At 28.1% G+C, this 230,686-nt stretch carries 229 protein-coding genes, 1 tRNA gene, 1 other RNA gene and 1 pseudogene (2 of these 232 only partly in view); 87 read left to right on the forward strand and 145 right to left on the reverse strand.

Annotated features, from left to right (window positions below):
* Positions 1-192: the 3' portion of a hypothetical protein gene (locus tag CARM_RS04225; protein WP_139425305.1), read on the forward strand. 360 nt of this gene lie to the left of the window's left edge; 192 of the gene's 552 nt are visible here — the last part of the coding sequence; the start codon falls outside the window, past its left edge; its stop codon occupies positions 190-192.
* 27 nt (positions 193-219) lie between these two features.
* Positions 220-544, forward strand: an RNA gene (rnpB, locus tag CARM_RS04230) — RNase P RNA component class A.
* Here the strand turns inward: rnpB and CARM_RS04235 are convergent.
* From CARM_RS04235 to CARM_RS04315, 17 genes are all read right to left on the reverse strand, one after another.
* Complete coding sequence (locus tag CARM_RS04235) at positions 539-754, reverse strand: hypothetical protein (protein WP_139425307.1); 216 nt, start codon at positions 752-754, stop codon at positions 539-541. The genes rnpB and CARM_RS04235 overlap by 6 nt on opposite strands.
* Entirely contained in the window at positions 751-1,122 is a 372-nt protein-coding gene (fliS, locus tag CARM_RS04240; protein WP_139425309.1) for a flagellar export chaperone FliS, read from the reverse strand. Before fliS ends, CARM_RS04235 begins: the two co-directional genes overlap by 4 nt.
* Positions 1,123-1,139: 17 nt before the next feature.
* On the reverse strand, positions 1,140-3,428 hold the full coding sequence (fliD, locus tag CARM_RS04245; protein ID WP_139425311.1) for a flagellar filament capping protein FliD: 2,289 nt from the start codon (positions 3,426-3,428) through the stop codon (positions 1,140-1,142).
* A 2-nt stretch (positions 3,429-3,430) separates the two neighbouring features.
* The gene (locus CARM_RS04250) at positions 3,431-3,778 is read right to left on the reverse strand and encodes a FlaG family protein (protein ID WP_139425312.1); all 348 of its coding nucleotides are present in this window, start codon (positions 3,776-3,778) and stop codon (positions 3,431-3,433) included.
* Between the two features lie 119 nt (positions 3,779-3,897).
* Positions 3,898-5,691 carry a menaquinone biosynthesis decarboxylase gene (locus CARM_RS04255; RefSeq protein ID WP_139425314.1) on the reverse strand — a complete coding sequence of 598 codons (1,794 nt, stop codon included), beginning with the start codon at positions 5,689-5,691 and terminating at the stop codon, positions 3,898-3,900.
* The gene (gene hemC / locus CARM_RS04260) at positions 5,692-6,618 is read right to left on the reverse strand and encodes a hydroxymethylbilane synthase (protein ID WP_139425316.1); all 927 of its coding nucleotides are present in this window, start codon (positions 6,616-6,618) and stop codon (positions 5,692-5,694) included.
* On the reverse strand, positions 6,615-7,013 hold the full coding sequence (locus CARM_RS04265; RefSeq protein WP_139425318.1) for an FxsA family protein: 399 nt from the start codon (positions 7,011-7,013) through the stop codon (positions 6,615-6,617). The genes hemC and CARM_RS04265 overlap by 4 nt, the downstream gene beginning before the upstream one ends.
* Positions 7,010-8,707: a proline--tRNA ligase gene (locus tag CARM_RS04270; protein WP_139425320.1), complete on the reverse strand. Its 1,698-nt coding sequence runs from the start codon at positions 8,705-8,707 to the stop codon at positions 7,010-7,012. Before CARM_RS04270 ends, CARM_RS04265 begins: the two co-directional genes overlap by 4 nt.
* Positions 8,697-10,004: a glutamyl-tRNA reductase gene (gene hemA, locus CARM_RS04275; RefSeq protein ID WP_139425322.1), complete on the reverse strand. Its 1,308-nt coding sequence runs from the start codon at positions 10,002-10,004 to the stop codon at positions 8,697-8,699. The genes CARM_RS04270 and hemA overlap by 11 nt, the downstream gene beginning before the upstream one ends.
* On the reverse strand, positions 10,004-10,897 hold the full coding sequence (locus CARM_RS04280) for a polyprenyl synthetase family protein (RefSeq protein WP_139425324.1): 894 nt from the start codon (positions 10,895-10,897) through the stop codon (positions 10,004-10,006). Before CARM_RS04280 ends, hemA begins: the two co-directional genes overlap by 1 nt.
* 44 nt (positions 10,898-10,941) lie before the next feature.
* Positions 10,942-11,376 (reverse strand): exporting protein, encoded by a 435-nt coding sequence (locus tag CARM_RS04285; protein ID WP_139425326.1) that lies wholly within the window; start codon positions 11,374-11,376, stop codon positions 10,942-10,944.
* Positions 11,377-11,379: 3 nt separating this feature from the next.
* Positions 11,380-11,643, reverse strand: coding sequence for a DUF2018 family protein (locus CARM_RS04290; RefSeq protein ID WP_139425328.1), 264 nt, complete (start codon positions 11,641-11,643; stop codon positions 11,380-11,382).
* 4 nt (positions 11,644-11,647) lie between these two features.
* Positions 11,648-12,274: an HAD family hydrolase gene (locus CARM_RS04295; protein ID WP_139425330.1), complete on the reverse strand. Its 627-nt coding sequence runs from the start codon at positions 12,272-12,274 to the stop codon at positions 11,648-11,650.
* Entirely contained in the window at positions 12,271-12,603 is a 333-nt protein-coding gene (locus CARM_RS04300) for a hypothetical protein (RefSeq protein ID WP_139425332.1), read from the reverse strand. Before CARM_RS04300 ends, CARM_RS04295 begins: the two co-directional genes overlap by 4 nt.
* Positions 12,600-14,225 (reverse strand): cation:proton antiporter, encoded by a 1,626-nt coding sequence (locus CARM_RS04305; RefSeq protein WP_139425334.1) that lies wholly within the window; start codon positions 14,223-14,225, stop codon positions 12,600-12,602. The genes CARM_RS04300 and CARM_RS04305 overlap by 4 nt, the downstream gene beginning before the upstream one ends.
* 28 nt (positions 14,226-14,253) lie before the next feature.
* Complete coding sequence (locus CARM_RS04310) at positions 14,254-14,622, reverse strand: heat shock protein transcriptional repressor HspR (RefSeq protein WP_139425336.1); 369 nt, start codon at positions 14,620-14,622, stop codon at positions 14,254-14,256.
* A gap of 3 nt (positions 14,623-14,625) precedes the next feature.
* The gene (locus tag CARM_RS04315; protein ID WP_139425338.1) at positions 14,626-15,504 is read right to left on the reverse strand and encodes a DnaJ C-terminal domain-containing protein; all 879 of its coding nucleotides are present in this window, start codon (positions 15,502-15,504) and stop codon (positions 14,626-14,628) included.
* Positions 15,505-15,656: 152 nt separating this feature from the next.
* Here CARM_RS04315 and CARM_RS04320 point away from each other — a divergent pair, with 152 nt between their 5' ends.
* From CARM_RS04320 to CARM_RS04350, 7 genes are read left to right on the forward strand one after another with little or no spacing between them, the layout of a single operon-like run.
* Positions 15,657-17,078: a DegQ family serine endoprotease gene (locus CARM_RS04320; RefSeq protein ID WP_139425340.1), complete on the forward strand. Its 1,422-nt coding sequence runs from the start codon at positions 15,657-15,659 to the stop codon at positions 17,076-17,078.
* Between the two features lie 12 nt (positions 17,079-17,090).
* Positions 17,091-17,765, forward strand: a complete 675-nt coding sequence (locus CARM_RS04325) for a response regulator transcription factor (protein ID WP_139425342.1) — start codon at positions 17,091-17,093, stop codon at positions 17,763-17,765.
* Positions 17,762-19,003: an ArsS family sensor histidine kinase gene (locus CARM_RS04330; RefSeq protein ID WP_139425344.1), complete on the forward strand. Its 1,242-nt coding sequence runs from the start codon at positions 17,762-17,764 to the stop codon at positions 19,001-19,003. Before CARM_RS04325 ends, CARM_RS04330 begins: the two co-directional genes overlap by 4 nt.
* Positions 19,004-19,010: 7 nt before the next feature.
* Complete coding sequence (locus tag CARM_RS04335; RefSeq protein ID WP_139425346.1) at positions 19,011-21,038, forward strand: ATP-dependent helicase; 2,028 nt, start codon at positions 19,011-19,013, stop codon at positions 21,036-21,038.
* 54 nt (positions 21,039-21,092) lie between these two features.
* Complete coding sequence (gene tpx, locus CARM_RS04340; RefSeq protein WP_139425348.1) at positions 21,093-21,617, forward strand: thiol peroxidase; 525 nt, start codon at positions 21,093-21,095, stop codon at positions 21,615-21,617.
* Positions 21,618-21,656: 39 nt separating this feature from the next.
* On the forward strand, positions 21,657-22,265 hold the full coding sequence (locus tag CARM_RS04345) for a Crp/Fnr family transcriptional regulator (protein ID WP_139425350.1): 609 nt from the start codon (positions 21,657-21,659) through the stop codon (positions 22,263-22,265).
* 58 nt (positions 22,266-22,323) lie between these two features.
* Positions 22,324-22,524, forward strand: coding sequence for a YgaP family membrane protein (locus CARM_RS04350; protein WP_139425352.1), 201 nt, complete (start codon positions 22,324-22,326; stop codon positions 22,522-22,524).
* On the opposite strand, the gene msrA is transcribed toward CARM_RS04350, so the two are convergent.
* The 12 genes from msrA to CARM_RS04410 all read right to left on the reverse strand — a co-directional run bounded on the left by msrA (position 22,508) and on the right by CARM_RS04410 (position 34,541).
* Positions 22,508-23,032, reverse strand: coding sequence for a peptide-methionine (S)-S-oxide reductase MsrA (gene msrA, locus CARM_RS04355; protein WP_139425354.1), 525 nt, complete (start codon positions 23,030-23,032; stop codon positions 22,508-22,510). The two genes, CARM_RS04350 and msrA, sit on opposite strands and share 17 nt — an antisense overlap.
* 26 nt (positions 23,033-23,058) lie before the next feature.
* Entirely contained in the window at positions 23,059-23,409 is a 351-nt protein-coding gene (locus CARM_RS04360) for a hydrogenase maturation nickel metallochaperone HypA/HybF (protein ID WP_139425356.1), read from the reverse strand.
* Entirely contained in the window at positions 23,409-24,380 is a 972-nt protein-coding gene (gene hypE / locus CARM_RS04365) for a hydrogenase expression/formation protein HypE (RefSeq protein ID WP_139425358.1), read from the reverse strand. Before hypE ends, CARM_RS04360 begins: the two co-directional genes overlap by 1 nt.
* Before the next feature lies 1 nt (position 24,381).
* Complete coding sequence (hypD, locus tag CARM_RS04370) at positions 24,382-25,473, reverse strand: hydrogenase formation protein HypD (RefSeq protein ID WP_139425360.1); 1,092 nt, start codon at positions 25,471-25,473, stop codon at positions 24,382-24,384.
* Positions 25,460-25,741: a HypC/HybG/HupF family hydrogenase formation chaperone gene (locus CARM_RS04375; protein ID WP_039618343.1), complete on the reverse strand. Its 282-nt coding sequence runs from the start codon at positions 25,739-25,741 to the stop codon at positions 25,460-25,462. The genes hypD and CARM_RS04375 overlap by 14 nt, the downstream gene beginning before the upstream one ends.
* A complete protein-coding gene (gene hypB / locus CARM_RS04380) occupies positions 25,741-26,475 on the reverse strand; it encodes a hydrogenase nickel incorporation protein HypB (RefSeq protein ID WP_139425362.1) in 735 nt (244 codons plus the stop codon). Before hypB ends, CARM_RS04375 begins: the two co-directional genes overlap by 1 nt.
* Before the next feature lie 63 nt (positions 26,476-26,538).
* Entirely contained in the window at positions 26,539-28,737 is a 2,199-nt protein-coding gene (gene hypF / locus CARM_RS04385) for a carbamoyltransferase HypF (protein ID WP_139425364.1), read from the reverse strand.
* The gene (locus CARM_RS04390; RefSeq protein ID WP_139425366.1) at positions 28,718-30,232 is read right to left on the reverse strand and encodes a hypothetical protein; all 1,515 of its coding nucleotides are present in this window, start codon (positions 30,230-30,232) and stop codon (positions 28,718-28,720) included. Before CARM_RS04390 ends, hypF begins: the two co-directional genes overlap by 20 nt.
* A gap of 95 nt (positions 30,233-30,327) precedes the next feature.
* Positions 30,328-31,158, reverse strand: coding sequence for a dipeptidase PepE (pepE, locus tag CARM_RS04395; protein WP_139425368.1), 831 nt, complete (start codon positions 31,156-31,158; stop codon positions 30,328-30,330).
* A 74-nt stretch (positions 31,159-31,232) separates the two neighbouring features.
* Entirely contained in the window at positions 31,233-31,898 is a 666-nt protein-coding gene (locus CARM_RS04400; RefSeq protein WP_139425370.1) for a M48 family metallopeptidase, read from the reverse strand.
* A complete protein-coding gene (locus CARM_RS04405; protein ID WP_139425371.1) occupies positions 31,874-33,190 on the reverse strand; it encodes an MATE family efflux transporter in 1,317 nt (438 codons plus the stop codon). The genes CARM_RS04400 and CARM_RS04405 overlap by 25 nt, the downstream gene beginning before the upstream one ends.
* 106 nt (positions 33,191-33,296) lie before the next feature.
* Positions 33,297-34,541 carry a DUF2920 family protein gene (locus CARM_RS04410; RefSeq protein ID WP_139425374.1) on the reverse strand — a complete coding sequence of 415 codons (1,245 nt, stop codon included), beginning with the start codon at positions 34,539-34,541 and terminating at the stop codon, positions 33,297-33,299.
* A gap of 71 nt (positions 34,542-34,612) precedes the next feature.
* Here CARM_RS04410 and CARM_RS04415 point away from each other — a divergent pair, with 71 nt between their 5' ends.
* The 7 genes from CARM_RS04415 to CARM_RS04440 are packed head-to-tail and all read left to right on the forward strand — an operon-like array spanning position 34,613 to position 39,525.
* Complete coding sequence (locus CARM_RS04415) at positions 34,613-35,395, forward strand: AAC(3) family N-acetyltransferase (RefSeq protein WP_139451831.1); 783 nt, start codon at positions 34,613-34,615, stop codon at positions 35,393-35,395.
* A gap of 1 nt (position 35,396) precedes the next feature.
* On the forward strand, positions 35,397-36,893 hold the full coding sequence (locus CARM_RS04420) for an amino acid adenylation domain-containing protein (RefSeq protein WP_139425376.1): 1,497 nt from the start codon (positions 35,397-35,399) through the stop codon (positions 36,891-36,893).
* Positions 36,880-37,620: a GNAT family N-acetyltransferase gene (locus CARM_RS04425; protein WP_139425378.1), complete on the forward strand. Its 741-nt coding sequence runs from the start codon at positions 36,880-36,882 to the stop codon at positions 37,618-37,620. The genes CARM_RS04420 and CARM_RS04425 overlap by 14 nt, the downstream gene beginning before the upstream one ends.
* Entirely contained in the window at positions 37,610-38,128 is a 519-nt protein-coding gene (locus CARM_RS04430) for a formyltransferase family protein (protein ID WP_236633237.1), read from the forward strand. Before CARM_RS04425 ends, CARM_RS04430 begins: the two co-directional genes overlap by 11 nt.
* Positions 38,125-38,370 (forward strand): hypothetical protein, encoded by a 246-nt coding sequence (locus tag CARM_RS08430; protein WP_236633236.1) that lies wholly within the window; start codon positions 38,125-38,127, stop codon positions 38,368-38,370. The genes CARM_RS04430 and CARM_RS08430 overlap by 4 nt, the downstream gene beginning before the upstream one ends.
* A complete protein-coding gene (locus tag CARM_RS04435; RefSeq protein WP_139425380.1) occupies positions 38,345-38,569 on the forward strand; it encodes a phosphopantetheine-binding protein in 225 nt (74 codons plus the stop codon). The genes CARM_RS08430 and CARM_RS04435 overlap by 26 nt, the downstream gene beginning before the upstream one ends.
* Positions 38,566-39,525: a 3-oxoacyl-ACP synthase gene (locus CARM_RS04440; protein ID WP_139493266.1), complete on the forward strand. Its 960-nt coding sequence runs from the start codon at positions 38,566-38,568 to the stop codon at positions 39,523-39,525. Before CARM_RS04435 ends, CARM_RS04440 begins: the two co-directional genes overlap by 4 nt.
* Positions 39,526-39,555: 30 nt before the next feature.
* Here the strand turns inward: CARM_RS04440 and CARM_RS04445 are convergent, their stop codons facing one another.
* The 6 genes from CARM_RS04445 to CARM_RS04470 are packed head-to-tail and all read right to left on the reverse strand — an operon-like array spanning position 39,556 to position 45,790.
* Positions 39,556-40,770: a DUF2920 family protein gene (locus CARM_RS04445; RefSeq protein WP_139425382.1), complete on the reverse strand. Its 1,215-nt coding sequence runs from the start codon at positions 40,768-40,770 to the stop codon at positions 39,556-39,558.
* 14 nt (positions 40,771-40,784) lie between these two features.
* Complete coding sequence (locus tag CARM_RS04450) at positions 40,785-41,996, reverse strand: DUF2920 family protein (RefSeq protein WP_139425384.1); 1,212 nt, start codon at positions 41,994-41,996, stop codon at positions 40,785-40,787.
* Positions 41,997-42,055: 59 nt separating this feature from the next.
* Positions 42,056-42,796 carry a phosphate ABC transporter ATP-binding protein PstB gene (pstB, locus tag CARM_RS04455; protein ID WP_139425386.1) on the reverse strand — a complete coding sequence of 247 codons (741 nt, stop codon included), beginning with the start codon at positions 42,794-42,796 and terminating at the stop codon, positions 42,056-42,058.
* On the reverse strand, positions 42,793-43,881 hold the full coding sequence (gene pstA, locus CARM_RS04460) for a phosphate ABC transporter permease PstA (protein WP_139425388.1): 1,089 nt from the start codon (positions 43,879-43,881) through the stop codon (positions 42,793-42,795). The genes pstB and pstA overlap by 4 nt, the downstream gene beginning before the upstream one ends.
* A complete protein-coding gene (gene pstC / locus CARM_RS04465; protein ID WP_139425390.1) occupies positions 43,878-44,792 on the reverse strand; it encodes a phosphate ABC transporter permease subunit PstC in 915 nt (304 codons plus the stop codon). Before pstC ends, pstA begins: the two co-directional genes overlap by 4 nt.
* 14 nt (positions 44,793-44,806) lie before the next feature.
* Complete coding sequence (locus tag CARM_RS04470) at positions 44,807-45,790, reverse strand: substrate-binding domain-containing protein (protein WP_139425392.1); 984 nt, start codon at positions 45,788-45,790, stop codon at positions 44,807-44,809.
* A gap of 84 nt (positions 45,791-45,874) precedes the next feature.
* Between CARM_RS04470 and CARM_RS04475 the strand changes: the two genes are divergently transcribed.
* From CARM_RS04475 to CARM_RS04510, 8 genes are all read left to right on the forward strand, one after another.
* Positions 45,875-46,534 carry a response regulator transcription factor gene (locus CARM_RS04475; RefSeq protein WP_139425394.1) on the forward strand — a complete coding sequence of 220 codons (660 nt, stop codon included), beginning with the start codon at positions 45,875-45,877 and terminating at the stop codon, positions 46,532-46,534.
* 56 nt (positions 46,535-46,590) lie between these two features.
* Complete coding sequence (locus CARM_RS04480; protein ID WP_244948517.1) at positions 46,591-47,817, forward strand: sensor histidine kinase; 1,227 nt, start codon at positions 46,591-46,593, stop codon at positions 47,815-47,817.
* A gap of 71 nt (positions 47,818-47,888) precedes the next feature.
* Positions 47,889-48,383 carry a non-heme ferritin gene (gene ftnA, locus CARM_RS04485; protein WP_139425395.1) on the forward strand — a complete coding sequence of 165 codons (495 nt, stop codon included), beginning with the start codon at positions 47,889-47,891 and terminating at the stop codon, positions 48,381-48,383.
* Between the two features lie 117 nt (positions 48,384-48,500).
* Positions 48,501-49,136 (forward strand): S24 family peptidase, encoded by a 636-nt coding sequence (locus CARM_RS04490; RefSeq protein ID WP_139425397.1) that lies wholly within the window; start codon positions 48,501-48,503, stop codon positions 49,134-49,136.
* Between the two features lie 170 nt (positions 49,137-49,306).
* A complete protein-coding gene (locus CARM_RS04495; protein WP_139425399.1) occupies positions 49,307-51,241 on the forward strand; it encodes a multiheme c-type cytochrome in 1,935 nt (644 codons plus the stop codon).
* Positions 51,242-51,288: 47 nt separating this feature from the next.
* Complete coding sequence (locus tag CARM_RS04500; RefSeq protein ID WP_139425400.1) at positions 51,289-53,355, forward strand: rhodanese-like domain-containing protein; 2,067 nt, start codon at positions 51,289-51,291, stop codon at positions 53,353-53,355.
* A 61-nt stretch (positions 53,356-53,416) separates the two neighbouring features.
* Entirely contained in the window at positions 53,417-54,016 is a 600-nt protein-coding gene (locus CARM_RS04505; protein ID WP_139425403.1) for a SoxW family protein, read from the forward strand.
* Positions 54,017-54,030: 14 nt separating this feature from the next.
* Complete coding sequence (locus tag CARM_RS04510; RefSeq protein ID WP_139425405.1) at positions 54,031-56,730, forward strand: cytochrome c biogenesis protein CcsA; 2,700 nt, start codon at positions 54,031-54,033, stop codon at positions 56,728-56,730.
* Between the two features lie 3 nt (positions 56,731-56,733).
* Here the strand turns inward: CARM_RS04510 and CARM_RS04515 are convergent, their stop codons facing one another.
* The 10 genes from CARM_RS04515 to CARM_RS04560 all read right to left on the reverse strand — a co-directional run bounded on the left by CARM_RS04515 (position 56,734) and on the right by CARM_RS04560 (position 66,663).
* Positions 56,734-56,958, reverse strand: a complete 225-nt coding sequence (locus CARM_RS04515; protein ID WP_139425406.1) for a hypothetical protein — start codon at positions 56,956-56,958, stop codon at positions 56,734-56,736.
* Positions 56,951-57,913: a UDP-3-O-(3-hydroxymyristoyl)glucosamine N-acyltransferase gene (gene lpxD, locus CARM_RS04520; RefSeq protein WP_139425408.1), complete on the reverse strand. Its 963-nt coding sequence runs from the start codon at positions 57,911-57,913 to the stop codon at positions 56,951-56,953. Before lpxD ends, CARM_RS04515 begins: the two co-directional genes overlap by 8 nt.
* Entirely contained in the window at positions 57,910-58,377 is a 468-nt protein-coding gene (ilvN, locus tag CARM_RS04525; protein ID WP_139425410.1) for an acetolactate synthase small subunit, read from the reverse strand. The genes lpxD and ilvN overlap by 4 nt, the downstream gene beginning before the upstream one ends.
* Complete coding sequence (locus CARM_RS04530; RefSeq protein WP_139425412.1) at positions 58,374-60,083, reverse strand: acetolactate synthase large subunit; 1,710 nt, start codon at positions 60,081-60,083, stop codon at positions 58,374-58,376. Before CARM_RS04530 ends, ilvN begins: the two co-directional genes overlap by 4 nt.
* An 82-nt stretch (positions 60,084-60,165) precedes the next feature.
* The gene (locus CARM_RS04535) at positions 60,166-60,723 is read right to left on the reverse strand and encodes a 2-oxoglutarate:acceptor oxidoreductase subunit OorC (RefSeq protein WP_139425414.1); all 558 of its coding nucleotides are present in this window, start codon (positions 60,721-60,723) and stop codon (positions 60,166-60,168) included.
* The gene (locus CARM_RS04540) at positions 60,720-61,565 is read right to left on the reverse strand and encodes a 2-oxoglutarate ferredoxin oxidoreductase subunit beta (RefSeq protein WP_139425416.1); all 846 of its coding nucleotides are present in this window, start codon (positions 61,563-61,565) and stop codon (positions 60,720-60,722) included. The genes CARM_RS04535 and CARM_RS04540 overlap by 4 nt, the downstream gene beginning before the upstream one ends.
* The gene (locus CARM_RS04545) at positions 61,566-62,690 is read right to left on the reverse strand and encodes a 2-oxoglutarate synthase subunit alpha (RefSeq protein WP_139425418.1); all 1,125 of its coding nucleotides are present in this window, start codon (positions 62,688-62,690) and stop codon (positions 61,566-61,568) included.
* 8 nt (positions 62,691-62,698) lie between these two features.
* The gene (locus CARM_RS04550) at positions 62,699-63,007 is read right to left on the reverse strand and encodes a 4Fe-4S binding protein (protein ID WP_139425421.1); all 309 of its coding nucleotides are present in this window, start codon (positions 63,005-63,007) and stop codon (positions 62,699-62,701) included.
* A gap of 171 nt (positions 63,008-63,178) precedes the next feature.
* Positions 63,179-64,075, reverse strand: a complete 897-nt coding sequence (locus CARM_RS04555) for a malate dehydrogenase (RefSeq protein WP_139425423.1) — start codon at positions 64,073-64,075, stop codon at positions 63,179-63,181.
* A 17-nt stretch (positions 64,076-64,092) separates the two neighbouring features.
* Positions 64,093-66,663 (reverse strand): YhdP family protein, encoded by a 2,571-nt coding sequence (locus CARM_RS04560; protein WP_176300999.1) that lies wholly within the window; start codon positions 66,661-66,663, stop codon positions 64,093-64,095.
* On the opposite strand from CARM_RS04560, the gene mltG reads away from it, so the two are divergent.
* Positions 66,599-67,534 (forward strand): endolytic transglycosylase MltG, encoded by a 936-nt coding sequence (gene mltG, locus CARM_RS04565; RefSeq protein WP_236633238.1) that lies wholly within the window; start codon positions 66,599-66,601, stop codon positions 67,532-67,534. The two genes, CARM_RS04560 and mltG, sit on opposite strands and share 65 nt — an antisense overlap.
* Here mltG and CARM_RS04570 read toward each other — a convergent pair whose 3' ends face one another.
* Both CARM_RS04570 and flgL read right to left on the reverse strand, forming a co-directional pair.
* On the reverse strand, positions 67,535-70,057 hold the full coding sequence (locus CARM_RS04570) for a DNA translocase FtsK (RefSeq protein WP_412842189.1): 2,523 nt from the start codon (positions 70,055-70,057) through the stop codon (positions 67,535-67,537).
* A 353-nt stretch (positions 70,058-70,410) separates the two neighbouring features.
* The gene (gene flgL, locus CARM_RS04575; protein WP_139425431.1) at positions 70,411-72,633 is read right to left on the reverse strand and encodes a flagellar hook-associated protein FlgL; all 2,223 of its coding nucleotides are present in this window, start codon (positions 72,631-72,633) and stop codon (positions 70,411-70,413) included.
* Positions 72,634-72,775: 142 nt separating this feature from the next.
* On the opposite strand from flgL, the gene CARM_RS04580 reads away from it, so the two are divergent.
* The 7 genes from CARM_RS04580 (at position 72,776) to CARM_RS04610 (ending at position 80,926) form a co-directional block, all read left to right on the forward strand.
* A tRNA-Leu gene (locus CARM_RS04580) sits at positions 72,776-72,862 on the forward strand.
* A gap of 166 nt (positions 72,863-73,028) precedes the next feature.
* The gene (locus CARM_RS04585; protein ID WP_139425433.1) at positions 73,029-75,788 is read left to right on the forward strand and encodes a hypothetical protein; all 2,760 of its coding nucleotides are present in this window, start codon (positions 73,029-73,031) and stop codon (positions 75,786-75,788) included.
* Positions 75,789-75,979: 191 nt separating this feature from the next.
* Entirely contained in the window at positions 75,980-76,771 is a 792-nt protein-coding gene (locus CARM_RS04590) for a hypothetical protein (RefSeq protein WP_139425435.1), read from the forward strand.
* A gap of 39 nt (positions 76,772-76,810) precedes the next feature.
* The gene (locus tag CARM_RS04595; RefSeq protein WP_133318845.1) at positions 76,811-77,104 is read left to right on the forward strand and encodes a hypothetical protein; all 294 of its coding nucleotides are present in this window, start codon (positions 76,811-76,813) and stop codon (positions 77,102-77,104) included.
* 28 nt (positions 77,105-77,132) lie between these two features.
* Positions 77,133-78,011, forward strand: coding sequence for an ankyrin repeat domain-containing protein (locus CARM_RS04600; RefSeq protein ID WP_139425437.1), 879 nt, complete (start codon positions 77,133-77,135; stop codon positions 78,009-78,011).
* A gap of 10 nt (positions 78,012-78,021) precedes the next feature.
* Entirely contained in the window at positions 78,022-78,990 is a 969-nt protein-coding gene (locus tag CARM_RS04605; protein WP_139425439.1) for an ankyrin repeat domain-containing protein, read from the forward strand.
* Positions 78,991-79,051: 61 nt separating this feature from the next.
* Positions 79,052-80,926, forward strand: a complete 1,875-nt coding sequence (locus tag CARM_RS04610) for a BspA family leucine-rich repeat surface protein (RefSeq protein WP_139425441.1) — start codon at positions 79,052-79,054, stop codon at positions 80,924-80,926.
* 237 nt (positions 80,927-81,163) lie between these two features.
* Here the strand turns inward: CARM_RS04610 and dnaE are convergent, their stop codons facing one another.
* Positions 81,164-84,757, reverse strand: coding sequence for a DNA polymerase III subunit alpha (dnaE, locus tag CARM_RS04615; protein WP_139425443.1), 3,594 nt, complete (start codon positions 84,755-84,757; stop codon positions 81,164-81,166).
* Between the two features lie 103 nt (positions 84,758-84,860).
* On the opposite strand from dnaE, the gene CARM_RS08505 reads away from it, so the two are divergent.
* Complete coding sequence (locus CARM_RS08505) at positions 84,861-85,100, forward strand: SelT/SelW/SelH family (seleno)protein (protein WP_268904504.1); 240 nt, start codon at positions 84,861-84,863, stop codon at positions 85,098-85,100.
* Positions 85,101-85,123: 23 nt separating this feature from the next.
* Here CARM_RS08505 and CARM_RS04625 read toward each other — a convergent pair whose 3' ends face one another.
* Genes CARM_RS04625 through CARM_RS04650 form a run of 6 tightly spaced genes read right to left on the reverse strand, consistent with a single transcriptional unit; the run spans position 85,124 to position 89,368 of the window.
* Positions 85,124-85,690, reverse strand: a complete 567-nt coding sequence (locus tag CARM_RS04625) for a DJ-1 family glyoxalase III (protein WP_139425445.1) — start codon at positions 85,688-85,690, stop codon at positions 85,124-85,126.
* An 11-nt stretch (positions 85,691-85,701) separates the two neighbouring features.
* On the reverse strand, positions 85,702-86,574 hold the full coding sequence (locus CARM_RS04630) for an N-carbamoylputrescine amidohydrolase (RefSeq protein ID WP_139425447.1): 873 nt from the start codon (positions 86,572-86,574) through the stop codon (positions 85,702-85,704).
* On the reverse strand, positions 86,543-87,457 hold the full coding sequence (locus CARM_RS04635; protein ID WP_139425449.1) for a cation diffusion facilitator family transporter: 915 nt from the start codon (positions 87,455-87,457) through the stop codon (positions 86,543-86,545). Before CARM_RS04635 ends, CARM_RS04630 begins: the two co-directional genes overlap by 32 nt.
* Positions 87,454-88,431 carry an agmatine deiminase family protein gene (locus CARM_RS04640; protein WP_139425451.1) on the reverse strand — a complete coding sequence of 326 codons (978 nt, stop codon included), beginning with the start codon at positions 88,429-88,431 and terminating at the stop codon, positions 87,454-87,456. Before CARM_RS04640 ends, CARM_RS04635 begins: the two co-directional genes overlap by 4 nt.
* A 56-nt stretch (positions 88,432-88,487) precedes the next feature.
* Positions 88,488-88,769 carry a hypothetical protein gene (locus CARM_RS04645; RefSeq protein WP_139425453.1) on the reverse strand — a complete coding sequence of 94 codons (282 nt, stop codon included), beginning with the start codon at positions 88,767-88,769 and terminating at the stop codon, positions 88,488-88,490.
* The gene (locus tag CARM_RS04650; protein ID WP_139425455.1) at positions 88,769-89,368 is read right to left on the reverse strand and encodes an MBL fold metallo-hydrolase; all 600 of its coding nucleotides are present in this window, start codon (positions 89,366-89,368) and stop codon (positions 88,769-88,771) included. Before CARM_RS04650 ends, CARM_RS04645 begins: the two co-directional genes overlap by 1 nt.
* Before the next feature lie 59 nt (positions 89,369-89,427).
* On the opposite strand from CARM_RS04650, the gene CARM_RS04655 reads away from it, so the two are divergent.
* From CARM_RS04655 to CARM_RS04680, 6 genes are read left to right on the forward strand one after another with little or no spacing between them, the layout of a single operon-like run.
* Positions 89,428-90,168, forward strand: coding sequence for an NAD+ synthase (locus CARM_RS04655; RefSeq protein ID WP_139425457.1), 741 nt, complete (start codon positions 89,428-89,430; stop codon positions 90,166-90,168).
* Positions 90,155-91,093, forward strand: coding sequence for a tetraacyldisaccharide 4'-kinase (locus CARM_RS04660; RefSeq protein WP_139425459.1), 939 nt, complete (start codon positions 90,155-90,157; stop codon positions 91,091-91,093). The genes CARM_RS04655 and CARM_RS04660 overlap by 14 nt, the downstream gene beginning before the upstream one ends.
* Complete coding sequence (gene thrC / locus CARM_RS04665; protein ID WP_139425461.1) at positions 91,068-92,477, forward strand: threonine synthase; 1,410 nt, start codon at positions 91,068-91,070, stop codon at positions 92,475-92,477. Before CARM_RS04660 ends, thrC begins: the two co-directional genes overlap by 26 nt.
* Positions 92,474-93,196 (forward strand): 3-deoxy-manno-octulosonate cytidylyltransferase, encoded by a 723-nt coding sequence (kdsB, locus tag CARM_RS04670; protein ID WP_039667058.1) that lies wholly within the window; start codon positions 92,474-92,476, stop codon positions 93,194-93,196. Before thrC ends, kdsB begins: the two co-directional genes overlap by 4 nt.
* A complete protein-coding gene (aac(6'), locus tag CARM_RS04675; protein ID WP_139425463.1) occupies positions 93,183-93,629 on the forward strand; it encodes an aminoglycoside 6'-N-acetyltransferase in 447 nt (148 codons plus the stop codon). Before kdsB ends, aac(6') begins: the two co-directional genes overlap by 14 nt.
* Positions 93,630-93,637: 8 nt before the next feature.
* On the forward strand, positions 93,638-94,402 hold the full coding sequence (locus CARM_RS04680; RefSeq protein ID WP_139425465.1) for a transporter substrate-binding domain-containing protein: 765 nt from the start codon (positions 93,638-93,640) through the stop codon (positions 94,400-94,402).
* Here the strand turns inward: CARM_RS04680 and CARM_RS04685 are convergent.
* Together CARM_RS04685 and ppk2 are read right to left on the reverse strand one after the other, a co-directional pair.
* Positions 94,399-95,115 carry an amino acid ABC transporter permease gene (locus tag CARM_RS04685; protein ID WP_236633061.1) on the reverse strand — a complete coding sequence of 239 codons (717 nt, stop codon included), beginning with the start codon at positions 95,113-95,115 and terminating at the stop codon, positions 94,399-94,401. The genes CARM_RS04680 and CARM_RS04685 overlap by 4 nt on opposite strands.
* A 74-nt stretch (positions 95,116-95,189) precedes the next feature.
* Complete coding sequence (ppk2, locus tag CARM_RS04690) at positions 95,190-96,017, reverse strand: polyphosphate kinase 2 (protein WP_139425469.1); 828 nt, start codon at positions 96,015-96,017, stop codon at positions 95,190-95,192.
* A gap of 91 nt (positions 96,018-96,108) precedes the next feature.
* Here ppk2 and dsbD point away from each other — a divergent pair, with 91 nt between their 5' ends.
* Positions 96,109-97,818: a protein-disulfide reductase DsbD gene (gene dsbD, locus CARM_RS04695; RefSeq protein ID WP_139425471.1), complete on the forward strand. Its 1,710-nt coding sequence runs from the start codon at positions 96,109-96,111 to the stop codon at positions 97,816-97,818.
* A gap of 610 nt (positions 97,819-98,428) precedes the next feature.
* Here the strand turns inward: dsbD and CARM_RS04700 are convergent.
* Complete coding sequence (locus CARM_RS04700) at positions 98,429-99,604, reverse strand: NAD(P)/FAD-dependent oxidoreductase (protein ID WP_161593809.1); 1,176 nt, start codon at positions 99,602-99,604, stop codon at positions 98,429-98,431.
* A gap of 102 nt (positions 99,605-99,706) precedes the next feature.
* Between CARM_RS04700 and CARM_RS04705 the strand changes: the two genes are divergently transcribed.
* From CARM_RS04705 to CARM_RS04715, 3 genes are all read left to right on the forward strand, one after another.
* A complete protein-coding gene (locus CARM_RS04705; protein ID WP_139425475.1) occupies positions 99,707-101,071 on the forward strand; it encodes a sodium-dependent transporter in 1,365 nt (454 codons plus the stop codon).
* Between the two features lie 208 nt (positions 101,072-101,279).
* On the forward strand, positions 101,280-101,444 hold the full coding sequence (locus CARM_RS04710; RefSeq protein ID WP_161593810.1) for a hypothetical protein: 165 nt from the start codon (positions 101,280-101,282) through the stop codon (positions 101,442-101,444).
* Between the two features lie 130 nt (positions 101,445-101,574).
* Positions 101,575-102,321: a hypothetical protein gene (locus tag CARM_RS04715; RefSeq protein ID WP_139493265.1), complete on the forward strand. Its 747-nt coding sequence runs from the start codon at positions 101,575-101,577 to the stop codon at positions 102,319-102,321.
* Here CARM_RS04715 and CARM_RS04720 read toward each other — a convergent pair.
* The 5 genes from CARM_RS04720 to CARM_RS04740 form a co-directional block, all read right to left on the reverse strand.
* Positions 102,315-103,178, reverse strand: a complete 864-nt coding sequence (locus CARM_RS04720; RefSeq protein WP_139425479.1) for a 1-aminocyclopropane-1-carboxylate deaminase/D-cysteine desulfhydrase — start codon at positions 103,176-103,178, stop codon at positions 102,315-102,317. The two genes, CARM_RS04715 and CARM_RS04720, sit on opposite strands and share 7 nt — an antisense overlap.
* Positions 103,165-104,115: an OmpA family protein gene (locus CARM_RS04725; RefSeq protein ID WP_139425485.1), complete on the reverse strand. Its 951-nt coding sequence runs from the start codon at positions 104,113-104,115 to the stop codon at positions 103,165-103,167. The genes CARM_RS04720 and CARM_RS04725 overlap by 14 nt, the downstream gene beginning before the upstream one ends.
* The gene (locus CARM_RS04730) at positions 104,102-105,433 is read right to left on the reverse strand and encodes a MotA/TolQ/ExbB proton channel family protein (protein WP_139425487.1); all 1,332 of its coding nucleotides are present in this window, start codon (positions 105,431-105,433) and stop codon (positions 104,102-104,104) included. Before CARM_RS04730 ends, CARM_RS04725 begins: the two co-directional genes overlap by 14 nt.
* A 75-nt stretch (positions 105,434-105,508) precedes the next feature.
* Positions 105,509-106,573, reverse strand: a complete 1,065-nt coding sequence (fbaA, locus tag CARM_RS04735) for a class II fructose-bisphosphate aldolase (RefSeq protein ID WP_139425490.1) — start codon at positions 106,571-106,573, stop codon at positions 105,509-105,511.
* A complete protein-coding gene (locus CARM_RS04740; RefSeq protein WP_139425492.1) occupies positions 106,573-107,388 on the reverse strand; it encodes a peptidylprolyl isomerase in 816 nt (271 codons plus the stop codon). Before CARM_RS04740 ends, fbaA begins: the two co-directional genes overlap by 1 nt.
* Positions 107,389-107,467: 79 nt before the next feature.
* On the opposite strand from CARM_RS04740, the gene nth reads away from it, so the two are divergent.
* Positions 107,468-108,094 carry an endonuclease III gene (gene nth / locus CARM_RS04745; RefSeq protein ID WP_139425494.1) on the forward strand — a complete coding sequence of 209 codons (627 nt, stop codon included), beginning with the start codon at positions 107,468-107,470 and terminating at the stop codon, positions 108,092-108,094.
* Positions 108,095-108,117: 23 nt separating this feature from the next.
* On the opposite strand, the gene gltS is transcribed toward nth, so the two are convergent.
* The 4 genes from gltS to CARM_RS04765 all read right to left on the reverse strand — a co-directional run bounded on the left by gltS (position 108,118) and on the right by CARM_RS04765 (position 113,849).
* The gene (gltS, locus tag CARM_RS04750) at positions 108,118-109,326 is read right to left on the reverse strand and encodes a sodium/glutamate symporter (RefSeq protein WP_139425496.1); all 1,209 of its coding nucleotides are present in this window, start codon (positions 109,324-109,326) and stop codon (positions 108,118-108,120) included.
* Positions 109,327-109,445: 119 nt separating this feature from the next.
* Complete coding sequence (locus tag CARM_RS04755; protein ID WP_139425498.1) at positions 109,446-110,786, reverse strand: TolC family protein; 1,341 nt, start codon at positions 110,784-110,786, stop codon at positions 109,446-109,448.
* Between the two features lies 1 nt (position 110,787).
* Complete coding sequence (locus CARM_RS04760; RefSeq protein ID WP_139425499.1) at positions 110,788-112,719, reverse strand: ABC transporter permease; 1,932 nt, start codon at positions 112,717-112,719, stop codon at positions 110,788-110,790.
* Positions 112,716-113,849, reverse strand: coding sequence for an efflux RND transporter periplasmic adaptor subunit (locus CARM_RS04765; protein WP_139425500.1), 1,134 nt, complete (start codon positions 113,847-113,849; stop codon positions 112,716-112,718). Before CARM_RS04765 ends, CARM_RS04760 begins: the two co-directional genes overlap by 4 nt.
* Positions 113,850-113,974: 125 nt before the next feature.
* On the opposite strand from CARM_RS04765, the gene CARM_RS04770 reads away from it, so the two are divergent.
* The 9 genes from CARM_RS04770 (at position 113,975) to mnmH (ending at position 123,512) form a co-directional block, all read left to right on the forward strand.
* Positions 113,975-114,583, forward strand: a complete 609-nt coding sequence (locus CARM_RS04770) for an NAD(P)H-dependent oxidoreductase (protein WP_139425502.1) — start codon at positions 113,975-113,977, stop codon at positions 114,581-114,583.
* Between the two features lie 70 nt (positions 114,584-114,653).
* Positions 114,654-118,166 carry an acyl-[ACP]--phospholipid O-acyltransferase gene (locus tag CARM_RS04775; RefSeq protein WP_412842186.1) on the forward strand — a complete coding sequence of 1,171 codons (3,513 nt, stop codon included), beginning with the start codon at positions 114,654-114,656 and terminating at the stop codon, positions 118,164-118,166.
* An 89-nt stretch (positions 118,167-118,255) separates the two neighbouring features.
* Positions 118,256-119,200, forward strand: a complete 945-nt coding sequence (locus CARM_RS04780; protein ID WP_139425506.1) for an NAD(P)-binding domain-containing protein — start codon at positions 118,256-118,258, stop codon at positions 119,198-119,200.
* Positions 119,194-119,889 (forward strand): tRNA1(Val) (adenine(37)-N6)-methyltransferase, encoded by a 696-nt coding sequence (locus CARM_RS04785; protein ID WP_139425508.1) that lies wholly within the window; start codon positions 119,194-119,196, stop codon positions 119,887-119,889. Before CARM_RS04780 ends, CARM_RS04785 begins: the two co-directional genes overlap by 7 nt.
* On the forward strand, positions 119,876-120,247 hold the full coding sequence (locus CARM_RS04790; RefSeq protein ID WP_139425511.1) for a YkgJ family cysteine cluster protein: 372 nt from the start codon (positions 119,876-119,878) through the stop codon (positions 120,245-120,247). The genes CARM_RS04785 and CARM_RS04790 overlap by 14 nt, the downstream gene beginning before the upstream one ends.
* The gene (locus CARM_RS04795; RefSeq protein WP_139425512.1) at positions 120,223-121,458 is read left to right on the forward strand and encodes a tetratricopeptide repeat protein; all 1,236 of its coding nucleotides are present in this window, start codon (positions 120,223-120,225) and stop codon (positions 121,456-121,458) included. The genes CARM_RS04790 and CARM_RS04795 overlap by 25 nt, the downstream gene beginning before the upstream one ends.
* Positions 121,443-122,048, forward strand: a complete 606-nt coding sequence (locus CARM_RS04800) for a beta/alpha barrel domain-containing protein (protein WP_139425514.1) — start codon at positions 121,443-121,445, stop codon at positions 122,046-122,048. Before CARM_RS04795 ends, CARM_RS04800 begins: the two co-directional genes overlap by 16 nt.
* Complete coding sequence (locus CARM_RS04805; RefSeq protein WP_139425516.1) at positions 122,048-122,536, forward strand: HIT family protein; 489 nt, start codon at positions 122,048-122,050, stop codon at positions 122,534-122,536. The genes CARM_RS04800 and CARM_RS04805 overlap by 1 nt, the downstream gene beginning before the upstream one ends.
* On the forward strand, positions 122,529-123,512 hold the full coding sequence (gene mnmH / locus CARM_RS04810; protein WP_139425518.1) for a tRNA 2-selenouridine(34) synthase MnmH: 984 nt from the start codon (positions 122,529-122,531) through the stop codon (positions 123,510-123,512). Before CARM_RS04805 ends, mnmH begins: the two co-directional genes overlap by 8 nt.
* Here the strand turns inward: mnmH and CARM_RS04815 are convergent.
* From CARM_RS04815 to CARM_RS04825, 3 genes are read right to left on the reverse strand one after another with little or no spacing between them, the layout of a single operon-like run.
* On the reverse strand, positions 123,507-125,027 hold the full coding sequence (locus CARM_RS04815) for an inorganic phosphate transporter (protein ID WP_139425520.1): 1,521 nt from the start codon (positions 125,025-125,027) through the stop codon (positions 123,507-123,509). The two genes, mnmH and CARM_RS04815, sit on opposite strands and share 6 nt — an antisense overlap.
* A gap of 35 nt (positions 125,028-125,062) precedes the next feature.
* Positions 125,063-126,172, reverse strand: a complete 1,110-nt coding sequence (gene pdxA / locus CARM_RS04820) for a 4-hydroxythreonine-4-phosphate dehydrogenase (protein WP_139425522.1) — start codon at positions 126,170-126,172, stop codon at positions 125,063-125,065.
* Positions 126,169-126,936: a pyridoxine 5'-phosphate synthase gene (locus tag CARM_RS04825; protein WP_139425524.1), complete on the reverse strand. Its 768-nt coding sequence runs from the start codon at positions 126,934-126,936 to the stop codon at positions 126,169-126,171. The genes pdxA and CARM_RS04825 overlap by 4 nt, the downstream gene beginning before the upstream one ends.
* A gap of 56 nt (positions 126,937-126,992) precedes the next feature.
* Between CARM_RS04825 and CARM_RS04830 the strand changes: the two genes are divergently transcribed.
* From CARM_RS04830 to CARM_RS04845, 4 genes are all read left to right on the forward strand, one after another.
* Entirely contained in the window at positions 126,993-127,955 is a 963-nt protein-coding gene (locus CARM_RS04830) for a Ppx/GppA phosphatase family protein (protein WP_139425526.1), read from the forward strand.
* 10 nt (positions 127,956-127,965) lie between these two features.
* Positions 127,966-128,409 carry a GatB/YqeY domain-containing protein gene (locus CARM_RS04835; protein WP_139425528.1) on the forward strand — a complete coding sequence of 148 codons (444 nt, stop codon included), beginning with the start codon at positions 127,966-127,968 and terminating at the stop codon, positions 128,407-128,409.
* Positions 128,406-129,062, forward strand: a complete 657-nt coding sequence (locus CARM_RS04840; RefSeq protein ID WP_139425530.1) for a DNA/RNA non-specific endonuclease — start codon at positions 128,406-128,408, stop codon at positions 129,060-129,062. The genes CARM_RS04835 and CARM_RS04840 overlap by 4 nt, the downstream gene beginning before the upstream one ends.
* Positions 129,063-129,132: 70 nt before the next feature.
* A complete protein-coding gene (locus CARM_RS04845; RefSeq protein ID WP_176301001.1) occupies positions 129,133-132,087 on the forward strand; it encodes a two-partner secretion domain-containing protein in 2,955 nt (984 codons plus the stop codon).
* 24 nt (positions 132,088-132,111) lie between these two features.
* Here the strand turns inward: CARM_RS04845 and dnaK are convergent, their stop codons facing one another.
* Genes dnaK through CARM_RS04860 form a run of 3 tightly spaced genes read right to left on the reverse strand, consistent with a single transcriptional unit; the run spans position 132,112 to position 135,294 of the window.
* Complete coding sequence (dnaK, locus tag CARM_RS04850) at positions 132,112-133,983, reverse strand: molecular chaperone DnaK (RefSeq protein WP_139425990.1); 1,872 nt, start codon at positions 133,981-133,983, stop codon at positions 132,112-132,114.
* A 22-nt stretch (positions 133,984-134,005) separates the two neighbouring features.
* Entirely contained in the window at positions 134,006-134,515 is a 510-nt protein-coding gene (gene grpE, locus CARM_RS04855) for a nucleotide exchange factor GrpE (RefSeq protein WP_139425988.1), read from the reverse strand.
* Complete coding sequence (locus tag CARM_RS04860) at positions 134,512-135,294, reverse strand: HrcA family transcriptional regulator (RefSeq protein WP_139425986.1); 783 nt, start codon at positions 135,292-135,294, stop codon at positions 134,512-134,514. The genes grpE and CARM_RS04860 overlap by 4 nt, the downstream gene beginning before the upstream one ends.
* A gap of 229 nt (positions 135,295-135,523) precedes the next feature.
* Between CARM_RS04860 and CARM_RS08510 the strand changes: the two genes are divergently transcribed.
* A complete protein-coding gene (locus tag CARM_RS08510) occupies positions 135,524-135,655 on the forward strand; it encodes a hypothetical protein (RefSeq protein WP_268904552.1) in 132 nt (43 codons plus the stop codon).
* On the opposite strand, the gene CARM_RS04865 is transcribed toward CARM_RS08510, so the two are convergent.
* From CARM_RS04865 to CARM_RS04885, 5 genes are read right to left on the reverse strand one after another with little or no spacing between them, the layout of a single operon-like run.
* On the reverse strand, positions 135,644-136,273 hold the full coding sequence (locus tag CARM_RS04865) for a hypothetical protein (protein ID WP_139425985.1): 630 nt from the start codon (positions 136,271-136,273) through the stop codon (positions 135,644-135,646). The genes CARM_RS08510 and CARM_RS04865 overlap by 12 nt on opposite strands.
* Entirely contained in the window at positions 136,270-136,506 is a 237-nt protein-coding gene (locus tag CARM_RS04870) for a hypothetical protein (RefSeq protein ID WP_139425983.1), read from the reverse strand. Before CARM_RS04870 ends, CARM_RS04865 begins: the two co-directional genes overlap by 4 nt.
* A complete protein-coding gene (locus tag CARM_RS04875; RefSeq protein ID WP_139425981.1) occupies positions 136,484-137,542 on the reverse strand; it encodes a DHH family phosphoesterase in 1,059 nt (352 codons plus the stop codon). The genes CARM_RS04870 and CARM_RS04875 overlap by 23 nt, the downstream gene beginning before the upstream one ends.
* A 9-nt stretch (positions 137,543-137,551) precedes the next feature.
* Positions 137,552-139,714 (reverse strand): flagellar biosynthesis protein FlhA, encoded by a 2,163-nt coding sequence (flhA, locus tag CARM_RS04880; RefSeq protein ID WP_139425979.1) that lies wholly within the window; start codon positions 139,712-139,714, stop codon positions 137,552-137,554.
* Positions 139,707-140,111 carry an Rrf2 family transcriptional regulator gene (locus tag CARM_RS04885; RefSeq protein WP_139425977.1) on the reverse strand — a complete coding sequence of 135 codons (405 nt, stop codon included), beginning with the start codon at positions 140,109-140,111 and terminating at the stop codon, positions 139,707-139,709. Before CARM_RS04885 ends, flhA begins: the two co-directional genes overlap by 8 nt.
* A gap of 216 nt (positions 140,112-140,327) precedes the next feature.
* Between CARM_RS04885 and rpsO the strand changes: the two genes are divergently transcribed.
* Positions 140,328-140,600, forward strand: a complete 273-nt coding sequence (rpsO, locus tag CARM_RS04890; protein ID WP_139425974.1) for a 30S ribosomal protein S15 — start codon at positions 140,328-140,330, stop codon at positions 140,598-140,600.
* Between the two features lie 200 nt (positions 140,601-140,800).
* On the opposite strand, the gene CARM_RS04895 is transcribed toward rpsO, so the two are convergent.
* From CARM_RS04895 to ilvC, 5 genes are read right to left on the reverse strand one after another with little or no spacing between them, the layout of a single operon-like run.
* Positions 140,801-141,694, reverse strand: a complete 894-nt coding sequence (locus tag CARM_RS04895; protein ID WP_139425972.1) for an RsmB/NOP family class I SAM-dependent RNA methyltransferase — start codon at positions 141,692-141,694, stop codon at positions 140,801-140,803.
* Positions 141,681-142,067, reverse strand: coding sequence for a Holliday junction resolvase RuvX (gene ruvX / locus CARM_RS04900; RefSeq protein ID WP_139425970.1), 387 nt, complete (start codon positions 142,065-142,067; stop codon positions 141,681-141,683). The genes CARM_RS04895 and ruvX overlap by 14 nt, the downstream gene beginning before the upstream one ends.
* Complete coding sequence (locus tag CARM_RS04905; protein WP_139425968.1) at positions 142,064-142,831, reverse strand: DNA-processing protein DprA; 768 nt, start codon at positions 142,829-142,831, stop codon at positions 142,064-142,066. The genes ruvX and CARM_RS04905 overlap by 4 nt, the downstream gene beginning before the upstream one ends.
* Positions 142,818-143,885: a divergent polysaccharide deacetylase family protein gene (locus CARM_RS08435; RefSeq protein ID WP_236633046.1), complete on the reverse strand. Its 1,068-nt coding sequence runs from the start codon at positions 143,883-143,885 to the stop codon at positions 142,818-142,820. The genes CARM_RS04905 and CARM_RS08435 overlap by 14 nt, the downstream gene beginning before the upstream one ends.
* Positions 143,886-144,908 (reverse strand): ketol-acid reductoisomerase, encoded by a 1,023-nt coding sequence (ilvC, locus tag CARM_RS04915; protein WP_139425967.1) that lies wholly within the window; start codon positions 144,906-144,908, stop codon positions 143,886-143,888.
* 109 nt (positions 144,909-145,017) lie between these two features.
* Here ilvC and CARM_RS04920 point away from each other — a divergent pair, with 109 nt between their 5' ends.
* From CARM_RS04920 to CARM_RS04945, 6 genes are all read left to right on the forward strand, one after another.
* Entirely contained in the window at positions 145,018-146,958 is a 1,941-nt protein-coding gene (locus CARM_RS04920; RefSeq protein ID WP_139425965.1) for a VacB/RNase II family 3'-5' exoribonuclease, read from the forward strand.
* A complete protein-coding gene (gene holA / locus CARM_RS04925; protein ID WP_139425962.1) occupies positions 146,951-147,916 on the forward strand; it encodes a DNA polymerase III subunit delta in 966 nt (321 codons plus the stop codon). Before CARM_RS04920 ends, holA begins: the two co-directional genes overlap by 8 nt.
* A gap of 92 nt (positions 147,917-148,008) precedes the next feature.
* The gene (rpsF, locus tag CARM_RS04930) at positions 148,009-148,383 is read left to right on the forward strand and encodes a 30S ribosomal protein S6 (protein WP_139425960.1); all 375 of its coding nucleotides are present in this window, start codon (positions 148,009-148,011) and stop codon (positions 148,381-148,383) included.
* A gap of 2 nt (positions 148,384-148,385) precedes the next feature.
* On the forward strand, positions 148,386-148,913 hold the full coding sequence (locus tag CARM_RS04935) for a single-stranded DNA-binding protein (protein WP_139425958.1): 528 nt from the start codon (positions 148,386-148,388) through the stop codon (positions 148,911-148,913).
* Positions 148,914-148,924: 11 nt separating this feature from the next.
* Positions 148,925-149,185, forward strand: coding sequence for a 30S ribosomal protein S18 (gene rpsR, locus CARM_RS04940; RefSeq protein ID WP_039618521.1), 261 nt, complete (start codon positions 148,925-148,927; stop codon positions 149,183-149,185).
* A gap of 51 nt (positions 149,186-149,236) precedes the next feature.
* Positions 149,237-149,878, forward strand: coding sequence for a MarC family protein (locus CARM_RS04945; RefSeq protein ID WP_139425956.1), 642 nt, complete (start codon positions 149,237-149,239; stop codon positions 149,876-149,878).
* Here CARM_RS04945 and CARM_RS04950 read toward each other — a convergent pair.
* The 5 genes from CARM_RS04950 to fliW all read right to left on the reverse strand — a co-directional run bounded on the left by CARM_RS04950 (position 149,860) and on the right by fliW (position 152,410).
* On the reverse strand, positions 149,860-150,282 hold the full coding sequence (locus tag CARM_RS04950) for a hypothetical protein (RefSeq protein ID WP_139425954.1): 423 nt from the start codon (positions 150,280-150,282) through the stop codon (positions 149,860-149,862). The two genes, CARM_RS04945 and CARM_RS04950, sit on opposite strands and share 19 nt — an antisense overlap.
* On the reverse strand, positions 150,279-150,848 hold the full coding sequence (locus tag CARM_RS04955; RefSeq protein WP_139493269.1) for a hypothetical protein: 570 nt from the start codon (positions 150,846-150,848) through the stop codon (positions 150,279-150,281). Before CARM_RS04955 ends, CARM_RS04950 begins: the two co-directional genes overlap by 4 nt.
* Positions 150,849-150,993: 145 nt before the next feature.
* Positions 150,994-151,290, reverse strand: coding sequence for a hypothetical protein (locus CARM_RS04960; RefSeq protein ID WP_139425950.1), 297 nt, complete (start codon positions 151,288-151,290; stop codon positions 150,994-150,996).
* Positions 151,287-152,015, reverse strand: a complete 729-nt coding sequence (locus CARM_RS04965) for a pyrroline-5-carboxylate reductase (protein ID WP_139425948.1) — start codon at positions 152,013-152,015, stop codon at positions 151,287-151,289. Before CARM_RS04965 ends, CARM_RS04960 begins: the two co-directional genes overlap by 4 nt.
* On the reverse strand, positions 152,015-152,410 hold the full coding sequence (gene fliW / locus CARM_RS04970; RefSeq protein WP_139425946.1) for a flagellar assembly protein FliW: 396 nt from the start codon (positions 152,408-152,410) through the stop codon (positions 152,015-152,017). The genes CARM_RS04965 and fliW overlap by 1 nt, the downstream gene beginning before the upstream one ends.
* Before the next feature lie 178 nt (positions 152,411-152,588).
* Here fliW and bamD point away from each other — a divergent pair, with 178 nt between their 5' ends.
* Together bamD and lon are read left to right on the forward strand one after the other, a co-directional pair.
* Positions 152,589-153,242: an outer membrane protein assembly factor BamD gene (bamD, locus tag CARM_RS04975; protein ID WP_139425944.1), complete on the forward strand. Its 654-nt coding sequence runs from the start codon at positions 152,589-152,591 to the stop codon at positions 153,240-153,242.
* Positions 153,242-155,626 (forward strand): endopeptidase La, encoded by a 2,385-nt coding sequence (gene lon, locus CARM_RS04980; RefSeq protein WP_139425942.1) that lies wholly within the window; start codon positions 153,242-153,244, stop codon positions 155,624-155,626. The genes bamD and lon overlap by 1 nt, the downstream gene beginning before the upstream one ends.
* Before the next feature lie 12 nt (positions 155,627-155,638).
* Here lon and CARM_RS08515 read toward each other — a convergent pair whose 3' ends face one another.
* The 11 genes from CARM_RS08515 to CARM_RS05035 form a co-directional block, all read right to left on the reverse strand.
* A complete protein-coding gene (locus tag CARM_RS08515; protein ID WP_139425940.1) occupies positions 155,639-157,009 on the reverse strand; it encodes a methyl-accepting chemotaxis protein in 1,371 nt (456 codons plus the stop codon).
* Between the two features lie 12 nt (positions 157,010-157,021).
* The gene (locus CARM_RS04990) at positions 157,022-157,513 is read right to left on the reverse strand and encodes a PAS domain-containing protein (protein ID WP_139425938.1); all 492 of its coding nucleotides are present in this window, start codon (positions 157,511-157,513) and stop codon (positions 157,022-157,024) included.
* A 79-nt stretch (positions 157,514-157,592) separates the two neighbouring features.
* On the reverse strand, positions 157,593-158,084 hold the full coding sequence (cetC, locus tag CARM_RS04995) for an energy taxis response protein CetC (protein ID WP_139425936.1): 492 nt from the start codon (positions 158,082-158,084) through the stop codon (positions 157,593-157,595).
* Positions 158,085-158,131: 47 nt separating this feature from the next.
* Positions 158,132-159,343, reverse strand: a complete 1,212-nt coding sequence (gene ilvA, locus CARM_RS05000) for a threonine ammonia-lyase (RefSeq protein WP_139425934.1) — start codon at positions 159,341-159,343, stop codon at positions 158,132-158,134.
* Complete coding sequence (locus CARM_RS05005) at positions 159,327-159,707, reverse strand: CoA-binding protein (RefSeq protein ID WP_139425995.1); 381 nt, start codon at positions 159,705-159,707, stop codon at positions 159,327-159,329. Before CARM_RS05005 ends, ilvA begins: the two co-directional genes overlap by 17 nt.
* Before the next feature lie 68 nt (positions 159,708-159,775).
* Complete coding sequence (locus tag CARM_RS05010) at positions 159,776-160,975, reverse strand: MFS transporter (RefSeq protein ID WP_139425932.1); 1,200 nt, start codon at positions 160,973-160,975, stop codon at positions 159,776-159,778.
* Positions 160,962-161,201, reverse strand: coding sequence for a helix-turn-helix domain-containing protein (locus tag CARM_RS05015; RefSeq protein ID WP_139425930.1), 240 nt, complete (start codon positions 161,199-161,201; stop codon positions 160,962-160,964). The genes CARM_RS05010 and CARM_RS05015 overlap by 14 nt, the downstream gene beginning before the upstream one ends.
* 237 nt (positions 161,202-161,438) lie before the next feature.
* Positions 161,439-162,479 carry a tRNA (uridine(54)-C5)-methyltransferase TrmA gene (trmA, locus tag CARM_RS05020; protein ID WP_139425927.1) on the reverse strand — a complete coding sequence of 347 codons (1,041 nt, stop codon included), beginning with the start codon at positions 162,477-162,479 and terminating at the stop codon, positions 161,439-161,441.
* On the reverse strand, positions 162,479-164,191 hold the full coding sequence (locus tag CARM_RS05025) for a Na+/H+ antiporter NhaC family protein (RefSeq protein ID WP_139425926.1): 1,713 nt from the start codon (positions 164,189-164,191) through the stop codon (positions 162,479-162,481). Before CARM_RS05025 ends, trmA begins: the two co-directional genes overlap by 1 nt.
* Positions 164,192-164,206: 15 nt before the next feature.
* Complete coding sequence (locus CARM_RS05030) at positions 164,207-164,953, reverse strand: SDR family NAD(P)-dependent oxidoreductase (protein ID WP_139425924.1); 747 nt, start codon at positions 164,951-164,953, stop codon at positions 164,207-164,209.
* A gap of 2 nt (positions 164,954-164,955) precedes the next feature.
* Entirely contained in the window at positions 164,956-166,194 is a 1,239-nt protein-coding gene (locus CARM_RS05035; protein ID WP_139425922.1) for an ankyrin repeat domain-containing protein, read from the reverse strand.
* Between the two features lie 112 nt (positions 166,195-166,306).
* Between CARM_RS05035 and CARM_RS05040 the strand changes: the two genes are divergently transcribed.
* On the forward strand, positions 166,307-166,759 hold the full coding sequence (locus tag CARM_RS05040) for a methylated-DNA--[protein]-cysteine S-methyltransferase (protein WP_139425920.1): 453 nt from the start codon (positions 166,307-166,309) through the stop codon (positions 166,757-166,759).
* 104 nt (positions 166,760-166,863) lie between these two features.
* Here the strand turns inward: CARM_RS05040 and truA are convergent, their stop codons facing one another.
* The 7 genes from truA to glmU are packed head-to-tail and all read right to left on the reverse strand — an operon-like array spanning position 166,864 to position 173,106.
* Positions 166,864-167,601 carry a tRNA pseudouridine(38-40) synthase TruA gene (truA, locus tag CARM_RS05045; protein WP_139425918.1) on the reverse strand — a complete coding sequence of 246 codons (738 nt, stop codon included), beginning with the start codon at positions 167,599-167,601 and terminating at the stop codon, positions 166,864-166,866.
* Positions 167,602-168,627, reverse strand: coding sequence for an LptF/LptG family permease (locus CARM_RS05050; protein ID WP_139425916.1), 1,026 nt, complete (start codon positions 168,625-168,627; stop codon positions 167,602-167,604).
* Positions 168,624-169,370 carry a prepilin peptidase gene (locus tag CARM_RS05055; RefSeq protein ID WP_139425914.1) on the reverse strand — a complete coding sequence of 249 codons (747 nt, stop codon included), beginning with the start codon at positions 169,368-169,370 and terminating at the stop codon, positions 168,624-168,626. The genes CARM_RS05050 and CARM_RS05055 overlap by 4 nt, the downstream gene beginning before the upstream one ends.
* Complete coding sequence (uppS, locus tag CARM_RS05060; RefSeq protein WP_139425912.1) at positions 169,367-170,035, reverse strand: polyprenyl diphosphate synthase; 669 nt, start codon at positions 170,033-170,035, stop codon at positions 169,367-169,369. Before uppS ends, CARM_RS05055 begins: the two co-directional genes overlap by 4 nt.
* A gap of 1 nt (position 170,036) precedes the next feature.
* On the reverse strand, positions 170,037-170,657 hold the full coding sequence (locus CARM_RS05065) for a hypothetical protein (protein WP_167507494.1): 621 nt from the start codon (positions 170,655-170,657) through the stop codon (positions 170,037-170,039).
* Positions 170,654-171,817: a bifunctional phosphopantothenoylcysteine decarboxylase/phosphopantothenate--cysteine ligase CoaBC gene (coaBC, locus tag CARM_RS05070; protein WP_139425907.1), complete on the reverse strand. Its 1,164-nt coding sequence runs from the start codon at positions 171,815-171,817 to the stop codon at positions 170,654-170,656. The genes CARM_RS05065 and coaBC overlap by 4 nt, the downstream gene beginning before the upstream one ends.
* Positions 171,814-173,106 carry a bifunctional UDP-N-acetylglucosamine diphosphorylase/glucosamine-1-phosphate N-acetyltransferase GlmU gene (gene glmU, locus CARM_RS05075; protein WP_139425905.1) on the reverse strand — a complete coding sequence of 431 codons (1,293 nt, stop codon included), beginning with the start codon at positions 173,104-173,106 and terminating at the stop codon, positions 171,814-171,816. Before glmU ends, coaBC begins: the two co-directional genes overlap by 4 nt.
* 159 nt (positions 173,107-173,265) lie before the next feature.
* Here glmU and CARM_RS05080 point away from each other — a divergent pair, with 159 nt between their 5' ends.
* The 11 genes from CARM_RS05080 to CARM_RS05130 all read left to right on the forward strand — a co-directional run bounded on the left by CARM_RS05080 (position 173,266) and on the right by CARM_RS05130 (position 187,367).
* On the forward strand, positions 173,266-175,599 hold the full coding sequence (locus CARM_RS05080) for an autotransporter outer membrane beta-barrel domain-containing protein (RefSeq protein ID WP_139425903.1): 2,334 nt from the start codon (positions 173,266-173,268) through the stop codon (positions 175,597-175,599).
* A 124-nt stretch (positions 175,600-175,723) separates the two neighbouring features.
* Positions 175,724-176,458, forward strand: coding sequence for a flagellar type III secretion system pore protein FliP (gene fliP, locus CARM_RS05085; RefSeq protein WP_139425901.1), 735 nt, complete (start codon positions 175,724-175,726; stop codon positions 176,456-176,458).
* A 19-nt stretch (positions 176,459-176,477) separates the two neighbouring features.
* Complete coding sequence (locus CARM_RS05090) at positions 176,478-177,389, forward strand: AEC family transporter (protein WP_139425899.1); 912 nt, start codon at positions 176,478-176,480, stop codon at positions 177,387-177,389.
* A gap of 8 nt (positions 177,390-177,397) precedes the next feature.
* Entirely contained in the window at positions 177,398-179,146 is a 1,749-nt protein-coding gene (locus CARM_RS05095) for a bifunctional chorismate-binding protein/class IV aminotransferase (RefSeq protein ID WP_139425897.1), read from the forward strand.
* A 9-nt stretch (positions 179,147-179,155) separates the two neighbouring features.
* Positions 179,156-179,296 (forward strand): hypothetical protein, encoded by a 141-nt coding sequence (locus CARM_RS05100; RefSeq protein WP_161593797.1) that lies wholly within the window; start codon positions 179,156-179,158, stop codon positions 179,294-179,296.
* Entirely contained in the window at positions 179,274-179,426 is a 153-nt protein-coding gene (locus CARM_RS05105) for a hypothetical protein (protein ID WP_161593798.1), read from the forward strand. Before CARM_RS05100 ends, CARM_RS05105 begins: the two co-directional genes overlap by 23 nt.
* On the forward strand, positions 179,423-179,989 hold the full coding sequence (locus CARM_RS05110) for an anthranilate synthase component II (protein ID WP_167507511.1): 567 nt from the start codon (positions 179,423-179,425) through the stop codon (positions 179,987-179,989). Before CARM_RS05105 ends, CARM_RS05110 begins: the two co-directional genes overlap by 4 nt.
* 44 nt (positions 179,990-180,033) lie before the next feature.
* Positions 180,034-181,290 (forward strand): TolC family protein, encoded by a 1,257-nt coding sequence (locus tag CARM_RS05115; RefSeq protein WP_139425893.1) that lies wholly within the window; start codon positions 180,034-180,036, stop codon positions 181,288-181,290.
* On the forward strand, positions 181,287-182,027 hold the full coding sequence (locus CARM_RS05120) for an efflux RND transporter periplasmic adaptor subunit (protein ID WP_139425891.1): 741 nt from the start codon (positions 181,287-181,289) through the stop codon (positions 182,025-182,027). The genes CARM_RS05115 and CARM_RS05120 overlap by 4 nt, the downstream gene beginning before the upstream one ends.
* 2 nt (positions 182,028-182,029) lie before the next feature.
* Positions 182,030-185,044, forward strand: coding sequence for an efflux RND transporter permease subunit (locus tag CARM_RS05125; RefSeq protein ID WP_139425889.1), 3,015 nt, complete (start codon positions 182,030-182,032; stop codon positions 185,042-185,044).
* Between the two features lie 88 nt (positions 185,045-185,132).
* Complete coding sequence (locus CARM_RS05130; RefSeq protein WP_139425888.1) at positions 185,133-187,367, forward strand: autotransporter domain-containing protein; 2,235 nt, start codon at positions 185,133-185,135, stop codon at positions 187,365-187,367.
* A 46-nt stretch (positions 187,368-187,413) separates the two neighbouring features.
* Here CARM_RS05130 and CARM_RS05135 read toward each other — a convergent pair whose 3' ends face one another.
* From CARM_RS05135 to CARM_RS05220, 18 genes are all read right to left on the reverse strand, one after another.
* On the reverse strand, positions 187,414-187,743 hold the full coding sequence (locus CARM_RS05135) for a Spx/MgsR family RNA polymerase-binding regulatory protein (protein ID WP_139425885.1): 330 nt from the start codon (positions 187,741-187,743) through the stop codon (positions 187,414-187,416).
* Positions 187,737-189,077 carry a class II 3-deoxy-7-phosphoheptulonate synthase gene (locus CARM_RS05140; protein WP_139425883.1) on the reverse strand — a complete coding sequence of 447 codons (1,341 nt, stop codon included), beginning with the start codon at positions 189,075-189,077 and terminating at the stop codon, positions 187,737-187,739. Before CARM_RS05140 ends, CARM_RS05135 begins: the two co-directional genes overlap by 7 nt.
* Positions 189,078-189,129: 52 nt before the next feature.
* Positions 189,130-189,351, reverse strand: coding sequence for a cupin domain-containing protein (locus CARM_RS05145; RefSeq protein WP_236633243.1), 222 nt, complete (start codon positions 189,349-189,351; stop codon positions 189,130-189,132).
* Between the two features lie 133 nt (positions 189,352-189,484).
* The gene (rplS, locus tag CARM_RS05150) at positions 189,485-189,841 is read right to left on the reverse strand and encodes a 50S ribosomal protein L19 (RefSeq protein WP_044598941.1); all 357 of its coding nucleotides are present in this window, start codon (positions 189,839-189,841) and stop codon (positions 189,485-189,487) included.
* Between the two features lie 11 nt (positions 189,842-189,852).
* Positions 189,853-190,557 carry a tRNA (guanosine(37)-N1)-methyltransferase TrmD gene (gene trmD / locus CARM_RS05155; RefSeq protein WP_139425880.1) on the reverse strand — a complete coding sequence of 235 codons (705 nt, stop codon included), beginning with the start codon at positions 190,555-190,557 and terminating at the stop codon, positions 189,853-189,855.
* Positions 190,554-191,078 (reverse strand): ribosome maturation factor RimM, encoded by a 525-nt coding sequence (gene rimM, locus CARM_RS05160; RefSeq protein WP_139425878.1) that lies wholly within the window; start codon positions 191,076-191,078, stop codon positions 190,554-190,556. The genes trmD and rimM overlap by 4 nt, the downstream gene beginning before the upstream one ends.
* On the reverse strand, positions 191,068-191,313 hold the full coding sequence (locus CARM_RS05165) for a KH domain-containing protein (RefSeq protein ID WP_039641761.1): 246 nt from the start codon (positions 191,311-191,313) through the stop codon (positions 191,068-191,070). Before CARM_RS05165 ends, rimM begins: the two co-directional genes overlap by 11 nt.
* 2 nt (positions 191,314-191,315) lie before the next feature.
* Entirely contained in the window at positions 191,316-191,543 is a 228-nt protein-coding gene (rpsP, locus tag CARM_RS05170) for a 30S ribosomal protein S16 (RefSeq protein WP_012661702.1), read from the reverse strand.
* A gap of 71 nt (positions 191,544-191,614) precedes the next feature.
* The gene (ffh, locus tag CARM_RS05175; RefSeq protein ID WP_139425876.1) at positions 191,615-192,952 is read right to left on the reverse strand and encodes a signal recognition particle protein; all 1,338 of its coding nucleotides are present in this window, start codon (positions 192,950-192,952) and stop codon (positions 191,615-191,617) included.
* 62 nt (positions 192,953-193,014) lie between these two features.
* Positions 193,015-193,767, reverse strand: coding sequence for a pseudouridine synthase family protein (locus CARM_RS05180; RefSeq protein WP_139425874.1), 753 nt, complete (start codon positions 193,765-193,767; stop codon positions 193,015-193,017).
* Positions 193,748-194,932, reverse strand: coding sequence for a lipid IV(A) 3-deoxy-D-manno-octulosonic acid transferase (gene waaA / locus CARM_RS05185; protein WP_139425872.1), 1,185 nt, complete (start codon positions 194,930-194,932; stop codon positions 193,748-193,750). Before waaA ends, CARM_RS05180 begins: the two co-directional genes overlap by 20 nt.
* A complete protein-coding gene (locus CARM_RS05190; protein ID WP_139425870.1) occupies positions 194,929-195,648 on the reverse strand; it encodes a zinc ribbon domain-containing protein in 720 nt (239 codons plus the stop codon). The genes waaA and CARM_RS05190 overlap by 4 nt, the downstream gene beginning before the upstream one ends.
* Positions 195,649-195,659: 11 nt before the next feature.
* Positions 195,660-196,385 carry a Nif3-like dinuclear metal center hexameric protein gene (locus CARM_RS05195; RefSeq protein WP_139425869.1) on the reverse strand — a complete coding sequence of 242 codons (726 nt, stop codon included), beginning with the start codon at positions 196,383-196,385 and terminating at the stop codon, positions 195,660-195,662.
* Positions 196,375-197,235 (reverse strand): glycine--tRNA ligase subunit alpha, encoded by an 861-nt coding sequence (gene glyQ / locus CARM_RS05200; protein WP_139425993.1) that lies wholly within the window; start codon positions 197,233-197,235, stop codon positions 196,375-196,377. The genes CARM_RS05195 and glyQ overlap by 11 nt, the downstream gene beginning before the upstream one ends.
* Positions 197,235-197,741: a DUF3972 domain-containing protein gene (locus CARM_RS05205; protein ID WP_139425867.1), complete on the reverse strand. Its 507-nt coding sequence runs from the start codon at positions 197,739-197,741 to the stop codon at positions 197,235-197,237. Before CARM_RS05205 ends, glyQ begins: the two co-directional genes overlap by 1 nt.
* Positions 197,742-197,750: 9 nt before the next feature.
* Entirely contained in the window at positions 197,751-198,245 is a 495-nt protein-coding gene (gene purE, locus CARM_RS05210) for a 5-(carboxyamino)imidazole ribonucleotide mutase (protein WP_139425865.1), read from the reverse strand.
* Positions 198,242-199,498 carry a peptidase U32 family protein gene (locus CARM_RS05215; RefSeq protein WP_139425863.1) on the reverse strand — a complete coding sequence of 419 codons (1,257 nt, stop codon included), beginning with the start codon at positions 199,496-199,498 and terminating at the stop codon, positions 198,242-198,244. Before CARM_RS05215 ends, purE begins: the two co-directional genes overlap by 4 nt.
* On the reverse strand, positions 199,495-200,202 hold the full coding sequence (locus CARM_RS05220) for a protein phosphatase CheZ (RefSeq protein ID WP_139425861.1): 708 nt from the start codon (positions 200,200-200,202) through the stop codon (positions 199,495-199,497). The genes CARM_RS05215 and CARM_RS05220 overlap by 4 nt, the downstream gene beginning before the upstream one ends.
* Before the next feature lie 213 nt (positions 200,203-200,415).
* On the opposite strand from CARM_RS05220, the gene glnA reads away from it, so the two are divergent.
* A complete protein-coding gene (gene glnA, locus CARM_RS05225) occupies positions 200,416-201,846 on the forward strand; it encodes a type I glutamate--ammonia ligase (protein WP_139425859.1) in 1,431 nt (476 codons plus the stop codon).
* Positions 201,847-201,873: 27 nt separating this feature from the next.
* Here glnA and purU read toward each other — a convergent pair whose 3' ends face one another.
* Genes purU through CARM_RS05265 form a run of 8 tightly spaced genes read right to left on the reverse strand, consistent with a single transcriptional unit; the run spans position 201,874 to position 207,529 of the window.
* Positions 201,874-202,701, reverse strand: coding sequence for a formyltetrahydrofolate deformylase (purU, locus tag CARM_RS05230; RefSeq protein ID WP_139425857.1), 828 nt, complete (start codon positions 202,699-202,701; stop codon positions 201,874-201,876).
* Complete coding sequence (locus CARM_RS05235; protein ID WP_139425855.1) at positions 202,698-203,807, reverse strand: tRNA nucleotidyltransferase/poly(A) polymerase family protein; 1,110 nt, start codon at positions 203,805-203,807, stop codon at positions 202,698-202,700. Before CARM_RS05235 ends, purU begins: the two co-directional genes overlap by 4 nt.
* On the reverse strand, positions 203,776-204,207 hold the full coding sequence (gene ciaD, locus CARM_RS05240; protein WP_139425853.1) for an effector protein CiaD: 432 nt from the start codon (positions 204,205-204,207) through the stop codon (positions 203,776-203,778). Before ciaD ends, CARM_RS05235 begins: the two co-directional genes overlap by 32 nt.
* Complete coding sequence (locus tag CARM_RS05245; protein WP_139425851.1) at positions 204,204-204,452, reverse strand: hypothetical protein; 249 nt, start codon at positions 204,450-204,452, stop codon at positions 204,204-204,206. Before CARM_RS05245 ends, ciaD begins: the two co-directional genes overlap by 4 nt.
* Positions 204,453-204,511: 59 nt before the next feature.
* The gene (locus tag CARM_RS05250) at positions 204,512-205,684 is read right to left on the reverse strand and encodes an MFS transporter (RefSeq protein ID WP_139425849.1); all 1,173 of its coding nucleotides are present in this window, start codon (positions 205,682-205,684) and stop codon (positions 204,512-204,514) included.
* On the reverse strand, positions 205,681-205,854 hold the full coding sequence (locus CARM_RS05255) for a hypothetical protein (RefSeq protein ID WP_176301002.1): 174 nt from the start codon (positions 205,852-205,854) through the stop codon (positions 205,681-205,683). The genes CARM_RS05250 and CARM_RS05255 overlap by 4 nt, the downstream gene beginning before the upstream one ends.
* A 53-nt stretch (positions 205,855-205,907) precedes the next feature.
* Positions 205,908-206,702, reverse strand: a complete 795-nt coding sequence (flgG, locus tag CARM_RS05260) for a flagellar basal-body rod protein FlgG (protein WP_139425847.1) — start codon at positions 206,700-206,702, stop codon at positions 205,908-205,910.
* A 17-nt stretch (positions 206,703-206,719) separates the two neighbouring features.
* Positions 206,720-207,529 carry a flagellar hook-basal body protein gene (locus CARM_RS05265; protein ID WP_139425845.1) on the reverse strand — a complete coding sequence of 270 codons (810 nt, stop codon included), beginning with the start codon at positions 207,527-207,529 and terminating at the stop codon, positions 206,720-206,722.
* Between the two features lie 135 nt (positions 207,530-207,664).
* Here CARM_RS05265 and rpoD point away from each other — a divergent pair, with 135 nt between their 5' ends.
* Positions 207,665-209,542, forward strand: coding sequence for an RNA polymerase sigma factor RpoD (rpoD, locus tag CARM_RS05270; RefSeq protein ID WP_139425843.1), 1,878 nt, complete (start codon positions 207,665-207,667; stop codon positions 209,540-209,542).
* Between the two features lie 21 nt (positions 209,543-209,563).
* Here the strand turns inward: rpoD and CARM_RS05275 are convergent, their stop codons facing one another.
* The 3 genes from CARM_RS05275 to rpe form a co-directional block, all read right to left on the reverse strand.
* Complete coding sequence (locus CARM_RS05275) at positions 209,564-211,657, reverse strand: RNA degradosome polyphosphate kinase (protein WP_139425840.1); 2,094 nt, start codon at positions 211,655-211,657, stop codon at positions 209,564-209,566.
* 297 nt (positions 211,658-211,954) lie between these two features.
* Positions 211,955-212,719: a 3'-5' exonuclease gene (locus tag CARM_RS05280; protein ID WP_139425838.1), complete on the reverse strand. Its 765-nt coding sequence runs from the start codon at positions 212,717-212,719 to the stop codon at positions 211,955-211,957.
* Positions 212,716-213,363, reverse strand: a complete 648-nt coding sequence (gene rpe / locus CARM_RS05285; protein ID WP_139425836.1) for a ribulose-phosphate 3-epimerase — start codon at positions 213,361-213,363, stop codon at positions 212,716-212,718. The genes CARM_RS05280 and rpe overlap by 4 nt, the downstream gene beginning before the upstream one ends.
* Before the next feature lie 142 nt (positions 213,364-213,505).
* On the opposite strand from rpe, the gene rpmB reads away from it, so the two are divergent.
* The 5 genes and pseudogenes from rpmB to CARM_RS08600 all read left to right on the forward strand — a co-directional run bounded on the left by rpmB (position 213,506) and on the right by CARM_RS08600 (position 216,271).
* On the forward strand, positions 213,506-213,700 hold the full coding sequence (rpmB, locus tag CARM_RS05290; RefSeq protein WP_012661734.1) for a 50S ribosomal protein L28: 195 nt from the start codon (positions 213,506-213,508) through the stop codon (positions 213,698-213,700).
* Positions 213,701-213,725: 25 nt separating this feature from the next.
* A complete protein-coding gene (locus CARM_RS05295; RefSeq protein ID WP_139425834.1) occupies positions 213,726-214,853 on the forward strand; it encodes a potassium channel family protein in 1,128 nt (375 codons plus the stop codon).
* A gap of 51 nt (positions 214,854-214,904) precedes the next feature.
* Entirely contained in the window at positions 214,905-215,120 is a 216-nt protein-coding gene (locus CARM_RS05300; protein ID WP_139425832.1) for an HP1242/YdcH family protein, read from the forward strand.
* 419 nt (positions 215,121-215,539) lie between these two features.
* Positions 215,540-215,824, forward strand: a pseudogene (locus tag CARM_RS08595) (methyl-accepting chemotaxis protein); the annotation flags it as partial.
* A gap of 69 nt (positions 215,825-215,893) precedes the next feature.
* On the forward strand, positions 215,894-216,271 hold the full coding sequence (locus CARM_RS08600) for a CZB domain-containing protein (protein ID WP_412842200.1): 378 nt from the start codon (positions 215,894-215,896) through the stop codon (positions 216,269-216,271).
* A 28-nt stretch (positions 216,272-216,299) separates the two neighbouring features.
* On the opposite strand, the gene CARM_RS05310 is transcribed toward CARM_RS08600, so the two are convergent.
* The 4 genes from CARM_RS05310 to groES all read right to left on the reverse strand — a co-directional run bounded on the left by CARM_RS05310 (position 216,300) and on the right by groES (position 220,447).
* The gene (locus CARM_RS05310; protein WP_236633245.1) at positions 216,300-216,872 is read right to left on the reverse strand and encodes an NUDIX domain-containing protein; all 573 of its coding nucleotides are present in this window, start codon (positions 216,870-216,872) and stop codon (positions 216,300-216,302) included.
* A 16-nt stretch (positions 216,873-216,888) separates the two neighbouring features.
* On the reverse strand, positions 216,889-218,469 hold the full coding sequence (locus CARM_RS05315; protein WP_139425826.1) for a DUF262 domain-containing protein: 1,581 nt from the start codon (positions 218,467-218,469) through the stop codon (positions 216,889-216,891).
* A 67-nt stretch (positions 218,470-218,536) separates the two neighbouring features.
* Entirely contained in the window at positions 218,537-220,174 is a 1,638-nt protein-coding gene (gene groL, locus CARM_RS05320) for a chaperonin GroEL (protein ID WP_139425824.1), read from the reverse strand.
* A 12-nt stretch (positions 220,175-220,186) separates the two neighbouring features.
* Entirely contained in the window at positions 220,187-220,447 is a 261-nt protein-coding gene (gene groES / locus CARM_RS05325; RefSeq protein ID WP_139425822.1) for a co-chaperone GroES, read from the reverse strand.
* A 163-nt stretch (positions 220,448-220,610) separates the two neighbouring features.
* On the opposite strand from groES, the gene CARM_RS05330 reads away from it, so the two are divergent.
* Positions 220,611-223,154 (forward strand): translocation/assembly module TamB domain-containing protein, encoded by a 2,544-nt coding sequence (locus CARM_RS05330; protein WP_139425820.1) that lies wholly within the window; start codon positions 220,611-220,613, stop codon positions 223,152-223,154.
* 29 nt (positions 223,155-223,183) lie between these two features.
* Here the strand turns inward: CARM_RS05330 and hpf are convergent, their stop codons facing one another.
* The 7 genes from hpf to CARM_RS05365 form a co-directional block, all read right to left on the reverse strand.
* A complete protein-coding gene (gene hpf, locus CARM_RS05335) occupies positions 223,184-223,702 on the reverse strand; it encodes a ribosome hibernation-promoting factor, HPF/YfiA family (protein ID WP_139425818.1) in 519 nt (172 codons plus the stop codon).
* 78 nt (positions 223,703-223,780) lie between these two features.
* Positions 223,781-224,461 (reverse strand): endonuclease III domain-containing protein, encoded by a 681-nt coding sequence (locus CARM_RS05340; RefSeq protein ID WP_139425816.1) that lies wholly within the window; start codon positions 224,459-224,461, stop codon positions 223,781-223,783.
* On the reverse strand, positions 224,458-227,397 hold the full coding sequence (mfd, locus tag CARM_RS05345) for a transcription-repair coupling factor (protein ID WP_139425814.1): 2,940 nt from the start codon (positions 227,395-227,397) through the stop codon (positions 224,458-224,460). The genes CARM_RS05340 and mfd overlap by 4 nt, the downstream gene beginning before the upstream one ends.
* The gene (locus tag CARM_RS05350) at positions 227,387-227,791 is read right to left on the reverse strand and encodes a bactofilin family protein (protein ID WP_139425811.1); all 405 of its coding nucleotides are present in this window, start codon (positions 227,789-227,791) and stop codon (positions 227,387-227,389) included. The genes mfd and CARM_RS05350 overlap by 11 nt, the downstream gene beginning before the upstream one ends.
* A complete protein-coding gene (locus CARM_RS05355; RefSeq protein WP_236103577.1) occupies positions 227,719-228,630 on the reverse strand; it encodes a M23 family metallopeptidase in 912 nt (303 codons plus the stop codon). The genes CARM_RS05350 and CARM_RS05355 overlap by 73 nt, the downstream gene beginning before the upstream one ends.
* Positions 228,617-229,786: a Mur ligase family protein gene (locus CARM_RS05360; protein ID WP_139425807.1), complete on the reverse strand. Its 1,170-nt coding sequence runs from the start codon at positions 229,784-229,786 to the stop codon at positions 228,617-228,619. The genes CARM_RS05355 and CARM_RS05360 overlap by 14 nt, the downstream gene beginning before the upstream one ends.
* A 1-nt stretch (position 229,787) precedes the next feature.
* Positions 229,788-230,686, reverse strand: partial view of a hypothetical protein gene (locus CARM_RS05365; protein WP_139425805.1) — the 3' portion only. The gene runs 469 nt beyond the window's last position; 899 of the gene's 1,368 nt are visible here — the last part of the coding sequence; the start codon falls outside the window, past its right edge; it ends in the stop codon at positions 229,788-229,790.

The following is a 230,686-nucleotide window of genomic DNA, read 5'->3' on the forward strand; positions in this document are numbered from 1 at the left end:
ATTCAAACACAACGTTATAAAGATAAATATTTTACATATTATGAGTTAAATTTGAATTTTATTTCAGATTTTAATTCGTTATTGTCTTTTTTACAAGAGCTTGATTTGAGTATTAAAGTAAAAAAAATTGAGCTTGAAAAATATGAAAATAAGTTAAAAATTACACTTAATTTAATATTTCCTCTAGTATAAATAAGTTTTTTTTGATACAATTAATTCCAAACATGGCAAGCGATCGCTTCAAAAAATGAAGAGGAAAGTCCGAGCTGCTATAAGACAAAGATTCCATCTAATGGATGGCTAGGGTGACCTAAGGGAAAGTGCAACAGAAAGAAAACTACCATATTTTATGGAAAAGGTGAAACGGCAGGGTAAGAGCCTACCAGTAGCTTTGGTAACAAAGCTAGCTATGTAAACCCAATCTGCAGCAAGAAGGGGTGGTTTTAGTCTTATATTTTAACCCTTCGCTTGACTTTGTTTGTAAAAACAAAGCTAGATAAATGATCGCTCTTGACAGAACTCGGCTTATAGCCATGTTTTATTTTATATATGCAGAAGCTTTTTTGAGTTTTTGTAAATTAACAGCTATTTCATCTTGCTTTTTTTTCATAAAAGCTAAAGCTTCATTAGTAAGAGCTAATGCCTCATTAGGACAATCTTTATAATCGGGTTTTTCCATGAGTTTAACTATTTTTTCTATATCTTCAGTATAAACAGCGATTTTAAACTCATCTATCCACTTTTTTTCACTCATTTTTGATGTACTTCCCTCCAAGCCTCTAACAAACCTTTGACTACATTTATCACTTCATCAACCCTAGTTTCATTATTTTCTATATTTGATAAAGAAAGTAGTTGTAATTGTCTAGTATATAAGCCACTTAAATAATGAGCTACTTCACCACCTTTATCATAATCAAGACAATTTATTAATTCTATAAAAATAGCACTAGCTCTTTTTACATAATACACTCTTTCTTCTATATTTTCATTTTGTATTGCTATTTTTATTCTACTTGAAAAGCGTAAAATACCACCATATAGCATTTCTATAAGTTTTTCTTGGGATTCTACGCCTACTTGATTTTGTGAATACGCACTATAAACTGCATTATTTACCATATAAAAACCTCTCTAAGTTAAGATTTTTGATTATTTGCGGCATTAATCATATTTGTAATTACATTTGCCTGACTATTTAATTTAGCGATAATACCATCATACGCAGCCCACTTTGCCCACATAGTATCATATCGACTTTCTATGGATTTTTTAGTATCTTCTGTTACTTTATTAAGATAATCAGCTTCTTTATTTAACGATGCTTTATATCCTCCAAATGAACCCTCAGAACTCATCATTTCTTTCATTGTATTTTTTAATATTCCAAAAGTTCCACTTTCTTCTTTATATTGTGAATATATAGTTTTAGGACTTAAACCAAATTTTTTTAAAAAATCTTTATCTCCTTGAATTTCAAGATTGCTTCCTGATGTTCCTTTGATTTTAAATTGTATTTGTTCTTCTGATCCTTGTTTAACTATTTCAAAACTAGCTTCTAGACCTTCTAATCCAAAACTATTTATATGATCAACTAAACTTTGAGCTCTTTCGGTAGCATTATTACCTGTTATTTTAAAATCATCGCCATTTTTTGTTTTACTTAAATCTATTGTTTCATCATTATATATAATTTTGAAATTTTTATCCTTAAAATCAATATCTTCATCTAATTTAACTTTATCTCCAACTAAATCAATATCTTCAAATCCATTGTGTCCTACGAAAAATTTTTCAGCCATTTCAGGATCTTCATTAAATTTGGTATTAAATTTAGAAGAATCAAAAGTTAGCGTTCCATCTGATAAAGTTAAACCATAATCAGCTAAAGATAAACTAACTTTAGAAGAAACTTTAGTGCCTTCAGAGCTTTCGCTATCACCTACTGTTATTGTTCCATCTACGGTAATAGTTTTAAGTAAAATATTATTGATTTCTGATTTTATATTGTAAATCGAACTTACACCTACAAAATTCCCTTTTGTTCCTGCATCAGGATCATATTTTGTAGCTGCAGTGATATTTAGCATCAAATCATTGTAAGATTTTGCTAAATTTTCTAAAGATTGTGATAATGCTTCGGTATCTTGAGTAACATTAAAACTAATTTCACCCTTTTGCTTAAGTTCTAAAGTAATATCAGGACCAATATCTGTGATAGTATTAGTTGGCCTAGTCATTTTAACACCATCTACACTAAAGATAGCGTCCATACCCTTTTGTATATGATTTTCATTACCAGCTTTTACATTATAGCCTTGTGGAGTATTAGTATCTAAAGTGATTCCAAATTTTTCACTTAATAAATTTGTAGCTTTGTTATCTCTAGCGTAATTTGCTTTATCAACATTACCATCTTCATCTACAGCATAACCTCCATCAAAAATACCAAGCTCAGCTCCATTGGTTGTTTTGAAAGTTGCTCCTGTATCTGTTAGTTCTAAATTAACTTTACCATTGGTTTTTTTGCTAATTTGTTCAGCTAGGCTATCATAAGTAGTATTTTCATCAATATCTATGGTATATCTATCATAAGTATCACCATTTTTAACTACAAAAGTCAAGGAGGTTTTGCCATCTCCTGAATTTAATAATTTATCACTTCCATTTGGCTTGGATGAAAGCGTTCCTTTGATTTGAGTTTTATCATTATTTCCATTTTCTCTAAAACCATACAAACCACCTGCACTAATGCTGTTTTTATCAAGCTCCCAGCCCATACCTTTTAAGAGGTCTTCATCACCTGAAAAAGAAATATTATTTTTGGTTCCTGTTTCAGCACTTTGCACCACTAAGCGATACGGATTTTCTTTATCTCCTGTATTGACTATTTTAGCTTCTACTTTTCCACCTGTAGCAGCATTTATTTTTTCTGCAAGTTGTGTTACAGTAGTGCTTTTATCTATATCTATTTTATAATCTTTACCATCTTGAGTAATAGTAAAAGAAGCTTTACCATCTTGTCCTTCTATACCTAAACTACCCATAACAGTAGCGGTTTTATCTTTAAAACCATTGCTTTGATATACATCTTTTTGGGCAAGTTGATCTACTACAACTTTCATGTTTTTAAGATTAGATAAAGAACCTACGGTTAAGCTTGCTGCTGCACTATCTCCACTTACACTAGGAGAAACTTTTTTTTGATTAAATTGTGAAGCATCACCAAGGCTATTTACAGCAGTTTGGAAAGCTAAAAGCTTAGCCTCAAGCTCTGCTAAGTCTTTTTGTCTTGAAGTATTAGTTTCAAGTTGCGAGTTATAAAGCTTCAAATGAGCATTCATTTCTGCTTCTTTGAGTTTGTTTAATGTATCACTTGTTAAAACACCTGAACCTATTCCTAAACTACCTAAACTACCTATTGCCATGATTAACTCTCCTTATCGAAAATAGTCCCAATTACACCTTTAAAATGTTCTATTAGCTTCATGACTTCCTCACTAGGAATTTTTCGTATGAGCTTACCTGTATCTTTTTCAGTTACATTAACATACATTGCATTTATTTTATCATTATATGCAAAGCGAACATTTGTTTCTAGTGTTTCCATTTGATGATTAAGTTTTTCTGTTGCGTTTTTTAGTTTTTCATTTAAATTCTCATCTTGATTGTTTAAATTTACTTGTTTTGTGTTTTCAAGAGAAGCTCTCTCAATATTTTTAGTATTGTTAAAATGAGTTAAGCTTTTGTTATCTCTTTGAATATTACTTATGTCCATTTTAAACTCCTTTTTAAAAGACTTTAAAACACATTATCGACACATTTTAAAAAAACTTAATAACTAAAATAAAAAACTATAATTTTATAAGCAAAAAGTGTTCTCAAAAAAGTTTGAAGTTAAAAAATTTCAAACTTTTTGAAAAAATCTTTATCATTTGGAAGTAATTTTTTTGAGATAAGCTTATCTATAATATTCTTAGAGCAGTTTGTCATTAAAGGCCAATCTTTGTGATAATCCTCTAGCAAACCTTTATTGGTAGCATCTATACAAACACAATCTTTTTTTATAAAAATATCTCTTTTTGCATCAATATTATTTACCACACGCCAAATTAGCATATAAGGATTTTCTAAGATAGCATCTTGATTTAAGAAAACTAAAATTCTAAAATGTTTTTTGTGGATTTGTAGTTTTTCAAAAACATACGAAATTTTTTCCTTTTTATCAATTAAAATCACACAAATTGGTGCAAAAGTTTGAGTATAAAATTGCTTTAAATTTAAAATATTTTCTTCTTTTTCTTTTAAAAGCTGAAGCAATGATTCATCATTTAAAATTTCAAGCTCGACTTTTTTTTCATTTCCACATGCGTCAAGCCCTGCTTTACCACCATAACAATAAGTACTTGATGCATGATCAAGTTGATCACAAATCCCTTCACTAATTAGTAGCTTTTCTTCATCAAAACGATTTAGTATATAAGGTATAAGCTCATCATAGTTTTTCAAGCAAGGTGCATTTTCATCAACAAAAATAGCATGTTTAACAAAACTCATTTGCCCTACTCCCCAAAAAGTATGCATTATTTGTTTTGCATGTGCTGGATATTTTGTTTCTATCTTTGCTAAGATTAAATTATGAAAAACCCCATTTTCTGGCATATTATAATCAAGTAAATCAGGGGCACTTGTTTGAAGTAATGGTAAAAAAATTCTTTCAGTGCCAAGTCCCATATACTTATCTTCTAAAGGTGGTTTTCCCACGACTGTGGCTTGATAAATAGCATCTTTTTTTGCAAAGATTTTTTCTATCCTTAAGACAGGACAAAGTTCAACTGGTGTATAAAAACCTGTATGATCTCCAAATGGACCCTCTGGTGCAAATTCATTTGGATCTACAAAACCTTCTATAACAAAATCACTATTATAAGGCACATATAAATCATTACTTTTACATTTTGCTAAAATGGCAGGTTTTTTCTTTATAAAACCATAAAGTAAAAGCTCAAAAATTCCTTTTGGTAAAGGTGCTTGAGCACACCAAATATACAAAGGTTCACCACCTATAGCTATACTTACTGGCATTTTTTGATTTAATTTTTTATACTCGTGGAAAAAATGACTTGCATCTTTATGAATTTGCCAATGCATAAGCAAAGTTTTCTCATCAACTACTTGCAAACGATACATTCCAAGGTTATTTTGCTTTCCATCGAAGCTTTGAGTATAAACTTGCCCCATGGTTATAAAAGGTGCAACATCTTTTTCCCATGTTTTTAAAATAGGTATGTCATATAAAGAATTTAAACTTTTATAGGTAAATTCTCCATCTTTTCTAATTCTTTTTGGCGGTATATTTTTAAATCCAATTAAGGTTTTAAAAAAATCAAGCTTAGCACTAAAGCTTTGCGGAATATGCATCTTAAGTAAAGAACTTATTTCTTTAGCTACTTCTTCATAATGCTTTCCAAAAGCTAAATTTAAAGCTTTTTCATTACAAAAAGTGTTTAAAAGCACAGGGTAATCGTATTTTTTGCCATTTTTTACCGCATTAGTAAAAAGCAAGGCTTTAGAATTTTCTTTTTTTACTTCTATATAAGCTAAATGAGCCATTTCAAGATTAATATCAACTGGCTCATCAATAACTTTTAGTAAATTGTTTTCTTTTAAAATATTGATAAATTTTTGCATTTATATCATACTTTCTGCTTCTTTTAAAATTTCTTTTGCACCTTTTTTTATCATTTCTTTAGCTAAAAACTCACCCGCATTTGTATAATCTTGCTTATCAATCACTCTTTTTTCTTTTAAAATTTTACTTGCATTAGGTAAGCCTACTATAGCACGAATTTCTATTTTTTCATCAATGATTTTTGCATTGATACCTATAGGTACTTGGCAACCACCTTCTAGGGTTTTTATAAAATCTCTTTCTATATGAGTTTCTATAAAGGCATTTTCATCATTTAAACATTCTAAATATGTTAAAATTTGTTTATCATCAATACTTTCTATACCTAAAGCCCCTTGAGAAGCTGCAGGTATCATTTCATCAAGTTCAAAAGTCCTAATGTATTTTATTTCTTTATCTAAGCCCAAGCGTTTAATACCAGCTAGAGCTAAAATAATAGCGTCAAATTCTTTTGCTTTAAGTTTTTCTAAACGAGAGTTTATATTACCTCTTAAAGATATGATATTTAAATCAGGTCTTAGTGCTAAAAGCTGCATTTTTCTTCTAAGACTTGTTGTGCCTACCTTTGCTCCTTTTGGTAAAGTATTTAAATCTTCATAGTATTCACTTAAAAAAGCATCATTTACTATCTCTCTTTTTGAAATAGCAGCTAAAACTAAGCCATCTGGAAAAAAACTAGGTACATCTTTTAAACTATGTACAGCCAAATGTGCATCACCTCTTAGCATACTTTCTTCAAGTTCTTTTGTAAAAAGACCTTTTCCACCTATTTTAGCTAAAGGAGAATCCAATAAAACATCACCTTTAGTCTTAAAACCTTCTAAAGAAATTTCTAAATTACTATGATTATTCAATAACTTTTCTTTTACATATTCACTTTGCCATAACGCAAGTTGGCTTTTTCTTGTTGCGATGGTTAATTTCATTTTTTATTCTCCTGTATAATCTCTACATCTATAATTTCATCTTCGTTGTTTTTTTGATATGCTGTTTTTCCTTTTTGATTTATAAAAATTTTCAATACCACCATAAAAACAAAAAGTAAAACACCTAAAAAAGTACTTAAAATTCCAGGTATTAAAAATAAAATTCCTACTATAGTTAAAGAAAATAATTTTATCATACTAAAAAAATTCATATTAGTATTTTGCATAGTAATAATATTAGTCCATGTTTTTGCTAAAAAAATAGCACCTAAAAACATACTTACAAAAACTATCATAAAAAAATTCAAAAAACCAAAAGTTGCTATAAAAATAATACTAAAAATTAATTCTAAAATTAAAAATAAACTAATATTTGTTTTTGCGACAAATCTCATAAAATCTTCTCTAAGTATGAAATTACTTCTTCTTTTTTTAAAATTTGTTTTTCTAAGGTTTTTCTATGGATTAGCTCTACTTCGTTATTTTCTAAACCTTTGCCTATAACTAAAGCATAAGGAAATCCCATAAGCTCAAAATCATTTATTTTAACTCCAAAACGCTCATTTCTATCATCAAATAAAATCTCTTTGTCTTTAAAATGAGTATAAATTTTTTCAGCAAAATCCATAGCTTTTATATCTTTTATATTAGAAACTATAATATCTAAAGCAAAAGGGGTTAAAGTTTTATTCCAAATACAACCTTTTTCATCATGACTTGCTTCTATGGCAACAGCTACTAGGCGACTTACTCCCATACCATAACAGCCCATAGTAAAAAATTGCGTTTTGCCATTTTCATCTAAGTAACTTGCATTCATTGCTTTTGAGTATTTATTTCCAAGTTTGAAAATATGCCCTACTTCTATTCCTTTACTTTGTTTAAGCTTGTGCTGACATTTTGGACAAAGATCACCCTCTTTAACTGCACATAAATCTTTAAAGCGTTCTTTATTTAAATTTACTACATTGATTCCGACTAAATGATAATCTTTTTTATTAGATCCAATAATCATATTTGTTTCATTTTCAAGCTCATAATCTATGTAAAAATCCACATTATTTAATCCTACAAAACCAATAAATCCTGGTACTAAACCTACTTTTTCTAATTCTTCTTCGCTTACATCAGCTAACTCTAGTGCATTTGCTGCATTTAGAGCTTTTACTTCTTGAAGTTCATCATCACCGCGTATAAAAAACAGCACAATTTTTTCTTCATTTTCATAAATAGCTTTTTTAGCAATGGCTTTAATAGTGTAATAAGGATTGATTTTAAAAAAATCCGCTAATTCATTAATAGTTTTTATATTTGGGGTATAAAATTGTGTTGCAAAGTCAGCTTCTGGTCTTTCATCTTTACAATTTTTTTTAGTTCTTTTTGCTGCTTCAATATTTGCAGCATAGTCGCAATTTTCGCATAATAAAATATCATCTTCACCATTTTTAGCCAATACCATAAATTCTTTCGAGCCACTTCCACCAATAGCCCCACTATCTGCTTCAACAGCTCTAAAATCAAGTCCTAATCTTGTTAAAATTTTGCTATAAGTTTCATGCATTAGATTAAATTCTCTATCTAAATCAGCTTCATTGCTATGAAAACTATAACCATCTTTCATTAAGAATTCTCTACATCTTAAAAGTCCAAATCTAGGTCTAGCTTCATCTCTAAATTTAAGTCCTATTTGGTATAAATGCAATGGTAGTTGTTTATAGGAAGTAATTTTATTTCTTATCAAAGCTACCATAGCTTCTTCGTGTGTTGGTCCTAAGACAAAATCATTTTCTTTTCTATCTTTAAAACGCAAAAGCTCCTTACCAAAGACATTAAACCTTCCACTTTCTTTCCAAAGACTAGCCGGAGTATTAAAGCTTAAATTTACTTCTAAAGCTCCTGCTTTATCCATCTCTTCTTTAATAATATCTTTGATTTTATCTAGCACTCTTTTGCCTAGTGGTAAAAAATTATATAAACCACTACCAATTTGTTCTACAAAAGAACCTCTAACTAAAAAAATATGACTTGGCAAACTAGCATCTTTTGGGTTTTCTTTTGAACTGATAGCATAAAATTTACTAAATTTCATTGTGATTCTCCAAACTAAATTCACATTTATAAGAATTTAAACCTTCTAAATTTTCATTTTTTAAATCAAAAACATAACGCATAGCATTTACAACAGAATCATTTTGCATAGTTCCACTTAATTTTTTTAAATTAACACTAGGATGATGTAAAAATACATTCATCACTTGGTTTATAAGTTTTCTAGCTTCTTCGTGATTTGTGTGTTTTAAATAACCTTTTTTTATGGCTTTTTGCAATTGCTCTTTAGCAATTTCATCAGCCCGTAAGCGTAGTTGTTTTACTAAAGGTAAAGTTGCTAATTTACTTAAATGTTGAAAAAAATCATTTGTCATAACACCTACTATAGAATATGCAATTTGAGCTTGATGCTCTCTTAGGGTTAAATTTTTTCTTACAACTTCTTCTAAATCATCAACAGCATAGACAATATTTTTTTCACTCATCTTTATATCAATATCTCTAGGAACTGCTATATCAAAAAAATATCGTTTAAAATCTTTTTCTTCTAACAAATCACTTGTTATAATGGCATGTGGAGCATTTGTAGCGCTAAAAAATACTTCGTATTTATTTAATGCCTCTTTTAAATTTGCTATACTTTCATAACTTACATCTTCACCTAATGTTTCGCTGAGTTTTTTTGCATTTTGTATATCTCTATTTAAAATTAAAACTTTTGCTTTTGCATTTAAAAGATGCTTACAGGCTAATTCACTCATTTCTCCTGCGCCAACAACTACTATAGTTTTATTTTCTAAATTTAAAAGTTCTTTAGCTTTTGCAACAGCAACAGAAGCAACAGAAATAGGATTTTTAGAAATTTCAGTTTGATTTCTAACCTTAGCTGCACATTTAAAAGCATAATGTATAGCACGAGTAATATGAACGCCACATTTTTGTTCTTGTAAAGAAAACTTATAAGCATCTTTTAATTGTCCAGCAATTTGTGTTTCACCTATAACTAAACTATCTAAAGAACTTGCTACAGAAAAAAGATGATGGATTGCTCCACTATCTTCATAAAAGTCTGCCTTAGCACTTAATTCATTCTTATCAACTCCACAAAGCAGGCAAAGTGTATTTATAATATGTTCGTTAAGTTTATCAAGCTCTCCGGTAAAAAGAAAAATTTCCACCCTATTACATGTACTAAGTATTAAACTTTCTAAAATTTTATTATTAGAATGAATAAGTTTTAGCAATTCTCGTTTTTTATCTTCGCTAGAAAAGGAAAGTTTTTCTCTAGTAGCAATATCTGTATTTTTATGTGTAAAACTAACACAATAATAATGCATTAAAATTCCCTTTCTATCATATTTTTAATAATATCTTCTAAATCTTTTATATTATATTTTTTTATAGTATCTAATGCGTTTTTGGAATAAAATTTTAATTTATCATTAATCTTATCGAAAATTTTGCATTCTTGCATTTTGGTTTTAATCCAAACAATTTCATCATCATTTAATTGTTTTTTATAGTAACTTTTTAGTTTTTCTTGCTCTTGGGTATTTAATTTTTCATATAAATATATATAAGCAAGTGTAGTTTTACCTTCTTTAAAGTCATTCATAACAGGCTTACCTAGAGTTTGCTCATCAGCTTTAATATCTAAAAGATCATCTACTATTTGAAATGCTAAACCCAAATTTTTACCATAAAGAGCAAAATCATCTTCATTTAAATTTGCAAGTATGGCTCCACATTTTGCACTTGCTTCAATCAAAACAGCAGTTTTATTATAAATCATATCCATATAAGCATTTTCATTGGTATTAAAATTATTACTCAAATTTACATCCATCAATTCACCTATGGAAAGCTTCACAACTGCGTTTGAGATAATTTTAGCTAATTTTAAATCTATTAAAGATAACTCATAAAAAGCTTTTGAGTATAAAATATCTCCTAGCATAATAGCATTTTTTGCACCAAATTGTGCATTGATAGATTTTACTCCTCTTCTAAGCTTAGCTTCATCAATTACATCATCATGTAATAAACTCGCAGCATGAATTAATTCTATAATGGCACAAATTTTATAGTTAATCTCACTTTCTCCAGCTATTTTTAAAAGAAGTTTAGAGCGTAATTTTTTACCGCCTTGTAGATTTAAACTCATTGTTATGATAGGTTCGTAGTTTAATTCGGATAAAAATTCATGCATATATTGATCAATCTTTTGCACTATATTTCCCTTATTTTGTTTAATATATTTTATTAAATTTTACTTTAGTTTTGGTTAAGAGTTGCTTTTCTAGGATCTAAAAATTTCACTTCCAATCTTTTATCTTTATCTTCTATATATACCGTAAAAACAGCTTCACCTTTTTTAAAATCACTAAATTCAAGTATTAATCTTGCTCTATCTATGTGAGGATTTTTATAATCAGGTATCAAGGTTTGATCTACCCAATTTAAATTTCTTCTTAAAGACATTACAAATTGTCTAGGATATTTTTTATATTTTGAATGAACAATAATATTGGTAAAATCAAACAAAGTCCATGAAAAATCAAAATAATAAGTTTCATCAGGATAGTCAATTTCTTTTATTTTTACACTTGCTTTTTCATCTTTACTTAAGGTAAATTTATAAGTATAATCAAAAAACACTTCTGCTTTAACAAAAATACACAACAAAATTAGAGAAAAAACTAAACGCAAATTTTAACCTTCATGACTTAAAATTTCAGCACTTAAGCCGATATAAAAATCATTCTTTCTCTCATCAATTAAAAGAGAATTTTCCATTTTAAACTGCGCTACATCTGCTTCGCTAATTTTATTTTTTTCCAAAAGTTCTATCATAGCAATGTGATCAGCTAGTAGTTTTTCCATTACATTTTCTAAAGCACCTAAATTTGCGTATTTTATTGTTTCTAGAAATTTTTCTTTAGGATTTTTTGCAAACATTTCATCAAAAATATCCATAGTTTTAACCTTTTATATAAGTTTGAATTTTTTCTATTAAAGTAGTTTTATCATTTGCTTCATCTAAATCTTTTATCTCTTTATGCCAAGAAACATGTATATAATCCATTTTAGCATTTTTAGCACAAAGTCTATCTTTTAAACTATCGCCTATAAAAAGACTTTTTTCATATTTTGCTTCATCTGTAATTAATCTTAACATCATAGGATCAGGTTTAGCTTCTATACCATAACTAACACCTAAAATTTTGTCAAAATAAGAATGAATATTTTGTTTTTTTAAAATAGGCACTAAACTTTCTTGTGGTGCATTAGTAGCTATGGCTAAATAACATTCATTTTTTTTGCAAAATTCTAATACATCAAGCACACCATCAAAAAGTACTACACTTTGATTATAGTGTTTTATAAAATATTTCTCATAGCCTTCTTTAAAGCTGGTATGTGAATAAGTATCAACCCCATAAAAAATCTTAGCATAATTTTGTCCTGGGGTGTTTATAGTATCTAAAATAAACTCTCTTTTTAATGGTGTCAAATTTAAATCAGCTCTTATTTCATTTACCGCACAAACAATAGCATTAGCACTATCTATAAGTGTGCCATCCATATCAAAAATTACATTTATCAATATTCATCCTTAAATTTAATCTTATGTTTATCTTTCTTATAGCTTTGATTATTTTTAAGCTTATATAAAGCATTTGCTTTTGAAATTAGTGTTTTTTGATCTAATTTCTCATCTAAACATTCATTTACAAAAATTTCTAAAGCTTTTGTATAAGTAGAATCCAAAAAAACCGCTTGAACTTTTTCAAAGATCTTAGCATTTTTTTGTATTCTTTCTCTAAAAAGAACTAAATCAAAATCTTCTCTTTTCAGTGCATTTATAGCAGAATTTACAAATTTTTCCAAAGCTCTTACATATTTTACTCTTAAAGCTTTTTCTTCGTTTTTCATTCTGCTGCACTTGTATTAATTCTACATTGTAAAGCTTCTTGAACTAAATTTCTAGCTATAGAAGCTTCTGCATCTATAATATGCAAATGTTTATCCGTATGTGGAAAAATAATTTTAGCACCCATTCCACTGGTTTTTAACACAGTTTGTATAGGTTTTTTAAGATTTAATAAAACTTGATAAAGCATATCAAGTTTTGCTTCGTTGTTAATAGTTATAATAGCAACTGAACATTCTTCAATATTAGCTATTTTCAAAGTTTCAACTTGAGCAACATTTGCAAAAAATACATTTTCATTTCTACTACGACCTAATTCAACTAAATTTAAATCACTTTCTAAAACCAAATAAGGAATCCCTGTTTTTTTAATCTTTTGAACTACTTCTTGCCCCAATCTTGCATAACCAAAAATAATAAAATGATCTTTCATTTTTTGATCACATAGATAAAATTTAGCCATATCATTTTGTTCAGTCTCAGCAGCATTTGCTATTTTTCTAAGATTATTTAAAATGAAAGGTGTTGCTACCATAGTTATAATAGAAACTATAATAAAAATTTGTGCTGTTTTTTCATCTAAAAGTGATTTTACTTGCATAAGTGAAAAAACCGCTAAGGCAAATTCTCCAATTTGCGAAATACTCAACGCTGTTTTAAGAGCTACTCTTTTTCTTGTATAAAGCGCTAAAAGTCCATAAATAACAACAAATTTCACAAACAAAACCAAAGCAACAAAAACAAAAATCAAAAACCAATTTTCAAAAACTATATGAAAATCAATCTGCAAACCAACACTTATGAAGAAAAATCCTAAAAGCAAATCCCTAAATGGAATTAAATCTGCTTCGATTTTATGTTTGTATTTAGTTTCTGCTATCAAAGCTCCTGCTATAAAAGCTCCAAGAGAATAAGAAAAACCAAAAGTATGAGCTAGAAAACTTGCACCTATAACAGTAAAAAGTATAGTGGCTATAAAAATTTCATTCGCATTTGTTTTGATGATAAATTTTAAAATATAAGTAAAAAGATATTTACCGATAAAATAAAGCAAAACAAGTAAAATAATAGCACTAATTATAGTGGTAAATATAAGTTTTGAAATATCTGCATTTTGCGAACTAAATATATCAATCATTAATAGTAGTGGTATTACGGCAATATCTTGAAAAAGTAAAATTCCTAAAGCCTTTCTACCATACTCTTCGTTAATATCTCCACTATCGTTTAAAATTTTTAATACTATCGCAGTAGATGATAAAGCTAAAGCAAAACCTGCTATCATAGCTATATGGCTTGTAACTCCTAAAATATAAGTAACTAATAAAGTGCAAACTAAGCCACAAGTTAGCATTTGCAAGCTACCATTTAAAAATACTTCTTTTTTCATAGCTAAAAGATGCTTGAAAGAAAATTCAAGCCCTATGGTAAACATTAAAAAGACTATGCCAAATTCAGCCACATGTATGATTATTTCATTTGTGCCAAAACCATAGAATTCACGAACAAACAATCCTGTAGCTATATAGCCTATAATTGTTGGTATCCCAAATTTTTTTAAAATTACATTTAAAATTACGGCAAAAGCTACTGCTATTAAAAAGATATTTAAAAAATCTTCCACTTATTACCTTTTTTTATAAAATATTATTTTATTTTTCTAAAAAAATTAAATCAAAATTGCTTCTATGTTTTACCACCGCTCTTGACTTAGAAGGATTATCTCTTCTATCAAGTTCTAGTCTTAATTCTTCTATAGTATTTTCAAACTCATCTATTTTGGTTTTAAGTTTTAAAATCACATCAACACCTGCTAAATTTACTCCAAGATCTCTAGTTAAACGCAAAATCATTTTAATCCTATCTATATCTTTTTGAGAGTAAAGCCTCATTTTACCATCTGTTCTACTAGGTTCTACTAAACCTTCTTTTTCATATTGTCTTAGAGTTTGTGGATGGATACTTAAAACCTTAGCCACTACACTTATTAAATACACTGGCTCATCATAACTATGTTCCATTATTTACTCCTTTGGTAGTTTCTCTTCTAATATTTTTACAAAATCAGGATCTAAAGTATTTATATCAGGTAATTTAACATTTAAAATTAAATATAAATCTCCATATATATCTGTTTTTCTATTTTGCACTCCATATCCTTTTAATCTTATTTTTTGATTGTTTTTTGAATTTGGTGGAATAGTGATTTTCACTTCTTTTCTTGGAGTTTTGATACTAATCTTATCTCCAAATAGTGCTGATTTTAGGCTGATTTCTATTTTTTTATATAAATCATCATCATCTCTTTCATATTCATCACTTTTTTCAAGTTCAACTTTTAAAATCAAATCCCCTCTTTGTCCTTGAAAACCTTTTCCTTTGCCTCTTATGCGTAATTTTTCACCATCTTTAATACCATGAGGAATTTTAATTTTAACTTGTTCATTGCTAATATTTATCAGATGTTCACCACCCAAAATTCCTTTTTCAAAAGGAATTTTTACGCTAGCTTGCAAATCTAAATCTTCTTCAAAACCACCAAATCCTCCAAAACCACCACTAAAATTATTGCTAGAGCTAAAACCTCTACCAAATCCCCCAAAACCACCACTAAAAATATTATTTAAAATATCGTTTATATCAGCTCCACCTGCATTTCTTGAAAAATCATGAAAACTTTGCCCACCAAACATAGAATCTCCATATCTATCATATTGAGCTCTTTTTTTCTCATCACTTAAAATTTCATAAGCAGCATTAATTTCTTTAAATTTTTCTTCAGCTCCACTTTCTTTATTAATATCTGGGTGATATTGTCTTGCTAATTTTCTATATGCTTTTTTTATTTCATCTGCAGTGGCATTTTTAGAAACGCCTAAAGTATCATATAAACTATTACTCATTTGCTTTCCTTGTTTTTTATAAGATTATATCAAAAACTTTAGTCTTAGTCAATCAACTTTTATAAGTTTTAAAACTAAAGGTTTTTTATTTACGATTATGTAAAAATAAAATTTTATACTTGTATAAAAAGATTTTACAAAAGGAAATAATAATGAAAAAATCAATAATTTTATCTTTAATGGTAGCTTCTAGTCTTTTTAGTGTTAATATTAACTTTAAACAAGCTGAAGATAATATACAAAGATCTTTGCCAACAAATAATTCAAACACTATACTTTCTTATCATGATTCTATACAAAAAGTTAAAAATTCAGTTGTTAATATCTCAACAACTAAAACAGTGAGAAATAATTCTTTTGGGATTGATGATTTTTTTAATGATCCTTATTTTAAACAATTCTTTGGGTTTGATTTTCCTCAAATTCCTAAAAATAAAAAAAATAAAGAAAAAGAAGTAGTAAGTTCTCTTGGCTCTGGAGTAATTATTTCAAATGATGGTTATATTATCACAAACAATCATGTTATAGAAGGAGCAGAAAAAATAACCGTAAATTTACCTGATTCTAGTATGGAATATAAAGCAAAATTAATCGGAGCTGATCCTAAAACAGATTTGGCTGTGATTAAAATTGATGCTAAAAATTTACCTGCTGTTACTTTTGCTGATTCTGATAAGTTGTTAGAAGGTGATGTAGTATTTGCTTTAGGCAATCCTTTTGGGGTAGGAAGCAGTGTAACAAGTGGAATAATTTCGGCTTTAAATAAAAACAACATAGGTTTAAATCAATATGAAAATTTCATTCAAACTGATGCTTCTATTAACCCTGGAAATTCAGGAGGAGCCTTGGTAGATAGCAGAGGTGCTTTGGTTGGAATTAATTCAGCTATACTTTCAAGAAGTGGAGGAAATAATGGTATAGGTTTTGCAATTCCTTCTAATATGGCAAAATCTATTGCACAAAAACTTATCGAACATGGCAAGATTGAAAGAGGATATTTAGGCGTAGTCATAGGAGCTTTAACTCAAGATATTAAAAAAGCTTACACTAATCAAGAAGGTGCTTTAATCACCGAAGTACAAAAAGATTCAGCTGCGTATAATGCTGGTTTAAAAAGAGGTGATTTGATAATCAAAGTAGATAAAACTGCGATTAAAAGTCCTATGGATTTGAAAAATTACATAGGAAGTATTGATCCAAAACAAGCCATAGAATTAACTTATGAAAGAGATAACAAAATTAAAACAACTAAATTTATGTTAAAAACTGATGAAACATCATTACAATACGAAAAAGGTTATATTGATGGTTTAAAATTAGTAGAATTAAATTCTAAAAATAAACAACAATACCGCATACCTGAAAATATTAGTGGTATTTTAATCACCGAAGTCACTCCAAAATCAAAAGCTGAAAAAATAGGTTTTGAACAAGGTGATATCATCATAGGTATAGATCAATATGAAGTTTCAAATTTTGAAGAATTAAACAAGGCTTTACAATTGAATAAAGGCAAAGAATATGTTAAAATTTGGATTAACAGAGGTGGGCTTGTAAGAGCATTACTTTTCTAAGAAAGGAAAAAAATGACAAATATTTTAATGATAGAAGATGATTTAGAATTGGCTGAAATTATTGCTGAATATTTAGAGCAATTTGATATGAAAGTAGATATTGCTCATGAGCCTTATATAGGTCTTTCAAGACTTGCTTTAAATCCTTATGATTTAATCATTTTAGATTTAAGTTTGCCTGGTCTTGATGGGCTTGAAGTTTGTGAAGAAATTCGTAAAAAATACGATACACCTATTATTATTTCAAGTGCAAGACATGATATTAGCGATAAAGTTGCTGCACTTGATTTAGGTGCTGATGATTATCTACCAAAACCATACAACCCTCAAGAACTTCAAGCAAGGATTAAAAGTCATTTAAGAAGAATTTCTAATACTAAAACCGCACAAACTCAAGTTAAAAAAGATCTTGTATATGATAAATATAAACATACAATTACTATGAAAGATCAAGAAATTAATTTTACAAATGCTGAATTTGATATTTTAAGTTATTTAATCAAAAAAGAAGGTGGAGTGGTAAGTCGTGAAGAACTTGTATATAATTGTAGTTCTATTAGCGAGGATTCTAGTAATAAAAGTATAGATGTAATTATTAGTAGAATTAGACAAAAAATTGGTGATGATCCCAAAACTCCAAAATATATCCATTCTATTAGAGGCATAGGATATAAATTAACTCAATGAATAAATCATCGATTTTTTATACTATAACTTTTGTTTTTTTGCTTGCTAGTGTTAGTGTGATTTTAGCATTTTTATGGCTTATAAAATACGATCAACAAAATTACACTAACGAACTTAATGCAAAATATTCTTTTATAGCTAATGTTCGATTATTGTATTTTAATAATGTAATTAGTGAAAAAGAATTTCAAGAACAAACCAAAAATTACAAAATGGTAGAGTTGATCAATCCACTTTCTATTAGGAAAATCATTTATAAAGCTGAAACCATAGCAAGAGCTCAAACTAGCACAGGAGTAGTTGAAATCATTACTCTAAAAGATGATGTGTATTTAAAAATTATCTTTGATGGCAAATTATATTTATATAAAGATTTAGAGTATCAAGGTTATCGCTATTTTGTAATAAAACTCATTGCCAGTATAGTAATGTTAGTTTTGCTAATTTTATATGTTTTTATAATTAGAAAATTAAAACCATTAAGATCTTTAAAAAGACAAATCGATAAATTTGGAGAAAATAAACTTGATGAAATTCAAAATGTCAGCAAAGGAAATGATGAAATTTCACAAGTTGCAACAGCCTTTTATGAATCCATTTTAAGAATTCAAAAACTAAATAAATCAAGACAATTCTTTTTAAGAAATATCATGCATGAGTTAAAAACTCCTATCACTAAAGGTTTAATTACTTTGGAAATGCTTGAAGATAGCAAATATAAAGAAAGGTTAATAGGTGCTTTTAATCGTTTGGAAATTTTGATTAATGAATTTGCTGCTATTGAACAAATTACTTCAGGAGTTGGGCTCATAAATTTAAAAAAATACAATATCTTAGATCTTTTAGATGAAGCTAAAGATATTGCTATGAGTGATGATGAAAAAATTAAAATTAGTATCAAAGAAAGTTTTAGTGTAAATGTTGATTTTAAACTTTTTACTACTGCTATGAAAAATATGATAGACAATGCTATGAAATATTCTGAAGAAAATACAATCACTATAGAAATAACCAAAGATTATTTATGCTTTAAAAACAAAGGTAAAGCCTTAGACAAAGATTTAAAATACTATACTCAAGCTTTTACACAAGGAAAGAAAAATAAAGATAGTTTTGGACTAGGACTTTATATAGTTAAAACTATACTAGATTCTCATAAACTTACGCTTTATTATGAATATAAAGATGGTGTTAATCATTTTTATTTTAATGATATACAAAATATAATTTTAAATTAGGAATTTTATGCCTTTATCTCGTTTAAATGAAGAACAATATAAAGCCGCTAGTGCCCCTTTTGGACATAATTTAATCATAGCAAGTGCAGGAACTGGTAAAACTTCAACTATAGTTGCAAGAATAGCATTTTTACTTCAAAATGGTATAAAGCCTGAAAAAATTATGCTTTTAACCTTTACTAATAAAGCTAGCAAAGAGATGATAGAAAGACTTAGTAGATATTTTGATAAAAATATCACTTCAAAAATTACAGCAGGAACCTTTCATAGCACAGCTTATACCTTATTGAAAGAATTAAATCATGATATTATTTTAAAACCTGCAAGCGAGCTTAAAATTCTTTTGCGTTCCATTTTTGAAAAACGCACTTTTCATCATTTAAGCGACACCAAACCTTATATGTCAAGCTATTTGTATGATGTGTATTCTTTATTTCAAAATACTAATACAAATTTAGATAAATTTTATAATTGGTTTTGCCAAAATTATGATGAACAAGCTATCTATGCTGAAATTTATGAAGATATTTTAAAAGAATACGAAGAGGAAAAATCACGATTTAATTATGTTGATTTTAATGATTTACTTATAAAATTAAAACAAGTTTTAGCTTCACATCATTTTGAATTTGATGAGATTTTAGTAGATGAATATCAAGATACTAATACCTTACAAGGTTCTCTCATTGATGCTTTTAAAAGCAAAAGTCTATTTTGTGTAGGAGATTATGATCAAAGTATTTATGCTTTTAATGGAGCTGATATTTCTATCATAGGAAGTTTTAAGGATAGATTTGTTGATGCAAATATTTTTACTTTAAATAAAAATTATCGCTCTAGTAAAAACATACTTGCACTGGCTAATAAGGTGATTTTAAACAATGAAAGATTATATCCTAAGGAATTAATTGTAACCAGAGAAGGAGATTTTAAAACACCGAGCTTATTAACCTTTAATGAATTATTTGATCAATACTCTACCATTGCAAAAATAATCTTACAAAGCGGAGTTGATCTTGATGAAATTGCGGTTATTTTTAGAAACAACTCAAGTGCTGATGGAGTAGAAGTAGCCTTAAGAGAACTTGGTATAGCAAGCAAAAGAAAAGGTGGCGGAAGTTTTTTTGAAAGTTTAGAGGTAAAAAACTTTTGTTCTATGCTTGCAATTGCACTTAATCCAAAAGATATTATGGCTTTTATACATTTACTTGAATACACCAAAGGGGTTGGTGGAGTTTTGGCAAAAGATATTTTCGATGCTTTGTTAAAACTTGGGCATTCTAGTTTGATTAAAGGTTTTTTAGACCCTGATGCTAATGTAAGTTTAAAAAAATACAAAAAGCAAAGTTATCAACTAGGGCTTTTTGATGATATTGAAGAACTAGCTTCTCCCTCAAGGTTTAACCTAGAAAGTGAATTTAATACCCATCCTATTTTAAGCCTACCTAAAATCAATGAGCTTTGTGCGAAAAATCTTGAAAAAATTTATCTTTTTATAAAAAAGGCAAGTGAATGCAAAATTTCAACTCAACTTGTGAATTTAATTTTAGAAAATGATTATTTCAAAGAAATTTGTGATATTTTAGCAACCAAAAGAGCGACTAATAAAAATTCCAATGTTGATTTAAATAAAAAAAATGAAATTTTGGAAAAAATCGAAGCTAAAATGTTTGTATTAAAAGAGCTTGCAAAAAATTATAGTGATAATTATAAATACTATAATTTCTTAACTCTTGGAGCTAGTGAAATGAGTAGTGGTAGTGGGGTTAATCTTTTAAGCATACATGCTAGCAAGGGTCTTGAGTTTGAACTTGTATTTGTAATTGATCTTGCACAAGGAAGATTTCCTAATCAAAAGCTTATGAGTATGGGTGGAAGTTTAGAAGAAGAAAGAAGACTTTTTTATGTAGCAGTAACTAGAGCTAAAGATACTTTGTATTTAAGTTATGCAAAATATGACAAGATAAAAAAGAGCAATTATCAGCCTTCATGTTTTTTAATCGAAGCTGGTATGTGTAAAGAAGAAATAAAATAAGACTTTATTAATCTTTTTATATTATGATTAATCAAAACCATTTAAGGAGATAAAATGAATAGTGTGTTATTCAAAGGAAATAAAGTAAATTTAAAGGGAAATAATGTTCAAGTCGGAGATATGGCTCCAAATATTACTTTAAAAGCTAAAGATCTATCGGGTGTTGAAATTGCCCCTAAAGATAAAACTCAAATTATTATTAGTGTTCCAAGTCTTGATACTCCAGTATGTGCAACCGAAGCTAGAGAATTTAATAAAAAAGCAGCAGCAAGTGGTGTGGAAGTAATCGTAGTTAGCATGGATTTGCCTTTTGCTATAGGTCGTTTTTGTTCAACAGAAGGTATAGAAAATTTAAAAGTTGCTAGTGATTTTGTTTCTAAAGAATTTGGTGAAAAATATGGAGTTTTAATGGCAGATGGCCCGCTTGAGGGAATTTTAGCTAGAGCTGTATTTGTAGTTAAAAATGGTGTCATTGCTTATAAAGAATTGGTAAATGAAATTACAGAACTTCCAAATATGCAAGCTTTAGAAGATTTTTTTAGTAAAAGTTGTGGATGCAGTGGATGTGGTTGCCACTAAAGATTTTAAAAGCCTTTAACAGGCTTTTAAAGTTTTAATATGGAAAATTTTATTTCTCGTTTTGAGCTAGAAAAACAAGATCTTGAACTCATACAAAAAAATCTACAAATAATAAATATTGAAAGAAATTTTAAAGTTAATGATAAATGCTTAGGTTTTGTAAAAATTTTAAAAGGTGAGCTTAGAACATTTATTTTAACTCCAAACGCAAAAGAAATTACACTTTTTCATCTTAAAGAAAATGATGAATGTGTTATTTGTTCTGAATGCAATATAGACAACATATCTTATGATGTTTTTATACAAAGCACACAAGATACAAGATTAGCTATCATACCTAGTAATACCTTTCTAATTTTAAAGGACAAGTATCCAAAAATCAACAATTATATTTTAACACTACTCACCAAGCGTTTTAATGCTTTAGTTAAAATTTTAGAACAAGCTTTGTTTATGCCTTTATCTTCTAGGATTTGTAAATTTTTAAAAGAAAATGCTGATAACGATAATACTTTAAAAATCACTCATGAGGCTTTGGCAAATCATTTAGGAAGTGCTAGAGAAGCTATTTCAAGGATTTTAAAAGAGTTGGAAAAAGAGGGTAAAATCAAACTTGAAAGATCTAAAATAATATTAATTTCTTTGTGACATTATCACAGAAAAACTTTTGAAATTTATTTATAATGTCAATAAAAAAGGAGAAATTATGAGTAAAATAGAAAGAATATTAAGAATAACTTTAGCCATTGTAGCTTTTTCTTTGGGAATTTATTTTTCAACTTGGTGGGGATTATTAGGTTTTATTCCTTTATTAACAGGTATTTTTGGTCTATGTCCTATAAAAGTACTTAGCGGAAAACAAGCTTGCCCACTTGGAGTTTGTCCTATTTCTAAAAAGAAAAACTAGCGATATTGGCTAGTTTTTCTAATTTTGGTGTAATAACAAATCTACAATAAGCTTGTTTTGGATTTTTCTTAAAGTAATCTTGGTGATATTCTTCGCCTTTATAGTATATTTCAAGTTTTGCCACTTGTGTAGCTATGGGTTTAATATAATTTTTTTGAGCATTTTGCAAAAAATTGCTGATAATTTTAAAATCATTATTATCTTGATAAAAAATTGCTGATCTATACTGCACTCCTTCATCGGCTCCTTGTTTGTCTTTGCTTGTTGGATCATGTATTTTTAGAAAAATTTCTAAAATTTTTTCTAATGAAATTTGTTTTTCATTGTATTTTATTTTAGCTACTTCTATATTTCCATCACCATTTACTACGCTTTCATAATTTGGATTTGCTTTGCCACCAGTGTAACCTACTTCTGTATGTATTACTCCTTTAATATTATCAAACACAGCCTGAGTACACCAAAAACACCCCGCACCTAAAATAATCTCTTTAGAAAAAACACTCATATTTATTAATAAAATTCCTATAAATTTTATACATTCTCATCTTCTTTCAAAACAAGTTGCATAAGGTAAAGTTCTTCTCCATCTATAATTTTTAAATTTTTATCCTCACATTTTGGACACCAAAAGATATTATTTTCAAGCACTCCGCTAAAATGGCATTTTTGACATTCTACTACTACCTCTTGAATATGCATAATAAATTTAGCATTTTTACATAAAGAGCTATTTTCTCTAAAAGTTTCAAAGCTTCTTTGTAAAAGTGGAGGTTCAACCCCACTTAAGCGCCCTATTTTCACATGTACTTCTTCAATAATTTTTCCTTGAGCGTATTCTTCGCAAAGCTCTAGCAAAGATTCTGTAATACTTAACTCATGCATTAGCAAATTCTTGGTAAAAGTTCGCCCTTTGGAGCTTCTAAAATGCGTTTTGCTCCATAAGCATTTTCTAAAACCACTCTTGCTTTTTCATTAGCTGTGATTTCACCTATAATGGCTGCATTAGGATTAAATTGTTTTAAAATTTCTAATGCTTTTTGCTCATCTTTTTTATCTACACAAATAATAAAAGTTCCTTCATTTGCAAGCTCATAAGGCTCATATCCAAAAAGCTCACAAACCCCTAAAACTTCATCACAAACTGGAATTTTTTCTTCAAAAATTAAAAGCTCTAAATTACTTAATTTAGCCCATTCATTCAAAACAGCACTCAGTCCACCACGCGTAGCATCGCGCATTGCTTTTATGATAATATTTGCATTTAAAAGTGTTAAAACTTCATCTTTTAAATTTTTACAATCACTTTGGATATTTGCTTCTAGATTATTTCTTTCAACCAAAACCGCACAACCATGAGCTCCAATATCCCTTGAAACTAAGATACTACAACCGCTTTTTATATCTTTAGTATTAATTTTTTTTATGCTTTTTCCTATGCATGAGGTATTGATATATACTTTATCGCCTTTATTTTTAGGAACGACTTTGGTATCTCCACATACCAATTTTACCCCTACCTTGTTACATTCTTCTTTTATAGAATTTAGTATAATTTTTAACTTTTCTATCTCAAAACCTTCTTCTAAAATCAAAGCTAAAGACAAATATAGCGGTTTTGCTCCTACCATCAAAACATCATTTACACTTCCACAAACCGCTAGTTTTCCTATATTTGTATCTTTTAAAAAGATAGGATTTAGCACAAAAGAATCTGTGCTAAAAGCTAAATCATCTAAAATAGCCGCATCATTTGCCTCTTTTAAAACATTATTTTCAAAAATAGAAAAAATTTCATTTATTAAAGTATTCATTTCCTCACCACCGCCACCATGAGCTAAAGTAATTTGCTTCATTTTATGCCTTATCTTGATAATATTTATAATAAGCCGCACAAGCTCCTTCACTAGAAACCATACAACTACCTATGGGATTTTTTGGAGTACAAGCTTTTGCAAACACCTTACAATCATAAGGCTTAGCTAAACCTCTTAAAATTTGACCACAAATACAAGCTTTGCTTTCATCTTTGCTTTGCACCTTGCAATCAAACACTTTACTAGCATCTAAATGTGCAAATTCGGCTTTCAAACAAAATCCGCCATTTGTAATTACCCCAAGTCCTCTAAATTCAAAATCACAGGGCTTAAAGTATTTTTCTATTAAAGCCTTAGCTTTTAAATTTCCTTCTTTGCTAACTACTCTGTGGTATTCATTATAAACTTCAAAAGTATTTGCATTCATTTGCTCTACTATATTTAATACACTAAGCATTATATCAACTGGTTCAAAACCACTTACCGCAATAGGAGTTTTATATTTTTTAGCAATAGGCTCATAAATATTTGATCCTGTGATAACACTTACATGCGAAGGTCCTAAAAATGCATCGATTTTTACATTTTTATCTTGCATGATAGCTTCTATTGCAGGTGGAACTAGCACATGATTGATATGAAAAAATAAATTTTTTAAATTCAATGCCATACTTTTTTCTATAATCACCCCACTCATAGGTGTAGTTGTCTCAAAACCTATAGCAAAAAAGATTACATTTTTTTCAAGATTTTTTAAAGCTATGTCTATCACATCCAAAGGTGTATAAAGCGCTCTAATATCAGCTCCTTTGGCTCTAAGATCAATCAAGCTTTCATAACTTCCTGGAACTTTAAGCATATCGCCTAATACACAAAAGATAGTATTTGGCATACTTGCAAGTTTTAATGCCACATCTATACGCTCTCTTGGCATAACGCATACAGGACAACCCGGACCATGAATAAAATTTATTTCTTTAGGTAATAAATCAGGTAAGCCAAATTTCATAATACTATGCGTATGCCCGCCACAAATTTCCATGATATTAATAGGCTTAGTAATTTTAGAAGCAATAAGTTCTTTTAGGGCTAAAATTCTTTCTTTATTCCTAAAATCATTAATTAAATCCATTTTTTAGCCCCATATCGCCTTCATTTTCATCGATTTGTCCATTTTGCATTTTCTCTGCTATATCAGTATAAATTTTTAAACTCTCTTGTGCAGCTTGAGTGTCAATTTTTTCCATAGCAAAGCCCACATGTATAAGCACATAATCACCCACTTTTAAAGGCTCGCTTATTAAGTCCAAACTCACTCTTCTTTTAACCCCTAAAGTTTCTACTATAGCTGAATTTAATTCATCAATTTCTAAAATTTTAGAAGGTATAGAAAGACACATTAGCTAAGCTCCTTTTTCATTTTTAGATAATTTATCCAAAGCTCAAACCCTGTTTTTGTTTTGCTATCTAAAATCATAATATCTATTTTAGGATTTAATCTTTTAGCTGCCATAGAAGCTGCTTTAAAATCAAAGTCAAAATGCTGAGCTAAATCAGCTTTAGTAATGACTAACAAATCAGCCTTTCTAAACATCACTGGGTATTTTTCTACCTTATCGCTACCTTCTGTTACTGAAAGCAAAACTACATTTAAATGCTCACCCAAATCATAACTTGCAGGACATACTAAATTCCCTACATTTTCAACAAAAACTATATCAAGTTCGCTAAGTTTAAAATGATGTAAAGCTTCATGCACCATAAAAGCATCTAAATGACAGGTTTGTCCTGTAGTAATTTGATGAGCTAAGCCCCCTGCTTTGATAATGCGATTTGCATCATTATTAGTTTCTAAGTCTCCTTCAACAACAGCTATTTTTAAATCATCTTTTAATGCTTTAATGGTTTCTTCTAAAAGTGTTGTTTTACCGCTTCCTGGAGAACTCATTAGATTAATACAAAGAGTATTATACTCATTAAAATGCTCTCTATTATGAGCTGCTTGATGATCATTTTTTGATAAAATTTTACTAATAACATTAATAGTTTTTTCATCTTTTAAAGCTGGATTTTCATGATGGTGATCATGATGATGTTCATGTCCATTAATAGAGCAACCGCAATCTTTACACATAATCTTTCCTTTATATTTTTATTTTATTGTATATAAAAAAGTATTAAAAAAATATGAGTTTTATTAAGTTTTTAATGACAAATAATGCACAAGTTGCCCAAGTGCAATAGAACTATCATTGCAAGGAAATTGCAAAGAAGTTTTATAAGCGAATTTTTTTCGAGCTAAAATTTCAAGTAAGGTTTTATTTTGAAATACCCCGCCACACAAAAGCACTTCTTCTTTAAAATCTTTTGAATATTCTATAATTAAATTTGCAATAGCATTTAATAAACCTGTGCTAATTTTAACCTTATCTTTATCTTCTAAAGCTTGTAAAAAAGCATTTTTAAAACAAATTTCATTTTCTTTAATGTCAAAATGATAACTATAATTAAGATTTTGATCGTAGTATTTTTCCATTAAAAGTCCAATTTGAGCTTCATAATCAAGTCTTTGAATATCAAAAGCAACGGCGCCAAAAGCATCAATAATTCTTCCAAGAGAGCTAGTATATAAAGAACTTTGGGAATGAATTTTTTTAAGATTATTAAGTTTTACGGGATTAATTTTATTTAAAAAATCACTCGCTTCACTTTCCAAATTAAAATCAAAAACTAAAGCTAAAGCTAAATTGGCTATATTTTTAATATCAGCATTTATAAGTTTAAAATTTTTAAAATGAGCTAATCGTTCATATTTTTTTAAATTAGCCTTAAATATTTCCCCACCCCAAATCTTACCATCATCTCCATAGCCAGTTCCATCAAAAATAAAAGCTAAAACTTCATCTTTATAAATTTTATGTTCAAACAAACAAGCACATAAATGTGCATAATGATGTTGCACGCAAACATTTTTATAATCTTTAAATTCTTTTACATAATTAAAATGCGGGTGTTTGTCGCATATTACTTTATCAAATTTAATATTATATGAGTTTTGAAAGAATTTTAATATCTTAAAAAATCTTTCTTGTATATCTATATCTTTCATATCTCCTATATATGGAGAAATAAAAATTTGATTTTTAAAAAAACATGCAAATTCATTTTTTAATTCACTACCTAATGCAAGAACATTTTCTTTGCAATTAAATATATTTTTAGTGTTAGTATAGATTGGATTAACTCCCCTTGAAGTTCTTAAAAACATTATCTTATCTTTAATTACTTGTGCAATACTATCATCACTACTATTATATATTTGTCTATCATAATCAAGATAAAAATCAAATACATTAAAAAGTTTTTCTAAAAGTTTTGTTTCTTCATAGATAATACTTTGAGAGCTAAGATTTGCACTTGTTGCTACAATGGGTTTTTGAAAATAATCAAACAATAATAAATGTGTTCCCATGTATGCTAGCATTATGCCTATTTTATCAGTATCAGGTGCTAAGCTTTTATGAATATTTTTACTTTTTAAGATAACTATAGGTTTTAAATTTGAAGTTAAAAGTTTTGCTTCAGCTTCATTTACAAAAGCTAATTCTTGAGCCATTTTAAGATCTTTTACCATAACGGCAAAAGGTTTTTTAAGACGATTTTTGCGTATTCTAAGCTCACATATAGCTTTTTCATTGGTTCCATCACAAATTAGATGAAAACCACCCATACCTTTAAAAGCTATGATTTTACCTTCTTCTAAAAGCTTTGCAAGCAAAATAAAAGCTTCTTCATCTTTAGCTAAAATATTTTTATTTTTATCTTTTAAAAAAATAGAAATTTTACACTCTGGACATGAAAGTGGTTGAGCATGAAAGCGACGATTAGTAGGATCTTCATACTCACTTTGACAAAAAGAACACATTTTAAAAATATCCATAGTTGTATTAGCTCTATCATAAGGTAGCTTTTTGATTATAGAAAATCTTGGTCCACAATTTGCACAAGTAATAAAGGGGTATTTAAAACGAGAGTTTTTTTCATCATAAAATTCATTACAACAATCTTCACAAAGCGCAAAATCACTCAAAATCGGACTAAATTTTTCAGTATTTTGAGAAGAACTTATAATAAATTCTTTATAACTTTGTTTTAACTTTATCAAAGAAAAATTAATTTCATCTACTCTAGATAAAGGTGGTAGATCTGCTAAGAGTTTTTCTTTAAAAAATAACATATCATTTTCATTGCTTTCAAGTATTATAACAACGCCTAAGCCATTATTATATACTTCACCTTTTAAATTAAGCTTTTTAGCTAGATTAAAAACAAAAGGACGAAAACCAACCCCTTGCACTAATCCTTTTATGTAAATTTCATATCCAAAGAGGGACATCGCTTATCTTAAAAAATGGTATATGTTTAAATACATTTTTACTAAGGCTTTTATGTTCAAACAAACTTCCACTAAGTATGATACAATCAGCTTGATTTTTAGCTTTTAAATCATCAAACAAATCTCTTAAAAAATACACCAAGCTTTCAACAACACCTAAAGCTATAATTTGATCTTCAACCCCAGCAAGTTTAAAACTCATCACACTTCTTATAGTTTTAGTATAATCAAATTCTTTTTGCTCGTTAAATTTAAAATCTATCCTAACACCTTTTGCCATTTTACTCTCATCTGCCAAGGCTAAAAGTTTTAATGCTGCTTTTTCTAGCTCATCATCAAACTCTAAAATCATTCCAATCATACCAAAAAGACTAAAAAAATTATTAGTCATATTAAGATCTTTTTGCACTAAAGCAAATTCTTTTTCATAATTAGCCAACAATCTCTTAGCCACATCATCTTGGCTTATAGTTTGATAAAACTCATTAAAGCTTTTTGGTAAAGAAAGCTTTAAAAGATTTAACTCTTTATCAAGCAAAAGAATATCATCATATTTTTTACTAAGTTCCAAAAGCAAAGGTTTTTTATCTTTAAAATCAGACAATATACAAGAAATTCTTGCAAAATTTTTATCATCTTTTTGAAAAATCAAATTTTTAAACTCAGGTAAAATATAATCATAACCCCTACAAATCACTAGCTCATTTTCTATCAAAGCCACTTCAAAATCATCTTCAAAATGTTCTAGTTTTTTAAAATTTAAAAATTTAATGCTTTCTTTTTCTAATTCAAAACACAATGCAAAAATAAAAAGATTGTCATAAATTTTTACTTTAAAATAATCTTGATTAAAATTATGATTTTGTCTAAAGATGGCATTAAATTTTAATCTCATTAAAGGTTTTTCAAGACCTGCTAGAATTTTAAATTGTTCATTATTGCATGAAAAAAATACATTGATATGCTTTGGATTGCTTGGTGTTAAAAAATCACCTAAACACTCATTAAAAATTTCAAAAGAATAAATTCCTTTTGAGTTTTTAAGGAATATTTTTTCTTTGTTTTTTAATTTTTCTAAAGCTTTTTTTAAATTATCGCGAAAGTTTTCTTTGGTAATTTTTATAAATTCATCTTCTATTTTAAACTCTTCTTCTACAAAAACACCCCATTCATTTTCTAAAAGCTCACCTTGAGTATAAGCATTTGCATTAAGTCTTGTTAAAAAGCTTCTTTTAGTAAAGTTTTTTTCACTTTTTGTTGATATAAAATCTTCTTCTATAACTTTTAAATCAAATTTGTTTAAAAATACACTATGACTAATATTTTCTAAATTAGTGCAAAACGCTTGAATTTCTTCTTTGTTACCCTTAATCTTAATGGTAATTTTTTCATCTTTTTGCTCGTAATCATACATATAATCTTTAGCATAATAATGCAACAAATATTCAAAAATATCATTTTTAGATTTATAACCAAAAGTAATTTTCAAAAGCAAATTAAAACCTTAAAAATTAAATTTAAAATATAAATATAACAATTTTAATTCTAAGGAAAGCTTAAAAAGCTATCTATTTTAGATAGCTTTTTATTTTATTGGTAGTTAAATTCAGAACCTATAGAGATTTTTTGAATTTCTTTTTTGTTTTCAAGTTTTAAAAGTGGAGCATTTTTATCCATACCTAAAACTTTGGCTTTTTTACCATCAATTAACAACGCAACACCTTCAGGTAAAGCATAAACGATAGTTTTAGGATTTACTATTAAAAATTCTTCTAATCTTTCTTCACGGCTTTCACCATTATGTCCTACTGGTTTTCCTGATATAAAATGAGGATTGATTTGGTGAGGGAAAATATTAAATGTATTGAATGATTTTGGTTCTACTATAGGCATATCATTAGTTGTTTTCATAGTGGCACCAGCTACATTTGAACCTGCTGACCAACCAACATAAGGCACACCTTCACTTACTCTTTTTGCAATTAATTCCACTAGGTTGTTATTGTAAAGTTGATTTACTAGTTCAAAAGTGTTTCCACCGCCTACAAAAATCGCATCAGCACTTTTAACAATATCAACAGCATTTCCCCTATGCACGCTAACTATCTGAAGTCCTAAGCTTTCTAAAGCTTTGGCAACTTGAGCTTCATATTGCTCATAAGTTTTTCTAACACCAGCATAAGGTATAAAAGCTACTTTTTTACCTTTAAGATTGTTTTTTTCAACAAATTCTTTAAGCCAAGGTAATGCGTGGTTTAAATAACCTGTATCTTTATAGCCAGAGCTTGAAAGTAATAATGCTTTTTGTTTATCTTTTGGAAAATTAATTGCATCATTTGACTTTGCATTTAAAGCAACTCCACTAAAAAGCATAGCAGCTAAACCAAGAGCACCTACTTTTAACATACTTCTTCTTTTCATGTTTTTTCCTTTAAAAGATATTTAAAAACGATTAATTTTAATAAATAATTTTTTAAAGAAAAATAAATTTTTTGCTATAAGATTAAATTTTTAAGACTTAATTCTCTTTCTTTATAATCAGGCATTAAACTATACAAAAAATCATAAAATTCCTTTTGATGATGAGGATAGATTAAGTGTGTAAGTTCGTGTAAAATCACATATTCTATAGCTTTAATGGGCTTTTGCATAAGTTTTAAATTTAAATTTATATAGCCTTTTTGATGATTACACGAACCCCATCTTGAAACCATTTCTTTTATGCAAATTCTTTGTACTTTTTTTTCAAAGGCAAATTGCCACTTACGAATAAGAAACTCAAAAATCACTCTAGCGCTATGTTTTAGAAAAAAATCTAAAGCTTTTTGGTCTTTTGCAAAAATTTTATCTTTTTTTATTAAAACTTTCTTGCAATTCTCATTCAAAACCAAACAATATCTTTTTCCCAAAAAAAATAACTCATCGTTAGCTAAAACAACTCGCTTTGATGAAATTTCCTTTTCTTTTGCTCTTATCCAATTTTCATTTTTTTCTAAAAATCTTAAAACATCTTGCTTCTCATAATATAATGGAATACTAAGCTTAAAACTCAAATCTCTATCTATCCTAAGTCTTAAATATTTGAGTTTTTTCTTTTCAAAAGTAAAACGGAATTCTTTAAATTCTAAAATTCCTTTTATACTACTGCCTTGCCTTGCCATTTTTTACTTTTCCATCTATATGAATTTACAATACCACGCAAAAACTCATCTGCACAAAAACCTATCCAAACACCTAAAATTCCAAGCCCAACATAAAAACAAAGCACATAACCTACAGGTAGTGAAACTCCAAGCATAAATACCACTCCGCTAAAAAATGGAAATCTCGCATCACCGCTTGCTCTTAAAGAATTCACCATAACTATATTAAATGTTCTTGAAATTTCTAAAAAAATAGAAAGAGTAAAAAGTGGTATCATAAGTTCCTTTAAATTTTCTTCAAGCTTCACTACACCCATAGTAAAATCTTGTAAAACAAAATTTAATAAAGCTACAAAAGCACTTGCCATTACACTAAAATACAAAGCTATCCAAGTATGTTTATAAGCTACATTTAAATATTTTGCACCGACTAATTTACCTATGATAATTTCATTTGCTACGCTTATTGCTTGTCCTACTAGCATAATAAGCAAAGAAATTTGAAAATAAATCGTTTGAACACTTAAATTTTCTTTACCTAAACTTGCTACAAAAGCAAAGGCTATGGTGTATTGTATAAACCAAATTAAATTTTCTCCAGCCGCAAAACCACCAATATTTAAAATCTTTTTAAGCACAGCTTTTTCAAGACTTATCATCTCTTTAAAGTTAAGATAAATTTTAAGCTTAAAACTAAGTATTGCTACAAGCATACTAAATGCTACCAAGCGCCCAAGTATATTACTAAGCCCTACTCCAAAAAGTTCTAATTTAGTAAAATGCAATACATAAAAATTGCCTATGAATATTACTATATTCATCAATAAGGTTGCAAACATAACCCAATAAGCCATATTATAAACCCTAACAATTGCTGCTAAAACTATACCAACAGCATCAAAAAATAAACAAATTCCAAGCATATGTAGGTAAATTTCGCTGTCTTTTAAAAGTTCATTTGGAATTTGCAAAAGATAAAGTAAAAATTCTCCATGCCATAAAATCAAACTTCCACACACAAAGCCAAGCATAGCATTTAAAAATAAACTTTGATGAATCGCTTTTCTAGCTAGAGCATAATCTTTCGCTCCCAAAGCTTGAGCAATTACTACGCTACAACCCACACTTAAAAAGCTAAAAATGATGATAAATAAATCTGCAACTTGATTACCAGCACCCATAGCTCCAACCAAAAAATTAGAATATTGCGAAACCATAATAGTATTAATAATCAAAGAAAAATATCTTAAAAACATTTCAAGTAATATAGGCATACTAAGATGTTTGAGTGAAAGTTGTTTGCTAGCCATAAATACTCTTTACAATGGAATAAAAAATTAATTTTATAAAAAAAATACTTTTTACAAGCTTTTGCTTTTTATATCTTTTTTGCAGAGATGGTTTAAAATCAATAAACTAACATTTATTAATTTTTAATTTTATTTGGTTATTTTCTTCTTTAAAAGTATAAATTAAATCATCACACTCATAAGAAATTTCTTTTTTGCAAGTTTTATCTTGCAAAGGTTCTTTTAAAATTTCATTTAAATGTTTTTTAATAAGTAATTTCATGGGTATTCCACAACCATGCTGTAAATTTTTAATAAATTTTCCATCTATTTCTTTTTCGCTTGTTATTTTGGTAAAATCGATTTCAAATCCTAATTCTTTTAAAATATCAAAATAATCTTCTCTTTCTTTTAAAGGAACATATTGATCAAATTTAGAATGATAAGCAATGTATTTTGGTTTTGAATATAAACTTTGAGTTTTTAAATGTTCTTTATTTAATGGTTCTCTTATTATTTTTCTAGCATTTGAAAAATAATTTGGCGAAGAAGAATTAGAAGTCCAATAAGTTTTATCAAAAGCAGCAAGTTTTATATTTTTAAAAATGTGTGTAAGTCCTGCACTACAATACTTAATATAATCAATCTCTCTTCCAAATCCTATGAATCTCCATAAATTATGATTCAAAGTCATATGAGAAGAATTATCTAAAATACTATCAACACTCCAAGGAGCTATTTTTGCACATAAATTCGCCAAATATCCTCCATGTGAAGCACCTACTAAAATGGTCTTTATACCCCCCCCCGCTGTAATTTTAAAAGGAAAATTGGCTTTTATATATAAAATAGCATTTAATATATCCATTGCTTGCATAATACCATAATTTTGATATTCATTTTTAGTTGGTTCAAAACCTATGCTTAGGTATAAATAATAATCTTCACTAAGTTCTTTTTCCTTTTTTAATTTTTCTATAAATTTATTTACAACATCTACCACGCAATAAAACTCATCATATGTTTTTAAATTTTGCACATCTATAGGAAGTTTTATTCCAATTGCTTCTAGACTTGTTTTTAAAATCAGCTTATCTAACTCATTGATATAAAATAATGCTCCGGTTTGAGGACGATTACCTATGCAGTGATAATTTACACTTAAAACAGCTACATTATAATTTCTTGCACAATATTCTTCTATGTATAAATTATCATTTATATCTCCACCTAATCCAGGTATAATACAAACTAAAGCTTCTATTTCTTTACTATCATCATAAATGAGTTTAAAATCAAGCTTGCTTTTTCTTTTTATATTTAATTCTACATCATCACAAGAGTCTATGGAATATGTTTGATTTATAATCATAAGTTTCTTTCTTAGTTACAATTTATGCTATTATAACTAATCTAAATTACAACCAAATTAAAGAAAAAAGTATGAAATATATATTTAAATGCAACAATAAAAAATATTCTAATAAAGATTTAATCGAATCTTTTTATAAACTCGGTATTCAAAAAAATGATATATTATGCATTCATAGTGAATTAATGAAATTTGGCATACCTTTACTTCCTAGAAATGAATTTTTACAAACTATAATTGATTGCTTTTTTGAAGTTATAGGTAAAGAAGGAACACTTATAATGCCTACTTTTACTTATAGTTTTTGTAAAAATGAAGTATATAATAAAATAAATTCTAAAAGTAATGTTGGGGTTTTAACAGAATATTTTCGCAAACTGGGGGGGGTAAAACGCACAAATGATCCTATATTTTCTTTTGCTATAAAAGGAGCTAAAGAAGAATTATTTTTAAAAGAGACTACAAGTTGTTTTGGAGAAAACTCTGTATATGATGTTTTAACAAAACAAAACGGCAGACTAATTTTGTTCGGATCTAAGATAGCTGGATATACTTTTAGTCATTTTATAGAAGAAAAAGCTCGCGTTCCATATAGATATTTTAAAAATTTTAGTGGTAAAATCTCTTATGAAAATGGTAAAATAGAATGTAAAAATATTAAATATTATGTTAGAAAATTAGACGAAAATTCAGATTTAGATGTCGGCAAACAAGTGGATATTTTAAAAAATGATAATAATTTTAATATTTTAAATTTTTCTAATGCTCATATAATAAACATTAATGCGAAAAATTATTTAGAAAAAACATTAAAAGCATTAGAAAGCAATCCCTATTGTTTATTAAAGGAGTAAAATGATAACTCATATTGATGATTTTTTACAAGAAAGTGTTACTAAATTTGGGAGTAAAAATGCTTTTGTTGAATTTAATGGCAAAGGTATAACTTATAAAGAATTTGATGATTTAAGCAAGAAAATAGCTAGTGAAATTCTTTCTAAATTTCTTACAAAAAATACGCAAAATCCTGTGTTAATCATACTTCCTAAAGGGATTGATTGTTTGCTTTCTTTTTTTAGTGTAGCAAAAAGTGGAAATTTCTACACACTTTTAGATGAAAAAAGCCCTAAAGAGCGTGTAGAAAAAGTCATAGAAGTTTTAAAGCCAAGACTTTTAATCACCTCTAGAAAATTAAATTTAGATTATAATCTTGATACTATTTATGCAGAAGATTTTGAAAAATTTTCTATAGATGAAAACGCTTTAAGTAATGCCTTAACAAATCACATAGATACAAACTTACTTTATGTGTTTTTCACAAGTGGAAGTACAGGAATACCAAAAGGAGTAAGTATAAGCCATAAAAGTGTAATTGATTATACTTTTTGGGTGTGTGAGACTTTTAAACTAAATCATGAAGATATATTGGCAAATCAAGCACCATTTTATTTTGATAATAGTATTTTAGATATATTTAGCTCTATCAAAATGGGAGCAACACTTCATATACTGCCAAATCATCTTTTTGCTTTTCCAAATAAAATTTTGGAATATTTAGAGCGAGAAAAAATAACAACAATTTTTTGGGTGCCTTCAGTGTTAATTTATTTTGCAAATACCAATGCTCTTGACACCTTCAAACTAAAGCATTTAAATAAAATTCTTTTTTGCGGTGAAATTATGCCAAATAAACAACTCAACACTTGGCGCAAACATCTTCCTGATGCTTTGTTTGCTAATCTTTATGGGCCTACTGAAATCACCGATGTATGTTCTTTTTATATAGTTAATAGGCAATTTAGTGATGATGAACTTTTACCTATAGGAAATGCTTGTAAAAACACTCAACTTTTAGTTTTTGATGAAAATTTAAATTTAATCACCCCAAATCAAGTAGGCATTAAAGGTGAGCTTTATGTAAGAGGAACTTGTCTTTCACTAGGATATTATAGTGATAAAGAAAAAACAAAACAAGCTTTTGTGCAAAATCCTTTGCATGATAATTATTTAGATTTGCTTTATAAAACAGGCGATGTGGTAGCCTATAATGAATTTGGCGAACTTTTATGCTATGGAAGAATAGATTATCAAATCAAATATATGGGTCATCGTATAGAACTTGGAGAAATAGAAAGTGTGATAAATTCTCACGAGAATGTTAAAAATTGTGCTTGTATCTTTAAAGAAGAAATCATTTGTTTTTATGAGAGCAAGGAAGAATTAGACTTTAAAAACTTTTTAAAAGAAAAGCTTCCTGCTTATATGATACCTAAGAAATTTATTAAAATAGACTATTTTGCCTTAAATGCAAATGGTAAGATTGATAGGAAGATTTTAAGTGGAATGGTTTGAAAAATTGAATCAAGATTTTGGAGATTTTACCATTCACAATTGCTATGAATATAAAAATATCTTTCTAAAAAAAGTAACAATCGATAATTATTTTCTACAACAAGAAAATGGTAATTTCTTTGTTTACGATAAAAAACTTTTATTTTATTTTATCAATGAAATAAAACAATATAATATAAAACCATCTTTTGTTAGACTTATCGGAAATCAAGAAAAATATTTTGAAAAACATAATTATTTTCTAAAGCTCAATAATTTTGAATGTTTTCAAATATTTAAACAAATGAGTCTTAGAAATGAAAATTTAACACCTATTCAATTTGAATTCATAAAAAAACCGACTATAGATGAAACAATAGAATGTTATAATTTTTTAAATGATATTTTTAAATACAACTTTAACCTTTTTTATCAAAAAAATAATTTTAAAAAATATATCAACAATATTTTATGTTACAAAGAAGATAATAAAATATGTGGTGTTTTATTGTATACTAATGTTTTAAATAACACAATTTTAGACTATATTGCTATAAAACCTGATTTAAAACACAACAATATAGCCTATGCATTACTAAATCATTTTTTTATAGAAAATAAAAACGCAAAATTTTACAAATTATATGTTGATATTAACAACACGAAAGCAATAAATTTTTACAAAAAATCAAATTTTACTTTTAATAAAATAGAACTTAGATTTTACAGGAATTTCTATGACTTTTAAAGAAATTTATTTAATAGGAGAAGGAAGAGTAGCTAAGGAATGCTCAAAAATAGCTACTTATTTTTTAAAAAAAGAAATTATATTTATTTCTCAAAAAGATAAATCAAAACTCGATATTTTTTTTACTAAAATACAAAATTATTTCATCATAAGCGTCAATAATTTTTATATTTTTAAAAGAGAATGCGTAGAATCAAATTTCATCATCAACTATCATAACTCCTTGCTTCTAAAATACAAAGGAAGAAATGCTCATATATGGGCTATATGGGAAGATGAGATAGTAACTGGCATCACTTGGCATAAAGTAGATCACAATATAGACACCGAAGACATCATTTTACAAAAAGAAATCAAAATTAACAAATCTTTTACAGCTATAAAACTACTCCAAATACAGCAGAATTTAGCCATTAATTCTTTTAGAGAATGTTTAGCAAATGTGAAAAATCTTATCCTCAATCCAAAATTAATTCTATATCCATGGGGAGGGGGATTTATAAAATGAAAGAATTACCCAACAATGGTTTATTAGACATATCTTGGGATATTCAAACCATAGAAAGATTTTTAAAAGCAATGGATAATGGCAATCTAACCCCTAAAGCTAAAATAAAAATAAACGATATAGTGTATGATATTTCATTTTATGAAATAAACCATCTCAAAATAATTCTATTTTTAAGTAATAATATGAAAATAATTTTTCAGAAAAAGGAACACAATGCAACAAATACAAGATTTTTTTAACAAAATAGATAGAGAAGATATTAATGAAAATATGCAAAATTTACTTAGCGATGACATAATAGATAGTTTGGATATTATGGCTTTAGTGGCTGAGATAGAAAAACACTATAAAAAACCCCTGAAAGCAGAGTTTATCAAAGCTGAAAATTTTGAAAATTTTAAAGATATTAAAGAAATGATAAAACAAGCGATGCAATGAACATAAAACTATATAATCATTCCATTAAAGCTGTCAGTATTGTTTTACCTAAAAATCCACTCCACAAAGAAGATGAATTAAAGCTTTGCAATATAAATGAAAGAAAATATCAACTCTTACAAGAAAATTCAGGAATTTACAATCACTTTATAAGTGATAAGCAAACATATGCAAGCGATTTAGCTACACAAGCTTTAGAAATACTTTTTGAAAAAAATATCATTTGTAAAAATGAACTTGATTTACTTGTTTTTACAAGCTTTACACCAGATTATTTAGCACCAGCTTGCACTAGTTTAATTCATAAAAATTTAAATTTAAGCGAACACACTCTGTGTTTTGATATGTTGGGATTTTGCCCTGGATTTTTACAAAGTCTTTTTCAAGTTTTTTTAGCATTAAATCACACACATATTCAAAAAGTAGTTTTAATATGCGCCAGTGTAAAAAGCAAGGCAATTGACACTCAAAAAGACAAAATCACCTTTTTAAACAATAGCGATAGTGCAAGTGCTATTTTAATAGAAAAAAATACCAATACAAAAGAAGAAGCTTTTTTCTCTCAAAAAGTTTATTCTGCTCAATGTCTAGAAGAAACTCTACCCTTTAATGGATTTAATCACAACTCAAATGAAACTATACAAGTTAATAATAATCTAGCTTTTTCTTTTATCATGCAAAACTATCCAGTATTTTTTCAAGATTTTTTTGACTATTTTAAATTAGAAAAAAATAATTTTGATGAATTTTTCATTCATTCTTCAAGTAATTTTTCTAAACAAAAATTACTTGAAGAACTAAAATTAGCCACCAAAGAAGATGCTATCCTTAAAAACTACGGAAATACTACTATAAATAAATTACCTTTAGAACTTGCTTCATACATGGGGGGGGGTATAAACAAATTTTCCTTGGAAGCTTTGGAACAGGTATCACCTTTAATGCATGTAGCTTAAAAATAAACTTTGATAAACTTCAAAGTTTTATCAAAGTCGTGTAATTTCGAGTCCAAATCGATCTTTAAAATCTTTAAAAGTAAATATCTTATCTTTACAAGGATAAGATATACTATCTTCTTTCATATCAAATTTTTTACCCTGAAATTTTTCAAGCAATATAGGTAATTCTTTTTTAAATAAAGCTCTATTTGTCATTCTTAATCCATGCTCTAAACTCTTTATATACTTACCATCTATATCTGCTTCATCTTTAACAATATGCAAAGTTGTATCAAATCCTAAGAGTTTGTAACTTTCAAAAAGCTCTATTTTATTTTGCACTGGAGCACCTTCATCTTTTAAACTATGATAGCTCACATAAATAATATTCTTATTCATTTTACTTTGTTCATATAAATGCTTTGAATTTAAAATAACTCTTATCATGTAGTTATCATCACTAAAACAATAAGGAGAAGTTTTGTTCATATTCCAATACTTTTTAACATAACATAATATACAAATATTTTTTTCATTAAAGGCAAATTCTCCTATATCCATTGATCTTCCTAAAACATGTGGCAAATGTGGTAGAACAACTCCTGAGTTATCAACGACTCCATCTACATACCAAGGAGCTATTTTTGAAATAAGCAACGCTAAATAACCTCCATAAGACCCCCCCCCATAAATCTTAGGTAAAGATTTAAACTCAGGATAATTTTTCATAATATCTTTTAAAGCATTGATATGATCAATTGCAGCCATAATGCCGTAGTTTTGATATTCATTGTTGGGCGGGATAAAATCATAAGATAAAATGATTTTTGCATTTTCATCTATATTTGCATTGTCTTTCATTTCTTGAACTTTCGCATTTATAAATGGGATAAAATCAAAAAAATTATCTTGATTTACAAAAGCATTAGCTCCTAATTTAATTAGCGTATCTTTCATTGCGTTTATATCATCTTCATTTGGAAGTATTTTTGGGTTATATTTTTCATTTATGCTTTTTCTAGCACAAAAACAATGATAAAATACATCAACAACAACCACATCAAATTTTTCACATAAAAATTTTCTATCAAAATCTAAAAAAGCTATATTAAAATTTACCCCAAAACCACCTATGGAAAACACTACAGCTTTCATTTTTTTGCTATCATCATAAGTAATTCTGTATTCTAATTTACTTTCTCTTTTAATATTTAATTCTACATCATCGCAAGAATTGATTTCATAGGTTTTATTGATTATCATTGTTAGTCTTTATTTTAAATTATTTCTAAAACAAATTTATCATCTTTATCCTTAAAAGTAAAAACTTTGTTTTTACAAGGATAACTTATACTATCTTCTTTCATTGTGAAAGTTTTATCTTTTAATTTTTCAAGTATTTTTGGTAGTTCTTTGTTGAATAAAGCTTTATCAGGAATTCCACAACCATGAGTTAAATCTTTAATATATTTTCCATCTATATCTTTTTCATCAATTAAATGAAAAGTTATGTCATAATCCAAAGCTTTTAAAATTTCACACATTTGTATTTTATACTCAGCAGGGGTTAAATCATCTTTAGCACTATGATAGCTTATATAAATAATGCCTTTGTTTTTTTGAGCTTGTAAGATGAGATGAGTTTGATTAGATAAAGCTCTTATTAGATAATTTTCATCAGCAAAATAATAAGGTGAATTTGGATCTTTGCGAGTCCAGTGAGTTTTTAAATTGCAAAAAATTAAAGTATTAGGATCATTAAATTTATAGTCTTCTTTGCCAAAATCTCTTCCTAGGAAATATTTTATAGGCGGCAACCCTGCTCCTGAATTATCTATCACTCCATCTACATACCAAGGAGCTATCTTAGCACACATTAAAGCTAGATAACCTCCATAAGACCCCCCCCCATAAATCTTAGGTAAAGATTTAAACTCAGGATAATTTTTCATAATATCTTTTAAAGCATTGATATGATCAATTGCAGCCATTATGCCAAAATTTTGATATTCATTGTTAGGCGGGATAAATGTAGAAGTAAAATGTGCTTGATAATTTTGATCTAATAGATTTTGTTCTTTTAAATTAGAAATAGTTTGATTTAAGTACTCATAATATTGCCAAGCATTACAAGTATTTAAATTGCTTATATCAATATGTAAATTCTCTAATGCTAATTTTAAATGCACTAAATCTTCTTCCATAAAAGTAGTGGTGGCACTATATCTATCCACATCAGATCTTCTCTGACAAAAACAATGATACAAAACATTTACCACAACTACATCAAATTTTTTAGCTATAAATTTTCTATAACTTTCTAAAAAATGCATATTAGCATTTGCTCCATAACCGCCTATAACAAAAACTATAGCTTTCATTTTTTTGCTATCATTGAAAGTAATTCTATATTCTAATTTAGATTCTCTTTTTATATTTAATTCTACATCATCACAAGAGTCTATAAAATATGTTTTATTAATAAGCATTTTAAGCCTTTGGAAATTTTAACAATATTATATCGTCAAAATTTCTTTAAAATTATAAATTATCCAAAGGTTCCGCTTAAGTAAGCCTTGGTTTTTTCTTCTTTTGGATTTTCAAAAAATTCCTTACTTTCACCAAATTCCACAAGCTCCCCTAAGTGAAAAAACGCAGTATAATCAGCCACGCGTTTGCCTTGTTGCATATTATGTGTTACCATAATCATAGATAAATTATGACTTAATTCTTTAATAAGCTCCTCTATAACACTTGAAGATATAGGATCAAGTGCAGAAGTTGGTTCATCTAAAAGCAATAATTTTGGTTTTATAGCTAAAGCTCTTGCTATACAAAGTCTTTGTTGTTGCCCGCCAGAAAGTGCTAAGGCATTTTGTTTTAGTTTATCCTTTACTTCTTCAAAAAGACCTACTTTTTTAAGACAATCTTCCACCAAAGCATCTTCTTCATCTTTATTTTTGATCATTCCATGGAGTTTTGGAGCATAAGAAATATTATCATAAATGCTTTTTACAAAAACATTAGGTTGTTGAAAAACCATACCTACATTTTTTCTAAGCACCACTACATCTTGATTTTTAACATCTTTTTTATTAACTTCTACAAGTCCATCTATCTTTGCAATCTTGTCATTCATTCTATTAAAACAACGCAAAAATGTGGATTTACCACATCCTGAAGCACCTATTAAAGCTGTAATTTTGTTTTTTTGTATTTCCATGTTAATATCAAATAAAGCCTGTTTTTTACCATAAAATAAATTTAGATTTGTTGTTTTTGCTATCATTTTAATTTTCCTTGAAAATATCTTCTTAAAAGTATTGCAGCTAAATTTAAAATCACTAAAAGAGATAAAAGCACTATAATCCCTGCTGCTGTTCTTTCTAAAAATGCACGCTCTGGCATAGCTGACCATGAAAAAATTTGAGCTGGTAAAACACTTGTTGGTGCAAAAATACTATTTGCTACATCAGGTATAAAAGCTATCATACCTATAATCATTAGCGGTGCAGTTTCGCCTATAGCCCCTGCTAGAGTTAAAATAGATCCTGTAAGTATCATAGGCATTGCCAAAGGTAGCATTATGCCTTTTATCATTTGAATTTTAGTCATACCTAAAGCATATGCAGCATTTTTCATATTAATATCCACGCTTTTTAAAGCTGCTTTAGTTGAAACGATGATAATAGGCAAACTCATAATAGCCAAAGTAAGACCCCCAACTAAAGCACTAGAGCGAGGCATTCCAAAAAGATTTATAAATACTCCAAGTCCTAAAAGTCCAAATAAAATACTAGGAATACTTGCAAGATTATTAATACTTACTTCTATAAAATGCGTAAATACATTTTGTGGGGCAAATTCTTCAAGGTAAATAGCAGCACCTACTCCTATAGGTATGCTCACTATCATGCAAACTACTATAACAAGCAAAGTTCCAACTATAGAAGCAAATATTCCTGAATTTTCAGGTGATTTAGAATCCCCATTAAGGAAAAAATTCACATTAAAACTTAGCTTGATTTCTTGCTTTTGAACTAACTCATCAACTAATTTTTTTTGTTCATCACTTAATTTATTGTAGTTTTTTTTCATATATTGATCAACTTCAGAATTTGCTAAAAGCCAAGTTTTTTCTTTAATTTGTCCTGTTCTTATTTTCCTTTGTTCAGCACGCGATAAAAGCTCATAAGAAGGATTGTTTCTATCAGATTCTACATAAATATAAGTTTGTTTAAAAGCTCCTACTCCAAGATACCCTACACTTGATAAAAAAATACAAAGAAAAATAAGGTTTATATAAAGCCCCATTTTACAAAATATTTTAAAATTTTTTGAAGCTTTTTTTCTTTGTTTAAAAAGTTTTTTCATAAATTTTTCCTTTTATGGAAGCGATTTATCAAATAAACGCTAAAAATATTAATGATTAATGTAATGATAAAAAGCACAAGTCCTAAAGAAAATGCACTTAAAGCCAAAGAGCTATCAAAAGCTTGATCACCACTTAATGCTTCTACTATTTTTACAGTTACAGTTGTCATATCTTCTAAAAAATTCATTGTTAAATTTGGACGCAATGAAGCAGCCATAACAACTATCATTGTTTCACCTAAAGCTCTTGAAAGCCCTAAAAGACAAGCTGCAACTATACCAGGCATTGCTTCTGGTAAAATTACAGCAAAAATAACTTCTTTTTTAGTCATACCTAAAGCATATGCTCCATTTATCCTTTTTAAACTTACTGCTTCAATACAATCTTGCGATAAAGAAGCCACAATAGGAACTATCATAATACCCATGATAAAACCTGCACCTAAAGCACTTTGAAAACTAGCTTTGATACCAAAAAGAGAAAAAAACCATACTATAAAAGGAGCTACTACTATAGCTGCAAAAAATCCAAAAACAACAGTAGGAATTCCTGCTATGATTTCTAAAATAGGTTTTAAATAGTTTTTAGATTTTTTACCCGCAAATACTCCAAGATAAATAGCACACATTACACCTAAAGGTAAAGCAGTAAGCATAGCTATTAAAGATATATAAAAAGTTCCCCAAAATAAACTCAAAGCACCAAAAACTCCGTGCTTACTACTTCCATCAGCACCTACAAATGCAGCATCTGCTGCCCACTGGCTTGAGAATAAAAAAGTAAATACACTTTCTTTTTGAAAAAATTTTAATGCCTCTATTAAAATCGTTAGCATAATAGCAAAGCTTACTACTACGCTAACAAAAGCACAAAGAAAAAGCGTTAATTTTATTATTTTTTCTTTTATCAATTTTTCATCCTAAATCAAAAAACTTTCCCTGCTTTAACAAGCTCATCAGTTAATAAACCTTTTTCTTCTATATGTTTTTGGGTTTGTTTTAAAGTTTTTTCATCTAAAGGAACTAATCCTATCTTTTCTAACTCTGCTCCGCTTTTAGCTAAATCATCACTCATATAAATTTTTGCAAATTCAAATACTTCTGGATTTTTCTTAGCGTTCATATATATAAATAAAGAACGAGCTAGTTTATACTTTCCTTCAGAGATATTTTTTTCATCAGCCTTTATACCATCAATATAAGCAGCATTAATCTTATCATCATTGCTAGCTAAAAATCCATATCCAAAAAGCCCAAAAGCTTCTTTATCAACAGAAAGTTTTGAAATAATTAGATTGTCATTTTCACCACTTGGTATAAATACTCCATCTTGGCGTATAGTTTTATATACACCTTGATATTCAGGAATTTTTTTAGAAATATCTACCATCACAAGCTCTTCTATACTATCCCTTGTCCCTGAGCTTGATGGAGGACCATAAATTGTGATTTTTCTATTTGGTAGATTTTTATTGATTTGTTGCCAGTTAGTATAAGGATTTGGGATTAATTTTCCATCTTGTGGAATTTCTTTAGCTAAAGCTAAAAATAAATCATATAAGCTTATATTTAATGGAGCATTGATTTTATTTTGAGCTAAAACTATACCATCATAACCTATCATAACTCCGACTATATCACTTACACCTAATTTTTTACAAGTTTCAAATTCACTCAGCTTAATCGCTCTTGAAGCATTAGAAATATCAGTAATTCCCTCACAAAATACTTTAAAACCACCACCTGTGCCAATACTTTCTACTATAGGTGTTTTTGCATTTTTTATAGAAGCATATTCTTCAGCAACAAAAGAAGTAAAAGGATATACGGTAGATGAACCTGCTATTTTTAAATCCGCCGCATTTAAGCTAATAAAACAAGCTACACTTAAAGCCAAAAGTTTTTTCATTTTTTCTCCTTAGTTAAAAAGTAATGAAAATTTAAAAAAATTTGGAAACATTTTGGATACATAATTTTTTGATATAATTTTTGTATGCTAAATATTATTTTGATAGAAGATGATAAAGATTTAAATGAATTAATCACTCTAAGATTAAGTCAAGAAAATATAAAAATTTATAGTTATTTTGATTTTTTTGACTTAGAATATTTTTTAGATAAAAATGAAATAGATTTAATCATCATGGATAGAAATTTACCAAGTGGTGATAGTGTAGAATTAATAAAGCAACTAAGAAAAAAAGGTTACATAGAGCCTGTGATTTTTCTTAGCGCAAAGACTTTGCAGAAAGATATTTTAGAAGGATTTGAACAAGGTTGTGATGATTATATATGCAAACCTTTTGATTTTAATGAGCTTTTATTTAGAATCAAAGCCGTAACCAAAAGAAATAAAATTCCAAAAGAACAAATTTCTTATCAAGATTTTACTTTATATATAGAAGAAAGAAAGTTAATTTATCAAACAAATATATTTGAAAATTTATCAACCCTAGATATAGAATTGCTCAAGTGTTTTTTTAATCACAAAAATCAACTTTTAAGCCGTCAGTTTCTAAGCGAACAAGTTTGGAAAAATGACACAACAAGTGATAAGACAATCAATACAGCTATTTTAAGATTAAAACAAAAAATTCCACAAATTAAAGAAAATATCATCTCAGTGCGCTCGGTAGGTTATAAATTGTGTTAAAAATAAAAACATTTTTTCTTTTTATACTTGGATTTTTTTGTATTAGTTTTTTCGCATTGTTTTATTTTTTTAATGAAAGCTATATTAACACTACTATAAAAAATACTTATGAGCAAAAATTAAAAACACTCAATGATGTATTGCAATTTCAATTACTAAAAACATTAAATCCAAAAAATATCGATCAATTTGCAACTGATACTAGAGCAGATTTTATCATCAAGCAAGATGATTATGTTTTTTCTTCATTGAAAGATTATTCTTATTTTTTAAATCATTTTGAGTCTAATTTTACTCATGATTATTTCAAACAAAAAGAAATTTATTTTAAAGCATATACTTATAAAAATTACCAATACATTATCATTGTTTATCCCAAAATAAGCTCTTGGATACAAAATTTTTGGATTAAAAATATTATTATTTTTTCTTTCTTTTTGTTTATATTGATTTTGTTTTATTTTGTTGTTTTTAAGCTTTTTAAAATTTATTTTCAAGAATTATTATTATTTGTTAAAAACATTAAATCAAATGTTGATTTCACTCCTCGGTATAATTTTTTTGATGAATTAAGAAATTTAAATTTACGCTTATTAAAAATTAAAAAATTAATCATTAAACAAGAATTAAAAAACAAAAAACAAGCCAAAAAAATTCAAACTAAAAACACTCAACTTAGTAATGTAATCAGTGCTATATCGCACGAGCTTAAAAATCCTATAAGTGTTATAGATTTAAGTTTGCAATCTTTAAAAGAAACTAATGATAAAAATATGAAATTATTTTTACTTGAAAAAATTCATAAACAAAGTGCAAAAATCAACCAATTAACACATAAACTTAATTTTGTTTTTAATCTTAATTTAAATTCTTTAAATATAGAAAGATTTGATTTATATGCTTTAAGTAAAAATTTATTAGAAAGCTTTAGAGAAGATAGATTAAAAATTCGAGGAAAAACTACTTTTATTAAAGCAGATAAATTTCTTATCGAACAAGTTATCATTAATCTAATAGATAATGCCTTAAAATACAGCAAAAAAGATATATTAATCATTATAGAAAATCAAAATTTTACCATTATAGATCAAGGTGTAGGGATAGAAGAAAAACACCTTAAATTCATAACAAAAAAATTTTACAAAGCAAATTCAATGCAAAATAATTCTTTTGGACTAGGATTGTTTTTAGTAAAAAAAATACTTTCACTACATAAAAGCTCCTTAAAGGTTCAATCTAGCTTGCAAAAAGGAAGTATTTTTTCTTTTTGTATTAATTTATAATTTTTATTAATATACTTATTAATGTATTTAGTTATAATTAACATTAAGAAAAATAATTCCAAGGAGAAAAAATGCTTTCTAAAGAAGTAGTGGCTTTATTAAACGAGCAAATTAACAAAGAAATGTATGCAGCAAATTTGTATTTAAGTATGAGTTCATGGTGCTATGAGCATAGTTTTGATGGTGCGGGGGCGTTTTTGTTTGAACATGCAAGAGAAGAAAGTGATCATGCAAGAAAACTTATTACTTATTTAAATGAAACTGATTCTAAAGTTGAATTAAAAGAAGTTAAAAAACCTGATAGCGAATTTAAATCATTACTTGATGTGTTTGAAAAAACTTTCGAACACGAGCAAAGTATTACTGCTTCTATTAATAATCTTGTAGATTTTATGCTTTCAAGTAAAGATTACTCTACTTTTAATTTTTTACAATGGTATGTAAGTGAGCAACATGAAGAAGAAGCACTTTTTAGAGGTATAGTAGATAAAATCAAACTCATAAGTGACAATGGCAATGGTCTATATATGGTAGATCAATACATCAAAAGTTTAACCAATAAATAATTCTTTCTTAGCTTCCACTATCTTAAAATTTGGAAGCTAAATATCTTTTAATTTAAAAGAATTCTTGTAAAATAAAAGTAAATTTGCTAAAATACTTTTTATTTAAAAGGATTTTTTATGCAAATGAATGAAATTACTGACAAACTTAAATTCATACTCCAAAAAGAAGGTATAAAAAACGCCAAAGATTCTGATGTAGCTAAAATGCTAAATATCAATCCTGATACCTTTTATAGTATGAAATTTAGAAATTCTATACCTTATAAACAAATACTACATTTTTTAAATGAAAGAAATATCAACATTAATGCATTTTTTTACGAAGATTCGCTAGGAAACAATACTCCATCAATTAACCTAAACTATAATATCTTAAAATACTACGATGTTAATGCTTCTATGGGCGGTGGAGCTTTAAATGATAATGTAAGTTTTTCAGAAGTGATTATCGATAAAAAATTAAGTAATTTTTTTGGCTCTAAAGATTGCGATATTATCCCTTGTATAGGCGATAGTATGGAGCCTGAAATCAAAGATGATTCTTTGTGCTTAGTAGATAAAAGTAAAACTTTTAAAGAAGGTGGTGTTTTTGCAGTAAATACTAGAGATGGTTTGTTTATCAAGCAAATTTTTAAAAGTAATAAAGGTGGGGTTTATCTACACTCTTTTAACTTAAGCTACGCAGATGTTCATTATCAAAATGGAGATTTTTTAATCGTAGGTAAGGTAGTTGGGACTATAAGTAGAATTTAAAAATATTTTTAACTAATTAATAAAAATTATTAACAATATTAACTAATTATAAACAAGAATTTATTTTATAAGTTTCTTTTTATATAAAAAAAGCCATAATTATACTTTAAATTAACAGATAGTAAATAAGAGTATTTTTATCTGTTAATAATTCACATGAAAGGGAAGTTATGAAACACAAATTAGCTAAAGTTGCTACATATGCGTGTTTGGCTTTAGGGGTTGGCTTAGCTACTCAATCACTTGCATCTTCAGAGCCTAGAACTCTTGATGGTTATGTTAGTCAAGAAGATGCATTTTTTGATTATCTATATAAAAACCATCCTATTTTCAAATATGAAAAAGAAGGACGCTTAGTAGGTAAATTTACCCATAGTGATAGAATGGAAAACTGGGTTGAAAATCAAAATGGACCTAAGTTTGCCAAAGAACATGGCTTAAAACAAGCATCAATTACCTATCGTCTACCTTATGAATCTTTTTTGGACTTTCCAAATAAATTTGTAGGACCAAAAAAATGTGGTGAATGTCACCCAGCTCAGTATGCTTCTTGGGAGCGATCACGCCATGCAAAAACAGTTCGTTTTCCTCATGAAATGGAAGAAGTTGGAGGAGCTGATGGTTTAAAAAAACCTATGTATAATTCTCAAGCTACTATTTTACCTGATGGAATTTATCCAAATGATGTTTATGCTCTCATTGGAACACCAAGAACAAAATATGGTTTTATAGATAGATGGCTTGTTCGTGGAACTTATCATGTAGAAGATGGAAATTTAAGTGATTTAAGTGGTAAATTAACTGCTGGTGGTAATCAATTTTCAAGACTTTGGAGTGAATTTTTAACTCCTGAAATGGCTCAAAAGATAGCAGCTTTTGCGCCTGGTTTTCCTACTAAAATGGAAGATTTTGGAGGAAATGGTTCGCAAGTTTGGGGAACAAATTCTTATGCTGCAACCTATAAAGAAAAAGCTGTTTTCCAACCTGCTACTGCATATTGTGAAACTTGTCATACCTTTAAATTTGATTTTAAAAGCAAAGATGAATTTTACAAAGCATTAGGTAATCCAAAAGAACTTCAAAAACACACTATTTCAAAAGGTATAACCTGTGAAGAATGCCACGGAGCAGGAGCTCATCTTTATGGTGCAAGAGGTGCTGGTATGCCATCAAATTGTGAAAGATGTCACCAAAGATTTTCTTATAATGAAACTGATGCAAAAATCAATCCTAGAAAACCTTTCAATGCTTATTTTAAATCAAGTTGTCCAGCATGTGGGACCGAAGGAGCTCAAATGTACTCTTCAGCTCACTATGACAAAGGTATGAGATGTAATACTTGCCATGATCCACATGAAGTAACTTTCAACGATTGGAAGAGTGGCTATACTAAAACAAAACTTAAAAAAACTTGTAAAGAATGTCACGAAACTCAAGCAAGCTTCTTTAAAAAAGGTGGAATTCACGCTAAAGATAATTGTACAGCTTGCCACATGCCAAATATGATGAGTTGTGAAAACTTTGGTGCGGTTCAAAATCCAGATAAAGGTGGTTTTGATAATGTTAGAGCTTCTCATATTTGGAATATTAAAGTAGATAAAACTGCTAAAACTCTTAACCCACCAGAAGGTAAAGAAAGATCACCTAAAGTTGGAGGATGGACTATTGCTAGAGATGATGAAGGTAGATTCTTCCTTGATTTAATGTGGAGTTGTGGTAGAACAAGCTTTAGTGATATCAATTTAATGGGACCAGGAGCAAGCGGATGCCATAGTGCGGTTCAATCAACCTTACCTGAAAAATTACATTTTACAAATCAAGAAATGATTTATGATAAAGTAATGCAGTGGCAAAATCCTGTTAAAGAGGGTTATGAAAAAATTAGAAAAGGCATAGCTAATATTGATAAAACATTTGCTGAAAAAACAAAACTTTCAGTAGAGCAAAAATCAAGAGTTTTAAACCTTACTAATCAAGCTCAAGCCATAGCAGATAGATTAGAAAAAGATGGATCTTGGGGTGTTCATGGACCTGCTTATTCTAAGAAAATTATAGAAGAAGCTTTAATTTATATCCAAGAAGCACAAAATATCCTAGGTAAATAAAAATTAGGAAGAATTTTATTCTTCCTTTGTAAAATGAGGAGTTGGTCTTGAAAAATTTAATTACTCGACTTTTTATTGTTCTTTTTACTCTTTTTACACCATCAGGATTTTTATTTGCTGAAGCTAATGGAGAAATTGGGTCAATAGAAGGTGTTAAAACAATTAGTTTAGCTCAAGCTCAAGAAATGCTAGATCAAAATAATACCTATTTTTTTGATGTAAATTCAGAGCAAGATAGACAAGCTAATGGATACATACCTAATTCTATATCAACTTATGTGGAAAATTGGGAAAGTTTACTACCTAATGATAAAAATGCGAATTTAGTATTTTATGGTTTAAATCGTTTTAGATTTGAAGCTTCTCAAGCAGCAGCTGTAGCTATAGAACTAGGATATAAAAATTCAGTTGTTATGCTTGATGGTATAGAATCATGGGCAACATCTGGAAGAAAAGTAGAAAAAATAGACACTGTAAAATGGGAAAAAGCTAAAGATGTGATAGAATTTAAAGATACTATCCATTCAAGATTTAAATTCAGCAACACCCCATCTTGCCGTGATTGCCATGCCCAAAAAGGCAAAGGTATTAGAGCAGATATTGCTGCTAGTAAAAATTTAATCAATCAAAAATGTGCTACATGTCATGAAAAAGCAAGCAATGCTTTAGCAAAAAGTGCTCATGGAGTTGAAAATTTTTTACCTGCTCAAAGTGGGGATAAAAAGAAAGAAAAACCTTCATGTGCGACTTGTCACTCTGTGCATGTAACGCCAAAACATTCAGGAATTTTTTCACAAAAACAATTAGTAGATCAAAAATGTGCACAATGCCATAAACAAAAAACTCAAACTTTCCATATGACTTTCCATGGAAAAGGTATAGTTTTAAGTACTCCTGGTGATACTCCAAGTGTTGCCACATGTTCTGATTGTCATGGTAAGCATAATATTTTAAAATCTAGTGAAAGAAATTCAACATTATCACCAATTAATCGTGTTGAAACTTGTAAATCGTGTCATCCAAACTCTAATGAAAATTTCGCAAATTGGATAGCACACGCTGATCATAGTGATGGAGAAAACTATCCAGGATTACATGGGGCATATATTTTTATGACAGCTTTAGTGATTTCTGTGTTTGTATTCTTTGGAGCTCATACCATACTTTGGTGTTTGCGTTTAATTGCTATGCGTATAAAATATCCTAAAGAATGGAAAGAAGCAAGAAAAGCAGCACATGAAGATAAAGTAAGAGTGAGAAGATTTAGTACTTTCCATAGAATTCAGCATTTCTTTATGGCAGCAAGCTTTTTAGGTCTTGCATTCTCAGGCTTACCACAAAAATTTTATGATTCAGCATGGGCTAAACCTATGATTGACTTAATGGGTGGTGATATTATTAATGCAGCAACCATACATCATATTTCAGCTATAGTAATGTTTGCAGTATTTTTCTCACACATTGGTGAAATTATCATTGTAAATTGGAGTCGTCGCGATGTGGCAAGAGATCCTATTACTGGTAAATTAAGCTTTATGAAAGTATTAAAAGCAACCTTTGGTCCTGATTCTTTAATGCCTAATTTGCAAGATTTAAAAGATATGAAAGATCATTTTAAATGGTTCTTTGGTTTAGGTCCAAGACCTCAATTTGATCGCTGGACTTATTGGGAAAAATTTGATTATTTAGCAGTATTTTGGGGTATGTTTATCATCGGTATTTCAGGGCTTGTATTGTGGTTCCCTGCATTCTTTGGTAAATTCTTACCAGGAGAAGCTATTAATCTAGCAACCCTACTTCACTCTGATGAAGCTTTACTTGCAACAGGATTTATTTTTGCAATTCATTTCTTCAACACACACTTTAGAGCAGATCGCTTCCCTATGGATATGGTGATTTTCTCAGGAAGTATTAGCGAAGAAGAAATTAAACAAGAAAGAAGCGTATGGTATAAACGCTTAAAAGAAAGTGGAAAATTAAGCTCTTTATATGAAAACAAAAGCAACTTTAAAGCATACCAATGGTTGGCAAAATTTGCTGGTTTTGCAATGCTAATTACTGGGTTAGTATTCTTATTTTTGATGCTTTATACTTTCTTTAACACTATCTTATAACCTTATTCGCTATAATAGCGAATAAGGACTTTTTCTCCTAAACATTTTTAAGGATTTTACAATGTTTAAAAAAACAATTTCACTTAGTATTTTAAGTGTAATTTTCATTGCTTGCTCGAGTAATGATAAAATTGATTCGAATTTAATTTCAAATGGAACTCAATACACAAAAGAAAATCAAAAAAAAGCTAATGATTTAGATAAAAAATCGTATCAAGAAATCGCTCATTTATTTAAAGATAATACAAATATTAAAAGTGATAATAAAAATATTTTAATTATATTTAGTGCTAATCATTGCACATATTGTGATAAGTTAAAAGAAGAAATAATACAAAATGAAAAATTGCAAAAACAAATAAAAAATGACTATAGTTCATATTATATAAACATAAGTTACAAAAAAATTCATACATTTTATAAAAATCATAAAAGTGATTTAAACACTAACGAATTATCAAGTATTTACAATATAATTGCCACTCCTACTATTATAATACTTAATACAAAAAGTCAAACTTTATTTAATTATCCTGGATTTATTAGCTCTAAAAGACTTAGTGCTACAATGGATTTTTTAAATAAAAAAGAAAATCAAAACCTAGATGAAGAAACGATAGCAAAAAAGCTTTTACATTTTTATAAAGAAAATAAAATTTAATATAAAGGATAATAATGCGTTATTTTTTTTCTTTTGCAATGAGTTTTTTATTAATGAGTGTATATGCACTTTCTTGTGCGGTTGCAACTTTTATAGAAAATGATTATGGTATTAGTGCTGCCAAAGCTTTAATTTATAATCATATTTGGTTTAATATACTGCATTTATTATTAGGACTTAATCTAATCGGAGTTATATTTTATAATAAACTTATTCAAAGAAAAAAATATCCAAGCTTGCTTTTGCATATATCTTTCATTATTATTTTAATTGGAGCAGGATTAACTCGATATTTTGGCTTAGAAGGTGGAATGCATATTAGAGAAGGAGAAAGTTCTAATATCATAGTTACTAGAGAAGAATTTATAAAAATTATAGATTTTGATACAAATTTAAGTTTAGATTTTCCTATTAATTTTACCTCTCTTACTCAAAATCATTTTGAAAAAACTTTTACTTTAGCAAATGAGAAAATATCTATCAAATCTATAAATTATACTCCACAAAAAGACTCTATTACACCAGCAAGTTTAGAATTAAATATCCATTATCAAAACGACAATAAACTTCTAACACTAAATCCAAATTTCAACGGAAAAGAAATGCTTAGTTTTGATTTTAAAGGAAAAAAATTTAATATAAACTGGGGACCAAAAGAAATAAAACTTCCTTTTTCATTATATTTGGAAGATTTTTCATTAGAGCGTTATTTAGGTTCTATGAGTCCATCATCATACACTTCTAAAGTTAAAATTATAGATCAAAATGATAATGTAATTTCTTACTATGACATTTTTATGAATAATGTTCTTGATTATGGAGGATATAGATTTTTTCAAAGCTCATACGATCAAGATGAACAAGGCACAATACTTTCTGTAAATAAAGATCCTGGTAAAATTCCTACTTATCTAGGATATGGATTGCTTGTTTTAGGATTTTTATGGATTTTATTTGATAAAAATTCAAGATTTCATAAACTAAATGCATATTTAAAGAAAAAACAAAATTTTGTATTTGCATTTTTATTCATTATATGTTTTCAAATTCCACTTTATGCACAAAATGAAAAAGAAGATATTTTAAAACTCATAAATAATTTACAAAAAAATACTTACGAGCATTCTTTAAATTTTGGAAAACTTTTAATTCAAGATTATAATGGTAGAATTAAACCCCTAGATACCCTTGCTATGGAATTTATTTATAAAATTACAGGGAAAGATAATTTTTTAAAACTACATTATAATCAAATTTTTTTAGCTATGATGATTTATCCTCAAGAATTTAGACAAATCAAGATGATAGCTACAAAAACCGCACAACTTAGAGAATTAATAGGAGTTGATAAAGATGAAAAATATATAGCCTTTAATGATGTATTTGACAATGGAACTTATAAATTAACTAATTATGTAGAAGAAGCTAATAGAAAAAAACCCGCTCTACGAACAAATTTTGATAAAGATATATTAGCATTAGATGAAAAAATCAATCATGCTTACTATATTTATAGCGGACAGGCTTTAACTATCATTCCTGATATTAACGAACAAACTTTAAAATGGTTCTCACCTGTTCAAATTTTACCATTTGCAAAAGAAGATGTTGAACGCTTGCAAATGCTTTTAGTTAATTATTTTTTACAAACACGCAAAAGTGTCGAAAATAATGAATGGCAAACCCCAAATGAAATTTTACAATCATTAAAAGATTATCAATTACACTATGGAAGCAAAGTATTACCACAGAAAGAAAGAATTGATTTTGAGATTTTACTAAACCATTATAATATTTTTGACAATCTCACTTTTGCTTATATCAGCTTTGCTTTAGTTTTATTTATCTTAAGTTTTTATACTATGCTAAAAAATATACCTTTCTCTCGCTTTATTTATAAAATTTTATATATCATTTTATCCATATGTGTTTTTATACATACTATAGCACTAATAGCTAGATGGTATGTAGGAGATCATGCACCTTGGAGTAATGCTTATGAAAGTATGATATATATTGCTTTTGCATGTGCAATAAGCGCTATAATTTTTTTCAAAAACTCTCCATTAGCACTCAGTTGTGCTAGTTTTTTAGCAGGTATTACTCTTTTTGTTGCACATCTTGGTTTTATGGACCCTCAAATAGGAAATTTAATTCCTGTGTTAAAATCTTATTGGCTTAACATACATGTTTCAATTATCACCGCTAGTTATGGATTTTTAGCACTTTGCTTTATGATTGGAATTTTAAGCTTGATACTTTTTACTTTAAGAGGAAAAAGTATCAATATAGATCAAAATATTATCAAACTTCATTGTATAAATGAAATGTCTATGATTATAGGACTTGCTATGCTTACAATAGGTAATTTTTTAGGTGGAGTTTGGGCAAATGAGAGTTGGGGTAGATATTGGGGATGGGATCCAAAAGAAACTTGGGCTTTGATTTCCATTGTAATTTATGCTATGGTATTGCATTTAAGATTTATATTTAAAACACATTTTATCTTTATTTTTGCATGTGCTAGTATTTTGGCATTTTATAGTATTTTAATGACATATTTTGGAGTAAATTTTTATCTTTCAGGACTTCATTCTTACGCAAATGGAGATTCTTTTCCTATACCAACTTTCGTATATGTTTTAGTGATAATTAACTTTATTTTAATAGTAAGTGCTAGTTTTAAAAGAGATTTACAAACGCCTAGTTTTTAAAAACTAGGCTTTATTTTTTTCTATTTCTTGAAGAGCTGTGATAAGATCTTTTAAATTTTCATAAGGAATGTGTATTTTCCAATCAACGCCACTTTCTTTTTTCAAAGCCACTCCTATACTTAAAACATCACCACTTCCTATACCATAAGGATTAGAGAGATTGCATAAACTAATCTCACCACTTTTACTACCATGTAATTCTATGGTTTTGTATATTTTTTTACTCATGTTTATCCCTAAAAGCTGCGATAATTTTGGCTTGAAATTTCAACCAATCTTTTTGAAGCATAATAGGAAAACCACCATAAACCCTAGCTCCTTCTAAATTTTTAGTAACCCCGCCTCTTGCGGCTATAGTAGCAAAATCTCCTATTTCCAAATGGCCACTTGTTGCACTTTGTCCACCCATAACAACATTTTTACCCAAAATACTTGAACCTGAAATTCCACTTTGAGCCACTATAAGACAATTTTCCCCTATTTCGCAATTATGTCCAACTTGAACAAGATTATCTATCTTAGTTCCTTGTTTAATAATGGTGCTTTCAAAAACAGCTCTATCTATAGTAGTACAAGCTCCAATTTCAACGAAATCTTCTAAAATTACATTACCATTGTGATAAATTTTATAATGTTCGCCATTTTTTGTATGTGCATAACCAAAACCATCACTACCTATAACGCAATTTGCTAACAAATGGCATTTTTTTCCAATTTGCGTATCATTATAAATTACTACATTAGGATGAATTATAGTGTATTCTCCTATATTTACATTATCACCTATATAAGCACCTGCCATAATCACAACATGATCTGATATTTGAACATTATTTCCTATATAAACATTTGACATAATCTTGGCACTTTTTGCTATTTTATTTTTTTTATTTTGATTATCATAAAATAAGGTTTTCGCAAAAAGCTTGCTTAAAAGAGCAAATGATAAATGTGGATTATCCACCACAAGCTTAATACAATCTTTTGACACTAAATTTTCAAATTCTTTTGAAACTAAAATAGCACCCGCTCCACTATTTGCTATTTTTTTAGAGTTTTTTTCACCATCACAATAACTAAGTTCAGTAAAACTTGCATTACTTAAAGAATTTAAAGCCGTAATTTCTATATCATCTCCGCTGTATTCTATACCTAAAAATTTAGCAATTTCACTAATTTTCATTTTACCTCCATTAAAATAGAACCACTTCTAACAACACTAATTGGATTGTATTTTTTTATAGTCTTTAAAAAATTATCAATTTTATCTGCATCATCACTTACCATTGCTATAATAAATTCACCATCACTATAAGTTACACTTCCATTATAAGCTTTTAATATAGCATCTAATCCTGCAAAATTTTCACTTAAAGCAATCTTTACTAAAGCTGTTTCTTTTTCTATAAAATCACTTGAATCAATCACTTTATAAGTAGGTATAAGCTTGTGAAGTTGTTTGATGATTTGTTCAAAAACTCTTTCATCACCCAAAGTTACGATATTTATTCTTGAGAATTCGCTATCATCAAGCGGAGCCACAGTAAGAGATTCTATGTTATATCCTCTTCCTGAAAAAAGCCCAACTACGCGTGATAATACCCCATGCTCATTTAACACAATGACAGAAATTACTCTTCTTTTCATTTTTTATCCTTGTTTTTATAGCTAGGCAAAATCATATTATAAATCGCTCCACCTGCTGGAACCATAGGTAAAACATTCTCATAACGATCTATAGCTACATTTAAAACACAAGTTTTTTTAGATTTTAAGGCTTTCAAAAAAGCATTATTAAATTCTTCTTTTGTAAAAACATTATATCCTTCACAATGAAAGCCTTTTGCAATGGTAATAAAATCAGGCTGGCTTGTTAAATCTGTATTAGAAAATCTTTCTTTATAAAACATACTTTGCCATTGTCTTACCATACCTAAGAAAGAATTATTTAAAATGATATTAATCACCTTTATACCATAAGCACTTGCTGTCATTAGTTCTTGTATATTCATCAAAAAAGAACCATCACCTACAAAATTTACCACCACTTCTTCACCTACAGCTAATTTAGCCCCTAGTGCAGCCGGTAAAGAATACCCCATAGTTCCTTGACCACCACTTGTTGCAAGTTGTCTTGCATAATTAAAAGGATAAAATTGTGCTACCCACATTTGATGTTGCCCAACATCAGTAATAATTCTTGCATCAGGTGCTAATTTAGCACATTCTTTTATAATCCATTGTGGTTTTAAAACTTCATCACTATCTTCATAAATTAAAGGATATAATTGCTGGTATCTTTGTAAAGTTTTAAACCATTCTTTATATTTGGTATTATCAAAATTTTCTTTTTTTAATTCATCTAAAGTATCCAAAACAACACTTTTAATATCACCCACTATAGGAAAATGTGCTTCAATAATTTTAGAAATAGAACTTGGATCTATATCAATATGAACGATTTTTGCACCCTTGGCAAATTCGCTTGTTTTACCAGTAATTCTATCATCAAATCTTGCACCTATAGCAATTAACAAATCACATTCACTTAAAGCAATATTTGCACAATAGCTCCCATGCATACCAGCCATTTTTAAATTAAGCTCATCATCGCTTCTTAAAGTTCCTAATGCCATTAAGGTTTCCACTGCAGGAATACCACAAAAATGAATTAATTTTCTAAGCTCATCACTCGCATTAGAAGCTATACAACCTCCACCTAAATAAAACAAAGGTTTTTGTGCATTTTTAATTAAACTTACTAATTTTTTAATTTGTTTGATATTGCCTTTATAAGTTGGTTTATAAGTTTTCATAGTGATTTCTCTAGGATAACACCAAGCACCTATAGCTGCTGTTACATCTTTTGGTATATCAATATGCACTGGTCCTTTTCTACCTGTTGTAGCAATATAAAAGGCTTCTTTTAAAATCTTAGGCAATTCTTCAATATTTTTTACTAAATAATTGTGTTTTACGCAAGGTCTTGAAATACCTATAGCATCGATTTCTTGAAAGGCATCTGTTCCTATTAAAGAATTAGCAACTTGAGCAGAAATTAAAACTAAAGGTATGGAATCACTATAAGCGGTGGCCAAACCTGTAATAGTATTGGTAAAACCTGGGCCACTTGTAACTATAGCAACCCCTACCTCTCCACTCATTCTAGCATAAGCATCTGCACTATGCAATGCTGCTTGTTCATGTCTAACTAAAATATGTTTAAAATAATTTTGTTTATAAATTTCATCGTATATATTTAAAGCTGCTCCGCCAGGATAACCAAATACCACTTTAACTTTTTCTTCTTTCAATGCTTCGCAAATCATTTGCGAACCGTTTAGCTCTTTCATTATTTTCCTTTAGCTAAAAATAAAGAATATTATAACGATAATTTAATAAATATTATTTTACAAGGGAGAGTTTCTTGAAAAATCAAGAAACCACTTGCGTTTTTTTAGCGTATTCTATACCTAAATCAAAAGCTTTTTCATTAGCTTCCTTAGTTTTTGTAGGCACCATATCAAGCATAGTTTGTTTTAATGCTTCTATATCTATGCATTTACTCATATAAGCAGCTATAGCTAATGCAACAACAGATTGTGTAGCTACATTTCCTACTTCATCTTTAGCTATACTAATAATAGGAATTTCATAAATTTTCCATCTAGTATAATCTTCTTTGCTTGGATGAACTAAATTTGGCTCTATAACTATAACACCACCATCGCTAACACCATCTTTAAAGCTTTTATAACCCTTATCTGCAGTTGAAAGCATAAAACTCACTTCACCTTCTACTGCATAAGGAAAAAATATTTCACTTTCATCTATGATTATATCAACCTTAGTTGGCCCACCTCTAACTTGAGAAGTATAAGTTGAAGCTTTAAAAGCATTGCGTCCTTCTTTAATAGCAGCTTTAGCTAGAATTTCACCCGCTGTGATAACTCCTTGACCGCCTTCACCGCAAAATCTTAATTGGTATTTCATTTTAATACTCCCAAATCAACCATTCTTTTTTCTTTTAAAGCCCTTCTAACCTCTTCATAAGCTTCGCAATATTCTATTTTACTTTCATCTTGGTATAAAATTCCTGTAGGAAATTTATCCATTCTTTGTTCATAGTCTAATTGCTCAAATTTGGTCTTTTCTACACAACGACTCTTTATCCACTCAAGCATACTTACTGCTTCACCCATTTTATTTTTTCGACCTAAATTTATATGACAATTTGAAAAAACATCAACAAAACTATAACCTTTGTGTGCTAAAGCCTTATAGACAATATTTTCAAGTTTGTTTGATTCTATAACATTTGTTCTTGCTACAAAAGAAGCTCCAGCTGCTTTTGTTAATTCGCAAGCATCAAAATTTGGATCTATATTACCAGCTTGAGCTGTAACAGTATAAAATCCTTGCGGGGTAGTTGGTGAAGTTTGTGAATTTGTAAGACCATAAATGAAATTATTAATTAAAATATGAGTTATATCTATATTTCTTCTACACCCATGAATAGTGTGATTTCCTCCTATTGCTAAAGTATCACCATCTCCACTTACTACGATTACATGTTTTTTAGGATTTGCTAGTTTTATTCCTGTTGCATAGGCTATTGCTCTACCATGAGTTGTATGAACTGTATTACAATTTACATAAGAACTCATTCTACCACTACAACCTATACCAGAAACCAAACAAACATCATCCATATTCCAACCTATTTTTTGTATAGCCCTAATAATAGCTTTTAAAACAACGCCATCTCCGCAACCCCAACACCATTGAGTAGGAAGTTTATCCACTCTTAAATACTCATCATAATTAAAAGCCATTTACATATTCTCCTTTACTTTAGCAATAATTTCACTAGGTGTTATAGGACGACCATTTGCACGATGCAAACTAATAAAATCATCTCTTTTACCTACTCTTTGAATTTCTTCTAAATACTGCCCCATATTAAGCTCACACACTATAACTTTTTCAAATTTAGATACAACTTGAGCTATTTTTTTCTCAGCTACTGGATATAAGGTGATAGGTCTAAAAAGCCCTACTTTAAAGCCTTCTTCTCTAAGCCTTAAAATAGCTTCCTTAGCAGATCTTGCAACACTGCCATAAGCTATGATTAAAAACTGCGCATCTTCGAGCATAAATTCTTCCCAAGTACATATATCATCTAAATTATTTTTTATTTTACCCATAAGTCTTTTCATATTTTTATCAACTATTTCACCATCTTCAGTAGGAAAGCCTATATCTCCATGATGAAGACCTGTTATATGGTAACGATATCCTTGAAAAAATGGATTTAAAACAGCAGCTTCATTTTCACCTGCTGCATAAGGTTTATAATCTTTTTTATCACCTATAAATTTTTTACGATTAATAATCTTTAACTCATCAAGTTCAGGTAATTTTGCCTTACCATTCATATGTCCTATAGTTTCATCTAAAAGTAAAAACACAGGTGTCATATATTTTTCAGCCAAATTAAAAGCTCTAATTGTCTCAGTATAAGCTTCTTCTAAAGAAGCCGGAGCTAAAGCTATACTTGCATAATCACCATGTGTTGGAGCTTTTGCCTGAAATAAATCACCTTGAGCAACCCTAGTTGGAAGTCCAGTTGAAGGACCACCCCTCATAACATTTACTACAACTAAAGGAATTTCTGCAATAAATGCAAGACCTATTTGTTCAGCTTTTAGTGAAATTCCAGGCCCGCTACTTGCGGTCATTGATTTAACCCCACTCATAGAAGCACCTATTGCAACACTAATACCTGAGATTTCATCTTCCATTTGTATAAAAGTTCCATCACTTTTTGGTAGTAAATGACTTAACTCATGTGCAATTTCAGAACTTGGAGTGATAGGATAACCACCAAAAAATTTACAACCACAATCAATTGCTGCTTTTGCTACTAAATTATTGCCTGTTGATACAACTTCTCTCATTATTTTTCCTACGCGTTTAATTTTTTATATTTATTTTCTTTAATAGCCAAAGCTCTTTCTTTAGCTTCCGGAGTAAGTTTTGCAAATTTAAACTCATCTCTTTTAGCAACAAAAATTGCAAAATCAGGACAATGCACTTCACACTCGCTACATCCTATACAAGAATTAGGATGAACTATTTCTATCATTTGTCCCAAAACTGCACTTATTTCATCTCTCATTGCCAAAACCCCAGCTGGACAATAACTCACGCAAATATTACATGCTTTACATCTTGTTTCATCTACCCAAACTGGTGTATTATTTGGAGCAATCATTAATCTTCCTTTCTCTTAGTAACTTATGAATAAAATTTTTATAAAACACTCTAACAACAAACTTTTTATTATATCTAAAATATAAAATGATAAAATAATATTCAAAATATAAAGAAAAAGAATATAAGTTTTATAACACAAAGTAACATTAGGAGTTATAAACTCCTAAATTTATTTATATTTATATTGCATAAGTGATTTTTCTAGAGCAAGTTGTTCTTTATCATCTAATTTTAATTCTAATATTTCTATAACACCATCAAGGCTAATTCTAGCCATTACCCCAAAAGCTTTATCTTTTATACCATACTCTCCATTTAGTATAACACTGATTGGTAAAAATTCTCCGCTTTTTATTGATTCTATCATTCTTACACAAGCACTTGCTGGAGCTAAATAAGCTGAAGTTTTTAAATATTTAATTACTTTAGCTCCGCCTGTTTTAACATCTTGCTCTATATTTTCAATATCTTGCTCATTTAAAATTTCATTCAAAGTTTTATTTGAAATTTTTGATTGTGATTTTACCAAAACCATACTATCGTTATGAAAACCTATAAGCTTACTATCAACACTAGATGTTTTAATGTTTAATTTTTTAGCAATTTCATATTTAAATCTTGCATTATCTAAAACTCCAGCCATAGCAATTATTTTTTTAGAAGAAAAAAGCTCACTTTCATATAAAGCATTGAGTAAAAAATCTACTGGATTACTTACTATGATAAATAAAGGATCCTTGCTAAAATTTTTAATTGACTTTGCACAATCTAACATAATTTTTGAATTTATAGCAAATAATTCATCTCTACTTTGTCCTTCTTTTCTAGCAACACCTGCACTAAAAATTACTATATCACTATCTTTAGTATATTCATAATCATTCGAACAAGTAATTTTTATAGCAAAATTAAAAGCAGCAATACTTTGAGTTAATTCTAATTCTTTGGCTAATAATAAATCTTCATTTATATCAATCAAAACAAGCTCATTTACAAGTTCTCTTAAAATCAAAGCATAAGCTACACTAGATCCGACATTTCCTGCACCAATAATTGTAATTTTCATTTTCACTCCTATAAAGGTTATTTAATTAAATTCGTTGGCAACTCAAATATATTTTTTATTAAATGATAGGGAAGCTGTAATCCTTGAGTGATAAGTTGAGTTTTAAATTCAGGATTATCTACAAAACCAGTTAGTTTAATTTGTGTGCTAATTTGTCTATCTTTACCTAAAATAATTTGATTTATGATTGGAACTTTGGAAATTACAGAACTCGCGGATTTAAGCGTTCTAAGTTCTAACAATCCATCGATTTGATTACTTCGCAAATTAATTTTTATCTGCCCTAAAACATCAGCACTATCGCCATTAAAATTAAGAGCGTCTATATCAAATAAATCTTTTTTTCTATTAAAACTAATGCCTGCGTTTTCTACACTAAAGCCTTTTTCGTTAAAAGTTGGAGCTTTAAACAAAAGCAAACTAGGAATAGTATCTATAAAACTTAAAAGTTGCTGATGGAATTTTAAATCTCTTAAATAAGTATCCTTAAATAAAAATTTACCTTTGAAAAAATCAGTGCTATTTCCATCTATATAAAGGTTAAATTCGCCATTTTCAAAAATGTTTTCTCTCATAAAAGTATTCAAAAAATCATCATCCATTTTTAAAGCTCTAACTTGTAATTGACTTTCATTAAGTAAAAAATCAAATTTAGATTTGCCTCTATTTGCCCATACTTGGATATTTCCATTATGGATTTTTGCATTAAAGTAATCAAAATCTAAAGTTTTATTATAATCTTGCAAAATCAAATCTATATTTTTAGCATTTATATTATAAATTGTATTTTCAAGAGTATCTGAGGCATTTTTAGTGTCTTTTTGAGAAATTAACAAATTTAAATTATGTAAGGTTACATTAACATCTGCATTATCTTTTTGTGCAAAAATATTTCCACTTAAACTCGTAAGATTGAAATCACTTCCTTTGATTTTTACATTAAAACTATCATACTCATAAGGATTATTATCTTTATAAAGTAAAATAGATTCAAAAGTTGTATTGTTTAAATCTATATTAAAATCCTTAAAATTAGTAGTACTTAAATACAATTCTCCATCATATATTTTATTTTCTTGCATAAATTTAGAATAATCTTTAAATTTGGAAAGTTTATTAACATAAATATCCATACCTTGATTAAAATTTAATGTGGTGGTAAATTCTTTATTATATACACTTGTATTTTGTTCAAAATCTAATTCTAGATCTAAAATTTTATCTTCAAGTTTTAAGCTATCTTGAGGCAAAACAATCTTACTGATATAAGTTTTTATTTTTCCTTTTTTTTGTTTTAAATTAATACTTGCATTTGTATCACCACTAATTAACTCACTTTGCACTTTAGCATTTTTTATCTCTAATTTATCTTTTTTCAAATCTACATCAGCTTGAATTATTTTAAGATCTCTTATATTTATATTAGAATTTAATATATTAAATTTACCCTCATAAAGAATTTTTTCAGGCTCATCAAAAGGAATTTTTAAAATCAAATCAGTTTTAGTTATGCCATTATTTTGTAAAAATGGTAAATAAACATCATATAGCTGTAAAATTTTATCAACTCTATAATCTGCTCTAGCATTATCGCTTTTTATATGGATAAAAATTCCAGCCTTTTCATTTAGCATATTATCAATATAAATTTTACTTTGAGATAAATCATAATTATTAAACTGCAATTTTTCATAAGAAAAATCGAGTCTTTGTTTTGCAAAATTCAATCTTACAAAAGGACTTGTAATAGGATCTATACCATTATCAAGAATAACTTTTAAATTATTAACATAACCTTTTGCTTTAATATCGTTTAAATAATACCTATGTTTTCCAAAATCAGCAAAACCGCTAAGTTTTTCTATAAAGTAAAAATCTGCTTTGACCTTTCCGCCAACCCAAAGATCTAAATTTTTTGGCAATTCTATTCCATTTTCCGTTAAAATCTCAAAAATTTTAGAAATATTGTTTGTATTAATATTTTCTAATTCATAGGCAATCTCTTCTCTTTTAAGTAAAAATTTAATATCACTTTTTAAAAAATCACTATCGATTTTTCCCTTAAAATTATAAAATTTTGTTTGAGAATTTACTGATAACAAGCCAATAACACTTAAATTATAATCTTTTAATAAAAACTCATTAATGGCTACTTCTATTGTTTTATGATTAAATTTTAAATTAAGTTTTACAAGTAAATTTTTACCATTAACATAAAAAAAATCATCTTTATAAATAAATTCTACTGGATAGTTATTTACAAAAATATTTTCAATATTAAATTCTTGAAAAAACCAGTAAAGATATTTAACATTTTTGATCAATTTAAAGGCTTTGTTTAAACTTTTGTCATCTTGTGTGTTTTCTTTGCTAGATACAATAGTAATTTTTTTCGCATTTAAAATAAGTTTTTTATCTAATTTAATATATAATTTTTCAAAATTAATAGAAGAAAATTCCAGTTTTTCTATATAAATTCCATTTTTAAGGTAAATAAACAAAGCAATGAAACATATTATAGGTATGATTAAAAATTTAAGAATTTTTTTAATAAGTTGTGATTTGATTTTAATTTTTCTCTTGTCCATTTTTTATTATCTTCTTTTACCTATGCAAACCAATTCTGTAGTATTTATACCACAAGGTTCTGTCAGTAAGATTATAACGCAATTAGATAAAAATAACTATAAAATGAGTGCTATTGATAAATATACTTTATATTTTTTAGGACACCCTCAATCTGGTTGGATTAATATAGGCACAAAAGAGCTAAATAGAATTGAGTTTTTACATAAACTTACCATAGCAAAAGCAGCACTTGAAACCATCACTTTAATACCTGGTGAAACTACGGAAATTTTCTTTGAAGAATTAGCTCCTAAACTTAACTTAAATCCTAAAATTTTAATGCAAGAATTTAACAAACAAAGTCCTTTTAAAGAAGGTATGTTTTTTCCTGAAACTTATAAAATTCCAAAAGGCATTACAGAGGAATTATTGATTAAATATCTTTTAGCGTATTCCACAAGTGAATTTAAAAAACTTTCGTATAAAATTTTTAGAGAATATAACGCAAAAAAATGGCATGAATATATCATCATAGCTTCAATCATACAAAAAGAAGCAGCAAATAATGAAGAAATGCCAATAGTTTCTTCTGTAATTCGCAATCGCCTTAAAAAAGGTATGAAGCTTCAAATGGATGGAACACTAAATTATGGAAAATACTCTCATGAAAAAATTACCTCGCAAAGAATAAGATCAGATAATAGCTCATATAATACTTATAAATTTAATGGCATACCAGATGAGGCAGTATGTAATGTATCTTTTGAAGCAATTAAAGCAGCAATTTTTCCTGCTAAAACAGAATATTTATATTTTGTAAGAGATAAAAAAACAAATAAACATATTTTTACCTCTACTTTAAAAGATCACAACAATGCAATGAGAAATTAATTATAAAATTTCTCTTTGCCCTTTTGCATCAGGTTCGCTTAAAATACCTGTTTGTGAAAGTTGCTCTATAATGTTTGCAGCGCGGTTATAACCTATTTTTAAGCGTCTTTGTAAATAAGAAATACTTGTTTTTCTATCTTCTAAAATCACAGCCTTAGCTTCTTCATAAAGCTCATCTAACTCACCATCGTTAAATTCACTTTTTCTATAGGCATTATCTTGACTATCATCTTTTAAAAAGCTTTCATCATATTCTACTATTTGCTGAGCTTTTAAAAATTCTACTATATTTTCTATTTCACTCTCACTTGCAAAAGGCGCATGCAAACGCACAATACCACTCATTCCAGGAGGTGTAAATAAACAATCACCTCTTCCTAATAAACTCTCAGCACCCATAGAATCCAATATAACCTTAGAATCTATCTTTTGCCCTACTTTATAAGAAATTCTACTCGGTAAATTTGCTTTTACAACCCCAGTAACTACATCTACTGAAGGGCGTTGTGTAGCTACAATTAGATGAATTCCACTTGCTCTTGCCATTTGAGCCAAACGACCTATATAAAACTCCACATCTTTACCTGCAGTCATCATTAAATCAGCTAATTCATCAATAATCACTACAATAAATGGTAAGATTTCCCCACCTTGTTCTTTAATTTTTTCATTGTAATTTTCTATATTTTTAGTTTTTGCTTCAGCCATCAAACGATATCTTCGCTCCATTTCAGCTACCATATTTGATAAAGCATTTACAGCCTTTTTAGGATCTGTGATAACCGGAGTAAGTAAATGCGGTATATCATTATAAATGCTAAATTCAAGCATTTTAGGATCTATCATCATAAGTCTTAAAGTTTTTGGTGAATTTCTATAAAGCAAAGATAAAAGCATAGAATTAATCCCCACGCTTTTACCACTCCCTGTAGTTCCTGCTATCAAAAGATGAGGAAGCTTTTTAAGATCTGTTATAAAAGGATCACCTACTATATCTTTACCCAAAGCTATAGTTAATGGCGAACTTGAATTTTTAAACACTTCACTTTCTAAAATTTCTCTTAAATAAATCGTATCAATTTTTTCATTTGGTACTTCTATACCTACTACATCTTTTCCTGGGATTGGAGCTTGAATTCTTATTGTTTGAGCCTTTAAAGCCATTGCCAAATCATCTTGTAAAGATAAAATCTTACTCACTTTAACATCAGCTGCTGGACGAAATTCAAAAGTAGTTACAACAGGTCCTGTGTAAGTTCTTACTACATCTCCACCTATCTTAAAGCGTCTTAACTTTTCAAGTAAATCATAAATTTTTCTATCGATTTCTTCTTCATTAATTTCACTTTTATCTTCTTTTGGCATAGTTAGAAAGTCCAAAGGAGGTAAAGAAAAATCTTTAGGTTTTTCAAAATTTCCAAAATCAAGATTTTTTAACAAGGCTTTATTTTCACTTACTTCATTGGTGATAGAATGATGAATTTTACTTTCAAAATCTTCTACTAAAGGTTCTTGAATATCATCATCTAAAATATCATATATGGTTGTGCTTTGTATTTTTTCTACTACAAAAGAACTTTCAGGGGATTTTTTGCTTCTTAATTCTTCTATGCTTACAGGCTTAGTAAAATCATCTTCGCTAAAATCTAATTCTTTTGTTTCATTTTGTGGGATAAAATCTTCATCTTTAAAATCTTTGACCCCTAAAAAACTTGTTTTATCTTGTATTTTTTTAAATTCAGCTTCTTTTTGTGCTTCTATAGCATTTAATTCCTCAATTTTTTTAAAATCTTCATTTAGTTCTTCTAGTATTTTTTCTTTTTGTAAAGCCTTATACTCTTCTAATAGTTTAGCTTTTTGTAGCATTTGCTCACGCTCTTTAAGTTCTTTTGCAAATAAAGAATTTTCTTCTATTTCTTGTTCTTTTTCCTCATTTAAGTCTATATTGCGTCTTTTATAACTTGGTTCATCTAAATTTTTACTTTTTAATGTTTGAGTATAAATATCTTCACTTTTATTTTTATATTTTGATAAATACTCTTCAGGGGTCATTTCATTTTCCTTTATATTTATTTGACTAGCTTTTTGAGCAAAATTTGCAATAGGTTCTGATAGCTCATATATATAACTTGTTCCTAGTTTTTTATCTTCTTCACTAATTATCACTTCTTCTAATTCTTGATTTTTTAAATCTTCAAGATTGAATTTTTTACTTTCTTGAATTTCTTGCTTTGGTAATTCTTCTTCAACAAGTTCTTCTTTTTTCTCTTTAATTAAAAGTTCTTGTTTGAGCTTTTCTTGTTCTTCTTTGGTTTCGTTTTCATACTTATCACCACCAAAAAATCCAAAAATTTTATTTTTTATTAAAGTTTCTAGTTTTAAATAAAAATCAAAATCAAGCTCTATTTTAAATACCTCTTTTATAACCTGTGGAAAAGAAATACTAAAAGCAAAAACTAAAAGTAAGATTACCAAAATCAAACTTCCTATTTTTCCAAAAAGACCATCTAAAATCACAAACATAGCAGAAGCTATATAGCCTTTATCTTGCAAAAACATTGAAGCAAAAACAAGCGAAGCAAAAATACATGCAAATATAGCTACACTAAATCTACGCTCTATAACCTCTAAATTATAATCGTTTTTATACAAAAGGTAGTTAAACCAAAAAAAGACAAAAGGGTAAATTTTAGTCAATGAACCGAATAAAAAATAACTAAGTTTAGCTAAAGAATATCCTATAATACTCACTAAAGACTGCTCAGGTATCAAAGCACTCAAACAAAAATAAAAAATTAAAATATTTAAAATAACAAAAATAGCTTCTTTTTTTATAATATATCCTTTATAAAGAAAAAAGCTATTATATCAAAAAATTATAAGTAGTTTAATAAACTAATTTGAGAAATTTTAGAAGTAGCCGAAAGCATAGCTTGATAAGAAACCATAGTTTGCATAAATTGCAAATAAGTTTGTCCATAATCAGCATCAGTTACACCACTTTTAATAGTTGCCACATTGATATTTAAAAAAGTCATTCTTTTGTTTGTTTCTTCTATAGTATTAGTATATGAACCTATAGTTGTATGCATTTTTCTAACATGATCTTGTAAATGGTCTATTCTTTCTAAAGCACCTTGCAAGCCAGTATTTCTAGGATCTTTTCCTTCTGAATCTGCTCTCATATTGCCATTTAAAACTGCATCTATCATATCATCTAAATCTTTAATCAAATCAATATTTGGATCATCTATAACCAACGAATTATTCGCACTAAATGCAAAATTTGATCCACTACTTACTTCTCCAGATGGTGGAAAAGCACGATTTGAATTAGCATCTTTTAAAGTAAGACCTATGTTAGTATTTGTTGAAAATTTATCAGTGATGCTTATACGACCTTTATAATCCATACCAACTTCAACAAAATCTTTAGAATCACTTATATTTTGTTGAATGGTTTGAAAATCATTATTATTAATTGTTCCATTTGCATTTGCATTTATATTTGCAGTTGGTACTTTATCACTTGCAAACATACCTATAATATCATTTAATTGCCCATAAGTAATATCCTCTGGTTTTGTCTGCATACCCACTGAAGTGCCAGTTGCTTCATTGTATTGAGAGTGAGTGATAGGAAAACTTATAGTTTTAGTAGGATCATTTGGATCTTGATAGCTGACTTTTGAATTTTCTAAATCAATCTCAACTTTATACTTTTGACCACTTTTGGAAGTGATATCCATCTCTAACTTTTGGTTTTTCATATCTCCATTAGCATTAGCTATAACTTCACTTAATTTTGTACTTTCTGTAGCATACTCACTAGTTCCTCTAATAATTTGAGAAACATTACCAAACACGGTATTTCCATCTTTTTCAAAAGGCACATCAAAGTCAGCCCCATTAGTTTTATTACCATTAATATTACTTTTTATAAAATCAGTTTTATAAATATCAACAGTGAAATTTTTTCCACCAACTGTAATGGTAACAGGGCTTCTAGCATTGTTTAAATCTCCATTATGCGATGCTTGCATAATACGATCAGTCACATCTTTCATAGTGATGCCTTCTTGTTTAGCAGCTTCACTTAATTCTTTGATTTGTTGCTCATCTTTCATCTGTGGAGTCATAGCAATTGCATGAAAATCCAAAGAACTATTACCTTCTTTTAAATTTTTAATTTCTATTTGTCCACTATCATTCATAGTAACTTCAACTACTTTATTAGCATCTGTATTTCCATATAATTTACCTATATTTTCCAATACATCGCCTATTTTATCATCAGCTCCTACACTAATAGTCGCTTTAAAACTAGTTCCATCTGGCCTAACACCTTGAATATACATAGAAGAATTTGGGAAGGGAAGTTTATCATCATATGTATCACCAAAATGCTCATCTGGTTTCAATCCTCCACCATCAACATAATTTTGCCCTATTAAGTGCGAGAATTTAGACTCTTCGGTTAAGTATTCTTTTTTATCTGGATAACGAGCATCGACAAAAGATACATTGGTAGAGATAAGTTTATTTTCATTAGAATCAGGCTTAAAAAATAAATCCCAACCAGGTATATTATAAGGAATTTGAGTACCAGCCCCACTAACAACAAAAATATTATCTTTGTTGCCATTATAATTACCATATTTATCAAAGGGTTTTGTAGCTGTATTAGATCCTGCAAATAAATATTGCCCATTGATACTAGTGTTAGCAATATTCACTATAGAATCCCTTATAAGCTTAAGCTCTTTTGCAATAGCTTCTCTTGAAGTTTGAGAATTTCCATCACTAGCTGCTTTTGTTAAAAGAACTTTAAATTCTTCTAAAAGCTCTGTAATATTTTTTAAAGCTGTATCTGTATTTTTTGCCATTTCTTGTGCTGCTTGTGTGCCTTGAATAATCTGACCTATATTTGCCATCTCATATTCTAATCTTGAACCATTGATATAAATATTTGCATTTTCCCAAGAATGCTGAATAAGCTGACCTGTTTGTAATTGCAAATTATACTTATTGAGTAAAGATTGTCCATCAGTATAATTTTGGATTGATGTGTAAAAGGTGTATTGATTGCTAATTCTCATTGTTTTGCTCCGCAAATAATTTTTTAACATTATATAAGCAAAAAAAGTTCCAAAATTTTAAAAATATTTTAATTTTTTAAATGTTTTATATTGTTTTAATTTTTTTATAGTATAATTTTATCTCATTAATTTAAACTTAAAAGCCCGAGTGGTGAAACTGGTAGACGCGCTAGACTCAAAATCTAGTAAGGGCAACCTTGTGTCGGTTCGAGTCCGACCTCGGGCACCATTTGTTTTAGTTTTGAACTTATACTAACCAAAATATACCATTTATAAAACACAAAAAATTAAATTTCTACAATATTATGATGTGTTATAATAGTTCCTTCATTGTTTCTTTTTATTTTCAAAATCAATTACGCACAAATAATGAAAATTTCTATAAAAGGTTTATGTTGAATTACACATTGACAAAAAAAGATAAAATATTTTATTATGAATTAAATTTAAAAAATCAAAACTTTTTTGATACTTTTTTAAAAATAATGAAAAATAGTATTTTTAAAGTAGAAAAAATTCAAGAAAATGATTTTATTGCAAGCGGAGGTAAATTTACTTGGATTTATGAAAATGGTAAAAATATCATAATGACAGAATCTGTCTTTGAGATCATTGCAAATTTTATTCTAGATGATTTTTTTAATCTTTACCACCAAACTCAAACAGATAATGAAACAATAAATGAAACCAAAGATACAACCGAAGAAAACGACACACCTAAGACGCAAGATTTTATAGACCAATTTAGTTATTTTAATATGCCTCAAACTTTAAATGCAAAATCTCTAAAAATCAACATACAAGATATGTTTGAATTTGTAAAACAAATGAATGCTATGAGAAATTATTATGAAGATGAATTTGAACAAAGTGGTAAAATGGATTCAGAGCAAAAAGTTTTAAAAAATTATCAAGAAAAAATTATACAAAAAGCCTTAAGAGATGTCTTAGATATAACTCAAGAAGAATTTGAAAAACTCTCTTTAAGTGATACAAAAAAAGTACAAGATTATATCGATGATGCTTTAGAGATTGAACTTTTAAAATATGCTGATATGTTTATCAATCATAAATTAGATAATGATATTTTCATATGTATAATGAAACCTTTACTTGAAGAAGAAACAAAAAATCAAATAGGTTTTATACAATCTAAATCTTTTAACAATATCCATTCTAAAGAATATTTTTTTAATTTAATAAAAGCTGGTGCAACAGTGACATTCAAGCAAGCTCAAAAAAGTATGACAATGCAAAATTTTTATTATTCTTTGCAAGCACAGCTTTGCGAAATTTATAACCAAAATAATCAAAATTACAAATTAGAAGACGAAGAAATAAATAAATTTATAGAATCTTTACCTAACTATATAATTTTTAACAAAATAAACACAGCTTTGCAAATATCTCAAGCAACACAAGGAAAAGAGCGTATCAACCAACTTGATGATATTGAATGTTTATATGATGAGTGGCAAAAAGAAGAATGTATAGAACTTTTTATGTTAGATTATACCTATAGTCCTCCAAAACTTTTAGCTTATGAAAGAATTGATGCAAATTTAAGCGATGAAGAGATAAAAAATAAAGAACAAGAACTCATAACAGCAAAAAAATTTAATTTTAATGCCATAAAAGCTTACAAAATTAAAAAAAGAAATGATTTTTCTAAACAGATCTTAGAAGAAGAGTTAGCTCCTTCACAAAAACACGAATATACTATAAATTTAAATTCTATTGAAGAAAAATACATAAAAGAAATTTTAAATTTAGATGAAAATATAAATATTACAAATTTTCACATAAATACTATCAATTCTTTATTTAATAAAATTATCCAAAAACTTTGTGGTAATTTTTTAGCATTAGATGATGTTTTAGAACAAAGTAAAATACACGATTTAATTCACAATGATTTTATCGAAATTTTAATGCAAAAAAGTGTTAGTAAAAAAACTTTGAAAAATATAAATATTTGTGTTTTTGAATCTATTTTTAGCACCAAAGAATACGATTTTTATTATAATTTAGAAAATGAGCAAAAACAAAATTTTGCCTTAAAAATAGATCAAAATCTTTTCAAAACTTTATTAAAATGTGGAGTAAGTATCACTCAAAAACACCTAAAAAAGCTACAAACCCTGAAAGAATTTTATACCTTAATGCATAAATTAAATCTTGAAAATTTTAATCAAAATTTAAATTATTACGAAAATCAAATATACTACACAAAAGACCATATAAAAATTCAATTAAATAATTTAAATAAAATCACAAATTTTCAAGAATTTTTAAACAAAAATACAAATTTTATAGCTTTAAATCAAATTTTAGATATTTTAAGTCAAATAAAAGATTTATCTTCGTATGAAAAAGAAGAATTTTTACAAAATTATGATTTTAAAGATTGGCAGTATGCTGATGGTGAAATTTTTGTATATGATAGACAATACATTAATGAAAACTCCATAGGTTTTTTAAAAACAAATAAAGAATTTCAAGAACCAAAAATACGCTTACTAGGTTTTACACAAATTAAACCAAACAATAGCATAAAAAGCCAAGCAGAAGAAATATTTGATTATTTAATGTTAGGAGAATTTCTTTTTGATTTAGATAATATATTAAATTTCTTAAATATCGTTAAACACAAAGAATATTGCGATGCCTTAAAAGCTAAGATAACCCATGGATTAACCTACAGACGAATGATAGATTTAAAAGAGTTGGCAAATTATCTAAAAACAGAAAAAATTAAAAATATTATATTTATCCAAAATGACGATGAGTGCTTTAACTCCTTAAGCAAAGCTTTGAAAATATTAAATTTAAAAGCAAATTTTGATTTTAAATTAGATTTAGATAATAATTTGCAAATTTTTATACTAGAAAACGAAGAGAATAAAAATTTAAAATCAGCTATTATGTTTGGTGATACCACAGAGGAAGAATATATTTTAGATTTTATAGAAAAAGAGCAGTTTAATCAAAACTCTCTTCCTTTACTTTTTGATTTAAATTTTAGACAAGATGGCAATGGAGGAATGGCTTTAAATTCTATTTTTTATCAAGGTTGTTGCTATTTAGAAGACAACCATACTAAAGTTTATAAATACATAGGTAGTTTTGATTTTTTCAATGTAATTGTTTTTTAAAATATTTTAAAAATAATTTAAAAAAGATCATTATAGCCTATATAGATAGAAGCGAAGAAGAGGATTTTAACATTGATGAAAATATAGAATTTAAATCCAATTTTGATAAAAATTTCTTTGACTATGTTTATTCTTGTAAAAATTCTTACAATAATCTTTTTATATGTGAAAAAAACAATATACTTTATATTATGTTTTGTATAGATATGTATCAATCAAATTTAGAAGATAATTTTACATGCATGAGCTCTTTTATAAATAAACATTTTCCACTAAGTGTAAAGGAAGTTAAATTTTACTCACAAAGTCCTTATGAAAAATTTGGGCTAGAAACATTTTATATACAAGAACAAATACAACTAGAAAAATTACAAAACATTAAACAAACAAATGAAAATTTTATTTCATTGCAAAGCATCAAAATGGCTAAAGAATTTTATGATACATTAAAACCTTTTAATAGTTTAAATGCTCTAAAAATTTATAATGAATTTAAAAAAATTTGCCTAACACCAGTGAAATTTTTAGAAAATACAGATAAAGATTGTGTAGATTTTTTTATAGATATTGATATTTCATACAATAGACCATTTATAGATGAATATTATATTTGTTTCAAATTTGAGAAAGATTTTTACACTTTTTTAGAAGATGAAAATCTAAGCAGATGGGTTTTAACGATAACTTTTAGTTTATCATATGATGAGTATCTTGAGCAAAATAAATCCTACTCAAGCAATGATAACAATGGAGAATTTATTAAATATGCAAATTTAAAAGAAGTCGATGATGTGGAAGATCTAGAAATCAACTATAAAGAGCAACAAATAAGATGTGAAAAAATCTTTGACTTTATAGAAACAAATCCAGTCTTTAAGAAATTTTTCAATAAAAACAATCCTAGGAATTTTAAATTACGATTTGCTACTTATGCTGAACAAATTGATGAAATAGTTTGGATTAATAGCACTTGGATTAAATAAAGAAAAGAAAATTAAAAACCAAAATCACAAGGAAAAATTATGGATTTTAATACCGATATTTTAGAAAGCTTAGATGATTTCAAAGCATTTTTAGACACAAAACCTAGTAAAGAACTCCTAGAAGCAGTAAAAAATCATATAGATGATTTTATGGAAGGTGCATATAATAATTTAGATCCAGAAAACTACGAAGTTGCTTTTGAAGAAGATACTGGCATACCTTATGATGAAGTAAGTGAAGATGAATTTATGGATTGGTTTATTAAAAATGTGCTTTATCATGATGATTTAAGTGAGATTTATAAAATACTAAAATCACTTGTTAAAGATTAAAACTCATTTTACAAAGAAAGGAAAAACAATGAAAACATTAGAAGAAATATTATCTTTGGAAGAAGATGTAGATAAATATGTAAAAAACTTATGTTTAGAATTTTATGATCTTGTAGAGGCTAACAAACTTGAAGAAGTTAAAGAATTTTTAAAAGATTATCCTGTGCCTGAAATATTTTTTGAAAAATGCTATACACCTTATTGGGATAGTGAAAACAAAAGAGCTATTATCGATCCTGTTATCGCTTTAGCTTGTGCAGGAATTGCTTATGATAAAAGTAAAAGTTTTGAAATGATGGAGTATTTTGAAAATTTAGGACTTAAAGCCAATGAAGTGTGCTTTGGATACAATGCACTTAGTAGGTATATTGATAGAGATGGAAAAAATAAAGAAGTAATAGAGTATTTTTTTAAAAAAGGATGCACATTTGAAACTTATAATGAAGAAAGCGGCAGCACTCCTTTACATGAATGGATATTATGCGGCGAAGAAGTGAAGTATTTAGAAGAAGCTTTAAAACTAGGAGCAAATCCTAATATGAGAGCCATTAAAACAGAAAGTGAATTTAGCTTTACTAATGCAGGAGAAACCCTTTTGCATAGAGCTGCAGAATCTGATGAGAAACCTATAGGAGCTTGTGTGGAAGTGCTAATCAAATATGGAGCTGATGTAAATGTGGCTAATTGTTGTATAAGTGATATTGAAAATGGAAAAATTGAATATTATGATCCTGCTACTCCATTGGATAGAGCTAATACTTACGATATAAATAAAAACATAAAAATCTTAAAAAAAGCAGGAGCTAAGACTTGGGAGGAATTGGTTGAAGAATACAATATCGATACAAGCTTAGAAGAACCAGAACAAATTAAAATGTATGAAGAAAGAAGAAAGGATAAAAACTAAAGGAAAAACAATGAAAAAACTAGAAGATATCAAAGCTATGAGTTTTGAAGAAAAAATGCAAATTCAAAAACAATTATTTGATTTTATTAGTAATAATGACTTAGAAAATGTTAAAAATCTTTTAAAAGATTATCCCATAAAAGAAAGCTTTTATGAGGCACATTTTAAAAACCAAAACAGCAAGGATGATTTATCTTTGTTTGATCCTTGCACAACTATAGTAAGAGCTGCATTTACTTGTGGAAATTATGATAATGATTTTTCTATTTTAGATTATTTATTTGATGAGTATGGTTTAAGTTTAAAAGATCCTAAATACAATCTTCGCTTTGTAGATATGAAATATATCAAAGAAGCTAATGAAAAATACATCTTAATGAAAGAAGTAGAAGAAAACAGTATTATTTATCAAAATGCCCTAATCTACGCATATATACTCAATGCTAAAAACACAAATTCTCAAATCATACAGTATCTAGTAAATCGTGGAGCTAAATTTGAAGTGCATGATGAGGGATATTCCGGTAGGACTCCTATGCATTTTTGGGCTAGACAAAATAATTATGAATTATTAGAACTAGCTATTAAAGGAGGAGCTAATGTAGATATGCAAACTTTTAGCAAATTAAGAAAATGTAACAATGAAACTCTTTTATTTGAAGCTGTAAAAGAAGCAGAAACTTATAGGGTTACACAGCTTTTAATCGAACTTGGAGCTAATGTGAATTTTGCTACCCCAGATACTCCTTTAGATATCGCAAAAGGATCTAGAAATAAAAAGCTTTTAAAAGATGCAGGAGCAATGACTTCAGAGCAAATCATAAAAAAATTTAATTTACCAGCATATGATTCTTCTCATTGTGAAATTGATGGAAAAACTGACTTTGATTTATTAGGTAAATATCATGATGAATACTCCAAGTTTTTAAACGATGCTATAAAAAAGCCAAGGAGAATGGAGAAAAAAAGATGTAAATAAAGTTTCAACACAAGAAACTACAATAATTTTAGGAAAAACTCCTAAAGAGCTTATAGATGCTGTGCAAAATTTTAAAGTTTTAAAAGCTTTAAATTTATTACAAAATGGCGCTATTAAAAGCATCGACAAAGACATTTTAAAAATATGTGATGATGCTATAAATGAGTTAATCGATAAAGTTGTAGTAGATTCTAACAAAGGTAAAAATATAGGAGATGGTATTTATATAGAATTTAGTGAATTTATTTGCATTGATTATAACAATGATGGTTATAAAGATTATAGCAAGAGCGTAAGGAAAGAACTTAAAAAAAGCAGTCTTTACGAACTAAGAAAGATTTTAGAAGATATTATAAAAGGTAAAAGCATAGAAAGTACTTTGCGCGATTGTGCTTTTTATAATAAAAAAGGTAAATTTAAACCAAAACATCCAAATCTTTGCTATATTCCATTTAATCTTTTTGAATTAAAAATATTAGTAGAGATGGAATTTATATCTTTAGGGCAAATTGATTTAAGTTACATAAAAGACCTAAATCAACTTTTTGCTAGTTATTCTATGGAAATCATTCATTTGCATACAAATAGGAAAGATTTTAGCGGGATAGAGTCTTGGGATGTGAGCCAAATCAAATACATGAATGGACTTTTTAAAGGATTAAAAGATTTTAATGCAAACTTAAGCAAGTGGAAAGTTACAAATGTAAAAGATTTTGAAGAGATGTTTTGTGATTGTGAGTCTTTTAAAAGTGATTTATCTAAATGGAAACCAAAAAAAGCTGAAAATATCAATTCTATGTTTCATGGAGCAAAATCTTTTGACTGCGATTTAAGCGAATGGAATCTACCAAGCGAATTAGTAGAACAATCAAACAATATATTTAGCGACTGCTCTTTACAAAATAATCCACCTTCATGGTATAAAGCAGTATTTGATATGGATAATCCAAGCTATGAATTATTATGTAAGCTTGTTAAGGCGCGTGATTATAAGCAGGCTAAGATTATTTTAGAAAAAATAATTCCTTTGCAAAATGAACAATACAAACATATCACTCAGCTTTGTTTTTATGTACCAAAAGGAACGATAAGCAATGCAATGCCAGATGAGGATTTTTTTAGTACTCTTGTAAAAAATGCAAAATCTCAAGGCTTTCATATTCCTATTAGTGATAAAGTGATGCATACTTGTTTGCGTTTTGATAAACTAGAATATGCTAAATTTCTTAGAACATTAGGCTATAAAGTAGTAATTACTGAAGAAAACAAATTTGGTTTATCTGTTGCATTAGAACATAAGTTGAGCACAGAAAATAAAAATATTTTAGAGTTTATCTTGGATAATCTTGATAGTAAAATCAATACTACATTTTTTGAAAATATTAGACTTAATCAAACGCCTAATAGAAGATTTTGCGATGCAGATGATGAAACACTTGATTTTTTCTTTCAAGAATTAATAAAGCGTTACCCTAAAGAGATGCTTGATGAAAAACTACTAGTTATGTTTGTGCATAGCGATCTTATTTATTTACTTTTTAAACATGGATTAAAAATAGATTTAAAAAATATACCATATGATCTAAATATAGTAGGAAGGTATTACTTAGCGCCGATTCAGAAAATGCTCGCTTATGAAGTAAAGGGAAGAGTATCAAGATTTTTACAGCTTTTAAGACATAATTTATTGCGTGCAGATTCTATTATAGAATATCATACTGGAGTAAAAGCCCCTGCGTTGCTTATTTTTTTAGATAATTTTAAGGATAGACTAGACCTTGATGGTAAAGAATACCCAATAAAAGACATTTTAATAGAATTTGCAAGTCATAATGTAGATATACAAAAGCTTGGAACTTTTTGTGATAAAGATTTTTATGAAATTTTAAAATTAAGCGAATATAAACAAGAAATATTGAAAATTTTTAAAAAATAAATATATAAATATTTAATAAACAAAAATGGTTTTTTATATATTTTAGTTATCTTAAAAATTCTATCTTAATAAATAAAATAATTAAATTTTTAACTAAAAAATATATAAAAACCTTTTTTGAGACATTTTATAAGATAACTTTGTGATTTTTAAAACGGCGTTGAAATTTATCAACTTAAATTTGCATATATAAAATCTCATATAAAATAAAATTCAAACCTATTTTTATTTAAATACTTAAGTTTTGCATTTTTGAGAAATTTCTTCAAAAGTCTCTTTAGAAATCACAAAACCTGTATGATAAAGCAAACAACTACCCACATCTAATACTTTTAAAACTAATTTTTTATTATTGGCATCTTTTGGATTATGTCTTGTATTGGCTAGATCATAAATTTCATACACCATATCTTTACTAAGTTTATTTATATCAAGCTCTATGATATTTTCTTCAAATTTCATAGGCTCTTGCATGAATTCTTCTTTGTTTTCTTTTTTTGTAAAACTTTTTCTTTTACTAAAAGATTTTAACTCATTTTCTTTTGCTTCTTCTAAGGTATAAATTTCATTTAGGCTAAAGCTTAAATCATTATCATTGTTTTTATATCTTAGTAAAAAGGCAAAAGCTTCATCTTTACTTTCTTTAAAAAGTGCTTCAACTTTTTCTACTTGAGCTTCAAAAACAATCATATCAAAAGTAGAATAAAAGTCTAAAATTACAGCCTTAGCGTATCTTTTACCGCTTTTACTCATCATTGATTTAAAATCTTCAATCTTTCCTACGACCAAAAGCTCACCCTCGCCTTTAAGCGTTTCAAAATCCATACTTTTAAAATACTCTATGCCTTCTATTTGGTTTGCAAATTTGTCTAAAGGATGACCTGATACATAAATTCCTAAAATTTCCTTTTCATAACTTAATTTTTCCATTATTTCAAATTCTATTTTATTATCATAAAGTCCCACTTTAATATCTGCAGCTATTTCTTCTTCTCCAAAAAGCGAAGCAGTAGAATTTCTTTTAACTTCAGCTATTTTTCTACTTGTTTCTGAAATAAGATCAAGATTATCCACTAAACATTTTCTAGTATAACCAAACTCATCAAAAGCACCTGATTTGGCTAAGTTTTCAATGGTTTTTTTGTTGATTTTTGTAGGATCAATTGAACTTATAAAATCATCAAAATCACTAAAACCCTCTTCCTTGCGAATAGCCATAATATTTTCAATAGCAGGAATTCCCACGCTTTTAATTGCCCCAAGCCCATAAATAATAGCTTCAGAACCATCTTCAAGCTTAGTAGCGCTAAATTCTCTTTGAGCTTTATTTATACTTGGTGGTAAGAGCTTGATGTTCATTCTTTTCATCTCTTCTATATATTTTGCGACTTTATCTATATTGCTTTCTTCACTAGTTAAAAGTGCAGCCATAAACTCACTAGGATAATAAGTCTTCAAATACGCTGTTTGAAAGGTTATAAGTGCATAAGCAGCTGAGTGGGATTTATTAAAACCATATTCAGCAAATTTTAAGATAAGTTCAAACAAATCATCAGCTTTTTTCTCATCATACCCCTGTTTTTTAGCTCCTTCTAGATATTCGGCTTTAAGATTATCTAGAATTTCTCTTTTTTTCTTACCCATAGCACGACGCACATTATCAGCTCCCCCCAAAGAAAAACCACCTATTTTTTGCACTATTTGCATAACTTGTTCTTGATAAACTATAACCCCATAAGTATTTTCAAGTATAGGTCTTAAGTCTTCAAAAGCATAACTTGCGGCTTTTCTACCATGTTTGATATCGATAAAATCATCCACCATCCCACTATCAAGTGGCCCAGGTCTATATAAAGCTAAAACCGCAATTAAGTCTTCAAATCTTTCAGGTTTTAACCTAGCATTTAAACTTTGCATACCACCTGATTCTATTTGAAAAATACCCAAGGTATTTCCACTTTGTATGGTTTTATAAACCTTAGGATCATTCATATCTATTTTTTCCCAAACTACATCTTTGCCATAACGCTTTTTAACTAGCCTAATTGCATTATTAATCACCGTAAGAGTTTTCAAGCCCAAAAAGTCAAATTTGATTAAATCTACATCTTCAAGGTATTCTTTAGAATACTGCGTTACTAAATGGCGTTCATCGTTTTTACTTTGTCTAAAAAGTGGTGCTTTGTTCCATAAAGCTTCGTTAGATATCACAACTCCTGCTGCGTGCATACCCGCATTTCTATTTAAACCTTCTAGTGCCTTAGCAAAATCCCAAACTTGACGCCCTTTTGGATGAGAATTTACAAATTCAGCTATTTTTGGCTCTTGCTCATAAGCTTTTTCTAGAGTGATTTTTAACTCTTCAGGGACTAATTTTGCTAAAGCATCAGCATCAGGTATGCTCATATCACAAACCCTAGCTACATCTCTAATCACCCCTTTAGCTAAAAGCTTACCAAAGGTAATAACTTGTGCAACCTTTTCAGCTCCGTATTTATCGATCACATAATCAATCACTTCCCCTCTTCTATCTTGACAAAAATCCACATCAATATCAGGCATTGATACACGCTCAGGATTTAAAAATCTCTCAAAAAGAAGATTATAAGGTATAGGATCTAAATCTGTAATTTTCAAACAATACGAAACCAAACTTCCCGCAGCACTTCCACGCCCTGGACCAACTGGTATATCTTTTTCCTTAGCTGCAGCGATAAAATCATGAACAATAAGCATATAACCTGAAAATTTCATATTTTTTATGATATTAATTTCTAAATCAAGTCTATCTTTATACTCTTGATGTTTGCTTTCGTCTATAAATTGAAGCCTTTCTTCTAAGCCCTTTTTACAAAGATACTCAAAGACTATATCATCATTATCAAAACTAAATTCTTGATCTTCTTGGCTTAAACTTAAGCCATATTTTTTCGCATATTCTCTTGTAAATTTAAAATTTGGTGGAGTAGGATCGCCTAGTTTTAATTCTAAGTTACATTTGCTAGCTATTTCTTGAGTATTTTCAATAGCTTCAGGAATATCTGCAAAAAGCTCACTCATTTGTTCTGGTGTTTTTACATAAAATTCATGTACTTCATGTCTTAAGCGTCCTGGATCATCAAGTTTAACCCCCATAGCTATACACATAAATACTTCATGTGCGGCCGCTCTTTCTTTGAAAGTATAGTGCGTATCATTGGTTGCGATGATTTTTATATCAAGCTCTTTGGCAAGTTTAATGATAGAATCATCTATAAATTTTTGATCATCAATGCCATGACGCATGATCTCAAGGTAAAAATCATCTCCAAAAACCTTTTTATACCAAAGTGCAGCTTCTCTTGCGCCTTCATAACCCTTTGCACCAAATTTTAAATTTTTTTCATTTTTGGTATTTAAATGCCAATTTACTTCACCTTGCAAGCAAGCTGATGAACAAATCAACCCCTCACTATGAGCCTCCAGAAGTTTTTTGTTAATCCTTGGGTAATAATACAAGCCATTTATATAACTTTGTGAGCTTAAATACATTAAATTTTTATAGCCAATTTCATTTTTAGCAAATAAACAAAGATGAAAGCGTTGCCTTGAGCTTTTATCACTTAAATCATCATGATTATGCAAATACGCTTCAAGCCCTATAATAGGCTTGATCCCTTCAGCTCTCATCGTTTTATAAAAATCAATTGCCCCAAACATATTTCCATGATCAGTCATAGCAACACTTGTTGCACCTTGTGCTTTTAGCGTTTTAGCAAGCTCTTTAAGCTTGTTTGCTCCATCAAGTAAAGAATATTCAGTATGTAAATGCAAATGTGTAAATTGGCTCATATTTTCCCTTGTATTTTTTTATTATTATAAAAAAAAACCTTAAATTTAAAACTTACAAGAATAAAAAATGTATAATAGCTTACTTTCAAAAAAGGAGTAAAAAATGGAAGTGAAAATTTATTATTGTAATCTTTGAAATTACAAACCACAAGCTGCAAGGGTTGCAGAAGAAATACAAAATGAATTCAAAGATGCGCAAATTTCTACCATAGAAAAAGGTGGTGGTCATTTTATAGTAGAAGTAGATGGTAAAATCATTTACTCTAAAAAAGACTTATTTAACTGCGAAGTAGATAGATTTCCTCATGAGGGAGAAATTGCTAAACTTATGAAGCAAATGTAAGCTAAACCCTCATTAACGAGGGTTTATTTTGTCAAAGGAACAAGCATTCCATCATAAAGTTTTATATAAACTTCTTCTGAGCATAAATACTTAACAAGCTCTAAACCAAATAAAATAGCCGTAGCGGGTCCAGCTGCTGTGATGACATTTTCATTTACTACAACTGCTTTATTTACTCTTACACCTTCAATATCTACTTCACAACCAGGATAACAAGAAAACTCTCCACTAATTACTCCTGCTTTTGCTAATACCATAGGCGAAGCACAAATAGCAGCTACGATTTTTTTCTTTGCATGTAAATCTTGTATAATTTTTATGATAGTTTGATTATTTTTTAAATTCATCATACCTTCAAATCCACCTGCAAGAGCAATTGCATCTAAATTTTCTTGATCAACATTAGCTAAACTTACATCAGCTTTTACACAAATTCCATTAGCACCTTGAACTAAAAGCTCATCATCTAGCGAAGCAATAATTACTTCTAAATTTCCACTAGCTTCCCCTGCTCTTTTTAAAACATCAGCTATACCTATAAACTCAGCCTCTTCAAAACCCTTTGCTAAAGGCACTAAAACTTTTTTCATTTTCTCTCCTTTTAGTCGATAAATCTTTTATTTAACTCGTGAAAATACTCTATGCGTCTATCGCGTAAAAATGGCCACCATCTGCGAACATTTTCACATCTTTGCATATCTATTTCAACAATCTTACAAAGTTCTTGTTTATCATCAGCCCTAAAAAGCTCTTCACCTTGAGCTCCAAAGACAAAAGAATTTCCCCAAAATCTTATACCTTCTTCTACGCCACTTTCATCTTTTTCAAAACCCACTCTATTAATAGCCACCACAGGTAAGCCATTAGCTATGGCATGACCTCTTTGCACACCAACCCAAGCTTCAAGTTGTCTTTGCTTTTCTTCTTTTTCATCTTTATCAAACCAACCAATAGCAGTAGGGTAAATCAAAATTTGAGCCCCTTTTAAAGCCATTAACCTAGCAGCTTCAGGATACCATTGATCCCAGCATATTAAAACTCCAAGTTTTCCAACACTTGTTTGTATAGGTTCAAAACCCAAATCACCTGGAGTAAAATAAAATTTTTCATAAAAACAAGGATCATCAGGTATATGCATTTTGCGGTATTTACCTGCTATGGAGCCATCTTTTTCAAATACCACACTAGTATTATGATAAAGCCCTGCACTTCTTTTTTCAAATAAAGAAGTTACCAAAACAACTTTATTTTCTTTAGCCACATTAGACCAAAACTTAACATCTTCTTCATAGTCATTTGCCAAATCAAAAAAGTTTGTATTTTCACTTTGACAAAAATACTGCGTTTGATGAAGTTCTTGCAAGCATACAAGCTCAGCCTTTTCCTTTGCTACTTGTTTGATAAGTTCGCATGTTTTTTCTATAGTTTTTTCTTTATTTTGTTTAAATTCTTGCTGAATGAGTGCTAATTTCATTTTTATTCCTTTCTTCTTCTGAATCATCATAAGGGTCTAAGTGAATATGAATATTCCAAAAATCATCTTTAAAATGCTCCCTTATACTATCTTCAATCTCATCACCGATTTTATGAGCTTTTAAAAGTGATATTGTAGGTTCAAAAACCAAATGCACACTAACATAAAGTATATCAGGACTTTTTCTAGTTTTTAGATGATGAAAGCTTTTAATTTCTTTATTTGCACTTATAATTTGTTTAATCACTTCAACTTGTTCTTTATCAATTGCCACATCTAATAAAATTTTAGAACTTTCTTTGATGATTTTAAAAGCTGAAAAAATCGTATATAAACTTATAGCTATACCAAATAAACCATCAATAAAATGATAATTTGTAAAAGCTATAATCACAAGTGCTAAAAGCGTTAGAGCATTAGTTAAAAAGTCTATTTTATAATGCAAGCTATCAGCTTTTATAATTAAACTTTTAGTTTTTTTAGCAACATAATTTAAAAAAACCACCAAACACAAAGTCACAGCCATAGCAAAAGCCATAACAAAAATTCCAAGATCAAGTTTTTCTACGCTTTCTTGGTTGTGAATTTTTAAGACACTTTCATAAAAAATATAAACCCCAATCCCACTAATAACAAGACCTTCAAAAAGTCCCATTAATGCTTCGATTTTACTAAGACCAAAATTATATTCTTTACTAGAGCCTTGAGAGCTTTTTTTTAAAGCTAAAAAATTTAAACCCGAAATCACACAATCAAGCAAAGAATCAATCGCACTAGAAAGCACCGCAACAGATCCTGAAGCTAAACCTACCACAAATTTAACAATAGCTAAAAAAATAGCACAAGCACTTGCAATGATGGTTGCACTTTTTTGCAAATTCATCTTTGCCCTTCATAGCGGTTTTGACAAGAACAATGCAAAGAACCATTTTGTCTTAAAAATACTCTTGCATCAACCCCTACTACTTTTCTATCTTTGCATACTTTTTGTAAATTTTCTAATACCAAAACATCGTTTTCATCATTATAAGTTGGCACTATCAAGCCACCATTAACAAAAACAAAATTTGCATAAGTAGCACCAAGTCTTTTATCTTCAAAATATAAAGGCTTAGGTAAAGGAAGCTCTAATAAATCAAATCCTGTTTTTTTAAGCTCATCTTCCATAGCTTTTAAGGGTTTATAATGCTCATCATTTTCATCTTTACACACACAATAAGCAATGGTTTTTTCATTGATAAATCTTGCTAAAGTATCTATATGATGATCAGTATCATCACCTTTTATATAACCATGATTTAACCATATAATTTGCTTTAGGCCAAAAATTTCTTTTAACTTAGTTTCAATTTGTTCTTTATTTAAGCGTGAATTTCTATTTTCATTTAACAAACAAGCACTCGTTGTAAGCATTACTCCTTGTCCGTTAAAATCAATACTCCCGCCTTCTAAGATAAAATCAATTTTTTCTAATTTTCCGCTTAGTTTTTGAGTAAAAAGTTTTGAATTTACTGCATTATCTAAAGTGCTTTGAAATTTATCTCCCCAAGCATTAAAAGTAAAATCAAGCGCCAAAAGCTTATCATCTTCACGCACATCAATTGCGCCAAAATCTCTAATCCAAGTATCATTCGTATCACATTTAAAAAAATCTACATTTTTTATACACTTAAATCTTTGAAAGTCTTTTTCATTTGGTGCTACAAGCAAAACTTTTTGAAAACTAGCTACAGCTTTAATAAATTCTTCATAGCTTTGTAAAATCTCTTCTAAATAAGGCTTCCAATCACTATTTTCATGAGGTAAGGAAAGTAAAAGTAATTCTTGATTTTCCCACTCTGCTATGCTTTTTCTCATTTTGATACCTTTTTTGATAATTAAAAAAGTATTTTAGCATTTTTAATGATAGTTTTTTACTCTTTTTTTAAAACCCAAGCAAAATACCATATCGCAAAAGATAAAAGTAAAATCACAAAAAGCTTTTTATCATACACTCCAAAACCTATATAAAGCACAGAATACATAAAACCAAAACTTCCCGCATAAATGCAAATTCTACTCATTAAACCATTTTCTACCGCTTTAAAACAAGGGCATTTGTGAAAAAATTTCCTTTTTGCTTCTTTGGGTTTAAAAAAACTTAAAATCGCACTTAAAATCAGCAAAAAACTTAAAAAATATAAAACCTTATCCATTAATGAAAATACCTTAGCCAAGCAGGAATTGCTTTTTGTTCTTCTTTTAAAGAACTTTCTTCTCCATGCCCTGGAAAAAGTTTAAAATCTTTTTCATAAGCTAAAACTTTTAATAAACTCTCTTTCATCTTAGTTGCATCTGAGTAAGGAAAATCCCATCTACCAATGCTACGATAAAATAAAAAATCTCCACTAAAAAGCATATCTTCACCTACAAGCTCTATCATACAACACCCTGGAGTATGTCCTGGAAAATGATGGAATTTAAACTTAAACTCATCTATACTAAATTCATTTTCATTTTCAACCAAAACATCAGCACTTGAGTGCTCAAAGCCATAATTAAAAGGATCTTTTAACATAAAAGCATCATCTTTATGGATAAAAAGTGGGGTTTCATAATCTTTTTTAACCCTAGCATTATCATAAACATGATCATAATGACCATGGGTATTTAAAATAGCTAAAGGTTTGCTTACATTTTCTTTGATAAACTCATAAGCATTCTCACCCGGATCGATGATGATTTGCTTGTTATTATGATCTATAATATAACAATTTGTCTCATACATTCCACATGGTTGTTTTAAAATACGCATAAACTTCCTTTTAACTAAATCAAATATAATTTTAAAAAAATAATATTTAAAGATTTTTTATGAATTATACAAAATTACAAGAATTGTTGATTAATTTTATAAAAAAACAAGCAGGAGATAAAAATCTCATCTTAGGTTTAAGTGGTGGAATAGATTCTGCTGTAGTAGCTTACCTTTGTAAAAAAGCAGTTCAAGATAAATTATTTGCCCTATTAATGCCCACTAAACAATCTAATAAAGAAAATTTAAATGATGCTCTTATGCTTTGTAAAAAATTAAATATAAAATATCAAATTATTTATATTGATGATATTTTACAAAACTTTGAAAAAGTTATCCAAAACCCTACACAACTTCGCATAGGAAATTTAGCCGCAAGAGTGCGTATGAGCTTACTTTATGATTATTCAGCCTTGTATAATGCTTTAGTGGTAGGTACTTCTAATAAAAGTGAATTAATGCTTGGCTATGGAACTATTTATGGAGATTTAGCCTGTGCCTTTAACCCTTTAGCTACACTTTATAAAAGCGAAGTTTTTGAGCTTGCTAAATTTATGGGTGTGCATGAAAATTTTATCAAAAAAGCTCCTAGTGCTGATCTTTGGCCAAATCAAAGCGATGAAAAAGATCTTGGCTACAAATATGAAGTTTTAGATGAAGTTTTAAAAGCTTTAGAAAATAAACAAAGCTTGGAAAATTTTGATGAGAATTTAAAAAATTTAGTCTTAGAGCGTATGCAAAATAATGCTTTTAAAAGAAAACTCCCAACAACATTAAAGAATACATATGACTTGGCTTGATCGGTATTTTTTTAAACCTAATTTTTTACAAAAAACTTTAGCCTTTTTGCTTTTACCTTTTAGTCTTTTATATACAATCATAGCGATTTTAAATACTAAATTTAAAAAAGAACTTGATTTTAATCTGCCTATTATAAGCATAGGTAATCTAACCCTAGGAGGTAACGGAAAAACCCCCATTTGTAAAGCCATAGCAGCTGAATTTAAAGATTGTTTTATCATCTTAAGAGGCTATAAAAGACAAAGTAAAGGTTTAATTGTCGTTAAATATAAAAATGAAATTTTATGCGATATTAAAAAAAGTGGTGATGAAGCTATGGAATATGCGCTAACAAAGCATATTAGCGGGGTGATAGTGAGCGAAGATAGAGTTAAAGGCATACAAAAAGCCATCGAGCTTGGAGCAAAGATTATACTTTTAGATGATGCTTTTTCTAAATTTCACATTAAAAAATTTAACATTTTATTGCAAAGTAAAGATGAGCCATTTTTTAATTTTACTTTACCTAGCGGGGCTTATCGTTTGCCAAAATCTTTTGCTAAAAGGGCTGATTTTATAGCTAAAGAAAATGAAGATTTTGTGCGTTATTCCCATGTAAAAGAAAATCAAAAAGCTATTTTGATTAGCTCTATTGCAAAACCTTTTAGATTATATGAGCATTTTATCAAAGCTAGGGCTTGTTATTTTTTTGCCGATCATTACACATTTCAAAAAGAAGAATTAGAAAAACTTTTAAAAAAACATAACTGCGATACCTTAATGCTGACCTTTAAAGACTATGTAAAGGTAAAAGAATTTGGTTTTAAAACCGAGCTTATTCATCTTGATATCGTTTTAAAAGATAACTTTAAACAAGTTTTGCAAAATTATATTCATCAATTTAACAAAAAGGAAAAAAATGTTACTACACTCAACCCAAGATAAAAATCACCAAGTCAGTTTTTCAAAAGCATTGCTTAGTCCTAGTGCGCCTAATAATGCCCTATATGCACCACTTAATCTACCAAAGCTTGATAATGAAGCTTTAAAAAATTTAAACTACAAAGAATTAGCATTAAAAATCATCGCTGCATTTGAATTTGATTTAGAGCTTGAAGTTTTTGAAAAAGCATTAAAGACTTATGAGAGTTTTGATGATAAAACCTGCCCTATTAATTTAAAAAAAATCAATGATAAGCTTTATATTAACGAATTATTTCATGGGCCAACAAGGGCTTTTAAGGATATGGCTTTGCAACCTTTTGGTGTACTTTTAGAACACTTAAAAAAAGATGATGATTTTTTAATCATGTGTGCTACAAGTGGCGATACAGGACCTGCTACATTAAAAAGCTTTGAAAATAAAAAAGGTATAAAAGTAGTTTGCATTTACCCAAATGAAGGCACAAGCAAAACTCAAGCTTTGCAAATGACACACTCAAATGCAAATAATTTAAAATCCATAGCTATTGAAGGTAATTTTGATGATGCACAAAATGCCCTAAAAAAACTTTTAAATGATGAGGATTTTAAAAATACTTTAAAAGAAGAAAAGCTTAGCTTAAGTGCTGCAAATTCAGTCAATTTTGGAAGAATACTTTTTCAAATCATTTATCATTATTATGCTAGCTTAAAAATCGATAAAACAATTGATATCATCATTCCAAGTGGAAATTTTGGCGATGCTTTGGGGGCTTATTATGCTAAAAAAATGGGGGCAAATATAGATAAAATAAAAATTGCTTCCAATTCAAATAATATCTTGAGTGAATTTTTTAATACAGGCAGATATGACTTAAGAAATAAAAGTTTGCAAAAGACTATTTCTCCGGCTATGGATATACTCATATCATCAAATATAGAAAGATTGCTTTTTGATAAATTTAAAGATAAACGCACCAAAGAGCTTATGCAAGCTTTAAAAAATGAAAAATACTATAAGCTTAACCAAAAAGAACTAAAACTTTTACAAGAAGACTTTGAAGCTGATTTTTGTAATGATGATGAGTGTATGCAATATATCAAACAATACAGCCATTTAGGACTTTTAGATCCTCACACTTGCACTTGTTTTAAAATGCTTAATCTTAACACTACCACACTCATCACTTCCACAGCACAATGGAGTAAATTTACCCCAAGCATGTATCAAGCAATTTATAACAAAGAATGTCAAAATGAACAAGCTTGTATGCAAGAACTTGCAAAAGAATTTAACCAAGAAATTCATCCAAATATCGCAAGTTTATTTACAAGCAAACAAAAGCAAAATCAAGTTTGCAAACTTGAAAATTTAAAACAAACTATTATAGAATGGATAAAACAATGATAATCATACCTGCAAGATTAAAATCAAGTCGTTTTGAAAATAAAATTTTATGTGAAATTGACAATCTACCAATGTTTATTTATACAGCTAAAAAAATGCAAGAAGTTGATGAAGTGTATGTGGCACTTGATGATGAAGAGGTTTTAAAAATAGCACAAAAACATAATATAAAAGCAGTTTTAACAAGCAAAAATCATGAAAGTGGCACAGATAGAATCAACGAAGCTTGTCAAATTTTAAAGCTAAATGAAAATGAGCTTATCATTAATGTTCAAGCTGATGAACCTTTTATAGAAATACAAAATATCAAAAAATTTAAAGAATTTAGCCAAGAAGCTTTTAAAGATGAGTTTTGTTTTATGAGTAGTTGCTATAAAGAAGTAGATGCAAAAACTTGCGAAGATCCTAATTTAGTTAAAGTGGTTATCGATAGTAATGATTTTGCTTTATACTTTTCAAGATCTAAAATTCCTTATGAAAGAGCAAATTATAAACAAAATTTCAAAGCTCATCTTGGAATTTATGCATATAAGGTTAAAAATTTACAAGAATTTTGCACTTTGAAAAACTCAGCCCTTGAAGAGTGTGAAAAATTAGAACAATTAAGAGCTTTAGAAAATGGCAAAAAAATTAAAATGCTAAAAATACAAAGTCAAAGCATAGGTATAGATACAAAAGAAGACTACGAAAGGGCTTTAGCTAAATTTGGAATATTTTAAAATTTACCAAGCAAACATTAATGATTTAGAAGATGTATTAATATTAGCAAGTTCATTATTTAATAAACCCATTGTAAAATTAAAGCACGAATTTGAAAATATATTAAAAGATCAAAAATATGCTGTATTCTTACTTAAAACACAACAATTGTGCATAGGTTTAGCTTATGTTAGTATAAGATATGATTATGTAGAAGGTAGTTCTAGTGCCCCAGTAGGATATCTAGAAGGAATTTATATTAGAGAAAATTTTAGAAGAAAATATTATGCTAAAAAACTACTAGCATATTGCGAGCAGTGGATTTTAAACCAACAAATTAGTGAATTTGCTAGTGATTGTGAATTACAAAACATTAATAGTTTTAATTTTCATATTCAATGTGGCTTTAAAGAAGCTAATAAAATTATTTGTTTTATAAAAAAACTAAATTAAGGAAAAACATGAAAAAAATTATTTTATTGTTTATCTTAGCCTTTTCTCTTAACGCTAAAGATTTAATAGTAGGAATGGAACTAGCTTATCCTCCTTTTGAAATGAGTGATACTAGAGGTAATCCAAGTGGCATTAGTGTAGATTTTTTACAAGCCTTTGCCAAAGAAAAAAACTATGATTTAACAATTCAAAACATAGCTTGGGATGGACTTATACCTGCTTTAAGAACTCAAAAAATAGATCTAATCATGTCTTCTATGAGTATTAGCGAACAAAGAAAAAAAGTAATAGATTTCACTATACCTTATGCTAAGGCAAATTTATCAATACTAAGTGCTAAAAAATCAAATATCAACTCCATAGAAGATTTAAATCAAAAAGGAAAAATCCTTGCCTTAAAAAGAGGATCGAGTGCGCATTTATATGCTCAAAAAAACCTTAAAAATGCAAAAATTTTAGTATTTGATAAAGAAAATGCAGCTATTTTGGAAGTAATCCAAGCTAAAGCTGATGCTTTTATTTATGATCAAATGAGTATTTATAAAGCATGGAAAAAACACCCTGAGCAAACAAAAGCTATTTTCACCCCTTTTGAAAAAACACCTGAGCAATGGGCTATAGCTTTGAATAAAGACAATACCAAATTAAAAGAAGAGCTCAATGAGTTTATTTTAAAATCTAAAGAAAATGGCTTTTTTGATAAACTAAGTCAAAAATATCTCAAAGATATGCAAGAAGTCTTCAAAGAACAAAAGCTTGAGTTTTTCTTTTAAGAAAAACTCTTTTCAAGCTTTCTTGAAAACATAGAAATAGGTAGAGTTAAAATTAAATAACAAAGAGCCAAAGGAATGTAAATTTCTAAGGTTGAAAAAGTAAATGCATTGATTTCTTGAGCATTTTGCGTTAATTCTGAAATAGCTATAACACTCAAAAGAGAGCTATCTTTGATTAAATTACTAAATTGTCCGCTTAAAGGCGCTAGAATATTTTTTAAAGCTTGAGGAAAAATTACACTTTTATAAATTTCAAACTCACTTAAACCCAAAGCCTTGGCACTTTCATATTGCATTTTATCAACACTTAAAATTCCTGCTCTAAATATCTCACAAATATAAGCACTCGCAAATAAAGCTAAAATCAAAACTCCGCAAATATAACGATTATCTAAACCTAAATTATCAGCAAAAATATAATAAATCAATAAAATTTGCACGAGCAAAGGTGTCCCTCTAATAAGCTCTATAAAAACTCTTGCAAACATATTAAAAAGCACAATTTTACAAAGACTCATATAGCACAAAATCAAAGCAAAAATCACCCCTACAATTAAGGACAAAATACTAATGAAAAAACTTGTAAAAAATCCTTGTATCATTTTATCTTTATATTCAAGAATAGCTTTAAAATCAAAATTATAACTAGCACTTAAAAAAGACAAATAAAAAAACAAAAATAATAAAAACACCAATAAAAAAGCATTAATCATATATATTTTTTTACTAATTTTTTTATGCTCATTAAATTTATTATGAACTATAAAGATATTACTCAACTTTCCCTCTATTTGTTATCAAATTTTTTAAGTTTCTCATCATTTAAACTTAATTCCATCTTGCGAATTTCATCTTCACCACTACGCACTAAACTTTTATCATATTTAAAATATTTATTTTTAATTTTATCAGGATATTCTAAAACATTTAGTAGATATTTAAACAAATTAATCCTTGCTTTCTTTTTATTGTCTGAATTAATAATCACCCAAGGACATTTTGGCGTATTTGAAGCTAAAAGCATAGAATATTTTGCTAAAGTATATTTATCCCATAATTCTTGTGATTTTTCATCTACAGCAGAAAGCTTATATTGTTTCAATGGGTCTTTTCTTCTTTGCTCAAAACGCCTTTTTTGTTCTTGTTTAGAAACTGAAAAATAAAACTTAAAAAATAAAATTCCACTATCAAGCAACATTTCTTCAAAAGACGCTACTTCACGCAAGAATTTTTTATGTTCATTTGGGGTACAAAAACCCATAACAGGTTCAACACCTGCTCTATTATACCAAGATCTATCAAAAATCACTATTTCCCCTGCTGCTGGCAAATGCGTTACATAACGCTGAAAATACCATTGTGTTTTTTCCACATCACTAGGTTTTTCGAGTGCAACTACACGACAGCCTCTAGGATTTAAATGCTCAATTAATCTTTTAATAGCACCACCTTTTCCTGCTGCATCACGCCCTTCGATTAAAATTAAAACCTTCAGACCTTTTTCCTTAACATGATTTTGGAATTTTAGAAGTTCAATTTGCAATCTTTTAAGCTCACTTTCATACTCAAGCGTTGATTTTTTTACTTTAATGAGAGTAAATTTATCCTTGTTCATAATAAACTCCTTAATTTAGGATAATTATTAACTCAAATTTACCACAAATAAGTAAAATATCATATTTGTTTATTTCATTTTGAGGAAAAAAATGCGTTTATTGATGATTTTTTTGTTTTTTTTAAATCTAGCTTTTTCTAATAATGGAGTTTTAACTCTTAATGAAGCTTTTAAAGTAAATACTTATAGTGATAAGCAAGGAATTTTTTTAAAAATTAATCTTGCAGATAGAATTTATCTTTATAAAGATCAAACAAAAATAGAATTAAACTCAAAAGATATAACTAAACTCCTTAATTTTCCACCAACACAAACTAGAGAAAATAAAGAAGTGATTTTCAATCAACTTGAACTTTTCTTACCACAATTATTATTAAATGATTTTATTAAAAACGATAAAGCAAAGCTTACATTAACCTATCAAGGTTGCTCTGAAAAAGGTCTATGTTATCGCCCTGTATATATAAACTATGAACTCTATAAACAAAATGAAATTTACACTATAAGCTCTACTAAAGAACAATTTAAAAAGCAAAGTGAAGACGAGCAAATCGCAAAAGATTTAAATACACAAAATGTATTTGTTACACTTTTAACTTTTTTTGGTTATGGCTTATTACTAGCACTTACACCTTGTATTTTACCAATGATTCCTATTCTTTCATCTTTAATTGCAATGAAACTCAAAAACAATCCTTCAAAAAAACATAGCTTTTATTTATCTTTTATCTATGTCTTTTTTATGTCTTTAGCTTATGCTATAGCAGGTGCATTAGTTGGATTTGCAGGATCTAATATACAAGGTTTGTTACAACAACCTTGGATTATTGTCACTTTTGCAAGCATTTTCATTTTACTCTCTCTTTCCATGTTTGGACTTTATGAATTACAACTTCCACTTAAATTTCAAAACTATATTAATAAAAAAATAAATAACAAAAGTGGATTTTTCGGTATAGCTATCATGGGATTTTTATCAGCACTAATAGTAGGACCTTGTGTAGCTGCACCCCTAGCTGGAGTTTTACTTTATATAACAAATAGCGGAGATGTCTTACTGGGTGGGCTTTCTTTATTTGTAATGAGTTTTGGCATGGGTATGCCTTTACTCTTAATAGGACTTGGAGGAAGCTTCTTAAAAAGTGGGGCTTGGATGCTAAAAATAAAAGTTTTCTTTGGTTTTATAATGCTTATCATGGCTGTATGGATGCTCGAAAGAGTTCTTAATGCAAATATCATCTTAATGCTTTATGGAATTATAGGGGTATTTTTTGCTAGTTTTATGGGCTTATTTGATGAAGTAAAGAATAATTTTGATAAATTCAAAAAAGCAAGTATGATATTAGTTTTAGCTTATAGCTTGAGCATCCTTTTGGGAGGTTTTATGGGTTCAAAAAGTCTATTAAAACCTCTTGAGTTTAACACTGCTTTATCATTAAAAACTACCTCTAGTTTAAATTTTAAGGCGATAAAAAATTTACAAGAACTGCAAGAAGAATTACAAAATTCAACCAAGCCAGTTATGTTAGAATTTACAGCTACTTGGTGCGAAAACTGCAAGCTTTTAGAAGAATATACTTTTAAAGATACAAAAGTTCAAGATTTACTAAGTAAATATACTCTTTTAAAAGCAGATGTTACACATAATACTCAAGAAGATCTAGCACTTATGAAAGAATTTAATGTATTTGGTCCTCCAGTAATGATTTTCTTTGATAAAGGTGAAGAAAAAGGTCGTATTATAGGATATATAGATGCAAATGATTTTTTAGAAAAAACACTTAATTTCTTTGCAAATTAGTAAAATCAAATACTATGAAAAATTTCATTTTGTATTTATAAAAGATATTTATTTAAATTCTTTAACAAATTTATACTAATCATATTCTTGATAATGAAATAGTAGATAAATTCCATCATGGAAATTTATAAAAAGTGGTCTTTATAAATAGTGTTCAAAATTATACTTCATGGAATAATTTTTAAATAAAAGTTTAAATTTTGGTGATATGAGAAAGAATTTAAGTATCGTTAGTTTAAATGAAAATGTAGTTTATTGCGAAGATATACATGAATTGGTCTTGTATTTTACAAGTAAGCTAACCTTGCAAACCTTGCTTTAAAATTTCTAGTATTCATAATCATCCAAATTTCACTCAAGAAATTTTCAAAAGCAAAAAATCGAAATTGTATTATAGAGTTTTAAATATGGCGTGATAAATAAAAACTAAAATCAAAATCTTATAAAAAGATGAAGTAGTTTCAAGTATTATGGAATTAAACAAGTTGTTTCAATCCTTTTAAAAATTCCAATTCTTTAGAAAAATTAGAAAAAATCCACCCTAGCAAAAGGATGGAAAGAAAGCATATAAGTTATATTAAAATCATTCTTATGGTAATTCTTAATATGTTTATTTAAAAAAACCTTTAAGACCTATAAGTTGATACTGCCATAGCTTTTCTATAAAAATTTTAAGTTTTATCGCCAAAATACCGCTAATTGGTTTGTGTAAAACCGTGCCAACTGCATAATCATTTCCTATAGAACAAACAGTATTACCACTAATAAAAGAAAATTTTTGTTTAAACTCTTTTTCATCTACCATAGCCATTAAAGCTTTAGCTACATAAGCTCCCTCTCTTAATGCAAGTTGAGCAGTTGGCGGATAAGGGGTGTTTGTTTTTGGATTTTTAAATATACTATTATCACCTATAAAAAAGTATTTTGATGAATTTTCTACATTTAAAGGATGCATAAAAGCATCAACTTCTATGCGTGATCTAATACTTGGAAAATCTGTGCTATTTTCTATCACAGCATTTCCCCTAACACCAGCAGTCCAAACGATAGTATTTGCTTTGATAAACTCCCCTCCTTCAAGTCTTATGCCATTTTTTTCACATTCTATGATTTTGGATTTTTCATATACTTTTACACCAAGTTGCTCAAGTTTATTTCTTGCTTTTAAAGCTAGATTTTTATCAAACATTGGTAAAATTTGATCCATTGCTTCAACAATAGAAAGTTTTATTTTTTCATAAGCAATACCTTCTTTACTACAAAGAGCTCTGAGTTCTTTTGCTAAAGAAGCTATAAATTCAATGCCACTTAAACCTCCACCACATACTACAATTTTTAAATCATCATCATTTTGTGAATGTTTATAACTTTTGATTTTTTCATATATATTTTCATTAATTTTTAATGCATTTTCATAATTATCAATACTCAAAGCATATTCTTGCATACCTTTAATACCAAAAGTCTCTTTTTCAAAACCAAGCCCACATACTAAAATATCAAAATCAAATTCTTTATTTTTAGTAAAAACCTTATCTTTAGAAATTTTTACCACTTCATCTTGAAAAAAATTAATTTTTGGATTTAACAAAGGCAAAAGATCATATTTTGAACTATAAATATCTTCATTAGAAGCTACTTTGTGTAATAAAATAGTATGATAATGGTAAGAATTATTATTAATTAAACTAACTTCTACTTTTGCAAAAAACTCATCTGGCAGTGCTTTTATAGTTGATAAAGTAGCATACCCTGCTCCTAAAAATAAAATTTTTTTCTTTTGCATGGATTTTCCTTTAATTTGATAAAAAAATAAATAAAATTTTGGCATAATGGTATTATTTTTTATCTTAAAATATTTTTTATTTAATTTTAACAAGGAAAAAGCATGCAAAGACAAACTTGGAGCAATACGCTAACTTATATCCTTACAGTAGCAGGAGCGACCATCGGTTTTGGAGCCACTTGGCGTTTCCCATATTTGGTAGGTGAAAATGGTGGTGGTGCTTATGTTTTAACCTTTTGCATTGCAATGATTTTCATAGGCATTCCTGTGATTTTAGTAGAGAATGTCATAGGAAGACGCAGAATGCTAAATTCAGTTGATGCCTTTAGTGGAAAAACTAATGATGGAGTTACAATCTCTAATTCATGGAAAAGTGTTGGCTATATGGGACTTTTGGGAAGTTTTGGAATTATGGCTTATTATATGGTAATAGGTGGCTGGGTTTTAGCTTATATTTTTAAAATCGTCATAGGAGATTTTAATCTCTCAAGTCCAATAAATGCTCAATATACAAGCCAATTTTATAGCTCAACCATAGAAAATAATCCTTTATTAATAGGAATTTTTACAACTATATTTGTGATAATTAACTGGATTATCTTAAAAAAAGGCGTGATAGATGGTATAGAAAAGTCAGTAAAATATCTTATGCCTTTTTTATTTATCTGTCTTTTGGTTGTCGTTATAAGAAATTTAACTCTTGAAGGAGCAAGCGAGGGTGTGAAATTTTACCTTACTCCTGATCTTTCTAAAATCACTCCTAAATTATTTATAGATGTTTTAGGACAAGTATTTTTTGCCTTATCTTTAGGCTTTGGTGTGATGATAACCCTATCTTCTCATCTTAAAAAAAATGAAAATTTAATTAAAACTTCTATTTATACTGGAATTTTAAATACTCTTATAGCAGTACTTGCTGGTTTTATGATTTTCCCTGCTTTATTTAGCGTAGGTTTAACTCCTGATAGTGGGCCATCTTTGGTTTTTAAAACCTTACCTGTTGCTTTTTCACATATACCTTTTGGAAGTATAATTTGTGTATTTTTCTTTTTACTTTTAATCGTTGCTGCACTTACTACAAGCTTGCCAATTTATCAAGTAATCATTAGTGTTTTAGAAGAAAAATTTAAACTAGCTAAGAATACTGCTATCAATCTAACGCTTGGAAGCATTTTTATGCTAGGAAATTTACCTTGCATACTTACTTATGGCCCTTTAAAAGATATCACTATCATTAAAGGAAAAAATATTTTTGATAGTTTTGATTTTATTAGTGGAAATATCTTTTTTGTTTTAACTGCATTTTTTTGTTGTATTTATGTAGGTTGGATACTTAAAAAAGATGCTATTTATGAACTTTCAAATCAAAATACACTAAAAGGAAATGTTTTTAAACTATGGTATTACTATGTTAAATTTATCATACCTTTAATTATCTTAGTGATTTTTTATTTTGGTATTTTTTAATTTAATAAAAGACTAATTTTTATACAATAACAAATTATATAAAATTAGGAGACAAAATAAGAAAACTACCTTATGTCTTTTAGCAACTCTTATTTTTAGTGAGTGTGCTCAACATATTGCAAAACTTGACTATCAACAAGCTAAAGCTTATGAAAATCAATACCAAGAAGAACTTAAAAATTTATCCTTACCTAAAGAAAATTTCAAAATGGTTCAAGTAAAAAATAAAAAAGAAAAATGCCTTATATTAACATCAAAAGACACAAAAGATGAATCTTATGAAATTTACTGGGATGGATTATGTAAAAACGGATATGCACATGGGTTAGGAAGAGAAATAGAAAAACTCTCTTTACGCACATGGAGCAAATAAGAATCTATAAAAATGGAAAAATTAATGGATATTATTATCAATCAGATATAAATAATAATCTAAAAAATTTTAGCATATATCAATAACTACAAAGATATTTATTTTATTGATGAACTTATCGTTAAAAATAATGATTCTTTATATAGTTCGTAAAACTGGGAAATTCAACAAATATAATGCCTTATATACAACATACTCACCTTTTTCGTATAATATACAATATACTCAAAAATTTCAAAATTACTCTCTTGAAATTTTTGATTTTTCAAAAAATAATCTAGATACAAGAATGGGTATGATTTTTACAATAGGATCGGACAATATTAAAAATGGTTTTGAGGTTACTTCTATGAAAAGTGGAGGATATATAGCAAATGAATTTCAAAATAACAAATTAATTAGAAATGTTCAACTCCCTCAAGAATATTTCTCTGAAAAAAGCAAACTTATAGAAGATATAGAACAAATAGCAAAACTTGCCATGGAGCATTCAGTAAAAGCTAACATAATCAAAGAAAAATACAAAAAGAAAATTTGTAAAGAATCTATAAAAGTTAATTTTATAGATAACAACGAATATAAAGAAATTTGCAATGAAGATGCTAAAAACAAAGAACTATCTAAAGAAATAGAAATACAAATTGCAAAAATAAAACAATACGAACAAGAAATACTAAAGCAATACAATGAAGAAAGACTAATAAAAGCGAAAGAATTAGAGGCGCAAGCTGCTATGGAAAGAGCAAGGGAGCAAAGAAGATATAATCAACAACAATATTGGCAAAATATAATGCTTAATAATCAACTTCAACAGTTAAATAATAATATGATGTATGATAGATTTACCCCAAAAACACATCACATATATATTTATTGATATTTATACTCATAACGCTTTAACATACTTATATTTCCTTCAAGACCTCCTTGATGGATATATAAGATTTCTCCACCAAGTTGTTCTTTATGGGCTAATAAGGTTTTAAAACCCACCATATCATAAAGCAAATCAAACTCTACTCCACATTCTTTTTTTAAATCCTTATAAAGCTCATAAAGTTCTAAATAAAGCTTAGCAAAATGATATTTTTTAGGTGGATTTAATATAGTTAAATTACTAAAATCATAATTTGGCTCTAAGCTTAAAATTTGTTCTTTCAAATACGCACTATCACCCACACAAGCACAAGTAAAAACCTTAAATTTACTATGTTTAGCCAAAAATGCAGCAGAAGCTCCTGTGCCTGAGGGTAAAAAAATACTTACATTTTCACTTAATTGCTCACTAAGCTCTAAAGCTAGCTGTTTATAGCCAAATTCAGCTTCTTTTATAGCCACACCCTCTTCTATAAAAACATCACCATCTTTTTTTAAAGCTAAAGCTTGCAATCTTCTTGTAGGATAATTTACATTTTCTATCAACTCAACATTATGTTTTAATGCAAATTCCAAATTTCCATGGGGATTTTCTTTTAAAAAAGAACTCATTTTTTCACAAACAAAAATAAGTGAAAAATCATTTTCATAGCAAAACTTAGCCAAAGCAACCAAAGCATTACTTTGAGAAGAACCAAAAGAAATAAATCTTTGTCCTTTTTTGAATAAATGTTTATTTTTTTTAAATAAGGCTAGTTTTCTAGCCTTATTTCCATTGATATAACCTAGTAAATCATCTCTTTTGAGTAAAAATTCAAAATCTTTGTATTTTAAAACATCAATTCTACTTACTATCAAGGTATTTTTCAACCTTTTCTAAAGCATTATTAGTATTGATATTAAATTTAATCTCTATCCTACGACTTGCTTCTTTGTCTTCTTTACCATCTTTCATAATCACATCAGAATAAGACCTACCACTTGCCATTAAAAGTTTTTGCAATCTTGAATCTTTGTAAAATGAATGTATAAAACTCATCACAGCATAAGCTCTTTTTTGTGATAAATCAAGGTTATATATATAAGAGCCTGCACTATCTGTATGACCTTCTATGACTATATTTTCTATGCTATTTAGGATATTTTCATCTTTTAAAATACTATCAAAATACTGCGTGAGTATAGTTTTTAAATTTTCTTTTGCTTGAGCTTTTAGAGTAAAAGAATTTGTATCAAAAAGCACCTCAGATGGTAAAATTATAGCGCCTGAATTAGAATCCAAAGTAATATTAGTATCAAATTTAGCTTGAAGATTTTTAATGGTATTTTCTTTAATTAAACCCAGCTCTTTGATTTTAGTTTTTGCCTCATCAAAATTACGCTCTAGTTCTTTGATTTCTTCATCTTTTTTATTTAATCTCTCAAGCAAAGCAAAAATTTGCTGATCTTTTTCATCTAAACTTGAATTTAAATCTTGATTGAGCTTAGTTATATTAGCTTCTAATGCTTGTTTTTGTTTATTTACATCATCAAGCGTGCTTGAAGTATTAGTAAGCTTTTGACTAAGATTTTTTAAAATATCTTCTTTTTGATTTAATTCTTCTTTGTTTTCTTTCAGTCTTTGTTCTTGTTTTTGCAAATTTTCTTTAATAATTTGCAAATCACTTTGGGTTAAAACATATTTAACAACTATAGCCCCGATAAGCAAAATAAATATAAAAAGCAATCCTGCCATCAAATCAGCATAAGCTATCCAAAAATTATTCTCTTCATTATTTTGATTATTTTTTATCATTTACTTTTTCATCTTCTTTTTGATTTTCAAGCTTTGCAATAACTTGTGAAGTTTGCTCATCTAATTCTTTACTTTCTTCTTTAAACTCTTGCATTAGCGAAATTTTTTCATCAATATTTTTTTCTTCTTCATAAGCCTCTTTAAAAGTATGCATACCTTCTATAATACTTGCCCTAAAGCCTTCAAAAAGTTTTGTTTGATTTTCAAGCATTAAATTTTGATATTTTTCAATATCATTTGAAAAAGTATTAATTTTATCATTTAAGGAAGTAACACTTTTATCTAAATGAGCAATTTTATCAGAACTAACATCTAAAAGCCTATTGTATTGTTCTGAAATTCTTAAAGTTAAATCCTTAGTATTAGAATTTAGCATATTAACTGCATTAGCAATTTCAGTATAAGTTTTAACTATATCTTTTTGCTCTCTTTGAGTTTTAGATAAATCACTCATTGTTTGCTTCACATGCTCACTACTAAGCCTCACAGCTTTTTCTTCAGCATTTACAAGTTCTTGAAAAACTTTGAATTTCCTATCTATAGTATTATCAAGTTCTTTGAAAAATTCTTCATTACTCACATGCTCAAAAATTGTGCCTATTTTTTCAAAATGTCGTAAGCTTTCTTGAAGATATTTTCTATCAATTTCTTCTTTAGACCAGAAAAAATCACTTGTTGCGTTTTTTTGACGATTTAATAATTTTTGGAATTTACTACTTCCATATTTTTCAAAAAAAATCCACCAAAGTGCTAAAAAAATTCCATAAATTGACACATAAAAGGCTGTTCCTACTCCATTTAATAAAACAGAAATTTCTTGTTCTAAACCTGCTGTATCACTAGAATTAAAATTTGGCATAGACATAGCTATACTTATAAAAGTTCCTAAAATTCCGAGCATAGGAAAAATAGCTGCACCGACAGAAGCAAAATTTTCATTTCTTAAATCTTTAACATAAGAATAAGCAAATTCATCAAAACTAGCATTAGATTTAGTTTCATTGCCTATAACTAAAAAATGTTTCATAATATAGCGTTTTAATATAAGTTTAAACTCATCTTTTTGCTGCTCAAAAATACTTGAAGCATAATCAGCACTATGTCTAGCAAAGATCAAAGCCACCAAAAAGATAATCCCTATCATTATAACACTATGTAATTCTACTTTAAAATCAATCTTTCCAAAATATCCCAAAAGCACCAAAATATACAAAATAGCAGGGATAAAAATAATCTTTAAATAAGCAATAATTCCTGTACTACTCTTTCCTTCAGGCAATACAAGATCAGAAAAATCATCGGTTGTTTTAACTTCCATTTTATAAGCCTTTGTTAATTTTACTCTAAAAATTTAAAATCTTTACAGGAAAATCAACTAAGAGTTATAAAACTCTTAGTTTCTATCAATACAATTTAAATCACTAAAAGCACACTCTAAGCGTTTAATCATACTTTCTTCGCCAGCTCTAAGCCATACTCTTGGATCATAGTATTTTTTGTTTGGTTTATCATCACCCTCTGGATTACCAATTTGTCCTTGCAAATAAGCTTTATTTTTAAACTCATATTCTCTAACACCATCCCAAAAAGCCCATTGAGTGTCAGTGTCTATATTCATTTTAATCACACCATAACTAAGTGCAGCTTTGATATCTTCTATATCACTACCACTTCCACCATGGAAAACAAAATTAATTGGTTTTTCATCTTTGAGATTGAATTTTTCTTTTACATAATTTTGAGAATTTTTAAGAATTTCTGGTCTTAAAACTACATTTCCTGGTTTATAAACCCCATGCACATTACCAAAACTAGCTGCAATTGAAAATCTATCACTAATCTTAGAAAGTCTTTCATATGCTAGGGCTACATCTTCAGGTTGAGTGTATAATTTTGCATTATCGATATTAGTATTATCAACCCCATCTTCTTCTCCACCTGTGCATCCTAGTTCAAGCTCTAAAGAAATTCCAAGCTCAGACATTTGTTTTAAATAGTTTTCACAAGTGCTTAAATTGCTTTCTAAATCCTCTTCGCTTAAATCAATCATATGAGAGCTAAATAAAGGCTTACCTGTTTCTTTTTTAAACTCGATATTTGCTTTGATTAAAGCATCAATCCAAGGAAGCAATTTTCTAGCAGCATGATCTGTGTGTAAAATCACTGGAATTTCATAAGCTTTTGCCATTAAATGCACATGTCTTGCACCACTTATAGCACCAAGAACATCAGCTTTTGGACAAGCTTTCCCTGCTACAAATTTAGCTCCACCATTTGAAAATTGAATAATCACAGGTGAATTAACTTTTTTAGCGCTTTCTAAAACCGCATTAATAGAATTTGTCCCTACGACATTCACCGCAGGGATAGCAAAGCCTTCTTTTTTTGCATAATTATATACGATATTTAGATCATCACCGCTTAAAACACCCGGTTTAACAAGATCTAATACTCCCATTATTTATATTCCACTTTTGCTTTTTTACGAAGTTCTTCAGCTTTTTTATTCATTAGTTCTTTAAATTCTTCCATTTTAATAGAACCTTCGATACCTGCTTTTACTTCATTATAGCTCATAGTGCTTTTTGCTCTAGCATCTTCTTTTAAGATAATATGGTATCCAAAATCACTCTTAACTGGAGTTTTAGAGATAGTTCCTTTTTTCATAGAAAAAGCTGCATCAGCAAATGGCTTAACCATAGTTGATTCAGCAAACCATCCAAGATCACCACCTTGAGCCGAAGAACCTTTGTCGATTGATTTTTCTTTTGCAAGTTGAGCAAATTTATCATTTAAAGCTTTTCCACTTAATTTACTAAGTTGGGCAATGATATCTTTTGCTTCTTTTTCACTTGTAACTAAGATATGTCTAGCTTTTACTTGAGCTGGCTTAGTGAATTTATCTTTATTATCCTCATAATATTTTTTTGCTTTAGAATCATTATTTTTAATTGAATCAAAAATTTTCTTTTGATAGATATTTACTAAAATAGCTTCTTTAGCACGCTCTAATTCTTCTTTGTATAAAGGATCATTTTCTATTTTTTGCTCTTTGGCATCTTTTAATACAAGTTGTTGAATGATATATTGATCAATGATAGCTTTTTTTTGATCAGCTGGTAAATCAGTGATTTTAGCACCTCTTAGCATAGGAGCAAAAAATTCATTTACTTCTGTGTCGCTGATATTGTTTCCATTAAGGGTTGCAACCACCGCAGCATTTAAACTTAAACCTGTTAATAAAGCCGCAGCAACTAAAGAAATTTTTTTCATTGTTTTTCCTTTTAAAATAATTTAATTTATTTTATTATATCTAAACTTTATTTAAAGCCGATTAACATACAATAAGTTTATGAAAAGAAATTTAGAAATTAAAGAATTATTTTTAAAACATTTTGGACAAGCAAAAACTGAATTAGTTTTTAGCAATGCCTATGAACTTATAGTTTGTGTTATGCTTTCAGCCCAATGCACCGATAAAAGAGTGAATTTAATAACCCCTGCTTTATTTAAAGCTTATCCTAGTGTGCAAGATCTGGCTAAGGCAAATTTATCTAGTTTAAAACTTTTGATTAATTCTTGCTCATTTTACAATAATAAAGCACAAAATTTAATCAAAATGGCTCAAGCAGTTTGTGAGCAATTTAATGGTGAAATCCCTATGAATGAGCAAGATTTAAAAAGTCTAGCAGGAGTGGGACAAAAAACTGCACATGTAGTGATGATAGAATGGTGCGGGGCTAATTGTATGGCTGTGGATACTCATGTATTTAGAGTTTCGCATAGACTTAATCTTAGCAAAGCCAAAACACCTGAAGAAACTGAAAAAGATTTAACTAAAATTTTTAAAGATAATCTAAACTATCTTCATCAAGCTATGGTGCTTTTTGGACGTTATACATGCAAGGCTAAAAATCCTTTATGTAAAGAGTGTTTTTTAAATCATTTATGTAAGAGTAAAGATAAAAAGTTAATCTAGCACTAAATTAGTGCTAGATGATTTTAATGAAAGAATGGTAGATATAAGAAAGCATTAATCACTAAGGCATTTACTATATCTATGAAAAACGCACCTACTAAAGGCACAATAATAAATGCCATATGGCTCATACCATAGTGATTTGTTACAGTTTGCATATTTACCATAGCTGTTGGAGTAGCACCTAAACCAAAACCACAATGACCTGCTGCTAAAACCGCTGCATCATAGTCTTTTCCACATACCCTAAAGGTTACAAATATAGCAAAAGCAGCCATCATAGCAACTTGCACTACTAAAATTACTAACATCGGTAGAGCAAGGGTAACTAGATCCCAAAGATTAATAGTCATTAACGCTAAAGCCAAGAATAAAGACAAGCTTACATTACCTAAAACTGATACTTCTCTATCAAACACATGGTGAATTTTTGTAGCTGATAAAACATTTCTTAAAACAACACCTACAAAAAGACAATACACAAAAGTTGGTAAAGTAAAACCTGTTTCTGTTTTAATATATGTGGATAAAGCACTACCTATTAATAAACACAAAGCAATCAATGCTAAAGACTCTATAAAAGAAGAAGGGGTGATCAATCTTTCTTTTTCTGGAGATTGGAAATTTAAAATTGCATCTTTATCATCATTTTGTTTTGGAACCACTAATTTATATTTATTAACCAAATATCTTGCAACAGGTCCGCCGATAATCCCCCCTGAAATAAGACCAAAAGTAGCACAAGCAATAGCAATAGTAGTAGCACTTGAATACATATAAGGTTCTTTTACAAATTCAGCTGCCCAAGCTGCACCTGTTCCATGACCACCACTCATTGTAACAGAACCTGCTATAAGTCCCATTAGTGGATTTTGTCCCATAGCAGTTGCCACACCTATACCAACGATATTTTGCGCAAAAAGCAAACCTACAACAACTACTAAAAAAATTGCTAATTTTTTTCCACCTTTTTTTAAAGATGCAAAATCAGCTAATAAACCAATACTTGAAAAAAATGCAAGCATTAAAGGATCTTTCATAGAGCCATCAAATTTAATATCAATAGAAAAAAAACTATGCAAGATAAAAAGAATGATTGCAGCTATACTACCACCAACAACAGGCTCAGGGATATTATAATCGCGTAAAAATTTAACTCTTTTGATGACAAAAACACCTAAAAGTAGCACTACAACCATAGCAACTAAAGTTGCATAAAAATCAAAATTCATATTTCTCCTTTTTTGTTTTAATCCATTTATAAATTGTATTCTAAATGACTTTAAAACAATACAAATAAGCACTGCTCTTTATATTAAATATTACAAAAAGAAACATTTTTAAGTGTTTTTTACTCTGAAATTAAAACAATATTATGGTATAAATTTATATTTTTTAATAACGATAACCTAATCCTGCTTATTTCTTGCAATGAATTTATCAATAAAGCATCAGCATCAAGATAATCTTTTAGCTCATTACGCCCTAATTCATATTTTTCATAATAAAGCTGTGTAATTTTTGCTTGATTAATATTAATATCCTTTACCAAAAGCAATAAATCATTATAATACCTATCATTTTCATAGCAAAGTTTAAACTCATGAATTGCTTTTTGTAATGCATCTTTATATTCAATTAAACGCGTTTGGTAAGCTAATTCAGAAATTTTTACATTTTGTCTTACTCTATAAAAGTCCAAAAATGGCAAATCAATAGCAATATTCCCACCTAAGATTAAAAATTTAAAACTCTCATCTATATTTTTATTGCTTCCATCTAAATTTCCTAATATTTTTATACTAGGTAAAATACTTTTTTGCATACTTGTATAATCTTTATAAGAAGCCATAAGTTGATTTAATTTCGCTTGTATTAGTGGTCTATACGCAAGCATTGTTAATTCTATGTCAAAATTTATTTTTTGTAATGAAAAATCTTTGAGAGTATAATTTAATATCTCATCAATTAAACTCTTATCTTCTTCGCCCAATAAGTCTTTTAAATTTTTTAAAGTTAATTCTTTATTTTGCAAATTTGTAATGATATTTTGTTTAGTATTTAATAAAGATTTCTTGATATTTAAAAGATCAATATACTCAATCTTACCATAATCAAATTTAGTAGTGTAAATTTCTAACATTTGTTCAAGATTTTTAAGATGATTATTTAACAACAAATCCACATCATTAAAATAAATAAGTTCAAAAATACTATTTATAGCTAAATTAATAGTATCAAGTTCCAATGAACGCAATTCGTATTCACTTGCTTTTGCTAAAAATTCAGAACTTGCAATTTGATCTGAAATTTTACCATATATATCAAGCTCATAATTTAAAGTAATACCATTTGAAAAATTATGTGATTCTAAACCATTGTTTAAATTTTTTCTTATATTTGCACCTAAATTTCCACTTAAAGTAGGATAAAGATCTAATTTTAAAAGTTTATATCTTGCCAAAGTACTTAAAAAATTAACTCTTGCTATATTTAAGTCTTTATTGTTATTAATTATTGCTTTTAAGATATTATTTAAATCTTGATTATTATATTTTTCCCACCAAGCCTCACTTGCATTAAATTCTTTAAAATATTCTTCTTTAACTTGCTTTTGAGATACTTGTTCTAATTTAACACCCATACAAGCATTTAAAAAAAAGACTACAAAACATAGTAAAAATATTCTCATTTTATTCCTTTGATAAAGCACTAATTGGATTTAAATTTGCTGCATTTTTAGCTGGGAAAAACCCAAAAACAATTCCAATTAAAACCGAACTTAAAAGTCCTAACAATACTGAATTTATAGAAAGTATCATAGTAAATCCAATATTTAAAGAATTAAATACTTCAATAATCACAAAAGAAAGCATTACTCCAAAAATAGCAGCCAAAGAACAAATTAACACAGCTTCAATTAAAAATTGCATCAAAATATCTTCTTTCCTAGCTCCTATAGCCATTCTCACGCCAATTTCTCTTGTTCGCTCACTCACTGAAACTAACATAATATTCATCACACCAATACCACCTACTATCAAAGAAACAATAGCAATGGAAGAAATTAACAAGGTTAAAGTAGCTGTATTTTCTTCGATGGCATTTTTAATTGCATCTGAATTAATAGTAAAAAAATCTTTTTTACCGCGTTTGATTTCTAAAATTTTTATCATCGCCTCTTCGGCCAAAGCTGGATTTACCTCATCTTTTACTTTAGTTACTATAGCTCTTATTTGCTTATCACCTGTAATTTTATTCATCAAAGTAGAATAAGGAGTATAAATTTTGATTGTATTTTCATCTGGCCTAAAACCTTTATTATCTCTTTCTTTCTTTAAAACTCCAACTATGGTTAAAGGTTGCTTGTTAAAAATTATACTTTTGCCTAAAATATATTTTGGATTAATATTATCAAACAAAATTCGCAAAGCATTTTCATCAACTATGCAAATATTAGAATTATCTTTAATATCTTCATTGTTAATAAATCTACCATCTACCATCACAAAACCTCTAAGCCTTAAATGATTTGGCCCTACTCCATGAATTCTAGCTTGCAAAGAATTATTCTTATAAGTAACCACCCCTACTTTACCTACATCTGCTTCCACTGCTTCTAAATAAGGCAAAGAACTTAAAGTTTTTAGATCACTTAAATTAAGTCTTGTTCTACCTGATCTAATATCTCCCAAACCTCGTCCTGAAACAACCTCTATAGTATTAGTCCCAATAGAACTAATAGAAGCAAGTATATTTTGCTGAGCTCCAAGACCTAAAGCAACTACACAAACTACCGAAGCTATACCTATGATAATACCAAGCATAGTAAGTAAAGAGCGAAGTTTATGTGCTACAATAGCAGCTATAGACATCTTAAAGCTTTCAAAAAGCTGATTTTTAAGCAAATTAAAACTTTTTTTTTCTTTTGACATTAATTTAATCTTAAAATCTTCTGCTTTTTTTATACCATTATCACTAATAATCTTACCATCTTTGATTTCTATAACTCTTTTAGCTTTGGCTGCAATTTCTCTATCATGAGTTACCAAAACTATGGTATGTCCTTGTTCGTTCAACTTATTAAGTATTTCTAATACTATCTTACCACTTTTAGAATCAAGCGCACCTGTTGGTTCATCTGCCAAGATAAGCTCACCACCATTCATTAAAGCTCTTGCTATAGAAACTCTTTGTTGTTGTCCGCCACTTAATTCATTTGGCTTAGATAATTCTTTATGATCAAGTTCTAAAAAAGAAAGCAATTCTTTGGCTTTTTGTGATCTTTCTTGTTTATTTTTACCTGCATAAACTGCAGGTAAGGCTACATTATCTTTAGCATTTAAAAGACTAAGTAGATTGTATCTTTGAAAAATAAAACCGATTTTTTCTCTTCTTATTCTTGCTTTTTCATCTTTGCTTAAATTCGTAACTTCATATTGATCTAAAAAATATTTTCCACTACTTGGATCATCTAGGGTTCCTATAATATTTAAAAGAGAAGTTTTTCCACTACCTGATTGACCAATGATTGCTACGAATTCTCCCTTTTGAATATAAAGATTAACATTTTCTAAAATAATTGTATTATTAATCTTTTTTTGTATGTTTTCTAAGCGTATCATTTTTTATTTTTACCTATGATAACCAAATCACCTTCTTTTAAACCCTCTAAAATTTGAGTATTTAAACTATCTTTGATACCCAATTTTATAGGTATTTTTACATTTATGCTATTTTCTTTTAAAATTTCCACATAATAACCATTAGTATCGCTTTTTATGGCTAAAGTTGGTATAACTAAAGTATTATTTTCTGTTTTAATTGCTATTTCATTTTCAGTACTCATACCAATGCGTAAAAAATTATTATCATTTTTCACAAAAACTCTTGCATAATAATACACAGCACTAGAACTTGAATTAGAGTTTGAATTTAAATTAGTATTGCTTGTTGCATCACTTATGGTAGTATTTGCTGGATCTATGCTAGAAATAACTGCTTCATATTTTTTATCAGGTTCATTTAAAATACTAAATTTAACTTTTTTTCCTATACTAATTTTATTTATATCAGCTTCTGCTATTTGCATACGAATTTCCATCTCACTTAAATCAGCTAAACGCACAATACTCGGTGTATTTTGATTTGCATTCACAGTTTGCCCTTCTTCAACAGCTACATTAATAATCTCGCCTTTACTAGGAGCAGTTATTGTAGTATAAGCTAAATCTTTTTGAGCATTTTTTAAAGAAATCTCAAGTTGAGTGGTTTGTGCTTTTAAATCAGCCACATTGGCCTTTAGAGCATAAAAGGTATTTTTTAAATTTTCAAGATTTTCTAAAGAAGTAGCTTTTTTAGTATAAAGTTTTTGTTCTCTTTGATATTGCTTAGTGGCTATATCAAGGGCTATTTTTTTGCTTTCTAAATTTGCTTTTGCACTTTCAAGCTGTGCTTTGGTAATATCTAAATCATTTTGCTGTTTATCTTTGTCAATTTGTGCAATCAAATCACCTTCATTAACACGATCGCCTAATTTTACATAAAGCTTAGTGATTTGCCCACTAACTTGTGCCCCAACATCTACTTGAGTTTTTGCATAAACTTCACCAATTGCTTCTATACTTTGAGTAATATCTTGTTTTTTAACTTCATAAGTTAGATAATTATACTCTTCTTTTTTAGCAAAAAAGAAAAAATACACTCCAGCAATAAATATAATCAAAAATATAATTAAATAAATTATTTTTTTCATTTTTATCCTTTAAAAACCATATAATAAAACATTTGTGTGAAGTAAAAATAAAATTGTATCAAAAAAAATAACTTTAATTTTTTTTAAAGCTTATAAAATATAAGATAAATCAAAAAGGAAAAATTATGCAAGATTATTTAAATTTAATGCAAAATCGATCTTCAATACGCTCATACACCAAAGAAAAAATTTCTAGAGAAAATTTAAAATATATCTTAGAATGTGCTAGATTATCTCCTAGCTCCTTAGGACTTGAACCTTGGAAATTTTTAGTTTTTCAAAAAGATAAGCATAAACAAGAAATCGCCAAAATAGCTAATAATCAAGCTCATGTTGCAAATTGCGCCGCTGTTATTGTTGTAGTTTCAAGAGCTGATTTTAAAGATTATTTTGAAGAAAAACTAAAAAAACGAGGTTTAAATCAAGAAGAGCTAAATAAACGCTTACAAGTTTATAAGCCATTTATTGATAGAATGAATTTAGAACAAAGTTTTATTTATGCAAAAGAGCAAAGTTATATAGCTATAACAAATATCATTAATGCTGCCTATAGTTTGAATTTAGGCTCATGTATTATCGGTGGATTTGATAAAGAAAAAATCAATCAATACTTAAATTTAGATACAACTAAACAAAGAGTATCTATACTCATTACTTTAGGATACGCTCAAGAAAATTCTAGCACAGAAAAAGCTCGTTTTGCTTTTGAAGACATAGTAGAATTTAAAGATTAATCAAATATCAAAACTTCATTTAATTTTTATATAATAAAATAATTATTTTAAAAATAAAATGGAGTTTTTAATGCGAGGAAATTTTTTAAAGATTTTTGGTGTATTGCCTTTTTTAACAGTAGCTTTTATCAATGCTTTTGTAGATTTAGGACATAAAATCATCATACAAAATACTATTTATAAATTTTATGAAGATAGTACCCAACTTTTATTAACTGCTATAATCAACGCCCTAATGCTTTTGCCTTTTATCCTTATACTTTCACCTTCTGGATTTTTAGCGGATAAATTTCCTAAAGATAAAATTATGAAAATATCTGCATTATTTTCAGTAATTTTAACTTGTATTATTTGTTTATGTTATTATCTTGGAGCTTTTTGGCTTGCTTTTATTATGACTTTTGTCATGGGAATACAATCTGCCTTATATTCACCTGCAAAATATGGTTTTATAAAAGAATTAGTAGGAAAAGAGCTTTTAGCTATGGGGAATGGAGCAGTAAATGCAGTAAGCATAGTTGCTATCTTAGCAGGTATGGCTGTATTTTCTCTAAGTTTTGAAATGCTTTTTGATACAAATTTTAGCACTCCTTCAGATATTTTAAAACAAATTGCACCTTTAGGTTTTATCTTGATTATTTTTGCGTTATTAGAACTTTTTTTAGCTTATAAACTTCCAAATTTAAAAGAAGAAAATAAAAACTTAAACTTTGATAAAAAACAATATTTTCAAGGAAAACTCTTAGCTTCTAATTTAAAAACTATTTTTTCTCATAAAATCATTTGGCTTTGTATAGTTGGAATTTCATTTTTTTGGGCTATATCACAACTTTATTTAGTAAGTTTTCCTGTATATGCAAAAAACGATCTTTTTGTAGAAAATACCTTTTATGTGCAATGTTCTTTAGCTTTTTCTGGTATAGGAGTAATCATAGGTTCAATTATTGCAGGTAAATTTTCTAAAAACTATATAGAGTTGGGTCTTATACCACTAGGTGCTTTAGGGATTTTTCTAATGAGTATTTTAATACCATTTTTAGAAAACTTATCAAGTTATAGTGTAGTATTTTTCATTTTTGGTTTAAGTGGAGCATTCTTTATCATACCTTTAAATTCTCTCATACAATTTCATGCTAAAGAAAATGAGTTAGGAAAAGTTTTAGCAGGAAATAATTTCATACAAAATATTTTTATGTTAGGCTTTTTAGCACTAGCCACTTTTGGTGCTTATGCAAAAATTGAAGTAATTAATTTATTTTATTTTATCATAGCAGTAGCATTTTTTGGAAGTATTTATGTGCTTAGCAAACTGCCTTTTTCTTTAGTGCGTTTATTAATGAGTATAGCTTTTTTTCAGCGTTATCGTTTACTGGTAGAAGGTTTTGAAAATATACCCGAAAAAGGTGGGGCATTACTACTAGGCAATCACATTTCTTTTATAGACTGGGCTATTGTGCAAATGGCTATACCAAGAAAAATCTATTTTGTCATGGAAAAAAGTATTTATTCTAAATGGTATATTAAATTTTTTCTTGATAAATTTGGAGTTATTCCTGTTTCTAGTGCTTCTAGTAAATCGAGTTTAGAGCTTATTGCCATGCATATTAAAAATGGAAATTTAGTTTGTCTTTTTCCAGAAGGTGTGCTTTCACGCCATGGACAACTAAATGAATTTAAAGGTGGATTTGAGCTAGTTTGTTCAAAACTAGAAGCTCAAGATGGAGTGATTTTACCTTTTTATATTAGAGGACTTTGGGGAAGTGCTTTTTCAAGAAGTGATGAAGAGTTTTCAGCAAGAAATCGTAAAATAAGCAAAAGAAAAATCGCCATTGCTTTTGGAAAAAGCTTACCGATACACTCTAAAAAAGAAGTGGTTAAGGCTAAAGTTTTTGAGCTTTCATTTATTGCTTGGAAATCTCAATGTGAAAGTATGCATACTATAGCTAGATCTTGGATAGATAGTGCTAAAAGAAATTTAAGTCAAATTGCTATTGTTGATCCTTTAATAGGCGGTATTACTTATAGAAAAATGCTTGCATTAAGTTTAGTTTTTAGCTCTTTTATAAAAAATAGATCAAATGAGTTGAATATACAGCATACTCAAGGAAGCTATGCTCCAAAAGAAGAATGTATAGGAATTTTACTCCCTGCTTCTATGGCTAGCTCACTTTGTAATTTAAGTGTATTACTTGCGAATAAAATCGTGGTTAATTTAAATTTCACAGCAGGAGCAAAGGCAATTAATCAAGCCGTTCAAAGTTCTCAAATTCAACAAATTTATACTTCTAGAAAATTTATGGAAAAACTTGAAAACAAAGGTATAAAATTAGAGTTTGAAGCTCATGTTAGGCTTATTTTTATGGAAGATGTTATTACAAGTTTTAAAAAACAAAAACTTAAAATTTTTTCTACACTTACTTTAGTAAGCATCTTACCTACTTGCTTAATAAAAGCATTATTTGCACCAAATAAACAAAATCTCGCCATAGCTGCTATTTTATTTAGCAGTGGTAGCGAAGGAACTCCAAAAGGAGTGATGCTAAATAATCGCAATATTTTAAGCAATATAGCTCAAATTTCAGATGTATTATGTGCAAAAAATGAAGATGTTGTTTTATCTTCCTTACCACCTTTTCATGCTTTTGGTTTAACCGTAACTACTTTTTTGCCTTTATTAGAAGGTATTAAGAGTGTAACATATGCTGATCCAACTGATGCGCTAGGTATCGCAAAGGCTATAGTAAAAAACAATGTAAGCATTATGTGCGGAACCTCAACTTTTCTAGGTATTTATGCAAGAAATAAAAAACTTGATGCAATTATGTTTGAAAGCTTAAGAATCATCGTCTCAGGTGCTGAAAAACTCAAAAGCGAGGTAAGAACTGCCTTTGAAATGAAATTTAAAAAACCTATCTTTGAAGGCTACGGGGCTACTGAAACTACTCCGGTTGCAAGTGTAAATTTGCCAAATAAATTTGATCCTGATTATTGGGTATTACACCGTGCTAATAAAGAAGGGAGTGTTGGCATGCCTTTACCAGGAAGTGCTATACGCATAGTCGATCCATCTACCTATGAAAGTTTAAATCATGGAGAAGATGGTTTGATACTCATTGGCGGACATCAAGTCATGGTAGGATATTTAAACAATAAAGAAAAAACTAATGAAGTCATCAAAGAAATCGATGGCATACGCTGGTATAATACCGGTGATAAAGGCCATGTTGATGAAGATGGATTTTTATATATAGTAGATCGTTATTCTCGTTTTGCAAAAATTGGTGGAGAGATGATTTCACTTGGAGCTTTAGAAGAAGAAATTGCTAAATTTATTAATACCGAAGTAGTAAAATTTTGCGCTGTAGCCTTAGAAGATGAAAAAAAAGGTGAAATGGTTTGTTTATTGATAGAATGTCAAGATCAAGATTTTGAAGGTATTGTTGAAGCGATTAAAAATTCTAATATGCCTGCCATTTTTAAACCAAGTAAATATTTCAAAGTAGATCAAATTCCACTTTTAGGCTCAGGTAAAGTAGATTTAAAAGGCGCTAAAGATTTGGCAAAGATTTTACAAGAAAATTAAAAGTATATTTTATAATAAATATAGCATATTTGATATTTATTATTATTTTTTTGATACATTATATGCTAAAAATATTAAAAAGGGAAATAATGAAAATTTTTGATATGGTAGTTATTGGTGCTGGACCTGCTGGTATCGCAGCTGGAGTAGAAGCAAAAATAAAAAATAAAGAAGTAATTATATTAGAAAAAGCTGATGCAATTTGTCAAACTTTAGTTAAATTCTATAAAGAAGGCAAAAGGGTTGATAAAGCTTATAAAGGTTGTGATAGCACAAATCATGGTCATATAGATTTTAACGATGGAACCAGAGAAAGCACCATAGAGACTTTTGAAAATACAATTAAAGAACATAATCTTGAAATTAAATTTTCAAGCGAAGTTGAAAGTATCAAACAAGATGGTGAAAATTTTATCGTTAGCACTGCAAATGAAAACTATATTTGCAAAAACGCTGTAGTTGCTATAGGCAGAATGGGCAAACCAAACAAGCCAAGCTATGCTCTACCTATGACTTTAACTAAAATCATAAATTTTAACGCTAATTCTACTAGCCAAAATGAAAAAATTTTAGTAGTTGGCGGAGGAAATTCAGCTGCAGAATATGCAATAGATCTAGCTAAAAATAACGATGTTACACTTTGTTATAGAAGAGAAACTTTTTCAAGATTAAATGATATCAATCTTGAAGATTTGCAAAAAGCATTTAACGAAGGTGTTATTAAAGCAAAACTTGGCATAGACATTATAAGTATTGAAGATGAAAGTGGCAAAGCTAAAGTTAATTTTACTGATAATTCTAGTGAAATTTATGATCGTATTATTTATGCTATAGGTGGTTCAACTCCACTTGATTTTTTACAAAAATGCTCTATACAAGTAGATGACAAAGGCGTTCCAAGTTTTGATGAAAATAAAGAAAGCAATGTTAAAGGTTTGTTTGTAGCTGGAGACATAGCTAGTAAAAATGGTGCTTCTATCGTTGTAGGTTTAAATGATGCGTTTAAAATCTGTAATCATCTTTATAAATGCTAAAACTCTTTCAATATCCAAAAGGCTATCGTTACAACAATGATAGTCTTTTACTTTTTGATTTTTTATCCAAACAAAATTTGCAAGGAAATGTTTTAGATATAGGTTGTGGTTGTGGAATTTTAGGCTTATTAATAAAACAAAAATTTCCAAATTCTAAAGTCTTTATGCTTGATATACAACAACAAAATATTGATTTAACTTATAAAAATTCTATAGAAAATAGCTTAGATATCCAAGCTATTTGTCAAGATTTTTTGCACTTTGAAAGTGATATTAAATTTGATTATTTAGTTTCTAACCCTCCATTTTATAAGCAAAATACCCAAAAAACAGATAATTTACATATGAACATTTCAAGATATCAAGAATTTATGCCACTTGAAAAAATGATAGCTAAAATAAATTCCATAATCAAACCAAATGGAAAAATTTATATATGCTATGAGGCTGAATTTTTAGATGCAATTTGTGCTTATTTTATGCAATATAAAATAAAACTTACTAAATTGCAATTTATCCACTCTAATAATGCTAAATCAGCAAGGTTAATATTATTAGAAGCTAGAAAAAATAGTAAAAGTCCTATTGAAATTTTACCACCACTATTTATGTATGAAAATGATAATTTAAGCCAAGTTATAGAAGAAATTTATAAAACAACTGGAACAATTAGTTATGATTTACAATAAAGATTATGATTACACTTTCGATGAAAGTGCTTGCCAAAGATGTCAAGGAAAATGTTGCACTGGAGAAAGTGGCTATATATTTGCTAATCAAGATGAGCTTTATAAAATAGCAAATTTTTTAAATTTGAGTTTTGAAGAATTTCAAAAACAATACCTCATCAAAGTTGGATTTAAGTATAGTTTTAAAGAAGCAAAATACGAAGATGGCTATCGTTGTATTTTTTTTGATACAATGTATAAAAAATGTTTAATTTACCAATACAGACCAAAGCAATGCAAAACTTTTCCATTTTGGGAATATTTTAAAACACACAAAGAGGAGCTACAAAAAGAATGTATAGGGGTTTGTTTTCACTAATTATCACTTTTATTTTAACTAGTTTTGTTTTTGCAAAAGGCGAAGATAAAATCTTAAAAGCACTTATTTATGAAGAGTATGGACAATTTCAAGAAGCTTGTGATATTTATACAAATTTATTTATAGACAACAACGAAAGTATTTATTTGCAAAAAGCTTTATTTTTAGCTTTGAGCAATAATTTAAAACAAAAAGAAAAACTTTTAAAAGCATCTAAAGATTTCCTAAATCAAGCAGTTATTGCTAGGTTAAATGCTTTGTATTTTTTTGAAATAGGAGATTACCAACAAGCCGAAACTATACTTTATAAACTTATAAAAGAAGAACAAGATTATAAAAATTATGAGATACTAGGTGATATTTTTGCAAAAAAAGCTTTATTTAGCAAAGCACTAGAGCAATACAATCTTGCTTACAAACTTTTTGAACACGAAAGTTTATTGCTTAAAATAGCTGAAATAAATATCAAAAATAAAAATATCAATCAAGCAAAAAAAATTTTAGAAGAATTTGTAAAAAGCTCACAATGTGGTCTTAAAACATGCACCATACTTTTAAAAATTTATCAAGAGCAAAAAGATAATAAATCGAGCATTCAAATTCTTAAAAAACTATATAAGATTAATAATGACATTAAATATATTTATGCTATCATAGAACTTTTAGTTCAAGATAAAGACTATACTCAAGCTCTAAATTTAACCCAAAAATACAACATAGATCCTGATACTAAAATTTTTTTATACACACAAACAAAAGATTATAAAAAAGCTTATGAAATAGCTTTAAAGCATTATGAACTTAGCAAAGATAAAAAATATCTTTCTATGGCTGGAGTTTTGGAATCTGAAATATATATGGATCCTAAAAGTAAAAAAATAAACGATCTTACAAAATTAGCTTCTATTTTAAAAAAATTTGAAGATAGTGTAGATATACGCAGTGATGCTTTATATCAAAACTATTATGGTTATACTTTAATTGAATATGATATAGATATTAAAAAAGGTATAGAGCTAGTAGAATGGGCTTTAGAGCAAGAACCTGAAAATCTCTATTATCTTGATTCGCTAGCTTGGGGGTATTACAAACTAAATGATTGTAAAAAAGCTTATGAAATTTTACAAAAAACCTTACATGATAAAGAATTTTCAAATTCACAAGAAAGCAAAGATCATTTAAAGGCTATAAAAAAATGTTTGAAAAAATAAATCTAAAGGATTATTTTTTAAAAACACAAACAATACTGCAAACAAAAAAAACTAATTTTTCTTACGAAATGTTAGGTAGAAGCTTAGCAGCAAATGCTTTTTATCCCAAAGACATTTATACACTTTTATTAGAGCAAAAACTTTCTACTTTTTTATACACCAACAATTTAAATTTAAAACAAAATGATTTTGATGGAATTATCATACCAACTAGTCCTTTAGAAAAACAAGATATACAAAATATAAGTTTTTTTAGGCGTTATCATCATGAAAAACCCATTATACAATTTGATTTTATATTTGATGAATATCAAATTTTAGAAAGTTTGGTTTATGGTGCTGATGCTTTTATTATATTTCCTAAAATGTTAAAAATTTTACAATTAAAAAAGCTTTATAATTTCGCTATTCATCTTGGTTTAGAAGCCATATTTTATATAGAAAATAAAAAAGATTTAAATAATGCTATTTTAGCTGGCGCTAGAATTTTTTTAGTTAATGATGAAAAACTTTTACCTTTGATACCAAAAAACAAAGCCCTTATAAGCAAAAATATTAAAAATCTACATGCTTGTATAAAGGATGGTTGATGGAATATTTATATGCACCCTGGAGAGATGTTTATTTTAACAATAAAGATAAAAATTTTTGCCCTTTTTGTCATTGCACACATCATTTAAATCAAGATGAGGAACTTGGAGTGATTTTTAGAGCCAAAGAATGCTTTGGTGTTATGAATAAGTATCCTTATAGCCCTGGACATTTTATGATTATCCCTTACAAGCATTTAGAAAATATAGAAGATTTAGAAGAAAATACTTGGATACAAATGAGCTATTATGTAAGAATTGGTGTTAAAATTTTAAAACAAGAATTTTATGCCAAAGGGGTTAATATAGGTATGAACTTAGGTGCCGCAGCAGGAGCTGGTATAGCACCACATTGTCATTATCATCTAATCCCAAGATGGCAAGGTGATACTAATTTCATCACAACCATAGGACAAACTAGAGTTTGCGGGAGTGATTTAAAAAAAATTTATACAATTTTATGTAAAGCATTTAAAGAATATGTATAAAGAAGTTGATTTTGAAAATTTTTTAAATTATAATTTTGATTTATTAATTGATGCAAGAAGCCCTAGAGAATATAACTTTGCTCACATTAAAAATGCTAAAAATTATTACGCTTTAAATAATGAAGAATTTGAAGAAATAGGAGCTCTTTATAAAAAAAGCAAAGGTTTGGCTAAAGCAAAAGGTGCTAGTTATATCTGCAAAAATATGAGCTATCACATCAATGAACTTTTTCAAAATTACAAGATAGGTTCCTTGGTTGGAATTTATTGTGCAAGAGGCGGAAAAAGATCTAAAGCCATTGCTCTAATTTTAGCAGAACTTGGTTATAGGATTGTAAGATTAGAAGGTGGTTATAAAGCTTATAGAAGCTATGTAAGTGCATTTTTCCAAAAGAAATTGAATATTGAATTTTTATGTCTTTGTGGCAATACCGCAAGCGGTAAAAGTGATTTATTAAATTTATTAGACAATGCTTTAAATCTTGAAAAATTAGCTAACCATCAAGGATCAAGTTTTGGTAAAATTTATGGAGAACAACCTAGTCAAAAAGCTTTCGAAGATGAATTGTTTTATTTTTTAAAATACTATCCTTATAAGACTTGTTTTATAGAAGCTGAAAGTAGGCAAATTGGAAATTTAACCTTGCCATTAAATTTATACCAAGCTATGCAAAATGCAAAAAAAATTTGGTGCGAATGTGATATAAATTTTCGTATCCAAAGAGTTTTAAAAAACTATACTCCAATGAAAAAAGAAATTTTTCTTGAATGTGTAGAAAAAATCAGTCCTTATATTAGTAAAGAATTCAAAGAAAAACTTTGTAAAAATTTTGAAAATAACAACTTAAAAATTTGCATAAAAATGCTTTTTGAGTATTATGATAGAGTGTATAAAAAACCTACAAAAATTGATTATTTTATCAATAGTTCTAATTTAGATGAAGCTAAAAAACATCTTATGAGTTTAAACTCATAAGATTATATTTACAAATATCATAAAAATAATACTTGAAAGAATTCCTGCCACTGGTAAAGTAATGACCCATGCAAGCCCAATAGGCTTCATCATACTCCATTTAGCATTTTTATTAAAAACCCCTATACCCAAAATTGCTCCAATTAAAATATGTGTTGAACTAACTGGAATTCCAAGTTGAGTTGCTAAAAGTATCACAATACTCGCACCAAGTTCAGCACTAAAACCCGTAGTTGGTTTAATTTCAGCTAATTTTGAACCCACCGTTTGAATCACTTCTTTACCTAAAAACCAAAGCCCTATAACTAAAGCTATACCAAACATAAGCATTACAGCAAATGGCACTGGAGAGCTAGGATTGATAGTGTTATTTTTAAGCACATCTAAAATAGCAGCAAATGGTCCAAGAGCATTGGCTATATCATTAGCTCCATGTGAAAAGGCAAAGCTTGAGGCGGTAAAAATTTGAAACCATGAAAAAATCTTTTCTATAGTTTTATTAACTTGAGTTTTTTTCATAAGCCTTACTACTGCCAAAGTCACTACATATGCAAAAATTGAAATAATAGAAACTATCCATAAATTTTGCATTACATCTAAAGTAGAAACTTTATTCAAGCCTTTAAATAAAAACATAGAAGCTATAATCAAAGCTGCAACACCCGCAATTAAAGGAACATGGAATTTCATTTTAGAAAAGACATCTATATTTTTTTCCTTTTCTTTTAACTCTTTAATTTTTAGTTTATATTGACTTTCATTTTCCTCATCATCTAAAACTATAGCACTAAGTTCTTTGATTTGTTCTTCTTGACTTTTATTTTTTAAATTTAAAAAATACTCTTCCTTAAAGGTCTTTTTTTCTTTTTTGATTTCTTTTACAGCAAGTGAAATTTCTTCTGAAGGTTTTAAAATTTTTTTATAAATATAGGCATAAATCAAATATGCTACAAGCCCACCAAGTAAAGGTGAAATCACCCAACTCATAGCTATTTTATAAATACCATTCCAATTTACCATGCTAAGAGCTTGTTCTTGATTAAAAAATACAAACCCCATGGCAATACTTGAACCAACAATACCTCCTATAATACTATGAGTAGTTGATACCGGGAGTCCTTTCTTGGTAGCTACAAAAAGCCAAATTCCTGAACTTAATAATGCTGAAAGCATTACACATACAAACACCATAGGATTAACACCATCAGGTAAAACCACTATGCCACTTCTTATAGTATTAGTTACTTCACCCCCTGCAAATACAGCACCACTTAACTCAAACACAGCAGCAATAATCAAAGCTTGTTTAATAGTAACTGTTTTCGCACCTACACTAGTGCCAAATGAATTTGCAACATCATTACCACCAACATTAAAAGCCATAAATATCCCAAACACACTAGCAAGGATAAATAAAATCATGGAATTGTTAGGGATATAATTATAACCCCATACAAAAAAGCACAAAACACTCACGATAAAAATAAAAAATGCAATAGCATTGTCTTTGCTCAAGTATTCTCCTTGGAATTTATTTTGATGAATTAATTTTAACAATTTTTACTTATGTTTTCTTTGATTTTTGAAAATTGAATGGCCGAATTTACCGCTTGAATATAACTTTTTAGACTGATTTTTTCATTTTTATAAGCTCTGTCATAAGCTGTGCCATGATCAACACTAGTACGAATGATAGGTAAATTTAAACTCACATTAATACTTTCATCAAAATACAAAGCTTTCAAAGGTGCTAAAGCAACATCATGATACATACTTACTAAATACTTACATCTACTTAGTGCAAAAGGTGTAAAAGCAGTATCAGCCACCAAAGGCTCACTAAGAAAAATATCTTTTTTATTAGAGTGTTCTTTTTCTTTTTGTTTTAAAAAATCTTCATTTTCTAAATTTTGCAAAAGTAAATCATCTTCTTTTAAAAATACATTTGCCATTCTTATAGCTTTTTTTATTTGTTTTTCTTCTTCTCCACCAATTACACCATTATCACTTGCATGCGGATTAAAACTTAAAACTCCAATTTTTTCAAAAAAAGTGCATTGATAAAAACTAATCAAAAATTTAGCTAGTTTAAAAGCTTTAATTTGCTTATAAACCTCTCTTAAAGCTATATGTTCAGTATATAAAGCCACAAAAAGCTTATCACACCCTAGCATCATAATGGCATCTTGTTTAAAAAAATCTCTCAAAGCTTCAGTATGCCCTTTATATTCTATACCAGCCATTTGCCAAGTTTTTTTATTAATTGGCAAAGTTACTAAAGCATCTAAAAATAAATTCGAACAATAACTAGCCCCTTCAAAACTTAAAAAAGAATAAGCCCCACTTTTAGCATCCAAATTTGCAGGATTTAACTCAAAATCAAAATCAATCACCTTGCTAGCTTGATATGAAAAATCATAAATTAAAAAATTTTCTTTTTCTTCTTTTAAGGCAAATTGTGGTTTTAAAGCATAAGAAATTTCAACTAAATTGATTTTAGATTTAGGGTTTATTTTCAAAAGTTTATTTGCTTTTTGAAATAATTCATAATGCACAAAATAATAAGGCTCACAAATTTTTACCAGCTCATCATGACAAGCTAATAAAATTTGCATACCTATGCCATTTAAATCCCCTATACTAATAGCAATTTTTTTCATCTTTTAATCAAAGCTTTCATTTGCAATATAGCTTTTTCTAAGCCTACAAAAACTGATCTTGCTACTATGCTTTGACCTATATTTAACTCTTCTATTTCTAAAATATCTACAATATTTTTTACATTTTTATAATTAAGCCCATGTCCAGCAGCTACTCTTAAATTTAAACTCTTAGCTAAACTTGCACTTTGTCTTAATCTTTGGAGTTCATTTTTTAAAAGCTTTTTGAGTTCATTTTTACTTAAAATTAACTCGGGTAATGCATAAGAAGTTTGATTAATATTAGTATATAAAGCATTATAAATATTAGCATATAATCCAGTATGAAGCTCTATAAAATCAGCTTTTAAAGAAGATGATTTTTTAATATCTTCTAAATTTGGATCAACAAACAAAGAAACCTCGATTTGCTCTTTTTTTAGAGCATTAACCACTTCTTGTAATTTTTCATTATGAAGATTCAATCCACCTTCTGTTGTGAGTTCTTGTCTTTTTTCAGGCACTAAAGTAACGCGTGAAGGTTTGTATTTTAAAGCATATTCTATCATATCCGCAGAACATTCAAGATTGACTACACACTTACAATATTTTAAGATATTTTCTAAATCTTGTTCATTAGTATGGCGACGATCTTCTCTTACATGAATAGTGATTTGATCAGCCAAATTTGCACTTAACAAAGCAGCTTCTAATAAATCTGGATCATTAACCTTTCTAGCTTCTCGCAAAACTGCTATATGATCGATATTAACCCCTAAAAGCATAAGTTTTCCTTATAAGTTTTTTAGCTATTATACTTTAATTTTTTTAAGGAGAGCTAGTGCTTGGTATAGATATAGGCTCAAACACTCTAAGAGCTGTTTTTATGGATGAATATTTTAATAAATTAAAAAGTGAAGAATTTATCATAGCTACAGCTAAAAATATGCAAAATGGTTTAATAAGTAATGAAGCGATTCAAAGATTATTTAATGCTTTAAAAATTTTAAGCGAGAAATATAATCTAAGTCAAGCAAAGGCAGTTGCTACAGCTGCTTTTAGAAATGCAAAAAACACAGAAGATATTTTTATAAAAATCGAAAAAGAATTCCAACTTAAAATACAAGTTATTGATGCAAAAACCGAAGCAAAACTAAGCATTTTAGGTATGCAAGAGCGTCTTAAAACTCTTAAACTTTTTAGAAAAAATTTAAGTTATTGTGATTTAGGTGGTGCTTCTTGTGAAATTTCAAATGATTATTTTAGTAAAAGCTATGATTTTGGTATTATTAGTTTTTATGAAAGAATGAATTTTAAAGCTATAAAGCCAAATGCTTATGTGAATTTTTTTAAAAAACACCCAAAAAATCTTGCCTACATTAAAGATAAAAAACTAAAAATTCATTTTAGTTCTTATCCAGTGCATTTTAAACAAATTTTTTTCGAAGCTTTTAATGTAATCAAAGAGGCTAAAAAGAATTTAAAAGGAAAATTTTTTGTATTAAATTCAGGTGTTCCTACTACACTTTGTGCTTACAAACAAAATATAAAATACAAAGACTACTTAGAAGAAAGTGTAAATGGTAAAATACTAAAGCGAAAAGATTTTTTTAATTTTGCATTAAAAATTTGGAATTTAGAGCAAGAAAAAGCTAAAATTTATCTTGGAGAAAATAGAAAAAAATACCTCATAGCAGGTTCAATGATACTTTTTGCCTTATTTGATAAACAAAAGTTAATTGTAATTGATGATGGTGTTAGAGAAGGCGTGTGTATAGCACATTTTAAAAATATCAAATTTTAAAGGAGAAAAAATGAATTTAAAAGATCAAATTTTAGAAGATATAAAAGAAGCTATGCGTAACAAAGATGATTTTAAAAGAAATACTTTACGAACGCTTAATGCTAGCTTTAAACAAATAGAAGTAGATGAAAGAATTACACTTGATGATGAAAGAATTCATAAAATTATTGCAAGTGAAATTAAAAAAAGAAACGAAGCGGCCTTAGCTTTTAACAAAGGCGCAAGAGAAGATTTAGCTCAAAAAGAACTCCAAGAAGTTGCTATTTTAAGTACATATTTACCAAAACAACTTAGCGATGAGGAATTAGAAAGTGAGCTAAAAAAACTCATAGAAAAACTACAAATTAGCTCATTAAAAGAACAAGGTATTTTGATGAAAGAAGCTAAAGCAATTTTTGGAGCAAGTGTTGATGGTAAAAGATTGAATGAAAAGGTAAGAAAGCTTTTAGCATGAAAAAATTTCTAACACTTTGTGCTATAGCTTTAAGCTCTTTTGCTTATACTCAATATGAACTACATCCTAGCTTTAAAGACTACTTTAAAAATTGTTCTTTACTTATGGATAAATATTATTATATTAATTGTTATGATTATAATTATAAAGGCACTAAAGCCATAGCTTATAAACTAAAAGCAAGTATTTTAAATCAAGGACACATCAAAAAACGCCCTAAATTTTCAGAAGATACAAATATACCTAAAAAATACAGAACTTATTGGGAAGATTATCTAAGAAGTGGCTATACAAGAGGGCATGTCGTGCCTAATCAATCTATGAATGCAACCCCACAAGCCCAGCTTAGTACTTTTTTAATGAGTAATATCACTCCACAAAAAAAGGATATTAACGCTGAAATTTGGAATAAAATCGAACAAAGAGAAAGATATTTAGCAAAGAAAAACAAAGAATTAGAGGTGTTAAATTTGGTTCTTTATGATGAAAAACCAAAACGCATAAAAAACAACATTGCAATACCTAGTTTTTATGTAAAAATACTTAAAGCAAAAAACTATGCAGAATGTTATAAAGTCCCAAATAATGATAATTTTGCAAGATTTGATAGAAATTATTTCAAAGAAAATTGCAAAAAATATATTAAATTTTAACACATTAATTTAAGTTAATTTTTATAAATATAATATTAACATATACAAAATTTTTAATAAAGGATTTTTTATGTTAATATTTTCTCCACGGGGGGGGGAATCGAATAATTTTGATTTAATCTCTTCTTGCAAAAAATTATCAAAACAAATTCTACTTTCAAATATAGTCGCTTCTTTACTTTTTTCATCTACATTTGCTCTACCTAGTGGAGGTAAATTTACTCATGGAACAACAGGAACTATAAACAAACCAAACAACAATACTTTAAATATACATGGTAATGGAACAAACTCTGTCATTCAATGGGGGGGGGGATTTAGTATAGGTAAAGGTGAAAGTGTAAATTTTAATGGAAACAATAAAAACTACCTAAACATTGCTCATGGAACAAGTAAATCTACTATAGATGGATTATTAAATGCAAATGGTAATAATGTATTTTTAATCAATCCTAATGGAGTAATCATTACTAAAAATGGAACCATCAATGCTAATCGCTTTGTAGCTTCTACTTCATCGATGGATAATACAGCTATGCAAAGATTTGCTAATATGAGTAATTTCGACCAGGGCTTAACCTTTTCTCCAGTATTTAAACCTAACAAATTAGGTAATGTAGTCAATATGGGTAATATTAATGCAAATAATGTATTGCTTATAGGCAATAAAGTAGATATACAAGGTGGTAAGCTAGGTAATGCTAGTTCTACTACACATTTAGTAGGAAATAATGTATATATAGATGCAGATAGCACTAATTTAAATTCAACTATTAATGTAACAGCTATACAAGGTGGTTACATACAAAGACAAATGAATAAATTTGCTAATGATAATTATAATTTTGGAAATAATGTAAATATAAATAAAGTAAATTATACAGATAGTGCTAATACCACTCATAATGGAATTTCTTCTAACTTCAAAAAAGCCCTAACTATAGGTAATATGGGAAATGAAAAAGCTAATGCTATAGAATGGTTTTACTTTGCTAAGGGATGGAACGAAGATTTAGGTAATACGCGAAATATTGATGAGTTTAGATTAGTAGGGAATGTGGATTTTAGCGGAAATGAAGGTAAAAACTATGCTAATTATTGTATAGATGATTTAGGTTGCACTTCTATGATAGTTAGCCACTCTGATGCTTTTACCAAAACCTTTGATGGACAAGGTTATACTTTAAAAAATATCAATATAGACACAACTTCTTTAGGTAATAGAGCTTATAGAATTGGTATATTTGGTTATATTCGTGAAGCAACTATTAAAAATATCAATGTAGATTATATGGGTGGTGGGATAAAAGCTGACAATGTTATGGTTGGTGGTTTTGCTGGTTATGTTGGCAATGGAACTTTTAGCAATATTTCTTTAAATAATATAGGAAATATTATTATCAGTAGTAGCAGTGGTGATGATGGTTGGAGTGGTGGTTTTGCTGGTAGAATTTTTAGTGGAATCTATACTAATATTTCTTTAAACAATATAGGAAATATTAATAGTAGCTACAACAACTATAATAGTTATATAGGTGGTTTTGCTGGTCAAACTAGTGGAACTTTTACAAATATTTCTTTAAACAATATAGGAAATATTAGCGGTAACAACTATTATAAAAGTTATACTGGTGGTTTTGCTGGTAAAGCTGGTGGAACTTATACCAATATTTCTTTAAATCATATTGGCAGTATTAGTAGTAATAGCAACAATGATGATAGTTATGCCGGTGGTTTTGCGGGTAGTGTTAGTGGAACCTTTAGCAATATTTCTTTAAATAATATAGGAAATATTAGTAGTAGTGTTAGTAACTTAGATGATAGCTCTGCTGGTGGTTTTGCTGGTAGTGTTGGCAACTCTTCTACCTTCAAAAACATTTATATATTTTTAAATCCAAATATGAGTATAAGTGCAAGTGGTGGTAATCAAAATTATGCTGGTAAATTCTTTGGTGGTAAATATAACAGCAATATTAATTTTACCTTAGACAATATCCATATCTACCATAAAGATGGAGAATTAACTAATGCAATAGCTGATGAAGACTACTGGAATGATTTTAATACAAATGGTTATATTAGCAATAAAATAAACATTCACACTTATAATGATAATACCCAAGAAAGTAACTATCAAGACTTTTTATCTAAAGCAAATACTATAGAAAAACCTATACTACCATCTAATCCATCTAACCCAACCAATCCTGATGTAATCTTAGGTAATGATGATGTAATTAGTGCAAATGATTTAAATACTTGGTTAGGAGAAATTCTTGCAGGTAATTACTGGATAGATATAAATGATCTTAATTCAATCAAAGGAATAAGTGAAGAACTAAAACAAAGTATATCTTTCCTAGAAGCCTTATATGGCCAAGAAGGTATGAAAGAAATACTAGAAAGCTTTGGTAATGACTATAAAACTAATTATAAAAATTATCAAAAATTTGCTACAAATAAAGCAAATCTTTTAGCCTTTATCAATGATAAATTAAAACCTTTAGTCAAACAATCTAACAAAGCCTTTATAGATTTAAAAACAGCTCAAGAGCAATTAAAAATAGCCATAGCAAAATACAATGACTATGTTAAAAAAGTCAATGAAAATCCTAGTATAAAAAATGATGCAACTTTAAATGCTTTAAAAGCTGAAGTAGATAGATTAGATAATCTTAGTAAAGAGCTTTTTGCTAGTATAAATAATAATCAAGAATTATTACAAACTTATCAAAATAAAACTAGCACTGATTCAAATAATCACTTTAAAATAATAGGTAAATTTGATAATGTAGCTTTACTTATACCTAATTTAGATGAAATAGTAGTTGATGGTAATGAAAATGAAGATTATAAAAAAGTATCACGCCAAGTAGCTAATGCTCAAAAACAAACACCTACTTTTGAATATGAAGAAGATGAAAAAGAAGAAGTAGAAGAAGCTTCTATGAAACAAAGATCAAGAACTTGTATAGTAAGTGATAATTATAAAACTATGAATCCTTGTGTGGTAGAGATTTATTAAGTGCACATTTTGTGCACTTAAATTTTATTCTACTTCTGCATCGATTACATCATCATCTTTTTTCTTTTTATCATTAGCTGCATTTGGTTCATCTTTTTTATACATATTTTCTGCTAATTTATGAGAAACTTCGCTCAAAGCTTTCATTTTGCTTTCTATTTCTTCTTTAGAAGCATTAACATTTTTCAATGTTTCTTTTAAATCATCAAGTGCCTTTTGGATGTTTGCCTTATCCTCATCACTTACTTTATCTCCAAGTTCATTTAGTGATTTTTCTACTTGATGCACTAAACCATCAGCTGCATTTCTAGCTTCAACTGCTTCTTTGCGTTTTCTATCTTCTTCTTTGTGAAGCTCTGCATCTTTTACCATATTATTGATTTCTTCTTCACTTAAACCACTTGAACCTGTTATTTTAATCTCTTGTGCTTTTCCTGTAGCTTTATCTTTAGCACTAACTGTTAAAATACCATTTGCATCTATATCAAAAGTAACTTCGATTTGTGGCATACCACGAGGTGCTGGTGGAATTCCTTCAAGATTAAAATTACCCAAAGATTTATTATCTCTACTAAATTCTCTTTCGCCTTGTAAAACATTAATAGTAACTGCACTTTGATTGTCTTCTGCGGTTGAAAAAACTTGTTCTTTTTTAGTTGGTATGGTTGTGCCTTTTTCTATAATTTTAGTCATAACTCCACCTAAAGTTTCAATACCCAAAGAAAGTGGAGTAACATCAAGTAAAAGCACATCTTTTACATCACCTTTAAGAACAGCACCTTGAATAGCCGCACCAATTGCTACAACTTCATCAGGATTTACTGATTTATTTAAATCTTTTCCAAAAGCCTTTTTAACTTCTTCTTGAACTAAAGGAACACGAGTTGAACCACCTACCATAACAATTTCTTTTATTTCACTCTTATCAAGCCCAGCATCTTTTACAACTTCATTGATTTTATTAATAGTTTCAGCCACTAAAGAATCAATCATACCTTCAAATTTAGCTCTAGTTAGTTTTTTAACTAAATGTTTTGGACCACTTGCATCAGCTGTAATAAATGGTAAATTAATTTCAGTTTCATTTGCTGAACTTAATTCTTTTTTGGCATTTTCTGCAGCTTCTTTTAATCTTTGTAAAGCCATTACATCATTTTTAAGATCAATACCTGTTTCGTTTTTAAATTCACTTGCCAAAAAGTCAATTAATTTATTATCAAAATCATCACCGCCTAAGAATGCATTACCACCAGTTGCTAAAACTTCAACAACATTATCACCTGTTTCAAGCACAGTAACATCAAATGTACCACCACCTAAATCATAAACTACTATTTTTTCACTTTCTTTTTTATCAAGTCCATAAGCTAAAGCTGCTGCTGTTGGTTCATTTATAATTCTAAGTACATTAAGTCCTGCAATTTGTCCTGCTTCTTTTGTTGCTTTTCTTTGAGCATCATTAAAATATGCAGGAACGGTAATAACCGCATCTACTACTTCTTCGCCTAAAAAAGCTTCTGCGTCTTCTTTTAACTTTACTAAAACTTTAGCTGAAATTTCTTGCGGAGTATAAATTTTACCTGCTATTTCAATCGCACAAGCACCATTTCTTTCTGTGATATGATACGGAAGACGATTTTTAGCTTCTTTTGCTGCATCTTCATTAATCATTAAACCCATAATTCTTTTAATAGAATAAATAGTTTTTTCAGGATTAGTAACTGCTTGACGCTTAGCACTATCACCTACTAATACCTCACCTTTATCTGTAAAAGCAACTACCGAAGGAGTAGTGTTTTTACCCTCTTTGTTTGGGATTACTTTACTCTCACCTCTTTCATACACACTCACACATGAGTTTGTTGTTCCTAAATCTATACCTATAACTTTTGCCATTTTTTATCCTTTTTATTAAATTTTATTTTGCAACACTAACTTTAGCTGATCTTATCACTCTATCATTCATTATATAACCCTTTTGTAAAAGTTGAACAATATGACCGCTTTCATGATCAGCACTTTCTACATGAAACATCGCCTCATGCAGATTTGGATCAAACTCACCATTTGCATCTATCACTTTGACCATATGCTTTTCAAGCTTTTTCAAAAGCAAATCCAGAGTATTTTGAACTCCTTCTTTAATTTTTAAACTTAGCTCATCGTTAGCTTCTACATTGATAGCTGCTTCAAGTGCATCAACTACATCAAGCAAATCCTTAGCAAAACTTTCATTTGCATATATAGTTGCTGAAATTTTCTCTTTTTCCATTCTTTTTTTAATATTTTCAAATTCAGCATTTGCTCTTAAATAAGTATCTTTCAACTCATTATAATCTGCTTGAAGTTTTTCTAATTCATCATTTTGATTTTCTGAATTTTCCAATGCTTCCCCTAGCATTTCTTCTTTTTGCTTTTCTTCGCTCATGCAGCCTCCTTTATAATATTTAACATTGTTTTAAAGTCAGAATACACACTTCCTGCAAAAATAGCTTTTGCTTCTTTACCTAAAAATGTGCTCTTAAGCTTTAACCCCATAAAGCCTTCTTCAAATAAGGGTTCAAATTGTAATTTACCATCAAAGTAAAACCCAATTTTTGGAGATAAAAGCTTAGCAAATTCATCATTTTGATAAATTTGATAAGCTTTACTCTCATTATATCTATAATAAATCATAGATTGTTTTAGCATAGCTATTTTTTCTAACAATTCTTTAAACTCAACCCTAAATGCTAAATTTTCAATACTTTTTAAGTCAAGCCCTATAAGTCTTTTTAAAAAAATCAAACTATCTTGATTAAATTTTAATACAATCTCATTTTGTCCAAAATCAAGTATAATAAATTTATCATTTACTTTAGTAATATCATGCAAAATAAGCTCATCACCACCATAAATCAATGTATAAATTTCAAATTTATCTAACAAAAACTCCAATAAAGCAAGATCTTTTATAATAAGCTCTTCTTCACAAAGTTGCTCTTGCCAATAAGCTTTCATGGCATTAATGGTAGGTATGCGCCCACTACTAATATGAAGTTGCGTTATGACACCTTCATCACTTAATTTTTTAAAATAAACTCTTATAGTAGAAGCTGGTATGCTAACCTTATGATTTAATTCATTAGAACCTACTGGATTGTTACCATTTAGATAAGTTTCTATAATAGTTCTTAAAATTAAATCTTTTTTATTATAAGACTTCACTATAATAACCTTAAAAAATTATTTTCAGCACTCATTGTTTTCAAGTGCTGAAAAGTATTATACAACTTTAGTATTATAATGTCAAGTATTTTTTAAATAAAATTATTTAAAATTATTTAGTCTATATAGCTAAAGTTTTTTTAGTATAAATATTATAATTTATAATTTCAGTTTTATTAAATAAATGAAATATTATAATTGCGTTTAGCAATATAAAAAAGGTTTAATAATGAAAAATCTTACTTTAAGAGAAAAGCAAGATCTTGAAGCTTATGTATTTTGTAATATAGCAAAGAAAAAAATGGCTTTAAATAGAATTTTAAAGCTTTATTATCTTAAATTGTTTAGACTAGTTTTTTAATTTATATTTTTTCATATCTTCTCTTGTAAATGATAAATCTTTAAATTCAGGAGAAGAGATTAATTCCATGCAAGTTTTATCTAAATTTTCCATTCCGCTTATCTGCATAATAGCCTGCGAAGTTTCATCTAAATAAAGATCAAAAACAACACAAGCTTTATTATTGATTTTATAAAAAATTTTTCCACCTTTTTTAGTATCTAGTTCATATACTTGCAATTTATCATTTTTACTCATTTTTTTAATATCACTTGTAAAAGATTGATAAAGTGTATAATAAATCATGAAATCACGCATAACATTTTTAATATCAGCAATTTCTCTTCTTAGTTTTGATAAATCTTTGGTGTATAAACTTATAAATTGTGTATTTAAATACTCATTTAAGCTTTTTTTATTTAAATTTTCACACAATGGATAAATTTTTACAACTTGTGTCTTATTTTTATAAAGAATTATATCCACACATGATTGTTTATTTTTTTTATATTCTAAAAACAAAGCCTGATTTGTATGTAAGTTTATTGTATTTTGCTTATTATAGGCAAAATCATTTAAATCTTCATAAATATTTGCATAAACAAATATATTTATAAAAGCTATAACCAAAAATCTCATTCAAATAAATCTTTATGATGATTTTTTAAATATTCTACAACTTCTAAAATTTCATCAACGCCTTCTTTTTGAACATTTAAACAAACTTCATCAATACAATCTATATATTTATCTACGGCTTTTTCTAGTTTTGTTCTTTTTACTCCAGCAAATAAAAGCATTGCCTCTAAAACTATACTTAATTCATATTGCAAATTTTCTATTTCTTCTTTAAGATTGTGGTTTGCTTTCATTATTTTCCTTTAATTCCTTGCTTTTAATTAAATCTACAAATTGTGCTTTTATAAAATCATAATTAGAGCTTTCTTTATATGTTGCAAATAAACCACCGCTAGCATTTTTATGCCCTCCTCCATTGACTAAATTTTTAGCCATCAAACTTACATCGATTTTATTATTAGCCCTAAAGCTTAAAGTTTTCCTCGAACTAATATCTACAAAAAAATCAAAATCAGGGTTTTGCATTAAAAAATCATTTCCTATTACAGAAGTATTACCTATATTTGAGGTAAGCAGTCCCTTTTGCCCTTTATAATATACACTGAATTTCTCTTTATTAACACTCAATCTTTCCACTATGAATTTAGAAATCAAATTACTTAAAGTATTATTACACTCTCTTCTAAAAAAACTCTTCTTTAAACTATGTAAATCATCATCTAAGCTAATATGAGCATCTTTTTTATATATATAAGCTCTAGAAACATTAAATAAATAAAAAAGATAAGCTATATTTTCTTGAGCAAACATTACTCTATTAATCTCTTTTGCTCCAGAAACCATACCAAGCAAAACTTTACCTAACTCAAAATTTTCATCCTCACTAAGCCAAATATCTACTGCATTTACCACATCTACAAATTCTGACAAAGCTTTATTTGTTCCATAACATCTACTAAAAAAATCATAAACAATCTTAGTAGCACATCTTTTATCATCTAAAAAATACCAAGGATACTTTTGCATACATTCTAAACCACTTTGATGATGATCTAAAAGTAGAAGTTTTATTTTTTTACCTTCTATAGCTTTTTGAAAATCTTCACATTGGGTTAAAGTTAAATTTAAATCGGTAATTAAGATTATAAATTCTTCTTTAGGATTTTCTTTTAAATTTTCTTCAATATTTTTAAAAATAACATTAAAATTTTCATTAATTTCTTTACCATAATTAGAATTATAAAAATAACAATTTTTAAAATAAAAATCTAGCACATACTGACAAGCATAACCATCTAAATCTGTATGCGAAAGATGATAAATTTTCATATTTTTCCTTTATAAATTATCAACTTTTATTATACCTTCTGTTTCAAATTTAGTATTTTCTGCAATTTCTGCAAAGCTCAAAACCGTTATATTGATACCAAAATTTGAACATATATCAGCAATAAATTTTCTAAGTTGTGGTTCAACACAAAGTAAGAATGGTTTTATTCTTGTGTTTGCTACACTTGCAAGTTCAGCTTTTAATGCTTCGACTAAGGCTCCAGTTTGTGCTACATTGATCATCAAGTGATAAGTTCCATCTTTAAACTGAACATGTTCCATTAATTTAGCAGCTGCAGCAGCATCAAAAATATAAAAACTAATTTGCCCTTTTTCATCTACATATAAATTTGTAATTACCCTTGCTAAAGAAGCTCTTACATGCTCTATAATCATATCTAAGCTCTTACTAACTTCAGCTATATCACTAATTGATTCTAAAATCGTAAGCATGTCTTTAATAGGAATATGCTCTTTAAGCAATGCTTTTAAAACCTTTTGAATTAAACCTATACTTGCAACTCTTAAACAATCATCTACAACAATAGGATAGTCATTTTTAATCTTATCTAATAAATTTTGTACTTCTTGTTTAGTTAAAAGTTCTGAAGCATTAGCTTTGATAAGCTCGCTCATATGAGTTGAAATCACACTTGCAGGATCAATCACTATATAACCATTTAGCGTTGCCTCATCTTTTAACGAAGAATCTATCCATAAGGCATCTGAATTAAATGCAGGCTCTTTGGTGGCAATGCCTTCAATAGGTTCAGTAATAAACCCACTATCCATAGCTAAATATTTATCCGGATAAATTTCAGCACTAGCTATGCCTACACCTTTAAGTTTAAAAGTATATTCATTTGGTTTTAATTGCAAATTATCTCTAATTCTAATTTTTGGCATTAAAAAACCCAAACTTTGAGCTATATTGCGTCTTGTTGATCTAATGCGCTCTGTTAATTCACTCTCTGCTAATTTGATTAAACCATAACCTAGTTCTAATTCTAAAATTTCTAATTTTAAAATATCAGTTATTTTATTTTCTTCTTCTTTTAGTATTTCTTCTTCACTGCGTTTTTGAGATTTATTAGCTTGTTCTTCATCATGAGCTTCTTGGGACTTTTTATTAGAAATGGTATTAATTTGAATTTCACCCTCTTGCACTTGCTTGATAACAAATCCAAGTCCTAAAAATACTATAGCCATAAATCCTAAAGAAAAATGTGGTAAACCAGGTACTAAAGCAAATATAAACAAAACAAATCCAACAATTAGTAATGTTTTATATTCACCTAAAAGCTGATTGATAGAACCTTCAGCAAAATTATCCTCATCTTTACTAGCACGCGTGATAATAATAGCTGTGGCAGTAGAAGTAATAAGTCCAGGAATTTGAGATACAAGTCCATCACCTATAGTCAAAATAGTATAAGTCGAAGCACATTCTCCAAGCTCCATATCATGCTGAAAATAACCTATCATAAATCCACCGATTAAATTTACAATAGTAATGATAATACCAGCAACAGCATCACCTTTTATAAATTTGGAAGAACCATCCATCGCTCCATAAAAATTTGCTTCAGCTATAATTTCTTGGCGTCTTGCACGCGCTGTTTTTTCATCTATCAATCCAGCATTTAAATCCGCATCAATTGCCATTTGCTTACCAGGCATTGCATCAAGAGTAAATCTTGCTTGAACTTCAGAAACCCTTGTGCTACCTTTAGTTACAACCATAAAATTAATTAAAACTAAAATACAAAAAACAACCATACCTATAACATAATTTCCACCAACAACAAATTCACCAAAACTTGCCACTATATCACTAACAGCAGCTGGACCTTGATGTCCTTCACTTAATATCATACGCGTTGTAGCAATATTAAGTGAAAGTCTAAAAAGAGTTATAATCAAGAGTAAAGTTGGAAAAGTTGTTAAATCTGTAGGTTTTGGTATATATAAAGAAATTAAAATAATCAAAACCGAAATTGCAATACTTAAAGCAAGAAAAAAGTCTAAAACTATACTTGGTAAAGGAACTATAATAATAGCCAAAATCGCAATAATTACAGCTACTATAGTTAAGCTTTTTGCCTTTGCAATGGGAGCAATAAGCGGAGCAATCCAAGGCAAAACCAAAGTAAGAATATTTCTTTTAGCCATTATTTTGAATAATATCCTCTAAAGTAATAGAAACTAAGAAATCATCTATCTTATTTTGAAGTTTTACAAGCACTGGCATAATTTTGCAATTTTCCTCTTTTTGAGAAGGACAAATTCCATTGCTACATTCAAAAACATTAATGGATTTTTTTTCCACACTATTTATAATTTCTTTTAAAGTATATTCACTTGGTTCTTTTACTAACGAAAATCCCCCTTTTGCACCTTTATAAGATTTTAAAAGTGTATCTTTAGCTAAAGCTTGCAAAATTTTTGCCAAAAAGCTTTTTGGAATATCTAAAGCTGCTGACATAGTATCAACATCTTGAGGTTCTTGAGATTTTGCTATATACATTAAAGATAACAAAGCATATTCACTAGCTTTTGTAAATAACACAATATTTTCCTTTCATAAAAAATTATTACAATATTTAGATATTCAAAAGTTACAAATTAAATATTATTTATATATTAAAACTTAAATATTATATCAAAACAAGTCTTGATAAAAATTAAATTTATTTATTTTTTTAAATTAAAAATTCAGCATATTTTTTGTTTTTTTAGGTATAATCCATTTTTTAAAAATTAAATACCGCTCAGGAGGTCTATTATGGCTTTAGATTCGGCTAAAAAAGCAGAAATTGTTGCAAAATTTGCTAGAAAAGATGGAGATACAGGTTCTCCAGAAGTTCAAATTGCTCTTTTAAGCGCAAGAATTTCAGATTTAACAGAACATTTGAAAATCTATAAAAAAGATTTTTCATCTCGTTTGGGACTTTTAAAACTTGTTGGTCAAAGAAAAAGACTTTTATCTTATCTTAAAAGAAAAGATTATCAAGCTTACACTAAATTAATCAATGAGTTAAATTTAAGAGATAAATAAGCCTTTGGCTTATTTATCGAATAAAATACCATCCAATTCTTTTTGTTTAATAAAATTATTTTTCTCTTAATTTAAGTTTAGAATTTTTACTATCTTTATTCACAAGAGTTTCACAATGTGATTTTACTCTCTAGATACTTAAAAATAGCACTTTAAGTTTTATACCAAAAAATATTTTTCACATTTAAATTTATTGATTTTTAATGTTTTTTCACTTTTGCTATAAAAAATCCATCTACATAGTCATTTGGTAAAATTCTTTTAGCAAATGATAAATCAAATTCATCACTCTTTGCACATATAAAATCAACATTAGCTAAATCAAAATCAAGCAATTCTAGTTTAAATCGTTCATTTCTTAATGCATTTTCTAAAATCTCTTCATTTTCTTCTCTTAAGAAAGTACAAGTGCTATACACCAGTTCCCCACCATGTTTTAAAGCCAATAATGCTGAATGAAGTAGTTTTTTTTGTAAATTTGAAATTTGTTTAATTTCTTTTGTATTTTTTTGTATATCAAAACCCATTTTTGCGAAAGTTGAACAAGGCGCATCAAGTAAAATTTTATCAAATTTTAAAGGACAAGCTCTCCCTATACTGCGTCCATCTTTTAGAAAACATTTTGCCAATTTAACTTTATAATTTTCTAGAGTTTTTTTTAGCGTAAAAAAGCGTGTTTTAGATAATTCACAACTTGCTAAATAGCCTTGATCTTGCATAAAATTAGCCAAATTTAAACTTTTCCCACCAGGAGCTGCACACATATCCAAAACACTCTCCCCTGCTTTAACACCTAAGGTTTTAGCACACAAATACGAAGAATAATTTTGTATATAAAATTTTCCTTCATTGAAAGCACTCATAGAGCTTAATTTGCTTTTATAAAAATTTGAAATTTTATAACAATATGTATCAACCTTTTCAAATACTATATTTTCTATTTTAAAAATCTTTTCTAACTCTTCGTTATTTATAAGCAGGGAATTTCTAAAAACATTGACATTTTTTTCTTGATTAAGACTTTGAATTATTTGTTCTTTTTGTTCTTTTGTGTAAATCATATCTAATGCTATATTTAAATCAAACAAGGCCATAAAAATCCTTTAAAAACAAATACGCAGCCAAAGAATCAAGCTTTCCATCTTTTTTCTTTAAATTTGCTATACCAAGCTCTTGTGCATTTTTAGAACTATAACTTTCATCTATAAAAAAAATTTCATTATTAAATTCAAGCAAAGCAACAAAATGCTCAATCCTTCTACGCATTTCATCTTCACTTGAACCACCTATAGGAATTCCTATAACCAAAGTATTTATTTCGTATTCTTTAATGTATTTTTTTACTGCATTTGCAGCTTGATTACGATTTTTCCTAATTATAGCTTCAAGTGGCATAGCTATACTTTTATTAACACACAAAGCTACACCTATGCGTTTTAAACCTATATCTAAAGCTAAAGTTTTCATACACAAGTTTTTATTTTAACTCCAAAAATTTCAACTAAACCTTCAAGCTCATATTCATATACTTTATCGCCAAATTTTTGTAAAACTTTTTCTAAATCATCCTCATGTTTTAAAAAATTTAGCAATTCATCTTCTTTTTGTTCTGGATAAATTTCTCCAAACATTTTTACAAATTCTTCAAAATCATAAATTAAATTTGCTTTTTTTGTAGCCAAAAGTAAATTTGTTCCTTCGCTTTCATTTTTCCTATGAGGTAAAACATAGATAGGCTTGTTCATGCTTAAGGCAAGTCTAGCACTTTGCATAGAACCACTTTTCAAATCAGCTTGAGCTATTATAATAACTTCACTTAATGCTATTATAAGTCTATTTCTTAGTAAAAAATCATAAGGCTTTGCTTTATAATTTGCTTCATTTTCACTTAATGCCAAAGCATTTTCATATATATTTAAAATTTCATTAGCATTGGCTTTTGGATAAACCTCATCAAGACCATTAGCAAATACAGCTATAGTCTGTGGATATGCAATTTTTGCTGCTTGAATATCCACCCCTAAAGCTCCACCACTTACCACACAAATTTTAGCTTTTTTTAATAAAGCTACCAATTCCAAAAGACAATTTTTAGTATAAACACTCATTTTTCTAGAGCCAATAACAGCTATTTTTCTAGCTTTTAAAAGCTCTAAATTGCCTTTATAATAAATTTTAGAAGGTGGATTTAAAAGATTTTTAAATTCATCAATATTTTCAATAGATTTCATTTAAATACACAAGCTCAACTGAATTTAGTATATCTTTACTTTGCATTAAGGCTCTAAAAGTCTTATCTCTTGGATGACCTATAGCTATAGCAAAACCTTTCTTTTTAGCTTCATTAATTGCTTGTTTGAGTTGGTTTTTAATATATACTATATCATCTTCATTATCTAAAAATACATCTCTAGCTATATAAGGTTGATTAAATTTACTTGCTAAATTCTTTGCTTTAGATTTTCCTATTGTTCTTGAATCAACAAAAATAAAATTATTTTTATTAAAAGCACTAAATAGCTTTTCCATAGCTTGTATATTTGCGGTAAATAAACTACCTGTATGATTGTTAATAAATTTTACATTTGGAAATTGTTCTTTTATAAAAGCTATGCGTTTGCCTATTTTTTGCATATCATCATCAGGATGTAAAGTATCTAACTCTGCTTTGTCATATTTTATAGCAGCCAAAGGTAAATGCACCATGAAAAAATCAAAATCTTTAGCAAATTCAGCTGTATAAGGATGGCGTTTATCAGGTGGAAAAAAAGATGGAATTAATTTTAAATTAGTTTTTTTAAGCATATCTACATGAGTATGACTTGCCATATCATCTATAATAATTGCTAAGCGAGGTTTGGTATGTTTTTGCTCTAAAATTTGAGTTTTATTATTATCTTCATTTTTATTTGATATGTTTTGCTCTTCATTTTTTAGCCCTTTGCTTACATTGTGCTCAGCAATTTCTAAAACTGAAGTTTTACTATCTTCTTTAGTTTGATTTAATTCTGCATTAACGGAGTTTAAATTTAAAATTTCGCTAATGTTTTTATCTAAAAATTCTAATTTTTCATTTTCTAAAGTGAAATTTATATCATTAAAGCTAAAGTTGTTTTCTTGTTCTAATATAGTCTGTGGCTCTTTTTTCGCTATAGTTTGATTATATTCAAAAGCCTTGTTTTCTTCTTTTTTTAAAAACAAAGATCCAAATATAAAAAGAAAAATTCCTAGCACAACCAAGCAAAGTGCTAGAAGCACTTTGTGTTTTTTATCTCTAGTTTTCAATTAATTTTTATCTTTATCAACTAATTTTTTAGCACTAATCCAAGGCATCATAGCACGAAGCTCTCTTCCTGTTTTTTCTATCAAAGAATCATTCATTAACTTACGCTCTGCATGCATTCTTGCAAAATTTGCCCTTCTTTCTAAGATAAAATCTTTAGCAAAACTTCCATTTTGTATATCTTTTAAAACACCTTTCATAGCTTCTTTAGTTTCTTTGGTGATAATCTTAGATCCTGTGATATAATCTCCATATTCAGCAGTATTAGAAATAGAATATCTCATATCAGCAATACCGCCTTGATAAATTAAATCTACAATTAATTTCATCTCATGCAAACATTCAAAATAAGCCATTTCAGGCTCATAACCTGCTTCAACCAAAGTTTCAAAACCTGCTTGGATTAAAGCACTAAGCCCTCCACAAAGCACTGCTTGTTCGCCAAATAAATCTGTTTCAGTTTCTGCTTTAAAAGTTGTTTCTATAATACCCGTTCTACCACCACCTATAGCACTAGCATAACTTAAAGCTAAATCTTTTGCTATTTTACTTTCATTTTGATGGATAGCAATTAAGCAAGGCGTTCCACCACCTATGCTAAATTCATGTCTTACAGTATGTCCTGGAGCTTTAGGTGCTATCATGATTACATCTATACCTACTGGAGCAACAATTTGTCCATAGTGAATATTAAAACCATGTGCAAATGCCAAAGTTTTACCTGTTTTTAATTCAGGTTTTATTTCCTCATTAAAAATTTCACTTTGAATTTCATCAGGAGCTAAAATCATGATTAAATCTGCTTCTTTAGTAGCTTCTTTTACATTTTTTACTATAAAATTCGCCTTTTGAGCTTTTGCCCAACTTTGCCCACCTTCTTTTAAACCTATAATCACTTCCACACCACTATCTCTTAAATTCATAGCATGAGCATGTCCTTGAGAACCAAAACCTATGATAGCTACTTTTTTTGATTTTATTAAATTTATATCACAATCTTTATCATAATAAATAGAAATAGCCATTATACACTCCTAAAAATTTAAATTAAAGCAAAGATTATAACTAAAAAATATAAATTTAATCCTTTTATGATAAAATTTAAATTAATGAAAAAATATTATAAAGAGTTTTATGAAAGAATTATTCAATCAACTAAGTTATGGTTTAAACGCTGATGAAATTACCAACAAAAACAAGCAACTCATCAGAGAGTTATTAACCTGTGATATTATTAAATTTTATAAAAATAAATACTACTTAAAAGATGGTTTTACTTTTGGTAAAATTGATATTTCAGCCAACGGAACAGGATTTTTAGAAAGTTTTGATCTTGCTTTTAAGCGTGATTTACTCATAGAAAATAAAAATTTAAAAGGGGCAAACTATGCTGATATAGTTGTGGCAAAACTACTCCCTATTAAAAAAAAGCGTCCAAGTGCAAAGGTAGTTTTAATACTCAAAAGAGCTCATGAAACTTCTTTGGTTATGACTAAAAAATACGGCGAAGCTATACTTGGAATTAATATACAAACAGGTTTAACATGCGCTTTAAAAGCTTCTCAAAAATCCTTAAAAACTCTACCTTTGGGAACTATTTTGAAAATAGAAAATCATGACAATAATATCACTGAAGTTATAGGGCATATTGATAATGATTTTGTAGATGAAAAAATTTCTTTAGCACTTTTTAATAAAAATGCTATTTTTGATACCTTATGTGAAAACGAAGCAAGTGCTTATGGAGATAAAGTTGATGCAAGTATGTATCCTCATAGAAAAGATCTTAGAAATTTAAGTTTTTGCACTATTGATCCAGTTGATGCAAAAGATTTTGATGATGCAATTTATTATGATAAAAACGAACATGCCATCTATATAGCTATAGCTGATGTCAGTGCTTATGTACATGCTTATAGTGCTATTGATAAAGAAGCAAGATCAAGAGGGTTTTCAATTTATTTTCCTCATATTGCTATACCTATGTTGCCAAGAGCTTTAAGTGAAAATATTTGCTCACTTAAACCTAATGAAGATAGGTTAGCATTTTGTTTTAAAATAAATTTAGATAAAAACAATGAAGTAATTAAAGAAGAGCTTTTTGAAGCTATCATTAATTCAAAACGCCGTTTTAATTATGATGAAGTTGATGAGTATTTACAAACGCAAGAAGATTTAGGTGTGATTAATTGGCTTTATGAAGTTTTTAAAATCACTCAAAATTTACGAAAAAAACGATTAAAAAATGCTTGTGAGTTTAAAACCCAAGAGCTAAGAATGACTTTAGATGAAAATAACAAGCTTATTAAAACACGCCTTGAAAGTGATACAGCTTCGCATAATTTAATCGAAGATTGTATGCTTTTAGCAAATAAAGCTGCAGCCAAACTTATAGATATAGGAATTTTTAGAAACCATTTAAGCCCTGATTATAAAAAAATAGATCAATTATTGGCTGATCTTTCAACACTTAGTATAGATATTAATCCTAAAAATAATGCCATAGAATTATTTAAAGATATTCAAGCTTTAGCAAATGAATTAAACATAAGAGAAGAAGTAGATAAACTCATCATCAAAGCTCAAAAAAAGGCAGAATACTCTAGCGAAAACGCGGGACATTTTGGCTTAGGTTTTGACAAATATACACATTTTACAAGTCCTATAAGAAGATATTCTGATCTTATTTTGCACAGACTTTTAAAAGCTAAAATCAATAATGATGAAAAAATGTTTAATTATTTGCTTTTAAATATACAAAGTACTTGCGAGGAATTAAGCTTACTAGAAAGAGAAGCAGATAAAGTCGCTTGGGATTTTATGGATAGAAAATTTGCAAGATGGGCAAAACACAATATAGGAAAAAGATTTAAAGCTTTAGTAGTTGAAAATCAAAACTTATTACAAGTAAAATTAAATGATGACATCAAAGGAGCTTTGATTACCATTATAGATTCAAGGGCAAATTTATTAGAAAATGTGGAAATAGAAATTACTGAAGTGGATATTGTTGGTGCTAAAATTTTTGGCAAAATCACCAAGCATTTTAGTTTAGAAAGTATTAAAAATGTATAAAAACCAACTCCAAAGCTTGCTTAATAATAATAATTTTCCTAATTTTTTCCTACTTTATGGAGCAGATAATTTTCAGATAGAGCTTTATGCTAAATTTATCAAAGATAAATATCCTTTTGAAGAAAGTTTAAAATTTTATTTTGAAGAATATGATTTTAAACAAGCATATGATTATTTATCCAGTGCTTCATTATTTAGCGAAAAAAAACTACTAGAAATCAAAACTCAAAAGAAAATTCCAAGCAAAGAACTCAAACAACTTGTCCAACTTTGTCAAAATTCGCAAGATAATTATTTTTTACTTGAAATTTATGATGAAAACTCTAAACAAAGTGAATCTGAGAAAATTTTTGGTAATAATTTTTGTAGATTTTATAAAGTAAATTCAGCTAAAGAAGGTATGGAACTACTAGCTTTAAAAGCTAAGGAACTCAATATCAACATTACTCAAAATGCTCTTTATGCTCTTTTTTATAATTTTAATGAAAATTTATATTTAGCAGCCAATGAATTAAATAAATTTAGTGGATTAAATATTGATGAAAAAATTATCCAAGAGCATTGCTATAGTTTAAGCACTATTAGCTTTGAAAACTTTTTTGATAAATTAATGCAAAAAAAAGATTTAAGAAATGAACTTGAAAATATTTTAGAAAATTACAACGAAATAGCATTAATTAATGCCCTATATGCAAATTTTTCTAGGCTTTTTAAAATCGCTTTATATGTTAAAATTTATGGAAATTTAGATTTAAAAGAAATTTTAGGCTACACCCCGCCTATTTCTGTGGCACAAAATCTTCAAAAACAAGCTCTTATAGTCAAAATATCACAATATAAAAGCATCTTTTTAACACTTTGTAATTGTGAATATGAATTAAAAAAGAACTCTAAAATAGAAAAAAAAGAATTTTTAATTGCAACACTTTTGCAACTTAGTTCTATATTAAAAAGTTAAATTAAGAAAACTTATGATAAAATAAAATTTGCATTTTATGCAAAATCCTTGCCTAAAAATTTTAGGCTTTATATCCACAAGGAGAAAACTTAATGAGACATTATGAAGTTTTATTCATATTAAAACCAACACTTACAGAAGAAGAAGTAAGTGCTAAGTTGGAATTCGTAAAAGAAGTCCTTACAAAAAATGGTGCACAAATTGAAAGTGTAGTTCCAATGGGAACAAGAAAACTTGCGTATAAAATTAAAAAATACGAAAGAGGAACTTATTTTGTGATTTATTTTAAAGCTCCTACAAATTTAATAGCAGAGCTTGAAAGGGTATTAAGAATCACTGAAGAAGTAATTAGATTTTTAATTGTAAAATATGAAAATAAAAAAGAAATCATTGCCTGGGAAAAATTAAGCAAAGGTATCAAACAAAATAAAAAAGAAATCAAAGCTAGTGAAAGCACAGAAGGCTGATAATGTTTAACAAAGTCGTTTTAGTAGGTAATCTTACAAGGGACATAGAGATGCGTTATGCTCCATCAGGTAGTGCAATAGGCTCTTCTGCTATAGCAGTAACAAGAAGATTTAGTGCAAACACAGGAGAAAAAAGAGAAGAAACCTGCTTTATCGACATTAGTTTTTTTGGTAGAACAGCAGAAATTGCAAATCAATACCTTGGAAAAGGTAGTAAAATACTGATCGAAGGTCGTCTAAGATTTGAGCAATGGACTGACCAAAATGGACAAAATAGATCAAAACATAGTGTTCAAGTTGAAAATTTAGAAATGCTAGGTTCAGCCATACAAAATAATCAGCAAAATAATTTTGACAATCAAAATTATGGTTATGGCCAAAATTTTAACCAACAACAAAGTTTTGATCCTTATACTCAAGTACAAACTAAAACAAATTCATCAAATACATATCAAAACACTCAAAAAGATGCACCTTTGAAAGAAATTGATATAGATAAATATGATGATGATACAGAATTACCATTTTAAAGGAAAATATCATGGCAGAAAAAAGAAAATACTCACGCAAATATTGTAAATATACTGAAGCTAAAGTAGATTTTATTGATTATAAAGATACGGCATTATTAAAACATGCTTTATCGGAAAGATTTAAAATCATGCCACGCCGTTTAACAGGCACTAGTAAAAAACACCAAGAAATGGTGGAAGTCGCTATTAAAAGAGCTAGACATGTAGCACTTATCCCTTACATAGTGGATAGAAAAGAAGTTGTTACTAATCCTTTTGAAGGACTATAACTTAAATTCTCCCAAGCTACAAAAGCTTGGGAAAAATAAAAAGGTTGTTTTATGTTTTCAGATATAGAGTCTGAAATTTATATTATATTACTTGCTTCTGTTGCTATTATAGCAGTGCTTAACCCTTTTGGTAACCTTCCTCAATTTTTAGCTATGACAGAAGGTTTAGATGCTGATAAAAGAAAAAAGCTTTTTAGAAATATCATATATACAGCCTTTAGTATAGTTTTAGTATTTTTGCTTACCGGTCCTTTTATAATGAAATATTTGTTTAAAATAGATATTAATGATTTAAGAGTGGCTGGTGGTTTGATTTTAATTATTATGAGTACTAAAAACCTACTTTTTACTCCATCAAGCAGTCAATTTCAACATTATCAAGATTTATCTCACAAAGAATTATTAAAAAAAAGTATAGTTCCTATGGCTTTTCCTATGTTGGTAGGTCCTGGAACATTATCAACTATAGTGGTAATTTCAGAAGATCAAAATTTAGGTATAGCCATAGCTTCTGTATTACTTACATTTGCTTTTATATTTGTTTTATTTCATTTTTCAGCTACAATTGAAAAAGTTATAGGCAAACTTGTTCTTTATGTATTCTCTCGTATTGCTTTGGTATTTATTATGGCTATGGGAGTAAAAATGATAGCTATTGGAATTCAAACATATATTCAATCAAATTTAGGATAAATAAAAAAACTCTTTTGTAGAAATACTTCTTCATTAACATTTGTATTATCATTTATCAATACACTCACATTTACAGCAACTATAGATAATGCATTATCGTAATTTTTTACAAAACTATTATTCTTACATTCTCCCAAAGGATACATATAATCCATTTTAATTTTTGCTTTATTAAACTCAAAATAAACATCTTCTATACACTCTTTACCTTCTAAAAATGCATTATATAAAAAATATTTTGATAGCTCTTTAGAATCATAAAGTAAAATTTTACCTTGAGTGTAAAGAGTTAAATCTTTCATTATTCTATGTGGATAAGAAGAAATTTTTATAATAAACAATAATGCAAATGAAACAAACAATACAAAGAAAATTGTATAAATCATAGCAAAAGATTTTTTCATTTGAACATCCACTTAATCAAACATTCATTGTTGCTTTTTTCACAAAGTTTAATGCTATATATATTATTTTCTTTATTAATTTCAATTTTAGAAATATCTTTCATTAATAAAAAATCTTTTTTATAATGATTTAGATCGCTTATTTGTATGTAGATATTTTCATTTTTGAAGTATATTTTCACATAGGCATAAAGAGCTCTATAAAAACCAGTAAAATTTTCCCCATCGCTAAAATAAAACACCTCTTTGTCGTTTGCAATAATTTTATATACTTTAGACTCTTTGGGATTATAAATATAAAAATAATCACTAGGATATATTTTTTGTTTTTTTTCACTATACATATCTTTGTAGTTACTAAAAATACCTTGAGATATTCCATTTTCTATAAAATAAAAATTACTTTTAGGACTAAAAAATTTTCCATTATCTTCTAAAATTACTCCACTAAAATTAAACTTTTTCAAAGAAATATCAAAGAAAATATCATCATCTGCATTCATATAACACTCAAAAGAATTATTAGAATATTTTAAATCAATACACGATTCAAATATTTTTTCCATACTGAGCAAAGCATAATTTAAATCAAAAAAAGTATTATTTGATTTTTTTATATTAAAAGTATATTTATAAATTTGAGTAGATGGAACACTTAAAATTACAAATAATATACCTAATATTATAAGACTTAATACAAATTCCAATAGACTAAAAGCTTGTTTCACTGCTAAATGCTTTTTTATAAGTTAAATCTTTAGGTTGTAAGGATTTTAAGTTAAAATCCTTGCTAGAATATTCTAACAAAATATATCCATTAACTTTGAAATCTCTTTTTTTGTAGTGGATATTTTTACCAATTAGCTCTTTTTCCTCTTCAAACAATCTTTGATTTAAATTTATATTTTTTTGAGAAGAATTTATAAAAATTAAATAATAAAATCCAAAAACAAAAGATAAAATCACTATACAAAAAGCAAGCTCTAGGAGACTAAAAGCTTGCTTCATTTTCTCATACTTGCTTCAAAAGCTTCGAAAAAGACACCTCTTAAAGCTCTTTTTTCTAAAGCCTCGATTCCTTTTATAGTCACTCCTGCTGGAGAACAAATTTTTTCTTTCATGATAGCTGGATGGATATGAGTAAATATCGCGGAAAAACTTTCAAATGTCGATTTTGTCAAGCTGTAACTTAAATCATTTTTAAGTCCATTCCTAACACCTGCATTTGCTAGGCTTTCTGCTACTATAGCTAAAAATGCTGGAACACAACCGCTTAAAACCATAGCAATATCAAATTCTTTTTCATTTTGAAGCAAAAAAGATTTACCAAAAGTATTTATAATTGATAAAATTTCATCTTTAAAAATACTTTTTTCCATTAAATAAGGAGTTGTAGAAGCTTTAAATTCTGCTGCAATATTTGGCATAATTTTTACATAATTTTGTGCTTTAATACAATGCAACTGCTCAAAAGTAGTATTTGCTAAAACAGAAATAACAAATCTAGCTTTACCTTTTAATTTATTAGCTACTTCATTTAACGCATAAGGTTTAAAAGCTAAAATAATATTTTTATCTTCTAAATTAAAATTATCATAAGATATAATTTTAAAATTCAAACAACTAGCTTTTTTTATATCTCTAGCCACAATAATTATTTTATATTTATCTTCCAAGCCTTTAGCTATAGCTTTTGCCATAGCACCATTTCCTAAAATATAAATTTCAGACATTATTTAGATTGCTTAATAAAAGCTGAAATTTTTTCAGATTGAAAATAATTAGGATATTTAGCTGTATCTAAAATCACTTGAACTAAAGAATTGTTATCATAATTCATTACAACCGGTGCTAAAAAATTTACAGTAGATTCCTCCAAAGGCTCATTTATTGCAACGATTGCATAAACACCAAAATTTGTTTTTTCATTTAAAGCTAATAATTCTTGATAATAATCAGGAACCTCAAAATCATAATCTGGACGAATCATATAAGGATCTATCATTACAAAAGAAAAATCTTTTCCATCAAGACTTTTAAGCCTATAAAATACTTCATCAATCTTGTAAAAATTCATATTTTTTGTTTCTTCAAATCCTAATATAGGACATTTAACTTCTAAGTTCATTTTGCCTCCTAAAATCTATTGACTAAGAAATTACAACACAAAAAGCAAAATTAGTTCCAATTTTTGTCTTTTCTCTAATTAATACTTTTTAATTATAATTTTAGTTTTTAAAAATTAACAAATTCATAAACATAAAAACATTATAATTATAAATTATATAATTTTACAAGGTAGCATCATGAAAAAACTTTTTATTTTTTCACTCATTATAGGTTTATTTTTAGGGGCTTGTAGTTCTAAAAAAACAGAAGATTTGTACAATCTAAGCTCTATGGAATGGTATCAACAAATCATTAAAGATTTACAAGAAAAAAATTTAGAAGCAGCAGATAAACACTACACTTCTATGTCAGCTGAACATATAGCCGATCCTTTGCTAGAGCAAACTTTACTTATTTTAGCTCAAGCTCACATTAGTGAAGAAGAATATGAAATGGCTAATTTTTATCTAGATGAATATTTAAACAAATTTGGCGATTCAAAAAATGTAGCCTATATAAGATATTTAAAAATTAAAGCCAAATTCGACTCTTTTGCTGTGCCAAATCGCAATCAAGCACTCATGCTTAACACCATAGAAGAGATAAAAGAATATAATCAAAATTATCCCAATGTCCAATATAAAGATTTAATAGATACCATGCTTACTAAATTTAATCTTGCTGTGTTTTATCTTGATACAAGCATAGCAGAACTATATAAAAAAAGAGATAGAGAAGAAAGTTATGAAATTTATAAGCAAAAAATAGAAAATTCTGATTTTAATAAAATTGATATGATAAGACCCGAACTTCCATGGTATAGAAAAATATTTGAAGAAGGTATAATGTAATGAAACTAGAAAATACACAAAATTATCCAATAAAACTTCCTGTTATAGTAGAAGATGAACTTTTTTTATACCCTTTTATGATTACTCCTATTTTTTTAAATGATATTCAAAACATAAAAGCTTTGGATAATGCTTTGCAAAATGAAAGTATGATTTTTGTGGCTCCTTCTAAAATAGAAGGCGGGCGGGGTTTTGATGATATATATGATTGCGGAGTAATAGGAACTATAATGAGAAAAGTTCCACTTCCAGATGGAAGAATAAAAATATTATTTCAAGGATATGCTAAAGCAAAGATAATTGAAAGAATTTCAAATGAACCTTTATTTGCTTTGGTTGATTTAATTCATCAAGAACCAATATGCAATACAAAAAAAGAAGCAATTTTAGAAGTTTTAAGAGAAAAAGCTAAAGCTTTATCTACTGTTAGTCACTATTTTCCACCAGATCTTTTAAGAACCATAGAAGAAGATGTTGAACCTAGTAGAATTTGTGATTTAATACTTAATTCTATTAAAATAAAAAAACGACAAGCTTATGAATTTTTCATAGAAACTAATTTGGAAACAAAACTTCTAAATTTGATTGATTATTTAGCCAAGGAAATCGAAGCAAATAAAATCCAAAAAGAAATCAAAAATAAAGTTCATTCTAAAATTGATAAAGTAAATAAAGAATATTTCTTAAAAGAACAACTCAAACAGATTCAAAGAGAGCTAGGAAGTGATATACAAAAAGAAAGTGAAGTAGAAGAATATAATAAAAAATTAGAAAAGAAAAAAGCTTTTATGTATGAAGAAGCATACAAGGAAATCAAAAAACAAATTCAAAAATATGAAAGAATTCATCAAGATAATTCAGAAGCTTCTATGGTGCAAACCTATATAGAAACAGTTTTGGATATACCTTTTGAATATTCGTCAAAGAAAAAACTTAATCTAAAAGATGTATCTTCACAACTTAATAGCGATCATTATGCCTTAGAAAAACCAAAAGAACGTATAGAAGAGTATTTTGCCGTAAAAGAACTTTTAGAAAAACGCAAAATCAAAGATAGAGATGGTGCTAAGGTTATTTTATGTTTAGTTGGTCCCCCGGGTGTTGGTAAAACTTCTTTAGCAAATTCAGTCGCAAAAGCATTAAAAAGAGAATTAGTACGCATAGCTTTAGGTGGCTTAGAAGATGTTAATGAATTAAGAGGACATAGAAGAACCTATATAGGAGCAATGCCTGGACGCATTATACAAGGACTTATAGAAGCAAAACAAAGCAATCCAGTTGTAGTATTAGATGAAATCGATAAATTAAGTCGCAATCATAGAGGAGATCCAAGTGCGGTTTTACTTGAAATTTTAGATCCTGAGCAAAATACAAAATTTAGAGACTATTATTTAAATTTCAATATTGACTTGAGTAAAATTATATTCATAGCTACTGCAAATGATGCAAGTTTAATCCCTGCGGCTTTAAAAGATAGAATGGAATTTATAGAGCTTAGCTCTTACACTCCTCAAGAAAAATTTCAAATAGCAAAAAATTATCTCATACCAGATGAAATCAAAAAACATGGTTTAAAAAAAGAAGAAATTAACTTCAATGATGAAGCTATAGAATTAATGGTCAATGAATACACAAGAGAATCTGGTGTAAGAAATTTAAGAAGAAAAATTGCTGAAGTTTGTAGAAAATGTGTCAAAAAACTTCTTTTGAATGAAAATACTAAAAACATCAAGATAAATGCTAAAAATTTAAAAGACTTTTTAAGTAAAAAAGTCTTTGAAATTGAAAAACACGAAAAAGAAAACAAAATCGGTCAAGTAAATGGTTTAGCATGGACTGCGGTGGGTGGAGATGTATTAAAAATAGAAGCTATCAAAATCAAAGGCAAGGGTGAGTTAGCTCTTACAGGAAGCTTGGGTGATGTAATGAAAGAATCAGCAAAAATTGCTCAAAGTCTTGTTAAAAATTTAATTGATGAAGGACAAATTAAAACACCAAAAAATCTTTCTTACAAAGAAGATGAAAGTATCTATAATCAATACAATCTTCACATCCATGTACCAGATGGAGCCACACCTAAAGATGGACCAAGTGCTGGTATCACTATAACAACAGCCATTGCTTCTATTTTTAGTAATAAAAAAGTAAGATCTGATGTCGCTATGACTGGAGAAATTGATTTAATGGGTAATGTTTTACCAATAGGCGGATTAAAAGAAAAGTTAATTGCTGCATATAAAGCTGATATTAAAATAGCTATAATTCCGCATAAAAATTATGATAGAGATTTAAAAGATATTCCTGAAGAAGTAGTGAAAAATATGAAAATTATTGGAGTGAAAACTCTACAAGAAGTTTTAAAAATAGCTCTTGTTTATAACTAGAAGCTTTAGCTTCTAGTTTAATTTATCCATAATAACTTTACTTTCTTTTTCTAAATCGCGTATATCGTTTATAATCAAATCATAATCTTCTTTTGTTATATTTTCTTTTCTAGCTATTTCTATAGCCTTATTTGCAGTATTTTGTATTTTTTCACTCTTAGAATCCATTTCATTTTGAGAAATTAAAGGACAGAAAATACTTTTAGCATCTTCATCTTTACATAAGGTAGAAATTGGATCTAGATCTTGCAGCTTGTCTTGAGAACCATTTAAGGTCAAATAAACATCAGATTTATATAATATATGATCAATCTTCATAGCAGATAATGTCAAGTCGGAAGCAAAATTGACAAATTCTTTACCTAAATGAGTACTTTTGTCTTCCAGTTCTCCAAATGCTTTACTAAAATCCATAATTTTACCATCTGAAGAATTTGCTATACCATAAACTTTTTCACTATTTTCTTGTATAGAACTAATTTCTTGATTCATCACTTGGATTGCTAGAGTAATCTCTCCTGTTGCTTTTTGAGTTTTTTCAGCAAGCTGACGCACTTCATCAGCAACAACAGCAAAACCTCTACCATGTTCACCTGCACGAGCTGCTTCTATAGCTGCATTTAAAGCAAGTAGATTAGTTTGATCAGCTATATCTCTAATTACCTCTACAATAGCATTAATACTTTGAGCATTAGAAGCAAATGTATCTACTGCGTTTTTACTTTCATCAGCTACTTGCATCATAGTTGAAATAGATTCTTGTAATTCATTTACTTCTCTTCCGTTTTTTTGTGCTGTATCTGAGATAATCTTAATATCTCCAAAAACTTCTCTCATTAATTTAATAATTTTATTTAAAGAAGAAGATAAATCATTTAAATTTTTATTTTGGCTATTTAAACTCAAATCCATTAATTCTCTAGATAAAGCATTTTTAAAGACAGATTTTCCTGTTTTTTCTATATCATCTAAAGCTTTGTTTATAAAATTAATATTATGAACAAAAATTCCTTTTAAACCTTCAGGAATAGCTCTTCTAAAATATTCTCCTTTTTGCGAACAAGCAATTGAAGTATTAATTTCCCTTAAATAAGCTTCCAAACCATCTATGGTGTTGTTAAGATTATCTGCAATTTCTTTTGACTTTTTATCACTAGCTTTTACATAAACAATTCTAGAATCAAAATTTCCATTTTTGAGTTCTCTGCTAAGCTCTAAAATTTTATCGTTAAATTTTTCATTTTTATGTCTAATAAATAGACCATAACAAAACAATGCAATCATAACAACAAAAAATCCCAACGAAAAAAACTCTTTAAATACCAAAGAAACTACACAAGCTATAGTACTTAAAAATGCCCCAATATATAAAATATTTTTCATTAATCATCCTTTTTATTTTTGCATATGCATTATTAGCTGATTATAAGTCATATCATATGATTTGACTATTTTATTTAATTCCTCAATACCAGATTTTATACCACCATCTTTTTCCTTTTGTAAAAGAATTTTATAAATTTTTTCTATTGTAATCACTGCCTCTTTTTTTGGTTTTCTTCGGACAGAATAATAATTTAAAATATTTCCATTTTCATCACATGAAGCAGTAATATTAGCAAAAACCCAATAATAATCATCAAATTTTGTTTTATTTTTAACAAAAGCAAAAACTTCATTCTTATTTTGGATATTATCCCATAAATATTTAAAAACCGATCTAGGCATATCAGCATGACGCATAATACTATGAGGTTTATATAAAATTTCATCAATTTGATAATCAGAATACTTTAAAAAATCTTCATTTGCATAAATAATCTCACCTTTTAAATTGGTTTTAGATGTAATCAAAACATCACTTGTTAATTCTTTTTCTTGAGACATAAAAACAACTCCATTAAATAAGATAAAAAAAGTATTATTATATCATAATCAAAAGAATTTAAAATAAAAATTTTGATGTTTATTTTTGTAACTCTAAAATCAATTGATTATAACTCATACCATAAGAATTTACTATTTTCATAAGCTCATCAACCCCAGCTTTTATGCCATTTCTTTGTTCAACCTCTAAAAGATTTTTATACACTTGCTCTATAGTTGGTATTGCTTCTCTTTTAGGTTTTCTTCGGACAGAATAGTAATTTATAATATTTCCTTGTTCATCAAAAGATGCTGTAACATTAGTAAAAACCCAATAATAATCATCAAATTTTGTTTTATTTTTAACAAAAGCAAAGATTTCCTTACCATCTTGTATAAAATCCCATAAACATTTAAAAACAGTTCTTGGCATATCCGGATGACGCACTATATTATGAGGTTTGTATAAAATTTCTTCCATTTTATACCCTGCATATTTTAAAAAATCATCATTAGCATAAATTATATTACCTTTTAAGTCTGTTTTGGAAGTTATCAGTGTATCTGGTTCTAAAATTTTTTCTTTTGACATGCTTATCCTTGGTTATAATTTGTTTATAAAATATTATATTTTATTTTTTATAAAATTTCATTAAAATTATAACCTTTATCAAAAAGAATTTTTCTTACAATTTCCTGATGTTCTTTACCTTTAGTTTCTAAAGTAATAGAAATCATAGCATCACCATATTCAAGTTTAGTAGAAAACCTATCATAATCAATCTTAACTATATTAGCCTGTGCTTCTTTTATAGCATCACTTAAAGCACTTAAAGCTCCAGGTTTATCAATCAAGGTAACATTTATATGCATTTTTCTAAACGCCTTAAATAAACCTTTTTCTATGATAATATTTAACATCTGCACATCTATATTTCCACCACTCAAAACTGCACCAATTTTTTTATGATTTTTCAAATCTATTTTTTTGTGTAAAAGTGCTGCAACTACAGATGCTCCAGCTCCCTCAACTGTTAATTTATGCTTTTCTAACAAATACAATACTGCATTTGCAATCTCTTCATCATCTACTTGGATAAATTCATCAACACATTCAAGAATAATATCAAAATTAATTTTATTTACATCTCGAACTGCTATACCATCTGCTATAGTTCTAACGGATTTAGAATTTATAATTTTTTTATTTTTAAAACTTTCATACATTGCAGGAGCTCCTTTTGCACTCACTCCTACTATTTTTATATTAGGATTAATCTGCTTTGCTGCACTTGCAATACCACTAATTAATCCACCACCACCAACTGGAGCTAAAATCATATCCAAATCACTAATTTCATCAAGCATTTCAAGCATCAAAGTACCTTGTCCTGCCATAATACTTTCATTTTCAAAAGGATGTATAAAATTTAATTTATGTTCTTTAGCATAATTTAACGCATAAGCATAAGCTTCATCAAAATTATCTCCTTTTAAAATCACTTTTGCACCTAAATTTTTAGTTGCACTTACTTTTAATAAAGGTGTAGCTTCAGGCATAACAATTACAGCTTCTATGCCAAATTTTTTAGCACTAATAGCCACTCCTTGAGCGTGATTTCCTGCACTTGCAGCTATTACACCGGCTTGTTTTTGCTCTTTGGTTAAATTAGCTATTGTGTTATAAGCACCTCTAATTTTATAAGCACCAGTTTTTTGCAAATTTTCACATTTTAAAAATACATCAGCATCTAAAAAATCACTTAAAAATGAAGAATGCACAAAAGGGGTTTTCAAAACAAAATCTGCTATTTTCTGTTTAGCTTGATAAATTTTATTTAATTCGACCATAATCTACCTTTTTTTGTAGTTCTATTTTAATACAACAATTTTGAACACAATTTATACCATATTTTTGACATTTTTGTATTATTTCTTCATTGATAATACCAAGTTGCATCCAAAAATTTTTAATATTTTTAGTCAAAAGATCTTCAAAAATTTCATTTGCAAAACTTGCTTTTCTAAACATCACAACCGTATCGATTTTACTAGGAATTTCTTTTAAATTTCTATAAACCTTTTCATTTAAAATAAAATCTTCTTTAGGATAAATAGGATAAATTTTATAACCTAAGTCTTGCAAATATTTACTTACAAAATATGAAGGTTTTTCCTCGTTAGGACTAAGCCCTACAATAGCGATATTTTTCATAGAATTTAGTATTTTATGAATATTAGACAATACTTTCTCCTTTTTTAAGTATTGTATCCAAAACAAAATTAATAAGTGGTTTTTTTAATAATTAATAAATAATATAAAATAAAAGACAAAAAAACAATAACTGCACAAAATAAATAAATATTGGAAAAACCTATACTTGGCTCTATAATACCCAGTAAATAAGGACTAACGCCTATACCAAAATCCAAAGCTATAAAAAATGTAGAATTAGCTAAACCCATCTTTTCTTTTGGAGCAATTTTTATAGCTAAAGCCTGAGCACTTGAAGTAGCATTAGCATAACCTAATGCACAAAAAAAACCAGAAGCAATAATCATGTAAAAATTTGTCGCAAAAGCAAGTAAAAGCAAACATATAATAAAATTAAAAAATGAAAATATCATTACAATATTAGCTCCATATTTATCAAAAACTTTACCAGCAAGTGGTCTAAAAATCATAGAAAAACTAGCATATACTACAAAAAACATAGAACCAGCAAAACTTAAATTTAAACTTTGAGTATAAGCACTCATATAAGCTATAATAGCTCCAAATGCACATGCAAGCAAAAAAGTAACTAAAGCTAAATTTAAAACAGATTTTTCAAAATAATTATAAATACTCAATTTTCTTATCACAAAATGATGTTTTTTATATCTTCTTACCTTTAAAAAAATAGATAAAATCAGTGCAAAAACAATGCTTAAACTAGCAATTAAAAAACTAAGCCAAAATTGATTGATAGAGTCAAGTTTTATCGCCAAAAAAGGACCTAAGGCTGAAGTTAAAACAACACTTATTGCATAATATCCAATTCCAACACCTCTTTTATTACTAGGTATAATCCTAGCTATAGCCACTCCACACGCACAAGAGCAAATTCCATAACAAACACCAGCCAAAAAACGAATCAAAATCAAAAAATAAATATTATAAAACTTCAAATACATTAAGTTAATTGCAAGATACAATAAAAGTGAAAAAATGATTGTTTTTTTAACATTAATACTATCTATGATCGATCCAAAATAAAGCCTAGAAAGTAAAGCTCCTATAACAAAAGCGCCCATAATAAGCCCTGCGGTGCTAGTTTGAAGTCTTAAAACACTCAATACATAATCAGTGCTAGATATAGTACTCATATAAAAAACAAGACAAATGGCAAAATTAATCCCAAAAATACAGAAAAAATTGATATTAAATAAATTATATTTTTTACTAAGACCCATGAAAAAACCTTTCTTAAATTTTTTCATTGATATAATCAAGTAATTTTAAAAGTTTTTCTTGATCTTGTATATTTAATATATCCAAAATTTCTTTTTCATATTTTCTTATACAGATGTTTGCATTAAAAAAAATTTCTTTCCCTTTAACACTAAAAGTAATAATCTTTTCTCTTTTATCATCCGCTTTTAAAAACTCTATATATCTAAGTTTTGCTAATTTAGAAACAACCCTAGAAAGTATAGCTTTATCCATCTGATAAAACTCACATATTGGAGCTAAGGTAGTATTTTGATGCTGACTTAAATATACAAAAACTCTCCAATCACTTGATTTTAACCCAAAAGGTTCTAAAATTTCATTGATTTTATAGAGTATTTTTCTATTTGTGTAAGTGATTTTTTGAAAAAAAATGTAAAACCCTTTGTAAAAATTAATTGATTAAATCAACTATTTCCATAATAACAAATAAAATATAAATTCTAACTTATACTAGGCTTTTCTTCTTAAATACACCCCGCATTCAAGATGATGAGTATTAGCAAATTGATCAAAAAAGGCCAAATTTAAAATTTCATGACTTTGACATAAAATTTCAAGATTATCTTTTAAGCTTATAGGATTACAAGAAATATAAATAATATTCTCATAATGCTTAATAAGCTCAATCACACTTAAAGTAAGACCAGCTCTTGGAGGATCAACTAAAATATGTGATATTTTAAAACTATCTAAATCCACATCTTTTAAGCGATTAAATTCTCTTTCTTTTTTTAAAGCTTGACTTAATTCTTCACTAGAAAGTCTTGTAAAGGTAATATTTTCAATAAAATTCAAAAAACAATTTTTTAGAGCAAATTCAATATTTTTTTTAGAAATTTCAGTAGCTAAAACCTTATGGAAATATTGAGCTAGAGCTATGGTAAAATTTCCATAACCACAATAAAGCTCTAATAAATCTTGTCTAAAATCATTTTTAATGCAAGATATAACCCATTCTATCATTTTTTCATTGATGAAGGTATTAGGCTGGATAAAACAATCATTATTAAACTCATACATAAAGTCATTTGTGTTAATTTTTAAAACCTGTCTTAAATTTTCTCCATTAAATACAAGTTTTTTACCCCTGCTTCTTGCTATGAGCTTAAGATTTAATTTATTTGATAATTCTTGCAAATCTTGTGCAATTAGTTCTATATTTTTATGATAAAGTAAAGTTATACTTAAATCTAATTTTGTAGCTAGAAATTCTACCCCAAAAAGCTTATGTTTTAAATTTTCATTTAAATTACTTACTAAAATAGGCATATATTTTTGAATTTTTTCATCTGCTATATCAAATTTTTCAATGGGAATTTTTTTCTTATTTTTATGCATTGCATAAGAAATTTCTCTATTATCTTTGTGATATATAGAAAATTCTGCCCTAGTTCTATAAGCTTTTAAAGGTGACTTAAAAAACTGAATTTCTCCATCATATAAAGAAGAAAACAAGGCTTTGTTTAAAGCAATTTTTTCTTCAAAATCCATTATACATCTACCTTTTTACCAATTATAAAAAGTAAAGCTATCATAGCTAAGATACCAAAAACAAGTCCAAGCCATACATTAAGTCCTAAAGCCACTGGTAAATAACCACAAAATATACTAATAGCACAAACGCTTAAAGCATAAGGCATTTGTGTGCTAACATGTGCTAAAAGATCACACTTACTTCCCATAGAAGAAAGGATTGTAGTATCTGAAATTGGCGAGCAATGATCTCCAAAAATAGCTCCTGTTAAAACTCCTGAAATATTTATAATCATATATTGGTGCAACTCCACTCCATTTAAATCATTATGAACCCCAACAGCCATAGCTAAAGGAATAGCTAAAGGCATTAATATACCCATAGTTCCATAACTAGTTCCTGTTGAAAAAGAAATAATTGAAGCAAAAATAAAAATTGCCGTAGGAAGTAAATAAATAGGCGTTTTATCTGAAAATAAATCAATTAAATACTTAGAAGTTCCTAAATCTTTAATCACAGAAGCTAACGACCATGCACAAAGTAAAATAATCACAGTCATAATCATAGTTCTCCAACCATGAGTCCAAATTGCAATTGCTTCTTTTAATGTAAATATTTTTCTATACATTCCTAAAATAATAGCTACTATGGTAGCTAAAAGTGCAGCTTGAAATAAAACAACAGAAGCATCAGCTGCCCCAAAAGTTTCTCTAAAAGCAAATAAACTAAGTGGTGCTGCATCAATTTGTGCTTTAATATTTACATCATCTATGGCATTATAGCCACTAAAATAAAAACCTATAAATGAAAATATAATCAAAACAGCTAAAGGTATAATCGCATTGGATGCTTGTAGTTTTATATGCTCTTTTGGCTCTAAAACTTTATCTTCTATATTATCAATTTGTTCATGTCCGTGAGAAAACTTACCTGCTCTAGCTCTAAGTTCAGCTTTTAACATAGGTCCAAATTCTCTACCTGTATAAATGGTCAAAATAACAAAAATAAGCATAAAAAGATTATAAAATCTATAAGGCAAAGTTTGTACAAAAATTTCAAAAGCATTGATTTCTTCTTTTACTATCCCCAAATGTGCAAAAGTTGCACTATCGATTAGATCATATCCACTACGAATCAATGAAATTTCAAGTCCTATCCAAGTAGAAATGATAGCAAGACCTGTAATTGGTGCTGCAGTTGCATCCATAATAAAAGCAAGTTTTTCACGGCTTACTCTAAATTTATCAGTTACCGGACGCATTATAGGACCTACAATTAATGAATTAGCATAATCATCAAAGAAAATAAAAATTCCCATACACCAAGTAGCAAATTGCGAACTTTTTGCTTGTTTTGCCTTAGTAGAAAGCCATACAGCAACCGCTTTCGTTCCTCCAGTCTTAGTAATTAGCGCTACAACTCCACCTATAGTTAAAACTTGCAATAAAATCCCAGCATTTCCAGGACTTGCCATAGCATTTACTACTTTTGAAATAAAACCTGTAAAAGAAGCTATAATAGCATGATAAATACTATTTTCAATAAGCCCCAACATAAAAGTTCCGCTTAATGCACCAATAAACAAAGAAAGCACTACATCTTTAGTAATAAAAGCTAAAACAATAGCTATTACTGGTGGTAAAAGAGTCCAAACTCCAAAAAGCTCCGCATTTGCTTGTGCATCAGCAAACAAAAATAAAGGAGTCAATAATAAATAAAAAAATTTCATATTTTTCCTTAAAAATTATATTTTTTCACTAAAAGTTCCTGCCCAAGTTTGAGTAACAGGCATAAGTTCTATTTCGTTAATATTGATATGTTCGGGCAAACTAATAATAAAAGCGATGATTTTTGCTATATCTTCAGCTTTAATGTATTTAGTATTTTCATAAACCTCATCAGCTTTTTTAATATCACCTTTAAATCTTACCTCACTAAATTCAGTTTTACAAAGTCCTGGAGCAATATTTGTTACTTTTATATTACTTCCACGCAAATCCGTTCTTAATGCTTTAGAAAATTGTGCCACAAAAGCTTTGGTTCCACAATAAACATTTCCACCATAATAAGGCACATTTGCAGCAATAGAGCCAAGATTAATCACATGGGCATTTTTTGCCTTTCTAAGCAAAGGTAAAACAGCTCTTGTTATATATAAAAAACCTTTAATATTAGTATCTACCATTACTTCTATATCCTCAACACCCAAAGAATCAAATTCTTGCAATCCTAAAGCAAGTCCAGCATTGTTAATAAGTAAAGAAATATTTTTCAACTCTTGTGGTAATTTTTCAATAGCCGTAAAAACTGCTTGTTTATCCCTAATATCAAGCACAATGGGATAAATTTTATCCCCATAAAGCTCTTGTAGATTTTGTAATCTTTCTTTGCGTCTTGCTATGGCTATAACTTTATAATCAAGCTCTATTAAAGCTTTTAAACTCTCTAAACCAAAACCAGAACTAACGCCAGTAATTAAAGCAATTTTCATAATTATCTCTCTTCATAAAGCATTAGATTTTCATTTTCTTTTAAACCTAATGACTTTAAATACTTTACATTTTGTGTTTTTTTAGCAATAATAGCAAAATCAAGAGCATTAAATCCTAAATCATCGACTTCTTTATAATTTGCCTTATATTCCATCAATAACTTTAGCATTTTCACATCCGCGTAGTTTGCCCCATGCATAAAGATATTTTTAGATGTATGCTCTAATGCACACAAAGTAATAAAATATGGAGTATTCGCACCCATACTAGTAATAGAAATTTTCTCATTATCATTAATATATTTTTGATTTACATCAGCACCATTTTCAAGTAATAATTTTGCTACATTGTAATTATTGTATTCAACCGCATAAAATAAAGGCGTTTTTCCAAAAGAATTTTTATAATCAATTAAGGCATTATTTTCTAATAAAACCTTTACATTATCTTCACTATCTAGTGCGAAAAATAATGCAGATTCATAACCTTCATTTAATTTTACACCAAGTCTAATAAATTCAACAATAACTTCACTTTCTCTATTGTTTAATAAAGCAGATTTAAAACCATTGTTTAATTCTAAATTACTAATTTTTTTAGCATAAATATATTCTTTGATTTGTACTAAAGAATTATTTTTATTGGCAACAAATTTTTCAAAATCAGAAATGTCTTTAAAAATTTTAGTTTCTCCAACTGCCCAATTTAAAAACTCATTTAAAGCATTACTAGCAAAATAGATTGCACTAGCTTTATCCAGACCAAATTCATCTTGAAAATATTGTGTCAGAGGATTTATAGCTTTGTTGTATTCTTTCCAAAATTCTTTGAAAAGTTTAAAATTTCCAATGCTTTGATAAGCCCAAAATCTAAAATAAGCTTTCAGTTTGGTAATTCTTTTTTCCAAAATTTCAGAATTTTCCAAAGATTTTTGGTATTCTTGTGGATTTAAGGCAATTTTTAATAATTTAAAATCAAATTTTCTTAAATCACTAAAATATTCACCACCCATACAAGCACTATTGCTACCTCTAATTTCATTTGCAAGTTCATAAAGTCTTTGTGTGATTTTATTATTTTTTAAAGAAAAATCGCAACTTAAATCAACTTGTGCATAATCTTGAGTATTTTTGGGATTAAAATCTTTAAAAAAAGACTTGTTTTCTTTTAAATATTCGCAATTAAATTCCAAAGCTACAACATTTAAACTAAAAAATAAACTTAATAATAAAAATCTCAATTATTTTCCTTAAAAATTTAAATTAAATTGCTATTTTAACTAAATTTTTACTTTAATAACAATTAATTAATTTAAAATTTATACAATAAAAATTTTGAAAACAAGGAAAAATATGTATCAAAGTTTTTACAAAACTGATTTTACTTATATTGTTTTACAAAGCAGTGAAAACAAACTTATTTGTGTTGATTTTACTACATCTAAACCTAACTTTACCAAAGAAAAACATCCTATTTTAGAACAAGCTTTGGAAGAATTAGATCTTTATTTTACAAAAAAACTTTTTTCTTTTAATACACCTTTAGCTCTTTATGGGAGTGAATTCGAGCAAAAAGTATATAAAGCTTTGATAAAAATTCCTTATGGGCAAACAAGAACATATCAAGAAGTTGCTTCTTGCATCAATCATCCAAAAGCTTTTAGGGCTGTTGGAAATGCTAACTCTAAAAACAAATTTCCAATTTTTATACCTTGCCATAGAGTAGTAGCTAAAAATCACTTAGGTGGGTATAATGGAGGTATATATTTAAAGAAAAAGCTATTACAACTTGAAAGTAATTTGTGATAAATTCAAGGAGTTAATGTAATAATTTTTGTATTTTGTTAATCTATTATTAATATCTAAATATAAAAAAATTAATTTTTAAAAGATAAATTTAACCAAAAATATTAACTCAGGTTATCATAATAAGAAATCTTACTCAAATACAAACCGCTAGCTGGAGCTAAAAATCTACAATGAGCTTTTTTAGCATTAATTTGCTCTAAAAGCTCGTTTTGATTCAATTTTCCCTCTAATACTTTTAAAATACTAGCCATCATCATTCTAATTTGCGATCTTAAAAAGCCATTAGCCTCAAAATAAAAAATAGTGTGATTTTTATAAAAATAAACCCTAGTTTTATACATTATTCTTATACTTGTTTTATTATCAGAGCCTTCTTTTTGAAAAAGCTTAAAATCATGCTCACCTTCAAATAAATACGCTATTTTTTTTGCTAAACTAATATTTATTTTTGGATAAAAATATACATATGAAGCCAAAAAAGGATTGTAATTTTCATGACTTAATATATAACGATAAGCCCGTTTTTTCACATCATAACGCACTTGAAAATCTTCATCTACTTTTTCAATATGTTTAATATGTATAAAGGGGTGAGAAAAATAATTAATTTTATTTTTTAAATAAACAAAATTCTTAAAATGTTCCCCTGTTTTCACACAAGCAACCGCATTAAAAGCATGGACACCCTTATCAGTTCTTGATGCAAATAAAGGCTTATCATAAATACCCAAATGCGACAAGGCTTGCGCTAAGGCATCTTGAACACTAAGCTTATGTGGCTGAGTAGCTGAACCTTGAAATTTAGAACCATCGTAAGAAAAGATTAATTTTAAAAGCATTTAATATTTGCTTGTAATTTTAATTTTAAAATAAATACTAGATGCAAGAAAAAATATCATAAAAATACTTCCAACAGCTACAAATGGAGGATTATAAAAACTAATCAAAAGACTAAAATAAGCAAATATAACTGCAAAAATTCCAAAATAGGCAAAACCTTTTTCATAACGATAAGTTACTATCCCAAAAGATAAAGCAAATAACACACTCGCCAAAGGAAACAAAGCAATTAATACATAAATAACAAATTCTTTAGCTTTTTCTTTACTGCTAGTTATATCATTCCAGTAATTATAAAAACTTTTAGTATTTAATTCCTTAGAAGAAAGTTTGCTTTTAATTAATAAATTTCTAAAACTTGAAATATGCCAATTTTTCTCTTTTATTTCATAAGCTTTACCTTCACTCAATTTAAAAGCGATTACTCCTTCATTAGTTTCCAATCTTCCTTCTTTTGCCAAAATCACTTGTTCTTTATCTTGCGGTTTTTTCTTTGGATGATACATAATAATATTTTGATAAATATCTTCTGAATTTTTATTATCTATAAAAACAAGCCACTCGCCATATCTTTGACCAAATTCTCCTGTTTTGATACTTATCTTAGCACTAATTTTTTTATAATCTACAAAATTATCAAATAGTTCAAATGAAATTGGTATAAAAATTAAAACTATTATAAGCATAAAAGCACTTACTAAAGCTGCAATTTTTACAAAAAAACTAGCTATCATTTTAGGTGTTATGCTTAATGCAAATAAAACCGTACTTTCGTTTTCTCTTGAAAGTCTATAAAAAGACAAAGTTAAAGCAATAAAAAAAGATATTGGTAAAGTAAAAGCAAGTGTTTTTGGTAAAAGATATATATATAATTTTAAAAGTTCAAAAAAAGATATTTCTATATAAGATGTAATTTTTGCAAGCTGAATAAAAAATACAATAGAAACAATAACAAATAAAGTAAAAAACAAAGATAACATTGTGCTTAAAAACTGATTAAGCAAATATTTATAAACTAGTTTCATATTATACTTTCTACACTCAAATTAATCAAAATTCCACAAAACAAAAAAGGAATCATAGGCATTTGATAATCTTTTTTAGCTATTTTTATAAACATTAAAAGGCTTAAAAAACACGCTATAAATAAAATCAAAAAACCTTTCTCATAGCCAAAAATTCCAAAAATCAAAGCAATAATTATAACATCACCATCCCCTAAACTTTCTAAATTTTCATACTTTTTTTTAAAATTTTTAATAAAATTTATAATACTTTTTAGCAAAAATATCATCCCCGCACCAAAACATACTCTAAATAAAAAACTATCTTGAAAATTTTCTAAATTTAAACCATTTTGTAAAAAATCAAAAGAAAAAGCTACGATAAATAAAATCCAAAGCCAAAGTTCGCTTACTGCTTTTAAATAATAATCCATCCAAGAAAGTGCCAAAAATAAAGCAAGAATACAGGCAAAAAGTAAAATAAGCAAGATATTATCAAAAAGATAAAAAGAATGCGCAAATAAACATGCACAAAAAAGTTCATTAAAAGGATAAATATAAGAAATTCTTTCCTTGCAAAAAGCACATTTTCCTTTTAAAAAAACAAAAGATATGACTGGAATAATATGACAAATTTTTAAAGTTTTAAAACATTTAGGGCATCTTGATCTTGGTTTTATAATACTTTGTTTATAGATAGTTCTTAAAATCAAAACATTAACAAAAGAACCTATGCAAAGTCCTAATATAATAAAAAATATCATTTACCAAAAGTTCTTTTGCGTTTTTTAAACTCATTGATTATACTTGTGATTTCTTTTTTAGTAAGTGCTGGAAATAAGGTTTGACTAAAATAAATCTCTGCATAACTTGATTGCCATAATAAAAAATTTGATATACGCTTTGCGCTCCCTACTCTTAAAAACAAATCTACATTTTCACTTAAATCAAGATTTGCTTGTATATTTGCTTCATTGATTTCAAGGTTTTTTTCAATCACTTTTTTAACAGCTCTTACTATTTCATCTTTAGCACCATAAGAAACAGCCAAATTTACACATAATTTTGTGTAATTTTTAGTTTGTTCTTGAAAATTTTGTATTTTTTGCAAAGTAGTCTCATCTAAAAGACCTAAATTCCCTATAGCTTTAAAACGAACTTCATTAGCAATAAATTTAGGTAAAGACTCATCAAGATATTTATTTAATAGCTTAAAAAGAAATTCTACTTCTTCTTTTGGTCTTTGCCAATTTTCTGTGCTAAATGCATAAAGGGTTAAATTTTGAATTTTTTCATCTATACATACTTCTATGATTTTTTCAACTACTTTAGCACCTTGGCTATAGCCAATTTTTTCTAAAAGTCCATTTTTTCTAGCCCATCTTCTATTGCCATCCATAACTACAGCAAGGTGTTTTAACTCATTCATTTTATCCCTTTATATCCATCAATCTTTTAAAAACAAACATAGGATTAAGTGATTTAACCACTTCAAATTTAAAATACTCATTTAAAAATTGCGCAACTTTAACAAAAGGTGTTTGTATATGAGTAATTTTACCATTATCAATGATAATTTTTAAAGCGCCAAAAATTTCAAAATACAAATACACTTCTAAAATATTTCCATTTTTCCTAGCTTCAAATAAAGCCCTATTTCCCTCATAAACAAAAGGTATATGATAAATTCCTTCAAAAAAAGCAAAAAACATTTCTTTATAAATTTCAAATTCATATGCACTTTTACTTTCTATAAGTTTTTGAGCGATGAATTTTTTATACCAAGCTTTTTCATCACCCTCTTGCAAAAGCTTTTCTATAAGATCTGCTCCTTCTTCAAAAAGTCTAATTTTAGGTTTTTTCAAAAGATTTTTAAAAGAAATCACACCTTTGTCTTCATAAACTTCAGCTAAATACTCCTCCCCTACTTCAAGCTCTATCATACTTTTTGTTTCAAGCTTTTTGGTATTTAAAAGCAACACATAGCGATTATATGATTTTTTTTCTAAAATTTGCATTCTTACAGGCAAGGTGGAATTAATGATATTCACCAAAGTTTCCTTAATTCTTGTGCTAAAATAAAACCAAGTTTTTCTTTGTTTTGTTTAAAACTTTGAGAAATACTATCTTTAGTGATAAAACAAATACTATTTTCATCACTTCCAAAAGTCATTTTTTCATTTAAGATATTTAAGCACACCATATCTAGATTTTTTTCAACCAAAGATTTTTTGGCATTTTCTAAAGCATTTTGCATGTCAAATTCCATCTTAAAGCCTATTTTTTTACCTTTAAAATCTAAATTTTTCAATATATCTTCATTAAGCTTTAATTTTAAATCAAGTCCATTTAAATGCTCATTTTTTTTAATTTTACCTTTAAAAGCTTTGGGAATAAAATCACTCACAGCAGCAGCCATAATCAAAGCATTAAAATCTTTGTATTTTTGCAATTTTTCTTTTAATTCTAAAGAAGATTCAAATTTTTCTAATTTATAAGGTGTTTTAAACTCTACTGAACTAACCAACACTACCTTAGCACCTAAAAAATACAAAGCATCCGCAATTGCTTTTGCCATTTTTCCACTCGAAAAATTACTAATACATCTTACATCGTCGATTTTTTCTTTAGTTCCACCACCACTTATAACAAAACTTTTATCTTTAAAAAAGTCTTCTAGCATTAAGCTTCTTTTTAAAGCATAAACAATACTATCAAGTTCAGCCAAAGCTCCTAAACCTTCATCTTTACAAGCTAGAGTTTTAACCACAGGATCAATGATAATATAGCCTTGCTCTTTTAAATTTTTTAAAGAATTTTGAGTGCTAAAGTGTAAATACATATTTGTATTTGCAGCAGGTGCGATTAAAAATGGCTTGTTTTTATCTACTGCTATTAAAGTTTGAATGAATAAATTATCCGCTATACCATAGTTTAGTTTATTGATAGAATTAACACTAGCAGGCGCAAAAAGCACACAATCACAAGTCTTACTAAAAGCTATATGATTATTAGTATTTTGCCAACTTTCATTTTCTTCACATAAAATTTCATCCACTAAGGCTTCAAAGCTAAGCTTAGTGCCAAATTTTAAAGCTCCCTGACTTAGCAAAACTTTAACTCCAAAGCCTTCTTTTTTTAATAAAGAAATAAGCTCATAAGCTTTATAAAAGGCTATGCTTCCACTTACTGCTAGTAAGATAGTTTTCATTTTTTACCTAGTTTTTTATAGTAAAAATCTTCCACGATTTGAACTTTTGCTCTATTAATATACAAAGAACCTTTTTCTACATCTTTATACACCGTGCTTCCTGCTGCGATGATTACCTCATCTTTTACCTCAACCGGAGCGATAAATTGCGTATCTGAACCCACAAAAACATTTTTACCTATTTTGGTTTTATGCTTTTTAACCCCATCATAATTACAAGTGATAGTTCCACAACCTATATTAGTCCCCTCATCTATCTCACAATCACCCAAATAACTCAAATGCCCTGCTTTAACTCCATTTAATAAAGCATTTTTACATTCTACGAAATTTCCTATATGGGTATTTTTAAGCTGACATTTTGGACGCAAATGCGCTAAAGGCCCTACATCGCTATTTTCTACTATACTATCTTCAATCACACTTGAGCTTTTAATGATAGAATTAATAATTTTTGATTTTCCTTCTATACGCACACTTTCATACACTTCGCACTCACCTACAAACTCAACCTCATCTGAAATAAAAGTCGTTGTCGGCATATGAAAAATCACTCCTTGCTTCATCCATTCTTTTTTAATCGCTTCTTGCATAAGATCTTGAGCTAGACAAAGCTCAATTTTATCATTTACCCCCATAAAATCTTGCTCATTTACAAACACCGCATCGATTTCATAGCCCTTTTCTTTTGCTAAATAAACCGCATCGGTTAAATAATACTCTTTAGCTTTATTATCATTTTTTATTAAAGGCAATACTTCTTTTAAAATTTGTGCTTTTATAGCATAAACGCCACTATTACAAATGTTTATAGCAAGTTCTTCTTTGCTTGCATCTTTTGTTTCTACTATTTTTTGAATTTTATTTTCTTTTAAAACTATTCTTCCATAGCTTTTTGGATCTTTTGCCTCAAAAACTGCCACATTAAAATCACTTTCATTTAAAGCTATTTTTTCTAAATCACTTGCTTTAACTAAAGGCATATCACCACACAAAATCAAAACTTTTTCATGCTTACTCTCATAACCCCTTAAAGCTCCTGCAGTACCTGGAAAATTTTGCAAGTCTTGTTCTAAAAAGCGTGTATTTGGAAAATACTCTAAAACAACTTGTTCGACTTTTTCTTTTTGATGAGAAAGCACCACACATACATCATCACTAATTTTATATGCTTGTTTTAAAATATGTAAAATCATTGCTTTTGAGCAAATTTTTTGAAGTACTTTTGGATTTTGTGATTTCATACGCGTACCAAGTCCAGCAGCCAAAATAAGCACAGAAATTTTCATGAAACACCTTTATAAAAAATTATTGCTTATTTTAACAAGCTAAAGTAAAAATTCTTACTAGTTGTTATTTGTTTTTTACAGATTTTCATTTACTTTAAACTTAAATTTATGGGGGGGGGTATAATGCCTTTTTCAATTTAAAATTAAAGGAGTAATCAAATGAAACTTTCTTATTATACAAGTAAAGTTTTAATGGGAGTTAGCATTAGTGCTTTATTAAGTAGTGCTACCTTAGCACAAGAAATAAATCATGGAAATTTTACTGATTATTTCAATTATAAAGATGGAATTTGGAGTTTAGATTCTAAAGAAAATATAGAATTAAAAATACAACCTGGAAGTATTCAAGCATATTATGGTAAAGAAAACCATGATAAACCTATAAAAGAATTTAATATCAAAACAAATGGTATTTTAACTATTGGAGATGAAGATAAGTGGATAGATGTAGGTAGTACTTCAACTAATGAAGCAAAATATGATTTATATAGTGTTAATTTAGAAGCAAAAGAAATCATTCTAAATAAAGATAAAACTACCTTAGAAGCATATAAAGCTTTTAATATAAAAGGAAATGTTACACTTAATGGTAGCTCACCTATAACAAATGATAATATACATGATGAAGAACTTGATAGACCTGGTTTATTTGTATGGAATGGATATGGCGAAAGAAATGGCTATATGAATATACAAGGAAATTTAAATGTAAATAATTCTTTTATTGCTATGTATGATGCAAATAAAAAAGGTGGTTTAATCTTTGTAGATGGAGATGTGAATATAAAAGATTCAGCTATAGGCATAAGCACAAATAGTGTTTCAAATTTAGGTATAAACAACTATGTAGCCATAAAAACTACAGGCAATTTTAACCAAGATATAGATAAAAACATAGTAACAGCACTATATACTAAAGATATAACAAGCATGCTTGAAACTAGCAATTTACTACCAAAAAATGTATTTTTTGAAGATACCGATTTAGCTCAATTTACAGACTATAAACTTAGTGTTTCTAATGATGGCAAAAGTCTTTTAATTAGCGGTGGTGCTAATGAAAATGTAAGAGATTTATCAAAAATATTAAAATCTGAAATTGATATTAGAAAAGAAGCTTTAGATACTTTTGAAGGTATAAAAAATAGCATAGAATACGATGAAGAATATAATCAAAATTCTTACCAAAAACCAGGATATATCGGAGATGAAGCTATGCTTGAGGCCATAGCTCAAGCAGAAAAAGAACTACAAGAACAAATTGAAAAATTAGAACAACAAATCCAAGATATAGAAGATAATGGTGGAAAATTTGATGGTAGTGATTTAGTTGAAAATATGAAAGATGTTAGCTTAGAAAATAAAAATTTAGCTGTAAATATGCTAAATAGTATTTTAGATTCTAAACTTAGCAATGATGCTATAGCAGCACTTACTTTAGATACAACAGGAAAAAATCTAAATACAATCACAACAAACACAAATGCAAGTGCAAAAGCTATAGTAAATAATGCTCAAAATTCTTCTGTTAATTCTTCCATAGGCGTAGCAAATGACCTAGCTATTGGAACAAGAATAGCAAAACTTTCAAATCCTTATCAAGATAAAGCTTTAGTAGAAAAATTTGCTACAACCCATATAGCAGCACTAGCAAGTGATGTTTATAATTACTATGGAAACTCTTCATTTAACAATAGCTTTTGGGGAAATGTTTTTGGTGGTGCAAATATCATAGATGGAGATAGCGGTGCTTTATATGGATTTACCCTAGGTGCTGATAAAAAAATCAACGATAATGCTTTGCTTGGTATTTACTTTACTTATGCTGATTCAACTATTAAAGATGGTGTTATGGAGCAAAAATCAGATAATTATCAATTTGGTATTTATTCTTTAATCAATCCAAACGATCAATGGGAAATTAATCTAAGAGCTTATGGACAAATTTCTCCAACAGATCAAAGTGTAACAATGCTAAGTGATTCTAGTAATGCTGATTATAATAGTAAATTTTTTGGTTTAAGTGCTAATGCTGGTAGAATTTTTAATCCAAATTCATCATTATTTATCAAGCCTTTTGCTGGTATAAATTACTACTACGCACACACTCCAAGTTATAAAGAAAGTGGTATGTTTGCAAAAGATGTTCAAAGCATGACAAATAATTCTATTAGTTTAGAACTAGGTGCTGAATTTAGAAAATATATGAGTGAAGAATCATATTTATTTATCACTCCAAAAATAGAACAATATATAATGAATAATGGAGATGATTATGTGGCTGGATTTGTTGGCTCAAATTCAAATTTTATCATCAAAGGCAATGATAAGAAAAAAACTTACGCTCAAATCATTGTAGGTGGTAATGTAGATATTAACGAACAATTTAGCCTTAATGCAGGTATTGGAGCTAAACAAATATTAGCTGGCAAAACAGATAATAAAAACGAAACTTATGTAAGCGGTCAAGTAGGTTTTAAATATAAATTCTAAAAATTTTGAGAAACTCCTTAAATGCTAGAGTTTTTACTCTAGCATTAAAAATTAGTCAAATATAGTATTTTTTTAAGAGTAAAATTGCTAAAATAATGCTTTTGATTTTAACTAAGGAAAAATTTTGAGGGTTTTACTGGTTTTATTTTTTTCAAGTTTGGTTCTTTTTGGTGCTGAAGCAACCATACCAACCGTGAATTTAAGTCTTAGTGCTCCAAATAGCCCTCAACAGCTTGTAACAACATTAAACATAGTTATAGTTTTAACTATATTAGCTCTTGCACCTACCATAGTTTTTGTAATGACTTCTTTTTTAAGACTTATAGTGGTATTTTCTTTTTTAAGAACTGCTCTTGGTACTCAAACTATGCCACCAAATACCATTTTAGTTACCCTAGCTTTGATTTTAACTTTTTTCATAATGGAGCCTGTTGCTACAAAATCATACAATGAAGGTATAAAACCCTACATTGCTGAACAAATAGGCTATGAAGAAGCTTTTGCCAAAGGTGTTAAGCCTTTTAAAGATTTTATGCTTAAAAACACTAGAGAAAAAGATTTAGCCCTTTTTTATAGAATTAGAAATTTAGAAAATCCAAAAACCATAGACGATGTGCCTTTAACGGTTTTAGTTCCTGCATTTATGATTAGTGAGTTAAAAACTGCTTTTGAAATAGGATTTTTACTCTTTTTGCCATTTTTGGTTATTGATATGGTTGTAAGCTCTGTATTAATGTCTATGGGTATGATGATGCTTCCACCTGTGATGATTTCTATGCCTTTTAAATTGCTTATTTTTGTTCTAGTAGATGGATGGAACTTACTCATTCAAAATTTAGTCAAAAGCTTTTTAACATAAAAATATTAAAAGTAAAAATATGTTTATTTTTTCATCGTTATTTAGTATATTTTGCTTACTTTTTGGTGGATATTTTGCTAAGAAAATTAAAATTTTAAAACAAAAACAAGCTAGGGCTTTTCTTGACTTTGCTATCATTTTTGCTCTACCTTGTTTAATTTTTGAAAGAACTTATCATTTAAATTTTGATTTTTCTTTGATAATGATTATTTTAATTGGTTTGTTTTCATCACTTGTTTCAGCTTTGTTTTGCACGATTTTAGCTTTCTTTTTTAAATTTAGTAAAAGCACTCTAGTAAGTATTTTTTTACTTTCAAGTTTTGGAAATACTTTATTTGTAGGTATTCCTGTCGTAATGGGAATTTACAAACAATCTTATTTTTTAGGAGAAATTATTCTTTATGATGCTCTTGCTACTTCTTTACCAGTAGCCCTGCTTGCACCTTTTATCATCTCTTTAGCAAGTGAGCAAAAAACGAGTTTTTTTCAAAATCTTAAAAAAATCTTTACTTTTCCACCCTTTGTTGCACTTATCTTAGGGATAGTTTTTAAACTAATCCAACTTCCAGAATTTATTTTTGAACCTTTGCGTATGTTGGGTTCTAGTGCTACACCCATAGCTTTATTTGCTATAGGATTAAACTTGGGTTTTAGCTCTATTACAACTTCTTATAAGGCTACTTCAATAGTCATTTTTGGCAAAATGATACTCACACCTTTGATATTTTTAGCACTTTTAAAACTCTTAAACTTTGAGCTAAATTCTAGCTCTATCATTGCCTTGCTTGAATCAGCAATGCCTACTATGACAATGGTTGCAGCCATGATAATGAAAGCAAAACTTGATACAAATTTGGCTGTGAGTTCAGTGGCTTTTGGAATAGTCTTTGCCTTTATTTCTTTACCTATTTGGGTGTATTTTTTAATCTAAGGATGTAAATGACATTTGCTATCTTTGGAAAATATCTTTACAATGATCTTACTTTTACCCTTAAAGCTTACAATCAAAAAGAAAGTAAAAAAGCTTTCAAAATCATAGAAAAATGCAAAAATGATTATTATTTTTTAGGTTATATTCGATATGAATTTTATAAATACTTAGAAGATGAAAATTATACAAGCAAAGAGCCTTTTTTATATTTTTTTGCTTTCAAAACAAAAAAAATCTTTATAAATAAAGAAACAAATTTAGACTTTTATCCAAACTTTTTATCAAATTTAAATCAAGAAAACTATTTTGTAAATTTTGACAAAGTTAAACAAGCAATAGCCAAAGGACAAAGTTACCAAATCAATCTTACTCAAGAATTACACTTACAATCAAATCTTAATATATATGAAAGTTTTTTAAGTCTTTATCCTAGACAAAATACCCCTTATAAAGCTTATATGAAAAATGAATTCTTAGAATTAGCTTCTTTTTCGCCTGAGCTTTTTTTTAAAATCAAAAATAAAAAAATCATCACAAAACCCATGAAAGGCACAATAAAACGCTCAAATAACCCAAAAGAAGATGAAAAATTAAAAGAATTTTTAAAACAAGATGAGAAAACCATTAGCGAAAATGTGATGATAGTTGATTTGTTGCGTAATGATATTTCTAAATTAATAAAAAAGAATTCTTTAAACTGCAAGCTCTTTCAAGTGAAAACCTATCCCACTCTACACCAGTTTATATCAAAAATTAGTGGAAAATTAAAAAAAGATATAAATTATTTTAAAATTTTTAAAGCTCTTTTTCCATGTGGTTCTATCACTGGTGCTCCAAAACTTGAAGCTATTAAACTTATACAAGATTTAGAACAAAGAGAACGCGGGATTTATTGTGGGGCTATAGGATTAATTCATAAAAAAAATGCAAAATTTAGCGTAGCTATACGCACTTTAGAGAAAAAAAATTATGATGATTTTTTAAGATATGGTGTAGGAAGTGGGCTTGTATGGGATTCACAAAAGAAAGATGAATTTGAAGAATTAAAGTTAAAAAGTAAAATTTTAAAACCTGATTTTTATTTATTTGAAACAATGTATTATAAAAATCATTCTATTTTATTTTTCAAAGAACATTTAACAAGGCTTTTAAATTCAGCCAAATTTTTTGGCTTTGAAACCCAAAATTTGATAGAAGAATTCAAAAACACAATAAACAAAAAAGATAAAAGAATTCATTTTAAATCTATACAAAATTTTAATGAATTTGTTTTTAATCATCAGTATTTTTTTACAAAAAGTAATTTCACTCAAAAAGGTTCAAAGGCCATTAAATTAAAACTCTTTAAAAATGGTCTTTATGAATTTGAATTTAATAATATAAGTGAAAACCTCAGCAAAAAAATACTTATAAGTAAAGATATATTAAAAGTAAATACCTTAACTCACCATAAAAGCTCTTTGCGTAGTATATATGATGCAAATTCATATTTATGGAAAGAAAATATTTGCTATGATATAGTTTTTTTTGATAAAGAAAATTTACTTTGTGAGGGCTCAAGAACTAATATCATTATAAAATTAAACGATGGGTATTTTACTCCATACACCAAAAACTGCCTAAATGGCATTTATAGACAAATGCTTTTAAAACACAAACTTATTAAAGAAAAAGATATTAATAAAAATGAATTTTTAAATGCTAAAGAAATTTATGCTATTAATTCCTTAAGAGGATTGAAGAAGGTGTATTTATAAAAATATTTTTTGGGCGATTTTAAAACATATCATCAAAAAAGGATAAATCGTGCAAATCAACACGCAAATATTTTCCAAAATGATAAAATACAAAATTCTTCAAGTGATACAGAAGCAACCATCACAAATGAAGCTAAAAATATGGCATAAAACAGAGTTTCAAACCCAAAGCAATGATATTTTAAAAGATGGTGATATATTAAATAAACTATACGAAAAATTAGCACAAATTATCAAAAACAATTTCAAAAGACTGACAAATCACAAAGCTAGACAATAATGAAAGTTTTAATCATAGACAACTACGATTCTTTTACCTACACTATAGCCTTTTATTTAAAAGAATTAAATATTGCTTATAAAATCATAAAAAATGATAAATTTAAAAATCCCAAAAAACTTGAAAAATACAATTTTACTCACCTTTTAATCTCACCAGGTCCAAATTCTCCAAAAGAATCAAAACTAAGCCTAAAAGCTATAAAATACTTTAAAAAGAATAAAAAAATTCTTGGAATTTGCTTGGGTCATCAATGTATAGCTTATGCATTTGGTGGTAAAATTTCAAAACTTCCAAACCCAACTCATGGCAAGGTAAAAACTATAAAATTCAAATCAAATCCACTTTTTAAACAACTTGAACAAAATTTTCAAATTTGTTTATATCATTCTCTTTATGTTAGCTACATAGGTAAAAAATGCGAAATTTTAGCACAAAGTAAGGATGGTATCATCATGGCTTTAAAACATAAAAAATACAATATTTATGGAGTTCAGTTTCACCCCGAAGCCATACTTAGCCAAAATGGTAAAAAATTACTTAAAAATTTTCTTACTTTATAATTACTTTAAGTTATATTTTTTATAATAAATCAAAAAGTTTAAAAATGAAAATTTTATATTTGCTTTTCTTACCCTTGTTTTTACTAGCTAATGATTTAAAAGAATTTATAGATTTAAGCTTAAACAATGAAAGTTATTTACAAAAGCAACTTCAATTTTCCAAAAGTATCTTAGAGCAAGAAAGTATTCAAAATGCTTATTTGCCAAGTTTGCATTTGGGAGTTTCTTATTTAGGCTCAAATAAAGATCGTTTCATCATAGAACCTCAAGAAAGCCTAATGAGCACACTTTCACTGAAATTTTTACTTTTTGATGGAGGTAATAGAGAAGCAAAAATCGCAAGTATGCAAAGCTTAAGACAACTTGCTCATCTTGAAAAAGAAAATATGGCAAATTATATAGCACTTAATGCTAGTGTTTTATATTTTAATTATCTTAGTTTAGAAAGTATTATAAAAAGCTATAAACAAAAAGAAACCACTTTGCAAAATCAACTCAAACGCTTGGAAAATTTTTATCAAGCTGGACTTGCTAGCCAAAGTGAGCTTGAAAGTATTAGAGCAAAATATGAGTTAAGTTCTTATGAATTAGCTCAAAATGAATTAAAATTACATGAATTAAAAAATGAAATTTATAACCTTAGTAAAACACATTTTATACCTTCTTTTCAAAATATTTTACAAGAGCCAAGCGTAGAAAAAAATAAAAGCTATGAAATAGCTCTTATGCAAGAAAAATTAAATTTAGAAAATTTAAAAATAGATTCTGCTAAAGCTGAGTTGTTTCCAAAAATATTTCTACAAAATAGTTTTAGCTTTTATGATATGAATTATAATCCTAAATTACCTTATGAGTTAAAAACAACAAGTGAAGATTTTTTAAAAGAACATGGACAAAGCAATCGTTTTTTTATAGCTTTTGAATGGAAAATTTTTGATTTTGGTGCTAATCAAAAAGCTCTAGAAGCTCAAAAATACACAAGCAAAATTACTCAATTAGAACTTGAAAAAACCAAAAGAAAAGTGGATATAGAACTAGATAATCTTTTGCAAGAAATTAAAATTTCTAAAATCAAAATAAAAGCATTAAAAGCTAGTTTTAATGCAGCTAATTTAGCTTTTGAAGCCATAGAGAAAAAATACAACGCAGGACTTTGCTCATATGTAGAATACTTAAATGCATTAGAATTAAAATATAAAAGTCAAAGTCAGCTTGAACTGGCTAAAAACGAATATGAAATCACAAAAGTAAGATATTATTTTACAGCTGGGGTTGATATAAAAACAAAGGTTTTAGAATGAAATTTGTATTTTTAATTTTACTTTCCTTATTTGCTTTAAAAGCTGAAGAAATTTATGCTAGTTTTGATGTACTTGCACAAAATCAATCTAAATTATCCCTGCAAAATGCTGGTATAGTTAAAATTATTTATGCTAATACTAATGACAAAGTAAAAAAAGATCAAATTTTACTTAAACTCGATGATACAAGCGAGCAAATAGCTTTAAAATTAGCACAAAATGAATACAAACTTGCCACTCTTACACTAGAACATACTAAAAGCTCTTTGGAAAAATTTAAAAAGGTTCAAGAAGTAATAGACAAACAAAGCTACGAAAATGTTTTATTTGAATTTCAAAAAGCACAAACTTTGCAACAAAAAGCTTTTTTAAACATACAATACTATAAAGACTTGATAGATAAAAAAACCTTAAAAGCGCCTTATGATGGGATTATTTCTAATAAATACATTGATATAGGAGATGGTGCGAGAGGGATTTCTCATGTTTTATTTGATTTTTTTTCTTACCCAAAAGTAAAATTGCTTTTAAGTTTTGATGAAAAATTTAAAGATAAAGTAAAAATCAATGATATTTTTATTTATAAAATAGATTCAAATGAAAAAGAATATCAAGGTAAAATTACTCTTATTTATCCAAGTATAGATATAAAAACGCGAAAAGTTTATGCAGAGGTTGAAGCTTTAAACTTTACTCCAGGTTCTTTTGGAGAAGGAAAAATCATCACTAAGGATTAATCTTGTATCGTTTTGCTATAAATAATCCTATTGCTGTTTTAATGTTTTTTATCGCTTTAGTAATTTTTGGTACTTTTTCTATTTTTAGTATGCCTATTAATCTTTATCCAAAAGTAGATATTCCTTTGATTAAAATCACTACTACCACAAATGGAGATTTAAAATTCATAGAATCAAAAATAACCAAAGAAATAGAAAATGCAATTTCAGATGTACAAGGGATAAAAAATATCAATTCTACAAGTTATAATAATTTTTCCATTTCGGTTGTTGAATTTGAACTAGGTAAAAATTTAGAAGTAGCTGCAAACGACATTAGAGATAAACTTAACACCATCACTCTTCCAGCAAAACCGACCTTAGAAAAAATATCCCCTGATGCAGGATCTGTTGTATCGTTATTTTTAAGTTCTAGTGATAATTTAAAACTTATGCGAAAAATTGACAATGATATAAAGCCCTTTTTGCAAAGAATTGCAGGTGTTGGAACGATCAATGATATAGCCTTTTTAAAACCACAAGTTCAAATCAAACTCTTGCCTAATGCTTTACAAAAATACCAAATTAATGCACTTGATGTAGCCAAAATCATTCAAAGTCATAATTTTAAACAATACTTAGGTGAATTTGAAAATTCTAAAGATAATTTAGCTATAAAAGGATATTTTGAAGCACAAAACTTAGAAGAGTTAAAAAACATACGCATTTTTAGTGGAGTATTTTTAAAAGACATAGCAAATATTAGTTATGGCTTAGAAGATCAAAAACAATTTGCAATGCTTGATACAAAAGATGGTGTGTTACTTGAGCTTAATAAAATTTCTGGTTATAACTCTTTAAAAGTTATAGAAAATATCAAAAATTCTTTAAAAACACTGCAAACAATAGCAGGTGATGATATAGAAATCAAAATAGTATATGATAAAAGTCAAAATATTTTAAAACATATAAATCAAGTCATTTTTGATATGATTTTTGGTGTAGTTTTAACGCTTTTAATAGTATATGTATTTTTAAGAAATATCAGTGCGACTATTTTAGCTTTTATTGTTTTGCCAACTTCAATTATTTCTAGTTTTTTCTTAATCAATCTTTTAGGTTATGATATTAATCGCTTAACTATCATAGCCTTAACTTTAAGTATAGGAATTTTTATAGATGATGCTATAGTTATAATTGAAAGCATAGCTAAAAAGGCAAAAAATCTTCCTCCTTTACAAGCTTCTTTTGAAGGTATTAAAGAAATTGGCTTTAGTGTTTTAAGCATCAGTGCTGTTTTATTGTGTGTGTTTATACCTATTGCTTATATGAATTCAATTCCTGGTTTATTTTTTAATGTATTAGCCACTAGCGTTGCTTCTGGGGTGATTATAAGCTATCTTGTAAGTGTGTTTTTAATCCCTACTTTGAGTGCTAGATTTTTAAACACTAATGAAAGTGTATTTTATAAAAAAAGTGAATTTTTATTTATAAAACTTGATCTTTTTTATGAAAATTTACTTTATAAAGTTTTGGCTAATAAAATTAAATTCATCATATCAACTATTATTATAATTATTTTATGCTTTTCCCTAGCTCCAAAAATAGGTTTGGATTTTCTACCTATAGAAGAAGATAGTGAAATACAAATTTTATTAGAAAGCAAAGAAGATTTATCTTTAGAAGCTATGAAAATAAAAAGTTTAGAAGTATATGAAAGTATAAAGCAAGATTCAAGTGTTGCCTATGCATATTTACTCATAGGATATAACGACGCAAAAGAAATCAAAAAAGCAAAAATTTATGTAAAATTAAAACCCTTAAATGAAAGAGAATTTAGACAACCCAAACTTATAAGTATTTTTCAAGAAAAATTAAACCCATATAAAGATTTAAAAATAAAAGTTTTAGAACTCCCTAAAATAGAAGGTGCAGGTATAGAAGATCCTGTGCAAATTCAAATTCTAGGTGATGATTTAAAGCTGATAAAACAAGCCATTGATAGAGCAAAAGAAGTATTTTCAAAACATGAAGGTTTTGTTGCCATAGATGATAATGAAGGAGATTTAAAAGAAGAAATAGCCATCACTATCAATAAAGAAAAAGCAGCAAAACTTGGTATCAATCCTCAAGAACTTGCCTATGTTTTAGCTTATTCTTTTGGAAATTTAAGCGTTGGAAATATGGACTATAAAAATTTTAAAGATGAAATTATCCTTAGTTTTGATAAATCTTTTAAGCAAAATCCAACAAGTCTTGAGCTAATAGAACTTAAAAATCAATACAATGAAAACATAAAGCTTTCTAGTATTGCAAATTTTTCATACAAAAAAGATCTTTCCTTAATCAACAGACATAACAAAACCACAAGTATAAAACTAACTTCAAGCATAGAAAACATTTCTTTAGGCGAAGTAAGAAAAATTTTTGAGTCCAACTTAGCTTATATTTTAGGAAATAACAATCTATCTTTTGCTTATTCTGGATTTTTAGACTTTTTAGATGATACTATTAGTGGGTTTTTATTTTCTATATCTTTAGGAATGGTTTTAATTTATCTAATTCTTGCTTCTTTATACTCAAGCTTAATACTTCCTTTAATCATTATGATAAGTATGCCTTTAGCTTTTGGTGGAGCATGTTTTGGAATTTTTATCACAGGAAATCATTTTTCTTTATTTGTGCTTGTGGCTATCATTTTGCTTTTTGGTATGGTAGGTAAAAATGCTATATTATTAGTAGATGTAGCTAATAAAAAATGCGATGAAGGCATGGATATAGAAAAAGCACTAATTTATGCAGGAAAAAGTCGTTTAAGAGCCATTTTAATGACAACCTTTGCGATGATTTTTTCCATGCTTCCACTAGCACTTTCAAAAGGTTCTGGCTTTGAGGGAAATTCTCCTATGGCCATTGCTATTATATTTGGTCTTATTAGCTCAACCTTACTTACACTTTTAGTAGTGCCAGCTTTATTTAAATTTGCTTATAATTTAGATATAAAAATTAAAAAAATCTACCAAAGACAAAAAATTTAAACTTTTTTTTAATTCTCATTTACTTTAAACTTAAATTTATGGGGGGGGTATAATGCTTTTTTTAATTTAAATTTAAAGGAGTAATCAAATGAAACTTTCTTATCATACAAGTAAAGTTTTAATGGGAGTTGGTATTAGTGCTTTGTTAAGCAGTGCTGCCTTGACACAAGAAATCACCATTAATGGCTATGATAGCACCATGGAGCAATATTTTGAAACAAACGATGGACGAAATTTCAATTTAAAAACAGATCATACTAATGATAATTTAACCATAGATCTTTTTCACGCAGACTTAGCGAATGATATAGTTAATGATGAATTTAAAGATCTCTCAAGAGTAAGTATAAACATGGGTTCTAATAATCTCACTTTTAAGAATACCTCTGAAGATGCTAGTTATGTAACAAACTATACCATTAATGCCAAAAAAACAGAAGCTACAGATGTGATATTCCAAAGCTTAGATGGAAAATCTATAGTTAATGGAAATTTTAGCATAAAAGGTTCATCTAATCCTGCAGATGGTGTTTTAGATGATATAAAATCTTCAGCTATTTTAATCGCCGATGGACATGGATTTCAAGGCTCTCTTGAAGTAAATGGAAATTTTACAGCAGATAAATCTACTCTATTTACCATAGGTGGCAATAAAAGTCAAAACCACATTCAAGTAAATGGCAAAGCAAATATCACAAATTCGACTTTTTCCATAGGGACAACAAGTTTTGGTGACTTAGCTTTAAATAATTATATTTTCATGAGTGCAAGCGAAGGATTTAATGAAGATATAACAAGCTCAAACAAAGCTAGTGCAAACATAAGTAAAAGTTTTGAAAGCGCTACAGGTATAAACCATAAGGATTTAGGACTTGATTCTGACATTATAAGAGCTATGGATGTAAAAGATTTTGTTGATTATGAACTTTCTACTAAAGATAATAAGCTTTTAATTAGCGGTGGTGCAAACGAAAATGTAAATAACAACAAGATGGTTTTAGAAAGCGATAAAAAATATCTAGAATTAATTAAAACTGATTTAGAAGATGCCAAAGATGATGAAGGTGCTAATATAGAAAAAATAGATGAAGCCATAGCAAAAATTGAAGAACAAATAACACAAATTCAAGAAATGATTAACAATGCTGGAAGTGGAGAAATTTCTAATGATGATTATGTTAAAAACGATTCTAGTGTTTCAGCTTCTAATAAAGATTTTGTTTCTAAAATTTTAGATGGACTTGCACTTGGTAAAGACTTTAACGCAATAGGTAGTATCAAATTTGACAAAGCCGGAGAGCAAATAGCAAACGATATAAAAGATTCGGCTAAATCTATCTCAAATGTAAATCAAGCCTCATCAGGCATAAACTCAACTATTAATGTTTCTAATGATGTATCTATAGGTTCTCGTGTAGCTATGTTGAATAATCCTTATGGAAACTATGCTATGAAACTATCTAAAATAAGATTTGCTGCCAATGATTACATGGGAAATTATATAGATAATTATAAAAACAGTATTTGGGGCAATGTAATAGGCGGTGCAAATATCATAGATGGAGATAGTGGTGCTTTATATGGAGCTACCATAGGTATGGATAGAAAAATCAACGATGATGTTATTATTGGAGCTTATTTTACTTATGCAAACGCTGAAATAAAAGATAATCTTTTAACACAAAAATCAGATAATTTCCAATTTGGTGCTTATTCTAATATCTATATAAGTCCAAAAGTTGAAGTTAATGTTAAAGCTTACACTCAATTTTCTCCTACAGATCAAGATATTATAAATAGAGGATTTAACACAACAAATAGTGCTGATTTTACTAGAAAATTCTTTGGCTTAAGTGCTAATGTGGGATATGTTTTTGATTTTAGTGATAATACTTTATTTATCAAACCTTTTGCTGGGGCAAACTACTACTATGCACACACTCCAAGCTATAGTGAAAGCAGAATTGCTGGAAAAGATATAGAAAGCGCTAGCAACAACTCCATCTCATTAGAACTAGGAACTGAACTTAGAAAATATATGAGTGAAGAATCATATTTATTTATCACTCCAAAAATAGAACAATATATAATGAATAATGGAGATGATTTTATAGCAAGTTTAAATGGAGTAGCATTGCCTAGCGTAAAAAGCGATGATAAGAAAAAAACTTACGCTCAAATCATTGTAGGTGGTAATGTAGATATTAACGAACAATTTAGCCTTAATGCAGGTATTGGAGCTAAACAAATATTAGCTGGCAAAACAGATGGTAAAAATGAAACTTATGTAAGTGGTCAAGTAGGTTTTAAATATAAATTCTAAAAATTTTGAGAAACTCCTTAAATGCTAGAGTTTTTACTCTAGCATTTTAAAAACTCTCATATTCTTTAGCTATAAAAACTTCATCATCTTTTACGATTAATGGGCGTTTTATCAGCGTTGGGCTCTGTAAAATCATAGCTTTAATCTCATCTTGGTTTAGACTTTGGAGTTTTTCTTTATTTAATCCTATTTTTCTAGCACTCATACCTGCTGTATTTACAAGCTCCAAAACACTTCTTTTGCTAAGCCAAAAATTCAAAGTTTCTTCATCTATTTTTTTAATATCCAAAAACTCAAATTCAATCTGCTTAGAATTAAAATAATCCATAGCTTTTTTAACACTATTACAATTTTTTATACCATAAAATTTTAACATTTTCTCGCCTTTTTAACTAAGTCTGCTATCAAAAACGCTAATTCTAAAGCTTGATCAGCGTTTAATCTTGGGTCGCATTGTGTTTCATAGCGTTTAGATAGTTCTTCTTGAGTGATATTTAAAGAGCCTCCCACGCATTCAGTTACATTTTGCCCTGTCATTTCCAAATGCACCCCACCAGGATAGACTTTTTCACTCATTGCTATTTCAAAAAATGCACGAACTTCTTGCATAATCTTGTTAAATTCTCTTGTTTTAAAATTTCCCGATTTAACCGTATTTGCATGCATAGGATCAATACTATAAAGTATATTAAAACCTTCATGTTTTAATTCTTTAAATAGTTTTGGTAAAGAATTTGCTATCTTATCACACCCCATACGAATGATAAAATTCAATCTTCCTGCTTCATTATGCGGATTTAAAATGCCTACCAACTTTTTAATCTCATCTAAATTATAATTAGCACTAATTTTTACACCCAAAGGATTTTTTACTCCGCTAAGAAAATGAACATGTGCTTCATCTGCATTTCTAGTGCGTTCGCCTATCCAAAGCATATGAGCTGAACAATCATAAATTTCACCACTTAAACTATCTACTCTTGTTAGTGCTTCTTCATATGGCAAAAGCAAAGCTTCATGAGAAGTATAAAAGGCTGTTTGAGAAAGATTTGGCGTATCTGTGATACCACAAGCTTGCATAAAAGCTAAAGCTTGAGTGATTTTTTCACTAAGTTCATCATATTTTTTACCAAGCTCTGCTTTTTTTAAAAAACCTAGATTCCACTTATGCACCACTCTTAAATCTGCCAAACCACCTCTAGAAAAAGCTCTTAATAAATTTAAAGTCGTAGCACTTTGATAATATGCTTCTAACATTCTTTTAGGATCAGCTATTCTTGATTTTTCATTAAATTCAAAACCATTTATAATATCACCACGATAACTTGGGAGTTTTACTCCATTAATTTCTTCAAAATTACTACTTCTTGGTTTTGCAAACTGCCCTGCAACACGACCCACTTTAACAATAGGGCAAGATCCTGCAAAAGTTAGCACTATAGCCATTTGAAGCATAACTTTAAACATATCTCTTATATTATCAGCACCAAAATTTACAAAGCTCTCCGCACAATCCCCTCCTTGAAGCAAAAAAGCCTGTGAATTTGTAACTTTAGCAAGAGATTTTTTTAATTTATCTACTTCACCTGCAAAAACCAGTGGTGGTAATTTTTCTAGCTTCTTAACAACTTCTTGTAATTCATTTTCATTAGGATATTGTGGTTGTTGTTGAATTTTATAGCTTTTCCAAGAATTTTTCGTCCATTTCATAGCTTAACTTCCTCATTTTAGTAAGCTAAAATTATACAAAATAAGACTTAAATTAAGATTTTAAAATATTTTCAATGCGTCTAAAACTATCTTGCTTATATAAAGTCAAACGGATTATAGAATCCTCTAGAGCTAAAAGATTATGAGTTTCATTAGCTTTTAAGCTAATACTATCTAAAGTCTTAAGTAAAATTTGTTGATTTGAAACCCCAAAATTGATAGAACCTTTTAATATTTGTATAACAATATCAAAAGGTGCTTTATGATCTTTCATAAAGCTATCTTTTGACATACTTATGCAGATTTCTTTAGTATAATTATTTTCTATTTTTTAAATACATTTATACCATTTTGAATTTCTTGCTCCCAAGAAATTACTTTATATATTTGGGTTTTAAATTCCACTATTATTTTTTTAGTTCTTTAATACGCGCAGCCTTACCTCTTCTATCTCTTAGATAGAATAGTCTAGCACGACGAACACGCCCTCTTCTTAATACACTAATACTTTCTAAACTTTCACTATAAATAGGGAAAATTCTCTCAACACCAACATTGTTAGCACCAATTTTACGAACTATAAAAGTTTCATCTACACCATTACCTCTACGAGCTATACAAATGCCTTCAAAATTTTGAATTCTTGTTTTATCGCCTTCTTTAATGCGAATAGCAAGTCTTAAAGTATCTCCAGCACGAAATTCTGGAACATTTTTACCTTCAATTTGTTTTTGTTCAAATTGCTCAATGTATTTATTTTTCATAATGATATTCCTTAAAATTTGCGTTCATGCTTTTGATACAAATCAGGACGAAAATATTTCGTTTTGCAAGACGCCAAAGTAGTTTTTAAAGCTGTGATTTTAGCGTGATTTCCCTTTAAAAACTCTGAAGGCACATAAAATTTTTTATTTTCTTTTTCAAAAACAAAAGGTTTAGAAAATGACGGGGCTTCTAATAAGTCATTTTCGAAACTTTCTTCATTTAAACTTTCGTTATTACCGAGCACACCTTTAATATTGCGACTTATAGCATCGCACATTACCAAAGAAGCCAACTCTCCACCTGTAAGTATAAAATCGCCTATAGAAAAAATTTCATTAGCAAATTCTTCTACGATACGCTCATCTAAACCTTCATATCTGCTACTAACAAAACAAATATGATCTTTTTTACTTAATCTTTTAGCATCAACTTGCTTAAAAGTCTTAGCACAAGGCAAAAGAAAAATAAAATGCACATTTTTATCTTGCTTTTTGATATACATTAAACAATCATATAAAGGCTGAGCCTGTAACAAAAGCCCCGCTCCTCCACCTATTTTATAATCATCTACTTTTAAATGCTTATTTGTGGTGAAATTTCTAGGATTAACAAAAGCAAATTCTAAAACCTTCTTTTCTTTCGCTCTTGCTAAAATAGAAGTTTGAAAATAAGGCTCAATAAGCTTTGGGAATAAACTTACAAAAGTATATTTCATGAATTTTCTAAAATATCCAAAGCAGATTGTGTAAATATTTTTTTATTTTCTATATCAATTTTTTGAATATATTTATCAACATAAGGAATATAAAAGTTTTTAATATTTGTTTGCAATCTATCATCACATTTTATATAAAATAAAAACCCGGCTCCATTTTCTAAAATATCTTCAACTACACCTAATTTTTGCTCATTTTCAATAACATCACATCCAATTATATCAAAATAAAAATACTCATCTTTTTTTAATTTGCAAGTTTCTTTTGTAGCTTCAATAGTTTGAAAAAGAATAATATTAGTCAAGGTTTTAGCCGCTTCAACATTCTCAAAACCTTCAAATAAAACCAAAGATCTAATTTTATCAAAAGCTTTTATGGTGTAAATTTTTTGATGATTATCAAAAAATTTAGCACCTATTTTAAACTGCTCATAAAAATCACTTAGATTATGTAACTTTACATAACCTTTTAAACCAACACTTTTCCCAAGTTTAGCAACTTGGACCAAATCATTCTTCAATAGCTTTTACCGTTATACGATATGAGGTTACATCTTTAACTTTATAAGCCATAATGACTGTTTTTATTGCGTTGATTAATTTTCCATTTTTTCCGATCAACTTACCAGTATCAGATGGATCGACATAAATGATAATTTCAGCAAAATTATTTTCTAAATTTTGTCTTTGTATATCAACTTTTTCAGGAAAATCGACAATTAATTTTGCGTATTCTCTTAAAAAATTTTCAACCATTTTTATTTGCTTGTAATAGCTGCTACTCTATCGCTTAATTTAGCACCTACGCTTTTCCAATAAGCTAAACGCTCAGCATCAAATTTTACCACCTCAGGTTCAACCATAGGATTGTAATATCCAATGCTTTCTATCCAGCTACCATCGCGTCTTTTTCTACTATCAGTTACAACTATACGATAAAATGGTCTTTTTTTGCGTCCCATTTTTGTAAGTCTGATTACTGTCATTTTAATACTCCTAAAAAAATTAAAATTTTGTTATAGATATTTTAACTCATATATCCATAAAAAAGCTTTAATTATTGCGGTCTTTTAGCCTGTTGTAACATATTCATAAAATTTTCCATTCCTTTTTTATTTGAAAATTTCTTTGCTAACTTAGCCGCATTAGCAAATTGCTTTAAAAAGCGATTGACTTCCATTTGAGATAAACCAGCACCCTCTGCAATACGACGTTTTCTTGCATTATTCAACAAATCAGGATTTTCTCTTTCTTTTGGCGTCATTGATGAAATCATTGCTTTGATATGAACAATCTCTTTAGAATTATCTAAATCAATATCTTTAATATTTGCTGCCATAGATGACAAACCAGGTATCATACCAATGATTGATTTCATGCTACCAAGTTTTTTAACACTTTCCATTTGATTTAGAAAATCATTAAAGTTAAATTCACCTTTTTTAATTTTCTTATTTAAAATTTTAGCCTCTTTTTCATCTATAATAGCTGCTGTTTTTTCAGCCAAAGTTGCCAAATCACCCTCACCCATGATACGATTAACAATTCTATCAGGAATGAAAATTTCTAAATCGGCTACTTTTTCACCCACACCGATAAATCTTAAAGGCACACCAATTTGTTTAGCTATACCTAGCGCAACACCACCTTTAGTATCTGCATCAAATTTACTTAAAATAACTCCAGTAACTCCTAAAGCTTCATTAAAGCTACTTGCTGTTTTTACACCATCTTGACCACTCATAGCATCAGCTACATAAAATACTTCATCAGGATTTAAAATAGTCTTTACTTCTTTAAGTTCATTCATTAAAGCAATATCAATAGCCAAGCGACCAGCAGTATCTACAAGCAAAACATCATACATAGAATTTTTTGCTTTTTCTAAAGCTTGTTTAGCTACATTTAAAGGATTGCTTTCATTTTCTATGAAAAACAAATCAAGCTCATTAGCTTGAGTGAGTTGTCTTAATTGCTCTACCGCAGCTAATCTTTGCAAGTCACATGCAGCAATTAGTACTTTTTTATTTCTTAGCTTTAAGTAATTAGCAATTTTTACCGTAGTGGTAGTTTTACCACCACCTTGCAAACCACACATCAAAACAACCGTAGGTGGCTTACTAGCAAACACAAAACCTTGATTTTTACCTTTAACACTAAGAATTTCTTCTAAATTTTTCTTAATTGAGTCTAAAAATTGTTTTTGGCCTATGCCATTAGTTTTAACATCATTTTCTACTAAAGTAAGCAATTCTTTCGTAACTTTATGATGTACATCTGCTTTTAAAAGGGCTTTTTTTAAAGTATCAAGAGCATTTTTTAAAGCTTTTTCATCATCAACAAAACGAAGTTTATTAACCGCGGATTTAAATGACTCACTAACTATCTCAAACACTTTATTTTCCCTTTATTAAAATTAAAAGTATAAATTATAAACCCTTTTAGCTTTAAACGCCTTTAAAAATTTAAATTTTTTATTTCAAAACCATAAACATTAAAGCTCTCATCAAGCAAGGCTTTAAATTGATAATCAAAAATATGCGTTTCATAAGAGTGTAAAAACATTCTAGAAGAGCTAATTTTTGCATATTTTTCATCGCCTATAATACCATGTTTAATATAATTTAAATGTACTCTAATTTGATGCGTTCTACCTGTTTTTATAATCGCTTTAATTAAAGTTTTTTTAGCATTTACCATTAAAGGAATAACTTGAGTATGAGCTTCCAAACCAAATTTATCAATTTTACTAAAAGCACCGTTTTTATTTTTTATTGTAGAAATTTTTTCACAAATTTCAAGTTCCTCAGCAATCACTCCATCAACAATAGCTAAATAACTTTTATAAACATCTTGCTTTTTATACTCTTGAATACATCTTAGTCTAAATTCCTCATCCTTACTTAAAAGCAACACGCCACTTGTTTCTTTATCAAGTCTGTTAATTAATTTAGCATTATAAACACCTTCTAAATTCTCACTGATCTCTCCATAAGGCTTGTTTAAAGCTATGATTTTATCATCTTCAAAAAGTATTTTCGCTTTCTTGATTTTTTGCACAACAAATCTTGTTTTAGGGCTCATTAAAGCTCTAGCTATAACAACCTTTCTACCCATAGCAAAAACGCAGCCTTTATCAATTAGATTTTTTGCTGTATTATTGGAAATTTTTTCTTGCATTGCAAGTAATTTATAAGCTTTTTCTTGCATCTAAACCTTCTTTTATACTTAATATAATTTCACTTAAATCATTTTGTTCTTTAACTCGTGCTTGCAATAGCTTTTGCTTTAAAAAATTGTTTATATCTTTTACATTTTCACAAATATATAAATCATCAACTTCTTGATATAAACTTTCTTGATTAAAATAATATTTTCCTGAAATAATAATATTATTCCACCTAGCTGCTTCTATAGGGTTATGTCCACCTATATTTTCCACAAAAGAACCACACAAGAAAACCACATCGCTAATTTTATAAAAACTCTCAAGCTCACCCAAAGTATCTAGCAATAAACATTTGCTCTTAAAAAAAATTACAAATTCATTTTCGCTTAAAGTAAAGTCTGAAAATTTTTGCATATTATAGTGATTTTTTTGACAAAAATCTTTTAAAACCCTTTCAACCTCGCCAAAACGCTCCGGATGTCTTGGAGCAATAATTAATTTATCATTTTCTTCTAATTTAATTTCATTAAGCAATAATTGCTCTTCATTTTCATGCGTGCTAGCAAATACAATAATTCTGCCTTTAGGCTTTGAATAATTTTTCACCTGCTCTTGTCTTATATTTGCTTTAATATTTTTATACGCAATAACATTTCTAGCACCCAAACATTCTAGCCTTTGCTTATCTTTTTGGCTTTGTGCAAACACAACATCTATATATTTAAAAACTAAACGATAAAAAAAACTAAAACGCTTATAATTTTTTAAAGATTTATCACTTATTCTAGCATTTAATAAAATCACTTTTGCATTATAAAATTTAGCCATAAAAACAAGCATAAGCCAAAGTTCTGCCTCGAAAATAACCAAAACTTTACAAGAAGTCATCCAAAAAGGTATGAAAATTTCAAATGGAAAAAAATTTACTTTTTTAGAATATCTTAAAGCTTCGCTAAAACCGGTTTGAGTAATAGTTGAAATTTTACAAGTTGGAAAAAGTTTTATCAAAGGAGAAATGCTTTTAATTTCACCAAAAGAACAAGCATGAAAATATACATCACCTTGCTTTTGCTTTAAATTTTTGTAAAGAAAAAATCTTGATTTTAAAGATTTTTTATATTTTTCCTTGCAAAAACTTAAAGCCAGCAAAAAAGGTGCTGTGATTATATATATCATCACAGCAAAAATATAATAAAAAAAAATCAATTTTGATTTTCTTCTTTTTCTTTAAATAAAATTCTTCCACAATGCGGACAAGTAACAATCTCATCACCTTTTAAAACCGCTAAATAAGTTTTATCATAAATTCTCATAAAACAACCATAGCAAGCATGTTTTTTTACTGGAACTACAGCACTATTTCCAGCCCATTTTCTAATTTTTTCATAAAAAGTTAGAACTTTTTGGTTTATCTCGCCCACTAATTTTACTTTTTTATCATAAATTTCTAATCTTTCTTTTTCAATATCCACCAATACTGCTTTGGTTTGTGCGTCTATTTGATCCACTTCATTTTCAAGCTCAGTTCTTTTTGTTTGCAATTCTTGTTTAAATTTTTCTTTATTTTCTAATATTTTATCTAATCTTTCTATTTCTTCATTTGCTGCATCAAGCTGTTCTTTGGCTATATCTTCTTCAATTTTTAAAGCATTTGCTTCTTTTTCAGTTTTAACTGCTGCACTTTTTTTTGCCAATTCTTTAATTTTAGTTCCAAATTCTGCTATATGGATATTATTTTGGTTTTTTTGGTTTTCCAAATCTTTTATATCTTTATCAAAAGTATTAATTTCATCTTCTGTTTTATCAAGCAATGCTCTTTTTTCTTTTAAATCTTTAGTTGCATTATCTACTCTATGAGTGAAACCATCTAATTCTTTATCTATTTGTGATAAAGCTATAAGTTGTTCTAAATATTTATTCATTGAAAATTTCCTTAAAAATATTGAAATGGATTTTTTGAAACTGATATTATAACTTCTAAATGAAATTTTTGCAAATCTTTTGCTAAAATTTCACCAAAACATAACTCACTTTCATAATGACCTATATCAATTAAACTAAGTTTATTATGATAACTTTGCATAGCTTGATGGTATTTAAAATCTCCACTCAAAAAACAATCTGCTTTTACATTAGAAATTAAATCTCCACCACTCCCCGTACAAATAGCCAAAGTTTTAATTTGGTTATCATGAGCTTTTACTACTCTAATATAATTAAGTTTTAATATTTGTTTTACATGCGATATTAACTCATTAAATTTAAAATCAACATCACAATAAATCAAAAATTCATTCTGCTCTTTGATTTTAAATCTTAAGATTTCACTTGTAAAATAAGTATTTAAATGACTTAGGTCAAAATTTGTATGCATAGCAATTAAGGCTATATTCTTTTGTATCATTTTTGTAATGAGTTTTTGTGGATAAAATTCACCACTTAAATTTTTTAAACCTTTAAAAATCAAAGGATGATGAACTATAAATAGTGAATTTTCACTTGCGTTTTCAATTAAATGCATATCTACATCAAGAGCAAGATATATTTTGTCTATTTCTTGATTAAAATTTCCAAGTAACAAACCACTATTATCCCAAGAACTTTGTGTTTCAAAGGGACTAATAGTATCTAAATAATCATAAATTTCTTTAATTTTCATCTAAACTTTCTTTATATATTAAAGCACAATTTTTAGATAATTCTCTAATTTTAAGCATAAAATCTTGCCTTTGAGTTACCGAAATAGCTCCTCTTGCATCAAGCAAATTAAAAGTGTGTGCAGCCAACATACAATAATCATACGCAGGTAAAGCAAGCTTTGCTTCTAATGCATTTTTACACTCATTATAAGCATTTTCAAATTGTATATTTAGTGTTTTTATATCACTGATTTCAAAATTATATTTACTAAATTCAAATTCACCTTGTTTATGAACATCTTTATAAGTAATTTTTTCACCATTAAATTCATTCCAAACTATGTCATATACATTATCTACATCTTGCAAATACATGGCAATTCTTTCTAAGCCATAGGTAATTTCAGCACTAACCAAATCTACACTTATACCACCAACTTGTTGAAAATAAGTAAATTGCGTTACCTCCATACCATCAAGCCAAACTTCCCATCCTAAACCCCAAGCACCCAAACTTGGACTTTCCCAATTATCTTCAACAAAGCGTATATCGTGAGATTTTAAATCAAAACCTAAATTTTCTAAACTTTTTAAATACAACTCTTGAATATTATCAGGGCTTGGTTTAATTAAAACTTGGAATTGATAATAAGCACCCAACCTATTAGGATTTTCTCCATATCTACCATCCGTCGGCCTTCTACTTGGTGCTACATAAGCAGTTGCCCATGGTTTTTTTCCTAAACTTCTTAAAAAAGTTGCAGGATGAAAAGTTCCTGCACCAGCTGGAAAATCATAAGGTTGCATAATAGCACACCCTTGTTTTTGCCAAAATTCTTGTAAATTTAATATCATTTGAGAAAAAGTCATCATTTTTCTTCCTTTAATTCCTCTGGCTTTTCGCTATTATTTGCATAAAGTTCTATGGTTTTATTCCACATCATTTTATATTTTCTTTTTAAAAATTCAACTTCATTGCGAGCATATTTAAGTTGTTCATTAAGATTTTCTATGGTTTTTCTATCTTCATCATACAATTCTTGCATAGAATATAAAGCATCTTTTAAAAATTTATTTTCACCCTTTAAAGCTTCTAAGGTTTCGTCCTTAGCATCAAGAACTTTTTCATGTAAATTTAAAATAGTTCCTATAGTTTTTTCTACAAAACTTTCTCCTGCTAATGTCATAGAATTTATCATAGCAGGTTGTTTTGAACCCGCAGGAATAACGCTAAAAGTTCCTTGATTAGCTTCTATATAAATTTTACCTTCTTCTTCTTTGAAATTCAAAGCTCCATTAGCCATCATTCCTTTTACAACATCTTCTGATAAATGCACTAATTGACAAAATTCTTTCATCTCTAAATAAGTTTGCATATATAATCCTTAAAGAAAAACTTCGATTGTGCTAGAATCTTGAATTAATTTTTCTTGTTGTTTTTTTCTATCCTCTAATAATTTTTGCCCTAAATCTTCATCTTCAATAGCCAAAATTTGCACTGCTAAATAAGCTGCATTTATAGCTCCAGCTTTACCTATAGCCAAAGTTGCAACAGGAATACCACTAGGCATTTGCACAGTAGAAAATAAAGAATCCATGCTAGCTAAATTACTTCCTGGCATAGGTATGCCCAATACAGGCTTTGTTGTATGTGCTGCCACAGCTCCTGCTAAATGTGCTGCCATGCCAGCTGCAGCTATAAATATCTTAGCACCCTTATCTTCAGCTTCTTTTATATACTCTTGAGTTCTTTTAGGGCTTCTATGAGCTGAAGTTACTAAAATTTCATATTTTACTCCAAATTGTTCAAAAACCCCCAAAGCTTCTTTCACAACATCATAATCACTTTTGCTACCCATTAATATAGATACAAATTTCACTCAACACTCCTTCTTAAAAAGCTAAATTCTGGAAGCTTAAATGGCAAAATAATTTCATTTTCGTTACCACTATGAATTTCATTAAATTCTTTATTATTTTTTGCTAATAATTGTTTAAAAACTATAAAATTTTTTCCATCTTTTTGATAAGTTAAACCTATTTTATTTTCCCCTAATTCGATTTTACTATTTATAGGAGTTAAAATTTCATATTCTTTGTTTAATTGTATTTTACCTTTACATTTAAAAACTTCACCATCTTCACTTATTGCATGAACTTGATGAGTTCCCTCTTCTATGCTTGTATTATGGTTAATAGAATCAGTTTTTTCATAAGCTCTTGAAACTAAATATCCATCTGTAAAACCTCGATTTTTTAAAGTATGAATTTCTTTTTCATATTTAGTAGCATCAAAAGCATTATTTAACACATCTTCTACAGCCATTTTGTAAGTTCTTGTAGTTAATGCTACATAATATTCACTTTTAGTTCTTCCTTCTATTTTAAAAGCGTGAATACAATTTTCTTGCATAATTTTTTGAATATAAGAACTTAAATTTAAATCTTTAGAATTAAATACATGAGTTCCATTTTCATCCTCTTCTAATCTAAAAAGAGTATTAGTTTCTGGATTTTTGGCATAAAGTTCGTAATTAAATCTACAATCATTCGCACATGATCCACGATTACTCATACGACCACTTTGCACTGAACTTATCAAACACCTTCCAGAATATGCAAAACACATAGAACCATGAACAAAACTTTCTAGTTCGATATCGCAATTATTTTTTATATCTTTGGCGTCTTTTAGACCTAATTCTCTTGCTATAACAACACGCTTTGCCCCCATATCCTTATAAACTTGAGCATCTAAATAATTTAAAATATTAGCTTGGGTTGATACATGTAAATTTATTTCAGGTGCAAGCTCTTTAACTAAACGCATAACACCCACAGAAGCCACTATAAAAGCATCAGGCTTCATCTCTTTTAGTTTTAAAATATGTCTTTTTAAACCTTCAATTTGTGAGCTAAAATGAAAACCATTGATTGTTACATAAATTTTCTTACCCTTTGTATGAGTATAATCAATAGCCTCTTTAAAAGTTTCATAATTAAAATCCCTGGCAGTTCTTGCTCTTAACGAAAAATTACTTACTCCTGCATAAACTGCATCAGCACCATAGGCTAATGCAATTTTTAATTTTGTAAAATTTCCTGCTGGAGAAACAATCTCAGGAATAATCATTTTTTTCCTAAACTAGCAATCAAGGCCTCTATATCATCATTACTTACAACATCTGCAGTTGTATCACCTTGAATATGCACCGCAGATCCAACGCGTTTTTCATCATCAATTTTACCTTCAAATAAACTACTCATATATCTACTTAAAGCTCTCATTACATTTATAACGCGTTCAATTTTTTGACGATGTATATCTTGATACTGCATAGCATCCATAGCCATCATCACCTCATCTTGACCAGTTTGCAAACAACCTGTAATCTCATCAATAATATTTTTAGCATTATTATTTGTGTCAATAGCTTCTTTAAAACTTGCTACATTTGGAAATTTAGCATTTAATTTTTCAAAAATCTCTATGTTTTTATTTAGAGCATCACTAATAACACAAAGTTCATTCTCAGAATTTGCAAAAAAATCATTGATAACCTCAAGCTTTTCCATCATTTCAGTAGCTTTAATCTCACTATCTCTTGTAACATCATCAAGCTGATGTACAACTTTATGCTCTTTACTAGGTGGTGGTGGTGGCCAAGCCATATCTGCTCTTGCTTTATAATCTCCATTGATCATATCATTAACAATTTGCTTGTTTTTTTCTTCATCTTCATAGTCTGTTTCAGGCTTTACCTCGGTATCCTCTACATTGTCAAGATCTAAGTCCTCAGTACTATTCATTAAAGCATCTAATTCTTCTTGAGTCATTGTTACACCTTTTTTGATTATAAAAACTAATTTTGGATTATATTACAAAAAAATATAATCCAAAATTAATTTTTTAAAATTAATTACATTTTTTATATAAAAATTTCTTTTTTTATTTGATTATAAAAAATATATTAATTTAAACTTAATTTAAAAAAAATATATTACAATCTTAAAAATAAAAACAAATGTCTAATTAAAAAAGGAGAAAAAATGGGTAAATTTGTAAATAGTATTGATGAGTTTTTTAGTTACACACAAGAGCATGAAGTTTTATTTGTTGATTTTAGATTTACTGATATGATAGGCACATGGCATCATCTTACTTACAACATAAAAGCTATTGATCACAAGACTTTTGAAAACGGAATTCCTTTTGATGCGAGCTCCTTGCATGGATGGCAACCTATAGAAAAATCAGATATGATTTTAAAACCTGATGTAGAAAGTGCATTTTTAGATCCTTTTACAGCAGATCCTACTATTATAGTAATTTGTGATGTATATGATATTTACAAAGATCAAATGTATGAAAAATGTCCAAGAAGTATTGCTAAAAAAGCTATGCAATACTTAAACACAAGTAATATCGCTGATACAGCTTTTTTTGGTCCTGAAAACGAATTTTTTATTTTTGACAATGTAAAAATAGTTGATTCATCAAATTGCTCTAAATATGAAGTTGATACCGAAGAAGGTGAGTGGAATGACAATAAAGATTTTATAGATAGCTACAATAGCGGGCATCGTCCTAGAAATAAAGGTGGATATTTTCCAGTAAGCCCTATTGATTCTAGTGTAGATATTAGAGCTGAAATGGTACAAGTTTTAGAAAGAGTTGGTTTAAAAACTTTCGTACATCATCATGAAGTAGCACAAGGTCAAGCTGAAATAGGCGTAGAATTTGGAAATTTAGTTGAAGCGGCTGATAATGTTCAAATTTATAAATATGTAGTAAAAATGGTAGCACATTTAAATGGTAAAACAGCAACCTTTATGCCAAAACCACTCTATGGGGACAATGGAAGTGGTATGCATGTACATATGAGTCTTTGGAAAGATGGGGTTAATTTATTTTATGATAAAGAAGGCTATGGAAAACTAAGTGAATGTGCAATTAATTATATCGGAGGAATTTTAGGAAATGCTAGAAGTGTTGCTGCATTTACCAATCCTAGTTCAAATTCTTACAAAAGAATAGTTCCAGGTTTTGAAGCACCTTGTATATTAACTTATTCTTGTCAAAATCGTTCTGCAAGTTGTCGCGTGCCTTATGGTATCAATGAAAAAAGCGCAAGAGTTGAAATAAGATTTCCTGATAGCACTTCTAATCCATATTTAGCTTTTACAAGCTTACTCATGGCAGGACTTGATGGTATTAAAAACAAAATTCAACCAGTAGGTCCAATGGATGAAAATTTATTTGCCTTAACTTTAGATGAGATTAGAGAAAAAGGTATAGAACAACTACCTCATACTTTAAGAGGATCTTTAGAAGCGCTTATTAGAAAAAATGCTTTTTTAAAACCTGTAATGAGTGATGTGTTTATTGATGATTATCAACACATGAAATTCGAAACTCAAGTTTGGCCTGTAGAAGCTAGACCTACTGCATATGAGTTTAAAACTTGTTATTCTTGCTAATTTTGATGCCATAAAGGCATCAAAAATTTAAAATACTATTGTTTTATTATTATGTATAAAAATCCTATCATCAAACACTAAATCTAAAGCTTTAGAAAAAACATTTTTTTCTACATTACGCCCCGCTTGTTGCATAGCTTGCCAAGAATACTCATGAGTAACTGGTATTACATCTTGAGTAATGATTGGACCTTCATCTAAATTGTTATTTACAAAATGTGCAGTTGCGCCTATGATTTTAACCCCTCTTTCATAGGCTTGTTTATAAGGATTAGCCCCTATAAATGCAGGTAAAAAAGAATGATGAATATTAATAATCTTTCCTTCAAAATGTTCTACAAAAGATGGAGATAATATTCTCATATATTTAGCCAAAACAATATAATCAAACTCATATTGCCTTAAACACTCTAGCATTTTTTTTTCATGCTCTTGCCTAGTTAAATCTTGTGCTAAGATAGTATGAAAAGGTATATTAAATTTATTTACCAGTGGTTTTAAAATGTCATAATTTGCCACTACAGCTTTGATATTTGCATTAAATTCTCCACTAAATTGACGAATAAGTAACTCGCCCAAGCAATGTGTTTCTTTAGTTGCTAAAACAATAATATCTTTTTTTCTTTTTGGGGTAATTTCAATTTGTGCATTATCAGGAAGCATAGCTTCAAGTGTTCCTTTAAAAGCTTTTATATCAAGCTCTCCTTCTAAATGTGCTCTAAAGAAAAAACGATTTTCACCAACAAATTCATCATTTTTTATAATATTGATTCTGTATTTAAAAATAACATCTGAAATTCTATAAATCAAACCTTTTTCATCGCTACTTGAAATTTTTAAAATATATTCATTCATTTTTGCTCCTTTATATAGTTTTTTAATTCTTGCAATCTTCTTTTTTCAAGTTCAACTCCAAGCTCTTTCCCGCTAAATCCTTCTTTTAATAAATCATTTGCACTAATTTTACTTTCAAAAGTATGATTATATAAATTTAATTTTTTAGCTTGCACAATACGCTCATCACTCCAAAGTCCAAGCCATTTACAAAGTGGTATTTTTAAAGCAATTTTAGCTAAATTAAAATCGTCAATTATACCTAAAACAAATTCTTGTTCGCATTTTTTTAAAAGCTCTTTTTTTAATTTTGTTTTTTTAAAAAAATCCTCTTTGTTTATATGAAAAAAATTTAAATACAAATATAAAAACAAAGCTTCATCTTTAATAAATTTTTGACTTTGTCTTAAAAGATTTTCAAATTCAGTATTTTGTGTTTTATAAAAAAAGATTTTTTCCTCTAAATTTAAAATTTTAAAATACCCATATGCTTTGTCAAGATTTGAAGTTTTAAAAATTTTATATAACTCATTATTAATACGATCTCTTGAGAGTTCATTTATATCCATAGTTTGCATTAATTTTAAACTTTCTTTTGCAATCATTAAATCAAATCTACACGCAAAAGAAATTCCACGAAGCACTCTTAAACTATCTTCTATAAAACTTTTATCATCAATATGTCTTATAATCTTTGCTTGTAAATCTTGCAAACCATTAAAAAAATCTAAAAATTCAAAATCAAAAATATTTACCATTAAAGCATTAATGGTAAAATCTCTTCTTTTAGCTCCTTCTTGCTCATCATTGCAAACTTTAACCTCAAAACCTTTGTGGCCTTTAGAAATTTTATTTTCATATCGTGCTAAAGCTAAATCAAATTTTTTATACTTATAAACAAAAAAACTTTTTCCTACGCCACTTGCTCCAAACTTTTTCATAAGTTCATCAAAAAGTTTAGGGTGTATGTCATATATTTCTATATCATAATCATCACTTGATAAATTTAAAAAGGAATTTCTTACACAACCACCTACTAAATAAGCCCTTTTTGTGTAAGATTTAAGTATATTTTTAATACTTAAAAAATCTTGATCATTTTTTAAGTCTATCTTCAATTTTTGCAAGTAAAAACTCTAAAAAAGTAATAGTTATATCTAATCTTTTTTCCAAATGTTCATCTTTGGTATTTTTTAAACCTTCAAATAATACCAAAATACGCTCTCTAATATTTTTTAAAAAAAACTCTTCATTATTTTGTATATTTTCTTTTTCATTTTCAATTGCTTCTATTTTTATATCTATATTTTGTTTTTCATCTTTAACATTCACTTCTAAATCATCAAGCTCTTGCATTAATTCTTGTGTCACTTTATTTATCTCTTCTTTATTTTTTTTTTCTTGCAAATTGATATCTTCTTTTATTTCTTCTACCATAGGAGCAAACTCTTCATTTTTATTACTCTTGCTATCTAATTCAGAATTGACTTCATTTATAGCCATTTTTGCTAAATCTTCTATATTCATAATTTTATCAACCACCTTTTAAATTCATTGACTTCTTCATCACTTTTCATATGAACAAAAAAATCAAGCATTTCATAATTTAAATCCTCATGATTTGATCGCAAACCACTTAAACGCCTTATGGCATCGATTGCATTTTTATTTTGAGGATCTTGTTTTAATATATTTTTATAAATTTCCAAGGCTTCATTTTTTAAGCCTTGCGCTTCATATATAGAAGCTTCTGTTACTGTGTATCTCATTATAAATCCATAAAATAAAATATTGAAATTTTAACAAAAAAGGCTTTAAATTATTTTAATTATCACTTAATTGTAGGAGCTTTGTATGCTAAAAAAACAAAAATATTTAATAATATAGCTACTGCAATTAAAACAACAAAACCTAAAACAAAATTTCCAAATTTATCATGAAGTAATCCTATAATCCAAGGTGCTTGAGCTGCTATTAAATACCCTATTCCTTGTGACATAGCAGAAAGTTTTGCTGCTATAATAGAATTTGAACTTTTCATAGCAATAAATAACAAGGATATAGTAAAAACTCCACTAGAAGCACATCCTAAAAAAATAGCCGCTAAAAACAATATTGCTTTTATATTGCAAAGAAAAATTAACACAAAACTTAAAAGATATAAAAAACCTAATGTAATTATTGCAAAACTCTTAGCATGAAATCTAAGTTTTCCTAAAAGTATTGGTAGCAAAAATGCCACTGGCATTCCTACAACTTGAGATAATAATAAAATATTAGATCCAAAATCTATTCCAAAGCCCTTTTCACTAATCATTACACTAAGCCAAGCAAAAAGACTATAAGATAAAAAACTTTGCAAACCCATTACAATAGTAACTTTCCAAGCTGTTAAATTTAAAAATATATTTATATTATCCATACTTTTATTTTTAGAACGAAATAATCTTTTATTTTTTAAATGTGGAAAATAAAAAAATAAAGCAATTAAAGCTAAAATAATCCAAAAAAACATAGCTTGAGGAACATCAAAAATTTTAAGTAAAGGCAAAGATAAAGCCACACCTGCGATAGATGATACACCAATAATAGAACCATATAAACCCATTATTTTATAGGCTTTAGATGAAAATTTTTCTTTAATAAAAGAAGGTAGCAAAACATTAGCTATGGCAATACCCCCACCGATTAAAAAAACCCCAAAAAATAAACCTATATTTCCACCATAACTTCTAACAATTTCACCAAAAGCAATTAAAATTAAAGCGAAAAATAAAGCTCTAATCTGCGAAAAATATGCTACAAAAAAAGATATAAGCCCAAAAGCTATTAATGGTAAAGTAGTTAGCATACCCACTAAAGTGGAATTAATCTTATAATATTCTTGAATATGCTCTACCATAGGTCCTATAGAAGTTATAGGTGCTCTTAAATTTAAAGCAAGAGTGATTACAACTAAAATATTAATCCAAAAGAATTTTTTATATGAAAATTGAACAATCATAATTCTTTTTGATTTAAAATATTTTCAAGATATTTTTGTCTATCATGATTAGTATCTTTTTGTTCTATTTGTTTTTGAGCTTTTATTGTATCATTTTCCTTGGAAAAGTAAATATAATCAATAATAAAAATAAAAGATATAATTACAATCAAAGGTATTAAAAAAATCATATTTTAATCTTATATTAGAGTTTTTACTTAATCAATTAAAACGCTAGATAATTTTAGCGTTTTAATTGATTTACTATTCCAAGCATATCATCACTTGTAGTGATAGCTTTCGAACCTGCCTCATAGGCTCTTTGTCCTGTGATTAAATCAGTCATTTCTTCAACAAGTTGCACATTGCTAAGTTCAACAAAACCATGCTTTATAGGAGAAAAACCATTTTCACCCGCAATACCTGCAATAGGTGCTCCACTTGCATCAGTTTCTACTAAAAGATTATCCCCAAGTGCGTGCAATCCTGCTGGATTGATAAAATTTACAAGTTCAATTTGACCTATTTGAGTTTCAGCGGTATTTCCTGGTTGTATCACAGAAATAGTTCCATCACTCGCAACATTTATAGCAGTTGCATCTTCTGGTATGGTCATTTCAGGTAAAAGTCTATAACCATCTGAATTTACTATATTTCCTTCTGCATCTTTTGTAAATTGACCATTTCTAGTATAAGCTATAGTGCCATCAGGCATTTGAATTTGGAAAAATCCATTATTCCCAGCAATTGCCATATCAAGACCTGCAGTAGAAGTTTGTTTTAAACTACCCTCACTAAAAATTTTACTTATAGCAGTAACTCTTGAGCCAAGACCTACTTCTATACCACTTGGATGTTTGGTTGTACTTGAAGTTGAAGTACCTGCGTATTTCATAGTTTGATACATCAAATCTGCAAATTCCGCACGAGATTTTTTATAACCAACTGTATTTACATTTGAAATATTATTTGATGTTACATCAATTTGAGTTTGCTGTGATACCATCCCTGATGCTGCTGTATATAATGATCTTAACATTTTACCTATCCTTAGTTTTATTTAGTACTTGCTAATTTATTAATAGCTTCTTGATTTAAATCATCCATATGAGAAGTCATAACTTTTTGATACATCTCAACCATTCTATTTGCTTCTATCAAACCTACCATTTCTGTAACTGGATTTACATTAGAACCTTGAGTAAAACCTTGTTTTACAGCATTTGAATTTGGCAAGTCTCTAATTTTATTTAAATCAATCTTATACATATTATCGCCATCTTTTTGTAAATCTCTTAAATCATCTACTTGAGCTACAAATAATCTTGCGATATTTTGGTTAGAAGCACTTATTATTCCATTTTTATCGACATTTATAAAAGAGGTAGAATCCCCTATGCGTATGCCATCATTTTCTGGGTTGTTAAAATAATCACTACTTAAAACCCTATAACCTTGACGATTTACTAAATATCCTTCTTCATCAAGTTGAAAATTTCCATCCTGACTTAATCTCACTTCTCCATTATTCGTTTTAATGAGATAAAAAGTATCCTCGCGTGTTAATGCTAAATCTAAAGGATTATGTGTCATCTTCATCGAACCTACGCTAAAATTTGTATAAACATGATTCACCTGTGGAACTCTATCAATAGTTGTATTAACAAATCTTGCAGCATCTCTTGTATGATTTTGTATAGGCAACTCATCTTGAGTTTCTTTAAAAATCCTTTTAAAATCTGCAATAACAACATTATCTCTTTTATAGCCACTTGTATTAACATTTGCTAAATTGTTTGTTACTACATCTAAACGATTAAATTGAGTAACCATAGCACCTGTAGCTTGATAATAACCATTTTGCATTATTTTTCCTATCTAAAATCTTAGTTTTGTCAATACAAAGCAATTTGTGTTCCAAAATATTTTTATTTATTTTTAATTAAATTTTAGGCATAATAATTAGTTTTACACTATAAATTATAAATTCAAGGAGTAATCATGGCTAATGAAACCAATATCCTAGAAGAGCTTTTTAAAGAAAATTCTAAAGATTATATCACATATGAAAAACTTGTCAAGTATTTGTCAAAACTTCCGAATGCAAATAGTGCTAAAAAAATCCGTGATTTAATGAATAAATATAAAGTAGAATTAATTTCTTCAGCGGAAATTGCAAAAAAAAGAAATTTAGAAGAAGCAAAAAAACTTCAAGAAGAAAAACAAAAATTACAAGATATAAGTTTAGAAAATGAATTTGATTTAGCCAATGAAAATGATTTACTTGAATGGAGTAGATCTGATTCTCCTGTAAGAATGTATTTAAGGGAAATGGGGCAAATTGCGCTTTTAAATAAAGACGAAGAAATTGAAATTTCTAAAAAAATTGAACTGGGTGAAGATATTATTATTGATGCATTTTGTTCAGTACCATATTTAATTGATTTTATTTTAGACTACAAAGAACCTTTAATCAATAGAGAAAGAAGAGTGAAAGAACTTTTTAAAAGTTTTGAAGATGATGAAAAAAATGATGAAGAAAAAAGCGATGAAGATATTGATAATGATGAAGAAGATGAAAATGAAGAAAATGGGAACTCCATCGAAAAAAAACCTAAAAAAATAAGTAAAAAAGAAGATGAAAGAACTCTTAAAGTTATAGAAAGTTTTAAAGCTTTGGAAAAAGCTAAAAAAGAATGGTTAAAAACCATATCTACTATTAACGCAGAAAAAAATGATGATGAATTACTAGATAAGTTAATAATTGCTTTTAAGAAAAACATATTAAAAGAAAAATTAATGGATCTTGGTCCAACCTCAAAACTTATTTCCGAAATTGCAAAGTCCATAGAAACAGCACTAAAAAGTGATGAAGAATTTGATAAAGAATTAAAGCGTTTGGAATACCGCTTACCAATGTTTTCAGAAGAATTAAAACAAAGACACCAAGATATCTTAAAAGACATTACCAAACTTAGCAAAGAAGAAATTACAGAACGAGCATTAGAAACTACTATGGTTAGCACTTATATGGAGATTAAAAAACTCATTCAAACCAAAGAGGCGAGCCAAAATTCCTTTGATTTAGGGAAAGATCAACTAAAAGAAATTTTAGAACAAATCAAACGAGGTAAAAAAATATCTGATGAAGCTAAAACTAGAATGGCAAAATCAAATTTACGCTTAGTTGTCAGCATTGCTAAAAGATACACAAATCGTGGGTTACCTTTTTTAGATTTAATCCAAGAAGGCAATATAGGCTTGATGAAAGCTGTTGATAAATTTGAATATAAACGTGGTTATAAATTTTCAACTTATGCAACTTGGTGGATTAGACAAGCTATCTCAAGAGCAATTGCTGATCAAGCAAGAACTATTAGAATTCCTATCCACATGATAGAAACGATTAATCAAATCAATAAAATCATTAGAGAATATTTGCAAAAAGAAGGTAAAGAACCTGATGTAAGCATCATAGCAAAAGAAGTTGGACTTAGCATAGATAAAGTTAAACAAGTAATTAAAATTACCAAAGAACCAATTTCACTTGAAGCTCCTATTAGCAACGAAGATGATGGTAAATTTGGAGATTTTGTAGAGGATAGAACCTCTATTTCACCTATGGACCATATTCTAAAAGATGATTTAAAAGAGCAAATAGATGAAGTGTTAGATCAATTAAACGATAGAGAAAAAGCTGTCATTAGAATGCGTTTTGGTTTGATGGATGATGAAAGCGATAGAACATTAGAAGAAATTGGCAAAGAGCTTAATGTTACAAGAGAAAGAGTAAGACAAATAGAAAGTTCTGCCATAAAAAAACTCAAACATCCAAAAGTTGGAAGAAAACTAAAAAATTATATAGAAGGATGGAAATAATCCTTGTTTTACAAACAAGGATTAACTATCTCTAAAAAGTTTTGTTGCTAAATGCGTTGCCCTGCTATGATCAGTATCTTTTTTCAAAGTGTTAAAAATTCTACCAATATACTCTTCTAAAATTTGTTGAGAATTACTAATCTTTTCTTCATCTTTTAAACTAATTTTACGATACCTTCCTTCATTATCAAGCTCATAAGCTAAATCATTATCACTTAATTGTAATTTTAAAATTTGAGCTAATTTTGCACGAGAATGCTCATCAAATATAGGAGTCATCAACTCTAGTCTTCTTTCTAAATTTCTTGGCATCCAATCAGCACTTGATATAAAATAATTTGGTGCTGTATGCTTAAAATATAAAATTCTAGCATGCTCTAAATATTTTCCTACTATACTTCTAACCTTTATATTTTCACTATATCCTTTTACCCCGGGTCTTAAACAACAAATTCCTCTTACAATGAGTTCAATTTTTACACCCTTATTTGAGGCTTCATATAAAGCCTTAATTACATCTCCATCTACCAAAGCGTTCATTTTGGCTATGATTACCCCATCTTTTCCATAACTTGCTTCAGTAGCTATCATATCTAAAATTCTCTCTTTGATTTGTTTTGGACTCATCGATAAAGTCTTTAAGCGACGGCTTTTGCTATATCCTGAAAGTATATGAAAAAAAGTTGTTGTGTCTTGAGAATATTCTTCTTTAGAAGTAAAATAACTCACATCGGTATAAATTTTTGCCGAGCTTGCATTATAATTTCCTGTGCTAAGGTGATTATAAATTTTTAACTTTTCCCCTTCTTTTCTTATAACTTGAGCAACTTTTGCATGCACTTTAAAACCAGTAATCCCATATATAACATGTGCCCCTGCATTTTCTAATGATTTTGCCCAGTGTAAGTTATTTTCCTCATCAAAACGTGCCTTTAACTCTACCATTACAGTCACTTGCTTGCCATCACTTGCTGCATCAATTAAAGCTTGAACTATGTTTGAATTTTTTTCTACCCTGTAAAGAGTCATTCTTATAGAAACAACCTTAGGATCTTTACTTGCTTCTTTGATAAATTGATACACAGGTTCAAAACTCTCATAAGGCTGTATAGCCAATATATCTTGTTTATCAATTGCGCTAAAAATAGATACATTATCCCCAAAAGGTGGTAGAATTTTTGGTGTATATACAGGATTTAACAAATGCGTAAATTCTTTATTGGAAATGATTTGCCATAATGAAGGTAAATTTAAAAGTATGCTATACTCATAAATATCTTTATGAAAAATATTCATATGAGAACTTAAAAATTCAATCAACTGATCATCTGCACCTTTTTCTATTTGTAAGCGTATAAAAGCACCTTTTCTACGAAGCTTTAAACCCTGCTCTAAAATCAACATAAAATCATCAGCTTCCTCTTCTTCTATTTCCATATCCGCATTTCTAGTTACTCTAAAAGCAGCCGAAGATAAAAGCTTATAGCCTGGAAAAATATGCTCTGTATGATGACGCACTATACTTTCTATAGGCACATAAATGTTAGAACTTACTTGATAAAATCTTGGTAAAACCCTAGGTATGCGTATCATACCAAATTTTAAAAGATCAGGATGCATAGGATCACAAAGCTTCACTGCCAAAGAAAAAGAAAGATTATTTAAATGCGGAAAAGGATGGGTTGCATCAACAGCAATAGGCACTATCACAGGAAAAATATTAGAAAAAAAATGCTCATTACATTGTTGTTTTAAATCCTCATCAAGCTCTTCATAAGATCGAATAAATAAATTCTCTTTTTCTAAATCTTGAGTTATCTTAGTAAAATATTGTTCTACTACATATTTTTCTTCATGTAAATAATTTCTAATAGCCTTAAGTTGAGCTAAAGGCGACATTTCATCATTACTTGCCGTGCTTATCCCTGCTACAAAAAGCTGTTTTAAACCAGCCACTCTTATCATATAAAATTCATCTAAATTAGTACAATATATAGCAATAAATTTAAGTTTTTCAAGCAAAGGAAGATCTTTAGAGCATTGATCTAAAACACGGGAATTAAATGCAAGCCAAGAAAGTTCTCTATTGATATACATTGATGGTTGAATTTGCATAATAACCTACCTTATTTTATAATATCTATATTTTAATATTTCTTTTATTAAAATTTATTTTATTTTTGTATGCTAGATAAATTAAATCACACAAAGCATCAATTTAAATTAGTTTTATGATAGAACAATTATTTCAAAAATGATTAAACAACTACAAAGCTAAAAGATTGTTTTTTTACCAAAATCCCTCCCCAGCTTTTAGAATTTTTTCATATTGAATAAAATTAGTTTATCACAAGCTCTTGCTCTTATTAAATTTTTGTGATTATATTTAAATATAAAAATAAATATGAAAAATTATTTTTTTATTTGATTTTTAGCTTGTTTGCTAAAATGTAACAATTCTTCAGTGGTTTTTATATAAAAAGGAACTTTTTTAAGACAATATTTTAAAATTTCACTTGCAGCCAAAGCATCATTTAAAGCCCTATGATGCTTACTTTCAATACACAAAAGCTCTTTTAAAGCATCAAGGCCATATTTAGGACTTTCGATACATTTTTTAGCCAAATCAATAGTACATAATCTTCTATTTAAAAGCACCCCAAAATTATTTTCATGCATAACTTTAGATATAAAATGATAATCAAAACGCACATTATGTGCTACAAAAATACTATCTTTTAAAAACAATTTAAATTCACTTAAAACATTCTTTAAAGATGGTGCATTTTTAACCATATCTAAGCTAATTCCGGTTAGTTCTGTAATATTTTCAGGTATGCTTTCTACTTTTATAAAACTTTCAAATCTATCAATTTCTCTAAAATTTTGAATTTTCACCGCACCTATTTCTAAAATTTGACCACTTTTAATCCCACCAGTACTCTCAATATCTACTACACAAAAAATTTCATCTTTTATTTTTGTATTTTTACTTTTTAAACACAAGCAATTTTGTGCATTAAGCTCCACCCCAAGTCCTAAAAGTTCAAAAATATACAAATCAAAATCATAATGATTTAGCTCTTCTATTTTTGCAAGTTCTTTTAAAACCCAAGGAAATGGTTTGTTTTCTTTGCTTAACTTGATGATTAAATCATCGATTTGTTGTTGGCTCAAAATTCAAGCTTTAAAGAATTAATTGCTGTTTTTTTATCTTGTGAAGAAAAAATATAACTACCTGCGACTAAAATATCAGCTCCTGCTTCATCTAAATCAGGTGCATTTAAGCCATTTACCCCACCATCAACTTCTATAAAAACTTTAAGATTTTTTTTATCTATTATTTCTCTTAATTGACGGATTTTATCATACACCAAAGGTAAAAAACTTTGCCCACCAAAGCCTGGATTAACACTCATTAAAAGCACCATATCTACAAATTCTAAAATATGCTCTATGCTCGAAACTGGAGTATGTGGATTTAAAACAATAGCAGGGTGAATACCATTTTTTCTTATATACTCACACACTCTAATAGGATGATTTTCAGCTTCCAAATGAAAGCTAATAAATTTTGGCTTTACTGGGATAAATAAATCTACAAAACTACTTACATTATACACCATTAAATGCACATCTAAAGGTATGGAGGTGATTTTTGAAATATTTTCAACCACACAAGGTCCAAAAGTAAGATTTGGTACAAAATGCCCATCCATCACATCAATATGCAACAAATCAGCCCCTGCTTGAGATATTTCTTTAATCTCATTTTCTAAATTTAAAAAATTTGCAGACAATAAACTTGGTGCTACATACATTATATCTCTCCAATAAAATAAAAAATAATTCTATCATACTTATTATCAAAATTTCTTTATATAATTTTTAATAATATTTGATTTTTTTAAGCTTGCTTTAGATATAATGCTAAAAATTATTTTTATTTCATAAGGAAAATTTATGTCAAGAATTTGCCAAATCACTGGAAAAGGACCTATGGTAGGTAATAATGTTAGTCATGCTAACAATAAAACAAAAAGACGCTTTTTGCCAAATTTAAGAACAGTTCGTATTACTTTAGAAGATGGAACTACTAGAAAAGTTAGAGTTGCTGCTTCGACTTTAAGAACACTTAAAAAACAAAGTAGCAAATAATCCTTAATGTAAAAGAGGAATTGTTATGTCTTTTTTGAAAAAGCTACAAAAATTCCTCAATTGGTCTCCCTCCCCAAAACCTTCAATTAATCTCAACGATGAACTTTACGAGCAGCTTAAATTTCTAAGAATCCCTCTCATTGCTGTTGTAATGATGACATTAATTGGAGCTTTTGGCTATATGCTCACAAGTAATTACAACCTTAACGATGCTATTTATCAAGCTGGTATGACTTTCACTACTTTGGGTTATACAGAGGTAAATCCTATACCAACTGCAGGTAGAATTTTCACCGTTATATATGTATTATTGACTTTTACAATTTTTACCTTTTGTATGGGTTTGGTAATAGAAATAGTTAAAAAAGGTATTTTATCCAAAATCATCAAGGAAAGAAGAATGCTTCATAAAGTTGCAAGATTAAAAAATCATTTTGTAATATGCTATCATAATGATTTTACTATAGAATTAGCACAGCAATTTAGAGAAAATCATATTCCTTTTGTTGTCGTAGATGAGATTGAAAATTTTAGTGAAATAGCTGAAAAATATAATTATCCTTATTATATAGAAAGTGCTCCTCATACTAATATAGCTTTTTTAAAAACAAATCTTTCTAGTGCAAAAGGTGTAATAACACTTAGCAATAACATAGCAGATAATATCGCTATCATTGCCTCAGTAAGACTATTTGAAAAAGAATTACAAAGAATTAACCCTTATTTTATTCTTGCTAGTTCAAGTAATGAGGATGAAACAGAAAAGCTTAAAAAACTTGGAGCAAATTCTATAGTTTCTGCCACAAAATTAGTTGCACAAAGACTTAGTGCAATGTCGGCAAGACCGGATATGGAAAATTTATTAGAAAATTATCTTTATAAAAAAAATAGCCCCATTGACTTAGAAGAAATCAAAATTCCAGATGAATCTTGGGTTAGATTTAAAAGATTAAAAGAAATCCATCTAAGAGATATGGCAAATGTAAGTATAGTAGGAATCATTGAAAATAAAAAATTTACACCTATGCCAAGAGGCGATACTCTCATTGGAACTGGTGCAAAGCTATTAATAGTAGGAACAGCCGATAGTATAAAGATAGCTAAAAAAATCATAAAAAATAAACAAAAACCTGATGAATTAAAATACATTTAATATATTTTAATTTATAATTCATTTTATAAATTTTTGGAAAAGGAGATGTAAATGCTACATGAATTTAGAGATCTAATCACTGAGCTAAAAGGCAAAGATATGCATTTTGACAAGTTATTTGATGAACACAACGAGCTTGATCACAAAATTAAAGATGCAGAAGAAGGTAGAATTCATTTAGATAGCTTAGAAATAGCAAATTTAAAAAAAGAAAAACTAAAATTGAAAGATGAGTTAAACACCTATTTAACAAATTACAAAAAATAAATCCCCCCCCCCCGAAAGGAATTTTTATCATGTTTAAAAGTAAAATTTCACTAGAATTAGAGGAAATGAAGAGTAAGATAGAAGCTTTAGAGGAAGAAAACAAAAGACTTCTTTTAGAAAAACAAGAACTAATTGAAAAATACGAAAAAGAAATTCAAGATGATTGTGGAAAAACTGATCTAGAAACCCATCTTTTGGAAATGCTTTTAACCGGAGTTTTGAAAGGGATATCTGGGGTGCAAGGTGATATGCAAGAAAATGTTAATAAAGCAGAAATGATATCTCAATATTCTGATTCTTCTTTAGAAGATATACAAGAATTAAACTCTATTACCCAATCTATCATATCTTCACTTCAAAGCATCATAGAATCAGCAAATCGTTCAAGAGATACAGCCGGAAATTTACATCGTAGTGTTGATGAAATCACAAATGTCATCAATTTAATTAAAGATGTGTCTGATCAAACAAATCTTTTAGCATTAAATGCTGCTATAGAAGCCGCTCGTGCAGGAGAACATGGTAGAGGCTTTGCTGTTGTTGCTGATGAAGTTAGAAAACTTGCCGAAAAAACTCAAAAAGCAACTTCGGAAGTTGAATTAAACATCAATTTGCTAAAACAAAACGCGGATGAAATGTATGGTCAAAGCGAACAAGTGGAAAAAGTATCACTTGAGTCAAATGAACATATTGTTCAATTTTCAAACAAATTTACACAACTTATTTCTAACGCAAACTCAACAAGTTCTCATGCAAAACGAATCACATCTGAAATTTTTGTTTCCTTAGCAAAATTAGATCATGTTGCATTTAAATTAAATGGTTACAATGAAATCATTCATGCCTCAGGTAAAGCACTATCTGATCATTTAAGTTGTAGACTTGCAAAATGGATTGCAGGTGTAGGTAAGGAAAGATTTTCTAGTGGTAGATCTTTTGGAAAACTTAATCTCCCTCATCAAAAAGTACATGAAAACATTAACCAAGCAATTACATTGGCTCACGAAGAAGATACAGCTAATAAATTAGTTCAAAATCAAATACTTGATAAATGTTCTAATGCTGAAAAAGCTTCAGAAGATTTGTTTAATGTTTTCAAAGAAATGCTTGATGAAAAAGATGCTAGCATTGAAAATAAAGAGGATAAATAATTTTAAATTTTTTAAAAAAGCAAGAAAATCATTTCTTGCTTATAAACCACAAATACGCATATTCAAGTAGAGATGTTTTTATAAGATTTTCCTTTGAAAATTGACTAAAATCTTTTCTTTTTACCCATACTGCTTGAATATCTTCTCCATCAACTCCACCACCATTGCTAATTTTATCTTTCTCATTAATTTCAGCATAAAATAAAAATTGCCTACTCACACCAGAACCAAATCCTGTGTAAAACTCTCCTATTTTCTCCATAATTTTGGGTGCATAGCCTAATTCTTCTATGCACTCTTCTTTAGCTATTTCTTCTAAACTTAAATTTTTATCTACAAGTCCAGAACAAAGTTCTATACTATATCCCATCTCATCTACTTGCAAATTATTGCGTCTTTGATACTCCCATAAAGGGATTCTAAATTGCTTTACAAAAACAAACGAATCTTTTTGACTATGATATAAAAAAATAGAAACACTATCCATTGCTTCTATAAAATCCCAAGTATATTTTTTACCATCTTTACCTATATAAGTATATCTTTTTGGTTTAATGTATTTTGAATTGTAAAATTGTTCTTCTTGTAAATTTTTCACTATATAATACCTTTTGCAATTAAATTCTTTTTAAAATTTCTTCGGCTAACATATTAGCTCTTTTATCTAAAAACAAACTATAATCCTCAAAATCATCATATATAATAAAATGAGACTTCAATGCCTCTTCGATATTACTATTTTCTTTTTCAAAATCTTTTATATATTCTTGAGGATTTCTATCTCTTATAACTCTTTTATTTAAATAATCATCCACTAGTGTTATGTTGGCTAATGCATTTGCATTATCAGTATTATTTATTCTTTTCAAATATGCTTTCGGAAAAAAATGATGATAATTTTTAGAAGAAGCTATACTAAGATAAGAATTATCCAGTCTTACTTTTGAATTATCACTAAATTTTTTAGGTTCATTATAAGCTAATATACAAAGAACTGCTTTATTAAAAGCATTTGATGATGAAAAATCTTCTTTTAAAAGTTCAACAAAATAATCCTTTTGTTTGTTTTGCAATGGTAATTCTTTATCAAAATTTACGTTTATATTGTTTTTGATATTTTCAATTATTTTTATATCAGAGTTTAATTTACTTTCAACAGAAGAAGAAAACCTCCAACTGATTGCACATCTAAAAAAATATCTTTCAATCTGTTTTAATTGAGTATTAGTTGGAGGTTTAAAATTATTAATTCTATAAAAATAGGCAATTGGAACTATTAAAACATAATAAGGTAAAAGTTTTGATACTTCTATTTTAAAATAATCTCTTATTTTATCGATTGCTAATTTTAATGCCTTAATTGCATCGTCCCATTCATTTATAAATTGATTTTTATTTATGGATAAAATTGCACTCGTTTTAGAATTCTTTGTTAAATTTAAAGATATTAATTGCAAAACAATAGTTTTGTTTTCAGCTATTGTTTCATATGCACTAACTTCCAATTCTCTTATAAGATTATTATAGCTATCCTCTAAATCAAATTTTTTATTTTCATCGTAGACTTTAGCATTCATTATTTCAAATAATGTCAAATCTTTTCCAGTTGTATTAATTCTTGTAAAAATTTCAGTTATTCTTTCTATAGAAGCATCATCAATCTCTATGGTTGAAAATTCATACGAACTTATCCATTTTCTTAATTTATCTATTTTATCTAGGTCTTTACTAAAATTATTTACCAAATCCACAATAGAGGCATTCATTAAATCATAAAAACTTATACAACTTCCTTCTCCTTTTTCTATACTGCAAATTTCTTCATTTGTTTCAAGTTTATCCAAATTAATATAGAGTTCTTTATAATCTTCTTTTCCTACTGAAACACCATTTATTGCAAGATATAGCGAAGTCATTCTTTGTTGACCATCTAAAACATATAAAACAAAATCACCTTCTTTTGTATCATTTAAAAAGTGGTTACCAATTTTTTTTAATGATCTTAACCTTTCTTTGGTTTTCCATAAAATAAAACTTCCTATAGGAAATCCCTTGATTAAGCTATCAATTAATTTAGCAACTTGTTCTTTTTTCCATACAAAATCCCTTTGAAATTTTGGAATTTGATAAAAACCTTCATTTATATTTCTAACTATATCTTCATACTTTCTTGTAATAGGTTTTGGTTGAATAGGCATTTTAACCTCTAGAGATAGTGCAAATAAAGCAAGGAAAATCCTTGCTTTTAAAAATCAGGAGAGCGACTTACATCATACCGCCCATACCTCCCATACCGCCCATTCCACTCATATCAGGCATAGCAGGTTTATCTTCTTTAATCTCACTAATTGTCGCTTCGGTTGTTAAAAGCATGCTAGCTACTGAAACTGCATTAAGTAAAGCTACTCTTTCTACTTTTACAGGATCAATAATACCGCTTTCAAGCATATTTACATACTCACCTTTTGCAGCATCAAATCCAGTGTTTTCTTCTTTACTATTTTCTACTGTATTTACAACTACACCAGCATCAAACCCAGCATTTTCAGCAATTTGTCTTAAAGGCGCTCTTAATGCTCTTTCTACAATGGCCGCACCAATAGCCTCATCACCTTGTAAATTTAGACTAATTTTTGATTTTGCTTTGATTAATGCAGCACCACCACCTATTACTATACCTTCTTCAACAGCAGCTTTTGTAGCACTTAATGCATCATCAACTCTATCTTTCTTCTCTTTCATTTCAGTTTCTGTAGCAGCGCCAACTTTAATCACAGCCACACCACCGCTTAATTTAGCTAATCTTTCTTGTAATTTTTCTCTATCATAATCTGAACTTGTTTCAGCAATTTGAGCTTTGATTTGATTAATTCTTGCATCAATATTTGCTTTTTCACCAGCACCATTTACAATAGTTGTATTATCTTTATCAATAATTACACTTGAAGCTTGACCTAAATCTTGAATGCTAGCACTTTCCAAAGTTCTTCCAAGCTCTTCAGAAATAACCTCACCACCTGTTAAAATAGCAATATCTTCAAGCATAGCTTTTCTTCTATCACCAAAACCAGGAGCTTTAACTGCTGAAATATTTAACACACCTCTTAATTTATTTACAACTAAAGTTGCTAAAGCTTCACCTTCAATGTCTTCAGCTATAATTAAAAGTGGTTTGCCCGTTTTTTGAATTTGCTCTAAAATTGGTAATAAATCTTTTAAATTAGCAATTTTTTTATCAAACAATAAAATAAATGGACTTTGTAACTCAGCAGTCATTTTTTCAGTATTTGTAATGAAATATGGGCTTAAATAACCTCTATCAAATTGCATACCTTCAACTACATTTAATTCATCATTAATTGATTTTGCTTCCTCAACGGTAATAACACCATCTTTTCCAACTTTTTCCATAGCATCAGCAATTAAACTTCCAATTTTTTCATCTGAATTTGCAGAAATTGTAGCAACTTGTGCAATTTCTTTTTTATCTTTAACTTCACGAGAAAGTTTTTTAAGTTCTGCTACTACAGCTTCGCAAGCTTTGTCCATACCGCGTTTTACTTCGATAGGATTTGCTCCAGCTGTAATATTTCTTAAACCTTCTTTAAAAATTGCATGTGCTAAAACTGTTGCTGTTGTTGTTCCATCACCTGCTTGGTCAGCTGTTTTACTAGCTACTTCTCTTACCAAAGAAGCTCCCATATTTTCAAGGCTATCTTTAAGCTCTACTTCTTTAGCCACACTAACACCATCTTTTGTTATACTAGGAGCACCAAAGCTTTTTTGAATTAGCACATTGCGACCGCGTGGCCCCATAGTTACTTTTACTGCGTCGTTTAGTTTTTTAACGCCTTCATAGAGTTTATTTCTTGCTTCGTCTGAAAAAAATATTTCTTTTGCCATTTTTATCTCCTTTTATTTTATAATACCCAAAATATCATCAATACTTAAAACTAGATATTCTTCATTATCAAGTTTAATTTCTGTTCCGCCGTATTTTGCAAACATTACTTTATCGCCAGTTTTAATATCTTCTACTTCTTTACTTACTGCAACAACTTCACCATTTAATGGTTTTTCTTTAGCATTATCTGGTATAATAATTCCAGAAGCAGTAGTTTTCATCTCTTCTAAGCGTTTTATCAAAACACGCTTTCCTAAAGGTTGAAAATTCATTTTATATCCTTTCTTAATTGAATTATTCTTAGCACTCTTTATTTTTGAGTGATAGAATTATACATAAAAGAAAGTTAATTGTCAATAAATTAAGTAGAATGTATAATATAAGTTTAGTCTATATAACTAAAATTATATGATATATCATTATAAAGGTTGATTTATGAAAAAGTTTTTTTACATTTTTACAGGAATATTGTGTTTAATACTACTAAGTATTTATGTTTTGATTTTTACTAGTATAGGTAATGCATTTTTAAAACCAAAGATTGAAAATCTTATAGCTGAAAAAAGTGGATTAAATGTTAAATTTAATACCTTTAAAATAAATTTTTCATCACTTGATATTAAAGCGGATATAGATGATAAATTTTTTGCAAATATTGATGGTGTTATTTCACCTATAAAATTAAGATTTGATTTAAATTATCTTTTAGGTTTAAAACAAAATTATATTCAAGAATTAGGGCTAAAAAGTGATAAAGATTTTACTTTTAAAGGAAAAGTTTTAGGAAAAAGTAACAATTTTGATATTGAAGGGAGTGGATTTTTATTTAACTCCAATCTTAGTTTAAATGCAAAAATTATTGATTATTCACCACTTAATCTTAAATTCCTAGGAAAAGATATAGATATTGCACAAATATTCGATTTTGTTTCTCTTCCAAGATATGCTCAAGGAAAAATTAGTATTATCAGTGATATTCAAGCTAAAGACCTAAAGCCAAATGGTAATGCCTTAATCAACTTTTATACAAGTTCTATTAATAAGGCTTTAATCGAAAAAGATTTTAATATTACTTTACCAAAACAAAGCTACATTAAAGGTGAGATAAGATCGCTAATACAAGATAATCAGATTATATCAAAAAGTGAAATTTTAAGTAATTTTCTCAATTTCTATACACAAAAAAGTATTTATGATTTACAAAAACAAATCTTCACTAGTGATTTTGACATAAAATTAGATGATTTGGATCAATTTTCAACTATAGCTAAAATGAAACTTCAAGGCAAAAGTCAAATTCAAGGCGATATGATTTTTGCAAACAACCAATTTCAAAAGTTAAATGCTAATTTATTTGGTTTTGGTGGTAATCTAAAAGCTATGTTAGAAAATAACAATCTAAATATCAATACAACAAACATAGAAGTAGCTGAACTTTTAAGAACAATATCTATGCCTGCTTTTATAGAATCTAAATTAATTTTAGAACTAAAAACACAAGGTTTGGATTTTAAAAACTTTGATTTAACAAGTCAATTAAACAAAGCAAAAATCAATATTTTAGAATTTAAAAAACTTACTAATTTAGATTTTCCATCAACAACTTTCACATTACAAGCTAAAGCAAATGCAAAAAATTCTTTGATTGATTATGAAGCCTTGCTTGATTCAAATATAGCAAAAATACCTCAATTAAAAGGTTCATACAATCTTGTAAATCAAGATTTAAAAGCACAAATTAGCGCTTTTGTAGATAATCTTAATAAATTAAAACCTTTAACCAAACAAGATCTTAACGGACCACTAAATCTAGATGCTAAAGTTAATCTCAAAGCAAATCAAATTCAAAATATAGATGCAAACATAAAAATTATGCAAGGTATCATCAATGCTAAATCTAATGGCAAAACCTTACAAGCTAAAATAGAAAATGTAAAACTAGAACAACTTTTCCCTTTAATAGGACAAAAAGTTTTAGCATTTGGAGATATAAATGCTGATGTAAATTTAGATTCTCTTGACTTTAAAAACATTAATGGTGATTTTAAAGCAAATATAAATTCTTCTTTTAACGAAGTAGAATTATCTAAGCTTTTAGAGAAAAAATTTCCAAAAAACACTTCTGCCAAAATCAATCTTGATGGAAAAATTTCCAAATCAATCATTGATTTTAATGCTAAAGCTCTAAGTTCTTTTGCTAATATAAATTCTTTTAAAGGAAAATTTGATATTAATCAAATGAATCTAATAAGCACTTATGATATTTCTTTACAAGATTTCTCAACACTTGGCTTTTTAGTTGATAGAAATTTAAAAGGTAAAGCTGATTTTGAAGGAAGATTTGATTTTAAAAATGCTTTACTTGATGCAAGTATTAATAGTGAAAATATTTTTAACGGAAAATTAAATGCTACCTTAAAAAACAATATCTTCAATGCCAAAATGCAAAATATTGATCTTTCAAATCTTGCTCAAAGCTTGGATTTACCTGATTATTATCAAGCAAGATCAAATTTAAACATTGATTATAATCTTTTAAAAGAAAGTGGTGTAGTGCTAATCAATTTAGCTGATGGAAAACTTAAAAAAAATCTTATAACTAATGCTTTAATGATACTTTTGCAAAAAGATATAACTCAAGATGTATATCGCAACGGTGAAGCTAAAATAAATATCAATAAAAATCTTATAGATTTAAATTTAAACCTAGTAGCTGATAGAAGTAATATAAACATCAGCAAAGGCAAAGTTGATACAAAAAGTACTAAATTAAACATTCCTTTCAATATCATCATCGATAGAGCAAATTTCAAAGGAATTATAAAAGAAACAACACAAGATCCTAAAGTAAGTCTTGATACAAAAAGTGTTGTAAATTCTATTGTTAATACAATAGGTGGAAATGCTAGTGATGGTGCTAAAAATACGGGTAAAAAAGTAGATCAAGCAATTGATAAAATATTTAATAAAATATTTTAATTAATCTAGCCTTAAAAGGCTAGATCTTTTTAAAACAAGCCAAATTTGCCATCTTTTTTCTTAAATAACACTCTCATTTTTGCATCAATATCATTAAAAACTAAAAATATATCCTTGCTTGCTTTTAGTTTTTCTAGTGCTTCTTCGATTTCTAAAGGCTTATATAACTCAAGCTCCATAGGAATTATTTCATCTTCTTCAACTACACTTGGCAACACCAAATTTTCTTTTATTTCATCTTGGTGTTTATGAGTAATATTTTTATCATGCAATCTTCTTAAAACTTTAGAAATTCTATCAATAGCTAAATCTATCGCAGCATATAAATCTTTATCTTTTTGTTTAACCACAACAGTGTTAATACCTGCTAGATTAATACTAAATTCAGCCCAAAATCCTTTTTTTCCATGTCTTTCATCTGCACTTATCACGCAGCGTGCAGAGATTATATCTAAGCCATATTTACCTAACGCATCAAAGCTTTTTTCTACATATTCTTTGATAGATTCTGTTAGCTCGAATTGTTTTCCAACTATACTTGTATTCATTATCTCTCCTTTTCATGAAGTTAGATACATTATAGCACTTTAATCATAAGAAATTCGCTTTTTAAATAAAAAATAAATTTAAAATTTTAAAGGGTCTAATATAGCGGTAGCCTCTAAAGAAAGTTTTTTACCTTGAAAGTGCATTTTACAAAATGAAACAATTAGAGCATGAAAAATCTGATAAAGTTCATATAATTGATATTCTTTTTTTAGCAAAGTATTTAGTTTTTGTTGATTTTTAGCTATATCTTTTTTAAAAAATCCCGACAAATCGTCATAATTTTGATATTCATATCCTAAATAACTAGCTATTCTTGCACTATAAGCATCCACCACTAAAACTTCTCTTTTACAAATATAACTTAAAATTCCATCTACACTTTCTTGTCCAAAGCCCTTAATACTCAAAAGCCACTCTCTATCTACTTGTTCTTTAAAGCTATCAAAAGAATTAAAATCTTGGAAATATTTTTGAGTGAAATTTTTAATATATTTTGCTTTGGTATTATAAAATCCGCTTGGTTTTATTAAAAGTGCTAAATCTTGTGTGCTTAAATTTGACAAATCTTCTATCTTTGTAATATTTGCTTGTTTTAAATTCTCCAAAGATTTTAATACATTCTTCCAGTTTGTATTTTGAGTCAAAACTACAGAAATTAAAATTTCAAACTCACTTAGATTATTACCTTCCAACCAATCAAAATCTTTATATTTAATATTTGCATAAATTAAAGTTTTAAAAATTTCATATCCGCTCATACTTTTTCACTCTTTCTTAAATGCATCAATGCAGCTTCAATCACATCATCATCATCTTTGCTTTTTGCCTTGATAACTTCTTTACTCTCATCATCTTTTACAAAACAAATGTTTTGTTCATAATTACTTATTAATTTATAATGCTTACTAGCTAAAATTTTTATAATGATTAAATCTAAAAACTGCTTAGTGAAAATATCAGGTCTACCAAAACGATCATTCATCTCACTTTCTATCTCATATACTTCATTTACACTAATGCATTTGCTAAGCCTTCTATAAAGTTCTAATCGCAAGCGATCCTCACTGATATATTCACTATTTAAAAAGGCATTAATATTAAGTTTTAGATCTATTTTTTTCTCTTTAATTTCTTCTTTTTTACTAAGTTTATTAATTTCATCTTCTAACATTTTAAGATACAAACTATAGCCAATTTGCTCTATATGACCACTTTGATCCACACCTAATAAATTTCCACCACCACGAATTTCTAAATCATGATAAGCAAGCACGCTTCCTGAGCCTAAATAAGAATTGCTTTCTAAACTTGTAAGTCTTTTTAAAGAATCTTGTGTGATTTTTTCTTTATTTTCAATTAAAAAATAACAATAACCTTGTTTAGCACTACGCCCTACTCGTCCTCTAAGCTGATGTAAATCAGCCATACCAAAACGATCTGAATTTTCAACTATAATAGTATTTGCATTTGCTAGATCAATACCACTTTCTACTATAGAAGTACAAAGCAATAAATCATAACCTTTGTTTTCAAATTTAATCATCTCTTCTTCAGTGGTTTTTGCATCAATTTTTGAATGCAAGATTAAAATTTTTAAATTGGGAAATAAATCCAAAAGATATTTTTTACATCCATCAATACTTGCTATATGATTGTGAATATAAAAAATTTGTCCTGCTCTTCTTAATTCTCTAGAAATAGCTTCTTTAATTAAAGCATCATTGCTTTCTCTAACAAAGGTACGCACATCCAAACGATCCTCAGGTGGGGTTTGTAAAACACTATATGATTTTAAAGAACTAAGAGCTTGATTTAAACTTCTTGGTATTGGTGTGGCTGACATAGAAAGAATATGTGAATTCTTGCTTAACTCTTTGAGCTTTTCTTTTTGTTTTACACCAAATTTGTGTTCTTCATCTATCACAACTAAACCTAAATTTTCACACTCAACCCCTAAAAGAGAATGCGTACCAACCACCACACAAGGCTTATTTTCTTTTAAAATTTGTAAAATTTGTTTTTTTTCTTTTGAGCTTGTAAAACGATCTAGCTTAAAAACATCAATTTCAAAAGGATTAAATCTTTTTTTTAAAGTTTTATAATGTTGCGAAGAAAGCAAAGTAGTAGGCACAAAAAATAATGCTGTAAAATTGCTCTTAATGCAAGTAAAAATAGCATTCATAGCAATTTCTGTTTTTCCAAAACCCACATCACCACTTAACAATCTATCCATCACACGAGAACTTTTAAGATCTTGACTAATTTCTTTACATACTATCTCTTGATCTTTGGTGTATAAAAAACCTGCCTTGTTTATAAATTCATCTTGTAATTTTTCAGATATATCCAAAACTTTAGCCTTAATCAAAGCCCTAGCAGCAGCCAAAGAGACTATATTAGAAGCAATGGCAAATAATTTTTCTTTCAATCTTTCTTTTAATTTTAAAAAACTTCCCTTGCCAAGCTTATCAAGCAAAGGCACGCCACCACTTGCACCAATATATTTATCAATCATATATAAATTTTCAACAGGCAATAAAAGCTTATCATTATTTAAATATCCAAGAGCGACAAATTCTTTTTTTGCACCTGCTATCACAATAATTTCAAGCCCTAAAAATTTAGCTATACCATAATCTTCATGCACAACATAATCACCCACTCTAAGCTCATCTATAACTAAACTTGCCTTTCTAACTCTTTTGTTTTTTTCTTTTTTATTTAAAGAAATAATAAGTTCTTTTGGAGTGATTAGATTTACTCTTTCCTGAGATATTTTTAATTTAATATTTGAAAATTCTTGTAAATTTAAAACCTTAAATAAAGCTTCATTTTTAGCTAAAATTACAATTTGTTTGTCTTTGTGAAAATTAAAAAAATCATAATTATAAGTGCTCACTAAATCTTTACATAATCTTGGTTCTGGCAAGACATTTTGATTAATTTTATTGATATTTTTTTCATAGTCTTGTTCGTCAAATTTTTTTATACTTACAAAATTTAAATTTAAATAATCATAAAAATCATCAATACACCAAAATCCTAAAGAATTAACATCATTGATAATACTTTGGCTTTGAAAATTTTGAATTTTTTCTTGCAAAATATTATATTGTTCTTGAGTAAAACTACTTAAAAAAGGACAAATTTCAATACTAGAAAGTTCATTTGGAATTGATTTTTGACTATGTGTATCAAAATATCTTATACTTTCTATTTCATCAGAAAAAAGTAAAATTCTAAAGGGATATTCTTCGTTAATTGCAAAAATATCTATAATATCTCCGCGTATTGAAATTTCACCCTTATCTTGAACAATATCTACAAACTCATAACCACAATGTAAAATTTCTTCTTTAAATTTCTCCAAAATCAAAAGCGAATTTTTTTTCAAAGTGATATTTTTTAAGTTTTTTTTGCCTGGTAATTTTTGCAAAATTGTTTTTATAGGAGAGATTAAAATTTTTTTCTCATTTTCTTTATGATATGCATTTAACACTTTGCAAATTTCAAAAAGTTCTTTAGAAAAAGATCGCAAATCACTACCAAATTCTGCTCTAAAATCAGGCAAAACAAAAGTTGTAAATTTCAAAAAGAAGCAAACTTGAGCTAATTCATCTGCTTCCTTGTCGTTTTCACAAATTACTAAATCGGTTTTGTTGCTTAATAAATATTCATATAATTTAGCTTGCATCTTCTGTATTTTCTATACTCACATCAATAGCTGCAAGTTCTTCATCTTTTTCAATTATTTTACTACTTCCATTAAATTTTCCGCCATTTTCTATGCTTAATTGCTTAACTATGATATTACCATTAAGCACTCCACCAGATAGAATTTCTAAAGAATCAACTTGCATTTCTCCTTCAAAAACTCCATTAATTACAATTTTACTTGCTTTAACTTGTCCTTTTAAAACACCACTTTTGCCTATAACAATCACATTTGAAGAATTAATTACGCCTGTAATCTCTCCATCTAAATGAAGCATAGAATCAAAATAAAATTTACCTTCTATTTTTGCGCCGTTTGAAATGACTGTAGTTTCGGATACTGAAGCAATAGAGCCTTTATTAAAGATTGCCATGGAACTCTCCTTTCTTTATCAAAAATTTGTTCATAATTTTTTCTATTTAAGTCTATAAAAATTTTAGGATCTAATAATTTATTAATAAATCTAACTTCATAATGCAAATGCGGACCAGTAGAAAGTCCTGTATTTCCTGTATAGCCCAATAAGTCTCCTTTTTTAACAAACTGACCCGCCTTCACAACATCTTGTCGAGACATATGAGCATAAACTGTTTTAAAACCAAAATTATGTATCAAAATAACTGAATAACCATAACCATTATTACTATATGCGGCATATTCAACCACCCCATTCGCAGGAGCATAGATAGGTGTTTTTAAAGCCGCCCTTAAATCAATACCAGGGTGAAATTCTTTTTTATTTAATATAGGATGATGACGCCACCCAAAATTACCCGTAATTCCATTATCCTCTATCACATGTCCATTTGGAATTTGAGTTAAAAACAAATAAGCTTGGTCATTTGTTAGTTTAATCTTTTCTAATCTTTCAGGTATATCTAAACTCTCATCTTGTTTCAACCCTAAATTATCTTCTATATTTGCTAATTGAGTTTGGAGTTCATCATATAAAGTTGTTTTTTCTTCTAGACTTTTTTGCATACTTTCATTTTGAGAAAACAATTTAGTATTTTTTGCCAATAAAGCATCTTGTTCTTTTATAAGCTCTGTTCTTTTTTCTGCTAAATAATTAATATACAAAGCACCCATAACAATAACAACAAACACAAAAGAAGTAAAATAAATAATTACTTTTTTTATTATTTGACTTAATAAAAAATGTCTAGAACCATTTACATCTGTAATGGTTAATGTAAATTTATCTTTCATTATAGCCTCTTAAAAAATTCTCTACCAAAATAAAAGAACCAAAAACTAAATACAATTCATCTTTATTAATTTCTTTAAATTTTTGATATTTTATATTTAATTTTTCTAAATTTGCTAACAAATTAACACCTGCTAAAGCTCTATCTTTGCTTTCATATTCAAAAATTTCTACAATTTTTACAATAGACTTTAAAGCTTTTAAAATTTTATAAGAATCTTTATCTAAAAAGCAATTATAAACTAAATGAACTTTTTTTTCCTTGAAAATTTCAGCTAAAGCCAAAGCTGCCATCTCATTATGTCCAACATCAATAAATATATTTTCACTAATTTGCTCACATCTTCCTCTTAAATCAAGCTTTGGTAAAAATTCCAAGCATTTAATCAGTTCTTCTTCATTTTTATCACAAATTTTAGAAAAAGCTTCTAATGCAAGCAAGAGATTATCTTTTAAAAAAAATACTAAATTATTTTTAGATGTATATTCTTGAGCTTTTGAATAAATTTTTTTATTTTTATATAAAAAACTTATATCAAGATGTGCATTTTTCAATCTTGCAATTTTTTTAGCCATATTAATCACTATTTGTTCTTGTTTAGCACTAACTAGGGCTTTACCACTCATTGCTTTTAATTTAGTTCTTGCTATATCTTGTAAATTCCTACCTAGCAAATCTTGATGATCAAAACCTATGTTAGTAAAAATACTAAAATCGATTTCAAAAACACTAGTTGCGTCATATTCTCCACCAACTCCAGCTTCTAAGACAACAAAATCACAATCTTTAAAAACAAAAAAAGCTAAAAATGTAGCATATTCAAAATAGCTAAGCCTTTCAACATCATCCAAAAAAACATTATTTAAATTTTCATGAGCTTTTTCTAAAAGTTTGTTGTTTGCAATTTTACCATTTAACCAAAATCTCTCATTAAAATCAAATATGTGTGGACTACTATAATGCCCAACCTTATATCCTTGATTTAATAACAAAAGTGCTAAAAACCTACCTGTACTTCCTTTACCATTAGTTCCGATGATTTGAATATTTCTAGTTTTTGGAAGATATTTTTTGTATTTTTCATACATAGCAAGCATAAAAAAGCGATTAATTTTTTTTGCATATATGCTTTTACTAGATAATGTTTGCTGGAATTTCATTTTAAGCTTTATCGATTAATTCTTTTAAAATATCGCCATCACCAAATTCTTTTTTTTCTATATAAGATGATGAGATTACAAGTTTAACCACTTCTTCTTTATAAATAAATTTATAATCATCTATAAGTTTTAAAGATTTCTCTGTATAAACTTGAGCTGCTTGTATATTTTGTCCAGGAAAAATAATCAAATAAGAACTTTCATCTAAAATCCAAATTTCTTCAGAACCTTTACATAAATCTTTTAATATTTTTTTAAATTTATCACTGATAGTTTTAAAGCTATCAATTCCATAAGCATTGATTACATGTTCTATATTATTAATCTTAAAAAAGCACAAAGCATAATTAACAGCATAAAGTTTATAGTTTTCATCTAATTTTTTTAACTCTTTGGCTAAATTCCATTGCTCTCTTTGTTCATCATCACTTGTTGCTTGGATTTGAGTTTTAATTTGTGCAATTTGTTCATTAGCATATAATAATTTATCTTTTAAAATATCGAAATTAACTTGAACATTTCCATTTTCATCTTTCGTAAGATTATTAATAAATTTCACATCTTCTTGGCTATTGTCATAAAGCTTAGCCACCATTTCATTTAAGCTTTCTAAATGTTGATTGAAAAAAGAAAGATTTTTTTGTATATAATATTTATCTATTGCTTCTTTTTTTTGCAACATTAAACAATACTCATGTGCAAATTCTTTTCTAGCAATTAACCTAGGATTTTCTTTTAAATTTTGTTTAAATTGCTCTACCTCTTTGCTTTCTCCAAATAAAGGCTCCAAAGAAGCAAGTAAAAGTTCAGCTTGTTTTTCATAAGAACGCTCTTTTAACATACTGATAAGTTTTTCCACCAAAACATGAAAATCCAAAAAAGAGCGTATGTTAAATTCCT

This window comes from Campylobacter armoricus, from assembly GCF_013372105.1.
GTDB classification, from domain to species: Bacteria; Campylobacterota; Campylobacteria; order Campylobacterales; family Campylobacteraceae; genus Campylobacter_D; species Campylobacter_D armoricus.

Bases quoted from the DNA above. Each gene is read 5' to 3' on its own strand.
- CARM_RS04235 (WP_139425307.1), bottom strand. From the start codon at position 754: ATGAGTGAAAAAAAGTGGATAGATGAGTTTAAAATCGCTGTTTATACT.
- fliS (WP_139425309.1), bottom strand. From the start codon at position 1,122: ATGGTAAATAATGCAGTTTATAGTGCGTATTCACAAAATCAAGTAGGC.
- fliD (WP_139425311.1), bottom strand. From the start codon at position 3,428: ATGGCAATAGGTAGTTTAGGTAGTTTAGGAATAGGTTCAGGTGTTTTA.
- CARM_RS04250 (WP_139425312.1), bottom strand. From the start codon at position 3,778: ATGGACATAAGTAATATTCAAAGAGATAACAAAAGCTTAACTCATTTT.
- CARM_RS04255 (WP_139425314.1), bottom strand. From the start codon at position 5,691: ATGCAAAAATTTATCAATATTTTAAAAGAAAACAATTTACTAAAAGTT.
- hemC (WP_139425316.1), bottom strand. From the start codon at position 6,618: ATGAAATTAACCATCGCAACAAGAAAAAGCCAACTTGCGTTATGGCAA.
- CARM_RS04265 (WP_139425318.1), bottom strand. From the start codon at position 7,013: ATGAGATTTGTCGCAAAAACAAATATTAGTTTATTTTTAATTTTAGAA.
- CARM_RS04270 (WP_139425320.1), bottom strand. From the start codon at position 8,707: ATGAAATTTAGTAAATTTTATGCTATCAGTTCAAAAGAAAACCCAAAA.
- hemA (WP_139425322.1), bottom strand. From the start codon at position 10,004: ATGCATTATTATTGTGTTAGTTTTACACATAAAAATACAGATATTGCT.
- CARM_RS04290 (WP_139425328.1), bottom strand. From the start codon at position 11,643: ATGGATATTTTTGATGAAATGTTTGCAAAAAATCCTAAAGAAAAATTT.
- CARM_RS04300 (WP_139425332.1), bottom strand. From the start codon at position 12,603: ATGAAAAACGAAGAAAAAGCTTTAAGAGTAAAATATGTAAGAGCTTTG.
- CARM_RS04310 (WP_139425336.1), bottom strand. From the start codon at position 14,622: ATGGAACATAGTTATGATGAGCCAGTGTATTTAATAAGTGTAGTGGCT.
- CARM_RS04315 (WP_139425338.1), bottom strand. From the start codon at position 15,504: ATGAGTAATAGTTTATATGATACTTTAGGCGTTTCTAAAAATGCCACT.
- CARM_RS04320 (WP_139425340.1), top strand. From the start codon at position 15,657: ATGAAAAAATCAATAATTTTATCTTTAATGGTAGCTTCTAGTCTTTTT.
- CARM_RS04325 (WP_139425342.1), top strand. From the start codon at position 17,091: ATGACAAATATTTTAATGATAGAAGATGATTTAGAATTGGCTGAAATT.
- CARM_RS04330 (WP_139425344.1), top strand. From the start codon at position 17,762: ATGAATAAATCATCGATTTTTTATACTATAACTTTTGTTTTTTTGCTT.
- CARM_RS04335 (WP_139425346.1), top strand. From the start codon at position 19,011: ATGCCTTTATCTCGTTTAAATGAAGAACAATATAAAGCCGCTAGTGCC.
- tpx (WP_139425348.1), top strand. From the start codon at position 21,093: ATGAATAGTGTGTTATTCAAAGGAAATAAAGTAAATTTAAAGGGAAAT.
- CARM_RS04345 (WP_139425350.1), top strand. From the start codon at position 21,657: ATGGAAAATTTTATTTCTCGTTTTGAGCTAGAAAAACAAGATCTTGAA.
- CARM_RS04350 (WP_139425352.1), top strand. From the start codon at position 22,324: ATGAGTAAAATAGAAAGAATATTAAGAATAACTTTAGCCATTGTAGCT.
- msrA (WP_139425354.1), bottom strand. From the start codon at position 23,032: ATGAGTGTTTTTTCTAAAGAGATTATTTTAGGTGCGGGGTGTTTTTGG.
- CARM_RS04360 (WP_139425356.1), bottom strand. From the start codon at position 23,409: ATGCATGAGTTAAGTATTACAGAATCTTTGCTAGAGCTTTGCGAAGAA.
- hypE (WP_139425358.1), bottom strand. From the start codon at position 24,380: ATGAAGCAAATTACTTTAGCTCATGGTGGCGGTGGTGAGGAAATGAAT.
- hypD (WP_139425360.1), bottom strand. From the start codon at position 25,473: ATGGATTTAATTAATGATTTTAGGAATAAAGAAAGAATTTTAGCCCTA.
- CARM_RS04375 (WP_039618343.1), bottom strand. From the start codon at position 25,741: ATGTGTCTTTCTATACCTTCTAAAATTTTAGAAATTGATGAATTAAAT.
- hypB (WP_139425362.1), bottom strand. From the start codon at position 26,475: ATGTGTAAAGATTGCGGTTGCTCTATTAATGGACATGAACATCATCAT.
- hypF (WP_139425364.1), bottom strand. From the start codon at position 28,737: ATGTCCCTCTTTGGATATGAAATTTACATAAAAGGATTAGTGCAAGGG.
- pepE (WP_139425368.1), bottom strand. From the start codon at position 31,158: ATGAAAAGAAGAAGTATGTTAAAAGTAGGTGCTCTTGGTTTAGCTGCT.
- CARM_RS04400 (WP_139425370.1), bottom strand. From the start codon at position 31,898: ATGGCAAGGCAAGGCAGTAGTATAAAAGGAATTTTAGAATTTAAAGAA.
- CARM_RS04405 (WP_139425371.1), bottom strand. From the start codon at position 33,190: ATGGCTAGCAAACAACTTTCACTCAAACATCTTAGTATGCCTATATTA.
- CARM_RS04410 (WP_139425374.1), bottom strand. From the start codon at position 34,541: ATGATTATAAATCAAACATATTCCATAGACTCTTGTGATGATGTAGAA.
- CARM_RS04415 (WP_139451831.1), top strand. From the start codon at position 34,613: ATGAAATATATATTTAAATGCAACAATAAAAAATATTCTAATAAAGAT.
- CARM_RS04420 (WP_139425376.1), top strand. From the start codon at position 35,397: ATGATAACTCATATTGATGATTTTTTACAAGAAAGTGTTACTAAATTT.
- CARM_RS04430 (WP_236633237.1), top strand. From the start codon at position 37,610: ATGACTTTTAAAGAAATTTATTTAATAGGAGAAGGAAGAGTAGCTAAG.
- CARM_RS08430 (WP_236633236.1), top strand. From the start codon at position 38,125: ATGAAAGAATTACCCAACAATGGTTTATTAGACATATCTTGGGATATT.
- CARM_RS04435 (WP_139425380.1), top strand. From the start codon at position 38,345: ATGCAACAAATACAAGATTTTTTTAACAAAATAGATAGAGAAGATATT.
- CARM_RS04440 (WP_139493266.1), top strand. From the start codon at position 38,566: ATGAACATAAAACTATATAATCATTCCATTAAAGCTGTCAGTATTGTT.
- CARM_RS04445 (WP_139425382.1), bottom strand. From the start codon at position 40,770: ATGATAATCAATAAAACCTATGAAATCAATTCTTGCGATGATGTAGAA.
- CARM_RS04450 (WP_139425384.1), bottom strand. From the start codon at position 41,996: ATGCTTATTAATAAAACATATTTTATAGACTCTTGTGATGATGTAGAA.
- pstB (WP_139425386.1), bottom strand. From the start codon at position 42,796: ATGATAGCAAAAACAACAAATCTAAATTTATTTTATGGTAAAAAACAG.
- pstA (WP_139425388.1), bottom strand. From the start codon at position 43,881: ATGAAAAAACTTTTTAAACAAAGAAAAAAAGCTTCAAAAAATTTTAAA.
- CARM_RS04470 (WP_139425392.1), bottom strand. From the start codon at position 45,790: ATGAAAAAACTTTTGGCTTTAAGTGTAGCTTGTTTTATTAGCTTAAAT.
- CARM_RS04475 (WP_139425394.1), top strand. From the start codon at position 45,875: ATGCTAAATATTATTTTGATAGAAGATGATAAAGATTTAAATGAATTA.
- ftnA (WP_139425395.1), top strand. From the start codon at position 47,889: ATGCTTTCTAAAGAAGTAGTGGCTTTATTAAACGAGCAAATTAACAAA.
- CARM_RS04490 (WP_139425397.1), top strand. From the start codon at position 48,501: ATGCAAATGAATGAAATTACTGACAAACTTAAATTCATACTCCAAAAA.
- CARM_RS04495 (WP_139425399.1), top strand. From the start codon at position 49,307: ATGAAACACAAATTAGCTAAAGTTGCTACATATGCGTGTTTGGCTTTA.
- CARM_RS04505 (WP_139425403.1), top strand. From the start codon at position 53,417: ATGTTTAAAAAAACAATTTCACTTAGTATTTTAAGTGTAATTTTCATT.
- CARM_RS04510 (WP_139425405.1), top strand. From the start codon at position 54,031: ATGCGTTATTTTTTTTCTTTTGCAATGAGTTTTTTATTAATGAGTGTA.
- CARM_RS04515 (WP_139425406.1), bottom strand. From the start codon at position 56,958: ATGAGTAAAAAAATATACAAAACCATAGAATTACATGGTAGTAAAAGT.
- lpxD (WP_139425408.1), bottom strand. From the start codon at position 57,913: ATGAAAATTAGTGAAATTGCTAAATTTTTAGGTATAGAATACAGCGGA.
- ilvN (WP_139425410.1), bottom strand. From the start codon at position 58,377: ATGAAAAGAAGAGTAATTTCTGTCATTGTGTTAAATGAGCATGGGGTA.
- CARM_RS04530 (WP_139425412.1), bottom strand. From the start codon at position 60,083: ATGAAAGAGCTAAACGGTTCGCAAATGATTTGCGAAGCATTGAAAGAA.
- CARM_RS04535 (WP_139425414.1), bottom strand. From the start codon at position 60,723: ATGAAATACCAATTAAGATTTTGCGGTGAAGGCGGTCAAGGAGTTATC.
- CARM_RS04540 (WP_139425416.1), bottom strand. From the start codon at position 61,565: ATGGCTTTTAATTATGATGAGTATTTAAGAGTGGATAAACTTCCTACT.
- CARM_RS04545 (WP_139425418.1), bottom strand. From the start codon at position 62,690: ATGAGAGAAGTTGTATCAACAGGCAATAATTTAGTAGCAAAAGCAGCA.
- CARM_RS04550 (WP_139425421.1), bottom strand. From the start codon at position 63,007: ATGATTGCTCCAAATAATACACCAGTTTGGGTAGATGAAACAAGATGT.
- CARM_RS04555 (WP_139425423.1), bottom strand. From the start codon at position 64,075: ATGAAAATTACAATTATTGGTGCAGGAAATGTCGGATCTAGTGTAGCT.
- mltG (WP_236633238.1), top strand. From the start codon at position 66,599: ATGATTAAAAATTTAAGAATTTTTTTAATAAGTTGTGATTTGATTTTA.
- CARM_RS04560 (WP_176300999.1), bottom strand. From the start codon at position 66,663: ATGGACAAGAGAAAAATTAAAATCAAATCACAACTTATTAAAAAAATT.
- CARM_RS04570 (WP_412842189.1), bottom strand. From the start codon at position 70,057: ATGTTTGTGATTTTAGATGGTCTTTTTGGAAAAATAGGAAGTTTGATT.
- flgL (WP_139425431.1), bottom strand. From the start codon at position 72,633: ATGAGAATTAGCAATCAATACACCTTTTACACATCAATCCAAAATTAT.
- CARM_RS04590 (WP_139425435.1), top strand. From the start codon at position 75,980: ATGTTTTGTATAGATATGTATCAATCAAATTTAGAAGATAATTTTACA.
- CARM_RS04595 (WP_133318845.1), top strand. From the start codon at position 76,811: ATGGATTTTAATACCGATATTTTAGAAAGCTTAGATGATTTCAAAGCA.
- CARM_RS04600 (WP_139425437.1), top strand. From the start codon at position 77,133: ATGAAAACATTAGAAGAAATATTATCTTTGGAAGAAGATGTAGATAAA.
- CARM_RS04605 (WP_139425439.1), top strand. From the start codon at position 78,022: ATGAAAAAACTAGAAGATATCAAAGCTATGAGTTTTGAAGAAAAAATG.
- dnaE (WP_139425443.1), bottom strand. From the start codon at position 84,757: ATGAGCCAATTTACACATTTGCATTTACATACTGAATATTCTTTACTT.
- CARM_RS04625 (WP_139425445.1), bottom strand. From the start codon at position 85,690: ATGAAAAAAGTTTTAGTGCCTTTAGCAAAGGGTTTTGAAGAGGCTGAG.
- CARM_RS04630 (WP_139425447.1), bottom strand. From the start codon at position 86,574: ATGAAATTAGCACTCATTCAGCAAGAATTTAAACAAAATAAAGAAAAA.
- CARM_RS04635 (WP_139425449.1), bottom strand. From the start codon at position 87,457: ATGAATTTGCAAAAAAGTGCAACCATCATTGCAAGTGCTTGTGCTATT.
- CARM_RS04640 (WP_139425451.1), bottom strand. From the start codon at position 88,431: ATGAGAAAAAGCATAGCAGAGTGGGAAAATCAAGAATTACTTTTACTT.
- CARM_RS04645 (WP_139425453.1), bottom strand. From the start codon at position 88,769: ATGGATAAGGTTTTATATTTTTTAAGTTTTTTGCTGATTTTAAGTGCG.
- CARM_RS04650 (WP_139425455.1), bottom strand. From the start codon at position 89,368: ATGCGTATTTTAAAACAACCATGTGGAATGTATGAGACAAATTGTTAT.
- CARM_RS04655 (WP_139425457.1), top strand. From the start codon at position 89,428: ATGAATTATACAAAATTACAAGAATTGTTGATTAATTTTATAAAAAAA.
- CARM_RS04660 (WP_139425459.1), top strand. From the start codon at position 90,155: ATGACTTGGCTTGATCGGTATTTTTTTAAACCTAATTTTTTACAAAAA.
- thrC (WP_139425461.1), top strand. From the start codon at position 91,068: ATGTTACTACACTCAACCCAAGATAAAAATCACCAAGTCAGTTTTTCA.
- kdsB (WP_039667058.1), top strand. From the start codon at position 92,474: ATGATAATCATACCTGCAAGATTAAAATCAAGTCGTTTTGAAAATAAA.
- CARM_RS04680 (WP_139425465.1), top strand. From the start codon at position 93,638: ATGAAAAAAATTATTTTATTGTTTATCTTAGCCTTTTCTCTTAACGCT.
- CARM_RS04685 (WP_236633061.1), bottom strand. From the start codon at position 95,115: ATGATTAATGCTTTTTTATTGGTGTTTTTATTATTTTTGTTTTTTTAT.
- ppk2 (WP_139425469.1), bottom strand. From the start codon at position 96,017: ATGAACAAGGATAAATTTACTCTCATTAAAGTAAAAAAATCAACGCTT.
- dsbD (WP_139425471.1), top strand. From the start codon at position 96,109: ATGCGTTTATTGATGATTTTTTTGTTTTTTTTAAATCTAGCTTTTTCT.
- CARM_RS04700 (WP_161593809.1), bottom strand. From the start codon at position 99,604: ATGCAAAAGAAAAAAATTTTATTTTTAGGAGCAGGGTATGCTACTTTA.
- CARM_RS04705 (WP_139425475.1), top strand. From the start codon at position 99,707: ATGCAAAGACAAACTTGGAGCAATACGCTAACTTATATCCTTACAGTA.
- CARM_RS04710 (WP_161593810.1), top strand. From the start codon at position 101,280: ATGGTTCAAGTAAAAAATAAAAAAGAAAAATGCCTTATATTAACATCA.
- CARM_RS04715 (WP_139493265.1), top strand. From the start codon at position 101,575: ATGATTCTTTATATAGTTCGTAAAACTGGGAAATTCAACAAATATAAT.
- CARM_RS04725 (WP_139425485.1), bottom strand. From the start codon at position 104,115: ATGATAAAAAATAATCAAAATAATGAAGAGAATAATTTTTGGATAGCT.
- CARM_RS04730 (WP_139425487.1), bottom strand. From the start codon at position 105,433: ATGGAAGTTAAAACAACCGATGATTTTTCTGATCTTGTATTGCCTGAA.
- fbaA (WP_139425490.1), bottom strand. From the start codon at position 106,573: ATGGGAGTATTAGATCTTGTTAAACCGGGTGTTTTAAGCGGTGATGAT.
- CARM_RS04740 (WP_139425492.1), bottom strand. From the start codon at position 107,388: ATGAAAAAAATTTCTTTAGTTGCTGCGGCTTTATTAACAGGTTTAAGT.
- nth (WP_139425494.1), top strand. From the start codon at position 107,468: ATGAAAAGAAATTTAGAAATTAAAGAATTATTTTTAAAACATTTTGGA.
- gltS (WP_139425496.1), bottom strand. From the start codon at position 109,326: ATGAATTTTGATTTTTATGCAACTTTAGTTGCTATGGTTGTAGTGCTA.
- CARM_RS04755 (WP_139425498.1), bottom strand. From the start codon at position 110,786: ATGAGAATATTTTTACTATGTTTTGTAGTCTTTTTTTTAAATGCTTGT.
- CARM_RS04760 (WP_139425499.1), bottom strand. From the start codon at position 112,719: ATGATACGCTTAGAAAACATACAAAAAAAGATTAATAATACAATTATT.
- CARM_RS04765 (WP_139425500.1), bottom strand. From the start codon at position 113,849: ATGAAAAAAATAATTTATTTAATTATATTTTTGATTATATTTATTGCT.
- CARM_RS04770 (WP_139425502.1), top strand. From the start codon at position 113,975: ATGCAAGATTATTTAAATTTAATGCAAAATCGATCTTCAATACGCTCA.
- CARM_RS04775 (WP_412842186.1), top strand. From the start codon at position 114,654: ATGCGAGGAAATTTTTTAAAGATTTTTGGTGTATTGCCTTTTTTAACA.
- CARM_RS04780 (WP_139425506.1), top strand. From the start codon at position 118,256: ATGAAAATTTTTGATATGGTAGTTATTGGTGCTGGACCTGCTGGTATC.
- CARM_RS04785 (WP_139425508.1), top strand. From the start codon at position 119,194: ATGCTAAAACTCTTTCAATATCCAAAAGGCTATCGTTACAACAATGAT.
- CARM_RS04790 (WP_139425511.1), top strand. From the start codon at position 119,876: ATGATTTACAATAAAGATTATGATTACACTTTCGATGAAAGTGCTTGC.
- CARM_RS04795 (WP_139425512.1), top strand. From the start codon at position 120,223: ATGTATAGGGGTTTGTTTTCACTAATTATCACTTTTATTTTAACTAGT.
- CARM_RS04800 (WP_139425514.1), top strand. From the start codon at position 121,443: ATGTTTGAAAAAATAAATCTAAAGGATTATTTTTTAAAAACACAAACA.
- CARM_RS04805 (WP_139425516.1), top strand. From the start codon at position 122,048: ATGGAATATTTATATGCACCCTGGAGAGATGTTTATTTTAACAATAAA.
- mnmH (WP_139425518.1), top strand. From the start codon at position 122,529: ATGTATAAAGAAGTTGATTTTGAAAATTTTTTAAATTATAATTTTGAT.
- pdxA (WP_139425522.1), bottom strand. From the start codon at position 126,172: ATGAAAAAAATTGCTATTAGTATAGGGGATTTAAATGGCATAGGTATG.
- CARM_RS04825 (WP_139425524.1), bottom strand. From the start codon at position 126,936: ATGCTTTTAGGGGTTAATATCGATCATATAGCAGTTTTGCGAGAAGCT.
- CARM_RS04835 (WP_139425528.1), top strand. From the start codon at position 127,966: ATGAATTTAAAAGATCAAATTTTAGAAGATATAAAAGAAGCTATGCGT.
- CARM_RS04840 (WP_139425530.1), top strand. From the start codon at position 128,406: ATGAAAAAATTTCTAACACTTTGTGCTATAGCTTTAAGCTCTTTTGCT.
- CARM_RS04845 (WP_176301001.1), top strand. From the start codon at position 129,133: ATGTTAATATTTTCTCCACGGGGGGGGGAATCGAATAATTTTGATTTA.
- dnaK (WP_139425990.1), bottom strand. From the start codon at position 133,983: ATGGCAAAAGTTATAGGTATAGATTTAGGAACAACAAACTCATGTGTG.
- grpE (WP_139425988.1), bottom strand. From the start codon at position 134,515: ATGAGCGAAGAAAAGCAAAAAGAAGAAATGCTAGGGGAAGCATTGGAA.
- CARM_RS08510 (WP_268904552.1), top strand. From the start codon at position 135,524: ATGAAAAATCTTACTTTAAGAGAAAAGCAAGATCTTGAAGCTTATGTA.
- CARM_RS04865 (WP_139425985.1), bottom strand. From the start codon at position 136,273: ATGAGATTTTTGGTTATAGCTTTTATAAATATATTTGTTTATGCAAAT.
- CARM_RS04870 (WP_139425983.1), bottom strand. From the start codon at position 136,506: ATGAAAGCAAACCACAATCTTAAAGAAGAAATAGAAAATTTGCAATAT.
- CARM_RS04875 (WP_139425981.1), bottom strand. From the start codon at position 137,542: ATGAAAATTTATCATCTTTCGCATACAGATTTAGATGGTTATGCTTGT.
- flhA (WP_139425979.1), bottom strand. From the start codon at position 139,714: ATGGCTAAAAGAAATATTCTTACTTTGGTTTTGCCTTGGATTGCTCCG.
- rpsO (WP_139425974.1), top strand. From the start codon at position 140,328: ATGGCTTTAGATTCGGCTAAAAAAGCAGAAATTGTTGCAAAATTTGCT.
- CARM_RS04895 (WP_139425972.1), bottom strand. From the start codon at position 141,694: ATGGCCTTGTTTGATTTAAATATAGCATTAGATATGATTTACACAAAA.
- ruvX (WP_139425970.1), bottom strand. From the start codon at position 142,067: ATGAAAACTTTAGCTTTAGATATAGGTTTAAAACGCATAGGTGTAGCT.
- CARM_RS04905 (WP_139425968.1), bottom strand. From the start codon at position 142,831: ATGAAATCTATTGAAAATATTGATGAATTTAAAAATCTTTTAAATCCA.
- ilvC (WP_139425967.1), bottom strand. From the start codon at position 144,908: ATGGCTATTTCTATTTATTATGATAAAGATTGTGATATAAATTTAATA.
- CARM_RS04920 (WP_139425965.1), top strand. From the start codon at position 145,018: ATGAAAGAATTATTCAATCAACTAAGTTATGGTTTAAACGCTGATGAA.
- holA (WP_139425962.1), top strand. From the start codon at position 146,951: ATGTATAAAAACCAACTCCAAAGCTTGCTTAATAATAATAATTTTCCT.
- rpsF (WP_139425960.1), top strand. From the start codon at position 148,009: ATGAGACATTATGAAGTTTTATTCATATTAAAACCAACACTTACAGAA.
- CARM_RS04935 (WP_139425958.1), top strand. From the start codon at position 148,386: ATGTTTAACAAAGTCGTTTTAGTAGGTAATCTTACAAGGGACATAGAG.
- rpsR (WP_039618521.1), top strand. From the start codon at position 148,925: ATGGCAGAAAAAAGAAAATACTCACGCAAATATTGTAAATATACTGAA.
- CARM_RS04945 (WP_139425956.1), top strand. From the start codon at position 149,237: ATGTTTTCAGATATAGAGTCTGAAATTTATATTATATTACTTGCTTCT.
- CARM_RS04950 (WP_139425954.1), bottom strand. From the start codon at position 150,282: ATGAAAAAATCTTTTGCTATGATTTATACAATTTTCTTTGTATTGTTT.
- CARM_RS04955 (WP_139493269.1), bottom strand. From the start codon at position 150,848: ATGGAAAAAATATTTGAATCGTGTATTGATTTAAAATATTCTAATAAT.
- CARM_RS04960 (WP_139425950.1), bottom strand. From the start codon at position 151,290: ATGAAGCAAGCTTTTAGTCTCCTAGAGCTTGCTTTTTGTATAGTGATT.
- CARM_RS04965 (WP_139425948.1), bottom strand. From the start codon at position 152,015: ATGTCTGAAATTTATATTTTAGGAAATGGTGCTATGGCAAAAGCTATA.
- fliW (WP_139425946.1), bottom strand. From the start codon at position 152,410: ATGAACTTAGAAGTTAAATGTCCTATATTAGGATTTGAAGAAACAAAA.
- bamD (WP_139425944.1), top strand. From the start codon at position 152,589: ATGAAAAAACTTTTTATTTTTTCACTCATTATAGGTTTATTTTTAGGG.
- lon (WP_139425942.1), top strand. From the start codon at position 153,242: ATGAAACTAGAAAATACACAAAATTATCCAATAAAACTTCCTGTTATA.
- CARM_RS08515 (WP_139425940.1), bottom strand. From the start codon at position 157,009: ATGAAAAATATTTTATATATTGGGGCATTTTTAAGTACTATAGCTTGT.
- CARM_RS04990 (WP_139425938.1), bottom strand. From the start codon at position 157,513: ATGTCTCAAGAAAAAGAATTAACAAGTGATGTTTTGATTACATCTAAA.
- cetC (WP_139425936.1), bottom strand. From the start codon at position 158,084: ATGTCAAAAGAAAAAATTTTAGAACCAGATACACTGATAACTTCCAAA.
- ilvA (WP_139425934.1), bottom strand. From the start codon at position 159,343: ATGGTCGAATTAAATAAAATTTATCAAGCTAAACAGAAAATAGCAGAT.
- CARM_RS05005 (WP_139425995.1), bottom strand. From the start codon at position 159,707: ATGAAAAATATCGCTATTGTAGGGCTTAGTCCTAACGAGGAAAAACCT.
- CARM_RS05010 (WP_139425932.1), bottom strand. From the start codon at position 160,975: ATGAAAAAATTTAAGAAAGGTTTTTTCATGGGTCTTAGTAAAAAATAT.
- CARM_RS05015 (WP_139425930.1), bottom strand. From the start codon at position 161,201: ATGGATAAAGCTATACTTTCTAGGGTTGTTTCTAAATTAGCAAAACTT.
- trmA (WP_139425927.1), bottom strand. From the start codon at position 162,479: ATGGATTTTGAAGAAAAAATTGCTTTAAACAAAGCCTTGTTTTCTTCT.
- CARM_RS05025 (WP_139425926.1), bottom strand. From the start codon at position 164,191: ATGAAATTTTTTTATTTATTATTGACTCCTTTATTTTTGTTTGCTGAT.
- CARM_RS05030 (WP_139425924.1), bottom strand. From the start codon at position 164,953: ATGAAAATTGCTTTAATTACTGGCGTTAGTTCTGGTTTTGGTTTAGAG.
- CARM_RS05040 (WP_139425920.1), top strand. From the start codon at position 166,307: ATGTATCAAAGTTTTTACAAAACTGATTTTACTTATATTGTTTTACAA.
- truA (WP_139425918.1), bottom strand. From the start codon at position 167,601: ATGCTTTTAAAATTAATCTTTTCTTACGATGGTTCTAAATTTCAAGGT.
- CARM_RS05050 (WP_139425916.1), bottom strand. From the start codon at position 168,627: ATGAAACTAGTTTATAAATATTTGCTTAATCAGTTTTTAAGCACAATG.
- CARM_RS05055 (WP_139425914.1), bottom strand. From the start codon at position 169,370: ATGATATTTTTTATTATATTAGGACTTTGCATAGGTTCTTTTGTTAAT.
- uppS (WP_139425912.1), bottom strand. From the start codon at position 170,035: ATGAATGAGTTAAAACACCTTGCTGTAGTTATGGATGGCAATAGAAGA.
- coaBC (WP_139425907.1), bottom strand. From the start codon at position 171,817: ATGAAAACTATCTTACTAGCAGTAAGTGGAAGCATAGCCTTTTATAAA.
- glmU (WP_139425905.1), bottom strand. From the start codon at position 173,106: ATGAAAATTTCTGTGCTTATTTTGGCTGCTGGACTTGGTACGCGTATG.
- CARM_RS05080 (WP_139425903.1), top strand. From the start codon at position 173,266: ATGAAACTTTCTTATTATACAAGTAAAGTTTTAATGGGAGTTAGCATT.
- CARM_RS05090 (WP_139425899.1), top strand. From the start codon at position 176,478: ATGTTTATTTTTTCATCGTTATTTAGTATATTTTGCTTACTTTTTGGT.
- CARM_RS05095 (WP_139425897.1), top strand. From the start codon at position 177,398: ATGACATTTGCTATCTTTGGAAAATATCTTTACAATGATCTTACTTTT.
- CARM_RS05105 (WP_161593798.1), top strand. From the start codon at position 179,274: ATGAAGCTAAAAATATGGCATAAAACAGAGTTTCAAACCCAAAGCAAT.
- CARM_RS05115 (WP_139425893.1), top strand. From the start codon at position 180,034: ATGAAAATTTTATATTTGCTTTTCTTACCCTTGTTTTTACTAGCTAAT.
- CARM_RS05120 (WP_139425891.1), top strand. From the start codon at position 181,287: ATGAAATTTGTATTTTTAATTTTACTTTCCTTATTTGCTTTAAAAGCT.
- CARM_RS05130 (WP_139425888.1), top strand. From the start codon at position 185,133: ATGAAACTTTCTTATCATACAAGTAAAGTTTTAATGGGAGTTGGTATT.
- CARM_RS05135 (WP_139425885.1), bottom strand. From the start codon at position 187,743: ATGTTAAAATTTTATGGTATAAAAAATTGTAATAGTGTTAAAAAAGCT.
- CARM_RS05140 (WP_139425883.1), bottom strand. From the start codon at position 189,077: ATGAAATGGACGAAAAATTCTTGGAAAAGCTATAAAATTCAACAACAA.
- CARM_RS05145 (WP_236633243.1), bottom strand. From the start codon at position 189,351: ATGAAAGATCATAAAGCACCTTTTGATATTGTTATACAAATATTAAAA.
- rplS (WP_044598941.1), bottom strand. From the start codon at position 189,841: ATGAAAAATAAATACATTGAGCAATTTGAACAAAAACAAATTGAAGGT.
- trmD (WP_139425880.1), bottom strand. From the start codon at position 190,557: ATGAAATATACTTTTGTAAGTTTATTCCCAAAGCTTATTGAGCCTTAT.
- CARM_RS05165 (WP_039641761.1), bottom strand. From the start codon at position 191,313: ATGGTTGAAAATTTTTTAAGAGAATACGCAAAATTAATTGTCGATTTT.
- rpsP (WP_012661702.1), bottom strand. From the start codon at position 191,543: ATGACAGTAATCAGACTTACAAAAATGGGACGCAAAAAAAGACCATTT.
- CARM_RS05180 (WP_139425874.1), bottom strand. From the start codon at position 193,767: ATGCAAGAAAAAGCTTATAAATTACTTGCAATGCAAGAAAAAATTTCC.
- CARM_RS05190 (WP_139425870.1), bottom strand. From the start codon at position 195,648: ATGAATAAATATTTAGAACAACTTATAGCTTTATCACAAATAGATAAA.
- CARM_RS05195 (WP_139425869.1), bottom strand. From the start codon at position 196,385: ATGAAAATTAAAGAAATTTATGATTATTTAGATACTATTAGTCCCTTT.
- glyQ (WP_139425993.1), bottom strand. From the start codon at position 197,235: ATGACTTTTTCTCAAATGATATTAAATTTACAAGAATTTTGGCAAAAA.
- CARM_RS05205 (WP_139425867.1), bottom strand. From the start codon at position 197,741: ATGCAAACTTATTTAGAGATGAAAGAATTTTGTCAATTAGTGCATTTA.
- CARM_RS05215 (WP_139425863.1), bottom strand. From the start codon at position 199,498: ATGATTATTCCTGAGATTGTTTCTCCAGCAGGAAATTTTACAAAATTA.
- CARM_RS05220 (WP_139425861.1), bottom strand. From the start codon at position 200,202: ATGACTCAAGAAGAATTAGATGCTTTAATGAATAGTACTGAGGACTTA.
- glnA (WP_139425859.1), top strand. From the start codon at position 200,416: ATGGGTAAATTTGTAAATAGTATTGATGAGTTTTTTAGTTACACACAA.
- purU (WP_139425857.1), bottom strand. From the start codon at position 202,701: ATGAATGAATATATTTTAAAAATTTCAAGTAGCGATGAAAAAGGTTTG.
- ciaD (WP_139425853.1), bottom strand. From the start codon at position 204,207: ATGAATATAGAAGATTTAGCAAAAATGGCTATAAATGAAGTCAATTCT.
- CARM_RS05250 (WP_139425849.1), bottom strand. From the start codon at position 205,684: ATGATTGTTCAATTTTCATATAAAAAATTCTTTTGGATTAATATTTTA.
- CARM_RS05255 (WP_176301002.1), bottom strand. From the start codon at position 205,854: ATGATTTTTTTAATACCTTTGATTGTAATTATATCTTTTATTTTTATT.
- flgG (WP_139425847.1), bottom strand. From the start codon at position 206,702: ATGTTAAGATCATTATATACAGCAGCATCAGGGATGGTATCACAGCAA.
- CARM_RS05265 (WP_139425845.1), bottom strand. From the start codon at position 207,529: ATGCAAAATGGTTATTATCAAGCTACAGGTGCTATGGTTACTCAATTT.
- rpoD (WP_139425843.1), top strand. From the start codon at position 207,665: ATGGCTAATGAAACCAATATCCTAGAAGAGCTTTTTAAAGAAAATTCT.
- CARM_RS05275 (WP_139425840.1), bottom strand. From the start codon at position 211,657: ATGCAAATTCAACCATCAATGTATATCAATAGAGAACTTTCTTGGCTT.
- rpe (WP_139425836.1), bottom strand. From the start codon at position 213,363: ATGTATGTAGCACCAAGTTTATTGTCTGCAAATTTTTTAAATTTAGAA.
- rpmB (WP_012661734.1), top strand. From the start codon at position 213,506: ATGTCAAGAATTTGCCAAATCACTGGAAAAGGACCTATGGTAGGTAAT.
- CARM_RS05295 (WP_139425834.1), top strand. From the start codon at position 213,726: ATGTCTTTTTTGAAAAAGCTACAAAAATTCCTCAATTGGTCTCCCTCC.
- CARM_RS05300 (WP_139425832.1), top strand. From the start codon at position 214,905: ATGCTACATGAATTTAGAGATCTAATCACTGAGCTAAAAGGCAAAGAT.
- CARM_RS05315 (WP_139425826.1), bottom strand. From the start codon at position 218,469: ATGCCTATTCAACCAAAACCTATTACAAGAAAGTATGAAGATATAGTT.
- groL (WP_139425824.1), bottom strand. From the start codon at position 220,174: ATGGCAAAAGAAATATTTTTTTCAGACGAAGCAAGAAATAAACTCTAT.
- groES (WP_139425822.1), bottom strand. From the start codon at position 220,447: ATGAATTTTCAACCTTTAGGAAAGCGTGTTTTGATAAAACGCTTAGAA.
- CARM_RS05330 (WP_139425820.1), top strand. From the start codon at position 220,611: ATGAAAAAGTTTTTTTACATTTTTACAGGAATATTGTGTTTAATACTA.
- hpf (WP_139425818.1), bottom strand. From the start codon at position 223,702: ATGAATACAAGTATAGTTGGAAAACAATTCGAGCTAACAGAATCTATC.
- CARM_RS05340 (WP_139425816.1), bottom strand. From the start codon at position 224,461: ATGAGCGGATATGAAATTTTTAAAACTTTAATTTATGCAAATATTAAA.
- mfd (WP_139425814.1), bottom strand. From the start codon at position 227,397: ATGCAAGCTAAATTATATGAATATTTATTAAGCAACAAAACCGATTTA.
- CARM_RS05350 (WP_139425811.1), bottom strand. From the start codon at position 227,791: ATGGCAATCTTTAATAAAGGCTCTATTGCTTCAGTATCCGAAACTACA.
- CARM_RS05360 (WP_139425807.1), bottom strand. From the start codon at position 229,786: ATGAAATTCCAGCAAACATTATCTAGTAAAAGCATATATGCAAAAAAA.